The organism is Algoriphagus aestuariicola (assembly GCF_017254835.1).
Taxonomy (GTDB): domain Bacteria; phylum Bacteroidota; class Bacteroidia; order Cytophagales; family Cyclobacteriaceae; genus Algoriphagus; species Algoriphagus aestuariicola.
Window position 1 is genome coordinate 57,672 of sequence record NZ_JAFKCW010000001.1, and the last position, 230,686, is coordinate 288,357.

Genomic DNA, 230,686 nt, shown 5'->3' on the forward strand with positions numbered 1-230,686 from the left:
TGACTGGACCAGTCGCTTCCGAAGATATGGCGTTGTGGGAAAGTTTGAAAAGAGGAAATGAACTCGCTTTCTCGTCCCTGTTCAAAAAGTTTGTCAACCCCCTGTATAACTATGGGATGCATTTTTTTCCAGACCAAGACCTAGCTAAGGATTGCATACAGGAGCTTTTTACTTCGATTTGGCAAAAGAAGGACTCGCTTTCTGAAGTGGTATTCGTGAAGGCCTACTTGTTCCGGTCTTATCGTAACCTTTTGTTTGCGAGGATCTCTGAGCGGAAAAAAGACCTGCATCCGGATTTTTGGGATGAGGAGATGCTGGAGCCTGAGAGCTCCAAAGAAGCCGAATGGATAGAGGAGGAAGAGGCGATTCAAACTTCCAGACTCGTGCAACACGCCGTGCGTGAGCTGACCCGCCGCCAGCGGGAGGTAGTGGTGCTGAGGTTTTACAATGGTATGGAGAGTAGGCAGATAGCCGAGGTAATGGGCATTTCGGTGGAGGCGGTGCACAATCTCGTCTCCAAAGCCATTTGTCTCTTGAGGGAGAAGCTTCGCAGCTAGTTTACTCTTCCAAAAATAAAATGATGGAAAAATGGTGAGTTTGAGGTTGGAGTTTGCTCTAGAGTGTACAAAGCCAAATTCAAGTGGACAGATTCTCAGATTCAGAACCCTCCTATCCTCTCCAGAGATTTTTGGAAGATCCCCTTTTTCAGGATTGGGTCTTGCGTCCGGACCAATCACTTGAAGACTACTGGCGCAAATGGATTTCCGAGAATCCCGCGAGCCAGTCCCAAATCAAAGAGGCTAGGAAGATTTTGCATGAAATAAATACCCCTCCTTTTCAGCTGGGTGAAGGGGATATCCAAGGAGTGTGGAAAAAGATCCAGCAAGACATCCATCCCCAATCCCTACTGGTAGTCAAGAAATCTGCGATTAGGCATTTCCGGCCTGCATCGGCTGCAGCTTGTTTTGCTGTTGTAGCTTGCATTGCCCTCTTTTTCTTTCTGGACCAAGGCCCAGGCAAAGTTGTCCATCAAACCGGCAACGGCGAGACACTTGCGATCATCCTACCGGATAGCTCAGAGGTCATGCTGAATGCCAATTCAATTTTAACCTACTCCAAGGACTGGGATGCAATGGAAATCCGGGAGGTTTGGGTTGAAGGAGAGGCGTTTTTTGACGTGCGGCATCTCGAGGGGCACCAGCCTTTCAAAGTCTATCCTGCTTCTGGAGTGGAGGTGGAGGTGTTGGGGACCCGGTTCAACGTCTACCACAGGAAAAATCACACCAAAGTCCTCCTCAGCGAAGGGAATGTGACGATGAACTTCACAGACAGTCCCAAACCCTCCAAGATTCTGATGTCTCCAGGGGATCTGGTGGAGTATGACCGGCAAAAGATCCAGAAAAAGCGAGTGAATCCAGAGCCCTATGTCTCTTGGACTCGGAAGGTTCTCCAATTGGAAAGCACGAGTCTGGCAGAGATGGTCAGGATGGCTGAGGAAAACTACGGCATGACAGTGAAAGTAGGGACAGGCGTAGACCTGGCCCAAAGCGCATCTGGATCGATGCCACTTTCTGACGGAGCCTCCTTCATGCAGCTGACGGCCAGGGTGTTTAATGTCCAGGTAGCCTACCGCGATTCGGTCTACTATATCGAGTAGAAATAGATAGTAAAGCGTACCAGTTAAAACAAAAACCCAATTTATCCTATGAAAAAGCTTTTACTAATTCTCTGTTTGTACGGAGCTGGTGCCCAATGGGCGCTTGCCCAGTACAAGGAAGTACTGGCGTCCTCTGACAAGTTTCAGTCAGAGGAAAGTGTGGTGCCAAGTTTTATGCTTAAGGATGGCCTGACCTTATTGGAAAGGCAATTTGACGTCTCGATCGCCTTTAAAGACGATTTGGTAGCCCAAAAGACCGTCCGGGCGTCCAAGAAGAAATTCAGGACGGTGGAGGAAGGGCTCGATGAACTGTTGAAAAATTCAGGATTGACCTACGAAAAGGCTGGTGACAGTTTTTTTGTGATCTACCCTAAGAAAGGAGAAAAAACAAAGCCAGATGGAAGTGTTATTCCGCCATTGACTGCCTCTCTTGCGGGTTTTTCAGGAGTCCCTACCTACTCAAGTATGACAGTTTCCAGTCGCTCGGACCGGACGCGCGGCTTTGACGTGACAATCACGGGCAAGGTATTCGACGAAAATGGCAATGGGTTTCCAGGAGTCAATATCCTGGTAAAAGGCACCAGTACAGGGGCTGTGACCAACGCAAATGGAGAATATACGATCAGCGTCCCCGACGGAAATGCCGTGTTGGTTTTTTCCTTTGTGGGCTACGTCTCCGAAGAAGTCGCCGTACAGAACCGCTCGGTGGTGGACGTCACAATGCAAGTGGACGAAAGTAATCTCGAAGAGGTGATCGTCACCGCGCTGGGTATAGAAAAATCCGCAAAGAGCCTAGGTTTTGCCACTTCAAAAGTAAAGTCCGATGAGCTGACCATCAACCGGACTCCAAACCTGATGAATGCTCTACAGGGAAAAGTGGCAGGGGTGAACATTTCTTCATTGGGAACTGGTCCGGGCGGTACTTCCAAAATCCGAATCCGAGGCCAATCTTCCATATCCGGTCAAAACAACCCCCTGATAGTTATCAATGGCGTGCCCATTGACAACACCAACTTCGGTACAAATCCAGGAAACAACGCTTCCGACAATTCGATTGGTGTACGGGGTGGAGGAAATACCTCTGATGGGGGAGATGGCCTCTCCAGTATCAACCCGGACGATGTCGAAACCATGACCATCCTCAAAGGCGCCGCCGCCGCTGCCCTCTACGGGTCTAGAGCCAAGGATGGTGTCATCATGATCACGACCAAAACCAAAGGCGATTCCAAGGGGATTGGCGTGACTTATAATCTCAACTACACTAATGAGGCCCCGCTCGACTTCACGGACTACCAGTATGAGTACGGCCAAGGGGAGCAGGGAGTGCGTCCTACTTCGCCCAATCCAACTTCCGGTCAGTGGTCATTCGGGGAAAAATTCCAACCTGGAATGACGCATATCCTGTATGATGGCATTGAAGTGCCCTATGTCCCTCAAAAGGGAATCATTGGCGACTTTTTTCGCAATGGTCAGAATGTGACCAACTCCGTCACCTTGACCTCCACGGGAGACAAGGGCGGACTTAGTCTTTCCTTCGCCAATCTGGACAGCAAAGGCATTGTGCCAAACAATACCTACAACAGAAAGACCTTGAACCTGGGCTTCAGCTACGACCTTACGCCCAAGTTTAGCTTTGGGGGGAATATCAACTACTCCCAGGAGGAAAACGAGAATGCGCCCAATGTCGGCCAGCAGGATAATACCATTCCCGTTGCGCTATACAATATGGCGAATTCCATGCCTTTGGAGATCTTGAAGGAAAATGCCTACAATGAGGTCGGTGACGAAATCGTCTACTCTAGATTCAGAAACCGGACCAACCCGTATTTTACCCTAGACAAGCAGTTTCAGAATATTCGAAGAGATCGGATTTTCGGCAACGTTTATGTCAAATACAAATTGCTTCCTTGGCTTTCCGTCCAAGGCCGTGTAGGTCAAGACTACTGGTCCAGAGACCAAGATTACAATAATTTCCCTACCGGACAAGCTTCTCGACCTCCAGCGCCTGCCGGATTTGTCAACGGTATTTACACCCAAGAGTCAAGAAGGTTTCGGGAAATCAACACGGACTTTCTCATTTCCGCCAACAAAACCTTCGGGGACTTCGGAACCAACATTACTTTTGGTGGCAACCACATGCAGCGCAGATCTGATCTCAACAGCGTGCAGGTCACGGACTTTGTCATCAGAGACCTATACACCGTGCAGAATGGCAGAGCCAAAGATCCAATCTACGATCTAAATGAAAGGGCGGTTAATTCCCTTTATGGATCGGCTGAAGTCTCCTTCAAAGACAGACTATTCTTGAATGGTACTTTAAGAAACGACTGGTTTTCCACCCTTTCCAAAGACAATAGAAGCATCCTTTATCCTTCTGTGTCTGCCAGCTGGGTTTTTACCGAGTCTGTTTCAAGTGGCTTGATCAATTTTGGAAAGCTGCGTGTGGCCTATGCTGAAGTGGGTAGTGATTCAGATGTGGGTGCTTATTCCAACGTCTTGTTTTATAATGTAAACGCCAACCTACTCAATGGTCAGCCCGTGGGTGGGCCACTGGGGGGAACTCTCCCGAATCCCAACCTGCGTCCCATGCGTATCGGGGAGACTGAAGTGGGCTTTGAGCTCAATATGCTCAACAGCCGAGTCAACCTGGATGTCGCCGCTTATCGCAAGATCACCACCGACCAAATCGTGAGCGCCCAGATTTCCGACGCTTCCGGATATTTGAACACTTCCATCAATAGTGGCCAAAGCAGCAACAAAGGCATCGAAGCACTTTTGACGCTGGTGCCAATTGAAAACGATGAATTTGTCTGGGAATCGACCTTCAACGTCGCCTACAATATCACGGAGGTATTGAGCCTACTGACGGACACTCCCGGTGAGCGAATCACGGTAGGTACGCACGTGTTCAACGGCGAGCTTCGACAGATCGTGGGAATGGAAATGGCGCAAATCGCGGGATTTGGCTACAAGCGCGACGAGCAGGGCCGAAGGATCTTCGCTGCAAATGGTCTTCCCATCCGCACACCTGACCTTGTCAACTTTGGCAGTGCGCTTCCAAAATGGATAGGTGGATGGAACAACTCCTTCAACTACAAAGGCATCGCGCTATCGTTCTTGATTGACTTCAAACTTGGAGGGAAGATGCTTTCCGGTACCAACTTCAACGCTACCCGCCACGGACTCCACAAGATGACGCTTGAAGGCCGAGAAGGCGGGGTAGTAGGCGACGGGGTAAATGAAGCCGGCGAAACCAATACCGCAGTGGCTCCAGTACAGTCCTATTGGGAAGTAGTGCGCTCGCAGGCGCTTGTCGAGCCGGTCATCTATGACGCTGGCTATTGGAAGCTTCGTCAGATCACCTTAAGCTACGATTTTACGAAGCACCTGCCTGCAGACCAGCCGTTTCGGGCTGTGAAGCTTTCACTGGTGGCCAACAATGTGCTCATGATCAAAAAATGGGTTGACAACATCGATCCCGAGTCGTTTGGCTACTCTTCAGACAATCTAGTCGGGATGGAATCTACCGGTTTGCCCACTACCAGGGGCCTTGGATTCAACCTGAATGTGAAATTCTAACGCTATCTATCATGAAATCGAGCATTACCGATGACTTAGCCAGGGATGGAAAAAATCGATGCGAGATTCCATGTGGCCTAAAAAAATCAAATAATAAACACATGAAAAAGACCTATATCTACCTGGCTTTCTTGACGCTTTGCGTTTTGGCCAGTTCCTGTGACGAGGGCTTTGACGAGCTCAATACCAACAAGGTGAGGGCGACGACCCTCGACCCCATCATCCAGCTGAATGCCGCATCGCTTGGTCTGGCTTATCCTACAGCAACCGTGATATACGAAGTGGGGGTAGTACAGCAGGTGATCTCTCCCAATTCCGGGGTGCTCACTGGAGCAAACTACAACCAGGACAACCGTGCTTCCACGCAGGTCAACTGGCAAAATTATTACCAGAACGTCATCAAGAACACCGGAGACGTTATCGACAGGACCAAAGATGATGCAGCCTATTCAAATGTGTACAATATGGCACGCATCGTCCAGGCTCATGCCTTTATGATTCTGACGGATTCGTACGGAAGCGTTCCTTTTACAGAGGCAGGAAGAGGTTACTCGGATCAGATTTTCTTCCCTTCCTATGACACGCAGGAAAGCATCTATCCCAGAATCATCCAAGAGCTGGAAGAGGCTGGGGCTGCACTGAGCTTAACGGGGAAAATAGAAACGGCTGACATCCTCTTCAAGGGCAATATTCCACAGTGGAAAGCCTACGCAAACTCACTCCTTCTTAGGGCGGGCATGCGTTTAGTGAATGTGGATCCCGCAACTGCCCAACAGGTCGTCACCAAAGCGGCTCCTGGGGTGATTCTTTCGAATGATGGCAATGCATTGATTGCTCATGATGCCAACTATACCAACCCGATCGGCTTCATGCTCAACTCTACGGAGGCATCCAACTTCTTTCTGGCAGAGCCTTTTGTCAACCATCTCAAGACAACGGGAGATCCGCGCCTGCGCGCCATAGCGGTCACATACGTTGGCGCAAAGTCCGGACCGGAACAAACTCCTGAAAACGCCAGTTTCGATCCAGCTATCCAAGTGGGAATGCCAATGGGCAACGACAATGCAGGTGCGGTGAAAGCCGCGGCTGATGCAGGATTGGCCAGCTTTTACGAGTTTAGCCAAGTGGATCGCAGGAGAATAACCAAGCTACAATCTCCCAGCTTCTTGGTGACCGCCTCACAGAATCTCCTTCTGCTTGCCGAGGCTCGAGTCCGGGGATGGATTACTGCAGGAACGGCGGAGGAGTATTATGAAAATGCGGTGGCCGCCCACATGAACCAGATCAGTTCCATTGATCCTGCTTCAACCATTCCCCAGGCAGCCATAGACCAGTATTTGGCCGCCAATCCTTTTGACCCGGCCAGAGCACTGGAGCAGATTAATACTCAATATTGGATTTCCTCGTTCTTGAATGGCCCCGAGGCATTTGCAAATTTTAGGAGAAGTGGCTTTCCTGTTTTGGAAGAAAACCCATTTCCAGGCCGTGAAGTACCATTTATTAACCGCTTGACTTACCCGAATTCGGAAATATCCGTGAACGGGGAGAACGTCGGCGCCGCGATATCCGCACAAGGACCGGACGATTTGGCGACCAAAGTCTGGTGGCATAAATAGAACAAGTGGCCCGGATAAACCGGGCCACATTTTCCTGTTATTAAAATCAGCTTTATGAAAAGAATTTTGCTTATCAGCTTGCATTTGCTGACTTGTTCTCTTTTGTCCTTTGCGCAGCAGATATCCAAGGAGGAACTTATCTATCTCACCCGAGAATGGACAGGAGAACGATTCGAGGATGGGCGGCCTAAGGTGTCGGATGAATTGCTAAAACGCATGCGCTTGGTTACCCACGATGAAGCCTGGGCGGTGATGAAAAATGCCGGATACTTCTATCAATATGCCGATGGCTGGGAAGTAATCAACCCAGATAGCATCCTGATAGGCCGAGCGGTGACTGCGACTTTCCTTCCTGGCAGACCGGACATCCACAATGCGATCGATGAGCGGGGCAAAGCAGCAGGCAAAAAAGGGCAAAACTCCTGGCCTGTCGATCTTTTGGTCAAAGGTGATGTCTACGTAGCCGATCAGTTTGGTATTCATGTGAATGGACCGACGATCGGAGATAATGTAGGGAATGCCATTTTTGCCAAATCCGGCAATGGAATCGTCTACGATGGAGCTGTCAGAGATATCGCCGGTCTTAAGGAGATCGGTGGGTTTACCTCCTATTACACCAGCTATCACCCTTCCCATCACAACCAGCAGGGCAATCTCAATACCATGCTGGTAGGCATCAATCATCCCACTAAAATCCGCCAAGCGACGGTCATGGCTGGAGATGTAGTCCTGGGAAGAGATGGAGGAGTATCTTTTATACCTGCGCATTTGGTTGAAAAAGTAGTAATAACCTCCGAAATCGTTCGCCTTCGGGATATGTTTGGCCACGAGCGCTTGAGAGAAGGGGTATACACTGCTGGCCAGATTGATACCCGTTGGTCCGATGAGATTGAGCGGGATTTTTCCAAATGGCTTAATGATCACATCGACGAGCTCCCAGTTTCCCGTGAGCAAATCCAAGAATTCCTAAAAAACCGAACCTGGTAACCCATAATCCACCTTCTGATGAATCAAAAAATGAAAAACAGACGAGAGTTTTTTCAAAAAAGCATTGGCCTGACCGGAGCAGCCTTTTTGAGCACTTTTGGATCCGGATTGGAGGCAGCGGTGGAGAGAACTCCCCAAGCATCCTCTCCTTCAGATCTCAAGATCACTGACGTGAAGTGCGGTTATGTTCGTGGCGCAGTGTACGTTAAAATCTACACCAATCAGGATGTCTGGGGATGTGGCGAAGCGGTAGATGCGATCCAGGGAACCTACTACATGGTGAAAAGGATGGGTGATCAAATCAAAGGGCAAAGCCCTTTGAACCCGAATCGTCTGGCGGAGCAGCTTCGTAAAGGCGCGTTTTTCGGCGGAGCTCAGTCTGGAGTTTACGTGGCGGTTTTGACGGCGATCGAAACAGCACTTTGGGACTTAACCGGAAAGGTTTTTGGTCTCCCAGTTTACCAGCTTTTGGGAGGGAAGTTCCGCGATAGAATTCGGGTTTACTGCGATACAGCACTTTATTCATCGACTAATCCCACCCCGGATGACTATGCCGCGGCCGCAAAAAATGCCGTGGGCAAAGGCTACAATGCCGTCAAATTTGACGTGGACAACGGCCGCGATCCAAATAAGTACGATCGGTTCAATTGGACTGCCAACCCGATGGAAATCGAGCGAATGTACAACTCCATTGCTGCCGTGAGAGAAGCGGTGGGACCCAATATCGATATCTGCGTGGACATGCACGGTAGATACGATGCGGTCACGGGACTGAAGATGGCCAAAATGTACGAGCCTCTAAATCTGATGTGGCTTGAGGAGCCAGTTCCGGCAGACAACGTCGATGTCTACAAGAAAATTACCCAAGAGACATCTACTCCGATCTGTGCAGGTGAGAATATCTATTTGGCCTATGGATTTACCCGATTGCTTGCCGACAATGCCATCGATATCATCATGCCTGATTTGCAAAAGGCCGGCGGATTGGGTGAGGCTCAGCGAATCGCGAACTTGTCCAACCTTTACTACGTGCCATTTTCTCCTCACATGGTCGCGTCCTTCTTGGGAGCGATGGCATCCTGCCATGTATGCGCTTCCGTTCCCAATTTCCAGATCATGGAGTGGCAGATTTACATGGATACAGATCAGCTTTGGCAGGATATCGTGACCTACGACGGGCCGAGGACAGAAAACAGCTTTATCACGCTTTCCGAGAAGCCCGGCATAGGTGTCGAAATCAATGAGGAAGGGATGAAGAAATACGCACAACCCGGAATTCCTTTTTTTGAATAAATAGTCAATGCTCAATTATCAATAAATCAATAACCAATTGTCAATAACCCAATAACCATGATTTCAAAAAAAACAACTCGCTTGCTCACCCTGGCCTGTCTCACCCTGGGTCTGACATCGCAGGCTTTTTCACAGGAAGTAGGGGCAAGCCCCGAATTTATCCAAGCCTTGACTTCCGAATGGAAGGGGGAGCGATTCCCCGATGGTCGGCCTAAAGTTTCGGATTCTATCTTGGAGCGACTAAAAAACATCTCCATCGAGGAGGCCTGGGGAGTACTTCGCAACAAAGGCTACAACAACCAGTACGAAGGCGACTGGCAGCTAATTTGGCCAGAGGAAGCTATGACTGGCCGGGTGGTCACCGCCCAATACATGCCCTTGCGGCCCGACTACCAAAACCAGATCAAAACCCAAGGTGTGGACAAAGAGGGGAGGTCGCCCAAAGGAGGGACCAACTCCTGGCCGATTGACATCCTGACCAATGGGGATATCTACGTGGCGGACGGCTATGGGAAAATTGCCGACGGAACGCTTATCGGTGATAACCTCGGCAACTCCATCTATGCAAAGTCCCAAAGGGGCGTCATTTTTTATGGTTCGGTCAGGGATCAGGAGGGCCTGTCGGAAATAAAAGGGTTCAACGCTTGGCACAAGGGGCAAGATCCTTCTTTTATCCGGGAGATGATGCTGACCTCGATCAATGCTCCCATCAGAATCGGTAGAGCTACGGTACTTCCAGGCGACGTGGTGTTGGCGAAGAAATATGGGGTGATTTTTATCCCGGCCCACTTGGTCGAAGACCTGGTGATTACCTCGGAAATCACCGGGCTGCGGGACGAGTTTGGTCATCAGCGACTTCGGGAAAAGAAATACCTCGCAGGTCAAATCGACTCAGAATGGACTGAGGAGATCAAAAAGGATTTTTTGAATTGGTTGGAAAACTACCCCGGTAAGCTTCCGATGACCAAGGCTGAGTTGGACAATTACTTTAAAGAGAGAAACTGGTAGCTGGACTTATCACCCGTTTTTTCCAAAAAACAAAAACCCAAAACAACTGACATATGAAAAACAGACTTCAAGAAATCATCGCCCAGCAGCGGGCGGAAGAGCAGCACTATGCCGCACAGCGAAAAGCGGAAATGGAAAACCCGCTCACCGGCGCTAATAGGAGGGACTTTCTAAAGAAAACTGCCCTGGGAGGCTTTAGTTTGGCAGCTCTGACTGGACTCACTTTTGAGGATACGATGGCAGAGACCACCCGCAATGTAAAGCGCGCCTCTGCCCCAGCGGATCTCAAGATCACCGACCTTCGCTACTGCGTCACCGCAGTCATGGGCAGGACTGCCATTATCAGAATTGATACCAATCAAGGGATTTATGGACTTGGAGAAGTTCGAGATGGGGCAGACCCTCGCTACGCACTTATGCTGAAGAGCCGAATTATGGGAGAAAATCCCTGCAACGTGGAGAGAATTTTTAAAATCATTCGCCAGTTTGGCGGTCCGGCAAGACAAGCAGGCGGCGTTTGCGCGGTTGAAATGGCCCTTTGGGATCTTTGTGGCAAAGCCTATAATGTCCCCGCTTGGCAGCTCTTAGGAGGAAGATATCGTGATAAAGTAAGACTCTATGCGGATACCCCCGAGGGGCGAGATCCGGAAGATCAAAAGCAAAAGATCAAGTACCGAATGGAAGATCAGGGATACACTTGGCTCAAAATGGACGTCTCCATCAATGAAATCAAAGATATTCCCGGCTGTTTGGTCAACACGGAGATTTTCAACAATGGGGGATCCAGTCAATGGCAGGGCGGATTCATGTCTTATTCTAATACGGCACATCCGTTCACAGGAATACAAATCACGGAAAAAGGCCTGGAAGAGCTCGAAAAGATCGTGCACAACGTCCGCGAAATGGTTGGCTATGAGGTTCCGATTTCGACTGACCACTATGGTCACATCGACATGAATAACTGTATCCGATTGGGTAAAGCTTTGGATAAATACCGATTGGCTTGGTTTGAAGACATGGTGCCCTGGCAAATGTGGCAGCAACACAAGGTCATTACCGACACCCTGGATACGCCAAATCTCACCGGAGAGGATATCTTCTTGTTGAATGGCTTTAAAGATTTGATCCACAACCGTGCAGTGGATATTGTTCACCCAGATTTGGCATCCAGTGGAGGATTGCTTGAAACCAAACGTATCGGAGACTACGCAGAGGAATTTGGAATTGCGATGGCGATGCACCAAGCTGGAACTCCGGTTTCCTTTATGGCCAATGTCCATTGTGCGGCTGCGACGCAAAACTTCCTCTCGCTCGAACACCATTCGGTGGATGTGCCGTGGTGGGAAAGTCTCGTGACCACTACAGGAGGAGACAAGCTCATCGACAAAGGCTATGCTCCCGTGCCGCTCAACGCACCTGGTCTTGGTATTGAGCTGAACGAAGAGGTAGTCAAAGAGCACCTGCACCAAACGGACAAGACATATTTCGCGCCGACCGACGAGTGGACAGAGAAGCGTTCCCACGACCGTACGTATAGTTGATTTATCGCTCACTCTCCGTCGGAATTCACCTGTTTTTCGGCGGAGATTATTTATCTTTTCTTCCACCCAAAATACCGCAGTCTTGAATTCTAAGCCCTATTTGTATTTTCTCTATAGCTCTTTCTTAGTCTTATTACTCGCTTTGCTTGCCTGGATGGGTGATTTCAACCCATGGGTTGGACCATTGCTCATCCTGTTTTTTGTCCTCCTGGGGATTGGGAGTAGGGGCTACGAGTCCCTAAAAGGCCTGACCTATTCGCTGATGATTTTAGCCGCGGTGACTATGGCCATGTTTTATCCGGCATTTTTTCAGGAGTATAAGGGATACAAATTCTCCAATCTGATCACTCCCTTGATTCAGGTAATTATGTTTGGAATGGGGACTTCCATGAGCATCAGGGATTTTGCCGGAGTGGTCAAAACACCACAGGCTGTTTTGATTGGCGTAGGTGCCCAGTTTTTGATCATGCCTGTGCTGGGACTTACGCTCGCATGGTTAAGTGGTCTTCCTCCCGAGATTGCCGCCGGACTGGTCTTGATCGGAAGTTCGCCGAGTGGCTTGGCCAGCAATGTGATGACCTATCTGGCGAAGGCGAATTTGGCGCTTTCGATCACATTGACCGCCGTGACGACGATGCTGGCACCGCTGATGACCCCTTTTTTGATGAAAATGCTGGCGGGAGAATTTATCGAGATTGATTTGGTGAAAATGATGTGGGACATCTTCAAGATGATCATCATTCCCATCGGCGCTGGCTTGATTTTCAACAAAATATTCAGAGGCAAATCAGGTTGGCTGGATAAAGCCATGCCACTTGTATCCATGATCGGGATCGGGTTGATCATCGTCGTAATCACGGCTGCGGGTAGAGATGCCTTACTCGACATCGGCTTGCTTTTGATCGGGCTGGTGTTGATCCATAACTTTTCCGGCTACGCGATCGGATATTGGTTTGCCAGGTTGTTCAGGATGAGTGAGAAAGACTGTCGTACCGTTGCCATCGAAGTGGGGATGCAAAATGCTGGATTGGCGTCTGGAATCGCCAAAGAGATGGGAAAGATCGCAACCGTTGGCCTGGCAGCAGCAGTATTTGGTCCGGTTATGAATATTTCGGGTTCGATACTGGCCTCTTATTGGCATAAGAAGGAGCCAAAAGAACGATAACTATTTTTTATAACGGTTACAATAAAACAATTCGGAGTTTAGTTATAGAAGTGGTTTTTCCATTTCCAATTCCTTCCTATGAATAAACATTTCCTATTTTTGGTTTTTTTCATCATTTCTTCAACCGCTTTTTCCCAAGTCCAGACCAACGCACTCAAGAAAGCTTCACGGCTTGAGAGAAAGGATACCTATCGAAAGCTGAGCGATGACGATGGCTTATTTTTGCAGCCTCAATTTGGCATGCGGTATGGTCAAAATCCAGATCCGCTTTTTTCGGGTTTGCAGGATCTAACCTTGTACTATGGAATGGGGGTTGGGTATAGAAAAGGTAATTTGTCCTTGGAATCGGGTCTTTCTTTATATCACCACACGTCCAGTGCGGTTTACTTTCCGATTTGGGAAAGAGAGGAATATGTGATGAATTCTGACTTGGCCGCTTTGGTGCTGCCCTTTACCTTTCGCTACGACATTCCAACCGGAGAAAAGGAGAATATCCGTTTGGGGGCTTTTCTCACCAGCAATTGCTCCTTGATTTTTCTGAAAGACGATGATTCACGAGCTGGGTCTATACGCGGTGAAGATGAAGAACTTAAGTATTCACTTTCGTCGGAGACTAAAAGTCCTTTTTTCTTTAAAACCGGAGTTCATTCCAAAATCCGCATGTTCAATTCGAGCTTTCTAAATCTTGAAGTAGGTCATTTTTTCGCTCTGGGTACCAACAGGCAGTACACGGTGGCTTTGGAAGATGCGCCGCCAAGGGAAATTTCGAGAAAGTGGGAGGGCATTACTTGGTCGGTAGGTGCTGTTTTGCCCATCGGCGTTTTGGAAGAGAAATTCCGGAAGAAAGAATGAAGTTTTGACGGTCTTGGAGGATTAAGGATTTTTAGTTGTAGGGTACCATGCTGGCTATTAGCTCATTCAATTTTACTGAAGAAATCCCCGAGCTGATGTCCGACATAGCATAGGGGATGATTAGGGTGTCTTGGTGGATCAGTCCGCCACAGGAATACACCACATTTGGGACATATCCCTCCCGCTCTTCCTCGTTGGGGGTGAGCAGGGGTTCTTCCAGCCGAGCGATCATCTTCGAGGGATCTTTCAGATCCAGCAGCACTGCTCCAATTGAATATTGCCTCATAGCCCCAACGCCGTGGGTCAAAACCAGCCAGCCTTCTTTTAACTCGATCGGCGAGCCGCAATTGCCAATCTGAAAAAACTCCCAGGGCAACTCAGGCTCCTGAATCATTTTTGCTGTGTCCCAGAAATGCATGTTGTCGGAAAACATGATGTAATTGTTTTCACCGTCCTGACGGGACAGCATCACATATTTCCCATCAATTTTTCTGGGGAAAAGTGCCATTCCTTTGTTTTGAACAGCTTTTCCGTTGAGTGTGAGGATGTCAAAGTTCAGGAAATCGGAGGTCACCAGCAGTTGGGGAAGGATGCGGATGCCGTTGTAAGCGGTATAGGTGGCATAGTAGATTGGTTCTTTGTCTTCTTCTATAAATCTGACAAATCGGGCATCTTCGATTCCTCTGTTTTCATTTTCTGAAAGCGGGAAAATCACCCGCTCGGAAATATCGTTTCGGGAGTCGAACCGGATAAAATAATTGGAGTCAGCCAGCCAATTGATGTTTTGCAAGATTTCCTTGTCTATTCCCTCCTTATTTTTTAACTGAAGGGATGAAATCCTGGTTCTTAACTCATCGAAGGTGAATTGGGCCGGCAATTTTTTGAAAACCCGGTCAATGGTATCACCATGAATTTTCATGCTTTTCAATTTAGTCTGAAACAAATGCGTGTCATAGGACTGGTCGTGCCGGATTGTGGGAGTTTCCAAATATTCGCTGACCGGATCGATCAAGAAGCTGCAGTCTTCTCTGAGTACACCGCTTCGGAATACAATTGAAGAGATATGACCTTCTCCGGTAGCTCTTAGACTCATGATGAATCTCAGGGCCCCACTTGCTAGGCCCGACTGATCGGGATGTGGCACCATCGAAGGATTAAATAACGCTGCGGATTCGATGGAATACTCCATGGTGAAAAACGCTCCGATCAGAAGTTGTTTCGTGGTGCTTAGCTGAGGCTCTTTCGTGATGTACCTGGAGATCTTGTCGTAATTTTCTCTAAAAACCGCCTCAATGTTTTTGTGTCTTGTAATGAAGTTGCCGTTAACCGAGTGGAGTATTTCGTCGGCTTTTTCTTCCGAAAGGTTGGCTACTCTGGCGATGATTTTTGGAATGCGAGCTATCTCCGGAATATGCGCTCGAGTGATTACCCTGGAGGAGTTTCGGATGATCTTGGTTCGGTTTCTTTTTACCAAGGGTTTTTTAGTTGGCATGGGTGATAGTTTTGTTTTGGTGAGTTGATTATTACATCCTGGGATTTTTGGAACAAGTCCATTTTTTTTCTTGCTGCCTGGAAAATGGTCAGCTCGGCAGCCAATCCGATTAGTCTATCTTTTCAATAGCTTACGGTATAGGCGCAGATAGTTGTCTGTCATTGTATTCTTACTGAATTTGGCAAGGGCATGGGTTCTGCAGTTTTCGCGCTTGATATGACTGAGGTTGTCCACTGCGGTGGCTGCTTCTTCTATAGTATTCACCAAGAAGCCCGATTGTCCGTCTTGGATCAGTTCCGGCATAGATCCGAGGCTGAAAGCGATCACCGGCGTGCCGCACATCATTGCCTCAGCCACACTGAGGCCAAACGGTTCACTGAAACTGATGGGGTGCAATAGAGCGGCGGCCTCTCCCAGCAGCTTGTTTCTTTCTTTTGGCCCCGAATTGCCCACATATACCACTGAATTGCCGTCAATGGATGGTTTTACTTTGCGGTCAAAATACTCCTGATCCTGGATCAGCCCTGAGATGATGAGTTTTCTCCCCGCTTTTTTTGCAATCTCAATGGATTCGTAGGTGCCTTTTTCCGGATGGATTCGGCCGAAAAACAGCAAGTAGTCCTGAGGTTTTTTCTGAAAGGTAAATTGATCCGGATTTATCCCATTGTACACTGTCCCTAGGTAATCCAGATCCGGATGGCGGTCGGAATTACTGATGGATACGAAGGCATTGGTACTGTTGTATTTTTTGTACACCGGGACGATTTTCTCCGAAGAAAAGCCGTGGATGGTGGTCAGCATCGGGGTCTTGATCAGACCGGAATAGGTGAGAGGCAGAAAGTCGAAATGGTTATGTATCAGATCAAATTTGCCGGCCTGTTCCATCAGATTACTGATATGGAGGCATTCCCAGACTTTGGGGTCTATCTCGGGGTTTTCAGCATAGCCTTCATGGGAGGCAGATTGAAGTTTGCCCGCTGTAATGGAGTTGCCGGTGGCAAACAGGGTAACGTCAATATTTTTTTTCACCAATCCCTCAGCGAGATTGGAGGCGACCTGTTCCCAAGGACCGTAGTTCAAAGGAGGCGTTCTCCAGGCAATTGGTGACAGAATGGCTATTCGCATGCGTTAGATTGGAAAGTGAAATTTGTCAAACAACTAGACAGACTAGCCGGTGGTAGAGTGGGGAGCCGGATCAAAAGGGAATTTTTGGATTTTTCGGTAGCGAGTAGCTTTCCTTTTGCGTTTCCAAAACCTACTCAATTTACCAGCTCTTTTTCTTCGATTCGTTCGAAAGCCTGCAAGACCGTCAAATAGGAAATCAGATAGGCCAGGGAGCTTTCAGCGCCTTGGTTTCGGTTGATGCCATAGCTTTCGAGTCCATCGCAGCAACCTTTGGTTTCAAAATCGAATAAGCTCATCCGGAGGTCGTTTTCTCCGAGAAACCACATGAAACAAGAAAACAACTTCCTGAGATATTCTTTTTCCCGGGTAATGTGGTAGGCCTGCTGGAACATCAAGATCATCGCCAAGGCATCCAAGGGCTGCTGGGCAAACATGGCTCTTTCCCCACCCTGCTTGTACCAGTTTTCATTGCCAATGATGGACAGATATCCGTCTTTCAGCGTGATCTCTGTTAGAAATTCCATCGATTGAATGCCAATCTGGGTTACTTTTTCATCATTCAAAAGCTCAGCGGAATGTAACAGTGCAAGGGGTAAGATTCCATTGTCATATGCAAAAAGCGATTCAAACCAAGGCCAGTCCGGTGTGCTGTTTCTTTCGTAATGCTCGATCAAAACTCCCGTCAGTCTTTTGAGAGTTTCTGTGATGGCGTCGTCCGAAGGGTTGGTTTTGAGGTAATAGCAGATCCCCAAGATGGTATTGGCGATGCCTCTGATCGACTTTATTTTCTCGAAATTGGGTACTGCATCGAAAAACACCAATCGGCCCGTTTGGTAATAGGCATCATTGGGCGCATTGGCCAATAAGTAACCCAGAGCCCAGATCGTCCTTCCAAAGGAATCTTCGGAACCGACTTCATCCAAAAAATCCCTGCTGAAACTGAGGAAATTCCGAAATGTTCCGTCTTTGTTTTGCATATAGTGGATGTAGCTCAGGTAGATAGGGGCCAATTTCAAAGCCTGTTTGTCCTTGGTCTGACAGTAAGACATGAGCACCATCAGTAAAGCTCTAGAGTTGTCATCCAAGCAATAGCCTTCCTTGAGGTTCGGGATGCCATATTTTGCATGCTGGATAATCCCAGTGTCATCGGTGAGCCGCACGATATGATCCAGGGAAAAGGGCGGAAGCAAAAGCGGGTCAATCAGAGTTTCCGGTTTGAAAATGACTTCAGGATTGGCTTTCAGCACCTCCTTCAGGAGGTTCAGGTACTTTTCACCGGACTTAGGCCAAGTGATGGTTCGTCCATAGTCGTATGCTTTTTTTCGGATTTGATTGAGATCTTTTGGATTGTCCAACAGTGAAAGGAGGATAGTTGAGAGTTCATCGGAATCGTTGAATTTGAAAAGCTTCCCCCTACCTTCTGCCAAAAGTTCCAAGGCATGCCAATAGGGTGTGGACACCACCGCCGAACCGACTCCCACGGCATAGGACAGCGTTCCGCTGGTAATCTGAGCTTCATTCAGATAGGGAGTAATGTAGATATCTGATGCAGATAGATATTTGAACAATTCCCTTTGGCCAATAAACTCATTCAGAAAAACCACATGGTCTTTGAGTTTATGGTTCTTCACCAACAATTGAAGGTAGGTCCGGTATTCTTCTCCGGAATGATAGAGCACATTGGGATGGGTTTTTCCCAAGATCATGTAGATGACTTCGGGATGTTTTTCGATCACCTTGGGTAAGGCCCGTATGACGGTTTCTATTCCCTTATTCCGGCTTAAAATGCCAAAAGTAAGCAGGAGTTTTTTATTGTCGAGTTTGAATTCTTTTTTGGAATCTTCCTGATTGAAGTGAATATCCGGGACGCCATGTTCGATGAATTCAATTTTTTCTCTGGGAACTCCATAAAGGTTGACCAAAAATTCGATGGCCTTATGGCTCATCACTACCACCCGATAGGCCATCTTGCAGATTTGCATCAAGACTGCCTTTTCGGTATAGGAACTTCTTTCCACGACCGTATGCAGGGTTACAATCAGGGGAATTTCCAGCCTGTGAAGGAGCGGAAGGATGTAGATGCCGTTTTGACCCCCAAAAATCCCAAACTCGTGTTCCAGAATACAAAGGTCCGCACCGCTTAAGTTGATGTATTTGACTGCCTCAAGGTAGTCGCGCTGGTGTTCCTGTCGGATGGTCAGCTTCACCTCTCCGGGATAGGAATAAGTGTTGTCATGATCATTCATGGCAACTACATAGCCTTCGAGGGGTTTAATTTCCGCACGTGAAGAAGTATTGGCAGTTGACGAATTGGGGATAATGGAGTCAAAAAGATTTTTGGTAAAAATCCCAATCCCGCATTCACGTGGTGGGTAAGTCCCTAAAAAAGCAATTTTCATTTCTTTTTAAGGTACGAAAAATAAACCGCATAATTTTCTCTGTGTCTTTTGCCGAAGAGAAGGGATCTATTTATAAAGGGATAAAATAGTACTAAAATGATTAAAGTCCAGACTTAAAAATCCTGTCCATCAGCACCCATTTTTCTCCGGGTTTTGCCCAAGGAATAGGCTGTTGGAACCCCCACATTAAATGCTCCCATTTGGCGATGATGGGGTTCGTGGCGTCCTGCTCCGCTTTTCTCTCAAAAGTGAATTCGTCGACCGTCTCCAAGATCATAAACATCCGGTTGCCGGTGCGGAAGATCTCGATGTTCAGGATTCCGAACTACGATTATTGGTCAAAGAACGCTCAAAAAGTATCGGTTGTCAGCCAAACAAATACCGAAAGACCTTAGACGGTAGAGTTCCTAATATTTCAGTGCCTACAAGCCTATGATTGTCAACGAAGATGTTTGACGAAATATTATTCTGCACATCTATTTATCTATTATTCTTTTTATCGGATAATGAATAAAATTTAGACGAATATTTACATATGTTATCGAATATGCAGCAGACTAAAGCGTAAATTTAATCAGAAGCCACATCTGCCATGAAAACCTACATTTTTTACTTACTGCTGGCAATCTGTACAATTACTACAACAGCCGCACATCAAACTGATGACAAATTTGCTTTCTTAAAATCAGACCGAGAAAAAGCCGATACGCTATTTCAGCTTGCTCTTGTACAGTTCAAGCGAGGGAAGTTTGACAGCACTAGATTTTTTCTAGACAAGGGCCAACCATTCGCTACAAAAACAGGTGACGACCAACTCATCGCCAACTATCTTATCCAAGAAGCCTATGTCTCTTTTTTCAAATTGGAATATGAAAACGGACTTTCATTACTGAGAGCTGCATCCCCCCATGCCGTAAATGCCAACTCGTATGAACTGAGTTATAAGTACCTGTATTTACTAGGCCGACTTTTTGACAACCTACATCAAACCGATTCGGCGTTGCTTTCCTATCATGAGCTGGAAGCTTTAAACAATCGGGAGAATCCCTACAAGAACTGGGCGGTGTACTACTCGATAGCACGCATGTACAAAAATGTGGAGGCCTATGGAGAATCGGAGCAGTATTTTTTGAAAGCCTATCAAATTACCAAACCTGTAGGCATCAGGATGGATCATGGAAGCTTGCTGAGCGAATTTGCAGATATGTACTTTCAATGGGAAAAACCTGAGCAGTTCGCGAATCTCTTGAATGAGCGGGCAGAAATGATGCAAAGCTCAAAACTCGATTTTTCTAAAGATCCGGTTCACAGTATGCTGTTTATTGATTGGAAGACAAAGCCATTGGACAGCAAAATCGCATTTATGAAAGCGGTAGAAGCGGAACTCAGAAACAATGGCCATAGCGTAAAGGCGTTGCTTGCTAACAACTACATCGCGAATTTCTACGAAGAAGCACAGCAACTGGATTCTGCGCTGGTGTACGTCAGGAAGAATCAGGATTTTTTCGAAAAAAGTAAGGATATCCACCAGTTTTATGCGAATTCATTGATCGCATATAGGCTATTGAAGCAAACTGATAGTGCTCAAGCTGCTCTCCGGGAAGCGGATAGGCTGTTTATGCTGAAGGACAGTATTATCCAGATGCAGCACAGGGAAAACTTGCTGGATCTTCAGGCAAAATACGAAACGGAAAAGAAGGAAAAGGATATCCTGATGCTCGGTGCTCAGAATGAATTGAGTGCTGTCAGGCTCGCAGAAGCCAAAGCAATCAAAGAGGCCCTAACAAGGGAAAACTTGTTGAAGGACTCTGTGGTGAATAGTGCCAGACAATACAATCGTCTACTAGCGAGCGAAAACCAACTCAAGAGTTCGCAACTTGCCAATGAACTTGCATTGAAGGAAGCTCTTTCTAGGGAAAATTATTTGAAGGAAATGCAGCTGGCGAAAGAAAGGAAAATCCGACTGCATTTGATTATTGGTGCTTCGCTGCTATTGCTGTCCGGTGTCTTGATCCTTGTACTGTATCGCAAGCAGACGGCAAAAAAACTGATCATCAAAAAACAGGCAGACCACCTTGAAGTGCTGATCAGGGAAATACACCATCGCGTAAAAAATAACCTTCAGGTTATTTCAAGTTTGCTTGATCTGCAATCACTGTCGATAAAGGACAGCAAAGCTTCGGAGGCGATCAAGGAAAGTCGAAACCGGGTTTTCAGCATGGCTCTGATCCATCAAAACCTATACAAAAAGGAAAACTTCGTCGGCATTGAAATGAGCGACTATATCGATAAGCTGGTACAGAACCTTTTCCACTCCTACAAGCCCGACGAAAATAGCGTTGAACTGGAAACTGATATCGATCCTCTGCTCCTTGATGTTGAGATGGTGATCCCCATTGGATTGGTCTTGAATGAATTGATCAGTAATTCACTCAAGTATGCGTTCAAAGACAATAACCACGGGAAGCTACAGATAGCTTTAAAGAGTTCTGAATCCGGCATTCTGTTGAAAGTAAAGGATAATGGAGTCGGCTTCCCTTTTGGAATGAATGTCTTTACCTCAGATTCTTTTGGCTATAAACTGGTAAAGGCATTTGCAAAAAAGCTGAAAGCAAAGCTGGAAGTGTTTAATGATAATGGTGCCTGTACCTTGCTCCATATTCGGAAAATGCGTCTTTCATAGGTCGGTTTCCGACACTGATTAAGGCCAGTTGGAATATCTAGGGGTAGTAAAGCGATTTTTCAGATGAGTGAGATTCAAGTCCTGATAGTGGAAGACGAACCTGTGATTGCAGCGCATATCGCCCACTACCTCAACAATCACAGCTTTAAGGTATGTGGAATCGCATATGATGACGAAGAGGCCAAAGCCATTTTAGAAACAGGAATTGCCGACGCAGCCATTCTAGATATCAATCTTGGAGGAGGAATGAATGGGATAGAAATCGCCGAATTGATTAACAAGAGGTATGCTATCCCCTTTGTTTTTCTCACTTCCTATGCGGACAAAGAGACTATAGAGCAGGCAAAATTGGTGAAGCCCTGGGGTTATATCGTCAAGCCGTTTAATGAGAATACAATAATGGCAACTTTGGAAATTGCTATTTCGAATTTTGCGCTTACTAACAATAAAGGCTTTCCGGATATCAGTTTGCAGGAGATAAACAGGCAACTCCAAAGCCATCTAAGCATCCGGGAATTCGAGGTTTTGATGCTGATCTATGACGGGAAAACCAATCAGCAAATCGCCGAGGAGCTTTTTGTATCGATCAATACCATTAAAAAGCACATCAATAATTTCTATCTGAAATTAGAAGTGGCGTCCAGAACTGCTGCTATCGCCCGATTGCGGGGGTTGATGAAGAAATAGTCATCGAAGGTTTCAAAGCCCGTTGTTTTTTCTGTCGTTTTCACGATTGCGGGATAATATCATCCAAAAGGATAAGAGAGCGCGCGCACTCATTTTTGACCTTTGGGATATAATTATTTTTCATCTTAAATATCAAGTGTTATGGCAAGTTGTCAAAGCGTCACCTCTTCACTCATCAAAGTGGCAGGTGACTACCTGGATAAATACCAGGATTTTAGAAAAGAAGCCGCGAAAGTATTCGTGGATACGATCATCCCCGGTACAGGGGCGTCCCAAGAGCAGTTGGAGAAATTAATTGATGGCGCAATAGATCTGCAGACCGATCTCCTGAAAAGCTATGGGAAAATAGCAGGAGGAAGCGGTGCTCAGATTGGCGCCCGAGATTTGGTGATTCCTACCAAAAAAGTAACCGGAACTTTAATAGTCACGGAGCGGACCTTTTTTGTTGCTCCTTCACCATTCGACAAAGTGATTGTAACGATCAAAAAAACTGATGGTAAGGCTGGAGCGGATATTTGTGTTTGTGCAAAGTACGCGAGCGGAGAGTATTTCAACAAAAAGGAAAAGTCAATTGACAAAGGGAGTGATTCGGATGGTGACGAAGCGAGATTTGTGCTTGCGGATATGGCAGAAAAGTTCACCACGATTCATTTGGTTCACAAAGGTTTTCCGACGGACAAGTTTGAATACACGGTGAAAGTGGAGGGAGAGTTCAACGAGGAAAAAATGAAGAAACTTGCTGGCCCAACTCCCATCAAGCATGGATCAGGAGCAATCAGGCCTGCGACAAAAGTGTAACAAGTGAGACTATAGAAGTCAGGCCAAAAACCAGAGATGAAAGCCAGCTATCCAAATTGGCTGGCTTTTTTCCTGAAATTTATTTCCCGTGCAAATCGCTAATAGCCCTAGCCGGACTACAAGCCAGATTTGAAAATCCGATCCATTAGCACCCACTTTTCCCCGGGCTTTGCCCAAGGGATAGGCTGCTGAAATCCCCACATCAGTTCCTCCCACTTGGCGATGATGGGATTTGCAGCGTCCATTTCCGCCTTTTTCTCAAAAGTGAACTCATCCACCGTCTCCAAAATCATAAACATCCGGTTACCGGTACGGAAGATCTCAATGTTCAGGATGCCACAGTCAATGTCGTGTTGGGTAACCTCCGGCCATGCCGCTCCGGGGGCGTGGTGTTGCTCATAAATGCGGATGGATTCGGGGTCGTCAATGAGGTCAAGGGTGAGGCAGAAGCGTTTCATGGAGGGGATTCTAAAATTGAAATATTGGAAAATTGGGATATTGCTGAGCCAGAAAGTTGCAAAGTTGTCGTCGCGCTAATTGGTACTTTGTACTTAATACTTTGTGCTAAAGTATTCCCGAAACGCCTTGATCGTTTGCTCCGCCGCCGCATCGGGATTTGGATAGGGGAAGGCCTCCGCGGACACATAGCCAGAATAGCCGATATTCTTGAGCGCTTCCGCGATCGGCGCCATGTCGGTATGGCCCATTCCCATTGGTCTTCGGTTGGAGTCTGCGAAATGCACATGTCCAATGTACTTTCCGAAATCCCGGATGGTCTGGGATAGATTTTCCTCCTCGATGTTCATGTGAAAGAGGTCTGCCAGCACCTTGACGTTGCGGGTCTTTAAGTAGGGCTGGAGGTTGTCAAAGACAAAGAGTTGATTGAAACCGTTGCACTCATACCTATTCAGCGGTTCTATAAGCAGTGGCACGCCCTCTTGGTCTGCCTGATCGCCAAGTTGCTCCAAGGCTTCGACAAAAAAGCCAAAGGCCTCTTCCATTTTAGGCCCGCTTCCCAATCCCCAGTTGCCCTGCATCGAACCAATAATCGCCGGTGCGCCAAATTTGGCTCCGAAGGAAATCATCTCTGAGATAAACGAAAGGGCATTTTTCCTGATCTCCAAATCGGGATCAGTCAGGGTGAGTCCATGGAGCACTTTTCCCGCCCCGGTACCCACAGCCGCGACTAGCAATCCGTAGTGATCCAGCCTTTGGCGCAGATGTTCGACATTCAAGTCATTTCCGGAGCGTGTGAAGAGTTCTACCCCGTCAAAGCCCAGTTCAGCGGCTTTTCGCAGGCTTTCCTCTAAGTCATGCCAATAGATCCATGGCCCGGAGCTCATGGTGTCAATCAAGTTGATGGTAACGGCAGATCGAATCATAGCTTATCGGTCAAAATCTATCATGATTTTGATAATTCCTTGTGGATTTTCCGACCAGGACTTTAGCGTTTCGGGGCCTTCGTCGATCGAGATGACTTTTGAGATAACTTCGTCGACGGGGAATTTGCCTTCCTCCAGATAGGAGATGACTTCCGGAAAATCCTCTCTTCCCACGCAGTTTCTGGACCCCAAGATTTCGATTTCTTTCTGCACAAATAGCGATGTGTTAAACTCCACGGGTGCCTTGGCGTAGCCGATGCACACCACCCGGCCTAGGAACGCGACTTCCTCAACGGCACTTCGATAGGTAAGTGGGCTTCCCACGGCTTCGATGATGACATCGGGACCGTCGCCATTGGTCAGCTCTTGGAGTTTTTCGTGAAGATCAACTTTGGAGGGGTTTATGGTGTGGGCTACGCCGATTTTTTTGGCGATTTCCAGTTTACTATCGTCGATGTCTATGGCAATCACGGTGGCTTTTCGGCTTACGGCCGAGGCGACTGCGCCGAGTCCCACGATGCCGCAACCCATCACTGCGACGGTATCTTCAGCACTGACCCGACCGCGGGCAGCTGCGTGAAAGCCTACAGTCAGCGGCTCTGCGAGGGCAAGTTCACGTAGGCTAAGTTTCTTGGAGATAAAGAGATCTTTCCAAGGCGCACAGATATATCGGGTCATGGCGCCAGGTCGACGCACTCCCATGGTTTTGTTGGTCTTGCAGGCATTGGGGCGGCCTTTTCGGCAAGCTACACAGTTGCCGCAGGCTAGATAGGGGTAAAGCGTGACTTGGTCGCCAATTTGGATGGTGTCCGGCACATCGGAGCCCAAGTCCACCACGGTGGCTCCGACTTCGTGACCGAGGATATTCGGATATTCCTGCAGCGGAAAAAGCCCTCTGAAGCCGTTCATGTCTCCACCGCAAAATCCGACCATCCCCACTTCCAGCAGGACTTCTCCTGCTTTGGGCGAGGGCTTTTCGATCTCGCGAACTTCTGATTTTCCGATTTCGGTAAGAAAAAGTGCTTTCATTTTTATTGACGATTTACGAAATACGATTTACGCGCTTTCCGGAAGTGTTTTGCCCCTTCCTCTTTGCAGCGTTCCTGCTTTTCCACCTGCATCTACTTACTGCTTACAAATTTTACCACTCACTTGAGTTTCTCGATACTTAGGTCTAGCTTCTTGTGTCTTGATACTAAAGTCTTGATACTTACATCTAGCTACTTGCCACTAAATATTGTTTTCCGCCTTTCCCTCAAACCACATGCGGTTTTTATAAGGTGCGACAAGCGCTTGAATTTTTTCCAACAATTCCGAAGGGATTTCAAAGTCCACCGCAGCAACGTTTTGCTTCACCACATTCAGTTCGCACATGCCTACAATCGTGGTCACGACATTCGGATGTTTCAACGCATAACGTAGCGCCACATCGCTTAGACGGACGCCATAGCTCTTGCAGAGCTCCAACATAACCGGTTGCAAAGCCTTGACCTCGTCCGGGGATCGGTGCCAAGGCGGCAAACTCCCGTCGGAGAGTATACGCTGCATCAGCGGCGCTGCATTCATCAGCCCGAAGCCCATCTCCTTCGAAAGAGGTACTAGTTCGTCGTTGATCTCATCTTCCAGAAGGTTGTAATGCCCCCAGGAGAGTACCGTGTCGGGATTGGTTTCTCTGGCGATTTGGGCGAGATAGCGAACTGGCAGACCGGTGATGCCCCAGAAACGGGCTTTTCCGGACTTTAGCACTTCCTGAATTGCGGGGACAGCTTCTTCAAGGATGATCCGTTTATCCACAAACTCAATGTCGTGTAACTGAAAGAGGTCGAGGTAATCGGTTTTCAGCCGTGTGAGGGATTCGTCAATACTCTGAAGGATTTTTTTTCTGGAGAAATCAAAGTCCTGTAAACCATATCTACCGCATTTACTGGCCAGGATGATGTCTTTTCGCGTTCCCTCTAGGGCTTTTCCCAATCGGCTTTCTGCTAAAGTCAAACCATAAAAAGGCGACACATCGAAGAAATTGACTCCATGATCCAGTGCGTAATGCACCGTCGAAATTGCCTCGCTTTCGTCCACAGGGTCAAATACATTGCCCATGGGAGAAGCTCCAAAACCAAGAATGGAGACTTCCAGGCCTGTTTTTCCAAGTGTCCGGTACTGCATAGGTTAGTAAATTGGGTTTTTGAGCTTCAGAGGACAAGATAAAAGAATTTCGAGAAGTCTTTGTCCTGTATGCTTAATTGTCGGGTGACCAAAGACCTACGTCGTACACTGCCCTTGGAACTTACTAGCGCACGTTGGCTATTGATTGTCAAAAAGGATTTATCACCTACAGATTATTCCCGTTCAGAATAGTTCCATCTTTTACAGTCTTGAGATAGGTGATGGCTTTGCCGTCTTCGCCGACTTCGCAGACGCGATAGCAGGGGAAAGGATTACCCCAGCTGCCTCCAAAGTGGCCGGACCAAAGGAAGGGCTTCTTCTTGTAAAGCATAATTCCGTCTACGTCGTGGTCATGGCCATGGAAGGTCGCGCGGAGATTTGGATAGCTGGCGATCAGATCAAGCATCTCCTCGCAGGCGATACCATGTCGGGTCCAGTCGTTTTGGGAGATGTGGACAAAAAGAAAGACATGGGAAAGGTCTTTGTAGGATTCCAGTTTTGATTTCAGAAAACCAGTGTCCGCGCAGAGGTACTCTCCCTTTTCATTGGAAGAGCTGGATAGTATGATCCCGTGGTTTTCCTTGCTGATCCAGCCAAAATTGTCCGGCCGCCCCCAGGTTTGCTGCCAAACTTGATCCGAAACCCGGTCATGGTTACCTCTTGTAGTGTAGTAAGGGACAGGCAGTCGGTCATATACCTTTTTCACCTCCGGCATCCACTTGGGATCGTCGTGGATCAGATCTCCGTTAAAAACCACAAAATCGACATTTTCCTCTTTGTTGATCGCTTCAATCAATTGGCTATGGGAAGTTTCAAAATCTGTGTTGGGTTGTCCAAAATGTCCGTCCGAGGCGGTGATGAATTTGAGACGGGTGGCTTTCGGGAAGTCCATCTTCCCGTAGGAGATAAAAGGTAGAGTCATTAGCGAGGTGCCAAGGAGGCTGATTTTTTGGAGAAAGGGGCGTCGATGCATACCGTTAAGTTATAGAATAGGCTTTGAAAATGGAAGGTAGGTATTGGGTCTCAAAGCCCTTTGCATGTTGAACGCGTTTTCCTCAGTCATTGCTTCGACACTTGCTTCTGGTCACGATGGGGTAGTGTTCACCCTTTGAGGAGTTGGCAAACCTAAGCGGTGGTCCAAATTTTTGATATGGACCACCGGTTAAGAAGGGCTAAGCGAGGGTCCGGTAGCCGTAAATCTTGTGATAGTTTACATAGGAGACAATCAGGATACCCAGTATGATTAGGGGCATGATGGTCTGAAAACCCATGCCATCCACTACCCAGTGGCTGATGCAGGCGAAGATAAAGTCAAAGGCAAATCCCGCATACACCCACTCCTTGACCCGCTTGGGAAGGCTGGGGATCATGATAAGAACGGATCCTGCGATCTTGAACACGACCAGTGCGAGGCCAAAGTAATCGGGATAGCCCAAATGGCGAACGCCTTCCTTGCCGAGCTCAGACTGAGAGTAGAGAGCGGGCATCACACCCTCAAAAAGGAAGATGAAGGTCGTGGCAGCCCAGTAGATAATAACAGTGGATTTGGATGGTTTCATAGCTTTTGTTGATTCGTTTGACCAAAATTAGAACCCTCAAAAGCAAGCAAGCGACACCAATCCCGACATTCTCAATGGGGTATTACGACAGGGCCAATTACAGGCCAAAGTCATTGGGGCTTGAACTCACAGCGTGTGACCAATTGGTTAGGCAGGATGCCTTGGAGACTGAGATCATCGGATAAGATTCCGCAGGAGCAGTTTCCTTTTGGAATATCTTCTATGATAAAAGCAATGCTTTGCCGTGACGCTTTTTTTAACATCAATCGAGCTAGGAGACTGGGATTGGTTGGAGATCGCCAATTCTGGCCACTCGATGCAGGTGATCTTGTATCCCCTTTCCAAAAAAAACTGGCTTAGGCCAATCTCGCCCTTGGTGATAATGTCACACCTGTCCGTCTCCTTTGCACCAGGGAATGCCGCTCCAAGCATGTTCATGAAAAATAGGGTGGACAGAAAGGAATAGGTTTGAATATGGGGCAAATCATCTTTCAAACTCCTGGACGGGTGATCCAGAAAGTTGATCGTACTGCCAGATATTGCCACATCCCCAAATCTTTCGAATTGCGTCACGAATCTCTTGTACCACTCTGTGCGAAAAGGACCGTAGCCGCTACGGTTTTGAAACAGGATGTAATCACTGGCTGTGGCCAACGGTCTAACTTTGTCCAAGAGCATTTGATAGGAACTAAAGTCCCGCCCAATATTGGATTTGCGGAAAACTTCCACAAGTGTGACGGTAGGATGATCTTTGAACATGGCCTTTGCCATTTTTACAAAAAGTCGGTCTATGGGATTTGACTTGCGAACATCGCTGATCGCCAGAAACAAAAACACCTGGTCAACTCCAGGATCAAGGTTTTTGATCCTTTTTAGATTTCGTAGATCCTTGTAGTAGAAAAATGAATCATTGGCTGTGGCATAGCAATGAAAGTACTTACGGGAGGTAGCGCTCATGTCGTCGTCGATCTATTTTCTTGGCCTTCGAACTTCTGTCGGATTTTCGGCCATTCTTCGACAAGACGTGTGCCATTGATTTTTCATTACAGGAAAGGGAAATTTCTCGGAACTATTCCGAAGTAGTCATGAATCTTATCCATTGAAGATCAATTTGAATGTCGTGCCTTCCCCGAGCTTGGAGCGAACCTGGATGTTTCCCTTGTGTCGACGCATGATCTGCTTGGAAAGGCTGAGCCCGATGCCGGAGCCTTTCTTTTTGGTGGTGAAGAAGGGTATGAAGATCTTCCCCAAGGCTTCTTCTTCTATTCCTTTTCCGGTATCGCACACCTCCAAGATGATCTTTCCGGCTTCGTCGATGAAGGCCTTCAGGGTGATGGTCTTTTCCTCCGCATCGTCCAGGGCCTGGATGGCGTTTTGGAGCAGGTTGATCAGTACCTGCTCAATCAGGTTCTGGTCCCCGAAGAGGATAAGCTCTCTAGGATTGAGTTCCTTTACCAGCCGGATTCCCTGGTTTTCCAGCTGATTTTGAAGCAGGATCTCCAGATGTTCAAAAAGCTTGGCTATTCCGATACTGGTGAACTTCGGAGTGGGAATATGGGCCAGACTGCGGAAGTCGGAGACAAAATTGATCAGTCCCTCGCTGCGTTTTTCGATCGTACTCATTCCCATGAGGAAGTCTTCGAGCTCTTCCTCTGTGGCCCGTTCGTTGTTCTCGATTTTGTGTTCTATGTCGGCCTTTAGCGTGCCTGCAAGTGAGGAGATCGGAGCGATGGAGTTCATGATCTCGTGGGTGAGGATCTTGACCAGGTTTTGCCAGGCTTCCATTTCCTTTTCCTCGAGTTCGGACTGGATGTTTTGCAATGATACCAACTTGAAGCGCTCGCCCCGCATCAGGAGTTCGATCACATAGACGGATAGCTGCATGATGCCGTCCGGATGGGCGATTTTGATCAGTTCGGAGCCGCCCGTCCGGAGGTTTTGTACCGCAAGGTGGAGTTCCTTGTTGATGCTCTCAATGTCTGAGATGTTCTTGAGGTCATCGATGTTTAGGATTCGCTTGGCAGCGACGTTGAGGATTTGGATTTCCCCATCCTCCCCAAAAGTGATCAGGCCGATACTCAGGTGCTTGAAGACCGAGCGAAAGTACTGGTAGTTGGCCTCTTTTTCCGCCTGGTCCTCCTTGAGCTTTGCCAAGATCGCGTTGAACTCAATATGGAGGTCGTCCGTCTCCGTACCGTCAAACTTGACTGGATAGAGCTGGGAATACTTGTCCTGTTTGATGTTGTCCAGGAAAAGCCGGACTTTTTTGAAGGAACTCTCCGAATATCTCACCAAAAAGATGATTTGGAATACCACGAAAATCAAAAACAGGGAAATCATAAAGACTCCCCAATCATCGATGATGGCGTAGGCTAGTAGAAACAGCGAGGCCGCGACCAGCGCGATGCGGCCCAGCAGGCCAACTCTATAGTCCATATTTTTCCAGTCTTCGGTAGAGCGAGGCGCGGGTTAGTCCCAGCTCCTTGGCCGCCTTGGAGATATTCCCGCCGTTCTTGTCGATGGCGCGCTGTATGGTGCTGCGCTCCATGTCGTCGAGGTTGAGGGTGATGGAGGTCGGAGCTTTGTCGGAGGCTGGCTTTGCGGAAAGGAAAAAGAAGTCCCTCGTGTCCAGTTCATCGCCTTCGGCCATGATTATGGCCCGTTCGATGGCATGCTGAAGTTCTCGGATGTTGCCCGGCCATTGGTAGCGCTGAAGCAATTCCATAGCGGCGGGTTTGAAGCCGACGAAGTTTTTGCGGTACTTCTGGGAATAGTTTTTCAGGAAATAGTTGGCTAGAGTAGGGATGTCATCCTGTCTTTCTCTGAGTGGAGGAAGGAAGATCTCCACGGTATTGATCCGGTATAACAAATCCTGGCGGAAGGTGTTTTCCATCACCATCTCATGCACGTGCATGTTGGTAGCACAGATCAGGCGGATGTCCACTGGGATAGCCTTGTTTGTCCCGATTCGGGTCACTTCTCTTCGCTGTAGGACAGTCAGAAGCTTGGACTGGAGTGGCATCGACAGGTTGCCAATTTCATCCAGGAAGAGCGTTCCCTTGTCGGCGATTTCAAACCGGCCTGCCCGATCGTCTTTGGCATCGGTAAAAGCGCCACGCTTATGTCCAAAGAGCTCTGATTCGAAAAGCGTCTCCGTAATTGCACCCATGTCCACGCCGACGAAGATTTCGTCTTTTCGGAGGGAACGTTCATGTATGGCCCTTGCGATCAGTTCCTTTCCGGTTCCGTTTTCTCCTAGAATCAATACGTTGGCATCGGTTTGGGCTACTTTGTCGATGATCGAAAAGATGTTTTTCATCGACGCCGATGCACCGATGATGTCCGCGTAAGGCTTTTTGAGATCGGTCTGCAGCTGTTTTTGTTTCTTTTGTAGCTTGTCCACCTCGTTATAGCTCTCTTTGAGCTTGATGGCTGCCGAGAGAGTGGCGATGAGCTTTTCATTTTGCCAAGGCTTGAGGATAAAGTCAGTCGCTCCCTCTTTGAGGGCCTGCACGGCCATTTCAACATCCCCAAAGGCCGTGATCAGGATCACTACCGCCTTGGGGTCAATTTCCTTGATTTGGCTGAGCCAGTAGAATCCTTCCTTGCCTGAGGTGGTGTCCTCACGGAAGTTCATGTCCAAGAGAATGACGTCAAAATTGTTATTGTTGATCAAAAAGGGGATTCGTCGGGGGTCTTTTTCAATTACTACTTCCTTGGCGTGCTTTTTCAAAAGCATTTTGGCGGCGAAAAGCAAATCCTCGTTGTCGTCGATGATCAGTATTTTGCCTAGTGTCTGAGCTTCCATGGTCAATTGTTTTGCAGGGTATTGGGAAAATGATGCCAAGTACAATTGAAGCACTTGAGCGGTAATTTTAACAAAAAAGTGTACGAAATTGTATGAATATATACTGTTTTCGGACAGTTTTGTCCGATTGGGCGAACAATTAATTATCCCTACCTTTGTATTTCACTAAATTAAAACTCATGCAAGCAAAGAAAGGAGATGCCGTCAAGGTGCACTACACTGGAAGACTGGATGATGGAAGTGTTTTTGACAGTTCAGAGTCCCGCGAACCGCTAGGCTTCACGCTGGGCGACGGAAATATGATCAAAGGTTTCGATGCGGCAGTGTATGGCATGGTCATCGGAGACAAGAAAACCGTGATGATCCCTGCGGCAGAGGCTTATGGAGAGCGAAGAGATGACATGATGATAGAGGTGCCTTTGAGTCAGGTTCCGCCCAATATTCAGCCGGAGATTGGACTTCAGCTGGTTCTGCAGGGCGGAGGCGGACAGCCCATGCAAGTGACCGTGGTAGATCTGACGGACGAAAAAATCGTCTTGGATGCCAACCACCAGCTTGCCGGAAAGGATCTGATTTTCGATATAGAACTGGTTGCAATCAGCTAAATGGCGTAATGCCTACGTGGCGGATGAAATATCCAGTACAACAACCGATGGAGTGGACTCTGTCGGTTTTTTGTTGCCTGGAGGGACTGGCTGACCACCGCACTCACTTCATTTGCCTCAAGCCTTGGGGAAGCGGATAGATACTGATCAGGTTTTTTTTGACGAGCGCGATGTGTTCTTGGCCAATTTGAAGGTATTGGACATCCTTGGAGGGAAGTGTTCCCAAGTCGAAGATGGCTTGTGACTGCAGGGAATACATTTTGAGGCTTCTGCCTTCGACCCAAAACAGGCTTTCTTTGTAAAAACACATTCGCTGATCGATCATCAGCGTCACTTTTTTCAGAAAGTTGCCTTGGTTGTCAAAGATAAAGATCCCACTGTCTGGGACATTCATAAAAAGTCTGTTTTTGAACTCTCGAATTTCGGAGACTTTTAGGTCTTCGGAGTCGAGGATGAGGTTGAGAGGCTGGGATTGTATGACCAGATTTCGGAGATAGTCTAGGGTTTTGAGGGAAAGATCCGACTCGTCCCACACCCAGATCACGTTGTTGTTGCCCAGTGTAGCCGCTTTGGGAAGAGTCACCTCATTAAGTTGAAAGTTGTTTTCGGCAATCGGGTTTAGAAATCTGTCCAAAACCCGGTATTCTTGTAGATCCGCCGAAAAGCCAAAAATATTCACAGTCCAGGAGGCTTCAAGTTGATGTAACCGAGCCTGGCGCGTGGGTGAATAGACGTTGATTTGTTTTCCTTTTTGATCAAAAAGATAGATGTCTCCGGAGGTATTGCTCGCGTAGATTTGGTCTTTGGTGTCCAGGGACACCAAGTCAAGAAACTCCACGGGGATTTCGGCCATCGGTGCTTCGAAAATCAGGACGTCATGAGAATAGATCGCCTTGGACAAAAAGCCGAAAAATAGGATCAGTGAGAGTTTCATGATTCAAATTTCACGAGCTTGGCTTCATTTCCGTCATATACGAGATAGGTGTATTGTGTGACCCATTCTCCTAGGTTGAAGTAAGTTGATTCCGGTGAAACTTCAAGCTGAAGAGGGAGGTGGCGATGGCCAAAGATGTAGAGATCGTGGTGAAATTTCGATTCGACTTCTTTGCAATATTGCCAGAGCCATTCGTCGTCTCCCAAAAAATGGTTTTCGTTCTTTTCAAGATTGGAGATGCGGCTGTGTCCCGACCATGCCTTGGCCAGTTTGATCCCCAAGTCCGGATGAACCCAGCGAAAGATCCATTGGGCAAAAGGGTTGGTGAACACACGTTTTAGCAGCTTGTAAAAGTGGTCGCCTGGACCCAAGCCATCTCCGTGTCCGACGAGGATTTTTAGTCCCTCCACGACAAGTTCAATCGGATGGTGATAGACAGGAATTCCAAGCTCTTCGGTGAAATAATCCTTCATCCACAGGTCATGGTTACCAGTAAAGAAAAGGATAGGTATCCCCCTGTCGCGAAGCTGTGAGATTTTCGAGATAAACGGAATAAAGCCCTTTGGAACTACCTGCTTGTACTCAAACCAGAAGTCGAAAATGTCACCGACCAAAAAGATTGCCGCAGCGTCGTCAGCTATCATGTCCAGCCAGCTGATGATCTTTCTTTCCCTAGCCTTGCTGGTCTCTGAATCCGGTGCTCCTAGGTGAAAGTCGGACGCGAAATAGAGTTTTTTGCCATTCAGGGGAAAATCCGGCGTGTTAGCTAGCATGTACCAAAGATAGGGTCGAGGGACAAAAATAAGAAAGCCCCGATTGGAGCGGGGCTTTCAGGACTATTTTTCTGGATTGGTTTCCGGCACTTCCGTCTTAGCGGGCTCGATGACCGTATCCCCGTCCTCTGCCTTCGTGTCCAGAGGAGGAGTTGTCTTCTTTTCCTTTTTGTTGGTAAATGCCTGATAGGTGGTCTCTTTGGCAAAAGGGCGCTTTCCGATCAGGTTTTCCAAATCTGCCTGGAAAAGGATCTCTTTTTCGAGCAGTTCCTGTGCGAGTATTTCCAAATGTTCGCGATGCTCATTCAGCAACGCAAGTGTTCTATCATAGGCTACCTGTATCAAATTGCTTACCTCTTGGTCAATCAGTTCAGCTGTGGCCTCAGAGTAAGGCTTGGTCATTTTGTAGCCATCGCTCTTGCTGTCGAAGAAGGATATATTGCCAAGTTTCTCATTCATACCATAAACGGAAACGATGGAATAAGCAAGTTTCGTGATTCTTTCCAAATCGCTCAGTGCTCCGGTAGAGATCTTTCCAAAGATGATTTGCTCAGCTGCGCGACCACCAAGCGTCATGCACATCTCGTCCATGAGTTGTTCGGTTTGGTAGAGGAATTGCTCCTTAGGCAGGTATTGGGCGTAGCCCAAAGCCGCTACCCCACGAGGAACGATACTCACTTTTACCAATGGGTCTGCATGCTCCAGGAACCAACCTGCCACAGCATGTCCTGCTTCGTGATAAGCGACAATACGCTTCTCTTCCGGTGAGATGATCTTGTTTTTCTTTTCAAGTCCACCGATCACCCGGTCCACGGCATCCTGAAAGTCTTGCATATCCACCGCAGTCTTATTTCTACGTGCGGCAATCAATGCGGCTTCGTTACATACGTTGGCGATTTCGGCACCGGCAAAGCCAGGGGTTTGAGCCGCCAATTTTTTAGGGTCGATGTCGTTGGATATCTTGATCGGCGCTAGGTGTACCTTGAAGATCGCCTCGCGACCTACGATATCCGGCTTGTCGATGGAGATCTGACGGTCAAATCGACCCGGCCTCAGCAAAGCACTATCAAGGACATCCGGTCTGTTGGTGGCAGCCAATACGATAACTCCTGTATCAGTCCCAAATCCGTCCATCTCGACAAGAAGGGAGTTGAGGGTATTTTCTCTTTCGTCGTTGGATCCAGGCATCTGGCCTTTGCCTCTGGATCGTCCGATGGCATCTATTTCGTCAATGAAGATGATACAAGGCGCCTTTTCCTTGGCTTGCTTAAACAAATCCCGAACACGCGCAGCACCAACTCCGACGAACATTTCGACAAAATCGGAACCCGAGAGGGTAAAGAACGGTACACCTGCCTCACCGGCTACGGCTTTGGCAAGCAAAGTTTTACCGGTTCCAGGAGGTCCTACCAAGAGGGCGCCTTTTGGAATCTTACCTCCGAGCTTGGTGAATTTTCCCGGATTTTTGAGGAATTCGACGATTTCCTGAATCTCTTCCTTGGCTTCATCCAAGCCTGCCACATTGTCAAAGGTGATCTTTACTTTGTTTTCGGCATCGAAAAGCTGGGCTTTGGATTTGCCCACATTGAAGATCTGCCCGCCGGGACCGGATGGGCCAGCCATTCTCCTCATCATAAACCAGAAGAAGACGAATAACAAAATCAGAAATCCGAAGCTGCCGAAGTAGCTGCTCCAGTTTTCCTCATTGGTGACGGAAGCTCCGATCCTATCTTCCTCAGGTACCTTTTCTTCCAGCGCCTGAAAATCCGTTTGGAACTTGTCCGAAGTGGTCACCTGAAGTGCGTAGTGCGGACCGGATGGATTGAAAAAGGAGGAGTTGGACTCCAGTTCGGTTTTGTACTTGGCGTTTTGCAGGGCTGATGGCTTCAATGTCACATCCACTCGGTTCATATTTCGCACGATCACCACTTTGGACACGTCGCCAGCCAGATACATGTCCTCGAAGCGCTTTTGGGTGATGTCGATCACCGCGCCGCGTTGCTGTATCCAGGTCAATCCCAGAAGCACAAGCACAGCCGCAATAATTAGCCAAAGCTGGAAATTGGGCTTTTGTGGCGCTTTAGGGACAAAATTTTTACTCTTATTTTTTTCGCTCATCGCATTTATGGTAATTCTGTAAACTTAAGGTAAAACGGCTTAAACTCTTGAAAGTTTATCCTTGATTAATTGATCAGCGTGGTTTTCGCATCTCCCCATAGCTCCTCCAAGCCATAGTATTCACGCTTGTCTTTGAGGAAGATGTGTACGACCACATTGACGAAGTCCATCAAGACCCACTCGCCATTAGCTTTGCCCTCCACTCTCCACGCAGGCTTTTCGCCTGACTTGTGCACTTCGTCTTCGATTGATTTGGAGATAGCCTCGAGTTGGGTGTCGGAGTTGCCGGAGCAGATCACGAAGAACTCGGTCACTGCATTTTTGATTTTTCTAAGATCTAGGACTAGGATTTCAGAAGCCTTTTTTTCTTCCATTCCCTTGACGATAACCTTGCTCAAAGCCTCTGCTGTCATATATTGATTTAATTTTACACGGCAATTAAATTACCCAAATCAGCCGAACAGAAAAATTATGTATAAAATTCTTGCCAACACGATTTTTTTGGGCAAACAGGTCCTTTTTCTGCCAGAGTGTCACTCCACCAATGACAAGGCCTTTGAATTGATCCGGGCCGGAGTGATTAAAGACGGCGCGATTGTCATCTGCGACCATCAAACGGCAGGAAAGGGTCAGCGTGGAAATAAGTGGGAGGCAGAGTCTGGACAAAATTTGACCTTTTCTCTGGTGCTGAAGCCTAATTTTCTGGATGTATCCGAGCAGTTTTATCTCAATATGATGATTTCAAACAGTATCAGGAGGTTGTTGCAGGATTACCTTCCAGATTTACAGGTGAAGTGGCCCAACGATCTGGTGGTGCCAGGGAGGGGGAAGATCGGGGGAATTCTAATCGAGAATATTCTCAGTTCTAATGTTTGGGAGTTCGCTGTGGTTGGCATTGGGCTCAATATCAACCAGTGCGGTTTTGGCTCGAGAAAAGCTACCTCACTGGCGCAATTAGCGGGGGGAAGGTACGACTTGGAGGAACTGTTCAAGCTGCTCATCTCACAAATCGAACTTGGGGTGATTGCGCTGAAAAAAGGCAAGCTTGAAGGAGTCAGACAAGACTATCTCCGGCACCTGTTTTTGAAAGACCAATGGAACATTTTCGCGGAAAATGGGTTAGAATTCGAAGGTAAAATCTCTGGAATTTCCAAGGAAGGAAGGCTTATGGTAAGCCTTCGAAATGGCGGCATACGGTCTTTTGGTCTAAAGGAAATTTCCTTTCCCGACGTTTGAGTAAGTTTTCAATTCACAAATTAAGCGGTAACTTTGCGGTCATTCCATGATTTTAATTCTTTAACTATCAATAATATGTCAGAAATCAAATCTGAAAAATTCATTCAATACAAAGTAAAGGACATCTCCCTGGCCGAGTGGGGAAGAAAGGAAATTCGACTGGCCGAGGCGGAAATGCCGGGTTTGATGGCTTTGAGGGCTGAGTTTGGACCTTCGCAGCCCCTCAAGGGAGCGAGGATTGCAGGCTGTCTTCACATGACTATCCAGACAGCAGTATTGATTGAGACGTTGGTGGCGCTGGGGGCCGAGGTGACCTGGTCTTCCTGCAATATTTTCTCCACCCAGGACCACGCGGCAGCGGCTATCGCCGCGGCGGGGATTCAAGTGTATGCCTGGAAAGGCCAGTCGGCCGAGGAGTTTGACTGGTGTATCGAGCAGACGCTGTTTTTTGGGGAGTCCAGACAGCCTTTGAACATGATCCTGGACGACGGCGGAGATCTGACCAACATGGTCTTGGACCAGTATCCGGAATTGGTTGCCGGAATCAGGGGATTGTCCGAGGAAACCACCACAGGGGTTCACCGCTTGTATGAGCGGATGAAAAACGGGACGCTTCCCATGCCGGCGATCAACGTCAACGATTCCGTGACCAAGTCGAAATTTGACAACAAATACGGCTGTAAAGAATCCCTGGTAGATGCGATCCGCCGTGCCACGGATGTGATGATGGCTGGCAAAGTGGCCGTCGTGGCCGGATACGGTGACGTAGGAAAGGGCTCTGCGGCCTCCCTCCGGGGCGCTGGTGCGCGGGTGATCGTGACCGAAATCGACCCGATCTGCGCGCTCCAGGCCGCGATGGATGGATTTGCGGTCAAGAAAATGGCTGATGCGGTGAAAGAAGCCGACATCGTGGTGACCGCCACCGGCAACAAAGACATCATCACCGGCGAGCACTTCAAGGCGATGAAGGACAAGGCGATCGTGTGTAACATCGGCCATTTTGACAACGAAATCGACATGGCTTGGCTGAACAAAAACTATGGACAGACTAAAAATATAATCAAGCCACAGGTGGATCTTTATGACCTGGACGGCAAGGAAATCATCGTTTTGGCCGAAGGCCGCCTAGTCAACCTGGGCTGTGCGACCGGACACCCGTCTTTTGTGATGTCCAATTCCTTTACCAACCAAACGCTGGCTCAGCTGGAGCTATGGGAAAATCATGGGGACTACCAGCCGGGCGTCTATGTATTGCCCAAGCATTTGGATGAGAAGGTGGCTTCACTTCACCTGAGCAAACTGGGCGTGGAGCTCGATACACTCTCCGAAGACCAGGCGCAGTATATCGGTGTGGAGATTCAAGGCCCATTCAAGCCTGAGTACTACCGATATTGATTTTGAGAATAAGTTGCTTATTAAAGTCCCGGAGAGATCTGGGACTTTTTTTATGGGTTTAATTGAAAGGTTCTCCCATCTGGGAGAGAAGAGGTCACAATGGGATTGCAGGTCTCCGTATTTTGAAAAGTCACCTCGTATTCCAATTCTGCAGTTCCTCCTCTAGATACCATCCATAGCTCCTCCCCGGATTGGGGTAGATCCCAGCCTTGCCCGTAGCACTGGAAAAGCTGGACCTTCGCTGTACTAGTAACAATGGAGAAATCTCTGCCTGCAGGGTTCATCCCAGTGATTTTACCCCTGCTAGTGATCGAAGAAGGCTTGAGCTCTTCACTGGAAATAACATAGGACAATTCACCATCAGCGGTGAAGCCAATTCCATTTGCCAATTCTATTCTTAAATTTTCAAAAATCTCTTGGCTCTCTTCTGGAGAAACCCCTTCAAAGTTTCGTTGCCCCTCGATCTTTCCGCCTCTGTAGGTGTAATCTTCGTAGGACAGCGACCAAAGGGAATTGGCCGAATCGGAAAGGGTAAAATCCAAGATGATTTTCCCTGTTCGGGGAATTTTGTTTTCCTGCTCACATACTTCGTCGGAAGAATAATCCAAGGTGATTATAAGGGAATCAAGGCTATGGGTGATACTTGGGCAGCCCGGAAGTTCTTGGGAAAGTATGCTGGAATATTCCGATTGGGAGATATTCGCAAGATAGGACGCTTCGCCTATTGCTTCGGAAAAGCGATAGAACTGCTCGGCCTCCTGTGTCAAGTCGGTATTGATGTCTCTACTCACCTCTTCGGTACACGACCAAAGGAGCGCTAGGATCGAAAAAAGGACTAAAGAATTTTTCATGGTATTTGCTTATTCGGGGTTCCTTTCAATTACCGCGCCTGATTGCTATCTTGGACTGAAACGACATAAATCAGAGGCATGAAATTCGACGAAGGGATGCTCCGGGAAGGAGCGCTCAAAGATAAAAATATTCTGGTGACGGGTGGAGGAACTGGCCTCGGGAGATCGATGAGCGAGTATTTTTTGAAGCTTGGAGCAAATGTGGTGATTTCGTCTCGCAAGCTTGACGTGCTTGAGAAGACTGCAAAGGAAATGTCTGCAGATAGTGGAAATATAGTAGTTCCAGTCGCCTGCGACGTCCGAGACATCGATCAAGTGGAGGCCATGTGGGAAAAAGCAAAAGGAGAACTGGGGCAAATCCACGTCGTGCTGAATAATGCCGCTGGCAATTTTATCAGCCCCACGGAAAGACTCTCTACCCATGCCTTTAATACAATACTAGACATTGTATTGAAAGGGACATCACAAGTTACCTTGACTGCGGGAAAAGACTGGATAGCCGAAAAACAAGCTGGCACCTTTTTGAATATTGTCACGACTTATGCCTGGACTGGATCCGGCTATGTAGTTCCATCGGCTGCGGCCAAGGCAGGTGTTCTGGCATTGACGCGCTCTCTGGCTGTAGAATGGGCCAAATACGGGATCCGATCCAATGCAATTGCCCCAGGGCCATTTCCAACTGAAGGAGCTTGGAGCAGATTGCTTCCCGGCGATTTGGCCAAAAAGTTTGATCCAGCCAAAAAAGTGCCCGTTGGCCGAGTAGGTGAGCATCAGGAGCTTGCCAATCTAGCAGCTTACTTAGTTTCTGACTTCTCCTCCTACGTCAATGGAGAAGTGGTTACTATAGATGGAGGCGAATGGCTCAAGGGGGCGGGGGAATTCAGCAATCTAGACCAGATACCTCAGGAAATGTGGGACATGATGGAGGTTGCCAGGGGAAAAAAGCGCTAAGCCCCAGTCTGATTTGGGGCTATTTGAAAGCAAAATGGAAAATCAGGAATGCATGATCATTCCAGATTGAGACCTCTTTCCCAGGATTGGTTTTGACTGACGGATTCTTTGATGCTTTTTTTCAGGGATTGGTCCAGTAGCTTGGATTCCTTTCTCAGAATGTCGAGAAGCTTTCTGGATTCTGCGGTATGGTTTTCAGATTCCAGTATTTGCAATACGCCAAGAATATTGGCGACTCTGGCCCTCAAGGAGTGAGACTGCTGAAAAGCCAAATCCTGAAGAAAATAGTGGTGGTCTCTCAACCAAATTTCCTGCTTCTTCTTCTCGGTGATGTCGATGAGCAAGCCTTGGATTTTTTTCGGGCGTCCCTCCTTATCCCATTTGACCGTCTTTCCAAAGCCTATCACCCAGATCGTCTGGTTGCCTTTGGAAATAATCCGGAACTCCCTTCGAAGCGGTAAATTTCCGGTCGATTTAAAATGCTGCAATAGATCACGCAAGATCCCCGGGTAGTCTTCGGAGTTGATATGGTTTTGCCATGAAATTTTTTTCAAGTCTTCGAGTTCTTCTGACCGGTAGCCAAGCATTTGGGCAAGACCGCTGCTGATGTAGTCAGTTTTGTTTTCCGGGTCAAACTCCCAAAATCCAAGAAGTTTATTTTCGAGAAGGATATTGAGCAACTCATTGTCGGATGAAATCCCATCTATGAAATCTCCCAATCCCAAATTGTAAGGACGAAGTGGCTCTACCGGATGCCCCAAGCCCAAGCACGTTCCAAAATCGTCCGCAATGAAAAAGAATTCCCATTTTGTCAGGATCGTGGTATTATCCGAATGGTTGATTTTTTGCAGATCGACCATGAACGATTGATGGCTGTTCTTCCAAGCTCTTATTCGGCTGGTTTCGAATTTTGCCCAATCAGTTGACAAAAAGCAGTCTTCAAACTGAAGGGTCTTTTCTTTATTGTCGAAAAATGAGGGGACAGGGCCAATACCCGAATCGGACGAGATCACTCGGCCCGATTTATCCAGGGAGATTTGGAGAAAATGTTCGGAAATATTGGCAAGTTTCCCAAAAACTTGCATTGAGTCCCAATCTTGCATTGCCAAAAATAGTCGAATTATCGGCAAATGTATTCAAAAAACAATTAAATTAATTTAAAATACATATATAATTATTTAAAATGAATAATTTAGCTCTGTTTTTAAATAGGTCAACCTTTGGTGATCCGATAAATTCGGGGAACACTTTGTCGGAACAGGAAGCCAATGTGCTGTTGGATGAATGGGTGAAAAATGAGAAGCTCAAAGTCCATATGAAGCAAGTGGCCCATTTGATGAGAGCATTTTCCGAATCCAAATCCTTCGGAAAAGAAATCGGCCACAAATGGTACCTGGCTGGCCTCCTACATGATGCCGATTGGGACCAATGGCCGGGTCAGCATTGCAAAAAAATCATAGCCGAACTGGAAGACAGAAATCTTGATCCTGATATCATAAGGGCTATTGCATCCCACGGGCCGAGGTATTTTGGAGTTGAACCAGTGACTGAAATGGACAAGATGCTGTATGCCTTCGATGAAATAAGTGGCTTTGTCCATGCCTATTCTCTAATGAGGCCCGAAGGCTACGTCGGGATGGAAGTCAAGGGTGTGAAGAAGCGCTTGAAAGATAAAACTTTTGCGGCGCAAGTGAGCAGGGAAGACATCAATGATGCCTGTGAACGAGCCGGAATTTCACTTGATTATTTAATCCAGTTTGTGATCGACAATCAGCCGGCCGCGAACCTAGGATAGTAAAATGGCCGCAGATCATCATTCTCGGCGGCCACTTTTTTCTATTTAGGATTCTTCCTCTGCTTGGTTTACTGGGCGAAAGTTGCCCGGAGGAAGCTGTTCGGCTACTTCGTCTTTTTCGAAGGGGAAAACTTCGACGATTGGACTCTCCGTAATGTCTGGAACCCGGAAACTTACCAGCATATTGCTGAGGCTTTCTTGAATTCTGTCATAGGCCTGGCGTACATCCTCAGCAGTCACGATCATGTATTGGGTGACTTTCTTTTCTTTGCCATTTTCCCCGTCTGCGATCAGGTAAGTGATCTTGCACTTGTGCCATTGGTCTGCGTCTTCGTAGTAAAAGACATCCACGATATTGCTTTTGCTGATGCCGGTCACTTGAAAGTCTCCCCGGATCTGAGAACCCAAACGGTCATATAGAATTGCCTCGGCTTCGGTGAATGACACCGCATCCACCAAGTATTGTTCGGAAATGCTCTTAAGGAGGCCTTCCTCATTTTCCTTTGCGTATTTGACTTTGCACAAAAACCAGGTTCTCATCTTTTTCACTTTTAGGGATTCGAAGGTACTTTTTCTAATCTAAAGCTGCGAACTGTTAAGCGAGATATCTTCCACGTGGGAGTGGTTGATTTTGGCAACATCTTGAAAATCAATAGGGAAAGTTTGCCGGCTTGGATCGGGCTTGAATGGTAAAAATGGGTATTTAAAAAAGAGTATCTTGTCCCAACAATATACCCATGCGCGAGAGGATTTTATACAGCTTTCCTGTACAGCTTTTTCTGCTTCATTTGAGGAAAAACCTGGCTTTGGTGTTGGTTTGGGTCGTTTTGTTGGGTGTGATTCTCGAGCACTTTGGTGTGGTTTTGGGGATTCCTTTTCTTTTTTTGGATCCAGAATACCTGCACCAAGTTTCCTGGTTGAGCTTTTTTTTGATCGGGGTAGGCATGGCCATCCTGACGATGGCATTTCACATGACCACCTATATCATGGATGGCAGGCAATTCAAGTTTTTGGCGGTCGTGCCCAAGCCCTTTATCCATTTCTGCATCAACAACTCCCTCATTCCGCTTATTTTTTACATAGTTTACAGTGTCAAGTTTGTCATTTTTCAGCTCGACAACGATCTAGCCTCGAACTGGGAGGTGGTCAAGTTCTATGCGGGATTCTCACTTGGTGGGCTCGTGAGTTACAGTCTGATCTTTGGCTACTTTGCTTGGACAAACAAGGATTTCTTTGTGCTTTTTGCAGGGACACTGGACAAGCGTCTACGAAAAGTGAGATTTACTCGGGCCAATGTCCTGAGCCAATACAAGGAACTGAAAATCGTAAAAGACGAGGTAAGCAGCTATTTCAACCTCGGTCTTAAGCTGGTGCCAGTAAGGCCGGACATTTCCAGGTTTGAGACCAGAAAACTCCTCCGGGTCTTCGATCAAAACCACTTGAACCTCTTTTTGATCCAGATTTTTCTGATTCTTTTTGTGCTGTTTTTGGGCTTTTTCAAAGAAAAGGAAATTCTGCAGTTTCCTGCGGCGATGAGCGTGACCCTGCTGCTCGCGATCCTGGTAATGCTGGTGGGGGCGATGAGTTTTTGGCTCAGAAGCTGGGCGACCTTAGTGGTTTTTTTACTGCTGATCACCATCAATTACCTCTCGAACGTTTCTTTTCTCAACCGTCCCCACGAAGCTTATGGAATCGACTATGGAGCGAAACCTGCCCCGTACACCTTGGCTCGATTGGACTCCCTGACCCATCCGGACACGTTGAGAAAAGATCGGGAAAACACCATCCGAATCCTCGAGAATTGGAAGGCGAAATTCCCGGCCGATTCTCTCCCCAAGTTTGTAATCGTGGCTGCGAGCGGGGGAGGGCAGCGGGCGGCACTTTGGACACTCCATGTCCTTCAGACCATCCATGAGAAAACACAAGGGCAAATAACCAAACACACCGAATTGTATACCGGTGCGTCCGGCGGGGTGATCGGCGAGGCTTTTTTCAGGGAAATCTACCTTAGATCGCTCACCGATCCTGCTTTTGACCCGAAAGACCCCAAGTACTTGGCGCAGATTTCCGACGACAACTTAAATCCGATCCTGTTTACCTTATTGGTCAACGACCTCTTGATAAGAAACCAACGATTTGAATATCGGGGATACAGCCATCTCAAAGATCGGGGCTATGCTTTTGAAAACCAGTTGAACATCAATACGAAAAAGATCCTTGACAAGCCCTTGGAATCCTATCGGACTCCAGAAGCTAAAGGTCAGATTCCCCTTTTGCCCGTCACAGCTCTCGTGACCAACGATGGCAGAAAACTCGTCATTTCTCCGCATTCCATGTCGTATTTGGGAAGTTCGATCATGGGCAAATCCGGAGCCGACGAGAAAAAACAGTCCATCGATTTTCTCCGTTTTTTTGTACGGCATAACTCGGGAAATCTTCGGTTTCTGAGCGCATTGAGAATGAGCGCGACCTTTCCCTTCATCACACCCAACGTGGAGCTCCCGTCGACACCGACCATGGAGACGATGGATACGGGCTTGTCCGACAATTTTGGCGTGCAGGATGCGCTTCGGTTTCTTTACGTCTTTCAGGATTGGATTTCCAAAAATACGAGCGGGGTAGTCCTGGTCACCATCCGGGATTCCGAAAAGTCGACGGAGATCCCTCAAACTGAACCACCGAGGATTTTCGAGAAAATCTTCACCCCTTTGAAAAACATATACATCAACTGGGACAATCTTCAGACTATCCAAAACGAGGTCTTGTTCAATTACATGAATGAGTCGATGCCCTTCGAACTGGAGCGGGTAGAGTTTGAGTATGCACCGGAGCAGGTCCAAATAGAGGAACTGACGGGCTCCCAAGAAACGATGCAGCGGGCATCACTCAACTGGAGGCTAACGGCAAAGGAAAAACGGTCGATCATCAACAGCATTGGTTCCTACAAAAACCGACAATCCATCGAAAAAGTCCAGCGTATTTTTCCGGCTAAAAATTGAACTGACCAGATTCTTGGTCAATAAGGAACCCCGATTTTCTTGTAGATAAAATGCATCAGCCAAGCTGGGCCTATCATCAGAAATTGCACGTCCTTAAAAAATGAAGGCTTCTTGCCTTCGATCTTATGTCCAACAAACTGGATGATCCAGGCCACGACAAAAATCGCCAGACTGACCAGCCAGAGCTTACCTGGCAGGGCAAGTTGGATGAAATTGGCCAATGCAAGACACAATGCCGAAAAGAAAAGCATGCCCAGAGTCAGTGGAGCCGAAAGCGAGATGTAGTAGACCAATACCAAGAACAGTACTATCGTCGCCCAGTTCGCGAAGTTGCCCAAAAACGGCAGAGCCTCAGGCAGAAAGCCTGTTGGGATACTAAAAATCAGTCCAACCACGCTGAAAAATATAGCTGGCACACAAAACCAATGGATCAGCTTGTTGGTGTGGTTACGGTGGCTTTCGCCATACTCCTCCAGGAGCAAATCAATTTTTCTCATAGTTTTTTGGGTTTAAATGCGGTAGTTTGAATTCAAATTAGATAACTCACTCCAGAAAATAAACGATATCCGAGCAATGTTGAGTTATTGGGAACGCAAAAACTTTTTCAGCTATAACCTGATTGTAGTCGGCTCTGGCTTTACAGGCTTGTCTACGGCAATAAATTATAAGAAGAAACACCCCAAATCGAGAGTCTTGGTCTTGGAGAAAGGCGTGTTTCCGACAGGGGCAAGTACAAAAAATGCAGGATTTGCCTGCTTTGGAAGCCTAACGGAAATCTTGGATGACTTCTGGAAGATGACGCCTGAGGAAGTGACCACTTTGGTAGAGATGAGATACAGAGGCCTCTGTCAAATCCGTCAAAAGTTTGGGGACAAGGCGCTGCGATATCAGGAAAGCCATGGCTTTGAGATCCTGGAGGAAAAAAACATCACGGCGGTAGACCAAATGGCTGAGGTGAACAGGATGCTGAAAAAGGTGTTTAACAAGAATGTTTTCTCGGTGGTCAAAAAGCCGGAAAAATTCGGATTTTCGCCCCGCGTTAAAATGGTTGTCGAAAACCAATTTGAAGGGGAATTGGATCCAGGCGCGTATCTGGCGGCACTTTGGGAGGAGGCATCCAAGCTTGGTGTCAAGATATTGACCGGTGTAGCCGTGGTCGAGGTGCAAAAGGACGAGGGCATTGTATTGGCTGAAAGCAGCAATAAAGAAGGTCTTTTTGAATTTGTGGGAGGGAGGGTAGCTGTCTGCACCAATGCCTTTACCAAGAAATTGTGGCCTGAATCGGAAATGGAGCCGGGACGGGGCTTGATACTGCTTAGCAAACCCATCGAAGGCCAGGTTCCTTGGAAGGGATCGTTTCACTTGGACAGAGGCTATGTTTATTTTCGGCAGATTGACGGGCGACTACTACTGGGTGGCGCCAGAAACAAAGACTTTGAAAAGGAGAAAACGCTGGAATTTGGAACAAACCCAAAGATCAAGTCCCATCTGGACAGTCTCGCAAGGGAAGTGATTTTTCCAGGCCGGGAGATCGAATGGGAAACGGAATGGACGGGGATCATGGCATTTGGGCCCAAGAAAACCCCGCTCATCCAGCCAATCGGAAAGAAGGTTGCGGTGGCGGTAAGGCTTGGTGGAATGGGAGTTGCCATCGGATGGCAGGTGGGCAAAGAGCTTTCCCGGCTTCTTTCCAAGATGTAATTTGATTTTTTTACTTAGATTCAAACCCTCCAAACAATAGGATTTACTGAATGAAAGGCCAGCCAAAAGCTCCCCGTATTATAGACGCCCTGATTCCCATACTATTCTTAATAGTCCTTCTCATTATCAATATCCAAATCTTTGGAACCGACAGCCTTTCCGGTTCTAATCAGATGGTTCTCATCCTTTCAGCTACCGTCGCGGCCTCCATCGCCGTGTTCAGGCTGGGGATAAATTGGGCAACGCTACAGGACGGGATCATCAAAAGTATAAGCTCGGCGATGAGTGCCATCCTGATCCTATTTTTGATCGGTGCACTGGCAGGCACTTGGCTTCTCAGTGGGATCGTACCTGCTATGATCTATTACGGGCTGAAGGTGTTGAGTCCGGAGATTTTCCTTTTTGCAGCTTGTTTTATCAGTGCGGTAGTTTCTGTGGCCACCGGCAGCAGTTGGACTACTGTAGCGACGGTAGGCGTGGCCCTCCTTGGGATTGGAAAAGCGCTTGGATTTGAGGAAGGAATTATAGCCGGAGCCATCATTTCCGGAGCCTATTTCGGGGATAAGATGTCACCTCTTAGCGATACCACCAACCTGGCGCCTGCGATGGCGGGCACAGACCTTTTCACCCATATCCGGTACATGGCAAAGACAACCGTGCCGACCATTATCATTACCCTGATCTTATTTTCGGTGATCGGGCTGAACTATGAGACAGCGGGAAGCGTGGAAGAAGTAAAGGCGATTTCGGAGGTAATCTCGGGAGCCTTTAATATTAGCGGATGGCTGTTTATCGTTCCATTGGCGGTGATTCTGATGATTGTCAATAAGGTTCCTGCCGTCCCTGCTTTACTGGTGGGAGCGTTGTTGGGAGGTGTTTTTGCTTTGATTTTCCAGCCGGAGGTCGTGGCTACCATCGCCAACGATAGCGGAAACTACCTGTATTTGGGCTTCAAGGCAGTGATGATGGCGCTTTACGGCGAGATACAAATCGTCACAGACAATGATGTGGTCAATGAGCTTTTGGCGACGGGAGGAATGGGCGGTATGTTGAATACCATTTGGCTGATCATTTGCGCGATGGTCTTGGGAGGAATCATGGAAGAAAGCGGCATGCTCCAGGTCTTGGCTGAGGCGGTGATCAGAAAGGTCCATTCTGTGGGCTCGCTCATAGCATCCACGGCGGCGACCTGCATATTTTTCAATGTGACCACCTCAGACCAGTACCTTGCGATTTTGGTGCCTGGCCGGATGTATGCCGACGTCTACCGAAAGCGTGGACTGAGGCCTGAAAACCTTAGCCGAACCCTCGAGGACTCCGCAACGGTGACGTCGGTCTTGGTACCTTGGAATACCTGCGGCGCGACCCAAGCCTCCGTCTTGGGAGTAGCGACTTTGACCTATGCACCCTATTGTTTTTTCAATATTATCAGTCCGATCATGACCATTCTGTACGGTTATTTGAAAATCGGGATTCACTATTATGAGCCGGAAGAAGAGTTGGTATGATTCCCTACAGTATTAGCAAAGAAGAAATTAACGAGTTGCCCTTGGGCCAGTTTGAAGGTGAGATTTTCCTGATTGACCATCCTGACCAGGTGGAAGAGGCAGTGGAGTTTTTGGCTAGCCAGCGGATCATCGGGTTTGATACGGAGACGAAACCTTCGTTCAGAAAAGGCCAGTTTAACCATGTATCGCTTTTACAGCTTTCCACCTCCCGCCAAGCCTTCTTATTTAGACTGAACAAGATTGGCTTTCCCGATTCCCTGCGTAATCTGATGGAGCAGGAGAATCTGGTAAAGGTCGGCGCTGCTGTTCATGACGATTTGAAGGGCCTGAAAAAGCTGACCGATAGTTTCTACCCCCAATCTTTCTTTGACCTGAATGATGAATTGAAAAAAGTTGGTTTTCACAATGTAGGCGTCCGAAATCTAAGCGGAATGGTGCTGAAGATCCGGATCTCCAAGACCGAGCAAGTGTCCAACTGGGAGTCTGAAACACTGACCGAAAAACAACAGCGCTATGCGGCCACCGACGCATGGGCTTGCCTGGAGGTGTTCAACCTATTGCGAAAAGAGGGATATCTGGATAGTTTATTCAGTCGGGATTGATCACTATCCCGTCGATTTCATTCAGCTTTCCCAAAACCTTTTCGGCCAGTCCTTCTCTCAGCGATAAGACCATCCTGCAATCCAATTCCATTTCTTGGGAAATAACTTCGAGTTCGTGGCCTTTCACCACTTTCATCACTTCATTCATCGCCGGGTAGGGAAATTTCAGTCTCACCGAAATTTTCATCCACTCTCTCACGACGACATTTTCCTCTATGGCTAGAGACGCCGCGGTCTTATAAGCTTTGATGAGGCCGCTCACGCCTAGCTTGGTGCCCCCAAAATAGCGCACAATTACAATCAGGACGTTGGTGAGCCGATGGGAGCGAATCTGCCCGAGAATGGGATCTCCAGCGGAATGGTTGGGCTCGCCGTCATCGTTTGCACGAAAAAACTGACCGTCTTTGCCTAATATCCATGCGAAGCAATGGTGGGTCGCGTCGAAATAATTTTTTCGAAGGTCCGCCAGATGGGCTTTGATGTCATCTTCGGATTTGATGGGAAAGGCAAAGTAGAGGAATTTGCTTCCCTGATCCTTGAAAACTCCGGCGCTCTTCCCAGCCAAAGTCAGGTAGGAGTCACTTTCGTCTGGATTTTCGGGGAAATTACTCATCGTGCCTGTGGGTATAGCTGGCCCGAAAATAGAAAATTAACCTGGGGCTAACCCCTCCATAACCTGTTTTGTCTTATTTTTAGTACTATAATGAAAGATTTGGAAGCAGTGAAACTCGCTTATCAAGCGCCGAGATTTATTGAAATACCCGGAAATACGAGTGATAGTAGTTCCGTGCATTTTTGGGAAAATTCGGGACTTTTTCCCGATGGTATTCTGCGTTGCTTCTGGATATCCCAAGTAAAAGTCGGCGAGTCGAGAGGTAATCATGCCCACTTGCGGGAGTCTCAGGTGATCGTCGCGATGAAGGGGAAGCTGGAGATCATATCGGAAGGGTTGGATGGGGTCGAGCGGGGATTTACGCTTGAGGAGCCAGGCCTTGGAGTTTTCGTTCCGCCTTTAAACTGGATTGAAATCCGTTTTTCGGAGGATGCGGTTTTGTTGGGGCTTGGAGATCATGCGTTTGATGAAGAGGATTTTATAAGAGACAAGAACTATTTTGGAAGCTTACAGAAAGGGAATTATTGATTCACACGAATTGGCTGTTTATTCCTCCATCGAGGAGTCCTTCCCCTATTTCCTTCGAAGCTGCCCGACGGTCGGATACCCAAAACAGCTTGATTTCCGATGGTTAAAGAAAGGCAAAGTCAAAGCTTCAATCACTTTTGCGATTTCAGAACGTGCCGAGGCAATATCACTTCCTCAGTCGCCGTTTGGAGGGATTTTCGTCGAGATTAGCCTTTCTTCTGCCGAGCTCGAGAAGTTCGTCAAGGCCGTAGTGGAGGAGCTGCGACGTCGCCAGATCTCCTTGGTAAAAATCGTCCAGCCACCCAAGCCCTATGAGTCCGGTTTCGATCTTATCAACTATCTCCTTTACAAAAATGGCTTTGCCCAGGAATCCGTGCTGAGTCACCAGTTCTTTATCGGGAAAAAGAAAATCAAGAAACTAGCGAAAAAGGAGCAGTCCAAATTCCAAACAAAGGCAAAGGAGATGGGGGCAAAAGTGCAGGCCGGCCCGATTCAAAACTTCGGATTTCTCCAGGAAATCAGGGCTTGGAATAGGGAAAAAGGCTTTGATGCGAATTTTGATGACAAAAGATTGATAGCCCATGTGTCGGAATATCCCGAACGATATTTTCTGATCAGTGTGCTGAAAGAAGACAAGGCGGTAGCGCACACGCTAGCGGTGCAACTTACGCCGGACTCTTTCTATTATTTTCTATCCGCCATTCAGCCGAGATGCGCTTTGAAAAACGTCGGGGAGTTATGTCTCTTTCAGCTTTTCCAGCTCGCCGCCGAGCACAATTCCAATTTTATAGACCTGGGCTCTTCGGATACGGATGCCGGGGCCAATCACAGTCTGATATTTTTCAAGTCCCGCTTCTCCAACGATGTCTGCAATAAGATCTCGTGGAGTTTGATGCTTTGACTATGGATGTTGCTGCAAAAGTCACCGTTATCTGCATCGCCTACAACCATGGCCAGTGGATTGAGGAAACGCTGGAGAGTGTGAGACTCCAGGATTACCATGCCAAAGAACTGATCGTCGTGGACAATGGAAGCGATGATGATACTGCGGAGCGGATCAAAAGTTGGGTAAATCAGACATCTGGAGAGTTGCCGGTTCAGACTATTTTCAACCAGACGATGCAGCCTTATTGTGGGCTGTTTAACCAGGTATTAGCCCAGGTCAGTAGTCAATACCTGGTCGATCTTTCTGGTGACGATGTGCTCTATCCGGAGCATTTGTCGGAGTCTATTCTCGAACTGCAGTCGGAGCCAGGAGCCGGTTTCGTTTTTTCAGACGCCTACATACTCGATCAACAGGGAGAGGTGAAGTCCTTCTATGATCGTGACCACGCAGGGGACTTGGTGGAGCCCGTAGAGCTGGAAAATATCTACCTGCGCTTGATCAAGCAGAGCTATATCTGCTCGGCAACGGTGGTATTCAATGTCGCCATCCTACAAAGTGAAGGGGGATACGATGAAACGCTCTTCTATGAGGATTTTGATATTATGATCCGTCTCTCGAGAAACCATCCAGTTCTCTTTTCGGATCATATCGGAGTGCTCAAGCGCAAGCACGGCGGCTCAATGTCTGCTGCACAATATCGCCCCTACCAGTCCCGGATGCTGCCAAGCACGGTCAAGGTTTGTTCAAAAATCTCCCAGATGAACCTCTATCCAGAAGAAAACCAAGCCTTGGCAATTAGGATTCTTCACGAGCTGAAGCACGCGCTTTGGTCTGCCAATTTTGAACCGGCCCGAGAACTCATCCAGCTGGGTGAAAACATGGGGATAAAGAATCTAAGGTTTACAATATATAAGATTTGGGCCAAAAAGGCTTGGGATATTTCCTGGCTGTACGTTTGGCTGAAGTGATCAGCCAACCAAAACTTCTATAAATGGAGGGTTTGAAAAATACTTCTCGCCGATTTGGATTATATCGGCTGCAGTGAAGGTTCTCAGGAATGCCAGCTTTCTTCTGTAAAAACCAAAATCCAAATTGGAATGGTGAACCGAGCGAAACCGGTCCATCAGGTCAAAAGACGAGCTGAATCTACCGAGCATTTGACCAATTAGGTAATTTCTCAACACTTCGAGCTCTTCCTCTGAGATTGCTTCTGTTGTCAACAGTTGGATTTCTTTATAGATCTCGTCCACTACCATCTCCCTTTGGGATTTTTGCACATCGGCCCCGATCACCCAGTAGTTGATGTTTCCGATTTCGGCAAGTGAGGAGGAGATTCCATAGGTATGGCCCTTGTCTTCCCGGATGTTTTTGATCAGGCGCGAGCCAAAATAGCCTCCCAAGACCGTGTTGAAGACCGACAACGCGAAAAAGTCAGGGTGGTCTTTGGCGATGGACCATCCGCCCATCCGAATGCTGCTTTGTAGTGCATCGGCCCGGTCTTCTATAACTTTTGACGTAGTCGAGGCAGAGGGCAAGAAAGGCTGGACTTTCTCTATCTGGCCGGGAAAACCTGCCAACAATGCGGCGGTCTGCTGAAGCTCCTGCTGGCTGAGATTGCCGCAGAGGAAAAACTCTGTGTTTGTCCACAGGTGGTCCTGATAGTACTCAGACAATTCGCTTCGAGTGACTTGGTCTACGTGGGCTTCCGTGATCTCATGGCCGTAGGGATGATTTTCTCCGAAAAGAGCCTTGCGGAATAAACCGCTGGCGCGGGAAGCGGACTTTTCTCGCTCGAATTTGATGGACAATTTCCTTTGGGCTTTTCTTTTTTCCAGACCTTCATCCGGAAAAGTCGCCTGGTCAAATAGCGAGGCAAAAACAGGCAAAACTTCAGAAAAATGCTTTTTGGTGGTGAGCAGGCTCAGCCCCTCATGGGAATAGGTGATCATGGGGTGGACCTCCGTAGCATGGAAGTCGAAAAATTCAGAAAGATCGGCTTCCGACAGCGCTGTGGTCCCTTCTGTAAGCATCTGAAGCGTAAAGGAAGGTACGAGGGACATTTCCAGTGGTAGGCCCAGCCTCTGACTTTTGCCCAAGACCTCCAGTTTGACCGCATCCAGACCAGGCGTCGGAATGAAGTACAGGCTTCTGCCTCCCTTAACCTCAATAACCTGGGGAGAAGTCAATTCAAAATCTGCTGGGATTACGAAATCTGGTGCCTTTGAGCGGTCAAGATGCATTAATTGCTTGGAATGGTATAGAGCAGGGAAAACCTGAGCGTCTCTGCCAAGGGGTGGTTTTGGACTTGGGGTACCAAATAGGAAAAATCAAATCCGAATTTGTTGAGATCCAAGCCAAGGCCCATGGTGAAGTATCTGCGCCCGCCCTTGTCTGGATTTTCGTAGAAGTAGCCCGTACGAACAGCGAATTTTTCTGCGTAGTTATATTCCACGCCAAACGATAGCGTAAATTCCTTCATCTCCTCCTCAAATCCTCCTGGAGCGTCGGCAAACGAACCGAACATGCCGGATATCAGGGCTCTGTTGGGATCCTTTCCTGCCTCTATGATTAAGTCGCCATTTGGGTCGGTCGCCAAAGATCCGTCTTCGTTTGTTGCGTACTGAGGTGGGGTAGGTACCAACAGCTTGTTTACATCAAATACAAAAGTCAGGGAATTATTCGGATCAAGATCTATGGAATAGGCTGTCCCCAATCTAAAGTTGGTTGGGATGTAGTCCAAATCTTCGGCGCTGTTGTAGGTGATCTTGGGTCCGATATTGGTGATCGCCACGCCCCAAGACCAGGTTCCGTCTTTTGCGCCGGCAAAAATTGGTTTCTCATAATAGAGTCCGATGTCTGTACCGACGCTGATTCCGGCTTTTGCTTCCGAGCCGGTCACTGATGAAATATTGCCGGAAAGATTGGAATAGATAAACCTGGCAGAGATGCCCAAGCCGAAGTATTGGGAAAGCTTTCGGGAATAAGTGCCTCCGATCGCGATATCCCTCGGGTTAAACTCGCCTAAAGGGTTGCCATTTTCGTCGGTCAACTGGATGTCCCCCATGTTGAAATATCGTAGGTCAAACCCAAAGGCGGAGAATTCGTCGATTTTTTTGAAGCCGGTGAGGTAGCTCAGCGACATGTCGTTCACTAGTTTGCCCAGCCAAGGGGAATAGGAAAGTGAAAAACCCAAATCATCCTCTATGAACGCAAGTTTTCCGGAATTCCAATGAGCAGAGTTGGCATCGGGTGAGGTCGCCACCCCCACATCACCCATCCCTGAATGTCGGGAATCAGGCGCGAAATTCAGAAACGGCACCGCGGTGGTGATTACCCTTCTGTTTGGATCCTGACCAGAGATGATTACGCTGTTCTGTGCGAAAGATGAGAAGCCAGCAAATAGGAAAATGGCAAGAAATACATTCCTTTTGCTTTTTTCAGCCTTTATGTTCATTGAATAACTAGTTTTCCGCTTACTGAGTCTGAGGTGAAATCGGATTCTGACTGAAGCGTTAATTTGTAAATATAAGTTCCTTTTGCTGGATATTTTGTCTGGCTTTGCAAAAAAGACCAGGACAAGTCTTGGATATTCTGTTCGGCGTTTTGGAAACGAAATGTCTCCTGAAATAGTATTTGACCCGAAAGGGAATACGCAGCCAAACTGATACTTAGGTTCTCCCCTGGGCGATTGTGCATGACTACAAAATTACTTGTTGTCGATGCTGGGTTCGGGTAGACTTTATGGTCTAGGATCTGTACCGTGGAGCTTCCCCGAATCTCCACGCCAAGGGTTTCCACAGACTCATTCCCCGCGTTGTCCCATGCCCGTACAGTGATCGTGTTGCTTCCCTCCACGAGCCCACCTAGAAAGGTGTCGAAGTACCCTTCCTGATAGCCGCCGTTAGTCGAGATGAAATCTTCGTTTAGAATCACAGGTGATTGTTCGTTGGCTTGTATGCTGAGGCTTTGCCCTGGGGTGAAACTGGACACATTGATGCCACTTGGGTCAGACAGCAAGCCTTTAATCTGTAGGTTGTTTGTCGGAAACACCAACGAACTAGTTTGTCCGTTGATAAGCAGTTGGATTGTCGGGCCGGCTTTGTCTGCGCTTTCAGCGGCTTGGCCGCCAATTTTCGGCTTTTCGAATCCTATTCCCTGCATGCCCGAGCTACTATCCCAAGCTCGAATTCGCAGGATGCCAGTTCCGATTTTTGGGTCTATACCTTTCGGGGTCAAAAACCTGGCCAGCAGCTTTCCTGATTCCACTTTTCCGGTGCCTTGGAAAAGCAGGATGCTTTCTTCTTCAAACTCAGCAGGGCTGCTTTCATCTCCCAAAGTTTGAATTTGTTTTGGCTTGTCCCGAAGCTCAAGTTGAAACTCTCCGTTGAACCCAGTCTGGAAGGCCCCGCTTATCGGGTCTATGATTTCAGCTTCCACCACTATCTCCTGCAAAGGCTTTAGTGTATCGGCCGGATTTCCTGTTTTGACATCCTCGATGGTCGTGACCCGAACTCCCAGCTCCGGAAGTGCAAGCTTTAGGCTAGGATCACCCAAGAGAGAAAAATTGCGGTTCAAAGCGCCATTCAAACTCTTGTTTTTCGTGTTCTTGAAAATTTCCCCCAGGTCCTGGTATTGCCCATCTTTCCTACGGAAAACTTCCTCGATGAAAGCCTTGTTCAGGGAGAAGTTGACGCTGCTGAACACCGGTCTTCCGGTGGTGAGCAGGCCGATCGCACCTTTTTCTTTCGCTGAAAGCAACTCCTCTGCGGCAGATCTCATGAAGGGGCTGTCGTGCCTTCCAAATTCACAGGTGGCCGTAATCCATAGCGCCAACTGTTGCTGCTTTCCCCATCCGTCTAGATCTTCGACTCGGAAAACCTCTTCGGCGCTAAGGGTGGTTTCGTTGCCATGGCCGATGAAGTTGAGAAGCAAGGTGCCATCATCCAGCGTCTTTTTGAGGGCGGCTTTGGTCTGTGGGGAGGTTTGGTTTGCATCGGATGTTTGCTGCTCAAATCGATCCAAATACAGTTTATTTTGTAAAAACTCCGGATGGTTTTCAGCCAAAAAATCGCTGTGGGATTCGGCATCCCTCAGGTGGATGTTGTTGTCTCCATCATCGACTAGGAAAGAAACGGTCGATGATTTGGGAGTGCGGATGGGATTGGTTTCGTATCGGATAATCTTCTGCACCATCTCATTAGCCTCCTCGTAACTGATGGCAGGAAGCCTGCCGACACCGATCCGGAGTAGCTCGTCACCCTCTCTGGATTCCTCCCATTCTCCCTGCCCAAAATCCACCAGTCCAAAATAGTCATCCGAACTGAAGGATGTGAGGGGATTGAGGCTCTCCCGACTGGTGTAAATCGGGATCAAATTCGGTCTGCCTCCTAGTTTTTTTTTGTAGTCAAAGGTGCCTTTGCCGAGGATCAGGACATTTTTAAGAGTTTGTGTTTTGTGATAGGTGTAGGCGATGAAGTTGCGGATTGCAGTCAGGTCGGGGTTGCCGTAGCCGAAAGCGTCATAGATTTCGCTGTCCGTAACTACCTGCGTCGCTACTCCTCGGGCGGTCTTGTGATCGCGCAGCTTGTTGGCTGAAGAAAGTAAAGTCTGGGAGGTGATGATCAAGAGTTCGGGTTTTTTAGTCGGTTCCCTGAGCGCCTGCGAGGTATTTTCGAATTGTTTAACTTCTACCGCACTTTCTTCGGAAAAGACCACCCATTTTTTTCCAAAGGCAATGTTTCCACCGGTAGCGTGTATTTCGATAGGGTGGAAAAAATCGCTGACTTCCCAAACTTGGAGGTCTTGGGGCAAAGTGAGATACCCTGTTTCCGCGGCTTCAAAGATGCCTTCTGGCAATTCTGAATTGGAGAAAGGAACCCCCACGACTACATGCTCTAGGTATCCCGCTGCATCCGCACCAGTCCCCTGAAAGGTGAATCTGAGCTGGGCGAGGGAATTTCTTGTGCTGATCTCCCACCGAAAAGACTCTTCCCTGCCCTTCACTCCATAGGTCGAATTTGGAATGGGGTCAAAAGAGACTTCTCCGAGTAGGTCATTTCCTGATAAGACCCGCATGGTAGTACTCGAAAAGGCGTGAGCCATCATGGTTCCGAACAAAAGCCAGGGTCGCCCGCTTCCGGTCTTCAAGTTGAAGTTGACATTGAGGCTCATGCCTTGCCGGATAGCTTCCGAATACCACATTCTGCCTGAGCTGATCAGATTAGTCTCATCACTCTTGAATGCGGTGAAACTGTACCAGATTTGCTCAGGATGGGCGTTTTTTGAGTCAGCTTGCCTTGTTTGAACTCGGCGAGGTGTCGATGTTTTCCCGAGCAGAAAACTTAGCGAATCGGAAAAAAGGTGGTGGGTGTATTTCAGTTCCTCGGTTGAAAAGCTGATCGTGTTGGGCCCTGAGAGAAAAAAGTAAAGATGGTCTTCAGAAACGAGGGTGGGGATTTCCTGAAGTTCCAGTTGTTGGGGATCAAGGCGCTGCGGAAGCATTCCGGGGAAGCCAAAAACTCCGACTTCTTCCAGACTTGCGAACCCCAGCGCTTTGGCTTGGCTAGTCGAGATTTTGTAGATGCCCTGATCTTTGACTTTGAATCGGAAGGACTGGGCCAAAGTCTGAAGTATCCCGGCCGAGAGACCAAAAATGACCAAAAGAATCCATACGACAAATTTTACCCTCATTCACTTCCCGTTGCGTTTTCGATCACGGAGAGTACAATATACATCAAAATCACCAGTGGAATGCCCGCTAGCTGTAGCACCGCAACTATCAACAAACTACACAGGATCAGCGTGTAGCGGAATTTGTTTTTGGCGAAAGAAAAACTCTTGAATTTCAGTGCAATCAAAGGAATCTCGGAGACCAGCAGGATTGCGAATATCCAAGCAATCCCGATGAGGCCTAAGGGATTGGAAAGCCATTCGCCCAACATTGGCCATCGGTCGGCCAAATAGGGGATTGCACTAAGGAAAAGTGCATTGGCTGGTGTAGGGAGACCGATAAAGCGCTCGCTCTGCCGGGTGTCCAAGTTGAACTTTGCCAGGCGGTAGGCTGAAAGCATGGGTACAATCAGCGTGAAGTAAGGAAGGTATGAGCCTGGAGGAGAGGCGGCCTTCGCCATCATGAAAAGGATCAGTCCCGGCAATACCCCGAACGAAACCATGTCTGCCAAGGAATCCAGCTCTTTGCCCATCTCGCTCTGCACTCGTAGCAATCGCGCTGCAAATCCGTCCAAGAAATCAAACCCCGCCGCAATAAGTATGAAAATGGCTCCGCTGAGAATGTTTCCATCGAGCACCCAAACGATCCCGATCACTCCCATCAGCAGGTTCAGGAGTGTCAACGTGTTTGGTATTTGTTCCTTGATTTTCAATAGACAGCCTTTTCCCCCACAAAAGGATTGTACACTTTTTCGAAGCCGATGTTGGTTTCGGGACCATGCCCGGGAAAGATGATTGTTTCGGGTGGAAGCGTAAAAAGTTGGGATTTTATTTTCTCCAAAAGCTGGTCGTGATTTCCGCCGGGAAGGTCGGTCCGGCCGATGCTTCCGCGGAACAGGGTGTCTCCTGCGATGCATTGTCCGCTACTTTTGTGGTAAAAGACTACATGTCCTGGCGCATGTCCAGGTACAAACAGCACCTTCAACTTTTCTTCACCCACCACGAACTCCTGTCCTTCTTCCAAAAAATGGTCAGCCTCGCTCGATTCAAAGCCTTGAAATCCATAATTGGGTGCATAAACTTCCACTGATTTTAAAACAGGGACTTCCTTTGGGTGAATCCATAGCGGAATGCCAAATCGTTTCTTCGCCCAAGCATTGCCTAAGACGTGGTCGATATGGCAATGCGTATTGAGTAAGTTGACGATTTTCAGGCTTTTTGATGCTACGTAGTCTTCCAATTCCCTATTCTCAACAGCCGTATGGCAGCCTGGATCTATCAGCGCGGCTGTCCCCAGATCATCATGAATCAGATAGGTGTTTTCTTCGAAGAGATTGAAGGTGAATGACTTGATGTGGAGCATGGCAAAAGTCTGCGGGATCGCAGCAAAGTAAGGAATAATGACTTTAATTTGGGACATGGAAATCGATTTTTTGATCATAGGACAGGGCTTGGCGGGTACGTCTCTCGCCTATAGACTGGAGCAGGAGGGGAAGCGGGTTATCCTTTTTGATCAGCCAGAAAACAACAAAAGCAGTCGGGTGGCTGCAGGCCTATACAATCCCGTCACAGGCCGAAAAATGGTCAAATCTTGGAAAGCTGAGCTGTTGTTTCCGGAGATAGAACCGTTTTACCGCGAGTTGGAAAAAGCAAGTGGAAGAAGTTTTCTGACCGGCGAGAAGATTTACCGGCCCTTTCTTTCGATTGAGGAGCAAAACGAATGGATGGGACATTCCAGCGATCCAGCTATAGCAATGTTCGTCGACCACATTCACACCGAAAGCCAGTATCCGGAAATGAACGATGCATTTGGCGGCGTCCTCCTGAAGATGTCGGGCTGGCTGAACATCAACGAATTTTTAGATGGAATGGCCGACTATTTCGGCGCTCGGATCAGGTTGGAGGGCTTTGAAGAGGAACGACTGGAGAAGACAGACGACGGATGGAGGTACGGGGACATTTTGGCTAAGAATCTGGTTTATTGCAATGGCTTGGGGGCGTGGAAAAGCCGGTTTTTCCACTACTTGCCCTTTGCTCCGGTCAAGGGAGAAATATTGGAAGTCGAGCAAGACTTCGACCCGGGTTTCATCGCAAACCGTGGAGTTTTTAGGGTTCGGCTGGACAAGGGAATCTATCGCGTGGGATCGACTTATACTTGGCATGACTTGGAAATCGGGCCAACGGAAGCTGCCAAAAACGAGATTCTCGGCAAGCTGCAAGAGCTAGTCAAAGTGCCCGTCAACTCGGTGAGAAGCCACAAGACAGGGATTCGGCCGGCGACCAAAGACCGGAAGCCTTTTCTTGGCAAACATCCTTTGGAGGACAGCGTTTACATATTCAATGGATTTGGAGCTAAAGGAGTTTCGCTCGTTCCGTTTTTCAGCAAGATGATGACCCGATTTTTGATAAAATCTGATCCAATAATTGCTGAAGTGGATATAGCTCGGTATTTTAAGTATATTTAAAACCTATCAATTCTGATCCGAATGCGATACACAGTCTTTCGACTTTTGGTCTTGTTTCTTGTTTTGGGAAGTGCCACCCGCGCTATGGCACAGTTTGACCAGGAACGATTCGGCAAAAACCGGGTTCAGCACAAGGAGATCGAATGGTATTTCTACTCGTCGAACAATTTTGAGGTTTATTACTACGACCGAGGCGGACCAAACGCCAAGATGGCCATAGACTACTTGGAAGCGGAATTTGACAAGCTTACCCAGATGATCGGCTATGTAGCCTACACTAAGCCGAAACTGTACATATACAATTCACCTGAGGAGGCGCTCCAAAGCAACCTCAATCTCAATGTGCAGGAATATTCCGAGGATGGACAGACCAAATTTTCACGGCTGATCGCTGAGGTGTCCTACAAAGGACGGATAGACCAATTCAAGGAAGACGTAATCGCTGCCACGACCAAAATTATTGTCCGTGAAATGCTCTATGGAGCTTCTGTGGCTGATGCATTTCAAGCCAATCTGGTCAATGATTTCCCGGAGTGGTATATAGACGGCGTCGCCCTGTATCTGGCAAAGGGCTGGAGCAGGGAGATGGATGACTTTATGCGTCAGTATCTAAAGGAGACATCAAATCCCAAAATCCTGAACCTGACCGGCATCGAAGCCGGGCTTGTTGGGCAGTCGATCTGGAACTACATCGCTGAAAAGTACGGGCGTCGTTATGTATCCAGCATCCTGAATCTTTCCCGAATAAACAGAAACGAGGAAAACAGTATCGCCAATACTATAGGGATCAATTCAAGGGCGTTTTTTGAAGACTGGAGAAACTATTACCTCAAAGTAAATGAGCCAGTCTATGCGTCATTCAAAAATGTAGACTCTGAATCCGCCATAGCCAAGACTTCATCAAGGGTAGACGGAGCAATCAGTGATGTCAAATTTAGTCCGGATGGCCTGCTTTTGGCCTATGTGCTCAATAATGCAGGCAAACATAAAGTGGTGGTCAGGGATCTTTCCACGGGTGCCGAGCAGACTGTTTTTCAGGGAGGTGCGAGTTACGATGAGTTGACTCCCAATCTTTACTCACCGATCATCGCCTGGAGGGATTCGGCTAATTTGGCAATTGCCTCTTTCAAACGAGGCTTTACTACGCTAAGGCTTCGTTCGATCGATGGAACCAATCAGGACAAGATTTTCCTCCGAAACATTACCCAGATCCTCAGCCTGGACTTCAACGAGTCGGGGAGGAATATGGTGCTTTCGGCAATTTCCAATGGCAAGACCGATATCTACACCCTGAATGTGAGGGGGCAGGGAAAGCGCCTTACCAATGACATCTTTGACGATCTGACCCCAATGTTTTTGAATGATTCGGTGATTGTCTACTCGTCGAATTTCACAGACCTGCCTGATTCTGTCCTGACCGATGCGCCAGATATCAAGGTGCTCCCAAACCAGTATAATTTACACCGGGTGGATGTGCTTAAGGATACCACCGTATTTTCCAGGCTTACCAACTCCAACAGCCGAAATCTCCGCCCAAGAAAGGTTAACAGCAACACCTTGCTTTATATGAGTGATCTCAGCGGCATTACCAATCTCATGAGGTTAAGTGTTGGCAATCAGGTGTCCAACCAAATCTCCGCTTTTGACAAAAGCATTGAGGTCTTTGATGTCACTAGCCGGATGAACAAGGTCGCCTATGCTTTGAGGAGTGGCAAAGAGTCCTATTTGTTTGTGGAAGGTTATACAGGGGTAGATCAGTTTACTCCCAGTACGCCAAGGATTCAGCTAGCCCAAGCGAAAGATCTCAATGAGAGACTGGCGGCCAGACGATTGCTGGAGCAAAGGTCCAATACCATTCAGCCTCCCGTACCTACGACTCCAGAACAACCTCAACAAGTGGAGGCTGCAGACACCACGACCACCAATAAAACCTCATCCATCAATCTGGATCGCCTGCGCTTTGAGTCTAGGAAAGGAATCAATACGGAAAATTATACCTTCGATACCGTTCCTCAAACTCAGACCGCAACAAATGCAGACAAGCCAGAGATGAGTAGAACGAACCTTCTGGAAGCTTTTCGTAAGCAGTCTTTGCAAAAGCGTGTCTCTGGTCCAAGGAGAATGGAGCAGCAGTTTTTCACCAATCACATCAACACCCGTTTTGTCGTAGATCCGCTGCGTGGTTTTGGCATCAACCTGGACGGAAAGATGACCGACATTCTAGACAACCATGTGTTCAAGGGAGGAATCATGGCGGCTTTGGATTTCAATTCAGGCGGAGACATTTGGTTTGAGTACGAATACCTAAAAAGCCGATTGGATTTCAGGGCGAGATTTGACCGGAAAACCGTCAGGATCGAGCAAAGTGATGTCAGCTTCCAGAAATACGTCCTGACACAGGTGGAGACTGGCGTATCCTACCCTTTGAACATCAATTCCAGGATTTATGCGGCTCCGTTGATTGCAAAATCCCAATACTTCAATCTCAATCCCGATTCCCTGATCTACGGTCAGATACCTGATCAAAACCGTTTTGATGTCAACTATGTCGGGGGAAAGGTGGAGTTTGTCTATGACCGCACCGAGCCTATGGGTTTGTACTCCTATACTGGGATAAAAGGGAAGGTGGGCTTCATGCATTATCAGGGACTGAATCATGGCGAGCGGTCTTTCAGTAATTTCTATCTGGACTTGAGAAACTACCAGAAAATACACAAAAATATCACTTTGGCCTCCAAGCTCTATGTAGGCTCCTTTATGGGCAATAATCCCCAGGATTACTTGGTGGGCGGAATGGACAACTGGTTGTTCAACGAATTTTACAACCCTCCATCCAACAGGCCGGAGCCATCTCCTGTTAGAAACCCGGACGGAGTGGAGAATTCAAACATCCTGTTTGCGGATTTTGTCGACCTGAGGGGCTATGACTACGATGAGATTCGCGGAAATAAGGTGATCACCTTCACGACTGAGTTGAGAATCCCACTTTTCTCCTACTTGACGCGAGGTAATATCACTTCAAATTTCGTCCGAAATTTCCAGCTGGTTGGATTTTATGATATCGGTTCGGCTTGGGATGAGTTTGCTCCCTGGGAGCGCGTCAATGACCAGAATACCGAGGTCATCAACACTGAGGGCTCTCCTTTTGTGATCGTATTAAACAACTTCAACAATCCCTGGCTCCAAAGCTATGGCGCTGGATTAAGAACCGTGCTGCTTAATTACTATGTGAAGTTTGACATGGCGCGGCCCATCCGAAATTATGAGAAAGAAGATCTGAAGTTTTACTTTACTTTGGGCTATAATTTCTAATACCCACACAACGTATGATCAAATCGATGACCGGCTTTGGAGTAGCCGGATTTGAGGATGAGCAGATGATGATCCAGGTCGAGATCCGTTCACTCAACTCAAAATTTTTGGATCTTTCCATCCGCAGCCCAAGGCAATTTTCTGACAAAGAGCCCGAAATCCGAACCATAGTGCAGACGATATTGGACAGGGGTAAGGTTGGCGTATCGATCGAATTTGTACCCAAGGGAGGACAAAGCCTTCCCGTCTCCATTAATCAGGACCTGTTCAAGTCTTATTTCGAGGAGTTCAGACACTTGGCCGAATTGGTCGGAGAGAAGCCCGCCGACCTGTTCAAGTTGGCCCTTCAGGCTCCCAACGTGATCAATGCGATTCCGGTTGAGCGGGAGGAAAGCCAAGATTGGGAGCGGGTCAAGCAGGTGTTGGCGGAGGCACTGAAGAAGTGCGACGGCTTTAGGAAAGATGAGGGAGAATCACTTTATTCCAAATTGGAAGAAAATATCGACGTTATCCGCTCAGCCTTTCAGCGAGTGAAGCAGGAGGAACCCCTTCGGAAAGAGCGGATTCAGCAGCGGATCCGAAACCACTTTTCCCAGTGGATGGACGAAAACTCATTTGATGCCAACCGCTTCGAGCAGGAGCTGATCTATTATTTCGAGAAAATAGACATCACCGAAGAGTTGGTGCGCTTGGAAACCCACCTAAACTACTTCATGAAGACCATGCAAGAAGACGGTGGACAGGGAAAGAAGTTGGGCTTTATCAGCCAGGAAATCGGAAGAGAGATCAACACCATTGGCTCCAAAGCAAACGACGCTGAGATTCAAAAGCATGTCATTTTGATGAAGGATGAGCTTGAAAAGATCAAGGAACAGTCGCTGAATGTGATTTGAGGCAATTCAAGGCCATGATTGTTGTCCCATTCTAGCCGGAAATAGGAAAGCCCGCACTACGAATGCGGGCTTTCTCATAAAAGTCAGTTGGTTTAGTTAAGCTTGAATTTGATAGGGATGGTCATCCTTGATCTAACGGCTCTGCCATTGTGTCGAGCTGGTTTCCATGCTGGAGAGTTTAGGATTACTTCCATAGCGGCCTCATCTAGGCTAGGATCGACTGAACGTGCAACCTCTACATCCTGGATGCTTCCATTGGTATTAACGACAAACCTCACGATTACTGTGCCCTCAACGCCAAGTCTTTGTGCCTGTTTGGGATAGGATAAATTGCTTCTGAGGTATTTGTACCAAGCTTCCATCCCACCTTGAAACTCTGCCCGAACTTCCGTGAAATCCAAGATCTCATCTGCGACCTCCTTTGTAGGAGGTTCAGAAAGCTCTATCACGGGAATCGGTTCGGTCGAAGAAAGATCCACATCGATTGCAATCATGTCGTCGATTACAATATCATCGTCGATCACCTCGATCTCCGGCGGGACGATGGCAGGAGGAGTCACTGGAGGCGGGGTTTGAATGGTTATTGGAATTATCTCGGTTTCCCATTCCGACGCTCCATTGGAAAGATCCAAGAGAGGTTTTACATCTTTTGCCTTCCATTCGAAGGCCACCAACACGGCTCCGACTGACATAGCCAGTCCAAGATTGAAAAATGTGCCAGACCATTTGCGGAGGTCTACCCGGCTGTTCTTTTTTAATTCCATGATCGTTAGAGTTTTGGTTGATAGAATTTAGCTACGAAAATCTGGAAATTCTATGTTTCTAACGTTTTTTAACTATCTAAAAAGGTGTTAAAAATTAGACAAAAAAAAAGACCCGAATGCTCGGGTCTTAAATTTATTAGCTGAGTTTGAATCGAATCGGAAGTCTCATTCGAGTACGAACTGGGCGGCCTCGTTGCTTGCCTGGTTCCCATTTCGGAGCTTCTTGTACTACTTTCACCGCTTCTTCGTCGCAGCCTCCGCCGATTCCTCTCAAGACTTCAACGTCTTGAATAGATCCATCAGTGTTGATTACGAATACCACGATTACGGTACCTTCGATGCCCATTCTCCTAGCTTGGGTTGGATATTTCAGGTTTTTGGAAAGGTACTGGTTCCAACCTGCCATACCGCCTGGAGGATTTGGCTGAGTTTCTACGACGTCGAAGATTTCATCTGCCTTTTCTTCAACAGGAGCTTCTGCGATTACCACTTCCTTGATGACAGTGGTTTCTTTCACGTCCACGTCGAAGTTTACTTCGATTTTATCCTCGATCTCTACCTCATCCGGAATTTCCTCAATAATCGGCTGTTCCATTGGTGGAGGTGGAGGTGGTGGAGGTGGCTGTTCTGTGATAGGCACATCAAGCAACTCTTCGAAGTTGTCAGTCACAGCTCCCAGATCCTTAAGGCCTGAGTCGTCGAAAGACTTATATTCGAAAGCAGCAAGTGTAAGCCCAACAGCTACTGCTAACCCCAAGTTGGTAAACATACCAACTGATTTGGTCAGATCAGCTTTTGGAGACTTTTTTGCTTCCATGGTGAAATTGGTTTTTACAGGTTAATCTTTTCGAAATCTGAATAACAAGTGTAAGAATTATCGGAGATTATTCCAAAATGTATTTAATGGATGGCCATTTAAAATAACCCAACAACCCCAAACTTGCACCTAGTCCGTTGACAATCATGTCCATTAATTCAAACGAACGAAAGGGGACAAATTGTTGCAATGACTCCAAAACTACTCCATAAGCCAGTCCAAAAAGGATGAAATTCCTCCAAATTCTCGGATGTTTGATGGATACATGTGCTCTGTCCACTCCTACGCCACTCCATAAATAGCCCTGAAGAAAGAAGCAAACAAGGTGAACTGCCTTGTCCTGAAAATCAAACAGGTCCACATCCGGTAGTTTAGTCCCTGGAGTAAGCATGGCGACGGCCAAAAACGCCGCCCAGCAGATCGCGAGAAATGGCCTAAATTTGCGGTGTTTATGCTCCAACCAGCTCAGCATATTCAGCCGCATCCAACAAGTCGGTTGGGGTTTCGGCGATTTTTACTTTTACCATCCAGCCGGATTCATAGGGAGATTCATTCACCAGTTCGGGAGATGATTCCAACTCGCCATTAAACTCCAGAATCTCGCCGCTTAGCGGCATGAAAAGGTCTGAGACCGTCTTCACAGCTTCCACAGTTCCAAACACCTCTCCGGCTTCAATCGTCTCGCCAACGGTCTCAACTTCTACATAAACGATGTCCCCCAGTTCTTTTTGGGCAAATTCGGTGATGCCGATGGTGGCGATGTCTCCTTCGATTTTAACCCACTCGTGGTCTTTGGTGTACTTTAGTTCTTGTGGAAAATTCATGATTAGTTCGATTAGAATGGCCAAAATTAAAAGGAATCGCCCGAGATTGAAATCTATTGCGATAAATTAAATCTGAGCTGTCCGCCAAAGGCCGTCGAAGTCCTTCTGTACGCTGTGGTGACCCGGGGCTCGTTGATAGTCCGCTCAAAATATAAAGTCAGATTTAGGTTTTGGTTGATGACATATCCGATGGTCGGTCGGATTTGAATATTGAGATTGCCGTTGGTCACCGTACTGCCTTCTTCGATCTTTCGCTGGATTTGGCGTACGTCTGTCACTTTGGAATCAAGTCTCAGCTGCAGGTCGTTTTTCAGGACTTTTTGGCTTCCTTGGATTTTGAAAGGCACTTTGACGCCGGCCTTGGTGTAAGCCAGTGTAAATCCGAAGTCGCTGCTTTTTTGCTCGGTCACTTGTGAATTGGAGAAATTCATTCCGAGCGTTCGCTCACGGCCATAGTTAACGACGACGTTTAGTCGGGATTTGGTCATCATATCCAAGCCAATGAGTGGGCCGAAGCGCTCGCTCAATATCACGTCATTGAGAATATAGACGGGGATAAACTGTCCGTCGTCGTTGGTGATGTCAGGCTGTCGCATCTCTTGGAGGGTGTTGTAAAGTTCCAGTCCCTGCTGATATTGGAGTGAGTTGGAGAAGTTGCTCACATCGTATGTTGAGGTATAGCTATGCGTCAGATTGATGCTGCTGAATTTGTCACTCAGTCCTTTGATTCTGGAAAGCCCTCTATAATCAACTCTCCAGTTGGGCAGTGGGGTTTTCGGAAACGGGTTGAGCTTGACCTCATTCGGATCTTTTCCCAAATATGCGGCAAGGAAAGAGGGAATCAAGACATCCTGTCCGTTAAGACCGTATTCTCCGGGAGCTGTAGCCTCTCCATCTAGCCTTGACTTTATGATGGAGCGGTAGTTTTCCAGGTTGGTGAATAGGGGCGAGTTGTTTTGGGAGTCATCTTTGCTGAATGAGGTGCCCAGCATGATCGTGGTGATGGAGTAGGAGCTTAGCCTGTTTGGACTGATGCTCTCGTAGTCGCCAGGATTGTCCACGGAGTTCCTGAAAATTTCCTGAAAGTCTCCGATTTCCCGTTTTCTTGCTTCAAGCGTCACCCGAAAATCCTGAATGGGCTCGACAATACCAGTCAGCCGGAGTGTCATTGCCCGGTTTTGTTTGAAAGTCTGCGTCAGTTCCGAGCTTGGCGCGATTTGTCCGCTTTGGGCGAGGTCATACCTCAGGTTTGGGTTTTGGCTACCAAAGACAAATGCCCAACTAGGATTTTCCCATGCCTTGTCCATGCCGAGCAGACCCGTGTTTGGCATATATCCCGGCAGAAATGTCCCCTCGATGACTCCATAGAAAAAGGTCAACTCCTTGGTCATCATCAGGAATTTCATCAGCCGGTTGGTGAAGGGAGTACCAATGGTGTCCTCTGCGGCTGTAGAGGTTCTTCCGGGGACCGGGGGCCGTTTTGGGGCATTCAGGGCCGCGAGTTTTTTGTTTTTGTTGTAGAGTTTGATGAGGTCAAGTTTGCCAGTAAGACTTTGGTCACGCGTGTTGAATATCACGTTACCCAATGTATCTCTTTGTCCGATAGAGCCGGTCTGCCATGTGTAGGTGGCTATGTACTTGTAGTCTGTCTGTATCCAATCCGTAACCGGTATCTTGGAGAGAGGGATGGAATAGTTTATCGACGCCACATGGTTATAGTTGGTGGTTCGGCCAAACCTCCAAGCATTGTACTTCACCGAATCCCGCTTTGCTTCGGTGTCAAGGTCTCCTTCGGGTTCGTCTACGATAGCGCTCGCTCTGGAAGAAAAGTCCACCCTAAGGCTGTTCGACAGATCCCAATTGACCGTAAAGGATCGATTCATGAAAAAGGATTTTTGGAACAGAGGATCTACTCCGGAGGTACTAAGCTGGTCATTGCGATACTGTGACCTCAAAAATCTCCTGTCCACGTCCAGCCTCGCCAACAGAAGGGTCGGAGCGAGATTTAGGTTGAAATCCTTCAGCAAGCGTAGGTAAGGGGAGTTCATCCCATCTCCTTTCTGAAAGGGTGCGATCCTTAGCTCCTTGGGCGAAAAACTGTAGGTGATATTTCCCCGATTAGTCCTGAAAACGTAGTTCTGTATCTGGGCGTTGGACTGGGTCACCGATCCTACCGCGTAGGAGAATGCAAGATTGGAGAGGTCGTAGAATCGGTTGGGTGAATCCGGATTGCGTTTGATCTTGCGTACGTTGTTGAAACTCAGGTTTCGCCTGTTGAGCTGATCCAAGGCGATATTTCTGTACTCATCGCGTTGGGCGTTGGTTTCAAATTTGCCCAAAGCCACTTCAAAGGGTACATCCGGATTCAGCGGGTCGTATTCTGGTCGGGTGCTGGAGTTTTCCACCGAGAAATACATCGGAATACTGACTCCCAAAGCTTCCGGAAGTAGTTTGTTCACTTCCACGTTGGTGGAAATATCGTATTGGGTGGTGGCTTGTCTTGCTCTTTGTGAAAGCTTGGTTTCCAATCCCCCAAAGCCGATGGAATTGTGCCGGATAGAGGCTGATACCACGGCAACATCGGCGATTTTCGCATTCAGGAATGCATTTGCCGCCCAGCCATTGCTTTTGGTGAAGCCCGTCACCCGAAGCTCGTTGGCCCACATACACAGGGTTTTGGAGGAGCCTATGCCTGTTCCCGGATTTCTGACGCCAATCATCATTCCTTGGACCATACTCAATTCGGGTCGTCCGACGACGGTCACATTATATTGGCGAATCGTCTTACTGTAGGGAAGGTTAAGTGGTGATTGGCTGTTGTCGCGATCCACTTTCACGCCGACGATTTCCTGGATGGCGATGTCGATTTCATTTTCCAGTGGCCAAACCGTCCTTTGGTCATTGGTTCCCAAAGGTGAGATGTAAAGCGGAACCTCAATTTCGTAGTAGTTGTCGGTATAGTCGGTTCCCAATCTAAGAAAGGCGGTTACTTCTCCATTTTGCGCATCTTCGCTATTCGCATGGAAAAACATCTTGATGCGCTCGTATTGCACGAGATCGTAGTTGAGATTTTTGAATACCGCCCGGGCGTCTTTGGGAGCCAGGTCTTCCACGCATAGACGCAGGGACTGCTCATTTAGCCTTCTTTCCACAGTAGAGGTATTGTCTCGGTCTCGGTTGATCCCCGGAGGCAACACATAGGGGCTTTGTTTGTCGTTGCCTTGTGAGTTTTGCTCGATGTTGACCACGTCCACGACTAGGTTAGAGACGTCTGGCTCGGGTATTTCCGAAAAGCCTTTTTCATACAAAGACTCCTGAAAAACCCTCCACTGGCTACCTACCATCCTAAACTCCGCCATTCGCAACACCACAGGTTGCTGGAAGTCGGTTAAATAGGTGCGTATCCAACGGATGGATTTGAAGCCGGTAATTTCCCCTTGTACACGATCCGGCTGACGCACCGGGATTCTAAACAAATACCAGCTGACCTCGTCACCGCCATCGGAATTGGTTACTTTGTCCACGATGTAGTTTTCACCTACGTTGAGTTGTCCTGGCCTTAAGTCTATTTCGTACTCGTAATAGTTTTCCAGCTCATTGATGGTGTTGTCTGCGTTCAGGTCCTCATTGTCCGGCATGTTGCTGCCCGAGGGTGTATAGGGGAGGTTAGGGTCAGCACTTACAGGAGTGTTGCCCTCCATTCCGTTGAATTTTTTGTAACGTTCGAGGATCTTGACGTCTGCTTGGTCAAATTTTTCATCCAGATAATACTGAAATGCATCGGCCGAAACGTCTTGCAAGATTGTATTTCTTGCGGCTTGGGATACGTTTATTCTGTCCAAAAATCTGTTTTGGAAATACCCCTGTTCGTCCTGATTTTTCAAGCCGTCCAAGCCCACGTCCTGATTGGGCCGAGATGACTCCGAATTGTCGAAAGCTGGAATCAAATATTGTTCTCGGGTTTTTCTTCCCCACTCATTTTGACTGGTTTCGGCAGGATCTCCATCGGCTGGGAGTCCGTTTTCGAAAGCATGGGAGCCGTCCCGCATCACATCTTCGGATATGTCCCCAAGATTGATGTACAGCTTACCTCCCGTGGTGTTGTTTTGGTTAAAAATCCCGTCTAAGACTCGCCCGTTTTCCCCTGAGATAAAGGGATCCATCAGCCAGAATTCGATGTACTCGATATTGGTGCGGTCAAAATCCACCTCCGTGGTGATTGCTCGGGTGACGCCACCATAGTTCAGGCGGGGACTGGGCAACAAGCCGTCAAAGTCAAGGTTGGGGTTGTAGTTGAACATCCCCCTTTCGCTCGGGAAGAAGGCCATCTCAAAAAGGGGTTGGGGTACGATGATCACATCACGATCCTGGTTTTTGAAGATTTCTTGAGGTATGACGCGCCTCACATAGTGGTTGCGCTTGTCCTGGGGAGTCAGATTCGTGGGAACACCGGGGCCGCTTTCCCGATAGAATATGTTGTCGATGTTGTACCAAGCCAATCTCGCCCTTCGGTAGGTACTGCCGAGATTGTCCTCTGTTTGGCTGCTCAGGTCAAAGCGGTCTCCCGGAGTCGTTGGAGTGGAAGATAGTTTCCAGTTTTGATTTGCTGCCGCTCCGAGGTAAAATGGGGTAACGGCTGCCTCAAAATCGTCGATATAGGAAGCAGCGTCGCCATCGACCGTGTTGGAGGTGCCGGGGATCAAGTGTGCGAATTCGGCATTGAACTGTACTTGGGACTTTTCTTTTGTGTCGGTGAAAGGCAAAGCATCCGCAAGCTTGGTCAGCCAGCGGGATTCGTCATTGAAATTCAAATCCAAACCCCAAAGACTGTTTCTCAAGGTCTCGTTTCCGGTCGCAATACGGCTCACGTTGGGGCGCTCGTTGAGGTACATGAAGGTGCCTCCGATGTTAAGTTTGTTGCTGGCGCGGTAGTCCAGTCTCGTCCCCAAGAGGCTCCGAGTCTGAAAGGACACGAGGTCTGCCTTTTCGAAGCTTACGTTGATTTGCTTGCCTGACTGCAAAATGGCGTCATTGATGATCACCAGGCGACCCACATTGTAGTCAATCGTAAAGTCGACGCCCTCCGTGAGTGGGATATTACCTGCCATCACGATGACCGAGCCCGGGGCGATATTCAATCCCGGAAGTTGGATTTCACTGGCGGAGCCTGCGGTTAGTCTGCCTTTGATGAAATATTTGTTGAGCCGGGTGACCAGCTCGGCGTCAGCTTGGGTAGTGCGGTAGAGTGTGTCGTAGACATACTTGTCCTTGTAGACCAGCTCTTGGGGGAGAAAATTCTTCTCCAAATTGGACCCAAATGGCTCCAAAACCGGAAAGATCAGCAGGCCACGATCGGACAGCATGGTGAGTCCCTCGATGTAGTCGAAGTTTCCGTCGGGAGCGGGATCGTTTTGAGGGTTGAGGTTATCCAAGCCCGTCAATCGGATTAAGGGTTTGTCTTTCACGTTTTCCCCTTCCAAAAGGGAGGGGTTGTCCAAGCCTGTCCTGTCGTCCCGGTAGATTACCTGCAGCTGAAAGCCCTCTCTCATGATTTGGCTTGCATTGAGGCTGTACACGTTTTTCATCATCAGATCCCAAGTAGGTATTCTAGGGTTGATGCGGTTAGGCCGCAGCATTTTCAGGAAGATCAATTCGTCCTCGCCGCGGGCTTGGTAGTCTTCGGTCAGCTCCCCAACCTTATACACTTGGCCATTGTAAGTGTATTCAAAGGAAACTGCCAATACCTCATCGTTTTGCAACCTTCTGAAAAGTGAAAGGTATCCCAGCTGGGGATTGAAGAAGTATTCGGTCGGGTCCAATTTTCTGGCCCCATTGATCTGTTCAAAATCCACTCCTTTCCGGATTCCCAGCGCCGATTCTATAGCCCTGGAACCCGAATCAAAGGGTCTGAAGGAAGGGTTGCTTGCAAGGTTGGAATAAAGCAGGTTGGCGCCGTTACCCGCCGGGGCATTCGGGTTTCCTGTTCCGATGTTTGGATTGCTGGGATTGTAGATTACTCTGCCCTCTCCCAAATCCATGAAAGCGGCAAAATTTCTTAGGGTTTCCGTGTTGGTAGCCCTGTTCATGATGTAGACCTCGATTCGAGTAACCGTGACCCCAGAAAGCACCTGAGGCAATCCTCTCAGCCATCGTTCGTAATTGTCCCGGAAGAAGTGGGCAAGGAAAAAGTGTCTGTTCTCGTCGTATTTGGATGCCTGAATGTCAAAAGATCTTCCTTGGCCATTGGCGTCAATGACCAGATTGTCCCGGCGTCCCCGCTGGGTGGAGGCTACAGCGGTGACATCGAGCTTCCCGAAGCGCATTTGGGTTTTGACCCCGAAAAGGTTTTGGGCGCCTTGGATCAATCGATTTTGTACCGGCATACTTACGTTGCCGATTTCAATGGATTGCAGGATATCCTCTTCAAATCCGTCGTATTCTACTTTGAGTTGGTTTTGAAAATCGAAGGAATTGTTGGAATCGAAATTTGCGGCGATTTTCATTTTTTGGCCCAGCGAACCGTTGACAGCCATTTGGATCTGCTGCTGGAAATTGAAGCCTCCATTCTGTTGCTGTCTAATGGGCAGGGTGGGATTGTCGACCCGCCGGAAAATTCCGCCAAAATCTAGGTTCACGTAGCCAGTGGGTATGATGTTGATTTCGCTGCCTCCGAAGATCCTGTCAAAGGAAGGGCTTACCGTAAGCGGGGGAATCAGGCTTCTCCCTTCCACGGCACTTTCTCCGTCCATTCCCCGGGCCCGAGTTCTCCAGTATTCTTGCCTGACACGGTATTCTTGCATCTGCGAAAACCTGTCAAAATCATATTCCTGCTCATTTCCCAATCGATTGGAATCCAGCTGGTCTACGATGTTGTACTTCAAAGTGGAATCTATCAATACCCTGATCTCCTGGTCCACCGGGGGAGCCGGGATGAAGGGTGACTTGGGCCTCAGAAAGGGGTTGCGGTTTGGATTCAGCGGATTGGTCCTCATGTTTTGCCAAAGCAGAAACGAGGGGGACAGCCTGCGGAGATTTAGGGAATCAATACGGGATTGGGCACTGTCTACTGCAACTTGTTGGGCACTGAGAGGCGAAATTGCAAATAGTAAGGCCAACAGGAAAACAAATACAGGCCCGTGACTTCTAAATTCGCTTCTGTAGAAAGTCAGTAACTCCTGAAAGTCCAATCCAGCTTCAAATTATAGTGTCTTTAAAGATGCTTTAATTAAATCTTCCAAGGAAATTTCCCCATTGCTTTTTTTGAGTACCTGCGCGATATTTTTCTCTGCCGCTGCTTTGGGAAATCCTAGGGTGATCAAGGCTTGTAACGCCTCCTCGCGGATTTTATTGCTGGTTTTCAGGAAGCCAAGCGGGGTGGACATTTCACCGCCACCCTGTTTTCCGACCTTGTCCTTTAGTTCCAAAATGATCCTTTGGGCAGTCTTGGCCCCTATGCCTTTGACCGCTTGGATAGTTGCCACATCACTGGTTAAGATCGCGTGCTCTACCTCCTCTGTGCTGAGCGAGGAAAGAATCATCAGCCCGGTGTTTGGCCCGACGCCGGTGATCGAAATGAGGAGGAGAAAAAGCTTTTTTTCGGACTCCTCCTTGAAGCCGTAGAGGGTATGCGCATCCTCCTTGATGTGCAAAAAGGTGAGGAGCCTGATCTGCTCCTCATCTTTGATTTTGCTGTAGGTCTGAAGGGAGATTTTCACCTGATAGCCCACACCACCGACGTCAATGATGACATAGGTAGGGTCCTTGAAGACAAGTTTGCCACTCAGGTATGCGATCATAGGTTTCCTTCAGAAGACTGGGCATCCACCACTGCGATGGCTACCATGTTGACGATTTCCCGGATGGAGCTCCCGAGCTGAAGAATGTGAACAGGTTTGCTCATCCCTAACAGGATAGGGCCAATGGCTTCCGCGTTGCCGAGCTCGGCCAGAAGCTTGTAGGCGATATTACTTGATGCCAAATCGGGAAAAATCAGCGTGTTTACCGCATTTTTCGCAAGTTTGGAAAAAGGATACACTTCCCGCTGGATTTCCTGGTTGAGCGCTACGTTGGCTTGCATTTCACCTTCTATGACCAAGTCCGGGTATTTGGCTTTTGCCAAAGCGGTGGCTTTGGCCATTTTGGCCGGGATCTCGCCTTGGGCCGATCCAAAGTTTGAGTAGGATAACAAGGCAATTTTCGGCTCCATATTGAAAAACTTCACGGCGTTTGCAGTAAGCCCAATGATGTCGCAAAGCTCTTCGGCAGTGGGGTTCACATTGACCGTTGCATCCGCCAGAAAGTAGGGGCCTTTTGGCGTATTCATGATGTACATCCCGGCGACCCTGTTCACGCCATCCTTAACCCCGATAGTATGGAGGGAAGGAAGGATGGTCTTAGGGTAATCTCGAGTCAAACCAGAGATGAAGGCATCCGCAGAGCCAGTCTCCACCATCAAGGCGCCGAAGTAGTTTCGCTCCCTCACCAGTCTTTTGGCATCGAAGATCGTCATGCCCTTCCGTTGGCGCTTTTTATATAGAATCTTGGAAAACTTTTCGATTGTCGAATGCTCCTCAACCGGATCGATAATGGTCACCTGGCTAAGATCCAGCGCATTCCCCTCAATCAATTCCAGGATTCTTTCTCGGTTACCCAGCAGGATGGGAACTGCGATTTTTTCGTCGCGAAGCGTCTGGGCTGCCTTGAGTATCTTGAGGTTGTCCGCCTCACCAAATACCACTCGTTTCGGATCTTTTTTGGCGCGGCCTATGACAATCGACATCAGGCGCTGGTCGATGCCGATTCTCTTCTGTAAATCAAGCTCATACGCTTCCCAGTCCCCTATCATTTTTTTCGCAACCCCAGACGCGATTGCCGCTTTGGCGACGGCCGGCGCGATGGTGGTAATCAGTCTTGGATCTACTGGCTTGGGGATCAAATACAACCTCCCAAAGGCTAGGTTGGAATCTCCGTAGGCCTTGTTTACAATCTCCGGTACGGGCTCTTTGGCCAGTTTGGCAATTGCATGTGCCGCAGCGAGCTTCATCTCTTCATTGATGGCTGTAGCTCTCACGTCCAACGCTCCGCGGAAGATGTAAGGGAAGCCCAAAACATTGTTGACTTGGTTGGGGTGGTCGGATCGACCTGTGGCCATGATTACGTCCTTCCGGGTGGCGACAGCCAGTTCGTAGGAAATCTCCGGGTCGGGATTGGCCAGAGCAAAAACAATCGGGTCCGGTGCCATGGATAGGATCATTTCCTGGGAAATGATGTTTCCTGCCGAAAGCCCGAGAAATACGTCTGCACCTGGCAACGCTTCTCGAATATGGTAGATGTCTTTGGTGGTGGCAAACTCTCTGTGGATATCCGTGAGGTCGGGGCGATCTGTTCTGATCACTCCGTCCTTGTCACAGGCTATGATATTTTCCCGTCTGACACCCAGACTGACATAGAATCTCAAGCAGGAAATCGCCGCCGCACCAGCGCCGCTGACTACGAGCTTGATTTCCCCGATATTTTTGCCGACGATCTCCAAGGCATTCATCAAGGCTGCTCCCGAGATGATCGCCGTGCCGTGCTGATCATCATGCATCACCGGGATATTCATCTCCTGCTTCAGCGTCTGTTCGATCTCAAAGCATTCCGGAGCTTTGATATCCTCCAGATTGATTCCTCCGAAGGTAGGTTCGAGGGATTTGATGATTTGGATAAGCTTTTTTGGATCTTTCTCATCTACTTCCAAGTCGAAGACATCGATTCCGGCGAATTTCTTGAAAAGAACCCCTTTGCCTTCCATCACGGGTTTGGAAGCCGCAGCTCCGATATCTCCGAGTCCAAGCACTGCCGTGCCGTTGGAGATGACTGCCACGAGATTGCCTTTGGCGGTATACTTGTAGATGTTTTCCTGATCGGATGCTATTTCTTTGCAAGGCTCGGCCACTCCGGGAGAGTAGGCAAGTGCGAGATCGATCTGGCTGGAAACTGGCTTGGTGGGGATTACTTCAATTTTTCCTGGTGAGCCTTGGCTATGATAGTTTAGGGCGTCCTCTTTTCGGATTTTGATCGTCATATTTGGGTGGAATAGATCAGGCTCCCTGGCTTTCTTTCCAACTTACATCGGTGTTGAGCAAGATAGTTTGGATTTCGCGAAGCGCATCCCGGTGTACCTCGTTTGGAAAATATACAAATCCCTCCATGTAGTATAGCTTTCCCTTCTCCGGATCGACCATCACGTAGCCAAGGTAAGTGCCGCCCATGCTGAGGTTGTTAGTCTTCCAGGTGCCTCTGATTTCGACGGTAAAATTATCATTAATCACCATGTTTCGGAATGCCGGCGGGATTTGTTTTTCGCTGGTCATAAATGAACGCGGATCTTCGGGATCGCCAAAAACGTGCGTTGCGGCGATGGAGTCTCTCAGGCTCAGGATATTTGCCGGAAAGGTTTGTTCCTCGGACGTATAGTCAGTCTCGAAAAAAAAGACGCTGATGTCCGGTCGCCGCTCGGTGGGAGAAGGTGATCTCAGCCAAAGGAAATCATCTGTAGATTTGGCGATCTGATAGGAGGCCGGCGCTTGTATTTCAATGCCCAGCTTGGTGCGGGCTTCGTGTTCCGCTGCTGAATTTTTCCTGGCAAAAAGAGGTTTTTCCAACCTTCCGCGCTCTCTTACCTCAAAGAGGTTTTGGAGCCTCTCTTTGTTTTTTTTGAGGTTGGCGACGAGCTCCTCTTCTGTGTTTCCAAAAAGGTACAGCACCTCTTGTCCGGTGGCATACTCATCCTCCATCCTCAGGGAATAGAGGCTTGGATCCGCCGCTGCTTTTTCTTTCGACTCTTTGCTGAATTGCGCATTGATAACCTGGCTGCCACCTTTCTTGTCATCGAAAGTGGTGACATAGACGAGATTGGTATACATCTTTAGCATCCGCGTCATGGCTCGTGGATCCACCCGATGCACCTTAAACATGCTTTCTGAGCGGATCATCCCGGGCAAATCTGCTTCGAAAATTTCCCTCAACTCATCCCCGACTGGCCCTGCCCATTTCGTGGAATCAATAGCTAGGACAATCTCCCCGACTGAGCCCCTTGCCTTAGGCTTGGGACTGTCGCCGAAAACGCCTTTCTCATTTTCTCCACAGGAAATGAGAATAGCGGAAAACAAAACAAGAGTGATATAGGATAAGAATTTCATAGTTGTCTAATTTAAGCTGCGACCTCAAGTTAATTACTAAAAACGAGTCTACTCGGTTTTTTTAAATTAAATATTGAGTTAATTAACTTTAATTAAGTTGGTTGGTGGTAAGGGAGCTTAGAAAGAAAATCTATCCAATGATCAACTTTTGTCCGGGCTTGATGTTGTTGGAGTTGAGGTTGTTCAAGCGCTTGATGTGCTCCACAGTGAGCGAATGCTTTTGGGAAATGATCCAAAGGGAGTCTCCGGGTCGGACGGTGTATGTGATCTGGCCTGATGAATTCTCGGCAAGACTTCCCGTAGCTGGAGCATTTCTGTTGTAGATGTACAGGGTCTGTCCCACTTTGATCAAATTGGAGCGGAGATTATTCCATTCCTTTACCTGAGTGACGCTCACCCCATGTCTGGAAGCAATCGAGCCCAGCACATCTCCTGATTTGACCCGGTAGGCGATCCTTTCCGCCTGGGTGGTCGCTACTGCTTTTTCGACGGAAACGAGTGAAGGAACATCATTGGAAGCGAGCAAAACTGCTGGCTGACTTCCCAAAGAATCGCCAATCCAAGCTAGATTCTCTTTTAGAAACATCGCCTTCGATTTTGGAATTCTGACTTGCATGCTTCTGTTTGACTCAGGAATAGCTCTTCGTTTGATTGAAGGGTTCAATTGTTCCAGGTCTGCGACGCAGATGGCCGTAAGCTCGGAAAGACGCTCCAGGTTAAATGCTCGATCAAATCTTATTTTTTCGTACTCGATCGGATAAGTAGGCTCCTCGAGGTTGAAGTTGTGTGCTTCGAGATTGTTGAGGATGTAGAGAAAGGCTTGAAATTGCGGTACGTAGCTTCGGGTTTCTTTAGGCAGGTAGTTGTAAATGCCCCAGAAGGTCTTTTTGCCACCGGATCGTCTGATTGCCTTGCGCACATTGCCCGGCCCACAGTTGTAGGCAGCCAAAGCCACTTCCCAGTCGCCAAACATCCGGTACAGTGACTTAAGGTATTTGGCGGCAGCTTCGGTGGAAAGCTCCGGATCCATGCGGTCATCAATGTCCATGTTCACATTCATGCCGTACATCCTCCCTGTTGCGGGCATAAACTGCCAGAGTCCCATGGCGCCGACTCGGCTTTTGATTTGGGGATCGAGCCCAGATTCCACTATGGAGAGGTATTCGATTTCCTCAGGCATTTCATGTTTTCTAAGCGTCGATTCAAAGAGGGGAAAGTAGATCTCTTTGCGGGCCAACACCATCTTCGTATAATCCCTGTTTCTGACGGTGAAATATTGGATGAATGAAAAAATCCTATCGTTTAGCTCAAAGGGCATCCCAGTTTTCATCGCCTTGATGCGCTGATCGACTTCTTCGTACGTAAAGTCCGGAATGTATTCGTAGTGGTAGTTGGGCAGTATTTCTTCGGAAATAAGCGCTGCTGCTTCTACGGGTTCTTCTTGAGAGAAAGCTTCGGTCAGGGGGATCAGACAAGTGAAGAATACTGGAATGACAGTGCTGCGCAAAGACTTTTTCATCAATTGTTTGTTTTAAGAGGTTAATTCAGTCAAGTAATTGCTGAAACTGTAAAGCTCAGCCTCCTTGAATGAGTTCGATATAATCTGTAGTCCAATCGGCATACCAGAATTGTCAACGCCATTTGGGATCGAGATGGCTGGAACGCCTGATACCGAGGCTTGTACAGTGAACAGGTCCTCAAGATACATCGCCACAGGATCACCGCTATGCTCGCCAAACTTAAACGCTGTCGAAGGCGTAGTCGGCATAATAATATAGTCAAAATCATCCAAAAGATTTTCAGTGAAATCTTTTATTAGCCTTCTGACCTTTTGGGCCTTGGTAAAATAGGCGTCGTAGTAGCTTGCTGACAAGACGAAAGTTCCTAGCATAATCCTACGTTTCACCTCTTCTCCAAATCCTTCGCTTCGGGTCAGCTTATACATGCTTTCCAGATTGTGCGCGTTTGGAGTGCGGTAGCCATATTTTACCCCGTCAAAACGGGACAAGTTGGAGCTGGCCTCGGCCGTAGTCAGGATGTAATATGTAGGGAGGAGATACTTTAGCAGGGGGAATTGCACTTCTTTGACTTCATGTCCCTCGGCCTTCAGCTTCTCAAGAACACTGCGTGTGTTTTGCATGATTTCGGGCTGAAGTGCCTCCGATTCCATCGTTTCCTTCAGGAAAGCGACTTTTACCTTTTTCTCGAAATGCAAAAGCTCGCTGTAGTGAAGCACCGGCTTTCTCGACGAAGTGCTGTCAAATTCATCATGTCCTGCGATGATCTCCATCACTAGAGCATTGTCCTTTACCGTTTTGGAAAAAACACCGATCGTATCGAAGGTGGAAGCATAGGCGATCAGTCCCCAGCGAGATACACGGGAATAGGTGGGCTTCATGCCAATGATCCCAGTAAATGCAGCCGGCTGTCTCACCGATCCGCCTGTATCGGTCCCCAAGGACACCGTGCAGAGATTGGCCTGAACGGCAACGGCAGAGCCTCCAGAGGAACCTCCGGGTACGCGGGACTCATCCAAGGCATTGAGCACCTTACCATGGGTGGAATTTTCGTTGGAGCTGCCCATGCCGAATTCATCACAGTTAAGCCTTCCGATGATGATGGCGTCTTCGTCGATTAGTCTTTGAACTGCCGTGGTGGTGAATTGGGCCTGATAGCCTTTGAGGATAGCTGAGGATGCGTTGGACTCGTGGCCGGCGTAGTTCAGGACATCTTTGATTCCTATGACCATTCCGGCGAGTTTTCCGGCTTTGCCTTTGGCGATTTTTTCGTCGATCAAGTCGGCTTGTTCCAAAGCGGATTGCCTATAAACTTCAACGAAGGCGTTGAGATGCGCCTTCGTCGTTATGTTCGTGAGGTAGTGAGTGACGATTGCCCGGCAATCAGTTTCCTTCTTTTCGAGCGATTTTTTGATTTCGTCGAATGAACCGAATTTTTCCAATGGTATTGGCTTAGGGGATTACTTTTTCTTGTCTTTCAGCCCATCTTCAAGATCGTTCTGAATTTCCTTGGTGGCGTCTTTGAATTCTCTGATGCCACGACCCAGTCCACGGGCCAATTCAGGGATCCTTTTAGCACCAAACAGCAAGAGGATTACGACGATGATCAACACGATCGAACCTCCGCCCATGTTTTGAATAAAACCTAATGTAGTCATGATGGTGTGTTTGTTTAAGGATATATAGGATTACAAAGATACAACTGTCACCCTCTTAGCCAAAAATAAGGCTAGTGACAATCGGTCTTTTTTATGAACATACGAAAATCATTGCTATCTGGATGTAATCCATGCTGCAGGGTCCATGATCTGTAGACCCTTCCAAGTTTGGAAATGGACTTCCGATTCGCCTTCGGCGGTAGTTCCCACCTGGCCAATTATGTCCTTTGCCTTTACTGTTTGGCCGGATTTGACACTGATGTTTTTCAGTCGGCTATACATGGTGTAATATTCCCCGTGTTTGATGATCACGGTGCCCCCGTATCCTGGCATGGTGGTGATCTTGGTGACCGTGCCGTCAAATACCGTTCGGACGTTGGAGTTAGGTTGGGTGCGGATGTCTATTCCGTCGCTGTCCAGCGTAATTCCTTTCAAGGTGGGATGAGGGTAAGTACCGTAGTTTTGACTGACAAATCCCGTCTCGACCGGCCAAGGCAACTTGCCCTTGTTGCCTGCAAAGGAACTGGACAAAGCGGCGGCTTCCGGTGTCATCGGCATGCTGGTACCCGCTTTTTTGGTCGTTGTACTGTTGGCTTTTTTGGCTTCGGCCTCCGCTCTTCTGATTTCCTCCTCGATCACTTGCTTGATCATCTTGTTGAGCTGATCTTGCTGTTTTTTGGTGGCGGCGATTTGGCGTTGGATATCCCGTTCTTTTTTCGAAAGCGTATTTACTACCCCTTGCTGGCTTTTTCGGAGGCGTTCGAGTTCCGCCTTTTCCTTTTGCTCCTCCTGGAGTACGAGCACCTTGTCAGCCTTTTTCTGGTCGAGCAGGACGCGTTGGTCAGCCAGTTCCAGGGAAAGTTTTTCGATTTGCGCCGCCTGTTGCTTTCTGCTTTCGCTGTATTGCTTGAGGTACTTTAGGCGCATGTAGAGCTGGTTGAAGTTACCGGAGCTAAATACGAAGGCGACGATGGAAAGTCCCCTGTTGATCTTGGATGAGGAATAGATCATGCGGGCATACTCCGCCTTGAGCTCTTTGAGTTGCGACTCGAGTTCGGAGATTTTTTTCTCGGTTTCGGATATTTCCTGGTTGATCAGGCGGACTTCCCTGTCCAGAGTGTTGACTAGGCGGTTTTGGGTTTGAAATTGACGTGTAAGCGCATTTAGCTCGCCAAGTGAGGTCTTTTTGTTGGCAGTGGTCTGCTTTAGTATTGCGTCAAATTCGCGCAGTCTCGCCTGAACCTCCGCCTTTTCCCGCTCAAGTTCTTCCCTGGTCTTTTTCGTCTGGGAGAAGGAGTCCGTCTGCCAAACGACAAGGAATAGAAATAACAGGGCAATAAATCTATAAATCCGCATGGAAATCAGAATCTGAAGGGGAAGCTCAAGGCTTGGGAATTTGGATCGATCGAGGTCCACTCTATGTGAATGATGGTGTTTTGGCTCCCCTCCGGCAGCTGATAGGCGAGTTTGAAGAGCACCTCCGCCGGAAATGGCTGGGAGGCTACATCTTGGAATTTGGGAAAGCTGGCCAACACCGAGCCCCGGTCGTCGAGGGAGTTGCTTACAAGCTCGGAGACTTTGCCATGGCTGGTCTCGATCTTGGAAAAATACCGCACGTTGTCTTTTACCTGCGTCAGTTCGAATTTTTTCCCGACCCGCACCAGTCTGTCCTCGTAGTCAAACTCAAACGGGATGTTGGCCCAAAGGACGTTTTGGAATAGCTCGAGTGAAAGTTTCAGGCCGTAAAATTTTTCAAATTCAGCGTAGGAAAGGTCGATGTCATCCTGTCCCACCCGATCCCTGATCTGAATACGGTCTTGCGTGAAAAATCCCCTGATCGCTTCCATCCCCATACCGGGTGACATAGTGAACCACAGGACGCTGTCCTTTTTGGCTCGAAGGCTGAGGCTTCCGCGGGTGATTTTACCGGATTCCTCTTCGATCACGATTTTTGCCTTGGCACTGAGATAGTCGTACTGGGCTTTTACGGGTTGGAATTCCTCCATTTGGCCATCGCTTTCGTAGAGAACAACTTTTTTGGCGCAGCCCGCCAGGCCTATGACCAAGAGTGTCAGCACTCCAGCAAAAAGTCTATTCATGGTATTTTCCGTCTTTTAGTTTTTGAGCCAGCTTTTCGGAGGCTTCGGTACTTCCTTCAGCCTTTTTCCACCAGGACATTGCCTCAGAAACTTTGCCAAGATGGAAAAGAATGTCCCCATAGTGCTCCAGCATCACTCCGCTGGGCTCGGGGTCATTGAGGATAGCTTCTTCCATGTATTCGGAAGCCTCCTCGTAGGCGCCCATCTGAAAGAGCACCCAGGCGTGGGTGTCGAGGAAGGTGGAGTTATTCGGGTGTTTTTTCACGACCTTTTCGGACATGGTCCGTGCCTTTTCCAGATCTTTCTTTTCCAGAGAAAGAAAGTAGGCGTAATTGTTCAAGACCTGTTCGTCGTTCGGGTTAAGCTTTAGCGCCTTTTCAAAATAGAAAAAAGAGGAGTCTTTCTCCCCGAGATTGTAATAGGAGCTGCCTAGGGAGCCAAACGCTACCTGGTCCAGCTGTGCGTTTTTGCCGGCATTGAGCTGGATAGACTTGGAAAGCGAATACACCGCCACAGAATCCTTTTTTCGGGCGGATTTCACAACCCCATCATAAAACCAGAACTCCGGAGCCTCGGGAAACTCGTCGACGCCCATGGTGGTGTAGGTTTCCAATTCGGCAAAATCGGGATTGTCTCCAAAGGAATTGAGAATCACCTGTTCAAGAAGCGGCGCGTTTTTGGGCTGGATCTGGAGTGACTTTTTGAAATAATCGATTGAAGCAGGGACGTCGCCCAGGGATTTTTTTCTTTCGCCTATCACTTCCATGACCATCGCGTCGCCGGCATTGAGTTCGAGCATCAGCGCTTCCATCTGATCCAACAGGGAGTCTCGCTGGGAGGTTTGCATTTCGGAAAGCATAGACTTGAAAGTCTTGGCTTTCACCTCTCCATCCAGGTCCGGGCTTCCGAACGCCGACATCAGATAACTGTGCGCTTTGACAACTTCCCCTTTTTCTTTCAAGAGGGTGTAGGCAGCCATCTGCAGCTCCGGCTGATTGGGATATTTCTCGATCTCTTCTGATACGAGGGCCAATGCCTGATCCAAGCGGGCATTGTTATACAGGATTTCCACCAGATTTAAAACATAGGCGGGGTTGCCGGGAAAGGCATCAATTAACTTCTCGCCCTCCTTGACCGCGTTTGGCAGATCATTTTTCCGAAGGTAAATCCGCTGCTTTTGGACTGTGAAGGGTTCCCTCACGCCATAGTAGTCCTCGGCTCTGTCCAAGACAACCAGTGCCTTTTCAAATTCCCCCGCATTGAGGTAGATGGAGGCCAGATCGAGATTGTACTGTTGGTTTTGCTCGCTGTCTGAGGTGAGGCGATCCAAGATCTCGGCAGCTTTCAGCGGCTGTTTGAGATTGTTGTAGATTTCCGCCACCATGAGTGAATAATATTTGTTGTCGGGATCGGCTTGGGCTGCCTTTTCCGCAAAAGGAAGACCTTTTTCCGCTTGGTCTGAGCGAACCAGCACCTCCGCGATCTTGTAGTTGATCGCAGGTTCGTCTGGGGCTAATTCCAGGGAGTGTTGGAGATAGAAGTATGCTTTCTCCAAGTCCCCAAGTACTAGGGCTTTTTCTCCTTCAATGAAATACCTGCTGGCCTTTGCCTGAATATCCTGACGCTTCGACTCTTTCCGAGAGAGCATTTGTTGGGAAAAACTGGCGGTATGACCCAGGCAAACAAGGGCTAACAGAAGTACGATCTGGGTAAATCTCACGGCGGTTTTGGAATGCAGCATCAATTCACAAACATAATGCCTTTTGCTCAAATTGGCGGGACTATTTCGTCTTTTGGAGAAAGCGCCTCTAGCGATCAGGATGCTTTTTTGCGCTGCAATACAGCGCCTAGCAGTTCCTTTTCCCGATACCCAACCCAAGCCAGGAACAACACTACAAGGCTGTTTTTGGCAAAAAAGTTTAATCCCGCAGAATCCAAATCCAGAAAGAAGCCCACGTAGCTCAGTACAAAGGCAATGACCAAATAGCCAACATCCTTGCCGGTCTGATAGGGGATGGGGAAATGTCGCTGCCCATAGTAGTAACATATCGCCGTCATGACCAGATAGCAAACCAGCGTACTCAACGCACCACCCAAATAGCCAAGGGATGGTACCGCGGTGAAAATAACGACCACGCTCACCACCGCACCTGCCAAGGTAATCCAAAAACTGTACTTGGTATTGTCGGTGATCTTAAACCAGATGGAGAGATTGAAATAGACTCCCAAGAGCAAATAACCCATCAATAGGATTGGCACGATGAAGAACGCGGTTTCGTAACCTTCACCACGGGGGAACAGGTATCCGACCACCTCGAGGTTGACCGAAATGGCGACCATGAGCACTGAACAAAATATCACAAAGGCATGCATGACCCTAGCGTATAGCTGCGGAGAATTTTTGTCGGTAGACTTGCCAAAAAAGAAAGGCTCCGCCGCATACTTGAAGGCCTGAATGACGAGATTCATCAAGATAGCGAGTTTCACGCTGGTGCCGAAGATCCCGGCGGCCTCCCTTGGACTCAGTCCGGGATAGAAGTTCTCCGGTAGAAGGTATTCAAACAACAAGCGGGAAACGAGCTCGTTGGTAACTCCCGCCAAGCCCATGAAAAGTAGCGGGATAGCGTACTTCCACATGGGTCTAATGATTTCTTTGTCAAGGGAAAAACGGAAGAAGCCAGCTCTCCACCACACGTAGGGAATGATCAGACCATTAGCAAATAGGTTGGCCAAGAGAATGTATTCTATTCCCCAATCGGACTGATAGCCCAAATATCCCTCTCTGATCGAACCTGACACTATCAAGGACGGGATCCAAACGATGAGAAGAAGGGTGAAAAAAACGTTGAGCAGCACATTGATGATCTTGGCACCAGCAAAAGCAAAGGCGCGATTGCTCAGCCGAAGCTTGGCAAACGGAATGGCCAAAATGGCATCAAAGGAAAGGATCAGCGCAGTCCAGCGAAACAGGTAGGCCTGTCCTGGATAGTCCAGAAGTTCCGCGAGCCAAGGAGCCAAAAGATAAATTCCCGTTCCCAAAAAGAGGGTAGAGGTGATCAGTAGCGACTGGGTGGTATTGTAGACCTGCTGTGGGTCCAGGTTTTTTCCGGTGGAAAATCTAAAAAACGAGGTCTCCATTCCGTAGGTGAAGACAATGTTGAGAAAGCCGATCAGCGCGTAGATGCCGGTGAAGGATCCCACCACCTCCTTGTTCAGGTAGGAAGTGTAGACGAAGATCATCAAAAAGTTGATGGACCTTGCCAGTATACTGCTCAGTCCATAGATGGCGGTCTGGCCGGCAAGTTTTTTCAGGTTACTCATGCGGGAGTGAGTAGCTTACTCGCCTTTGAATACGGGTTTTCTTTTTTCCAAAAATGCGGATGTCCCCTCCTTGTAGTCCCCCGACTTGACGCAGCGGGCAAAGCTGTTGGCTTCAGTTTGGTAGCCGTTTTCATCGCTTAGGAAGGCTGCGTTGACGCAGTCGATGATCATACCAATTGCCAAAGGCGCTTTGCTCATGATTTTAGAGATGATTTCTTCGGCTTTGTCTATGGCCTCGGCTTTGGTAGGCAACACGTGGTTGACCAGTCCCAGGCTTTTTGCCTCTTCTGCGCCTATCATGTCGCCTGTCATCATGAGCTCGTTGGCCTTGCCGCGCCCGATCAGCATCGTGAGTCGTTGGGTACCTCCGTAGCCCGGAATGATTCCCAGGTTGACTTCCGGCTGGCCAAACTTGGCGTTAGCGGTAGCTATGCGTATGTGGCAAGCCATCGCGAGTTCACAACCTCCGCCCAGAGTGTAGCCATTGGTGACCGCAATCACCGGCTTATGGCAATTTTCGATCATTGCAAAGATTTCCTGCCCGTTTTCGGCGAATTTTCTGGCGTTTACTTCGTTGAGGGAGGCAATCTCACTGATGTCCGCTCCCGCGATGAATGACTTTTCTCCCGCGCCGGTGATGATCACCGCTTTGATGGATTTGTTGTCTTCAGCTTCTTCAAAAATGCCCTTGATTTCCTCCAGCGTCGCGAAGTTGAGTGCGTTCATTTTCTCTTCTCGGTTGACGGTCAGGTAGAGAACGCCTTCCTTTTCTTCGGTCAGGATATTTTGCAAATCTGCCATAAGCGAATTGGGTGTGGAAAAGCAAATATACGCCTAGGGGGTACAAAGCCAAATTTGCCAACCTAGAAATATCCCGGGCCGAGACTCGGCAGGGTAGTTACTCTGAAGATTGTCCAGCTTGCTTTGGCGAATATTGGGCTGAATTCCGGTCGGCTTCGGGCATTTTTTGTACTTTTGGGCTTTCCAAAAATCAACTAAACCTCCTATAAAATATGTCTTCCAAGCGAAAGATTACAGTGGCCTACGGTGACGGAATCGGTCCGGAGATCATGACTGCAACTCTAAACATCCTCGAAGCCGCTGGTGCGCAGCTTGAGTATGATGTCATCGAGATCGGAGAGCAGGTATATCTCAAGGGTGTCAGCTCAGGCATGGAGCCAAAAGCTTTTGAGTCGCTCCGTGAAACCAAAGTTTTTCTCAAGGCACCGATCACGACTCCACAGGGCGGGGGATTCAAGTCTCTCAATGTCACCACGCGGACATCCTTCGGACTTTTTGCCAATGTAAGACCTTGCAAATCCTATTCGCCGTTTATCCAAACGCACTTTCCGAAGACCGATATGGTCATCATCCGCGAAAACGAGGAGGATCTTTACGCCGGAATTGAGCACAGACAAACCCAGGAGGTAGTGCAAAGCTTGAAGCTGATCTCCCAGCCGGGTTCTGAGAAGATCATCAGATATGCTTTTGAATACGCCAAAAAATATGGCCGTAAGAAAGTAACCTGCATGACCAAGGACAACATTATGAAGTTGGCCGATGGACTTTTTCACAGGACTTTTGACGAAATCGCCAAGGAATATCCGGATATCAAAACCGACCATAAGATCATCGATATCGGGACTGCGCTGATCGCGGATCGTCCTGAGGTGTTTGATGTGATCGTGACGCTAAATCTCTATGGAGACATTATCTCCGACGTCGCTGCGCAGGTGACTGGTTCGGTAGGATTGGGTGGCTCTGCCAACGTGGGTGAGGAAGTAGCCATGTTCGAAGCGATCCACGGCTCTGCTCCAGATATCACAGGGCTTGGCATTGCCAACCCTTCTGGATTGCTGAATGGAGCGATCATGATGCTCGTGCATATCGGCCAGCCGGAAGTAGCGGAGAAAGTAGCCAACGCTTGGATGAAGACTTTGGAAGACGGAATCCACACTGGTGACATCTATCAGGAGGGCCTTTCCAGCAAGAAAGTCGGAACTGCAGAATTTGCAGAGGCGGTAATCGCTCGACTAGGCCAGAGTCCGGCCAACATGATTCCTGCGTCTTTTGACAAGGAAGACACGACGCCGATGAACGTGAAGTTGAAGGAGCGTGCTCCAGAGAAAAAAGAACTGATCGGAGTGGACGTGTTTGTGGCTTGGGACGAAGAAGGACGTGATCCAAATGTCTTGGGCGAAAAGCTTCGTGCCGTCAACGCTAGCGGACTTCAGCTCCAGCTGATCACCAACAGAGGTGTGAAGGTGTTCCCTGCCGGAATGAAAGAAACCTTCTGCACCGATCATTGGAGATGCAGATTCCAGACTGCCGATCAGGCGGTGATTAGCCCTGCACAGATCCTGGACTTGCTCAAGCAAATCTCTGATTTGGGAATTGAATTTATCCAAACTGCGAATCTGTACAGCTTTGAGGGCAAGAGAGCTTACTCTCTGGCTCAAGGAGAATAACACTCGAGGTTTCAAATTTGTGAAAGGGCTGCTTCCTTGGACGCGGCCCTTTCTTTTTGATAAATCTTGTACTTTCTACTTAGGACATAGTACTTTGTACTCCCATGCAAAAACGAGTTCTCATCATCACCTATTATTGGCCTCCAAGCGGTGGGTCGGGGGTTCAGCGCTGGCTGAAGTTTGCCAAATATCTGCCAGAATCAGGCTGGGATCCTGTGATTTTTACCCCCGAAAATCCGGACTTTGACCTTCAGGATGAGAGCTTGGAAAATGAAATTCCAGCAAATTTGGAGGTGATCAAGTTCCCAATTTGGGAGCCCTATCAGCTTTTCTCCAAAGTCAAAAAATCCAAGACCCATCCTGGAAGGCTCTTGGAGCAAAAGGACAGGGGTTTTTTGGAGAAGGCGGCTATCTGGATGCGCGCCAACCTGCTGGTGCCAGACCCGCGTATTTTCTGGGTGAGACCAGCAGTGAAATTTCTGGCTGACTTGGCAAAAAGCGGGCAGTTTCAAGCTGTCATCACCACCGGGCCCCCGCATAGCATGCATCTGATCGGCTTGGGACTGAAACGCAAGTCAGGTTTGCCATGGATCGCGGACTTCCGAGATCCTTGGACTCAGTGGGAGTTTTTGGACGCGTTGCCCATGAGCTCTTTGGTTAAGAAAAGGCACCAGAAACTTGAGCAAGAGGTCTTGAGAGAGGCCAGTGCCGTGATGACGATTTCCCCGACTTTCCAGCAAGATTTGGAAAAGCTGGCTCATCGAAAAATCAAACTCCTAACCAATGGCTACGATCCGGCGGATTTGCCAGTGGGTTTTTCCCCGAGACAAAAAAAAGAAAACGAACTCCATCTGGTGTACTCCGGCGTGATCGATTCGATCCGCAACCCGATTCCGTTGCTGAAGGCGCTTAAGGAAGAGTTTACTGGGACCGGGGAAAAGGTGAAGCTGACTTTTGTAGGAAACGTCTCTGAATCCGTTCGCGAATATGTCAGGGAAAACGAGTGGTTGGCAAGTCGGGTTGAGTTTCCTGGTTACGTCAGCCACTCGGAAGTCTTCGGTTATTACGCTGCCGCCGATGTCTTGGTATTGATCCTGACAAACACCAAAAACGCGCAGGGAAATATTCCCGGAAAGCTTTTTGAATACCTTGCGGCTGGTGTGCCAGTTCTTGCCCTGGGCGATCCGCAAGGGGACTCCGCCAAGATTCTCACGGAGGCTGGTGGCGGAGAGGTGATACGCCATGAGGATTTTGTGAAAATTCAGATCGCCCTGCGAAAGCTGATGGACGGAGACGGCGAATCCAAATCCGACGCAAAAATCGACAGGTTTTCCAGACGGGCGCTTGCCCATGACTTAGCCGAAATCTTGGATGAGCATTCCCTTTCTTGATTTGAGTCGATGGGATGAAGCCTTGAAAAGAAGGCTTTGCCGGAAATTTTCCGAAGTCTTGGATGCGGGTCTTTTTTCAGGTGGGGAAGAGGTGGCAAAGCTTAGTGATGCCGTCAATCAATTTCTCAAATCGCGTTTTTCCATCCCTTGCGCCAATGGTACCGATGCCCTGGAGCTGGCGCTTCGTGCTTTGGGAATCGGTCCGGGCGATGAGGTGATTGTGCCTGCAATGACTTGGGTGTCCTCGGCAGAGGCCGTTGTAATGGTTGGGGCCAAACCGGTCTTTTGGGATACGGATGAAAATGGCTTGTTGAAAGACGACTGGGAAAATGCCGTAACTAAAAGAACCAAGGCCCTTATTCCCGTGCACCTGTATGGGAAGATGGTACGCATGGAAGCTTTGACGGAAAAGGCAAAGAACTTGGGTCTGAAAGTGATCGAAGATGCAGCACAGGCTTTCGGATCTTTTCAACATGGAAAAGCGGCTGGGACTTGGGGCGATGTCGGCTGCCTGAGTTTCTACCCAACCAAGAATCTCGGAGCGTTGGGGGAAGCCGGGATGTGTTTGACGCAAGATGCGGAGCTCGCACGACGACTTTGCTTGCTGCTTAACCATGGGCAGCCAGTTCGAGATGAACATGAACTGGTGGGAAGAAATAGTAGAATTGATACCATCCAAGCAGCCTTCTTAAATGTCTTTTTGGAGGATTTTGAGGCAAACCAACGAAAGCGTAAAACCCTAGCGAAGCGCTATTTGGACGAGCTATCGGCGCTGAGTGAACTGCGGCTTCCCGAAGGGATTTTGGAATCGGACCATAACGCCCATCTTTTTGTAGTTCAAACTGATCGCAGGGATGAATTGAAGAGCTTTTTGGCTAAGAATGGAGTTGGAACTGCGATCCATTATCCGACCGTCGTGTCTGATCTGGGGCCTTTTGAATCAACCGGTAATTTTGAAAATGCCAGAAAGCTGGCCGCAGAGGGGCTTTCTTTGCCATTGAATCCAAATTTGAGTGATGCGGAAGTCCTCCAAATTATTGCCTCTATCATTGGATTTTTTGGGCAATAGAAAAAAATGAGAAAAACTTCTTTGTTTTTCCTATTTTCCCCAATGTCCTTCACCCAAGAGCCTCTTTTTATAGCCGGAACACTCTGCGTTGCAGTTTTTTTTGCACAGTGGCTCACACGATTTTCTTGGGGGAGAACAGTCGGAACACCGATCTGGGTGATTTTGATCTGCGCGGTGCTCTCCAATCTGGGTGTCATTCCCAGTGCCATGGAGGGCAATGCAATATATGATGGTGTTTTCGTTTATTTGGCTCCCTTGGGCATTTTCATTGCCTTGCTTGGCGTGGATCTGAAAAGCTTAAAAAAAGCGGGCTTGCCGCTACTGCTCATGTTTTTGCTCGGTTCGGTGGCTACTGTGGTCGGGGTTTTGGTGTCTTGGTATGTGGTCAATCCAGCGGCTGAAATTGGCTCTTTGGCTTCTGCGGTAGCCGGGATGTATACAGGAACCTACATCGGAGGTTCGATCAATTTCAACGCTATTGCTTTACACTACCAAGTGAGCGAGGCAGGAAATCTGTTTGCGGCTGCGACTGTCGTGGATAATCTGATCGGTACGCCATGGATCATCGCCACCTTGATATTGCCCAAGTATCTGCAGAGAGTTTTCCCCAGAAAGAAGCTCAATTCTTCCAGTGATGGAGAGAAGTTGGCAACCATCGAGTATATTTCAATCGGCTCCTTGGCCTCACTTCTTGCTTTGGGCTTGTTGGGAATGACCTTGAGCAAGGTGCTGGCTTTTCATTTTCCGCAAGTACCCGAGATAATCTTCCTGACTACGCTGGCTTTGATTCTGGCTCAGTTTTCGGGTGTGCAGCAACTGTATGGGAAGCAGACGGTAGGCTTCTTTTTGATTCTTCTGTTTCTGGCGGTAATTGGGACCCTTTGCGACTTGGGGGCATTACAGGGAGTTGGTAGTCTGGCAGGCACTCTTGCCCTGTTTGTGGGGCTGCTGGTACTGGTGCACGGGTTAGTGATTTTCGGAGTAGGTGCATTGCTGAAGATGGACTGGGATGTGATCGCAGTGGCTTCACAGGCGAATGTGGGTGGAAACACGACGGCACTTGCTTCGGCCGAAAGCTTGAATCGTCCGGATTTGTTAATCCCGGGGGTGCTGGTGGGGAGTTTGGGAAATGCCCTCGGAACCTATATTGGATTTGCAGTGGCGGAAATACTTTGATTTGAGTCCCGAGTAGAAGATTTTCTTCAACTATCACCATAACCCGAAATACCATGCAAACCAGTTTGCTGACTGAACTCTTTCTCCCTTTGGCGCTTGCCCTGATCATGTTTGGTATGGGGCTAACCCTCACTCCAGCTGATTTCAAACGGATTTTGATCTATCCAAAGGCCGTTGCCATAGGGCTTTTCAATCAGATTCTATTGTTGCCTATCGTAGCTTTTGGCATTGCCAAATTGTTCCAGTTGTCGCCCGAGATGTCGGTGGGACTGATGATCCTATCAGCCTGTCCAGGCGGAGCTACTTCCAACCTGATCACCCATTTGGCCAAAGGGGACTCAGCATTGTCCATCACGCTTACCGCTTTTTCCTCTTTGATTACCGTGCTGACCATCCCCTTTGTGGTCAATTTTTCGATAGGTTATTTTATTCCGGGCGGGGAAGAACAAAAATTGGAGATTTTGGGCACCGTGATCGCGGTGCTCGTCATTACGATTATCCCGGTGGCAATTGGAATGTTGGTTTTGAAAAAGGCCCCCGCGCTTGCCTTAAAGTGGGATAAACCATTTCGGCGGATTTCACTGGTGTTTTTTATTCTAATTGTCCTTGCTGCGATTTTGAAAGAAAGAGAAAACATCGTCCAGTTTTTCATCGATGCCGGTCCGGCGGCTTTGGCCTTGAATATAGGCACCTTGTCACTTGGTTTTTTGGTGGGCAAAGCTGTGGGCTTGGAGTTTAAGCAGGGATTGACCATTGCCGTGGAGTCGGGCATTCAGAATGCCACCCTCGGCATCACGATTGCAGCCACCCTATTGGTCAATTCGGTCATGACCATCCCCTCAGTGATCTATGGTTTGTTGATGTTCGGTACTGCAGCTTTGATTATCTTCTGGGGAAGCAAAAAGGCGTGACTGTTTGCGCTAAGGGCTTTGTGTTTTTGAAATAAAAATTTGTTCTTCGGGGGAAGCAAGCTGTGCCAAACTGGAAAGTGGATTTCCGGAAAACACATCCCTCTGCAGTTCGCCAGTCTGTTTCAGAGGAAAAATGGCAGCTACAAGGTTAACAGAGATAAGAAACCAACATTTAATGGAGTCAATTCAAATTAGAAAGGCAATCCCTTCCGATGCGGCGGATTTGCTTCATATGGCACGGACGGCCTTTTTACAGACTTTTACTGCGGGGAACAAGCCGGAAAATGTGTCCGCCTACTTGGCTGAAGCTTTTACGCTTGAGCAGCTTTCCAAGGAAATGGAGAACTCAAATTCGGTCTTTTTTGTGGCGGAAAAAGAGGAGGAAATCATTGCTTTTTCCAAGGTGAATTTTGCCCCTGCCCAGACTGATATCCATGATGACGAAAGCCTGGAAATTGCGAGGCTGTATGTTTTGGAGGAACATTTGGGCTCAGGCTTGGGAAAACGGCTCCTGGAAATAGCTCTTGATTTCGCTAAGAAAAACGGCAAAAAGTATCTCTGGCTAGGCGTATGGGAGCACAACGCCCGGGCGATTCGTTTTTACGAAAAAAATGGCCTCCGAAAATTCGGAAGCCACCCTTTTCCTTTTGGAGATGAGGTCCAGACGGACTATCTCATGCGAATTGACTTTTAGTCTCCCAATTCGCCACGCTCGGCCATTCTCTGCATTTTTTTGTTGGCATAGATGGCCACTTCCACTCTTCGGTTGTGGCTTCGACCCACTTCAGACTCATTTGAGTCCACGGGCAAATTCTCACCGTGGCCCACATCGGTGATTCTGCCAGAACTCACTCCCAGTTCGGAGAGGTAGGAGGCGACCGCTTCAGCCCTTTCTTCGGAGAGCTCTTGGTTATACTCTTCCGTTCCCTTGCTGTCTGTATGGCCCTCTATCAGGATATTGGTGTCTTCGTACTTTTTCAGGGTGTTGGCCAGACTCTGGAGATTGGTCTCTGAAGCCTCGGTCAAATCTGCCTGGTCAAAGCCAAACAACAAACCCGAGTCAAAGGTGATCTTTATCCCTTCGCCCACTCGCTCGACCTTCGCTCCTTCCAAGTCCTTTTTCAGCTCTTCGGCTTGCTTGTCCATTTCGTGACCAATGATTGCTCCAGCGGAACCGCCTATTGCCGATCCGATGAGGATGCCTGTTGCTGTGTTTTCTTTGCCGGCGATTACGCCGCCGAGGACTCCCCCAGCCGAGCCTCCAATTGCGGCCCCTTTCACCGCATTGCTAGTTTTGCAAGAGGGTGCTGCGGCCAAGACTCCCAAAAGCCCTATTCCCAATAAAATTCGATTGGATGTTTTCATGGTTTTTTACTTTTATCTGCGAGAAGAAAGTCAAAGGCTGTTCCAGATGTTGCCTCGTGATAGCGGGTGCTTATAGTCTATGTCCTGCCGTGAGAAATAGGAGTACCTCCGTGCTGATAAAAAGTGCTGATAATCAATGATTAACGACTTGGATCGTTTGAGGTCTTCGTACTATCTACGACTGATGAACGCGAATATCAGATTTGGACTGACAGGTGAGTGGCGGACGATGTGGTAACGATACATTAGTTTTGGTGGGCAAAAATGTCCACACTCTGCTCCAATGTCAGTCTGTAGTTTTCATTTAAGCTTTTGCCAACAATGTTTGACCTATGGGTTGAATTCAGGTTCTAGGCGTGGTATTTTTGGCAAAAAAAAGATGCGGCAAGTCCTGGCTTTCTTTTCCCTCATTTTAATACAGTTTTTTCCCGCCTTTTCACAGGGTACAGCCCCTGATCCTATCGTGATTTTGATTTCTTTGGACGGGTTCAGGCATGACTATGTCGAAAGATTTCATCCGGAAAACCTCTCGAGATTTATAGCGGAGGGTACGGCGGCAGAGGCGCTGATCCCCTCATTCCCGACCAAGACATTTCCCAACCATTACACCATTGCCACAGGGATGTTGCCCGAGCACCACGGCTTGGTCGACAATTCTTTTTACGAACCCTTCAAAAATCAAGTATACAATATGGGCAATCGGGATATAGTCCAAGATGGATATTGGTATGGGGGGACACCCCTTTGGGTTTTGGCTGAAAATAACGGGATGAAGGCGGTCAGTTACTTCTTTGTCGGCTCGGAAGCACCAGTACAGGGGATTCGTCCCAGCGAGTATTTCGACTATGACGGTAGCGTGCCCAATTTGACCCGGATCTCCAAGGTTTTTGAGTGGCTGCAGTTGCCGGAGGCCGATCGCCCGAGGTTTATAGCACTGTATTTCTCGGACATGGATGATGTGGGGCATGCTTATGGTCCCAGCAATGATGAAAAACTCAAAGAGAGACTAACCAAGCTGGATCACGAACTGGGAGCGCTTTTTGAAGGAATCAAGAGCCTCGAGCTTCCTGTTAATGTATTCATCGTGTCAGACCATGGCATGGCTGATGTCCAAAAGGACAAGCTGATCAATCTGGACGAGCTCACCGAGGGCGTCGAAGCCCGTGTGGTCAACAATGGTGCTTTGGCCCATGTGCATTTGGCTGACAAAAATGAGAAGAAAGAGGCCATGGAACTGATCCAGTCAAGAAGTTCGCACGTCTCGATAGATGATTTGGAGACGAATGAAAACTACTCGGATATCTCGAGCTATCCCCAGCGGATCGGTGACTTTCTGATCCTTCCGGAGTTTGGCTACTATCTGGCAGACAATCGCGGCATGATGCGGTACCAAAACCGGGCGGCAATGCTGAAGACGGAAGTGTTTGGAGAGCATGGCTTCAGTCCCAAAAACAAAGAGGTATGGGGAATCTTCTATGCCAATGGCCCGCAGATCAAGGCCGGCTATCAGATCGATCCCTTTCAGAATATCCATATTTACCCATTGATTTGCCACCTGCTGGGATTGCAGGTTCCGAATGGAATCGATGGGAAATTTGAGGTTTTGCAACCAATCTTGAGATGAAAAAGGTAAAGATAGAAAGCAGGGATGACGTTGATTTTTTGGTGAGGAGATTTTACGATCAAGTAAGAAGTCATGACACGCTTGGACCTGTGTTTAACGGTATTGTGGAAGATTGGCAGAGTCATTTGGTACACTTGTCTGACTTTTGGGAGATGATCCTACTCCAAAGCGGCCCGGGCCGGGGGATGTTTAATCCGACCAAAGTACATCAGGAAGTGGACGCAAAGGCGGATCACTCCATCACCCAAGTTCATTTCGGAAATTGGTTGGAACTTTGGTTTAATACCATTGACACCTATTTTGAAGGAGAACATGCAAGCTACGCCAAAGAACATGCACGCAGGATGGCACATATGCTATTCATGAGAATATGGGAAGTGAGGCCAAAGCCTTGAGCGATAGGGTATAGGCCAAACAATCTTTGTCTTGCCTGTTTCTTTGCAAGATTTCAAGGGTTATATTGTTAAGGCTTACACAGATTAGGATCGGCTCTCTGATGTTTTGGATTTTTTTAGGGGCATGTCCAAATCTGATATTTGTGCATGGGGATTTATGGCTTCTAACTTCTAATCAGATGAAAATTCGATTCGCACGACGGCTTGTGATTGTGGTTCTTTTTCTCGGATTGGGATTTTCTGCACACTCCCAAAGTGGATTGTTTGATTCAAAGGAGCCCTTGGTCATTGAATTGGAATTTTCCATCAAGCAACTGAGAGCGGAGACCAACGATTCGACTTTCATCGATTCACAAATGATCTTTGAGTCGGAGAGTGGGCAGAAAGACACGGTCGATGTTGAGATTCGTACGCGCGGAAACTTCAGATTGGAAAACTGTTTTTATCCGCCCATGAGGGTGAAGATGAAGAAAAAGCAGGCTGAAAACACCCTTTTCCAAGGAAATAGAAACTTGAAGTTGGTATTGCCCTGCTCTAAGTCCAAGACAGCTGGAAATTACATCGGTAGGGAATATCTGGCGTATCAGCTGTATGAGGATGTAGCAGACTTCTCTTTCCATACTAGATTATTGAGAGTCACCTTGACCGATACCGATGACAAAAAAGGTGAGAAGGTTGAGCTATTGGGTTTTTTTATTGAAGATGATGATGAGGTCGCCGAGCGGTTTGGGGGAAAGATTCTAGACAACAAGAGGATAGTGCCCACTTTGATGGAGGATTCATCTACTGTACGGCATGACTTTTTTCAGCTAATGATTGGCAATACCGACTGGTCCGGACTGTTTCAGCACAATGAAAAAGTCCTGATGCTTGACGAAAAGACCATTGTGCCGCTTCCCTATGATTTTGACATGACCGGGCTGGTCAATCCTCCCTATGGACAGGTCAATAACAATATTGGGATCGAGAAGGTGACGGATCGGCTTTATCGTGGATTTTGTCGTGATCCGCAATTGATGCAGACGATCAGGAATGAAATTCTGGCAAAGGAGGAGCAGGTTTTTCAAACGGTGGAGGAAAGTAGCGCTTTCTTTTCCGAATCCGATGAAAAGGCATGCAGACTGTACTTGGAGGAATTTTTTGATATTTTAAAATCTGACCGTTCTTTTGACAAGAACATACTCATGGCCTGCCGTTCGGCATCAGCTGCCCAGAGCTTTTGAGACTTTTTTGCATTTTTTACTAAAATCCAAAGCCGCCGTGCTTCAGTTTGCAGAAGTTGAGAAACCGCTCTCTCTTTTTGCCGAGATCTGTCGTCTGATACTAAATCATATTTAGTCTGTAAGAAAGATCAATTGGTTTGGTAGGTAATAGGTGATTAACTTTCCCCTGTTCTTTTGATCCAATGATCCAATGGCTCAGAAAGAAAAAGATAAGGGTGATTTTTTAAGCAACATTTTTTCGTACTCAGCGACTAGGAAGAGGAGATCAGCTCCTTTGATTAGATTTTTAGTACATTTTTTAATCTTTTCACTTATCTGGTTTCTCCTAGAGCGGAATGGGTGGGTAGCGTCGCCCGAGAATAAATGTGTAGACGAACCCCAATTTGTTTGGTAGGTAACTTGACTCTATGATACTTAGAAATAAATGAGCAGCATCAGGGTTTGTTTATTCTTCAAAGTTTTTCAAAATGCTTTTTTCCGCTACTTTTAGGGCACATCTGACACCCAATGCGAGTTTCCCCTATTCTACTATTGGCCATGCTTCTATTTGCCTCTTGTGAGAAGATTTCTGATATCACGCGAGTGGAGGGACCCTGCAAAATCGAGCTTGTCGACGGGCGTATCATCACGACCCAAGATGATATTGAGATCCTGGAAAGTACCGGGACCATGACATACAGGGATGAAGACGGGAAGCTTTGGTCCTTCACAGATGAGGAATATCTTATCTATTCCTGCGGAAACAATTAGCGAAGGGAATCGACAATCAAAACCCAATCATTGCCTCGGCCGGAGCTGGGAGGCAAAACTTCCACTGAACTGTTTTTTACATCCCACGAGTCGGTGTTTTGGGGGATTTTTGCGCCAGTCCTGGGATCATACCAAGTAGCTTCGAATGCTGACCCTATCAGTGTATGAAGATCGATTGAGATTTTCTTTCCGTCTGGAAAATAAAATAAGGCAAAATCACCCTGCCTGCCTTTGCTAACGGCTACATAACTTAAGTCTTTTCGCTGCTCATCGGCTATCAGGGTTTGGTCGGGAATTCGCTCAAAAAAAGGTCTGCTCAGCATTAGGTTTTTCAAATGCTCCATCTGATTAGCGACCTCCAGGTCAAGTGATTTGTGCCATGGTCTTAGGGGGCCATTGACGGGAGTTTTGTCCAGATCATACATCTGCCAGACCGCGTGACAGCCATAAGTCTGACCTGCCGCTCCAGCAAATACATTCCAATATATGATCCTCCTGATATCAGCGGCTTCACTGTAGCCATTTTCTTTGGCGTTGAAACAATAGGGATGTTCCTCGTATAAGGGCTCTCCGTCGATAGTAGGTTTTGTGGGAATCAATTGGTAGTCATGGGTGATTTTTTTGAAATCATCCAATCCGGGACAATGTCCTGTTTGGTGCATATTGAAGCTGAGCCATTTCTCTTGATGAAACCAGTTGGAGCTGCCGCCCGGCGCTGTAGGCTGTGGATGGAAAGTGATCAGGATGGGATTTTCCGGATTTTGGCTTTCCAAAATTCCTTGGGCCATCTGATTCCAGATTTCAATGTCTTCTGAATTTTCTCTTGGAGTTCGGTCGCCTCCCAACACCCAGACCAGATTTTTGCGATCCTTGTATCTAGCCCCTATCCATTTGCCGTAGGAGTAGGCTGTGGAGGGCGTGAAGATTTCCGGTCCTGTTCCCCAAGTATTTTTGAAAAGCTTATCGCCCCAGGTGGGAAGGAGAGCGATATGCATTCCTCGCGTTTCCGCCAAATCCAAGATCAAATCCACATGTCGGAAATAGGCCTCGTTGTACTCCCATTTTTCAAGATCGAGAAAAGGCAAATCGCCATTGGCATTTGGAGTGTTGAGCCCGTCAAGTTCTGCGAGTACGACCGCCTGAACCACGTTAAATCCCTGTTCTCTTCTTTTGTCTAGATAGAAGACGGCCTGCTGCTCATCCAGGCGATGAAAAAGCTCCCAAGCCGTATCCGCCATCCAAAAAAAAGGCTCACCCTCCGAGGTCATCAGGTATCGCTTTTCAGGATGGACTTGAACTGGCCCTTGAATGCCTTGGGCACGGATTTCAATAACGGAACAAAGGGCAAGAAGCGGTAAAAGCCAAACTCTTTTCATGGCAAAGAAAAAAAAAGGCAGCCATTTGGCTGCCTTGAGATGAGTTAATGAGCGGCGGCAACGGCTGGTTTTGAGCCCTTTTGCCAGACAAAGAAGATGATGAACAAAACGATCAGAATACCTGGGAAGATCAGTATTTTCTGAAGCGTCTCCTGTCCAGCAGCCAGTTCCAAAGCAGCACCGGAAAGCCCTGCAGCACTTTGGGACGCCATTGAATTGTCAATCCACGAGCCGATAAATGGCTGGAAGATCGCCGTAGAAAACATCCCGATACCACCAATGATAGACATTCCCAATGCGCCGGAAAGCGGCACACGCTGGGCTACGGCGCCGACCATTACTGGCCAGAAATAGCATACGCCGATCGCGAATACAAAGGCCGCGACATAAGCCATTGGGCCGGTGACTGTGCTGAAGAGGAAAATACCCAAGGAGGCGAAAATCGCACCACCCAGCAAAACTCCAGTTTGACCCAGGGCTTTTACAACAGGACCTGCAAAGAAGCGACCGACGGCCATCACTCCAGTAGTCAAGGCCAAAATCAACATCGGACTAGCGCCACTTGCTCCCATGATCAAGCCCACCCACTGCTGAGGTCCAAATTCGGTAATTGCGGTCAGTGCCATCGCAAAGAACAGGAAGATGAATACAGGGCTAAACATAGCCTTGATGTTGGAGCCGATAGAAGTGGCTGCTTCCACATGGGGTTTGGGGAAAGTTTTGCCAAAGAAAAGCACTGCATAGGCAATGGTCGGGATCATCATCACCCATACTTGGGACTGCCAAGCGAAGCCTCCGTCCGTCATGAATTTGGATACTAAAGAGCCCAACACGATTCCGCCTGGGAACCACATGTGGAATCTGTTCAGCATTTTGTTCAAGGTGGTGCCGGAATACATGTCGGCAATCAAAGGATTACAGGCGGCTTCGGTACAGCCGTTGCCAAAGCCGATAAAAAGCGTTGAGATGAGTAGGGTGGTATATCCTCCTGCAAAGATGGTCAAAAGAATACCAAGCGTGTGGGTAATAAATGCGATCCTCATGATGTTTGCCGGACCCACCTTGTGGTAGAACAAGCCTCCCAAAATCATGGAAATCGGAAAGCCGAAAAACCACATGGAATTGATAAAGCCTAGTTGCTCAGCGCTTAGGCCGAACGAGTCGCCCAATTGTGGCAAGATGCCCGCACGTATTGAAAAGGAGAATGCGGTGGTGATGAGCGCCAGACAGCTTGCGTTGAACAGGGCGCCGCGGTTGATGGTTTGGGTCATATAAGAATATTTTTTTGGTTTTTGGGTTGAGTGAAACAATGCTTGAAACGGTCCAAAATAGAAAAAAAAAAGGATTTAGCTTCCCCGCACTTTAAAATATTCCGTAAGCGGAATCGCGCCTATTCCAGTACCAACAGCGATCCTGTTATTTTTTGCTCAAATTGAAAGAGGGGGTTCCGGCCGATGAGAACCACAACATAGGTTCCCGATGGAATATAGGTTCCATTGGTAGTGCCATCCCATTCCAATATTGGCTCGCCTACAACGATCTCTTCAGCTCTGCCAAAATGTATCAACGCTCCCTGCCGATTGAGGATGTGCAGTTCCACTTCGGTAATTCCCTCGCTCACGCGTACTTCAAAATTTCGCAAAGGATCTCCAAGGGTCATGGCATTGGGGAAAACGTAGTCAAAGCTGCAGGCGTCAAAGGTTTCGAAAGAGCCGGTAAATTCACATCCGTCCTCAGTCACTACTTTCAAGGTATAGCTTCCTGCGTCTTTTGGGGTGAAAATCGGATCTTCTGACACCAATTGGTCATCCAGATACCAGTAGTATTCGGCGTAGTCTCCAGGGTTCAGGTTTGGCCCAGTCTTTCCACTCGTGCAGACACCGTATCGTTCTTCCAAAACAGGTAAACTGACAAGCTGGCTTTCCTCTACCGGGATTAGGTTTCGTCCGATCTCGCAGCCTAGCTCGTTGTAAGCAACGACCTCGTAGGTACCCGGCGCATCTACCTCAATCTCAAATAAGTCATCCAATGAACCTAGCTCCTGACGATTGCCTTGTAGATCATAAAATATCCATTCCGTATCCGTAACCTCGTTTTCGTCGGTCGTTAGCGTGATCGTACTGGTATTGGGCTGAGGACAGAGTTTTTCAGTTTCCAATTCCATAGGAACAGAGGTGACTGGTGCTACCACCTCGAAGTCGATCGGCGCAACTGCGCAAAAACCGCTCTTGAGAGGCTGTACCAGAAGAGAATATAAGCCAACGCTTGGGGGATAAAATTCTTTCCCTCTGCCGACAATCTTCCCTTGATCATTGTACCAGCGTATACTTGCCTCTTCCAAGGGGATTCCTTCCAGATCGATTTGGTATCGGATCGGGTCAAAGCATTTTTCGACTGCCAAGACAGGAGCGAAGGTAATGTTTGAGGACAATGTCGCGTTGAAGTCCACTTGTTTTGGACAAACCTCGGAATTGGGATCAGTGCTTTCCCCGAGAATGGAGTAAGAACCTTCCTCTGTCAGCGTAATGCTTTCCCCCGAATTGAAAGTTTGCGTACTTCCATCAGGCAGGGTGAGGCTAAATATGAGATCTTGATCGGTCTCAGGAACCAGCGTGAACGTTTCGCAAATATTCAATTCGCTAGGAACGGTGAACTCGACTTGAGTAGCCCGTGGTATAGTGATGTATTCCGCATAAGAGTTGCAATCTCCGAGGGTGATTTCAAGCATATATCTGCCGCCTCTCAGCGGAAATTCGGCTTGTCCACTCGCCGGAATCGCTCCCCTTGTAATTTCTCCTCTTCCATCGACAAGTATTCTATACTCTCCTGCCGCAACCGGACCTCCGAAATCCAAAGTCACTTTACCGGGAGTGATTCCAGTCGGAGAGCAGGTTTCTTCCGTCAGCAAAACCGGATCTTGCCCCGGCGGACTGGGCAAAGTGGGGGGATTCTCCGCTTCCATCACCAATAATTTCGTCACTTGGCAGCCGTTTTTCTCCATCACCAAAGAATAGACTCTGGACTTGATGTTCGAATACGAGACTACCTCACCAGCATTTTTTGCTCCTTCCGAGACATTCAATTCCGGGATGTGAAAAGCATCGACGTCAGTGTCAAAGGTAATTTGAAGGAAGCCGCTTTCCTCAGCGCAATCGCTTGGTTGATTCGAAGCAGTTGCGGTGATTTTTGGTGCCTCGAGCAGTTCGAAGCCAACGATTTTCGAGGAGACGCAATTCGGGAAATCTTCGGTGGTAGCCTCAAAAGTCACCAAATAGAGCCCGGGTCCAGACAGTTCGGAGGAACTGATTTCGATTTCGAAGCCGGAGCCGATCTGACTTCTCGCACCCGTAAAATCCTTTTGGACAAACCAATCCCCGGAAATCGGAGTGTCGACGGAAACATGAATTGATTCTCCTTCACAGATCGATTGGCTTGAGGTGACTAGTTGAAAGTCAATCGGGGGGCCAACAAACGTCGATCCGTCGATCACGCAAGAAGAATTTCCAGAAGCATCAGTTTGGAATATTTCCACCAAATGATAGCCTTCACTGTAGGTTAGAAATTCATTTCCCGTTCCAATGACGGTATCTTCAATGTTTTTCCAAATAATGGTAAACTCAGAAAGATTCGGCGTATTCGGATCCAAAGCCGTCAAAAGGGTAGGAGCACCAGCACAAAGCAGATAATCGGGCTGGAGCGCCAATGTTGGGCCTTGTTTCACTGTTACCACGAGGGTTTCTTCATAAATGTAATCGGTGCCTCTTCGTACCTTAAGTTGAACATTGTAGGTTCCGATTTCCGAGTAGATCACTTGGATGGTTTCAGCCTGGGCCCCAGCACTTCTGTTGAAAATCACCTCGCCAGATCCGTTGGTAACCTGCCATTCGTAAAAATCCACATTTGGATCGCCTCCTCCGCTATAGATGCCCGATACTCCGCCAAACACAATGCATAAATTAGTCTCACCAACCAGCTGAGGTTCAGCAAATCGGGACACGGTGAGTTCAGTAGGAGCAAGGGAGGTAGCCGTACTTCCGCTAATATAAGCTAGCGGCAACAAGAGACTTGCCCACAGTAACAACGTCCCAAACTTCCTTCTTGGAAATTGAGTTTTGATCAAGGACTTAATGGAGATTAGTTGGATTCTTTTTTACAAAGGTAATTTTCCTGCGTTGCCGCGCGGACATGTTTTTTGACAAAAAACGTTCCACTATCAGAAAATTGCATTTCTACCTGACGAAAACCCAGTCGGTGTCGCTGCTCATGGGCGCCGAAAACTCGTAGCCTTCTACATTGAAGGCTTTCAGCTGTTCAGGATTTTCAAGACGATTGGTAATGGCAAAGTTAGTCATCATGCCCCTGGCCTGCTTGGCGAAAATCCCGATGATTTGGTACGACCCATTTTTGAATTCCTTGAAATGGATGTTGACGAGCGGAGATTTTAGGGTTTTCAGGTGGACGGCTTTGAAGTACTCCTGAGAAGCCAAATTCACCACAGGCATACCGGCAGCAGCGACATTGATGGCCTTGGCGATTTTTTTGTCCCAATATTCGTAGAGGTTTTTTCCCTTTTTCGTAGTCAATGAAGTTCCCATCTCCAGACGATAAGGTTGGATCAGATCCAATGGTTTCAGCAAGCCATATAGGCCGGAAAGGATCCGCAGGTGCTTCTGGGCAAACTCAAAATCTTCAGGAGTGTAATTGTCCACATCGATTTTGGTATAGACGTCTCCGTTGAAAGCCAAGATGGCTTGTTTGGAGTTTTCCGCAGTAAAATCTTTTTGGAAAGATTTATAACGCTGCTCGTTGAGGATGCCGAGATTCTCGCTTACATGCATCAGTTCGGAGATTTCCTTGGAGGATTTTTTCTTCATCACCGCTACCAGTGCCTTGATGTCGGTGGTGAAGTCTGGGAGTGTATAGTCCTTGTAATTAGGGGTGCTGTAGTCAAGAGATTTGGCGGGTGAAATAAGAATAAGCATAAAAGCTATTGGATGATCGTGATCGCTTTGGTTTCAGATTGGGTTAGATTTTGTGCACGGGAAGTATACTTCACCACCACAGCGTATGTACCGTTGGGGACAAATTTTCCGTTGACTACGCCGTCCCAAGGGCAGAAAGGCTGCCGGGGCTCCAGGTTTTCATGTTCGCAATAGAAGATAAGTTCCCCCCAGCGGTTGAATATGAAAACTTCGATATCGTCGATGTAATCGTTGGCATAGAGGATGAATCCTCGGTTGGGATCATTGAGTACCACTCCGTTTGGATAGGAGATCAAAAGACGGCAATCTTCATTCACGACAAATGACGCAGAATATTCACACCCCAGGTTGTCAGATACCAGCAATTCATAATTGCCGGGTAGGGTAGGAGTGAAAATGGCATCCTGGGAGACCTCCACGCCGTCAAGTAGCCAGCTGTAGTTGTCGTAAATCCCCGGGGCAATGCTGGTTGTGACACCTTCGACCGCGCAGATTGTAAGTTCAGTAGGTACTACCGGAGGAACGATTGTCGATTTGGCCACCACTCCATTGGCGCGGCCAAGTTCGCAGCCATGGATACTTCTCAGCAATGCCTCGTAGGTGCCTTCCGCTGACACCTCGATGATAGGCAGGTCATCGTATTGGAATAGTCTCGTGCGAGTACCACCCGCCACACTATACCACTCGATCTCTGCTACATCGGTGAGATCAGCGACGACTGTGATTGTCGTACTGGTCTGGTCCACGCAGAATGGCACGACATCCAAGCTTACCGTCACAGCCTCGGCGAGTGTTTCCGCGGTGAAGGGAATCTCCGTACTTGGACATAGTCCTCCGATAGCAGGCTGTACTTCAAGAGAATAATTCCCTTCCCGACTTGGTACGAAAGTTTGTCTTCGGCCGACAATCACCCCCAATTCGTCTTTCCAAAGGAATATCACATCGGCAGGGTCGGCATTGTTAAGGATCGCCTCATAGCGTATGCCTGTCTGGCAATCGACTATCGGCTCGGAGAGTTCGAAATCGATCGGCTGGGTGAGCGTGATCTGCATTTGGATCTCCCGGGGACAATCCACTCCGTTTGGATCTTCGCCTCTTACCGTATAGATACCGGATTGGGTGAAGGTAAATTCTCCGTTTGAATCGGGCGAGATTGTCGCGCCAGAGGAGCTTGTTGCGGTGTAGTTCAAGGGGTTTGGACCAACAGGGGCAAAGGTGAAGCTTTCGCAAGCTGTAACTTGAGTCGGAACGGAGAAAACCGTCTGGAATTTTTGGGCAATGGAATAGAGCGTAGGGTCAGGCACCGAGCAGCCCGAATTGTCGGCCACTTCTACGAGGTATTCTCCAAAAGGTACCTCGATGTCAAAAGTGGCCGAGGCTGGTAGTGGGCCGGTGAACACTTGGCCGTCACCTTGTCTGATCGCCTTGAAGGTCCCCACTTGTGGGGTGCCATTGTCAAAACTGATCGTGATTTTGCCTGGTTCGACTCCCGTCGGAGAGCAGGTTTCGTCCGTCGGGGTGGCGGAGAAGAAATATGGAGTGGGAGGGTTTTGGTTTTCTACGGTCACCGCCCCAGAGTAGAAGCAGCCGGTGGAGTTTTCCGCCTCTATTGCATAAACCCCCGGCAAAACCCCTGTGACCGGAATGACATCGCCTGCGTTGACATTGGAGAAAGTCAGGCTAAGTTCTGGAATCCGTACTTCAGACGCATCTGCGACCATTGCGATGTCAAAGGACCCATCGGCTGTGGCACAGTCCGTCGCGGGGCTGGTTTGTGTCGCAGTAAATACCGGGAGCTCGTTTACCAATAGATCGAGTTTTTTCTCGATGGTACAGCCTTCCAAGATTGGGTCTTCGGCTACGAAAATAATCTCATACTGCCCGGCTCCTGGAAGTGTGTTGACCCAAAGCTCCAACTCAAAAAACTCACCCAAGGCTACCCTTGTGCCACTGCCATTCAAGTCGTAAAACCATTCACCAGAAATGGGCGTGTTCGGAGCGAATGTGACTGAAATTTCCTCATAGCAGACCTCAGTGGCCGTCTGATCCATATCAAATTCGAATGCAGGGCCAACAAACACTTCTGCGGTGGCAGGACAAGTTTCGAACAACATTGCCTCGTCTTCGTCAAGCCCGCTTGGAAGTCGGAAGCTAACCTCCACGGTGTAGATGCTTTCCTCAGTCACCTCAATTGAGTTTGAATTCTCATCTCCAAATACCTGCCCGGCGGCATTGGTCCATCGGAAGTCATACAGCCCTTCCGCAGGATCATAGCCGTCGATGGCTGTCAGCGTGACTGGAGTGCCCGCGCAAAGTGTGATGTCGTCCGCAAGAGTCAAAGTCGGGGGCGCGACCACCTCGATTTCGCCTTCAGCGGTGTAGTAATCAGGGTCGCCGCATCGGTCCACGCGGAGCTCGATAGTGTATTTTCCAGGAGTGTTGAATATTTGATCCAAAGTTTGAAATTGATCTCCGGGCCCGCCGTAGTCTGCGCGGATGACCGTTCCGTCTTCATGGGTGATCGTCCAAAAATAGGAGTCAATGTCCGGCTCTCCCGCTCCTTCCAGCAAGGCACTAGCCCCCAACTCCGGATCCAAGCAAAGTCTTGGCGGAAAGGAAAGCGCAGGCTCGGGGATCGAACTTCCCGAATTTTGCACAAAAGAAGGCAAGCCTAGATTTGAGGTTCCCGGCATAGGTTCGACCGCATCCTGGTTGAAAGTGCTGGTGCCATTGCAGCCAGAGCCTACTTGTATCTGTCCGATGCGGTTGTCTCCGACTACTGCCACATAGATCTGTCCGTCGGATGCGATTTGCAGTGCGCCGAGATTCAGCCCGGCCGTTCCACTAACTGCCTTTTTGGTGGAAAGAATACAGGCCTCCAGCTGGGGTCTCGTGGTTGCAGTGCCGAAGCAGGAGGGACAGACAGCCGCATCCGGATCGTCGTTGTCGACTGCCTTGATATTGAACTCTTCGACCCCGGGGCCACCGTTTCTGTAGGATACTAGTAGCCGATCCGAGCTTTCGGAGAATTCAAGCCCATAGATGTCCCCGTCGCAGCCTAGGTCTAGTCTGGCATACTCAGTGAGTTCACCGGTTTGCTGGTCAAATTCGAAGATTTCGGTCTTATTGCACCCGCCTTCGGAAATGGTCACGGCGAGCTTAGTTCCGTCTGGACTGAATTTCATCGCTCCTACTCCGGAATTAAATCCATGACTGCTTCCGACTGAGCTCATGACTGGCTGGCCTATGCCCTGCCCAGACACAGGATAGGCTCTGAAGGTATTGTTTCCCAATTCATGATACATCACCCAGGTGGTATCGCCGCTCGAAAATGCCGCAGAGTGCTCTGTGGACGGGCTGAAGAGAAAATTGTTTTTCGTGACCACGTTCCCTACACCCGTTGGGTTTTCAGACTTGATATCCACCATTGAAAAGCTGACGCTGTTTGTGCCGCCAGCGGTTGCCTGGGTGGTGAAAAGGTAAAACAAGGTGGGTTGCTGCGGTACACCCACAGCAATGACGGATTGGCTGGAAGTATTGTCTCCCCCTATACTGTCTCCGTTTGCCATGAGATCTCCGTTGAGATCCCAGACTTTTTGGCCATCGGTAAAGAAAAGCACCTGACCCGCCTGATCAGAAATAGTAGTCGTACCGGCAGGGATGTTCTGAGGGTGTCTTTCCGCAATCGGTCTAGGAGTCGGAGCTGTGGAATCGTTTGGATCCGGGTTAAAGTCCAGTCCCGCTCCATCTCCGAAATACCAGATGTTGTTCGTTTGATCAGGAAGATCCCAGATTTTTACCCTGATCTCAGCGTAGGCATAGCACTCGGAACCCGGTTCCCGAACCAGCACCCAATAGAGACCCGGCAAACAAACCTCATTGGCCTCTTTGCCAATCCATCCCCGGTCCCGCTTGTTAGACCAGAAATACTCGTAAGTGTCCCCGCCACCGCCAGGCGCTTCCCCACCTTGATCTCCTTCCGCCGCCTGGGCTTGAAGAAGCGGATCAAGGTCAATGCAGCTCAAACAGAGCGTGGTGTCCGAAGGCGAAAAGTTTGCTTCTAGATTATTTTCAGTGAGAGGGATTGTCTTGTTGACATCTTGGGTGCTTCCATCGGCGAACTCTACCGTCAAAGTCACAGAAACGCTGGTGCCCTGGGCTGCGTCCTGGGGAATCAGGAAATGTTCCTGGGTATAGTCGGCTGGAAGCGGATTGCCGTCCGAGTCCGTCAGCGGTGGGGTAAATTCCCAATTGAAGGAAACCGGTTGGTAATTTTCAGGTGTGATCACACTTGTCAGCTGAACGGGATTGTTGGAGCAGGGAGCTTCTGGATCCCAGGTAAAATCAACAGTGGGAGTGATGTCTGCATTGGGAGCGAAAACAGGAAAGACGCGCCCGCAAAAGTCTGTTCCGGCAAAAGGATCTTCCTCCAAAGTCACAAGGGAAAGATCTATTTCGTCTGGATTGTTTACCCTGCCGATGAGTTGGGGCCCGCCCGCAACTTCCTCATAGATGTAGTATAACTGTCCGTCAGGCCCTGCTTTGACATCATAGATTTGGTTGAGCCCAGGAGTGAGTGGGATTTCTTCGGGGGTGGCGCTCAGGTCACTTGCCGGTACGCGAAAAAGCTGATTTCCCCTGGAAAAATAAATGAACGAATCATCTGCCGAGTAGTCCGCACCCCCGATATCGGCCGGTCCGCCTGATTCCGTGATTGGCGTAGGACTGCCAAAGCTCCCGCTGCTGCTGTCAAAAGGGATGACAAGAATATCATCTCCTGCATTCTCCGAAATAACAATCAGCTGGTTGTTTTCCTCATCAAATACGATGGCTTTGGGAGTAAAGGGGATGCCCTCTGTATCAGTCTGCGTGAAATCCCCCTGAGTGGATCCCAGTTGGTTTGCCACTAGATTGCCTCCATTGAAGCTGATCAGATAGGAAGATGAGGATGGCGTTTTTACGACCAGCAGTGCCCCGCTTCCGGGTCCTATCACTTGGTCTTTGACTATGACCTCGCCCAAGGGTCTCTCGTTTCCAGTAGCTTGGCCGGGAGCATTCATGTCGACGACAGCGTACTGAAGTTGGCCGCTAGGGGAAAGATAGAAAATATAAAAAAGCTTGCTTCCGTCGGGGTCGTATTCCAAAAAGCCCGTTGCTACTTTCTGTCTTCCGTCGATGTCTCCATTAAGGCCAGGGGCGCTTCCTTGAAGGGGATTGGAGCCATAGTCATAGACCAGCACGCCGTTGGTTGTGAAAAGCGGCTGACCGGTAATCGGGTCTATCGCAAGGGCATTGTTATTGGCTCCGATGATGACCGAACCCGGTAAGGTCTGGACATTTGCCGTACCGCCTTTTCCAAAGGACAGGTAGCTGTTTTCCGAGCTTGCGCTGCAGTATCCAAAAATCCATTCGTTTTCATTAAAGCTTTGGGAGTGCCCCAAACCACTTGTTCCTAAAAAGATCAGGGAAATGAAACTTGTAAAAATTAAAATGAACCTTATGGAAATAGGGCTGCTTTTCATATTTTTCGAACTGCTTACTAAAACAACCAATTGGGCTGGATCGTTTAGAAGCTAACTGAATACTCAAATAAACGAACAATTCCTTGTTACGGTCTCTGCTAAGTATGGTTTTTTTTACAGGGTTTTGTCTTGCTATGACCTCACCTGCCCTGGCCCAAGACCCACAATATAGCCAGTATTATGCGGCTCCACTTTATTTGAATCCGGCTATGGCTGGAGGAGAGCTTACCGGTCGGGTGGGCTTCAACTACCGAAACCAATGGCCGTCGATTGATGCCCAGTTTACCACCTTTTCAGCCTATTACGATACCTATCTCCCCGACTATAACAGTGGCATCGGAGTCCATGTAATGCAGGATACCGAAGGCGCGGCCAAGCTGCGTTCCACTTCCATTTCGGCCATTTATTCCTATGAATTGAAACTCGGGGACAATACCTACTTCCGTCCCGGATTTCAGGCAAGCTATATACGCAGAGAAATAGGGTTTTATGAAAATCTCGTTTTTGCAAATCAGATTAACCCGAACGATCCCTTTGGTCCGACTTTGCCGGGGACAGATATACCCGGCTTGGGAGATCCTATCGGGATGCTTTCCCTTTCCGTAGGGGGGCTTTTCTTTACCGAGAATTTATGGGCTGGCGTTTCTGCCCACCATGTAAATGAGCCCAATCAGTCCTTTATCGATGGGGTAAGCCCTTTACCCATGAAGCTTTCCTTTCATGCAGGGTACAGGATTGCACTTCCCGAGGGGGGCATGCGTGGCGATTTTACCCACATACGTAAGCAGCGTTCGCTCACTCCAACTGTCAACTACAAGCGGCAAGGGCCGTTTGAACAGCTGGACGTGGGGGCATATTTTTCCATTGAACCTATCGTTTTCGGACTTTGGTATAGAGGCTTGCCATACAAGCCGGTAGAGCAGCAGAGCAACCGCGACGCCATCGTGATGATGTTTGGCGTCAACCTGCTGAGTGGATTGAATATCGGCTACAGCTTTGACTACACTGTTTCCCAATTGGGGATTCAGTCTGGCGGTGCGCACGAGTTGAGCCTATCCTGGACGCTGCCCAACCAATATCAGGGAAAGCCTTCCCGCAGGGACACCATATTGCCTTGTCCAAAATTCTAAGCGTACAATGAATCCAGAATCGCTGAAATTCCTCTTGCTGGGAGTGGTAGTCTTTGGTTTTCTGCTGGACAAAGGCCTCAGTTATCTCAACGTGAAGCGGCCTGTTCCCCCTATCCCAAAGACGCTGGAAGGACACCTCGATAGGGAAAAGCTGAAAGAGGCAAAGGCTTATCAGAAGGAGATCTACCGTTTTGGACTGCTTTCCGGTTTGATTTCGTTTGTTCTAAGTGTTCTCCTGATCTGGAACGGCTGGTTTGGATCAATCGACCTTTGGGTGGGGACCTTGGTTGAAAATCCAATTCTCCATTCCTTGGGTTTTTTCGGGGTGATTTTCCTTGGTTCGGATATCATCAGCTTGCCTTTCGACTACTATTCGACCTTCGTGATCGAGGAAAAATACGGCTTCAACAAGACCATTATTGCTACCTTTTTCAAAGACAAACTCAAAGGCTATGCACTGGCCATCTTGATCGGAGGTGCTTTGCTAGGCTTGTTTCTCTGGCTGATTCAGTGGATGGGAAAGGACTTTTGGTGGGTGTTTTGGATTGTGGCGGCGCTGTTTATGGTCCTGGTCAATCTCTTCTATACCAGCTGGATTTTGCCCCTTTTCAACAAACTGACTCCACTCGAGGAAGGAGATTTGAAGCGGAAAATCGTCTCCTATACCGAATCTGTGGCTTTTCCCTTGGAAAATATTTTCGTGCTGGATGGCAGTAAGCGCTCTTCCAAAGCCAATGCCTTTTTCTCCGGTTTTGGCAAACGGAAGAAAGTCGTCCTCTACGACACCTTGATCGAACAGCATTCCGAAGACGAGCTAGTTGCTGTGTTGGCCCACGAGGTGGGTCATTTCAAAAAGAAACATATTTTGCTGGGTTTGATGATCTCCGTCGTACAAACTGGAATCATCCTTTTCCTGCTTGCCCAGTTTGTTTTCAGCGAAAATCTGAGTTTTGCCTTGGGTGGGAGTGCTTGGTCGGTACAGTTGAACCTGATCGCTTTTGGAATGCTCTTTTCTCCCATCTCCACCTTGCTGGCGATCGCGATGAACTCGCTGAGCAGGAAAAACGAATTTGAGGCAGATGCCTATGCGAAAACCACCTTTTCTGGACCGCCTTTGGCAAATGCGCTGAAGACCCTCTCAGTCAAAACCCTCAGCAATATCAATCCCCATCCTTGGTATGTTTTTGTAAACTATTCCCATCCTCCACTACTCCAGCGATTGGAGAAGCTGGAGAAATGAAATTGACAGAAAGCAAGAAGCCGCTGAATTTTCAGCGGCTTCTTGCTTTCTATAGACTTGTGTTGATGCCCTGATTCTAAACCTTGTAGAAATCTTCCCAACCTTTTCTCGGAGGCATGCCTGCGAGGATCTGATTGGCCATAGGGTTGTTGGTGATCTGACGGGTCTCCCGGTCAAACTCCAGCTTCAGTCCGCTCCATTGCGCCAGCACGCCCAAGCAGAAGACTTGGCTTAGCGGGCCTGCAATCTCGAATGGAGAGCGGGTTTTTTCCTCGCCTTTTGCCGCTTTTAGGAAGTTGGCGAAGTGGTTGGAAGGACTCGCCGGAACCTCCGGAAGTTTTGACTTCCATTCTTCCGCTTTGGCTCCGCCAATGATGGAGAGCGTGCTGCCGTGTGATCCGCCTTTGAAAATCAAGTCTTTGCTATAAATGATCTTGCCAGGATTGAGCTTTGCAGGTTGCATTTGTCCATTGCTTGGCGGCGGGATGTTAGGGTCGAGTTCAGAGACACCATAGCCCTCCGGTACAGCGGGGATGTTGTCCAGGCCATCCTGCCATGTGATGGTCAGTGGCGGCATGCTTCCTCTTTCCGGGAATTTGAATTCCAGGGTAGTAGACATCGGGAAAAAGAAAGGATTGTGGCCCGACAGCTTGGTTGGGTTGACCTCGTAAGGTAATCCCAGCTCCAGAAACTCATGTGCGGTGTCGATAATGTGTGCGCCCCAATCTCCCAAGGCACCCATCCCGAAGTCATACCAGCATCTCCACTGTCCGTTGTGGTAGTCCTTGTTAAAGGCATGGGGCTCGGCCTGCGCGGTCCATACATCCCAATCCAAGGTGGAAGGAATGGGCTCAGCCGCAGGGTAGGAGCTGATCTTTGGATCCCAATCATGCCAGCGTCTGCGGCTGTTCATGTGGGCGGTGATGGCCGTCACGTCTTTGATCACTCCGGCGTCCTTCCAGGTTTTAAACTGGAAATAGTTGCCTTCGGAGTGTCCTTGGTTTCCCATCTGGGTCGCCAGCTTGGGATATTTTTTTGCGGCGGCTATCATGAGATCGACTTCCCGGAAAGTACGCGCCATCGGCTTCTCCACATAGACGTGCTTGCCCTCGGCGAGCGCCATCATCGTGACTGGAAAGTGGGAAAAATCCGGCGTAGCGATACTGATCGCGTCAAACTCATTGCCTATCTGATCAAACATCTTGCGGAAATCCTGAAACTTCTTGGCCTGAGGAAACATGTTCATCACGTCCAAGGTCTGTTTGGCCCCCATGTCCACGTCGCAAAGCGCGACGACATTGCAGAGACCGGTCTTATGGAGTTCTTTGATGATCTCTGCTCCGCGGTTTCCGATGCCGACGCAGGCAAGGTTGACTTTGTCTGAAGGTGCGACATAGCCCATGGATTTGCCAAGGACCGAAGGGGAGATCACCGTGAGCCCCGAAAGTCCCAAAGCCGCTGTGGCTCCGGTTTTCAAAAAGCTTCTTCGATTGCTATTCATTGATGGGTTATTTTGGATGGACGAAACTCGGGCCGCATGCCCTAGGCACTTCAATTGAAGTATCCACTGTCAAGGTAATTTTCTTTTTTTCCAAACTAGGTAGAACGCTCCTTAAAATCAACGCAATCGTTATCGGTGGGGTATTTTTTTGGATAGCAGGATTCAACGCCGCCAAACTTTTTCTATCTTTTTCCCTCCCAAAAAAACCTAATCCAAATGAAAGATCTGGCCGATTTTCACCATCCCATAACGGAGCTTTTTCTCCAACCCAAAACCAAAGCAGACTGGGATCAATACCGGCTCAGTAGGGAACAGATAGACTTTTTTCATGAAAATGGCTTCCTCGCAGGCATCAAGCTGCTCGATGCCAGACAGATCGAAGCGCTCAAGGCGGCTTTGGACGAAGTGATGGATCCACGGCATCCCTTGCATCAGTTATTCCACGAGTTTCACAGCAACGAGTCCGGTGACCCAAACAAGGTTTTGTTTCATTCTTTGGGGCATTGGCGTATCGCCGAAGCATTCCACGACGTGATCTGGAATCCGGCTTTTCGGATGGTGACTAGCCAGCTTTTGGGAGATAGGGCGGTGAGATTTTGGCATGATCAGCTTTTTTGCAAGCCGGCCCATCATGGAGGAAATGTTGCTTGGCATCAGGACTACAGCTACTGGACCCGAACCGTTGAGATGCAGCATTTGACCTGCTGGTGCGGCTTGGATGACGCGACGGAGGAAAACGGTTGTCTCCAATATGTGCCGGGATCCCATCGCTGGGGCCTGCTGGAGAAGCCTGCCTTGGCAGGGGAAATGGATGGCTTGATGGCGATGATGAGCGAGGAGCAAAAGGCGAGCTTTAAACCGGTGCCGATTCCTTTAAAAGCCGGACATGCCGCTTTTCACCACCCTTTGCTGGTGCATGGCAGCTTTGCAAACTTTTCGCCGCGATCGCGGAAAGCTTTTGTGCTCAATGTTTTCGCGGACGGCACGGTCTCTGATTCCGATGAGCCGCTGCTCGCAGGTGTGCCGGTGATTTCCAAGGGCCAAAAGATGGGAGGGAAGTTTTTTCCATTGATTTTTGATCCGGAAGAGTTGAAAGTTTAAATAATTTGATCTGTAAGGTGGATAAGCGGCAAGGCTACTTTGTGCCCCCTTCATTATCTTCGCAAGTAAAGGCTTAGATCAAAAATCGTAAATCATAGATAAGAATGGCTTCTGGATTATTTGCGCTGTTGGATGACATCGCTACCCTCATGGACGATGTGGCGGTAATGAGTAAAGTGGCGGCCAAGAAGACCGCCGGGATTTTAGGAGATGATCTGGCGGTAAATGCGGAAAAGGCCTCCGGTTTTGTGTCGGACCGTGAACTGCCGGTTCTCTGGGCAATCACCAAAGGTTCTCTGCTCAACAAGGCCATTATCCTACCGGTTGCCTTCCTGCTCAGCGCCTTTTTGCCTGTTGCGGTGACGGTTATTTTGGTGATTGGCGGGCTTTATCTTGCCTATGAGGGGGCCGAGAAGATCTACGAATACATTGTGCCCCATCATCATCATGTGGCAGAAACGCTGGATGAGAACCTCACGGAGGAACAAATTCTCGCTTTGGAAAAGCAGAAGATCAAATCGGCCATCACCACTGACTTTATCCTGTCGGTCGAGATTGTCATCATCGCATTGGGGACAGTAGTAGGAGAGTCTTTGACTACACAGATCGCGGTGGTGTCGATTATTGCCCTGATTGCTACAGTCGGCGTGTACGGCATAGTCGCTATAGTCGTCCGAATGGATGAGTTTGGCTACAAGCTCATCGCGCTGAATGAGGCAAAAGACAGCTTTTCTGACAAAGTCGGCTTGCTACTGGTCAATGCCCTTCCTTACCTTATCCGTGGGATTGGTTTTATCGGTACGATCGCATTGCTGCTCGTGTCCGGAGGCATCTTCGCACACAACATCGACTTTTTCCATCACCTGCTCGAATCCTGGCCCGCGATCATCAAAGAATTCCTGATTGGATTGGCTGTCGGCATCATTGCCCTCCTCTTGGTTATGGCTTTCAAGAAGATTTTCAAAAGAAAATAACAAAACCAGCATCTGCGGGATAGCTTACTTGTCCAAAAGGCCTATTTTGACGCCCGCAATACAGACCATTATACTTCCCAAAAACCAAAATCACGATGTCTTTTCTATTCAAAAGTCTGGCTTTTAGTTTTTTAATCGCCTCATTCAGCTTGCTCGCCTGCGCCCAAAACGGGCAGACATTTCTTCAATACGAAGGAAAAGCCGGTCCCGGTAAAGGAAAGCACATTGTGCTCGTAGCCGGTGACGACGAATACCGCTCCGAGGAGTCCATGCCCATGCTGGCTAAGATCCTCGCAGAGCGGCACGGATTCAAGACCACCGTCCTTTTCCCAATAGAGCCAAGCAGCGGTGACATCGTCCCAAACTATCAAAACAACATCCCTGGCCTTGAACATCTGGAGACCGCCGATCTGATGATTATGCTGATCAGATTCCGGGAGCTTCCGGATGAGCAGACGAAGCATATCGAAAATTTTCTGAAAGCCGGCAAGCCCATCATGGGTTTGCGCACGTCCACCCACGCTTTTGCCTACCAGAAAGAAAAGACCTCTCCCTATGCCAAATGGACTTGGAATGGCAAAGACGCGGGTTGGGAGAAAGGGTTTGGCAAGCGGATCTTTGGAGAGACTTGGGTGAACCACCACGGGGTGCATGGCAAAGAAGGCTCCCGCTCCCTGATCAACGGTGTGGCGCAGATGAACGATCATCCCGTCCTGCGCGGGGTGAATGACATCTGGGTGCCGGAGGACGTCTATGGAATCCAAGGCCTCCCCGCTGAGGCCGAGGTGTTGATCTACGGACAGTCTACTGCTGGCATGGATGACAAAGCCCCCCTCATATGGGAAAAATCGGTGATGCCCATCGCCTGGACCAAACCTTACCAAATCGAAGGTGGAAAAGTGGGGATGGCTTTTGCCTCTACGATGGGTTCTTCTTTGGGCTTCCAAAGCGAGGATCTTCGCCGCTTGGTGATCAATGCTTCCTTTTGGCTTTTGGGGATGTCCGAAGCCATCACTCCAGAACTGGACGTAGCGATCGTTGGGGCTTACCAGCCGACGATGTTCGGATTCGATACGTTCAGAAAAGGGATGAAAGTGCAGGATTTTAAATAAGATTTTTGGTTAGCAGTCCACGGTCAACGTTCCACCGAAGCGCGGCTGTCGACGGATGACTGCAAGCCATTGACAAACAATAAACCATGAACAAAATAGGATTCAACGTGCTGGCCTGGTCAGCGGAAATGTCGGAGGCTTTGTTGCCCATCTTGGATCGATTGAAAAAAATCGGTTACGATGGGGCGGAATTTTTTGTGGGAGGTTCCCCCGAGGAATCTTTCAAATTGGTCGGAAAGCACTGTGCTGACATCGGCTTGGAAGTGACCACGGTGACGGTTTTAGGCCCGGATGAAAATCCGATTTCCCCTAATGCCCATGTCCGTGAAAAGTCCAAGGAAAGATTGCGCTGGGTTTTGGATCGGGCAGCGGACTTAAATTCTCAGGTTCTCTGCGGACCGTTTCATTCAGCTTTCGCGACCTTTGCCTCCCGAGCTCCCATCGAGGACGAATACAATTGGTCGGCGGAGGTCTTGCATGAAATGGGAGACTATGCCCAAAAATTGGGAATCCTTTTGACTCCTGAGGCACTCAACCGCTTCGAATGCTACCTAGCCAATACCATGGAGCAGTTAGATTACCTATTGGCGAAAGTCAACCATCCGAACGTGCAGGCGATGTTTGACACGCATCATGCAAATATGGAAGAGAAGAAACTAGGCGCCGCGATAGAACTGATTGCCCCGAGATTGGGCCATTTTCATATTTCTGAAAACGACCGCGGTACTCCGGGTTCTGGGCACGTAAACTTTGACGAAACTTTTGCAGCCCTGAAAAAAGTCGATTATTCCGGCTGGCTGACCATCGAAGGCTTCACCCGAAACGATCCTGCATTTGCCAATTCCATCGGGGTATGGAGAAACTTTTCCGAGCCTTGGGATATGGCAGAGAATGGGTATAAGCTGATCCGGGGTATGTTGGATAAGCACGGCTTTTAAGCAAGAGGCTGTCTCAAAAGGCCTGATTGTGTTGGCCTGAGCATTGGAGCTACGGGAGTAGCGTATATCGAAGGCCATTTACAGTGAATACAGCCGCATTTCGACTTCGCTCAATGTGACAAACATCAGTTATGAGACAGCCTCTTTTGGATTGACGACATCCACTTTTAGGCTTGTGGACTTTTCAATGAATTCTGGTGGAGTTGCCGCAATCGGTTTTTCCCAGAATCTAGATTGGACTGGCATTATCCAATCTCTCTCCTATCTTTGAATACTAAATAACAACAACGGGGTGCCTTACTGTAAGGCTGAGATCATACCCGAGAACCTGATCTGGATAATGCCAGCGTAGGAATTGTCAAAGGCTTATGCCTTTATACCTTTCTGGGATGCATTCAGGTCTAAGTATTAGACCAATGGGCAAACTAATCAAACAACAAAATTTCGAGGTGGCTCCGGAGGAGCTGCGAACCTGGCAGGGCAGAAAAGAGTGGTTTTTCAACCGTGACGACACCGATCACTACGAGCAGTACTACGAGGGGCCCTACAAATACCAGGAAGTCTGGCAGAAGAAAACTTTGGAAGGGCTTATCAAGCAGGATACACGGGTAAAGAGCCTCTTGGAGTTTGGGTGTGGGACGACCCGCTTTACCAGATGGTGGCACGAAATCGGATTGGAAGCGACTGGAGGGGACATTTCCCCTTTTATGCTCGCGCAGGGCGTGCAGCTCTTCGGCGGAGATCTGGTTTTGGCAGACTCCCACCACATGCCTTTCAAGGATCATTCTTTCGATGCATTGGCTTTTGTGACCACCTTTGAATACTACCAAAATCCCGTTCAGGTGATCCGCGAGGCGGTGCGGGTAGGCAAGTATGGGATCATTTTTGGGATGATGAATAGGAATACGCCCAAGCTCATTCGTCGTCGCGTCCAGCAGGCTTTTGGGAAAAACAACTACTACACTACCGCACATTTCTATACGCCCGGATCCCTAAAGGATTTGGTGGCAGAGGCACTGCCGGATCGCAAGTATGTTATCGATTGGAATGCCACCGGCTTACCCAAATGGTTTCCCAAGCAACAGTGGAAGATTCCCTACGGAGATTTCTTCGGCTTCCATGTCAAATTAACGGATGTGTGATGGCTGCTTTTGAGGATTTTTCCGGAAAGCTCAATGCACAGGGCTTCAAAGAGGAACTGATGGGGTTGTGTGGAGCGGATCGCTCCGAGGTACTTTGCGGCCCGGCTTTCGGAGTGGATACTTCGGTCATCGATTTGGGTGGGGAACAGGTTTTGGCGGTGTCCAGTGATCCGCTTTCTCTGATTCCGGGTTTGGGAATGCAGGTCTCGGCTTGGCTGTCGGTGCATCTTTTGGTGAATGATCTGAGCACGACTGGCTTTGCGCCACAGTTTGCCCAGTTTGTCTTGAATCTTCCTCCCGATTTGTCGCGGTCGCAGTTTCGGGAATATTGGGGACACATCCATCAGCTTTGCCATGACTTGGGGATAGCAATCACGGGAGGGCATACTGGGCAGGTTCCGGGCCAGAATTCGACCATTGCTGGTGGAGGCACGATGTTTTTGAGAGCTCCCAAGGACCAGGTTTTGACGAGTAACATGGCGAAGCCGGGGGACAGTATTGTATTGACCAAGTCGCCCGCTATTTCGAGTACTGCACTTTTGGCGATGGCATTTCCAAATGCGGTTCGGGACAGGCTGGGAGAAGAAATCCAGAAAAAAGCGAGCGAGAATTTTTGGAAGCTTTCGGTACTTCCTGAGGCACTTATGGCATCAAGTACCTTGAAGCCAAAGGAGGAATTGCGTGCCATGCATGATGTCACCGAAGGTGGAGTGATAGGGGCTTTGCTGGAAATGTCCGAAGCAGCTGGAGTCGGTTTTTTGGTTGAAAAAGAGAAAGTCCTAATTCCGGAGGAAATCCGTCAGGTAGCGGCACTTTTTGAAATCGACCCTCTGATTTCCATCGGGGCTGGAGCCATGCTGATGGCTGTCAAACCAGGGAAGGAGGACGCTTTGATCCGAGAGCTGAAAAGCCAGGAGATTCCTGCCACAGTGATCGGCGCGTTTACGGAAGATCGCAGCCGTCTCATTCGAAATTTGGACGGGATGGCCCAAGCCATTGCCTTTGATGGGAGAGATCCGTATTGGGAGGCGTTTTTCAAGGCTCTGAAATTAGGGAAGACATGAAAAGGCTTGGGAGATTATATCTCGTCTTGAACCCCACGAAAGACTGGGACGGGCTCCTTACTAGTCTGCATCAGGCGCTAAAAGGAGGTGTGGGAATCGTGCAGGTATGGGACCATTGGGCGGAGGAGGTGACCGATTCTGCCAAAGGAACCCTCCTTGTTCGGATAAAAGAACTGGCCGACAAGTTTCAGGTTGCGGTATTGCTCAACGAAGATTGGGAGCTGGCCTTAGCTTATGGACTGGATGGAGTGCATTTTGATCGGATTCCGGAGGATTGGGATAAAGCCAAAATCCAATTGCGGAAAAAGCTGATCGGAATTACTGTCGGAAACGATCTGGAAACCGTCCGTTGGGCCAACGAAAATCGACTCGCATACATTAGTTTCTGTTCGGTTTTTCCTTCATTATCTGTGGATACCTGCGAGATCGTGCTGCCGGGAACCATCAAGAAAGCAAGGGAAATGACCGACATTCCCATCTTTCTTTCTGGAGGAATCCGAGCGGAAAACCTCCCTCTTTTGGAGCGATACTCCTATGAAGGAATCGCGGTGATCTCGGGAATTCTCAATGAGGAGAATCCCAGAGAGGCTGCCAATGCCTATCTCAAACAATTAAAATCAAAACCATGAAACGAAGTTTGTTGGACCGCCTTTGCTGTCCCTTTGATAAAAATGAATTGAATGTCCAGGTCTTTCATGAAACCGAGGATCAGGTGATCATCGAGGGTGTATTAACCTGCTCCTGCTGTGAGCGATATTTTCCGATCATATACGGAATCCCCATTATGACGCCAGATCAGTATCGGGAAAAGTCACTGGAAATCTCCAGTATGAAGCGATGGGGGCTTGAGTTGGATGTGGACAGGGATTCCTTTCGACTGGAAAAGCCTTTGGCGCAAAAGGAGTTGGGGGAGTAGGTTTTTGGCTTTCGGACAGAACGACGTATTTTTCCAAGAAACAAACCAGCATCTAGCCGTGGGAAAAAAACTGGAATCGATCACCGAAGACCTGAGTGACTTTATTGCCGCCCAGAAGATATTCTTCGTAGGTACCGCCGCGGCGGATGGACGGGTGAACGTCTCGCCCAAAGGGACAGACTCCTTTCGGGTCATCAGTCCAAACAAGGTCGTGTGGCTCAACCTGACCGGAAGCGGAAACGAAACCGCCGCCCACCTGCTGCTTGATCCGCGGATGACTATCATGTTTTGCGCTTTTGAGGGCAAGCCGATGATTTTGAGGCTGTATGGACAGGCGAAGATCTTTCACAAAAGAGACCTGGAGTATAGGGACTTCATCGGGCTCTTTCCGCCCAATACCGGCTCCAGACAGGTCATCGAAATGGAAGTGGACCTGGTGCAGACCAGTTGCGGATTTGCCGTGCCCTTTATGGATTTCAGAGAGGAGCGAGAGACCCTCAATACATGGTCGTCCAAGCAGGGCGTCGATGGAATAGAGGCGTATTGGGAAAAGAAAAACACCCGAAGTATCGACGGATTTGAGACGCGGATATTTTGAAAGGAAGAAGAGATTCGGTCAACCTTACCTTTTTTAAAGGCAAAAGGAACAAATTCCAGAAAGGCTATTCGATTGAGTAAAGCTTCGACTCTCTTACCCCTTTTTTCAGACTAGCGATTTCATCGTTGTGCGATTGGTGGATTGGAAGTTAAATGATCGGCGATTCCTAACCTTGTTAGGTTTCGTGAAATGTCATAAGCTCACGCTAGACAGGTTTGGAAGCTCAATTTTGATGGCTGAGTATGGCTTCCTCCAAATCGATCTTTTCGTGATACCTGAAATATTTAACCACCTTACCTTGCGGGTCGATCAGAACCGTTGTAGGTAGCCTCGACATGAAGTATTTTTCCTGAAATCCAGTGCCCTCTCCCAGCCAAAGTATGGGGTTATATTTATCGCCAATTCCATTTCTGATGTTTTCCTCATTGTCACGCAGGCAGGTAATGGCGACCAGGGGGTACTTTTCATCCAAGGCATCCACCTGTGCTGCGAGCTCCTCGTAGTCCGGATATCTCTCAGATGGGTCTGGGCGTACCAATCTTTTTCTGAATTTGCCAAAAGTGGCCGAATGGATCCCGAAACATACCCTGGCGATAGCCATACTCATAGTCTGTGGTGGGATTGACCAAAGTGGCACCGGCTTGAATGGCCTTTTCCATCACAGCCTGCACGTCCTGCACAAATAATCCAATCACGCAAGTGACCCCTTTCGCACTGGCGGGTTCCAAAGCATCCCCATGGTCTCATGGATGTGGAAGGTCGCTCCATGAAACTCAAACTCAGCCACATGAATACTCCCGTCTTCATTTCGAAAGCAAAAAATCTCCCTAGCGCCAAATTTTCGGTAAAAGTCAAGCTCAAAGGTTTGCTTGGGAATATGTAGTTCCGGGGCGAAATGGGTGTGAGTCTCCTCCATGGTTTTAATAGAGAATAAATTACTTGGATTTCTAGGCGAAGGTCTTGTCCCTCAGGAGTCAAATTAGATAAAGGGCTTCAGTTTTGCACCAATTTTTTTAATTTGAAGAAACTAGTCACACATTGAATTTCCTTTTTCGAATCCAAGCTGAATCCTTTTCCCATGATGCGAACTACTGTTACCTCTTTCTCTTTCCTGCTCTACTTGGGCCTGATTACCTCTTGTCAAAAGACTGCAGAAAGTTCTCCTCCAGATCCAATGGAGTCGCTCGCAAAGCTGGAGTGGATCGATTTGAGCTATTCCTTTGACTCGACCACGCTCTATTGGCCGAATAATCCCACTGGCTTTGAGCTGCATACCGAGGCGGAAGGGATGACGGAAAAGGGCTATTTCTATTCTTCCTATAGCCTTTCTACGCCCGAGCATGGAGGGACGCATTTGGATGCACCGGTTCATTTTTCTGAGAAAGGGCTAAAGCTCGACGAACTTCGTCTCGATCAACTCATTGGAAAGGCCGTGCTGATCGATGTCAGTGAGCAGGCTTTGGCTGATAGGGATTATCTGATTGACACCGCTGCGATCATGGCCTGGGAAAGGAGAAACGGGCAAATCCCAGAGCAAAGCATGGTCTTGTTTCGGACGGGATATGGCAAGTTCTACCCGGATCGGGAAAAGTACTTCGGCACGGCCAAAACGGGCATGGAGGCGATTCCGGAGCTCCACTTTCCCGGGATTCATCCCGATGCTGCGAAGTTTCTGGCGGAGCAGCGCAAGGTCAAGGCCGTGGGTTTGGACACACCAAGTCTGGATTATGGGCAGTCCCAAGATTTTGCAAGCCATCAGGTGCTGATGGGCAACAATATCCCTGGCTTCGAGAATATGGCAAATCTGGATCAGCTGCCGGATTCAGGAATCTACATCGTAGCCCTTCCCATAAAAATCAAAGATGGCAGTGGGGGGCCATTGCGGGTGATTGCGGGGGTGGGGAGGTGAGAGCTAGAAGCTATCCAGCCAGTGTGCCTTAAAGTGAGAAATAAAGTTTCGATGGGGCTGGGTGGAATTTGTAGTTTCATCAGGTCTGCTGTTTTTCACTCATAAAACTCAAAAAGATATCGCTCGTCGTAGTTGATTTCAAACTTGGTGAGCAGGGTCATGTATTCCTCTCGGAAGGTTTGCTTCTTGTGGTGTTCGCGTTGGTTCAATACATAGTTGACCACCCGGTCGATTTGGGATCTGGAATAGGAAAACGCACCATATCCGCTCTGCCAGGAAAATTTTCCTTGGATATATTTTTTTTCATTCAGCCAATTGGACGAGCCTGACTTCACCTGTTCCATCAGCTTGGCCGGAGAGATTGCGGGGTGCATGCCAACAAAAATGTGGGTATGGTCGGGGTTGCAATAGATGGCATAGGTTTTACATTGATGATTAGAAACAATACCGCAGATAACTTTTTCCAATTCATCACGGAAGGATTCCCTGATTGAGTTCTCCCGTCCCTTGGAGCAGAAAACGAATTGGATATAGAGCTGAGTGTAGGTGTTTGGCATTCCTGTTTCTGATGGTGAGAATGTATCAATTTAACAATGGCGTATTGCTAAAACAATCATTGACGGAATGTAGATTTCAGCGCTACGCGCCTCTGGCCTTTGTGTGGTGTTTTTTCTACGAAGATGTCAGGGCTACGCCCCTGGCGCGATTCGGATGGGTGGGTGAATTAGCCAAAGGGTTGTATGCTGCTTTTTCGATACCGTTTTGTAATACCGGGAGCAGGCCGTAGGCTGGCAATCTTCGTAGCAAGATGCGTGTCCTGATTGTTGAAAAGGGGCGTAGCCCTGTGATCTGTGATATTGCCTCAAACCTAGCGAATCGATTTTATCGCTACGCGCCTCGTGCCTCGCGGTGTGGTGTTCTTTTTCTACGAAGATGCCGGGACTACGCCCCCATGATAGCTCTTTGGAGTAAAGCGCAATAGGGCTATGATCTGCCTTTGTTTTAGGTAACGGGGTAGTAATGTTAGGGCAGGCCGTAGGCTGGCAATCTTCGTAGCAAGATGCGTGTCCTGATTTCTAAAAAGGGGCGTAGCCCTGTGATCTGATGAAATGGGGAAAGATTGGCAGATCAGGTTTTGATTTCAGCGCTACGCGCCTCTTGAATCGAAATTGTTTTGTTTTCTACGAAGACGTCAGGGCTACGCCCCTCCGGCAGCGCTCTGGTGTAAAGTGCGATAGGGCTATGAGGAGCCTTTGTTTTTGATAGGGGATTAGTGATGTTGGGCAGGCCGTAGGCTGGCAATCTTCGTAGCAAGATGCGTGTCCTGATTTCTAAAAAGGAGCGTAGCCCTGTGATCTGATGAAATGGGGAAAGATTGGCAGATCAGGTTTTGATTTCAGCGCTGTTTTCTACGAAGACGTCAGGGCTACGCCCCTCCTGCAGCGCTCTGGTGTAAAGTGCGATAGGGCTATGAGGAGCCTTTGTTTTTGATAGGGGATTAGTGATGTTGGGCAGGCCGTAGGCTGGCAATCTTCGTAGCAAGATGCGTGTCCTGATTGCTAAAAGGGGGCGTAGCCCTGTGATCTCCTTGGTTTTCAGTCCACCTCTCTCAGTTTTCCTTTTAATAAAATGGAAATTTTGGTCTTCCCTCATTGCCTGCCCGCCGTTGCGAAATCTTCCAGCCCGAATGGAGAAGTAAAATCGATCATTTGCAAGATTGAGGATATATATCTACTTAAATAAGTTTTCCTTCCGCAAAAAGTCTTCTGATCTCTTTTTTGTCAAATTTGCCCACGCTGGTTTTTGGCACTTCGTCGAGATAGTAATAGTCTTTGGGAATCTGGTATTTCACAAAGTCCCGCGACAGAAATTCGATTAGTTCATCAGCCGAAACCTTGTCCTCCTTGTTCACCAAGACTAGGGTAGCTAAGGGCTTTTCTACCCATTTTTCGTCCGGTATCGCGATGACCGCAGCTTCCTTGATTTTGGGATGAGCCATCAAGGCAGACTCTAGAGCCACACTGGAGATCCATTCCCCGCCACTTTTGATCAGGTCTTTGGTCCTATCCTTGATTTCCATAAAACCATCGGTATCAATGGTGCACACATCGCCTGTCTTAAACCAACCATCGGCAGTAAAGCTTTCCTGATTGTTCGTTTTAAAATACGAGCTGATGACCCAGGCTCCTTTTATCTGAAGCTCTCCCATGGTTTTGCCGTCGTTGGGAGCTAATGTTCCGTCCTCGTTTACAATCCTGATTTCCACGCCGGGAATAGCAGTGCCCTGTTTGGCCCGCACGACCAATTTCTCACTCTCCGGCAAGTCCCCATGTTTGGTCTGAAGCCGACTTACCGTTCCCAGCGGCGAAGTCTCGGTCATTCCCCAGGCATGTGTTCCTTTGATTCCAAAATCCTTTTCAAAGCCTTCAATAAGACTTTTAGGAAGTGCAGAACCGCCGACCAAGTATTCTTGAAGGGCTAACTTTTCCTTCGGAGGGTTCATTTTCATCGCATGATATACTCCGAGCCAAATGGTTGGGACGCCATTGGCCTTGGTTATTTTTTCCGCTTGGAGCATACGGATGATCGCATCTGGATTGAGGTTTGAAGAGGGCATGACCATGGTAGCGCCAGCCAATAGGCACAAGTAGGGAAAGCCCCAGGCCATGACATGGAATTGGGGGACAATCAACAGTACAATGTCGGTATTGCCAATATTTGCCGCATTTGGCGCCATCAATGCAAACGCATGCAAAAAAGTAGACCTGTGGGAATACAAGGCTCCTTTGGGCAATCCCGTGGTTCCACTGGTATAGCACATCGCGCAGGCATCATTTTCATTCAATTCAGGCCAGTCAAAAGATTCCGACTGTTCGGCGATCAGCTCCTCGTAATGGATTGTGTTTGGTAAGGTGGTTTTAAAATCCTCTGGCGCATTGATCAGGACATAATGCTCTACCGTCTCAAGTCGCGGAGCGATCTTTTCCAAAAGTGGAACTAGGGTGGCATCAACAAAAATCACCTTGTCCTCCGAATTATTGATAATATACTCGATTTGGTTGCCGGACAGTCGGATATTAATCGTGTGGCAAACGGCTCCTATGCCGGAAATCCCGTAGTACAACTCCACATGGGCACCATGATTCCAAGCGAAAGTACCCACCATGTCGCCTTTGCTGATTCCGAATTTCTGTGTCAGAGCATTGGCTAGCTGTTTACAGCGCTTGTACATGTCACCGAAGCTGTATTCGTGGCGCGTGCCATTGGGTAAGTAGGTGATGATTTTTTTGTGGTGATAGACGCTGTTTCCATACTCAAGAATGGTATTGGTCGTCAGCGGATAATTCATTATCAAGCCTTCCATTTCTTCGGGTCTATGTTGCTATGCTTATTGCAGTCAGCTGGGTAACGTTTGCAAATCATTCGAATATCCTATTCAATTTGCTCAGTTTCATACAGCGCTGTGTCATAAGCAAATTACAAATTTGTATGGGTAGAAAGGTGTAGATGCAATCTCAGCTAGTCCCAATTCTATTTATTCTACACCCAGCGGGAGAGGTAGCTAGAAAGCACTATCGTAACTAATCCGGACGAAAGACCTGAAAGTACTTTGACACATGGCGGACAGGCGTTTGTTAGGCGTGTTTAATCAAATGAGATTTTGGTTTTAACTCCACCGTTTTCACGGTTGTTTATTTCGATGAGCCTGTTTAGAAGAGCTTCTTCATCCTGATCCACTCTTTTTAACCAGTCATTGAATTCTGATTTAACGGATGGGTTTAAAGTTGTAAAATCAAAAAGCCCATAAGTTATACCCCCATCAATGACAACAAAATAGTCACTCATTAAGTAGTCGATACAATTGTTAATTAACTTAAGGCCATTTTGGATATATTCACTGTCAAATATGATCTCCTCTGGTCGCCTGCAATAGCTGTGAACATATTGAGACAGTTCAGAACAAAATTCGTCTGATTTCTTCAAGTCAAAAGTTTTCAAAGTTCCACCTTCGAAGATAGCCTTTGTCGCGGCGCTTGAGAAAGATTGATAGCGATATTTTAAGCTGTTATACCTCTTGTTCGCTTTTTGTATTCCTAATCTTCCACATATTTCGTTCAAAAATTCTTCAGAATCTGTCCCTTTAGCTGCCATTGCTATCAGCTCAAATTCTAAGCGTTCAAATAAATTCCTAGTTTCAAGAGCTGCATATAACACTAAACTCGAATCTGAAAAGTTCTTTGCAGAAGTCATTAGTCGTTCTATCTGTCTCAAAATCCAGGGAACTTCTAATGATCTATTATATGTGTTGAACTCTGGCATTTTATGATGGCCTAATACGCGCTAACATCCATGTTAAATCCCACTGCCCGTTTTGGGCGAAGAGTCCTCTGGCTGTTGCTGGATTTAAAATAACCATTTCGTCGATTCCGGCAAGGGTAAGCTTCGTGATTCTATTGTAGTTCCAAGTATTTTCTAGCCTGCTGCTTGTTTTCAATCTTCCCGCGCTAAAAGTACCTTCCCAAAAATCGGTGCGACCGCGCTGCCTCTCCAGCCGGCGGAATAGTTGGCGGCCATATAGATGTCGATTTCGGGAATATAGATCACCTGCGTACCCCAGAATCCGGAATGGCAGTAGGCATCTAGGCCGTTGACCTGGACTTTGTACATGCCCATTTGGTAGTCCATGCGGGCTTTTTCGGCATAGGTCACGGGTTCCAGCATGAGTTCTAAGGTTTCGGGATTTTCGAATATTTTTCCCTGAAACAGTGCCTGAAAGAAATCGACCAGTTCCTGGGTGCTGGACAGGATTCCACCGCCACCATAGTAGTCCATCGTCGGGCTAAACCCATAGGTGTCCTGGCCTTGGAAATACTGGTGGATGCGCAGCTGGTCGGTGGCGGGATCGATGCGCTCGAAGTCGGTTCGGGCAAGTCCCAGAGACTCCAAGCCCAACAGTTCCTTGATACCTCCATCCAGATTTTTGCCTGTGTAGGTCTCGATCAGCTCCCCGAGTATCACATAGCCCGTATCCGAGTAGCTAAATTGCTGTCCCGGAGGGCCGATGGGTTCGCCTTTTTCCACACACATTCGGAATTGCTCGGTGCGAGTCCACTCATGAGGGGGCGTTTGTAGTACGAGCTCGAAGAACTCAGGCGCGTGCGTATGGTCAAAAAATCCCGCGGAATGCCGTAAAGTCTGTTGAATCGTGATTTCGTCCAGATCATAATCCTGAGACAAAATCTGGGCGTGCTCGGCAGAAAGATGCTTGGAGATCGGGTCATCCAGCTTCAAAACTCCCTTTTCCATCAGTCGGAGAATGCTGGCTGCTACATAGGTTTTGGTCACGCTGGCGATGCGGAAAGTCTGATCAGTTTTCAGGGAGTCGCCTTTGGACAGGTCATTGATGCCTGCCGCGCCGGAGCAAGAGAAATCCTCATCTCCCGATTCGATCGTAAAGAGAATTCCGGGCATGGATTCGCTGATTTCCGAATCCAGGATCTGTTGGAAGTTTTGGGCCGGAGTTTTTTCCCAGAGAAAGATGCTGAAAAGAATGAATGCAAAAGGCCTGAGGAGTTTCATAGGAATTAGGAAGATAGGCAACGAAAATAGTCTTTTTTGTCGGTTTTGGTTGAGTAGGGAACTTCGACTAGATCCCAAATTCATGACTCACCCGCTCATTGATTTTATCAGAAAGAAGTTCGACAAGATCCTCATCCATAAACTCATATTCATCGGGGATATGAAGGGTTTCTATTTTGGGTAGCTCCAAAAAGCGATAAAGCTCCTTTATTTTTGCGCTGTGGTCGGGCTCCATCACCAATACTAAATCGGCCCAATTCAAATCGTTTTCCGAGATTTTCCGACTGCTCTTAGGGCTCAATCCGGCAGATCTAACCGAAAAACGAGGCTCGTTTTTAAACATAAATTCGGCAGTCCGACTGCGTCTCTTATTCTTTCCACAGATCACAAGGATATTGGGCCTTCTTGAGATATGTTTCAAATTTGTGGGATTTTGGATTTTATTTTTTGATTCAGATTCCAAGTCAATCCAACCATCAGCACCAAAAACATCCCCAAGAATGTCAACAGAAAACTTTGTCCGGTAAAGGTTGCGATCTCTCCAAAGAGAAAAGGCATCAAGGTAATACCCACATAAGCGCTGGCCATCTGCAATCCCATGATACTCTGGGAGTGCTTTTCCGCAAAGTTGGCAGGTGTCTCGTGCAGCAGGCTGGGGAAGATAGGCGCGCAGCCCAAACCAATGGCCAAAAATCCGGGTAGGATCAGCGCGTCAATTGGTAAAACCAACAGCGCAATCCCCAGCCCGATCACGGCTTGGCCGAGATAGACCAATTGGCGGTTGCTGAAGTGGCGGGTCAAAAAGCCGGAAAGAAATCTCCCAATCGTGATGCCCAGGTAATAAAGCGAAGCATATCGGGCGGCAAGGTCAGCCTCGAAGCCTTTTTCAAAAACCAAGTAGCTAGCTCCCCAAAGCCCAAAACTCGCTTCAATCGAGCAATAGCAAAAGAACACCAACAGGGCTTGAGGCAGTCCGGGAAGGACTTGGATGAGTTGGAAAAGTCCCGGGCGTTTTTCCTCCGTAGACCTTGAGTCTTCCATCTGGTTTTTGACCCACAACGGCAGAGACGCGACCAAAACCGCCACCAGCGCGAGCTGAATCCAAGCGATGCTTTGGTAGCCATCGGACCAAGAGTGTCCCCGGGCCAACTGTCCAGCCAAGATCATCGGGCCGATTGCGGCGCCAACGCCCCAAAAGCTATGCAGCCAGTTCATGTGGCGGGCTTCATAGTGGAGAGCCACGTAGTTGTTGAGTGCGGCATCGACACTTCCTGCTCCCAGTCCAAGGGGAACGGCCAAAAGGCAGAGAAAAGCAAAGTGGTCGGAGAGGGAATAGCCCATCAGCGCCAAGGCCGTCATCAGGACACTGAAGGTGGTCACTGAGGCCACGCCGAATTTTCGAATCACTTTGCCGCTGAAGAGACTAGAGACCACCGTTCCGGCAGCGACGATCAGGGAAAGAATCCCGGCATAATTTACGGGAACACCCAGGTCGCCAAACATGGCCGGCCAGGCGGCTCCCAAAAGTGAATCGGGCAATCCCAGGCTGATAAAAGCCAGATAGATGATGAGTAGAAGGATTTTCTTTTTCAAAGCTGACAGAAAAAATAGGGTGGTGGTTTTGGACTAAAGTTATCAAAGCTGGGATCATTCTCAAGCCGATTGACTTCAGCTGAGGCGATCACAAAGCAGGACAGTTTTTCCAGAGGCTTGGTTTTATTTGACAAAGAATCATTCAATTTATGAAAAGTCAACTCATTTTACTTGCTTCCTTTTTCCTCCTGGGCGCAAGTTTTGCCCAATCCCATCAACCCAACATTATTTTTATTCTGACGGATGACCAGAGGTGGGATGCCTTGGGTTTCGCCGGAAATGAAATCATCCAGACTCCTGAAATGGATAAACTGGCGGAGCAGGGGACTTATTTTGAAAATGCCTTTGTCACCACGCCGATATGTGCAGCCAGTCGGGCGAGTATCTTGACTGGACTGTACGAACGTACCCACGGTTATACCTTTGGGCAGGGCGATATCAAGGAACCCTTTATGGCGCAGTCCTATCCCGTCGAACTCAAGAGGGCGGGATATCACACGGGTTTTTTTGGAAAGTTCGGGGTGAACTATCCCGGATTTTCGGGCTTGTTTGACGAGGGGGAAGATTATGACCGAAACGGAAAATTCAAGGATAGAAGGGGCTATTTCTTTAAGACAATTGGGGAAGATACGGTTCATTTGACACGGTATACCGGACAGCAAGCTCAGGATTTTATCCAAAAGGCTCCGAAGGATAAGCCATTTATGCTTTCGCTCAGCTTTAGTGCTCCCCACGCCCATGACCCCGCTCCGCTTCAGTATTTCTGGTCCCAGGAGTATGACGAGCTTTACAAAGATGTGGTGATTCCAGCACCCAAAATCGGGGAGGAAGGCTACTTTTTGGCGCAGCCGGAGTATGTAAGGACAGGAGAAAACCGGACCCGCTGGCATTGGCGATACGATTCGCCCGAGAAATTCCAGCATAGCGTCAAGGGCTACTATCGTATGATCTCTGAGGTCGATGCAGAAATCGGGAAAATTCGGGATGTTTTGGAACGGGAAGGATTAGCAGAAAATACAGTCATCATCCTGATGGGTGACAATGGCTATTTCCTCGGGGAAAGGCAACTGGCTGGAAAATGGCTGATGTACGACAACTCGCTTCGGGTGCCGCTGATCATATATGATCCCAGATCAGGTGGTGGGGAAAGGGTGTCTACAGCCGCGCTGAATATCGATGTGCCTGCTACGATTTTGGATTTTGCAGGGGTTAAAAGCCCTGCATCATGGCAGGGGATGAGCCTGCGATCATCTAAACTTGCCTACAGAAAGGAGATTTTGTTCGAGCACCTTTGGCAAACTCCCATTATTGCGCCCAGCGAAGCGATCCGTACTGAACAATGGAAGTATTTCCGCTATATCAATGATCCGGAACATGAAGAGCTCTATGATCTGCGAATTGATCCGATGGAAATCAATAACCTTGCGGATGATCCAAGCCATGCTTCCGAGCTCAAAAAGCTTAAAAAGCAGTTGGAACAGCAATCCCAGCGGTACCTGAAGGAAAAGGCGAGAATTCTAGATTAGTGTTATGTAAATAGAGGGGGAGAGAAAGCGCTTTTTTCCTCCTACTCTTTCTTCAATTCCTCATCAGGCACAGCCATGGTATGGTTCGCCAGCAGCTTGTATTCCCCATTGATCTTGGCGTAAGTTCTCATGAAATTGTAGGTTACCGGGCTTGGTGGGCGGTCGACTAGCGTAAAACCACTTACCACGGCGGTCTCTCCCAAAAACACGACTTTTTGGTCGCGGGAAGCTCTCCCTTTGGTATTGTCTACTTGGCCTCCCTGTATACGCTTGGCTCGGGCTAGGACTTGAGGTTTGCCATCGATAAGACTGGCATGGTTGTGCACCCAGACAAAGTCATCAGCAAGAAGCCTTTCCAAAAAAGCCGCATCCGAGTCCAACAGGGCTTTCTCCCAAGCCATATCCAGCGCAATCAGCTCCTTTTCCTGAGCGCTTTGGGCATGGGCAAATGAGACGGAAAACAAGACGGCGCAAAAAAGGATCAGCAAGGTTTTTTTCATGGCAAAGGGTTTTCTGGGCTTGGATATTCCCTGCCTGGGTTTACCAGAGCAGTTTTCTTAAATCTACCAATTTATCCGGCTTGGGCAGTTCAAAAGGAAATTCTTTGCCTTTCGAAGACTCCGCTCTTCGAATGGATCCCAGCTCCTGAATCCAGAAAGATTGTTCCATATAGCTTCTGTCCCGCCGTCCAGTCAGAGAGAAGTCCCGCTTGCCGTTAATCCTAAATTCAAGGTTTTTTCCTGGGTGCAACTCGCCGATTTTCATGGCATCCCGCTCCGGATCACCCACGCTGAAGTAGCTCCATTCGAAGAACACTTCCAGTATTCCATTTTTTGCAGAAAGGCTCAGCGGAGCCAAGTCCAGGGTTTGGTTGGGATGGATGCCGTGGATTTCGAGCTCTTGTGAATTCAGGTTCAGGCTGAAGACCAAAATGTCCGGAGTTTGGGCGAAGCTTGGAAAGTCAAAGTCTTTGCCCAGCTCCAATTTGTCTCCCTCGAGCTGCAAAGGCAAAGTCATTTTGCGGGGAAAGGAAAGCCAATCTTTCAGCACTTGGTCGGGCTGCTCGTGTTTGGTCCAGGCCAGTGTTTTTCTCAGCACCAGAATCAAGGGAACCTCCGTTGGGAAAGTCAATTGTATGCTAGTCATCGGGCTTAAAGTTTTAGCGGTATTTGTCATTTAGACCGATTCCCTGTAGGATCAAGGGAATGATTTTTTCCAATCGGGAAAGCTGAGTGGCCTCTCGCTTGGCTTCGGTGATGTACTCGACAAACTCCCTTTGCTTGAATGGAGTCAGTTTTTCAAATGCCGCTCTCAATTCTGCCTCTGTATCCAGCCTTTGCTGCAAGATGTCGGGAATCTCCAATGCTGCAGATTTCTCCGGTTTCCAAGCCATTCCTGCCTTCTCGTTTTCGATAGCTTCTTGGACATACTTCAGAATCTTGGCCTCATCGATTTCCCCGATCGAGGTGAATCTCCATTGGCGCATGGCCTTGGTCTTCCCTTCCTGTGCGTTGATCAGAATCCGATAGGGGTCGGAGAGGAAAACGCCATTGTAAAACCATAGTGCGAAATGCTCCTTCATGCCCACATAGCCGACCACATTTTTGCCTCCGTAGGTAAAAACCGGCACGCCCCATTTGATGGACTCAGTGAGCTCCGTCTTGGAGAGAATCTGATGGAGAAGGTCGAGCGCTTCGCCAAAATCTTTGTTTTGGGGCATGGGGTCTAGTTGAGGCTTAGTTTTTTGAAAATTTTGGACATACTTTCCGGATCAATGGCATCCATTTCCACCAGCTTGAGGGATTTCACCATGTGGAGGGTGGAAGTTTTGTATTGCTGGAAGTTGGGCGTTTGCAAGTGCGCTTGGTACGCGTCCTCATTTTGATAGATCTCTATGAGTCGGAGCGTGGTTGGGCTTTCCTTTTCGGACATGGGGAAAATCGCAAGCACGCCGGGTTCGAGTCGAATGGAGGCTTCCGCTTCGACTTTGAGGATTTCCAGGTAGGCATCCAGATGTTCCGGATGGATTTCGATTTCGGCGATCCTTATTTTGAGCTTTTCTAAGTCCATAGTGGCAGCAGTTTGTCCTTGGGTTTGAAAGGAAAAAAGTGTCGCCACAAGGAATAGGAACACCGTTGGAAAAAAGCTGCGCATGGGAGATTCGGTTTTCATGGAACCAGTCCCTGCAAAATAAAAAATGTTTCCCAATTGTATCGTCACAGATGCGCCAATGGGATAGCTAAGTGTTCTGCTTCTTCGCAAGTGAAGTGCAAGAGAGTTTGTATCTCGCAGAGACGCGGAGCCGCAAAGGGTTTTCTTTAGTTAGGTTCCTGAACCTGTGCCAAAAAACTCTGCGTCCTTGAGTCTCCGCGAGAGATCAAACTTAGGCTCCAACTCTTCCCGTCTGTACCTCTCCAGCCCGGTGATAGTTGGCAATGATCACTCCTTTTGGAGTCACGATGCTTTCTTTGAGTTCAAAAGCCGCCGGGATGGCCTGATCCCCAAACAGCTTTTTGCCCTTGCCCAGGGTGATGGGATGGATCATCAGCCAAAATTCGTCCACGAGGTCATGTTGGAGTAGGAGCCGTACAAGTTCGCTGCTGCCCCAAACATGCAGGTCGAGTCCCTCGGAGGCTTTGACTTTTTTGATGTCCTCGACGTCCTGGAGGAAAACGGAATTGTTCCAGTCTGAGCTGGTGCGGGTTTTGGAAAGGGCGTATTTGGCCACCTCGTTGATACCTGGCCAATATTGGGCATGCTCGGGCCAGTAGTTTTCCCAGATTTCAAAGGTCTTTCTCCCCAGCAACTGGTCAGAGGGTTTCAAAATCTTTTCCATCGCCTTGTTGGAAACCTCGTCATCATAGGGCGCTACCCATCCTCCGTACTTGAAATCTTCCGAAGGATCTTCTTCAGGGCCTCCGGGTGCTTGGATGACACCATCCAAAGTAATGAACTCCAAAACGACGATCTTTCTCATGGTTTCCGCTGGTTTAATGTAGGATAAAGCTCGGAAATTTGAAGGTTTCCCGGTTAGGCAAAATGCGGCAATGTGGATGGTACTTTCCGTCAATCGATTGGAGTCACGCGTGTATTATTCAGGTTTCTTTTCTGTCTTTTGGAGGCTGTCTCATTACTGATGTTTGTCACGTTGAGCATAGTCGAAATGCGGCTGTATTCACTGTAAATGGCCTTCGATATACGCTACTCCCGTAGCTCCAGTGCTCAGGCTGACAAAAAGGCCTTTTGAGACAGCCTCAAGCTTTGACCCAAAAGAATCAATCCGAAAGCACTCGGGACAATATTTGGCCCGAGTGGCTACCTTAGGTTTGTCAGATGGAAATAGAGGCGAATTTGGAATTGTCTTGGGCAGATCAGGTTTACCCAAAAAACCTCGGTGCTCTCTGTGGTAAAAATCCTGTTTCGATATCGTGGCTGATCTGTCAGGTTAGCCCTGTCTAGACCCTACTTCCCCTCTCGTTGTTGCAAGTTGAAGACTGTCCCGGCGGGGTCTTGGATCCAGTGCATATTCTCGGGTAGCTCTTCCAGTTCGTCGCAGGTTTCGACACCCTTGAACTGCAGGTACTCAGTGGCGGCACCCACGTCCGGGACGGTGAGCTGCAGCCAGGTCTCGGAATGGGTGTAGTTGTCTACGCAATCCAGCCAAATGACATTGGCGCCGAATTTCACTTCATGGGTTCGCGAGACGGTGGGATTGGTGATGGGCACTTCCCTTACCTCCAGCTTTAGGATATCCCGGTAAAAGGCTACCGTTTTTTCGTATTTGCTTTTGGGGATCTTGATGGCGATGTTGATGCCTGCTTGAAAGGTGTTGTCCATGTTGTTTTTGGATTTGTTGAAGGTTTTACTACTTCAGCTCCAGATGCAAAATAGGGTAGGGTTTTCCGGTGGAATCCAACTCGGAGCGGCCTACGACTGCAAAGCCAAAGTGTTGGTAGAACGCCAAAGCCTGTTCATTCTGTTCGTTTACGTCGACTTTTTTGACACTAAAGTGCTGGATGGTGTAGTCCAGCAGCGTTTTGCCTATCCGCTTTCCCAGATGATCCGGGTGGACGAAGAGCATCTCCAGATTCCCCTCGGCAACTCCGGCAAAGCCTAGGATCTTGCCGTCGCCGTCCCTCAGGCATCGCAATTCGACCGCATCCAAATAGTGGTCAAGGATCAGGGGTTTGAAATAGGCGATGTCCTCTTCCTTCAAAAAATGGTGGGTGGCTCTGACGGAGGCCTCCCAGAGGTCGACTATTTCCGGGTATTCTGATTTGTCGATTATATCTATGATCGGTTTCATTTTGGATAAAGGTAGTTGGGGAAGTCATAGTTTCTGACTGTGAAAGTTCAGCGGACACGCCTACTGGTCCTGGTATCCAGGTACATATTCCAAAATATCGCCAGGCTGGCAGTCCAGGACCCTGCAAATGGCTTCCAGGGTGCTAAAGCGGATGGCCTTTGCCTTGCCAGTCTTTAAGATGGAGAGGTTTGATAGGGTCAGATCCACTTTTGCCGAAAGTTCATTCAGCGACATTTTACGCTTTGCCATCATGACATCCAGGTTTACGATGATGGGCATGGCTTATACGGTTAGGTCATTTTCGGCTTGGAGGTCTACGCCTTTTTTGAAAATCGTCGCAATAATATAGATGACCGCGCCCATGAGGACAAAAGCTTGGCTATCCTCCCAAAATTGGTTAAGAGAGTCGGTGGCAATGCCTTGGTGCGTTAGGTTTTTGGCGGCCTGACGGGCGATGTAGCTCAGCAGTCCGATTGCAATGGTGTAGTAGCTGATCTGGAAAAATTGCTTGGAGACAAAGGCGTCAAAGGGTTTGGTCAAATCCATGGTGTGCATCAGTCGGATGACGGTGTAGAATAGTACCGCTTTCAAAATCGAGAGGGTTAGAATAAAACTGTAGATCCCGAAAAAGGCTATTTCACTGCGTTGGTACATTTCGGACAAGTCCAGCTTCTGATATAGGTTTTGGACTACTTCCGGTTTGAGCCAAGCGAAGAAGAAATTGACCAGCAAGCCTCCCGCCTCAATGGACAGGCCGACAAAAATGAGCCAAGCCACGATGTATAAGCCCCAAAACACGAAGTTGTTTGTTTTTGCCATGGTATAGAGATTTTAAATCCTTAGCTAAAAATGATAAATATTTATCGAAAAACAATAAATAAATATCTTTTTACAAAAATAATTCCTGCGTAGTCTGGCTTTTTGACTCTATCTATGAAGGCTGGGTGTGAAAAGATCGGGTTTTCGGGAGTATTGCAAATCCCGATTAGTGGAAGCATGGAATTGCAGATTTCATCAGGAGGCCTATGTCACGTGCAAACAATTTGTCTTTGAGCTTGTTAAGCTTGAAATACACTAACAAACTATCACAATGGGAAAAAATAAATTTCTGACACTGGCTATGGCCGTTATTGCCACTGCCGGTGTAGTCAGCTGCAGTTCTCCAAAGGAAGAAACTGTGGAAGAAGTGGAAGTAGTCGAGACTCCTGCGCCTGTCGAGACTCCGAAGACGGTCGTCGACATCGCCGTAGGCTCACCTGAGCACAGTACCTTGGTGACGGCGGTTACCGCTGCTGGATTGGTGGAGACCCTCAGCGGCAGCGGGCCGTTCACCATCTTCGCGCCGACCAATGCTGCATTTGAGGCACTTCCTGCGGGAACGGTTGAGACTTTGCTGAAGCCTGAAAGCAAAGATCAACTGACCGGAATCCTGACTTACCATGTGGTCTCGGGAAACGTGATGGCTGCCGATCTCTCAGACGGACAAAAGGTGCCCACATTAAATGGCCAGGAACTTACCGTCTCCATCAAGGACGGAGTGGTGATGATCAATGATGCCAAAGTGACTGCCGCAGACCTTAAAGGAAGCAATGGTGTGATTCACGTGGTGGACGGAGTGATTTTGCCAAAATAGGACTAGGATTAGGTTGAGTGTTTGAAATGCCGGATGCGTTGTCCGGCTTTTTTTTGTGGCTCTGTCAGGAGCGACCGATTTCTGTGGTAAAAGCCTGAAAATTTCGATTTGGGAAATGGGTGCCCATCTTGTTTCATACCAAATGGGTAGCAAATCTTCGTGGATGGGGGAGGGGGATTGCATTCTGGTAGCAACCCTCAGAAAATGGAAGACGATACCATGCTCAAACAATTGCCCATGATGTCTGACATTGCGTATGCGGCGCTATTTCTTCCTTCGGATCTGTCAGCCAAGATCACCGATGTGACGATCAATGTCACTGCGGGTACCACCGACGGATTGAATTATTAAATTCCAGGGATTCCATTCGTTTAGACACCTGGATATACCCAGGGCAATAGCTCACTACCCTCAGGTGGGAGCAGTGCCTTTTGAGGCATATCTTCTCCGACTCTTCTCCGACTCATCTTCGAGTCATCTCCGACTCATCTTCGAGTCATCTTCGACTCTTGTTCGACTTGGACCCGAAGATGATACGGAGTAAAAGCGAAGCTGAGTCAGCGGTAATATGGAGATGATAAGGGAAACCGACTGCATAGCCCCAGTAGTATTCAGTGATAAATTCGGTTTCACTGGTTTCCTCAATAGGGGAAGACTGCAATTCGGTGGTGACCTCAAATGATTGCCAAACGCTGTTCTTTTCCCATCGATACGCTACAGTCCTTTGTGAATCATTCTCTACCCAAACGTGTTGCATCGGCATCGTTTCATAGTTCTCGCCATAGGGTGTATTCGCCCCAAAAAGGCGCTGGCTTAGGCACAAACTCTTAGATGAAGACAACGCCGCGTTTTCATTTGTTGCCTTCCATGTGCTTGACATGGAATCTTAGATTGACTTCTTCGAAATCCCTGTGAAATGGTATCGGTGCTCCCAGCAGCTTGGTATTCACAAACATAAAGCCGACCAGACTGACAAAACATTTGTCCTACCACAGATCCAGTTCGGTGCCGGCGGGAATATATTTCGACAATAGACTGGGTGCGATCTCATAGTTTGTAATCGCCAGTTTTCTCCATTCTGCGTTTAAAAATCTCATCATCCAGTGTATTTCAGTGATAAAGCTTGTTTCGTTGTAGATGGTTGTAGCGTCGCTGATTACATCAGCGCTAGTTCGGTTGTCATGGTCCTTTCCGCTTTCATTCGCTCTGATCCTGACATTTTCAACAATTGAATTATAAATGGCTGAAGCCATTTTTTCCAATGGGTATCGACCCACGTAGCCCACCGTTTAAACGGTGGGCTATGGATCGGTTCCAGCCATTCCGAAAACCATTTCAATGGTTTTGTTAATCACACACCTGCCCCTTAATCACCCCAGCTCCTCCATTGTCTTTTCGATCAGCTTTTTCATGGCCAGAATACCATCCGAGTTGGAGAGGTAGCTGGTGTCGCCGCCCATGTCCCGGTAGAGGCCGCCCTCGTATTCGATGCCGATATAGCCGCCTGTCCAGCCCGAGGACTGGATGATCTGGAACATCCGCAGGTAGTCGGTCTCCACATCATTGCCCGCTGCGTCAAACTTATGCGATTTGGCGCTGATTCCCTTTGCATAGGGCATCATCTTGGCCACTCCCTCGTATTTGTCGTGTTCCTTGATGCAGGTGGTGCTGAGCAGGGCTTGGATGCCCGCACCCTCGGGTTTGCTGCGCTGTGCACAGAAGTTGCCGAAGTCGGGCAGGAAGCCTTTTCTGTCCGATTTTATTTGGCTCATGATTCCGACCAGCCAGTCTGGGTCGGTGGAGTAGCCGAAGTGGTTTTCCACGATCACGTTGATGCCGGCCTTTTCCCCATACTCCAGCAAGGAAGAATAGCCATCCAGGGCAGCTTTGGCGGTTTCCTCAGCGCTTCCTTCCTCGGGTTCTCCTGATAGGGCTTTGCTCGTGTCGCCCAAGTTGACTCGAATGGTGGTGCAGCCGAGGTATTTGGCGGCATCGATCCAAGGGTGGTGGCTTTCCACGGCCTTTTTGCGGGCTGCGGCATCAAGGGAAGCGAGGTTTTCCCCATCCACCATGATCAGGTGATTGGTAGCTCCCTCACCTTCGCAGATGTTTTTCAGTTCTTTGAGATAGGTGCTATCCGTATGCTTGTTGTTGAAAAAGCCAGAGACATACTCCAGAGCGTGGATCCCCAGCTCTTTGGCCCGCTTTGGGAAATCCAGCGTACTCATCTTGCCACCGTATAGTTCTGAGGCAAAGGAAAACTGGCCTAGGGAAAGGGTGGCGGTAAGTTTTTTCTTCCCTGAGTGAATGGAATGTAGGTCTATTGGCAGGAAAGGGGTAAAGGCAAATCCCGCAGCGGCTACGCCAGCTTGCTGGAGGAAGTTTCTTCTTGAAGGGCTCATTTTGGGTTTTTCGCTTAGGTTGAGAACGAACGAAGCAAAAGATAATCATAAAGCTTCGTTCATTTTTCCCTATTCGCCATTTTTTGTTCGAAAAAACAATCTGCAGCACAGGCATTTCGCTTGTGAAAAGGAGTTGACTTTTACTAGGATAAAGCTCTGCACCATCGGAGCTTACTCAGTCCAGCTTTCCAAAAAATATCTCCCCGCTCTACGAAAAAGTAGGCAGCTTCTAGAAGCGTTCTGAAGCCAGCGCGTGGTTGATCATGGCTCCGGTGAGATTGCCCGCTGCAACTGCTGAGGCGACCGAGCGCATCATCGTGGTGCAGTCCCCACAGGCGTAGAGTCCGGGGATGTTGGTTTGTTGAAACTGGTCCACCCAGATCCGTCCCGAATCGGCCAGCTTGCATCCAAGGTTTTGGACTAGAGTACCGGGAAAGGAGAAAGGCACATCGGCATAGATCGCGTCAAATATCTCTTCAGCACCGTCGGTAAACTGTACACTGTCCAGGTATCCCTTCTCGTGTCGAATCTCCAGAATTTCTTTGTCCAAAATCCTTATCCCTTTTTTTTCCAGCTTTTCCTGTTGTTCCGGAGTGAAGATTGATGGCTCGGGCACGATGATCTTTACTTGGTCGCTGAGGTTGGACACGAGCATCGCCTGGTGATAGGCCCGGTCTCCCGTGGCGAGGATGCCCGTCTTTTTCCCCCGGAACTCATAGCCGTGGCAGTAGGGACAGTGGATCATCGAGATCCCCCAGCACTCTGCAAATCCGGGAGTTTTGGGAAGTTCGTCTTTGATCCCAAAAGCCAGGAGAAGCTTTTGCGCACGGTAGCTTTGATCCGACTGCGTGAGGACTTCGAAGCCCGAGTCGATAGACGAAGCTTCGAGCACCAAATCCTGCAGGAAAGTGACGGTAGGATAGGCTAATACCTGCTCCTTGGCTTTTCGGGCGATCGCCGCGGGCGTCTCTCCATCTTGGGTTAGGAAATTGTGGGAATGGGGAGTTTGTCGGTTACAGGGCTGGCCGCTGTCGATGATGAGGACTTTGCGAAGCGATCGGCCCAAGGCCATGGCGGCGGACAATCCGGCATAGCTTCCCCCAATAATGATGACGTCGTACGAAGTGGTGGTTTTCATGAATTGCTGATAAAAGTGAGTTGTATGAAAAGCGGCCAAGCATTTTGAAAGGCCTGGCTTGAATTATTTTTGCAACATTGTTGCTAAAAATAAAGTTTCGGCTGCCGTGAGAAAATCCGATAGTCGGGCGTTTTTAAGCGTTTGAAAATGGGCTTTTCGAGCTGCTCAAAGCAGTGATTCAGACCATTGAATCCCTTCCGTTATTTTACTTTTTCCCACCACTTGGGGAAAGTCTGGGTGCTGTCATTCAGATCGACCAGCTGTCCGATGATAGGAGTCACCAAAGGGATGCCGGCCGTATTGGCCAATTCGGAGATCCTAAGATAAGGCTCGTCCCATGGATGGTTGGCTAACTTAAACTTGCCAGAATGCACAGGAAAAACCGTTTTTGCATTGAGGTCTTTGCTTGCTTGGATGGCGTCTTCAGGCAATACATGGATGTTTCTCCAGGCTACGTCGTACTGTCCGTTTTCTATGATTGCCAAATCAAAACCGCCGAACTTCTCAGCGATTGCGGCAAAGTGGGTATCATAGCCGCTATCTCCGCCGACGTAGATTTTCTTGCTTTGAGTTTCTATCACGTAGGAGGTCCAAAGGGTCTTGCCAGGCTGTATTCCTCTTCCCGAAAAGTGTCTTGCTGGAGTAAGATGAACTTTGACCTCCTTGTCAAAGGTGATTTCCTCCCACCAATCCCTTTCGATAACCTTCGCCGGATCATATCCCCAGGCCTCGAAATGGGCTCCTACTCCAAGTCCGCAGATGACGGTACCTACTTTGCCTTTTAATTTTGTGATGGTTTCGTAGTCCAAGTGATCATAATGGTCGTGTGAAATAAGCAGGTAATCAATCTGCGGGAGATCCTCAACTTGGTAGACATTACTTCCTTCAAAGGCTTTGGTGAGGAGGCTACTCGGAGATGCGTAGCCGCTCAGAACCGGGTCGACCAGGAAAGTGGTGCCGTCCAATTGGAGGAGGTAGGAGGAGTGTCCAAACCACACGAGCAGGTCTTGCTCCTTTGGCAGTGATTTCAAATCCGACTTGATGTTCGGGATTGGAGCACTCGGTGTCAGGTTTGGCGTGCGACCGAATAAATACTCATACATCACTGTGGTGTAGCTGTATCCTTCCACGAGCACAGGAGATGGGCTGATGTTTTGGAATTGCCCATCGCGGTAATTTGGGGATTGCTTGATTCGCTCCAGTCTTTCGCCATTCGGTTTTTGCCCGAATTGTGGGAACTGAAGATAAATGAGGCCGATTGCGGCAATCACCGCAACCACTGCCAATATGCCTATTGTCATGCGTTTGACTATGCTGAGGAGTTTCATTTTCAAGGTTTTGTGAACCTCTGGGAGATTTTGACGACCCAAACTTATGCCTTAGATTTGCATCGTGCAAGTATAGACTATACTCTATACTTTATGATTTTTTTGTTAAATCTCTTAATTGTCCAAAGAAATGTTGATCAATGAGCTGGCGAAACATACGGGTGTCACCATCCATACCTTGCGGTACTATGAAAACCTAGGCTTGATTCAAGGCTCTGTCGATGAAAGCGTGACCTCAAACAACTACAAAAAGTACGACGAGGAGGTCGTGGAGCGCGTCGAGTTCATCAAAGTCGGAAAAGAGGCAGGCTTTACCCTGGCGGAGATCAAAAAAATGTTGGACAAGTGTTTCTCGGGTTCTTTCACGATGGAGGAACAGCTGCAGTACGTGGATAACAAAATTGCGGAGATGGATGCCAAAATCCGGAATTTACAGCAGGCGAAAGTCCGCTTGTTGGAACTCAGGAAGGACATAGAAGAGGGAATTTGTTAAGCCCGCACAAATCTGCGTAAGCTCTTTATCCAATCTTTCACAGAAACCAAGCGGCGGGCTATTCTTGCTTTCATCTTCTGGAAATAAACTTCCCGGCGAAAAGATTTTGCTAGCTCGTTTTACCTTTGAAGTAGGCGTAGATGGCCATTGCGTGGCCATGTCCCAGATCAAAATCCTCTTTGAGCCAATTGGTGATCTGGGTTGCTTTTACTTCGGATTTGAGCTGACCATTTGCCAAAAAACCTTTGTCTTTCGCGAGTTTTTTGAGATCCTCCGGGCTTTTGCCGGTCTTGGTTTGGATGTTGTCGAGATAGGCTTGGAAGGACATGGCTTTAGTGATTGGGGTCGGTAAATCTTGCTTATTAATCTTCACGGTTAAAGTTAGTGAGTAGCTCAGCGAATCGTGGAGCGATTTGCGACAAATGATGCTGCCTTTGCGACATCCGAGACTTGTCGGATAAAGGGGATCGGTCTAACTTGCCTTCAAACTCCATCTTTCATGAAAAAAACTTTTGCATTCATCCTCGTTTTTTTAATGCTGTCCTTTCAGTTGCTGTTTCCCCAGCAGGCAAAAACAGTTTACCAGTCCGAGACGCTGGTGATCGAGCAGCTCAGCCCCAACACTTTCGTGCACATCAGTTACCTGAGCACGGATGATTTTGGAAAGGTTGCCTGCAACGGGATGTTGGTCATCGATGGAGGGGAAGCCTTGGTTTTCGATACGCCGGCAGATGAGGAAGGAAGCGCGGAATTGATAGCCTGGTTGGAAAAGGAGCAAAATGCCAAGGTGAAGGGCGTAGTCGCGACCCATTTTCACGACGATTGCGTGGGCGGCTTGGGAGCCTTTCACGCTAAGGGAATTCCCTCCTATGCATCCTTCAAGACCATCGAGCTTGCCAAGGCGGAGGGGAATTTGGTACCTCAAAACGGATTTGAAGAAGAGCTGACGCTGGAAGCGGGCGGGCTCAGTGTTGTCAACAGGTTTTTTGGCGAGGGGCACACCCGAGATAATGTCGTGTCCTATGTGTCTTCGGATCAGGTGCTGTTCGGCGGCTGCCTGGTCAAAGAACTCCAGGCTGGCGTCGGATTTCTAGGTGACGCCAATACTGCAGCTTGGTCGGAGACGGTCGTAAAGGTGAAAAATGCCTTTCCGGAAGTTCAGACAGTGATTCCGGGCCATGGGAAGGTTGGGGACGTGGCCTTGCTGGATTATACTATTTCCTTATTTGAGGGGAGATAATCGAAAATGTCCAAGGTAGAGGGGATACTGAATTTTTGTGGTATTTTGGAATCTGTCCGCTCTGCTCAAACGAACAGATGGAAACGCCCTAGCCCATGAAAAAGACCCTGAAAAGCCTATTGTTCCTTGTTTTGGCCTTGCTCGTCATTGCATTTCTTCTGGCTTACTATCCAGTGGACTCCAAAACCAATCACGTCAGCGTTTCCGAGGAAAGAGCGACCGAACTCAGAAATGAATACGCAGGCACACATCACTTGATCACAACTACCGATGGACAGACGCTTTTTCTCCGTCGCTGGAATCCTGACAGCATACCAGTTGGAAAGGAGCAAGTGGCGCTCTTGATCCTTCACGGGATCACGGCCTACAGCGGACCCTATGATATGGCTGGAAAGCCTTTTTCAGAAAGTGGCTACACGGCGTTTGGTTTGGACTATCGAGGTCACGGCCTTTCCGGCGGGAACAGAGGCGATAGTCCGGGCAAAGACCGATGGATAGAGGACCTCGGTGAAACGATCCGATTTATCAAAGGACTTGGGTTTTCGGATGTTGTGCTCGTTGGCCATAGCTTGGGTGTCGCGTCGGCGATCTGTGCAGCTAACTTGGTTCCGGAGGAAATTTCAGGTTTGGTGCTGCTATCTGGAGCGTATGAGGGTAAAAAAGGGGTAGGGAGGGAACCCTCGTTTATGGAGAAGGCAAGGTTTTTCTCTGGAGCCTTGGTTCGGCCCTCTTATCAGATTTATGAATATTACCGGGAAGGGATGACGGTGACACAAGACAGTTTGTTTAACCTGCACTACACGCCGAGGTTTTTGATGATGCTGGATGTGAAGGAACTGAGGCTGCCAGCCGACATGAATATTCCGGTTTTGGTAGGGATAGGGGATTCGGATGAGCTGTTTGATGTCGAGAAAGTGCGGGAGTTTTACGATTTGATTCCCGGTGACCAAAAGGAGTTTATGGTAATGCCAAACACCACCCACGCGGTTATACATCGGGAAAGCTGAATGATGGTCGTGGACTGGCTGGACAGGACCTACGTGGATTGATTCCTTGGGATTCGAAGGCTGCATGAAGGAAGACTAGAGCCCCTCTAGGCGATGAGCAACAGGAGTCAGAACAGCGTAAGTGTAGTGAGATGTCTATTTGGAAAAGATTTTTTATTTAGTTATTTGACAGGCAACTGAGGCGTTTTACAGCTGAGAATTTACTTCATTTCAAAGGCTGGCTCCTGCCCGTTTAGAATTTCAAGCTGTTTTTTTGGTTTGGTTTGGGACATTTTCGTCCGTTTTTGGGTTGGCTACTTTGACCAAAAAAACTTTTGAACCATGATTTCATTAAAAGGAAAAACAGCAATTATAACCGGGGGAGGCCGAGGATTGGGTAAGGCGGTGGCTTTGCTTCTAGCTCAAGAAGGTGTGAATATCGGGATTACCGGAAGAAATGAAGCGCAACTGAAGACCGTCTCTGAAGAATTAGAAGCTTTCGGGGTGAAGGCTGCTTATGAAGCTTTTAATGTAGCCAATGAAGCAGACGTGAAAACCGGAATCGACGCATTGGTGGGCAAACTCGGTGGCGTGGATATCCTGGTCAACAATGCCGGAATCGGCAAGATGGGCACCTTGGAAAACATGTCTCCGTCAGATTGGGAAGAAGTGATGCGAGTCAACCTGTTTGGCGTATACCATACCGCAATGGCCGTCTATCCCTATCTGAAGAAAAAAGGCGAGGGCGATGTAGTCAACGTGGCCTCTACCGCTGGACTCAAAGGTGGAGCCGGGATGTCTGCCTATGCAGCCTCCAAGGCGGCGGTCATTTCATTGTCCCAGTCCATGATGGCCGAATGGAGAAAACAAAATATCCGAGTTTTCACACTAACTCCTAGTACTATCGCCAGCGACATGAGTATCCAAGGTGGCTTGACCGATGGAAACCCGGAAAAAGTGCTTCAGCCGGAAGATTTCGCCGAGTGGGTGAGAGATATTCTGAAAATGAACCGTCGGGCATTAATTGCCAATGGCTCCATCTTCTCGACCAATCCTTGATGGAAAGGTGAGAGTAGTTTAGTGCATAGTTGCAGGGCGCTAAGTGAAATTTCAATTTTCCCAACATCAAAAGGGTGTAGCCAGAAGCTACACCCTCTAAAAGGACGGCCAGCTGCCGCTCAATTGCCCTTTTTTTCAGAACATCCCAAGAGGGGCTAAGAGCCTCAAGTGCCGAACGATGATTATTCGTTCGCTTTTTTTATTTCATCCAGCTCTCTGGGATCAAATCCCAAGTTTTGAAGTATGGAGAGTACGAAGGCTGTCTTGCTTTTCCAATACTTTTCTCTGTTCATACCTGTTTCATTCGCAAGTCTTATTTTCAATTGGGAATATTCGCCCACAAGTTTTTCGTCTTGTAGTAGCACATCCCTGAACTGAAGGTGGTTTTTTAAGGCCAGACTGTCGGAGAAACAAACGTAAAGGTGATGTTCCTGCCAAGTGTTTTTGCCTAAAGCATGCGGAACAAGGTTCGAAGTTTGTCGAAACGCAAAGCGTCCAGGAATTCCCTGTTCGCCTTTCGGCTCGTATCCAAGCTTCTCTAGGATTGATGAAATATCATTGAGAAGCTCATTGTTGAACAGGATGATGTCTACATCCAAAATTGGTTTGGCCCAAAGGTTTGGCACAGTGGTGCTTCCCACATGTTGAACGTCTATTTCAAAGCAATTCAACTCAGCCAGAAGGATTTCTCTAAGTCGTTTAAACTCATTTTTCCATTCTGGATCGTGAGGCTTGATAAAACCGTCCATTGCTCAATTGAGTTTCTGTGCAAAGCTTAAAGTCGAGATGTCAAAATGAGCGATGGAGCTCTCTTTATTTTTTTCACAGCCATCTGAACTGATATCCATTCCTACATCTCCCAGCCAGTTCTTACGGGCTCCTTGATGTATTGGTCAGCTTCAGATATGCCCTTGGCCTTCATGTTGTCGTAATCCCATTCGATCATTTTTCCTCCTAGTCGCAGGGATAATACGCCCAGCAGGGTGATCTCTGTCAATCGGGAGCCATATTCAAAATTGGATGAAGCTTGCTCTTTGTTTCGGATCGCATCAATCCAGTCCTGAAAATGGCCTGCAGAGCGCTTAATCGTTGGTTTGGGCGCTTTGATGTTGTTTCTGAGAGACTCGGGGAAAACCTGAGGTTTTCGGCCGCTGCCGTCGTTGATGATCACGCCTTTGCTGCCTACAAACATCGATGCTCGGGCAGGATACGCAAAGCCTGCCGGTAATGCAGGGTGCAAGTCCGGCTTCAAGCCACCGGAATACCAATTGATTTTCATGGCTTTTTGCTGGCCTTTTGCAGAAAAGTTGAAATACCCAACTTCTCCGTAAGGGGCAATCTTGCTGTCGGAATAGCCGGCAGGAAATACCTGAACCGTATCGGGATTCTTCAGGTCAAAAGCCCAAGTCACCGCATCCAAATCATGGCAACCAAAATCGCCCAAAGCCCCGCAGCCATAATCCCAAAAATCCCTCCAAGTGACCGGTACATAATCCTTGTGAAAGGGAACCATTTCCCTTGGTCCTATCCATTGGTCCCAATCAAAGCCGACTGGCATGGTGCTTTCGCCCTGGGGTAGCCCTTTCAATCCAGGCAGCCAACGGCCCGCCGGAACCCAGGCATGGCATTCTTTGACCTCGCCGATCACGCCTGCACGCAGGTACTCTACCGTCTCACGGATCCCATCGGTTGAGTGGCCCATATTGCCCATTTGGGTCATCAGACCGGTTTCCCAAGTGACCCTCGCCACCTCGCGGGCTTCCCAGATATTGTGGGTGAGGGGTTTTTCGCAATAGACATGTTTGCCCATTTTTAGAGCCATCAGGGCAATGTACGCGTGGGTGTGGTCAGGAGTGGAGATCACGATGCCATCCAGTTCGGATGCGTTTTCCATCATTTTGCGGAAGTCGCTGTATTGGGCCACCCGCTTGGTGTTGCCTTTTGCAGCTTGCTGACTCTCGATCATATCGACGACCGGACCCCTTCCCGCCTCGGATCGGTAATAAAAATCAGCCAAATTCCAGTAGTAAGCCGGGTCTGCGACTGCGGTGAGGTTTACATTTTCCAGTTTCAAAAACTCCCCGGCGTTTTGCTTCCCTTTTCCTCCAGCACCGATGATGCCCAAGTTGACTTGATCACTGGGAGCTGTATAGCCCGGCCCTCCAATGACATGCCTGGGAACAATCATCATTCCTGCGCCACTGAGCGCAGCGGCTTTCACAAAATCTCTCCTGGAAAAGGGTGCTTTTTCGTTTTTCATGGTTCGTTGGGTTCGATTGGCTCTAATTTATCGGATTTGGCACTTCGAACCCAACCAGTCGGGTTCTGAATTCGGCCCTTTAAGGAATTAATTAAGGCAGTTGATGGTAAGTATTTCAATTCTTGAAAAAAGGAATTGCAGATTCTGGAAAATAGAAATGCATAAGGGAAATCTAGCTTGGTCAAAGTCATCTATGCTAATCCGACGAGGGAAAGTCCATTTCAGTCATTTTTGCCAATACCTTTTTTTGGTTTGGTATTTTGTAGGCCCTAGCTGAATCAAGGATCGCTTAAGTTCGGATTAGAATAATCCATCTTAATCAAAAAGGCCATGAAAACTCTACTTCTAGTACTTTGGTTAGCCTTCCTAGGTGTTGGCTGCAAAGTGTATAAACCCATCGAAAAAGCGGGATACGTTACAGATCAGAATCTTTCTCATTTTGAAAATATTCAAAGGCAATTGATGCAATTAGAAACAGGACAAAAGCTTCAGGTCTTTTTGAAAAATGAAAAGCAGGTGGTGGTTACATTCCAAAAAACTGACCCGAAGACCCTATTTGCAAACTACAATTTGCCTAAAAACCACATGCCGGTAGAGATACCGATTCAGGAAATCGAATCCGTGAAAGTGTCCAAATTTAGTCTGCCACTCACTGGGGCCCTAGTAGCGGTCGGAGGTATCGTGGCCGTGCTTATATGGGACAACTCGAGTTCGAATTGGTTTGAGGGATTTACGATTCCTCTTCCCTAAACATATTGAGTACCGAGGCGACTAATAAAAAAGGGTTTGGTTTGTTTTTTCTATTTTAAGATTCTCAAAACCAAAAGTCCATGACCCGCTATTTGTTGCTGCTGACCTTCACCTTGCTTTTATCCTGTCAACCCAAAACCGAAAAACTTCAAGAATCCTCACCCGACCCCAAAAAGCCCCGCACCATCGTCACCACGGACGGTGAGATCGACGATGTGGATTCTTTTATCAGAATGCTGCTGTATGCGAATGAATTTAAGATCGAAGGTTTGGTCTATTCGTCCAGTATGTGGCATTATGCCGGAGATGGGAAGGGGACAGAGTTCACCTCAGAGATGGAGATGACTAAGCGGATGTACGGGGCGAAAACGGACTTGCGCTGGCCAGGAGTGGAATGGATGAATCCACTTCTCGACGCCTATGAAGAAGTTTATCCCAAACTGAGCCAGCATGCCGAAGGCTTTCCCGCCGCAGCCCATCTGAGGTCTTTGGTGCGCGTGGGCAATATCAAATTCGAAGGAGAAATGGAAGAGGATACGCCGGGCTCGGACTTTATCAAAGAAAAACTCTTGGACGCGACTACCGAACCTATTTACCTCCAAGTCTGGGGAGGAACCAACACCATTGCGCGGGCTCTGAAGTCCATCGAGGATGAACACAAAGACACTCCTCAATGGGATTCCATTTATCAAAAAGTCATCGACAAAGCGATCATCTACGCGATACTCGATCAGGATGCGACCTACCGAAAGTACATTGCGCCCAACTGGCCCGACCTGAAGATTTACTACAATTCCAGCCAATTTTGGTGCTTTGCCTATGCCTGGAAGCGGGCGGTGCCAGAGTCCCAGCATTACCTTTTCGAAGGGGAGTATATGGGAAATGAAATCATCAACAACCACGGCCCACTGCTCAAGCAGTATTACAGCTATGGGGACGGGCAGAAGCAGGAAGGTGATGACGAACATATCCACGGTGACTCTACCAAGCTGGTCAATGCGCAGTGGGGCACCTTTGGAGTGTATGATTTTATCTCGGAGGGCGACTCTCCGGCCTACTTGCACCTGATTGATGTTGGCCTAGACAATCTGAGCCAGCCTCAGTGGGGTGGTTGGGGAGGGCGATTGGTGCAGTCAGCCGAGCAGCCCAACCGTTGGGAAGACGGTGAAAATGTTCTGGACTTCAATCCATTTACCGATACGCTTGACGCAACCTATCCCCAAATACGCTGGGTGGAGGCGATACAACAGGACTTTGCAGCAAGAGCGGATTGGTGCGTGATGGACTATGCCGAGGCCAATCATCCTCCGGTCGTAGAGGCGAAAGGGGCTACCCAACTTTCCGCCAAACCCGGAGAAAGTCTGAGTTTGGAAGTGCAAAGCAGCGATCCGGATGGAGATCAGTTGAGCACTGTGTTTTGGGTATACAAAGAAGTGGGAACCTATACCGGAGAAGTTGGCCTCAGCCAAGCCGGTAATCGAGTTACGCTAGACCTTGATCCAAGCGCCAAAGGTCAACTGCATGTCATTGCCGAGGTCAAGGACAGCGGAACTCACCCGATGACGAGATATCAGCGGTTTGTGGTGGAGGTGGAGAAGTAGGTGGTTGGAAGCCGAAAGCCCGTATTTCGTATTTCGCGCCTCGTAGCTTACAGAACCTCGATCTGCTTTTTGGTCTTAGTGGGCAGCTTCTCAAAGACCAAGTGATAGGATTCCAGGATGGAAGCCTTCCATTCCTCGTCGCTGAGGCATGCTAACCCTTCGTAGTACACCCATTTGTGCCTAGCCAAGTACGGCGCGGGGGTGAGGCCGCTCCGAGCGATCAGTCCTTCGAAGTGTTCCGGCGTGGTTTTAAAAGAACCCGTGACGGGGACTTGGTCGGGACAGAGAACGAAAAACATCTTGTCGCCGACGCTGAAGCATAGGTGATCGTCCCATTTGATGGATTCGGTGACGCCTTTGAGGCCAAGGCAGTAGGAGCGGATTTCGGATGGGTTCATTTTTTATCGCTAGGTTGAGAAAAGTACTTTACAAAATCCGTTGGTTTTTTTACACGGCATACCTCCCATACGAATCTGTCCAAAACTATTCCGCCTTCACTTTCATTTTATAGAGGATGATGCCCTCGTCTTCTGTTTCCGACATCGCCGCCACTTTGGACACGACAAGCTCGCCGTCTTTATTGACCACATTGGGGTAGTTGGCGTTAATGGGGAAGGGGACGTTCGTCGCCAATTGGTTGAAGTCTTTGTCGAAGATTGCTGCAAAGCTGGGGTTCATTCGTTGCCTTGCTAGGTCTCGCTCGGTGGATTGCATTAGCTCCGTGGTCTGAGCTTCGGGCAGTCCTTTGTTATACACTGCGATGTAGTAGTCTCCGGATACAAGTATGTTGGTCAGGTTCCCGGGCATTTTCTTTCTGTTTTCTTCAAAAAATCGCTGCGCTTGGTCTAGCGGAACAGGTGTGTACGGAACCCAATCAGGGATATCCACTTCTACGGTCTTTTCGAAGATAAAGCGATCCCCTTCTTTGGCATAGACGTAGAATCTTGGCTCAAACCACATGCTGAGCAGTAGCCGGTCACCGTCCAGCGTATAGACCGGAACCGGAAAACCGTGGATCTGATCTCCGAGCAGGGAGGAGGTCTCTGGCAAACTGAGTACGCCTAAGGTGTCTCCCGTGCTCTTGTTCTGGGACTCGATGATGGGAAGTCGGTACATCGTCTGATAAAATTCCCCTTCTTCCATATTGACCGCGAGCGTTTCCGGCCAAGGCTTGGGGTAGTAGAGCTTGTTGCCAATTTCAAAAACTCCGAGCTTTGGACTCATGATTTGAACTTGGTAGGGGTAGGGGATTTTGATTTCCCCGACCTTGGTCGAATCTCGGAAGCGGTAGAAGCCTTTTGGAGGATTAAATACGGTTACATCTCCATTGAAATATCCCAATCCCATCGCTTGGCTGACTGGAGCTACTCCGTCTTCGCTAAATTTGTGATGATTGAGGATTTTACCCTGCCCATCCACCTCGAGGTATTCGTAGTACACTTCTGTCGTGAGCAAGTATTTGTCCGCTTTGGGATCGTAGTCCTGGAGCATCATCTCTCCGAGGAAATCTACCTGGACAGAATCGATGATCTCGAGTGAAAAATTTTGGGGACTGTTGCTGTTTTTGGAGGTTCCCCCGCAGGAAAGCAGGCTAAAAGTCAAGGTGCTAAACGCAAGTTGGATCAAAGTGGGTTTCATGGGAAAAATCAAGGGTTGAAAATAGGTTGGCGAAATACTAGTTTCTCAAGAATCAAACCCAAAAAGATAAATATGGATGAGAAAAACAACTAAATAATATTTTTTTAATTGGGTCATCCGCAGTGGTAGGAATCGGCTATCCGACCCTAATGAAATACTCCAAGATAAACTACCACATGCCTAGATCGACGACTTGTTTCCACTCCAGTCTGGGTCAGCGTGCCATTAGAGATGGAGCCGGTGAAGTCAAACCGCCGCCCTTCCCATTTCTGAGCTCTACGGTAGCCCAACTGTTGCCGACCAGACGTCATCGGCTAGGCCCTGCGACGAAATTTAGCTCTGGAGTCCTAGGCCTTGTCTCCGTTGGGATTGGAGTTCATTTTTTGGGAAATGCCCCTTAGGGCAAGGTCCAACTCCTGCGCAGATACCTCCAAATTCTGAATAAGGCTGGTTTTTTCGGTTTGTTCCAGGCTGTCGGGATCTTGGAGAATATTGGTGATTCCCATGATGCGGGCTAGCGGGGCCCTGACTAGATGCGATTGTTCGGATGCAAGTTCCTTCAATTGTGCGTTATGGGCCTCGAGTGCGAGCAAAAATCGAATTTCTTCGGTGATGTTTTGGATTGCCACGATGTATCCGGGAGATTCGTTTTTGGACGGTTTTGTCCTCATGCCATAGCCCCTGATGATGACTTCCTGACCATCCTTACTCAGTATATGCTTTCTGAACACAAAGTCGTCGTTTGGATTGGAGTTCGTGACCTTGGCAAGTTCAGCATCGTCCTCTTCTTTCCGATTTTCCGGGGTGTAGTGGTTGATGTGTTTCCCTACCAGTTCTTCGGAGGAATAGCCAGTGATCGTGGCGATGTTGTGGCTGACCTGCGTAAAAAGGCCCGCGGCATCGAGTTTTAGAATGCCGAGATTGGGGTTGGAAAAGAGGAGTTCGAGTTCCAGTTTGCGCTTGTTGATGCTTTTGGTCATTTTTCTGATCAGGAAATAGAGCATCAATGTGGTGATGCCTACATAGAAAAAGCCCTTGAACAATTGGAACTGGGACATCTTTCGGATGTCATCGCTGAAAAAATAGGAGGCAAGCGAGTCACTGAACAGAATCCAGGAAACGCCCACTACTAGGTAGCTCAGGCAGATGATTTTGGCATTGTAGCGCGAACGGTTTTTTTGCATAGCACCAGGACTATATTAAATGCAAACTGGGTCAAAATACGCGAAATCCCCTTGAAAGCGAGCTATGCTCCGAAAGTAGCTTATTTTGCCTTGAGAGCGTCCCCTTCAAAGCGGATTCCTTCCCAACCCTTGAGCATGAAGTTTCGGATGTTTTGATGGTCTGTGCCTTCCGGATTTTCGAGGACATCCTTGCGATAATAGTCTCCGAAAAGTGCCAGGGTCTGCTCTGCAGTAAGTCCATGGAGCTTGGCAAAAGAAAAAACCTTGCAGCTCCCGTTGTTTTGTCCAGCTTCGTTGATGGTGACTCCATTGACAAAGCGGGTTGGCGTAAACTCATAGTGTTCGTCTATGTAGGCGATGACTTCCTGGAAAGACACGGTTTCAGGATGTTCTTTAATGGCTTGCAGTAGTTTCATTTTACTAGGGGTTATGCCGCAAATTGGGATTTTTTCGTTTTCCGAGCTCAAGTCGCAGTCCTTTTTTAACGGCTTTAGTTTCAAAAAATCGAGCCGGTGCAATTCGGCACAGCCTGGTGGGGAAGTGAAATTTGACTGGCCAAAAGTTGGTTTTCGGAAGGGGGATGGATCAAAGGCCAGATTTCTAGTCGATTGTATGAAGGCTTCCAAATTGGGAGTTGGGTTTTGATTTTCATGATCGTGGAATAGTAAAAACTCACTGTTGTGGAATTGAGATCGGTGGCTATTTTTGCGCCACTAAACTCTTAAAAACAATGATGAAGTACCTTTTTGTTTTCCTGTTTCTTGCCCCTTTCACCGTATTTGCGCAGTTTTCCAAGGGAACCCTTGCAATTGGGGGGAATGTGTCCTATACCTCAATCTCAGCCAGCTCCAGTGACAATTCCACTCCGGCAACCCACTATTTTACCTTGAGTCCCACGGTCGCTACTTTTGTAGCGCCATCATTTTCCGTCGGCGCGTTCGTTCAGCTATACACGCAAAACTCGCCAACGCTAAATATTTACACCAACCTCTTCGAAGACCAAAAAACCGTTTCCCAGATTTATGGTGTTTTCGCAAGAAAGTACTTTTCTGTCTCTGATAAATTTCTCATCAGTTTGAATGGCAAAGTGGGCGCAGGAAGCAGAACTACGGATGGGGAATCAGACAGCAAAGTCAACCAATTCGTAGTTAGCGTCGGTCCCGTTTTGACATTTTTGCCACATGAGAGGTGGGGGGTAGAAGCCAGCTTTGGTGAAATCTCCTATTCAAAGAATTCCCAACAGAATCCTTATTACAATACGGACCATTTCAACGCCAGTCTAGGAAGCCTGAATTTTGGAATAAACTACTTCATCAACAGGAAAGCGGAATAGTTTCCCGAGAGTGCGAAGAAAAATGAAATCCTAGGCAGGAAATGCGCCTACCGGTTTTCCGATAGTGGTTGAAGATTTTTGAAGCTCCATCGCTTGGGGGTTCAAAACCAGGTGGATACTCTCTATCAATAGCCGAATATCTTCCGTTTATCCGTCTTCTTTTGGAAGAAGCATTGGCTTTATTTTACATTTCATCAATGAAATACTTCAAGAAGTTAATCCTTTCCTTTTTTTTGGCGCTTTTTTCCCTTGGTTCCGAGATTCTGGCTCAAGACAAAAAGCCGAACATTCTCCTAATTGTCGTGGACGATCTCGGATATCACGATCTTGGGGTGACTGGAAGCAACTACTACGAGACGCCCAACGTGAATCGCTTGGCCAGGACCTCCTATCAATTTACCCAAGGATACTCCTCGTCGCCGGTGTGCAGTCCGGCCAGGGCCAGTCTGATAACAGGACAGACACCAGCGACTCATGGCATAACAGATTGGATTGGAGCACCGGAGGAAGAGGCTTGGCGGGAGATGGGCAGACATACCCAGCTGCTGCCTCCAGCCTATTCCCACCAGCTCGATGCCGAATCCATCACCCTGCCAGAAGCTTTGAAGGCGGCAGGATATGAGACTTTTTTTGCGGGAAAATGGCATTTGGGAGGGGAAGGTTCTTACCCGGAAGACCATGGCTTTGATACCAATATTGGCGGATTTGAATCCGGCAGTCCAAAAGGAGGCTATTTTGCCCCCTATGACAATCCAAAAATGGCCCAAGGCCCGAATGGGGAAAACCTTACGCTGCGTCTTGCCAATGAAACTGCCAAATTTATAGAAGGGGAGCACCAGCAGCCTTTTTTTGCGATGCTGTCCTTCTATGCGGTCCATGGCCCTATCCAGACTACGGAGGAAAAATGGGCAAAATTCCGCGAAAAAGCCGAAAGAAATGGCTTGGCCGATCACGCTTTTGAGATGGAGCGACGGCTTCCCATCCGCATCGTTCAGGACAATCCAGTATACGCTGGGCTCGTGGAGACTATGGACGATGCGGTGGGCAGAGTGATGGAAGCATTGGAAAAATCGGGTTTGGCGGAAAACACCGTGATCGTCTTTACCTCTGACCATGGAGGTGTAGCATCGGGCGACAATTTCTCTACCTCTAATCTGCCTCTCCGTGGAGGCAAAGGCTACCAGTGGGAGGGAGGACTTCGCGTGCCTTATTTTATCCATCTTCCTGGCCAAGCCAAGGAACAAAAAGTAGAATTACCGGCGACAGGAATAGACCTCTATCCGACACTGTTGGGTTTAGCTGGTCAGAAATCAGGATCAAGCATTGAGGGAATTGACCTGTTTGATGCGATAGAAGAGAAGAAACTAGGCGACAGGGATCTTTTCTGGCATTACCCGCACTACGGAAATCAGGGAGGAGATCCGAGTTCCATCATACGCCGTGGAAAGTGGAAGCTAATCCATTATTGGGAGGACGGACATCGGGAACTTTATGACTTGGAGCGCGATCCTGGGGAACAATGGGATTTGGCCAATCGGGAAACAAAACTCGTGGATGAAATGGACGCTGCCTTGCTCTCCTATCTGGAGAAAGCCAATGCAAATATGGCCTACAAGGATCCTAAGTATGACATGCAAGCCGAACTCGAATATTTGGAAGGAGTCAAGAAAAATCGTTGGCCTGCTTTGGAAAACGAGAGGAAGGCGATGCTAGCGCCTACTTGGAAGCCCAACTCAAATTGGTGGAAAAGCAAAGTGACCCAAGACTGATGCGGGGGCAAAAATTATCATCTCTGGTCGTTTAGTTTTTTTTGGGGGTATCGTCTTTTTTTATCGTTGGGATTTTGCTTTGATGCCGTTTCGGTTTAGATCGGAGACGAAGACTATGCAGTGCTCCGTAGGCCATGAATCTTGACGGACGACTTAGTTTCCTAATAGTTTGATGTCCTCTATTTCCAACACCTGCTTAGCATAGCCCTCCGTCACGGTGCGGATCATGGCCCTTCCGACTTCGTGAAGGCTAAGGGTCTTTTTGGGCATGAAAAAAGGCAGGATGGCTATTAAGGGTTTGAATATGCCCTTGACGTTTTTTTGTCCTTTTACGGGAGTCATCAGTCCAGGTCTGAAGTTGTACTGACCCCGAAAGGGCAGCTTCATCAGCTCATTTTCAGTTTTGCCCTTTACCCTTGCCCACATCGATCGACCTTTTTCGCTGCTTTCAGTCAATGCACCGGTGACAAAGTCGAAAACCATTTCGGGATTGCATTTCGCCAAAACTTTGGCGAAATGCAATGTCGTGGTCAATGTGATATGCGTATAGTCCGCCTCGCTCATGCCTACCGAGCTCACTCCCGCACAAAAGAAGCAGGCGTCAAATCCCGTGAGCCGATCCTCATGGGAATCGATCTGCATGAAATCCGCGACGAGCAACTCGGAAAACTTCGGATGGGAGATAGGATAGGAGCGGCGGCTGATGCTGAGCACTTCGGAGACCTGATCGTTTGAGAGGCATTCGAGCAGGACGCCCTCACCCACCATACCGGTAGCTCCTGTGAGAATGATTTTTAAGCCCATGTTTTTTTGAAAAGGATATTCGTAAAGTCAATTTACGCATTCGATGAATAAGGATTGGGTCAGTCGTTCAGCCCCTTGCCCTCCAAGATATTGGGAACGCTTTTTTCGATGCGGGATTCTCGTGTTTTGGACTGCTTGGCTTGGGAAAAATAAAACAGATACGCCCGCTGCCGCCCGGGCGTAAGTGACTCGAAAGCCGTTTTGAGTTTGCAATCGGACTCCAATTTTCGCTGAAATTCCTCCGGCACATCGTATTCCCCGGTTTTCTTCAAGGCGACCTTCAGTCCGGCCTTTTCCACTTCAATCGCCTCATAGATGTGGGCTTTGACCCAGACTTCCTGATCCATGACTTCCTTCACGTGGGTAAACCGAATTTGGCGGGCGGCTTGCACATTCTCGGTTTGCTGGATCAGGATAGCGTGTGAATTCTGGAGCAACGCCCCTTTGAAAAAGAGCAATGCACAGTATTCCTTAAAGACATGGATCAGGACTATATTGGTCTTGTGAAAAGTGTAACAGGGGCAGCCCCACTTCAGCTCCTCAGTGAGGCCGCAGTCTAGGACTATCCGTCTCAATTGGGCGATTTCCTTTTCCCATCTTTCGTTGGAGGAAAAGTAAAAATCGACTTTTGGATTAGGGTTGTTCATTGGGCTCTTGTTTTACTTGGACAATATTCGAAAAAAAGTTAGGAAAGGGCTAGTGGTATTCTTTTCCTAAAATTGCTTTGGCTTCATCCCTTTTGCCGCCAATTCGGCAATTTCGTCGATCCGATTTTGGCGGGTTTCGGGTCGTCTTGCGAGAACAAGCGAGGCCAACATCATCTTCCGCACCGACTTGCTTTGTGCATCGAAAAACTCCCTCGCTCCGGCCTTTGCCCTGAGCGCCAGTGCCAGATCCTCGGGCACTATCAGTTCCTCGACTTCATCGAGCAGCGTCCAGGAACCGTTTTCTTTGGCGATTTCAACAGCCTCCAAGCCAGCTTGGGTCATCAGGCCTGTTTCGGTCAAGGTCGCGACCTTTTCCTTGTTGATCTTGGACCAAGTGCTTTTTGCCTTGCGCTTGCTGAAGAACTGATGGGAGGTTTCATCGTCTATCTTAACTTTTTTGCTGTCGATCCAGCCATAGCAGAGGGCGATGTCGACGGCGTCGCTCCACGAGATGGAGGGCTGTCCGGATGCTTTTGTGTGGAACGCCAGCCATACGGATGACTTGGACCGATGATGCTTCTCCAGCCAATCTCTCCAATCCTTGGCTTTTTTTGGATAAACGACTTCGACCTCTTGCATGGCTCTTACTAGGCTTTTAGATTTTCCCCGTCCCTGAAGTGGAGTCTGCGAAATACCAAGCCAGAAAAGATGGTCAGACTGCCGATCACCAAGAAGGTATAACGGAAAGCATTGTGGATTTCGTTTTGGATCAGTCGCACATCTCCTTCAAACAACTTCAGCACAATCAATCCAAATGCCACACCGAAGCCGATTGCCAACTGTTGGTTTACCGAAATTAGGGAATTGCCGCTACTCGTGTGGTACCCTCTAAGGTCCGCGATGGAGATGGAATTCATCGATGTAAACTGGATGGAGTTGAAGAAGCCGAGCAGCGCGATGATGGGCAGATGCCAATAGATCGAAGTATGGAGCCCGGGAATCGCAAATGAACAGATCAATACTCCTATAATCATGGTGTTGGCCATGAGGGTGTTTCGATATCCAAAGCGATCGAGAATCCGGATCACGACAGTCTTGCCAAAGATCGCCGTCAGTGCCATCGGGGCTACGATCCAACCGGAGACCACCGCGGATTCTCCGTACGCGATCTGGATCATCAGGGGTAAAAGCAATGGAACTGAACTAATTCCAAGTCGGGTAGCGAGGTTGCCCAGGATACCGACGCGAAAGGTTCGGACTTGGAAAAGGTTCAGCGGAAAGATGGGGTTGTCTTCTTTTTTTGCATGCCGGTAATAGAAATACAGCATCAAAAAGCCCAAGACCAAAGCTGCTAGGATAGGGGTGATGTGGACGGTGTTTCCCAACAGCTCCAGGGAAATGGACAGCAAAAACGAAGCAGCTCCGAAGAAAAGAAATCCCTTCAAGTCGAAGTCGAGGATCTTTGACCTATAATCCGGCATAAACTTCAGTCCCAACACAATCCCAACAAACGCAATGGGCAAGTTGATCAAAAAGATCCAATGCCAAGACAGGTAGTCCACCATATAGCCTCCGACCAAAGGACCAAGCACTGGGCCGATCAAAGCCGGGACGATCGCATAGTTCATGGCCTTGACGAGCTCATTTTTGGGATAAGTCTTGATCAGTGTCAGCCTGCCGACAGGGGTCATCAAGCTCCCGCCCACTCCCTGCAAGACCCTGGCAAAGACGAGTTGGGTGAGGCTTTGGGAAAGGGAGCAAAAAAGCGAGCCCAGTGCAAAGAGCAACAGGGCCGCAATAAAGACCTTTCTGGTGCCGAACTTATCGGCCAAAAATCCACTGATCGGCATCAGCAAAGCCAAAGTCAGCACATAGCTGATAATGGCGTTTTGCATGTTGAGCGGAGATTCGTTGAGATCCTGCGCAATGGCCGGCAAGGAGGTGTTCAGGATCGTCGAGTCCAGCATCTGCATGAAAATGGACGTGGCCAGGATGCCGGGAAGGATTTTTTTTACTTGTGGACTGACGTTTTTAGGATTCATTCAGGAATATCAAAAAGCTAAAGAGGCTGTTTCCAGAAGGTGTCGCCAAGAATTTCAATTTAGTCAAAGAACAGGGAAAAATAAGTGGAGGTTCCTATGATGAATTCTCCCTTAACCATTTTGGAAGCTGCTGCCTCTTCCGGTTTTTTTAATTTCCAGGAACTATTGAGGCAATGGAGACGGTTAATATGTGTATATACATTTAAAATGTCAGCATTCAACCAACTGTTATGAACGTAATCCAGAATCTGAAATGGCGCTATGCCACCAAAGCCATGAATGGTCAGGTAGTGCCACAGGAAAAAGTCGACTACATCCTTGAAGCTATCCAACTGACGGCTTCTTCTTCAGGACTTCAGCCCTATGAGGTTCTCGTCATCACCGATCCGGAAGTGAAGCAAAAGCTCCGTGCCGTCGCTTGGGATCAAAGCCAAGTCACCGATGCTTCCCATGTTTTGGTTTTTGCCGCTTGGGATCAATACACCGAGGAGCGGATAAACAAGGTCTTTGAACGAAGCAACAAACAGCGGGGCTTGCCAAATAGTGCCACCGATGCCTACCGGACTCGTCTGATAGGGATGATGGGCGTGAAGTCTGCCGAAGAAAACTTTCACCATGCAGCCAAGCAGGCCTACATTGCCTTAGGAAGTGCATTGGTAGCTGCTGCGGAACAGAAAGTGGACTCCACTCCCATGGAGGGTTTTGACAATGCCGCAGTGGATGAGATCCTTGGCCTTGCTGAAAAAGGCCTCAAAAGCGTGATCGTCCTTCCTTTGGGTTATCGTGACGAGACTAAAGACTGGCTGGTCAACATGAAGAAAGTGAGAACGCCAAAAGAGGAGCTGGTTACACTTGTCTAGAATGCCAATGCGCCCCATTTTGTGTAGGGTGGGGGCTTCGTAAGCCTTTTTACGGCTGTTGCGTTTGTATTCAACCGAGATTGAAAATGGCGACGGCCGCTACTGCCCTTCAAAAGTGTTTTTCAGTTCATTTCTTCTTTGGAGGGAAAATTTCGAAAGGAGTTTTCCCTTTTTGGTTTCAATCCTCTTATAGCGTTCGATGAGAGCTTTGGTCCGTGTCCTCGTCTGTTGGTTTTTTCGGATGGTGATTGAAAATTTGAATAATGCGGACGGATATTGCCGACACTTTTACGAGAAGAGGGTGAAAAGCTGTTTTTTTTGAGTTTAGCTCCCAGTCAAGTACAAAAAATAACTGAAGAATCTTGTAAAAATTTAAAATTAACTGATATAGCCTTCGGTTTGTGTAAAAAAATTAATAAAGATTTATTGTTTGGGCTAAAAATATCCGGAATTCATTTTGTAAGCAACAGTCATTTTTTCTAGCTTTAAGATAACAGACGAGCTGAACTCAGGAACGGTTTAGCGTCTGCCGCCCCAATCTGACCGTACGTGGGATGAGTTTTTGTTCATCCTGACATAGAATCATGTTGCGAGATATTTTTGGATCTCCGCTTCGTACATCATCCGTTTTCGGATAGCCTTTTATTTTATTTCTAACCATTTACTACCAGTTATGAGAAAGTTTTTACCGATTGCTTTCGCCTTGGCTGTGTTGCTGAGCCTGTCAAGCTCAGTTTACGGTCAACAGCGGGTATTGAGAGGGAAGGTTACAGCGTCTTCGGACGGCCTTCCTTTGCCAGGAGTGACGATCCTGGACAGGAGTAACCAGTCGGGGACCACCACTAATGTGGATGGTGAGTACTCGATCTCTGTGACGGACCAATCCGTGTTGGTCTTTTCGTTTATTGGCTTTTCGAGCAAAGAGATTACGGTGGGCAACCAAACTGAGCTCAACGTAGTCCTGGACGAGGAAGCTAGTGATTTGAGCGAAGTTGTCGTGACTGCCCTAGGTATCAGCAAGGAAAAGGAAACCTTGGGGTATTCTGTGACGGCTGTGGGCAGCGAAACCTTGACCAAGGCTAGAGAACCAAATGTCGCAAACTCCCTTGCCGGTCGAGTTGCCGGTTTGGTCGTGAAGGGAACCAATAGTGGTCCAGGCGGGACCTCCAAGATCACGCTGCGTGGTCTTCCAAGTATCAGCGGTACCGGATCTCCATTGTATGTGATCAATGGAATCCCAATGGACAACACCCAGCGTGGGTCAGCCGGTGAATGGGGCGGAGGCGACACTGGGGATGGTATTGGTAACCTCAGTCCGGACGATATCGAAACCATGACGGTGCTCAAGGGGCAAGCAGCTTCAGCGCTATATGGCTCCAGAGCGTCCAATGGTGTCATTTTGATTACCACAAAACAAGGCTCCAAGGGCAGCGACTGGTCTTTGGACTATACCATGAACTACATGGCTGAAAAGCCAGTGGACTTCACGGATTTTCAGACGGTCTACGGACAGGGTACGGGAGGTCTAAAACCCGCAACCGCTGCCGATGCCCAGACAACTGGGAGATTGGCTTGGGGAGCACCGCTCGACGGTAGTTCTGTAGTCGGTTTTGATGGAAACCAGTATCCCTATTCACCCACGGACGACCGGTACATCGACTTCTACCGCACGGGATCCAACTTTACCAACACGGTGTCTATCTCCAAGGGATTGGGAACGGACGGATCATTTAGAATGTCTGTATCCAATCTAAGCTCCAAATCAATCGTGCCAAACAGTGGAATGGACAGGCTGAGCATCAATCTGAATGTGGATCAGAACATCACCGACAAGCTGAATGTGTCTGCCATGATCAATTACATTGATCAAAACTCGAACAACATCCCGTTTTTGAGTGACGGTCCAAAAAACCCGAACAACTTTCTGATGTTGGCGCCAAACATTAGCCAGAGTATTTTCGCCCCAGGCTATAATCCTGAAACCGGCGCGGAAACTGTCTTTAGCGACGATATCTACGTCACCAATCCTTATTTCATTGTAAACCAAGGGGTGAACGATGCAGGCAGAAAGCGAACTATCTCCGCCCTCTCGACCAAGTATGCCTTCACCAAGGACATCTTTGCGATGGTCCGTCTCGGGAATGACGTCTCCAATGATGACTTTTTCAGTGTCGACCCCACCGGACTCGCCTATACAGCCGACCTGAAAGGTAATCTGGGAGGTCGCGGCCAGTCCCAGAGGTCAGAGTTCAACATTGACGGTATTTTGGGAGCCAAGTTTGACCTTGCGGAGAACCTTACCTTGGATGCGCTTGCCGGGGCAAATTTGCGAAACAACAAGTTTGAATCCGTCGGAGTTGGAGGGAGCAGATTTGTACTCCCATATCTTTATTCGCCCTTCAACGTGGAGACTTTCTCAAGATCCTATGAGTACAATGAGCGCGAGGTGCATTCGGCCTACTACTCTGTAGGATTCGGTTTCAACAATATCCTGACTCTGACCACAACAGGTCGATACGATGTGTACAGTACTTTGCCTACGGACAACAACAGCATTTTCTCTCCATCTGTGGCCGCAGCCTTCGTATTCGACCAGCTGCTGGATATGCCGGCTTTGGACTTTGGTAAGCTCAGAGCATCTTATGCGGTTACGAGCGGGGAACCGTTCCAAGCCTATCAAACAGCTTTTTACTACAGCTCTGCCAATGCGTTTAATGGCATACCGGCGGGTTCTTCGCCAACGAGCCTACCAAATTTGGATTTGAAGCCCTTTACCACTGACGAGATAGAATTTGGGGTAGACCTTAGCTTTTTCAACAACCGCCTGGGTTTTGATATCGCGTACTACGAAAAGGAAACCCACAATGAAATCATGAATGCCAGCTACAGCATCGCCTCTGGCTTCAACAGTGCAGTAGTGGCGACTGGATCTACCAGTAACAAGGGCCTGGAAGTGTTGGTGACAGGTACGCCGATCCAGAGTCCAAACTTTGTTTGGAAGACCTCCTTCAACCTTTCCAAAGTGAAAAATGAAGTACTGAGTACCGACAACAACAACAATCCGGTCAATCTTGGGCAAAACAGGGCTACGCTTGGCAATGCGGTGACTGCCTATGTAGTCGGAGAGGCGGGACCTCAGATCAGGGCTTATGACTATGCCTACAACGAGGACGGCAGCATCAGAGTGGATGCTTCAGGACTTCCGGTTCGTGGAGAATTGATCAACATGGGATCTGTTCTGCCTACATTATATGGAGGATGGAGCAACGAGTTCAGCTACAAAGGAATCATGTTCTCCTTCCTGATTGACTATAACTTCGGTAACAAGGTGCTTTCCGCCACTGAGTTTTATTCGATCTTCAGAGGCTTGCATCAGATCACGCTTGAAGGCAGAGAGGGCGGCGTCACTAACGATGGAGTCACCTCCACTGCCGAGGCCTACTACCGGGCGCTTGCGCAGAATGTGACCAGTACCAGTGTCGTTGATGGTGACTTCATCAAGCTGAGACAACTGACCTTGGGTTATGCGCTGCCATCCAAATGGTTTGGCAATACTCCGGTGTTGAAAGGACTGGAAGTTTCTTTGGTCGCCCGAAACCTCGCAATTTTGATGAGAAAGGCTGACAATATCGACCCTGAAGCAAGTTTTGGCTCCAACATCAACTACACCGGCATAGAAGGAGCCAATCTCCCAAGTACCAGGTCATTTGGCTTTAATCTCAACTTCAAATTGAATTGAAATGAAAAAATATATTAGTTTATTCCTTACGGGCGCATTGTTGGCCGTCTCCAGTTGTGATGGCGATTTTGAAGATATCAACACTGATCCCAACCGAGCCGATGGAGGCGTTTTTGATCCAAACCTGATCCTACCCACGGTTTCCTACAACTATGGGAACATGATGACCGGCTATACCGGGGCCATACTTTTCCAAAGCATGTGGGTACAAGTGATGGCCTCCACCTCCACAGGTGGTGCAAACTACTATTCCAATGCTGACAAGTACGTGGCATCCGGAAGTACAAACAGCTACATCCAGAGTGTATGGAATGATGGCTTTGCGGCAGCTTCAAGAGTATATCAAATGCAGAGTTTGGCGGAGCAAAAAGGCTTCGGCAATTTGGTCGCGGTGGGAGAAATCTGGAAGGTCTTGACCTTGTCCTTCGTTGCTGATGTCTACGGCGATATCCCGTATTCAGAAGCCTTGCAGGCGGAAGCGGGGATCACCCAGCCAAAGTACGATTCTCAGCAGGAAGCCTACACTGCTATGCTTGCTGATCTCGATGCCGCGCTTGCTTCCATCAACGATGCAGGGGGGGAGATCAAAAACGACGTATTGTACGGAGGAGACTTGGCGAAATGGAAAAAGCTTGGCTACTCCATTATGCTGCGTATGGCGATGAGACTCGTGGACGTCGATGCTTCGACTGCCCAGACCTATGTGCAAAAGGCAATCACTGGTGGGGTGTTTGCGTCCATCGACGACGAGGCCGTATTGGTGTCGGATCAGGTGAATGGCTATGCCAACTCAAGCGCCAATGCGCTCAACGTAATAGATGACGTGTATGAGGTAAGGTGGTCAAATAAGCTGATCGATTTCCTGAAGTCAAAAAATGATCCTAGGCTTCCAGTAATTGCGGAAGTCCCAGGAGCTGGATTGGCTGCAAACAGGAGCACTACTCCGGGCAACAACGATCCGAGCGCTCAGATTGGAATGCCAAATGGCTACGACATGAGAGGTGGATCCACCGATATTGTCAATGCTCCGAACTATCCAGGGCCTACCGGAACGGGCGCGGATGTGGCACCGATAGGAAAGTATTCTAGGCCAACAGCCATCTACCGGGACAGAGATGCTCCTGTTTTTATTCTGACCTACTCAGAAATCCAATTGCTGCTGGCCGACGCAGCCGCAAGAGGATTCTCAGTGCCGGGTACCGCCTCTAGCTACTATGCTGCCGGCGTGGAAGCGGCTCTAGTTTCCATAGGCAAGTTTGGCGGAGCATCCATCGCTCCTTCTGCTGCAGCGGCTTTTGCTGCAGCCAATCCATTGGATACCAGCAGTGCCGAGTCCTCGCTCAAGATGATCAACGAGCAAATCTGGGCTACCACCGGGATCTTTGCCAACTTCGTTGAGTCTTGGAACAACTGGAAAAGATCGGGCTATCCGGTATTAACTCCGGTGAATTATACCGGTAACTTCTCTTCTGGCCAGATTCCAACTAGACAACTCTACCCTGCATCCGAGAGCTCTACGAACCCTTCCGGATTGTCCAATGCGACCTCTCGAATGGGTGGCGACACTTGGACTACCAAGGTTTGGTGGGATGGAGGAAATTGATTTTTCTTTTAATCGAATCTAAAAATAAAAGGAGGTTCTGGAGTGATCCAGAACCTCCTAGTTTTAGGGGGTGGGGCGAAAACCAAAAGGCGCCTATTTTAGACCACCCAAACCCTGATCTATTTCCCCACTTTCTCCCAGATTGATTTGCCGATCTTTTTTCCCTGGGCAACTCCGTTTTCGATGGCGTCCCTAAAATGGATGCCTCCATACAGCCGAGAAATAGCAGCTTCCTCGGAAGCTTGATTGAAAGAGGTGAATTCCCGCTCAGGCAGGCCAAAATACACTTCTGAGCTGTCAATAAATCCGAATCCATCTCCAAAATAGGATGTGAGAAGGCTGGATGCAGCGCTGCTGACGACTGAGTGTCCAGAGGTATATTCCGGAAATGGGGGTGTCTGCAGAATAGGTTTCCAGGTTTCGTCTAGCGTTTGGTTGATCACTGTCTCAGGGCGGATTCGGTGGGTGTCATATTTGGCTTTCCAACAGGACACGAATGCATCGTGAAGTGCCATTCCCACCAGCGTATGGAGATAGGCAGTTTCGGCAAATGGCAGTCCGGCCTTTTGCGCAGCAATACCTGTAATGCCCATCCAGTGTCCCCCGGGCGAGATTTTTTTCACACCGATGGCCATATGGCCCGCAAATTCCACCTTGAAGGGATTGCAATCCCAGAAGTTTGCGATCAGACGCTCTTCCTCGCTGAGGTTTTTGACCCGCTCATACACTTCGGTCATTTGCCGCTCAAAGGAAGAACCCGGTTGAAGATCGAATGGGGCCATGGGAGCCGGATCGTATTCACTCAGGTTTTCTAGGAAAAATGTCTTCATGGTTTTCCATTCCGGCTCTATGGCAGCCATGTAGGCAGGAGGCGTTGGATACCAATAGCCTGGTCCCTCTTTTGGGGTGTAGCGTGTCAATGCGGTGAGTTGGAGATAGCCGTCCTTTTTGGCGATGGATAGGACTTGGTCCGCTACAGCCTGGGCAAACTGCAGATGGGTGTCTTGGTTCTTTTTGTTTATCGTTTTTGATTTCAGCCCCCATGTTTGCCAGACCTTCTGTTTTTCTTTTAGAAGGTAGCCAGAGGGCATGATTTTCTCCCCAACCAAAAGCATGGCGTAGATCGCGGCAAATTCCGGAGAGTCGATGCGCTGCAAAGACAGCGGAGCGCTTTGCTCGTGGATGTTGGACTGGGCTAGTAAGTCACCATTTCTGAATTCCACTCCTGACTCTTGCAGGACTCTGTAGGCGGCGAGGTTGACATAGGCATAGATCCTGGCAGCCACCGGTGGACTGGCCACATCGGTGACCATGACCTCGGTGATATGGAAATGCTGCTCCGCGTAGATCCGGGGCCAGTCGTTGACTTTTTTTTGCCCCAGGCTGACTTGGCAGTAAAAAAAACTGATAGCCAAGGCGACGAGGCATTTGACGACTTCTTTCATCTTCTTTGGTAAAACTCAGGTTGCTGTTGGTTTAGTCCAAATACCAAGGTCTTTTGATTTCCCAAGCTCAGCTCGAGAATGGACTTGATGTCCCCTTTGATCCATAGTCCAGACTCAGTTGGGCTCAGAGGCCTAAATTGTGCTTGTCCCTCATTGAGCAACACAAGCCCCAAGCCTGCATCTATCTTTCCAATACGGATTCTGTTTTGGCTCTGGTTGCCGCCCAAGACGAGATCAGGTTTTGAGTCCCCGTTGAGATCGGTGACTAGGATGGCATAGGTGGGGAAACTCTGCGCGATCCGGGCGAGAGGATGGGCTGCGAACCCTGTAGATGTATTTTCAAAATACATTGTCTCAAAAGTGTTTACTTCCAGCTTTTGGGCTTTGGCGAGCTCCTCGGTCGTGAAGAGATCGCCAAGCTTTGCCTTGGAGTAGGCGGCATAGTTGGTGAATTTGCTTCGCATGCCTGCCATTTGGTCCAGCAATTCATCCCTACTGGCAAAGGGATAGTAGTCGTCGTCAACGAAACACTCCATGATCGGATCGATGCTGCCATTTTGGTCAAAATCTGCGGCGTAGAGTCGTAGGGATTTGTCCGGTCTGGCGACCAGCTGGCTGTTTAGCCCAAAATTCCCGGCAATGAGGTCGAGGTCTCCGTCTCCGTCAATGTCTGCCTGTGCCAGACTGCTCCACCATCCGGAAAGTTTGTCTGGGAAATATTTTTCGGACTGATCTTCAAACCGTCCATTTCGATTGACTAAGGCTAGGGGGCTGAGGTATTCTCCGACTAGAATGAGGTCGTCGATGCCATCTCCATCCAGGTCTTGGGCTATTGAGGCGGTGACCATCCCGAGCTTTCCGTCATGGGGCAATGCGTCCTCTATCAAAGTGAACGCGCCCTTTCCATCATTGAGGAGTAGTTTGGAAGTGGGGATCTCAGGATATCGTCCAGGAATAATTCTGGCGCCCACAAACAAATCCAAATAGCCATCTCCATTTGCATCCAACGCGGCCGCTGCACCTGTGCTGATGCGGTAGTCGGGAAAACTTGCCTGGGGGACAAATACGCCATTGCCGTCGTTCAAGAAAAGGCGATCCCTCAAAGAGGCGTCTTCGCTGGTGTAGTCGTGATAGCCTCCGCTGCCGAGGAAAAGATCCATTTTGCCATCTCCGTTGAAGTCTTCGAAAAGGGCAACTGCGTCCGTGAATTCTGCCGCGGAGCGAAAGCCCCGATAGGGAGTCCAAGTGCTGTCTTGGTAGGCGTAGATTCTTCCCGGACTACCCTTGCTGCCACCCACGAACAATTCCTCCATCCCGTCTCCGTCTACGTCTGATTTTGCCATTATCGGACCTAGGTGGCTGGGCATGGTGAGCATAAGAGGTTGGCGTTTAAAGTCATTCAGAGTAGAAGTCGCCGCAGCGAAATCCGTCATGGGGGAGACTTTCGCCAATAAACCGGTCTTCTTGGCTGCTGATTGGTACCTGGGCAAGGTACTGGCCTTTTCTACTCGTAGTATTTGATTAGAGGTTGGCTTGAAGAGTGTTTGGATAGACTGATCTGGCCACAGGATTTGGAGGCTGTCCAACTGTGAGCTTTCGCCCAAGCCAAAATGAAGGCGATAGGTGCTGGAAGATTGAAAGCCCCGAGTAGGATAGAGCTCCAGTTTTTGGATTTTCTCTTTGGAAAAAGCCGTAAGAACAGCTCCCACGGCAAAGGTATTTTTTGAACTATCCCTCAATTCTACCTGCAGCCAATCGCCTTTTTCGCTTTTGTTTTCATATATGCTTGCGGTTTCGTTCAGGTGCGATACGACAAGATCCAGATCCCCGTCGTTGTCCAAGTCGCTATAGGCTGCTCCGGAGGAGAAGTTTTTCGCAGCAAATCCAGCCGATTCGGATCGGTCGGCAAACTGGAGGTTTCCCTCGTTTTCGAAAAAGTAGTCATGGACAGGAGTGGAACCCATGGAGGTGACCAAGTGGAGGGTGTCTGCTTTTTGTCCATCTATGGCCTGTTTGAAATAATAGTCGCCTTTGTATTTCAGAAAATCCCGGTTGGTGTAATCGCGGTAGTACCCATTGGTAACGAAGAGGTCCTTTTGGCCGTCGTTGTTCGCATCGAGGAAGAGTGCCGACCAGCTCCAATCGGTATTTGAAATACCCGCCATCTGGCCTATTTCCGAAAATGCCCCGTTGCCCTGGTTGAGCTGGAGCATGTTTCGCATGTTTTGGTGGTGAAAGCCCTGCTTCAGCATCAAGGCATATTGCTCATAATTTTCCGGGCCATAGAGAAGTTTTTGTCGCTCGTTGTCTTCGGGAAGCATGTCTAGGGTGAAGACGTCGGGCAAACCGTCATTGTTGATGTCCGCTATGTCTGCCCCCATTGAGAAGTGGGAGATATGTTGGAAGTTCTCCACGAGGCGGTCTGAAAAAGTTCCGTCGCCGTTATTGAGGTAGAGATAGTCGGGCTCGATGTAGTCGTTGGTCACCAGCAGGTCAGGCCAGCCGTCCCCGTTGATGTCGGAGGCCAACACGGAAAGACCGAAGCCTAATGCGATGCCCTTGATGCCGGACTTTTCGCTGATATCGACGAATTTCCCACCAATGTTTTCGTACAGTTTGTCGCCTGCGTAGGGATGCCTTTCCTTGCGCACGGCTTCAAACTCCAGGGTATTGATGACCTGGATATGGTGGTTGAGAAGAAACAGGTCCAAGTCTCCATCCCGGTCAAAGTCAAAAAAAAGCCCCTGGGTGGAATTGGAAGGATCGGCGATACCAAACTCCTCGGCCTTTTCCTCAAATCCAAAATCTCCCAAATTGATCCAAAGCTCGTTTTTTCGGCTTTCTGGATCGTCTTTTCCGGAGTAGCAAACGTAAATGTCCAGCAAGCCGTCGCCATTGACATCAGCCATGCTCGCTCCGGTGGTCCAGGCGGTTTTGCCTTCCACTCCCGTAGCCTTGGTCATATCCTCAAACTTCAGCCCACCAAGATTGCGGTAAAGCTTGTTGCCGGTCATGTTGCCCGTGAAGAAAATATCGTCCAGGCCGTCATTATCCAGATCCCCCACTGCGACACCTCCGCCATTGTAAAAATACTCGTAGCGCAGGATGTTGTTTTTCTGGTCTTCTATCAGCTGGTTTTTGAAGGTAACTTTAGTCTTTTTCGGAGAGACGGCTTCAAACTTGGAGTCAAACCCTTGTCCAGAAGCCCAAAGTGATAGACTGGACAGCGAGGCTATCAGCAGAATTTTGGCAGTAATTATTAAAACAAAACGCATATAGAGAATCAAGCGGAATACAACCGAGCTCAAAGATTAGACTTTGCGATCGGAATAGGTGCAAGTCTTGTCAGCAGACCTATGGTTTTGCGACAAGGGTTTTTTAGGGTTTCGGTTTTGTTGGGATCGCTGTTGACTTTTGCCGTATCTTCCATTTTGGAGCCTTGCTCCTTGGGGATTCTTGATTAATTGGGGCGAAAGTGTTTCCTGAAATAAGGTATTTTTCAGGTCTTATGAAAAGATTCGCGGTCGAAAGGAGTCAGGTTTCTCGAAGCTTTTTTGTTCCTTTTGAGCCCTTAGCGTATTTCTTTCTCAATCAAGATCTGAATATCCTCCAAATCCCTTAGCAGGGGAGCGTAGTGGGCGTTTTCCGTCGCTATGCTCGCTAGGATAAACATCAGCAGATTGTTTTCAAATTCTGTGGAGCTAAGCAGGGCGAGGTTGCTTGGGAGGGTTTTCTCCTCCATTAGACCTAAGTCCCTATATACGCCTGCTTGGATTAAGACGGTTTTCAGGCTGTTTTTGCCCGTCCGGAAGAGATCCAGCACCCTTTCCCTCTGAATTCCCAAATCCCGTTCCTGCCGTGTGATATCCTCCATAGTAGAGGTCCAGTTGGTTAGGAGAATTCTCAGTTTCGGATTGGAGATGTTTTTAAGATTCCCGGAATTGATCATTTCGATCAGGAAAGAATTGTTTGGATTGAAGGCTATGTCCGATGAAAAGGCTGTGTACATGAGTTCGGAAAACTCAGTTTCGCTCAGCGACTGGCTTGGATCTGAGCTGTAATTCAGGATTTTTTTTGCCGCTTCAAGGTTGTATTTGTTAACGGTTATCAGCTCAGTCAGCTTCAGCTTGCTGGTGTGAAACTCCTCCTTCAGACCAAGCAGGTAGGTCTGTTCGGTTTTGGCAAGGAGTCTATTTTGGTTGCCGTTGTTGATGGCAAGGGCGATCAGTATGCCGATCACCACCAGGATGATTTCGCCAAAGGCGTATACGAGATACCTGCTGAACTTATTTTCGGAAAGAAGTCCTTTTCGGATAGACCTGAAAAGTTTGAGCATTGGTTTAAGACGGATGTTCCGACTTAAGCCAAGTTAAAAAAAATGTCGGAAAGGTACTTCCAACCTCGCCAATGAAGGTGCCCGGTGACAGGCCATTGTGGTATCGCAGGGGATTCATTTTACCGTGATATTCATTTTAAAGCCATTGGATGTGTTTGAAAAGCTCCATTGGTCAGTCACAAATGATGAATGTTTGGTCTCAACCTGCAATTCGAATGCGATCGTCTTTGTGCTGGCTTGTTTGGTTCCGTTTTTCTTCTCCGGGTACCATTTCGAGTCCAGGCTTTGGGTCGTGGCGAGTGCCCTGTTGTAGATCTTTTTATTCTTGATCGTGTCTTCTATTTCAGTGATGTTTACAATTTTTCCTTTTTCATCAATCGTGAACAGAAAAATGATCATACCCGTATTGAGACTGATTGTATTGTTGCTCGATTGCAGGTAGGCTGGAAAATCGAATGTCTCGTTCAGATGTTGCTTGAGAAAAAACTCACCACCTATATATCCAGCTTCGATGTTTTCCAGATCGGCGTTGTGCGAGTAGACCAGAGAGTCGCTGTCATGATCGAACTGTTGCCTCAGAAAACCTGCTTCATCAAAGTAATCCCAGACCCCTCGCTTTTCCCCATTGCTGTAGTTGCCAGACTGTGCGGTCGTCGGGTTGGCCCACATCACCTGAAAGGAAGCTCCGTTTTCCGAGTCGCTGCTAAACAAATCCAATGGTTTGGTTTCAGGAAAAAAGTAGGTCCAACGGCCTTCCTTCAAGCCATCTTTATTATAATTTCCCTTGGATTTGATGTTGTTTCTGTTCGGATAATAAGTTTCCCAATAGCCGCTTTTTTTTCCTTGTGAATAGCTGCCAAATGACTCGATAAAGAGGCCTCCGTAAATTGGTCTATCCAACTTAATGTAGCTCCCATGTTTTGTTTTTTTATCCGATTTGAGGACGTAGTATTCCTCGTAATAGCTGTCCTTATCCTTTAAAATCGATATCGTCTCTTGTGCGAAGTTTTCAAGTGAAATGCAGATCAAAAGGAGGGTAAAGAATAGGTATTTCATCAGATCATTTTGGCTCAAATGACTGTAATAATATGCGATGGGGGTAAAAGATCAAAATCTTCGGTGAACTAACATGCTTCAAGGCTTGTATGCTCATGCCCCAATTAACTCACCAATTACTCTTGGGAAATGCGCGTGCTCTAGCGCATGGACTCTTTGGGCAATATCTTCAGGACTATCTTCTGGGCCAATGGGAGTGGAAGCCTGAAAAATGATCCTACCCTCATCGTAGTGCTCGTTGACCAAGTGGATGGTGATGCCCGTCTCTGCGTCGCCGGCGGCTTTGACCGCTTGATGTACATGCATGCCATACATGCCTTTACCTCCGTACTTGGGAAGTAGGGCTGGATGGATATTGACCATGCGATCCGAAAAAGTTCTGGTCAGTTCATCTGGAATTTTGAGCAGAAAGCCAGCGAGGATCACCCAATCGATGTTTTCATCGATCAACTTCTGGGTCAAAATTCCAGCTTCCATTTCCTTGCGGGAAAAAGTAAAGGTTTGTACTCCGAATTTCTTGGCGCGCTCCAGGACGAACGCATCTGTTTTGTTGGAGGCGACAAGGGCCACTTCAGCCTGATGGGAATGCTGAAAGTATTCCATAATTTTTTCGGCATTGGAGCCGCTGCCAGAGGCGAGGATAGCGAGACGTTTCAAAGTAGGTGGAATTTACGCTTCAAAAGTATCCATACTCGGCTGGAGAACCAAAACCTACGATATAAGAAGACCTGCCAAACTTCAACGTCCTGGCAGGTCTTGCTTCGCTCGGCGGTATTATTCCTCTCCCGGCTGCAGTGTATAATTGATCATCCAGCCTATGCCGTACTTGTCTTCAAAACTTCCGAAATATGCACCCCAGAAGGTTTTTTCGTAGTTCATCTCAATTTTTCCTCCGGCAGATAGTCCATTGAAGATCCGCTCACCTTCCTCCCTGCTATCCGGTGCCAAGGAGATGTAGTTGTGGTTCCCCTTGTGCAGGACATGGCCCATGGATGGACTGGTGTCGCTGGCCATGATGGCCACGTCTTCACTGACTTTGAGTGAGATGTGCATCACACGGTTTTTCTCCTCCTCGGGCAATTCCATGCCTGGAGCTTCTCCAAAATAGCTGACGCCGCCTTCAAATTCGCCGCCCAAGACGGACTTGTAAAAGGTCATGGCTTCTTCGGCTGTGCCGTCAAAATTGAGATAGGGGTTTACTTTCATGGTTTTGTTGGATTTGGGTTTCGGACTAATTTACGGATTGTCTTGCGGTTTTTCCCAGTGAAATCAAATCGACTCTGAAACTTAACACCGCGATAATGAGCCCGGAGCCTGCAATTGCAAAAGCCACGGGCACTCCCACAAACGATACCGGGACAGAGATCAGTTGCAACGCCAAGCCAGCTAGCCAAATCAGATGACCCTGCCAGGATCTCTTCTTCCTCTGAGCCAGCCTGCCGCCGTTTTCCCCCTCTTCTACCAATGGGAGAAAAAAATCCCTGTATTGCCATAGGAGGTAGACATCCATCGCCAGAAGTACGGCGAGTACGTAGGGCGTGCCTCGCCAGTGTTGGGAAATAGTGACCATCAGGATGTTTAGGATCATCGGGACCATCATGATGCCGCCGAGAAGTTTGTACCTGGTGGTAAGCAGGGCAAATCCAATTGTGATCTGGCAAATCGCGATAAAACTGGCGTATAGACCCAAGTCGTACTCCGCGAGACGCTCCACCAGCCAGGGAGGGCCGATCCAACCGATAAATTGGTGGCCTGCGTAAAGCTTGACCATTCCAGCAGTCCAAAAAGTGAAACCAAGGAATATTGAGACCAAATTGGGTAGTAGCTTTTTCATTTGAAGAAAAGGAAAATAGGGTTCGGGTCTTCGGACCTTGCCTAATTTGGGGATTTTTGCTGGAATCCAAGTGGATAAGAGCCAAATTCGGATTGGGCATTATTGGGCTTAGTTTTCTAAATCAAAACCTGCCATTTATTCTTATATTTCAATTCATGCCGGGTTGCAGGTAGGCTAATGCCTGTATTCCGTCTAAATTTTTTACAAAGTGGGAACAAGGCACTCTATGGACTCGGACAATCAGCTGGAAATGGATGGAAAGGGACGACTTCCCTCTGTTGCTTTCGATGAGCTGGCTACCTTGGCGGCAGATAGCTGCGGTGTTTCTTTTGGTTTGATTTTAACTTGGGAAGCGGGTAGCCCGTACATCCGTGGCATTGCCGGGACAGAAGAGTCCCATGCTGATTTTGATGCGCATTTGGGGTGGATTTTCGAATTGACAAGGGAGGGTTTCATTCTTATTCCGAGTCTCAGGACCGAGCGACGTTTTGATTCGAGTCCTCGATTTCGGGGAAAGGAGGCTTTTGGTCTTTTTGCCAGTATACCAATCGAATCTTCCGGCGGGAAGCGTGGTTCATTGAATGTTTTTGACACTTCTCCCCAGCATCTGACCGACCGGCAGATCGATGCATTGAAAAAAATTGCGAGACAAGCAGGTCGCCTGATAGACTTAGAGGATAGCAAGCGTGGGCAGCAGCGGGCGCGGCAGATTTTTGAAGAAGAAAAGAACAGGCTGCTCAGAGTCATCGATTCAGCGGAGATGGGTATCTGGGAAAGCAACCTGGAGTCCGGAGAATTCCTAGTAAATGAAAAATGGGCGGAGATAATAGGTTATTCGACGACTGAGTTGGGAGACCTTAGCCTACAGGTCAGGGATTCGCTTGTTCATCCCAAAGACCTAGCGGAATCGAAACGGGCGCTTGCAGACTATCTCGAGGGGAGGCTGCCTCGCTACGAATGCGAGCTTAGGATGAGGCACAAGAAGGGATATTGGGTATGGATTCTCGAGCGGGCAGAGCTCAAACTTACACCGGACGGAAAATCGGGGCCTTGGCTTTTTGGTACGCTTATCGACAATTCCGAGCATGTGATCGCCTACGAGCAAGTCTACCTGAGGGAAAAGAAATTCGAAACGCTCCTGGAAAACAGTGAGGATGCGATCGTGATTCTGAACCATGATGGCAGATCCCACTTTGAAACCGAGTCGGTATCGAGGATTCTCGGAAGGAAACTTGACCTGCGGGTAGCGGAGCCTATTCGGAATCTCGTTCATCCCGACGACCTGCGGTATTTTGACGGCTGGTTTCAGGAATCGCTATTGAGTCCGGGGAAAGCGGTCCGGGACAATGTATCGAGACTACGCCACCTCGATGGCAGTTGGCGCTACGTTTCGGGTACCCTTACCAATCTGTTTGATAATCCCATCATTAACGGCATAGTCTACAATTTCAAAGATGTGTCGAGGCAGGTCTTGGCAGAGGAGCGGCGCAAAAGCGCCGAAAATCGCTATAGAAAACTGGCTCAAGAGGGTGCGGATTTGGTGTGTGTCATCGATGAAGAAGGCATATTCAGCTATCTGAGTCCCAATTTTCAAAACTACCTTGGATTCAGTGTGGAAGAGCTGGAGGGGAAAAACGCTTTCGACTTTATCCATCCAAAGGATGCGACAATCATCCTAGTGGATTTTCACAGGATACGAGAGGAAAAGCAAGTCAGGGGACTTCCATTCCGTTTTCGGCATCAGGCGGATGGTTGGCGATGGGTACAGAGTGTTGCTACCAATCTGCTGGATGATCCGGATATACGGGGAATCGTCGTCAATTCTGTCGATGTCACGGCGATGGTCATCGCCAAGAAAGCACTGGAACAGAGCAATGATCGGTTTAGACTAGCACTCAAAGCCGGCTCTGAGAGTATTTACGACTACAATCCACAAACCCACAAGGTTTTTATCAGCGAGACCTTTGAGGAAGATTTTGGCATTAGGTTGGGTGACGAGGAAGAAAACTTCCAACTAATCCGAGACAGAATCCATCCCGAAGATCTCAAGCAGGCAGTGTGCGAATTTCGGGAAGCCATGGAGAATCCATCCGTCACCACTTGGACACGGGAGTATCGCCTTTTGAAAGGAGATGGAACCTACGCCTATATCCGAGACAGGTCGATCAAGCAAACCGACAAGTCAGGGAAGCCGATTCGGGTGGTTGGCGCTCTCATGGACATGAGCCGGATGAATTTTTTTGAAAAGCTCCATGACATCGAAAAGGAGTTCATCGAGTCCAGTCTAGTGACCAGTACGAATGAAAAGGAACTTTACCGAAGTTACCTTCTCCAGCTCGAATCGCTGATCCCGGGCATGAAAGCCTCTATACTCCAAGTGGAGGATGGCCGCTTGAAAAACTTTGTCTCCCCAAGTCTAGATTCGGAGTTGGTGCAGTCAATCGAGAGTGTGCAAATCGGGCCAAACCAGGGTTCTTGTGGTACGGCAGCCTACTATGGGGAAAAAGTGCTAGCAACGAATGTATTTCAAGATTCCAGATGGGAAAACTATCGGGAGATCGCCAGGAAGTATGGCATAGGCGCCTGCTGGTCTTTTCCCATACTCAACGCGTCGGGTAAAGTGGTGGGTACTATTGCTAACTATTACTCCTCCCCGAGGGAAGTGGGGGAAAAGGAGCTGAACACCTTGGAGCGCGCCCAGCGCCTAATATCGCTTTTGATGGCGCAGTATGAATACCTCGAGAAGATCAGGCTGGACAACGAGCGCTATGAGTTGGTCAACAAATCCACGAATGAAGCCATCTTTGACTGGGATGTCCAGAAGGATAAGTTTTACTGGGGCGAAAGTTTGACCCGTGTTTTTGGTCACCGGTATGAAGCAGGTGAATTCAACCTCGACACTTGGGCCAGCCTCATGCACCCAGTGGACAGCAGCGAGAAGGCTGAGGAATGGGCAAATTTTATGGCTGATCCATCGGCGCAAAAGTGGCAAAACCGGTTCCGGTTTTTGAAGGAAGACGGAACCTTTGCCTACGTGGAGGAGTCTGCCTACATCATTCGGGACGATCGGGGAAATCCCGTCCGGATGATTGGTGTTCTGAGGGATCAGACCGATCTAAAGAAAATGGAATTTTTGTTGGCCAATGCATCCAAGCTGTCTAGGGTAGGAGCTTGGGAAATAGATATACCCAACGACAGGCTTCTATGGTCACCCATCACTCAGGAGATCCATGAGGTCCCCGCCAATTTCACAGCTTCTACCGCCGAGGGGATTACTTTCTACCGTGAGGATTTCAGAGAGGCAGTGTCAAGTGCCGTGGCGCACGCGATCGAGAAAGGGGAGAAGTTTGACTTTGAGGCCCCGATAATCACCGCAACCGGAAAAGAGCGATGGGTAAGGGCGATCGGACAAGCGGAGTTTTTTTTGGACCGTCCTGTAAGGGTAGTCGGGTCCATCCAAGATATCCAAGAGCGGAAACAGATGGAAGAGCGCCTCAAAGGCATGTCGGATAGCATCCCAGGTGTGATATTCCAATACGTCCGCAAGCCGGATGGTTCGGATGAATTTCCCTATATGAGTCGCGGCTCCATCCGATTGTTGGGGCTCACACCGGAAGAATGCATGTCGGACAGTGAACTGGTGTGGTCCAGAATTGCGAGAGGGGGGGATTTGGAAATGCTCAGAGATAGCTTGGAGGCTTCAGCGTCTTCGCTTAGCTTCTGGAATTGCGAATGGAGAGTATTGAGTCCGGATGGCAGGATACGATGGAGGGAGGGTAGAGGCACGCCAAACAGAAAGGCGGATGGATCTATCGTTTGGGATGGCTTGGTCATGGACGTGACAGATAGGAAAAACCTCGAAAACCTCCTTGAGCAGTCCGCGAGAATGGCAAGAATTGGCAGCTGGGAATTGGATCTGACAGTGGATCCCCTACTGCTCAACTGGTCAATGTCAACCCGGTCGATACTGGGCTTGGACCGCCTCAGTGGGATGAAACTGGATAGGGTCTACCAGATGTTTGCCGGACAATCCCAAGAGACAGCAAGGCTTTGCATAGAAAACCTAATTCAATGCGGCCAGGGATTCGACGTGGAGCTTGAACTTATATCGGGTACCGGGGACCATCGCTGGATTCGCTGCATAGGCCAAGCTGTCCATGTGGGGGGCAAAACATTGAGTGCATTCGGAAGTGTACAGGATATCCATGCCCGCAAACTATCCGAGCTGGATCTCAAGCGGCTTCTTTTGGAGCGAAATACGATACTGGAAAGTATTGGGGACGGATTTTTTGCGGTGGATTCCGACTTTACCGTGACTTATTGGAATAAGCAGGCGGAGGCTCTGCTCAGCGTGCCCCGCAAGGAAATCCTGGGAAGAAACTTATGGGATTTCTTCAAAACCCAAGAGTTGGGAGAGTTTTCTTCAAAATTTCTGTTGGCACTGGATACCGGGCATGCGGTTCATTTTGAAAACTACTTGGAAGCCTTCGGAGTTTGGTTTTCCGTATCGGCATTTCCTTCGGATTCGGGTCTGACGGTGTATTTCAAGGATGTCACCGAAAACAAGAACGCCCAGGAAGAGATCAAAAAATCAAACGACCGTTTCGAGCGGGTTTCGGAAGCGACTAATGACGCCATCTGGGATGCCCAACTTGCTGAGGACAAGTTGTATTGGGGCAGGGGATTTAAAACGCTTTTTGGATACGACTTGGAAAAACTCCAGCCAACCTTTGATTTTTTCATAAGTAGGATCCATCCCGTGGACCGAAAGCGGATCAAAGCAAGCATGGAAAAATCCAATAAATCCCCGGAAACGACGAGCTGGAATGAGGAGTATCGCTTTCAAAGAGCCGACGGAACCTACGCCTATGTAATGGACCGCGCCATCTTCACCCGCCAGCCTAACGGTGTCCCGATTCGAATCATCGGCGCGATGACAGATATTACGGAGCGCCGGGAGTTTGAGGAATCGTTGAAAAAACTCAATGCAAAATTGAAGCGCCAAGCGAAGGAGTTGGCAATTTCCAACTCCGGCTTGGAGCAGTTTGCCTACGTTGCGTCGCATGATTTGCAGGAGCCGCTGCGGATGGTATCGAGCTTTCTTTCCCTTCTAGATCGAAAGTACCGGTACGAACTGGATGACAGAGCGCAGCAATACATTCACTATGCAGTGGATGGAGCGGTACGGATGAGGCAGATTATTCTTGATCTTTTGGAATACTCCAGGGTAGGAAAGGGGGAGAAAGTATTGGAGGAAATCAAATTGGAAGAATTGATAGGAGATGTCGCCCAACTGCAATCGCAACTGATAGAGGAAAAACATGCCCGCATCCAATTCGAAGGTCGGGCAACGATCACAAGCTTTAAGTCCCCGATACTACAAGTGTTTCAGAATTTGATCGGGAATGCCCTCAAATACAGCAAAAAAGAAGAACCACCCGTGATTTTGATTTCTTGCAAAGAAGAGAGAGAGCACTGGCTGATCGCGGTGAAAGATAACGGGATAGGGGTCAAGGAAGAGTACTTTGACAAAATTTTCGTCATTTTTCAGCGTCTTCACTCCAAGGAAGAGTATACCGGAACCGGCTTGGGACTGGCTATCGTCAAGAAAATCATAGACAGCCTTGGGGGCAAAATTTGGGTTGAGTCGGTTTATTCCAAGGGGACTTCCTTCTACTTTACCATACCAAAACCGACCAATAAGGGATCAGAAAGTTGATAATCGATAATTAAATCAAACAAAGCTTTTTGTAGGTAGAACAGATTTTGACCCTAGGACAACATACTAACTTTTCTTTTAAGCAATAGGCCCCAAGCCGTGCCTGGCTGGCCAATACTATAGAGGATATCATCTCGAGGAAGATTTTTTGATTATTTTGAGAGAAAATCAACACAGGATGTCAGCAAACGAACTCGGGGTGGGCAGTCGGATAAGCCACCCAAAATTTGGTTCAGGAGTCATCGTTTCGGTGGATTCCGGATATTACAAGATTTACTTCACGGCTTCGGAAGAAGTCAAAACGCTAGCTCGTGACTATGAAGGCTACACGGTCGAAGAGGCGAAAATGCCGGATTTCCCGATGTTGACGATTAGGGATGTGGAGAAGGCGATCCGAGAAGCACTGATGGCGACCTCTGAGAAAACACCGCTGGTACCGTTGGGAGGGAAATGGATGGGGGGGAAGCTGATCATGGAACCCTCGGACAAGAGCCTTCAAGCGAAGGAAGTGCCATTGGAGACCTTCTTTAGGAAGATCGTGATGGTGCGGGAAAAACTCCGCGTGTTGGAACAGAATATCAACAACCACCCCAAACTGGACGACGAAGACAGAGTCAATCTGCAACAGTACATTACCCGCTGCTATGGCTCTCTGACTACCTTCAATGTGCTCTTTGCCTATAAGGAGGACCAGTTTAAGGGGAGTGGCAAAGACTAGCTACGCTCGCCATGGCGCTGAGTTGAACATGTCGACTCGGGAGCCGATTATAGCGGCGGCCGACCTGCATTTGATTTTTGACTTCAATAAAAAAATATCCTCATGAAAAATTCCTCTCTACTTTGTGGCCTAGTATTGCTTTTTGCCCCTCTTCACACAACCCCTGATGCGGGACTAAAAGATCTGTTCGAAGAGGATTTTTACATAGGAGCCGCTCTGAACCTGGGTCAAGTCAATGGTTCGGAGCTCGGGGCCGACTCACTCCTTTCAAAACACTTCAATTCAATCAGTCCGGAAAACGGTCTGAAATGGGGGCCGGTGCATCCCAAAATGGGAGAATACCGATTTGAATATGGGGATGCCTACGTTGCATTGGGAGAAAAGCTAGGGGCATTTGTTGTGGGACACACCCTAGTCTGGCATCAACAAACGCCTCTTTGGGTATTTCAGGATTCAGGAGGAAAGCTTTTGGAAAAGACAGCCTTGATAGAAAGGATGGAAGACCACATCGATACATTGGTTGGTCGATACCGTGGAAAAATTGACGGCTGGGACGTAGTAAACGAGGCATTTGAAGATGACGGTTCCTGGAGAAATACCCACTGGTACACAATAGCGGGCAGAGATTTTATCAAAGCCGCGTTTCGCAAGGCCCATGAAGTGGATCCTGACGCAGAGCTATATTACAACGACTACAATGTCTGGATACCGGCGAAAAGAAGGGCAATCCTTGCCATGGCGGAAGAACTGCGAAGCGAAGGCATCAGAATAGACGGAATTGGCATGCAGGGCCACTATCGATTGGATTCGCCGGGTCTGGATCAGATTGAGCAGGCTATTTTAGAGATTCACGCGGCCGGATTCCAGGTCATGATTACCGAACTCGATGTCGACGTTTTGCCGAGGCCAGGTAGGGGCGAAGGAGCTGATCTCAATGTCAACTACGCGGCCTCCCCAGAGTGGAATCCTTATCCCGATGGGTTACCCCAATCCGTGGAAGCTCGCTTGATTGATCGCTATTCGTCTCTTTTCCAGCTTTTCAGCAATCATTCGGACAAAATCTCCCGCGTGACCTTTTGGGGTCTACATGATGGCAAGAGTTGGCTTAACAACTGGCCAGTCAGGGGAAGGACCAATTACCCGCTGCTTTTTGACAGGGAGATGAACCTGAAGCCCGGATTTGTCGAAAAATTGGAAAAACAGTGAGTTAATAGCTCATAGACAGATTGCTTTTGCTTCTTTTCTCCACAAAAGTGATCGGTACAAACTGTTCGGTCGGAGCACCGATGTAGTAGACGGTCCAGTTGGGATCGTGCTTGGCAAGCAACTCTGCAATGCAGTCTGCCCGGTGCCCCTGCGGATTTTTGCAATCGTCCCAGTAAAACAGTTCAACCTTGTAGTGAAGCGCTTGTTTTTCGTTGTTCACAGTGACTTCGATTTGGATGTCCTGCTTGCCGGCTTCGCGGGGGATGGGTATAGCGATGTAGCTCATAAAAGTGTTGTTTGATGCCAAAAGCTACTCGCAGTTTTTGTGCCATTGAAAATCCTCCAAAACGACGGAAATCAGCGGATTTTGGCAGTTGTTTTAGGCTTTAGGCGAACAAATTTGTGCGCAGAAGGACAAAAGCTAAATTTTATTCCTGCGGTGCTTTGTATGCTACACGCGGTTGATCAGTGGGAGACGACCTTAAGTCCGATAATCGAGGCTATCAGCGTGGTAATAAAAAACACCCTCCAAAAGTCGGCAGGCTCCTTAAATACGAAAATGCCTACCAAGACGGTACCGACTGCACCAATCCCCGTCCAAACTGCATAGGCGGTTCCAATGGGAAGTTCCCTAGTCGCACGAACGAGTAACACCATGCTGATCGTGAGACAAACGATAAAGCCGCCATACCAGTAGATGGCGGCCATTCCGGTACTTTCCTTTGCTTTGCCCAGACAAGCGGCAAAGCCTACTTCAAAAAGACCTGCGATAATCAGGATAATCCAGTTCATGGTTGAAATTTGGAGCAATTTACCATTGATTTGCTCATTTCCAGTTTTCCAACAAAGCGATATTGTCTTTGAGGAAATACAAGGCTTTGTTCATCGTTTCCACGCCATGTCCAGCTCGTAGTATTTGGAATGCCCTTAAATTGGGAAGAAGCTTGCGGCCATTTTCAAGTGATTTTTCAGCTGGAAATAGGAGGTCTTTCTCTCCCAAAATTAGATAAACACCGGATTGAACTAAGGTCAATTCCTGATTCATGAAATAGGGCTTTTGGGTTTTGTCATCGTAACGGGTTAGGGCAAAAAGTTCATAGTCCACCAACAGATTCCAGGCATTGGGGGAGATAAGATGTTCCGGATCTTTGAAAATCGCCTTTTTTAAGAACTTCTCGACATTTTTCCGCTTTGGGATAAGGATTGGCAGCAGATTATAGTAAAGATTGCTTAGCGCTAAGGAAAATGGCTGAAAACATCCCGGGTTAAAAAGAAAGACAGCTTTTACCCTTTCTGGGTTGGTAATGCAAAGCTTCATGTTAACCAAGCCGCCAAAAGATGCTCCTGCAATATAGCTCGATTGAAGGTCCAGTTTCTCCATCATTGGGCAGCCCAGTGTCCATAATCTAGGGAGTGGACGTCGGGGGTATCACCATCGCTGAGGTTTGGGAGACCGTTTGTTTCGACCAGGTAGATTCGGAATCGATCTAGGAGCAAATCGAGGTTGCGATCAAAGTCCCAAATCAAGGAAGTAGTCCGGGCACCGGGGAAAATCACAAGCGGTTCCAAGGTCTTGTCCGAGGTCTGAAGTCCATACACCATCGTAGTTCCAATTGTGGTTTTTACCTCGATTTTTTCATAGATCCGCCCATTGGTCTGCTCCAATTGACCGACCCAATTTTTGAACCAAGCTCGATCGCTTTCGGGCGATTTGAAGGAGGAGGAAAACTTGATTTTCATGTTTCGGACGAGTTGGGGGAGGAGGGTGGTAGTTTGAGTTTTTCCGGAGCCACTTGGTTGTACGCTGCGCAAATTATATCCTGAATTACGCCTTGGTCTAAAGCCTCAATTTTGGCCAAAGTCCAGCCCTGTTTTCCCCATTTATTTGGGACCGGAAATACCAAGGAAGAATCGAAAAGCGAGAAGAGATCTTGGTCCTTTTCGGACAGTTTGAAACAGGCAAACCGGGTGTCGAAATCATAGGTTACGAAGATCTTTTTTCTCACACGAAAAGACGTCTTCTCGAAGTGAGGTTCCTCGCTTGTCTCGGGTAAGGAAAGGGAAAAAGTTCGAAGGATATCCAGCATGAGATAAGGGAAAAATGACTCCTAAAACTACACAAAAATCGGCAGGAGGCCTAAAGCTAAATCCCAGAGGAAAAAGCAGGCTTACGTAATGAAAAATTCAAATCTTCTACGTAGCAATTCCATCACGAAAATCAGCATTTGCAAGATAGAGAGCTAGACTCATGATTTTTAGCCTTGTCTAAAAATAGGCTTACACTCTACTTGCCTAGAAAGTGTCATCCCTTGTTGAAGTAGCATGAAGAAGGGAAGGTAATGTAGCATGGAGATGCCTTACCAGCATATTCCAAATATTATTCTGAGTCTTGAAAATCAGAATATATATAAAAGTAAAGGTTGATTTTAAATTTTATAATATCATTGTAAATCAATTAAATATAATTGATTTATTTTCAGGTTTAAGAGGTTTTTTTTAAGGGCTTTTTTATCCAATCTCAGCTAAGGCGACCAAATACTTGTTCGGCAACTCACGTTTGTCTTTTACTCGTCTGACTGGTTTTGTGTACGATTGATTTCAGTTATGACAGCGATTCTCCATGGGATCGCCTAGGAATACTTTAAGACGATTGGCGATGGAGATCCCTTTAGTCAGGAATAGGGAAATATGGATGATTTCAGAAAACTACGTAGTGTATGATCCAAATTTTCGCCCTGCTTGATTAAGTCGCAAGGCGGGTTCAAATTCAGTTTTTCGGGAGGTGTTTTTTCCGAGGAGCTAGGTCCAGTTTGACTCCAGATTTTCCCAAGTCATAGGTTTCTTCTATGGTCTTTTTTCGAGTTTGATAGGTACCCTGACTTGCCAGAAACCCTCCAATCAAATCCGGAAAATTGAGGCGTTAAATCGATCTTTTTTTTCACCTACCTGATCTGGTTTTTTCCGACTTGAGCACGCCAAAAATTGGTTTGGAATTCGAGTATTTTCCCGCTTGAATTTTCTTGCTAAAGATGGATTTTCCCTGGCTTTTTTTAACGGAATTTTTCTCGGCTTTGCACTTGGTCTAAGCTTAGGTTTTTTGTGGGCCGGGGTGGCGTTTCGGATTTCTTTGTCGAACTTGTTTGAGAGAACGAAAGACTTTTTTGATAAAATGTCGTACTGAATTGTCCCACCAAATACCAATATTATGAATCCAACGAAGTTGCTTTTTTCATGCGTTTTGGGGCTTTGTTTAGCAGCTTCTTGCGCGGCGCAAAATTCCGATAAAGATGCCGAGGGATATTCGCTCAAGACACCCAGTTCGGGCGGAATAGGAAAGGTCTACATGGGGCGGGAGATCGCTGGAATAATGGACTTCCAAGGCAGGGCATGGCTGGAGCGCAGCAGCCGTGAGAACGAGGAAAACACCGGTTTGGCAATTCAAAATTTGCCCATCTCCGCCACTAGCGTAGTAGCCGACATTGGGGCAGGCTCTGGTTTCTATACTTTCCGCATTGCGCCGAAGGTACCGGAGGGGAAGGTCTATGCCGTGGAGATTCAGGATGATGCTATCGCATTCCTGAACGCCCGCAGCAAGGAGCTTGGATTCACCAACGTCGAAACCGTCAGAGGAGCCGTAAAGAGCCCCAATTTGCCCTCCAACGCCATCGACCTGGTGATCATGGTGGATGTGTACCACGAGCTGGAATACCCCGTCGAAATGCTTTCTGCGATCAAACAGTCACTGAAGCCAGATGGAAAGCTGCTCTTAATCGAATATCGGGGTGAGGATCCAGCCGTTGCTATCCGGCCACTCCATAAAATGACGGTGGATCAGCTGACAAAAGAATTGAGCGCTAATGGCTTCAAGCTGGCACAAAATGGACAGTTTATGCGGATTCAACACTTTTTGGTTTTTGAAAAAGAGGATTGACCAAAAGTCAGTTTCAGTTCCTTGGAGTCCGTCAGGGATTTTTTCGTAAAAAGAAAGGCGAGTTCATCTGTCTCGCCTCCCCAAAAGTAGTTTTAAACGCGGGTCAAAATCTGGTTTTTATTGAGCTTATCAGAATCGGTAAGCCTTGAGCATTTTGTGGAAGATCTCGTTGTTTTCATAGATTCCTGCAAAGGCTTCGGATCCCGGGCCAAAGGCGAAGACTGGGATCATTACGCCGGTATGGCTTCCGGTCGTAAATTTACCTTCAACCATCCCTGTCTCGGTGCTTCCCTTGTTGATGGTGAAGCCTCCGGTTTCGTGATCTGCGGTGATGATCACCAGGGTGTTTCCATCGTTTTTGGCAAATTCCAAGACTTTCCCAATGGCATTGTCAAAGTCGATCATCTCTTCCACGATGTATTGGGTGTTGTTGGCATGTCCTCCCCAATCTATTTGCGAGCCTTCGATCATCAAAAACATCCCCTTTTTGTTTGTCTTTAATAGATTCAATGCCACTTCTGTGGATTTTACCAGCTCATCTCCACGTCCTTCGGAAAATCTCGCCTGCTGCTCATCGGCTAGGAAAGCTGCCAGTTTACCGCTTTTCACCGCCTGAACTTCTTCGATGGAATTGGCGATCTGGTAGCTTCTGTTTTCTAGGGAATCGATCAAATTGGCGCCATCAGCACGGCTAGAGAAGAACTTTCTGCCACCGCCGATAAAGACATCGATGTCCGTACTGAGAAAGTCAAGCGCGATATTTTCGTCCAAGGACCGAGAAGATTGATGAGAGATAAAGCTTGCCGGTGTGGCGTGGGTGATGGAGCAAGTCGCCACCATACCTGTTGCGAGGCCGTTTTCTTCAGCGATTTCAAGGATTGTCGGAACGGGATTGCCCTCGGCATCCACGCCAATCGCACCATTATAGGTCTTAACTCCGCATGAGAAAGCAGTAGCACCGGCTGCGGAATCAGTGACAAAGGCATTGCTCGCTTGGTTTTTGTGGAAACCGACCACTGGGAATTGTTCCAGATTGAGGTGGCCATGGTTGCCGGTGAGGCCAGCGTAGATTTGGGCAACGCCCATTCCGTCGCCCACCATTAGGATGATGTTTTTTGGGGATTTGGATCTTTTCTGGGCAAAGGTGCTGCCGATGCTGAGCAATAGAGCAAAAACTAAAAGGACTCGGGTTTTCATGAAGTTTTGAGAATGGTTTTGTTGAATACTGGTCATAGGATGGATTTGGACTAGCACTAGGCGGGACAAATCGATCTTGTTTGTCTATAAGGCGGTAAACCTTATGCTCGAATGCCAATCATGGTGATCGAAGATAGACGAAAAAAGGGAAGCAGCGCTGACTGCTTCCCTTAAGGTATTGTTATCAATTTTAATTTATTCGATTTCTACAGGCTCATCCTCTTCTTCCTCCGCGATTACGTCCATAGTAGCCTCAGCCCATTCCACGATTGTCTTGCGCTGGGTTTCGTCAAGCTTTGCGGAAGGATGCATGAGTGTGTAAATGCCCAAAGGCATCTTACCCTCATCGACCTCCAAATAGATGTCGTCCAATTTTCCGAGTTGGTCCATCATATCATAGTCTTGCCAAAGGGAGAAATTTAGTTCCTCTCTTGCCTCTCTTACGTCCTTTGCGACAAGCCATGATGCCGGAGCAACGTTGGAATACCAAGGATATTTCGATTCGTTGCTATGGCAGTCATAGCAGGCATTTTTTAGGAGTACCGCCACGTCTTCTCCTACGACGCCGCTTTGGATCAGGTCGCCGGGATTGTTGGACTCGACTGCTGGCAATTCATTCGGGACCAGCTGTATGGCGAGCAGCAAAATAGCTGTTCCGCCCAAAACCCATTGCCAACGCGTCATTAGTTCCCGCCTTTCTTCTTGCTTGCACTCCAGTCCAGCAGCGTGGCAAGTTCGGCTTCGGACAGTTTGCCCTCAGGCTTCATTTCCAGGAATTTTGCGGGAGGCATGTCGCCTTTTTCCAATACTTCGGCGATTTTGCCCTTGGTCGCCATCTGTTTGGATTTTTTGGCTGCTTCAAAAGCATCCCAGTCGAGCTTGGCTTTGCCTTTTTCGTTTTTTGACTCGGCATTGTGGCAGCCATAGCATTTTTGGTCGACTATCGCTTTGATGTTGGCGGGCATGTCAGGAGCCAAAGCGGGGTGGACGGGATAGTTTTCGACTTCGGGCTTGGTTGTTCCCTGAAAGAACAATAGGCCGACAACAGCGGCCACCGGGAGTAGGGACAATTTTTTCATGGTTCGTTAGTAGGGGTTAAAACAGGAATTTCAAAAAGATTTTGCTTACCAGCAACCCGTTTGCATAAAAAACTGTAATCATTTCGGAAAACATTTGATTATATCGGAAAAAGTGCGATGTTAAGCATCTCTTGTCTGATCCCTTACTTTGGATCGCATGGGCGCGTTCTCTACATTTTGAGTAGTTTTTGTCGGGCGGTGGTTGGAGATATTCGCTTTTTGGCTTCGTTAGCCACTATTTTTCTTTGGTGAAGTTTTTGGAAAGTGTCACACATTGGAATCGTCTTACCGCAGAGGTTTGTGTCATTGTTAATCGAAATTTTTGTCATGATGAATCAAAAAGAGTTCAATTCAGAAAAATTCCTTGCACAGGGAGTTGGGTCCAAGCCCGTAATCCTTTGGTTGAGTTCCCAAAACGGGAAAACAGAAGTCTTCAGCACTGTCGTTACTCTCAAAAGCAAGGGGGTTAAGTCATTGTGCTTGGGCATAGACTGTGGTGAGTTTTGCTCCGATAATGGAGTAGAGTGGTACGACTGGTTGGTCCCCGAATTGGGAAAACATTTTGACCTCAAGCCCTGCTTCGATAATTTTTCCAGGAGTTCTGGCAAGATGTCGAGCCATCAATGTGGACTTGGCGAGATCGTCGAGCATTTTATTTTCAAGCATGGCAAGTATTTCTCTGTAATAGAGCTATGGAGGAATCCGTCCAGCAAGGTTAAACCAGAGTCGACTGAAAACATCTTTTCAGAGGATGTGGTTTTTGCGGCCACTTGGGCAAAATACTGGGGGAAAAATGTCGTGCTGAGGACGTCGAAGAATATAGATTCAAATTGGTTGGCTCAAATAACGGCTTCACAGGTGTTTGGCAGCGTGGAGTGGGAAGATCAGCCTGAAAACCTCGGCGGGCAGATTTATAAGAAAGACGAATTGCGTAATACCCTTTCGCTGATGGCAGCTTACTACCCAAGCCACAACGGGCCGGCAGAAACAACCGTTTAGGCAATTGTAATGACCGTAAACTTTATCCTAAAAGCTATGGAAACGCTCATCATAAGAAAAGCAGGTGAAAAAAATCCCAAAACCCACAAAACTGGGAATCCTGACCGATTCAATGTGATCAAGGGGGCAGGCAAACTCACCGATCTCGCGGAGGGCATCACCTCCCTGATTGCGGGCACCTACGTATTGTCGCTTGCGGTAACTAGCCGCAATATGGCGCTTAGAACTGCCTTGGGGGTCGCGGGAGGTTACCTTATCCTCAGGAGTGGAAGCAAGCTTCGATCGGGGAGCTTTTCGACAAGCTCCCTTTAATTCATTGGAGACTTTGCATCCGACACAAGCCTTGAGCAAAACGTCTTTTGGCGACAAGAGAAGTGACTCTAACTATGGAGTCACCTTTCTTCCTCGTCATCCGGGTTGCTATATAGATTGTTTTCCTCATCTTCGGAACCGATTGCTTCCTGATCGTCGTCGAGTTCACTTCCGGGAACGTCCAATTCCTCTCCCGCAAAGTCAACTTTTCTGCGTCTCCTAAGCAATTCCTCGTCATCACCACCGTCCTCTCTCAGGTTATCATCTTTGGGTCCGAGGGCCTGAAGGTCCTCTTTTGTCACTTTCGCTTCACGCGCCAGTTCTTTGTTCGATTTTTTCTGATTGGGGTCGGTTGTTGATATTTTGGCTTTCATTATTTTATAACATTTGATGTTCCATGCCTTACCTCAACAGCAATGCCTTTTTGACTCAATAGATCCATTGTTTGCTCCGAGTTTAGCGCTCCAGCATTTAAGAGGCTATTTTTTGCCATATGAATTTAGGCGGGTGTAGATTATCGGAAAAACGAGCCTATATCCTTTGGGTAACCGAGGCCCCAAGCTGGGTAAGACCGCCCGCTATCATTTTCTGTCAGAAGAGTTACGGGGTAGATAGAGGATGTTTTCATCCTGATCTTGAATTATGTCATAGTCGGCTGAAGTTCCCAGTCTTACGAAATCGTCCAATTGTACAGTCAAAGAGTCTTGAATAGATGGATATAGACTTGTCAGCGCTGTGGCGGAGATTGATGGCATGCTCGTAGAATCCGCTTCCCTTAGCAAGTCAATGGAAAGAAATCCCGCCAGACCGTCCGGCGTACGGATTTGATACCACCCGTCAGTGGCAGCCAGGACAAAAACCGCTTGGTTTTTGGACAGTTTTGCTCGTATTTCAGATCCCGTGGAAGGTGCGCTTCGTAGGTTGCCGCTGCTGACATCCAAGAGCATAACCTGCGAAAAGTCCCGATGTGTAAGTAAAGGCGCCGGGTCAAACTGGTCCGTAATGGCAGGCAAGGGATCGATGGCTCCGCGGTGGTATATAGCAAAGTGTAGATGTGGAGCGGTCGTTCGAGCGTTGCCAGTGTTGCCGACGAAGCCCAATGTGTCCCCTGCGGTGACCCGCTGTTGCCCTCTTACCATTTGACTGTCCAAGTGGGCGAAGTAGAGATGCCAGTTGCGTTCATTATCCCTTACCCAGACCTGTTTACCACCCAAACCCTGGTCTCGTACAGTGGTGACGACACCCTTGACAGGCGCGAGCACCGGAGTACCTCGACTTGCAAAAATATCGACGCCTTCATGTGATCTTCGACCGCCGTCGCGCGAATCTCCCCAGAAGCTTTGGACGGACTTACTGTCCTTTCCTTGTACAGGGAATACCGCGTAAGTGGGAACTCCTTGGATTCTCACCAAGAAATTGCCTTCACCCAGCAGTTCGGGCTGTATCCTCAGCAGATAGTTGCCGGATCGATCAGCTTCAAATGTGAGCGAGTCATTTCTGGCGGTAAAGGAATCGACCTCCTTCCACTCAGGACCAGCTAAGAAGTCTACGATCAGACTGCTGCTGTCCCGGGCCTTCCAGTGAACCGTGATATTGACCGTGGCCCCTTGCGCCAGATTTATCCGCCAAGCTCTCGCCTCTAGAGATTTTGCTTTAAAACTACCTTGTATCGCTAAGGGAAGCTCAACGATCGGCGCTTCCGCAATGGCTGCAGATCCACTTTCCTGCCAGGTTCTTCCCACTTTGGTTTCGATGAGTCCCGCGCTTTCCAAAGTATTCATGTACTGGACTCTTACCGAGTTCGATTTGAAAATCCGAACAGATTGTTGGTTGCAGGAATGGCAGACTATAGCCACCACACCGAAGATCAATAGGATAAGGGGGAATCGTTTCATAAGCGTGTCCTTACGGCTAAAATGAGACAAGGGAACTTGCTATGAAATTCTTGTCGTCTTTATTGCCTTTACCCATTCTTGGCCTGCACATACCGTGCAAACCTCGATCCGGTGAAGTTTTGCGGTGTTTCCGCAGAGCTTGCAGGCATAGACCGACCCATTAAAATCGTTCACAGAATGGTCATAGAGTTCCGGCAAAATGGGCAAGCCAGCATCTGTTTGCTGATCGGCAAAATAATAGATGCTTAGGTCACCGGAGGTCTCCAAGTAGGCTGTTTTTATTTGGCCCAAGTGGGAAACACTATGTTGTCTTAGCTGTGAAAAGAGTTCGTCATAAGCCAGACTTTCTTTTTTTAGAACGTGCTGGAGTATCCTTCCCTCCTCAATTAGCTTGATTGCTTTGCCTTCTACAAATTTTTCAATGCTTTCAAATTTTCCCGAGAGATAAGTCAGGCATTTGTAGAGCATGATGACAACGCACAATACCGCAATCGCAGGCAGAAGGCCGACCTCCTGATAGAACATGGGATCGCCGGCAGCGGAACCAAGGGATATGAGGATGGCTAGTTCGAAAATTGAGAGTTGTTTGATTCCTCTCTTGCCGGACATGCGGAGAATAACCAAGGTGACCATAAACATGATCGCAGATCTTGCCAGCACTTCAAGCAAAAAAGAATAGGGGATTTGTTCGCCAATCAGGAGACGCTTCGACTCAAAAAGTTTAAAAGTTTCTTCCGTTTCCACCTCTAAAAATATCGGTTAAATGATGGCGCCTCCTCTCGGCTATGGTTCATGCTATTTTCCCCGGTGGGAAATCTACTTTGGGTTTACTGTCCAGGGCATAGCCTCTTGCGAGCTACTATTTGGAATTTACCACAACGTTCCATTGCCGGTCAACGGAGGCATCATCATTTTCGTTTCCTTTGTCAATTGTATGAGCTCACCTTACCCTTTTCGTCGAATATCAACTTTTTGGTTTGGTCGTTTGCTGTCGCAAAAGTCACCTCGTAGTAGATTTGGTTGCCCTCGGCGAAGGACCTAGAGCTGACGATTTCCTCTGCTGAGACTGTCGAATCTTTCTCGATAGAGGCGAGTACTTCTTCCGGCAATGGGATGGAATCCATGAGATCCATCGTGCCGTCGAGTAGAGTGCCGTCCCTTTTGACTGTAACGGTGTCGTTTTCATGCAGCTCACCGCTCATTTCATTTTGGGCTTCGACGCTTTCGGACGTACCGTTTTTTTCACTGCACCCGGTAAGGAGCAGAGCCGTCATGAAAGGATAGATTATAACTTTCGTGTCCATGGTGCGGTTGGTTTTGAGTTGAAATGCATCTTATTAAATACAATATCCTGCCAATCCGAAAGCATACGACTTAAGAGGTTCGCTTGAGATATCGCCGTTCTTTTGCCCGTCTCTCACCATGTAGCAATAGCGACAAGGTTAGCGGGATTTTCCGCCATAATGGAGCATTTCGTCAAGTATCTTGGCATTTGGAACTTATACAAGCCGCGAGGCAGCCCTCCCAAACCCATTTTGGAAAATCCCCTGGACAATCCACAAACTGGAAAATAATTTCCCCAGGATGTGGAACTCAACATCCCGATCTGATCCAAAGACAATACCGCCTAATCAGAGCGCTGCGTGCCAGCCATTAAGATTATTAAATTTCGCGTTGGATTAAATCTATGGGCGGAATTTTGGGTATGTCCTTTGAATAAGGTTCGGTGAAAACGATGTACCACTATTAAGGGATAGCCCGCATATGCCTAATTACAGATTGCTAAACGAGTTCAGAGAGTTTGCCGTCAAAGGCAACATGATCGATATAGCCATAGGCGTGATTATTGGCGCCGCTTTCAACAAGGTGGTCGATGTATTGGTGAAGGAGATTTTTTTGCCTCCGCTGTCTTTTCTTACTGACGGGATCAATCTTGAAAACAAACGTATAATCCTTCGCCACGCTGCCACTGAGAAAGGGATCACCAAGCCGGAGGAGATTGCGATAGGCTATGGAAAGCTCATAGAGGCTGGGGTGGATTTTCTGATCATCGGCTTCACGGTTTTCTTGATTGTCAAGCTGATGAACACCATCAGAAAAAGAGCTGAGGATCCAAATGATTCGAGAGTCACAACCCCGAAAGACATTGAACTGCTAAGCAGAATGACCGCACTGATGGAAAAACAAGTGAAGCTGCTTGAGGGGCAAAAGAGCGAAGGCGGAACGTCTTCCTAGAAATATCCCCAGTTTTTTCGGACGATAGTTTTGAAAAACAGATCTATGCGATTAAGAACTTTTGAATCATTTTGGCTGGTAAAGAACGGGCTTTTGTACAGCTATCCCTCATTGCGGACATCCGCCGAAACCGAAATCCTGGTCGTTGGCGGAGGCATTACCGGAGCATTGATCAGCCATGCCCTGGTAGAGGCCGGGTACCAAGTGACACTCATAGACAAGCGCGATGTAGCAATGGGAAGCAGTGCGGCGACTACAAGCATGCTTCAGTATGAGATAGACGTGCCGCTGTACCGACTGTGCGGGATGATAGGGGAAGAGCCTGCCGTTCGATGCTATCGGGAGGGAATAGCGGCGATCCATTCTTTGGAGAAAATGGTGGTGGAAAAAGGCATTGATTGTGGTTTTCTGTCAAAACAAAGTCTTTTTATAGCCAAGACCAATAAGGATGCGGAATGGCTCAAGCAGGAATATGAGATGCGTGCCAAGCATCAACTTGGCGTGAAGTGGCTCAGCAGTGGGCGGGTGTTGGAAAAGTACGGGCTGATCTGCAATGGCGCGATCTGGTCGGAGACAGCTGCAAGCGTCGATGCATATAAGCTGGCTCACGAGCTTATCCATGCCAGTGTGCAGCGGAGAATGCGAGTATACGACCATACGGAGATGGCAAGTCTGGATACTTCCGGCCCAAGGCCTAGGGTCACATTGGGAAGTGGTGAGTTCATAGAAGCAGACAAGGTGGTTTGCTGCACCGGTTTCGAAAGCACGAAGCTAGTAAAGGAAAAGGTAGCCGACCTTTTCCATACCTATGTGAGCATCAGTGAGCGGGGTATCCGCCTCCCCGAAGGGTTGCATGATACATTGGTTTGGAATACGGAGGAGCCGTATCTCTACATGCGTACGACAGACGACGGTCGTCTGCTGGTCGGCGGGGAGGATTCCAGCTTTCGAATTCCTTTTTTTCAGCAACAAATCAAAGAATTCAAAGCCGACAAGCTCGTTGAGAAGCTGAAAGGGATCCTTCCCGATGTCGATTTTATAGAGGATTTCACTTGGGGAGGGACCTTTGGAGGGACCAAAGATGGACTCCCCTATATTGGTGAGAGCCCAGAGTATGAAAATACATTTTTTGTGCTGGGGTTTGGCGGGAATGGGATCACCTTTTCGGTCCAGGGAATGGAAATGGTCCTGGACTGGCTTGCCGGGAGAAAGCATCGACTTGCTGACTACTATCGATTCGGGCGCTAGGCTTCGTTCGCAGTCGGACAACTCTGTCCGATTACAAAGGGCTGGCTCTGAAGAGAATCGAATTTTCCGGCCTTAGATCGGGTTTTTTTATTCGGTATAGAATTGGAGCCAAGTAGGCAGTTTTTAGTTCCGACCTGTCAACAAAAAGCCCAATCCCATGCTCAAGAATTATTTTACGTCCCTTTGGAGGCATATTTCCAAAAACAAGGTCTTTACCTTTATCAATGTGGCAGGTCTTGCCATCGGAATGTTGGCCTGTATCCTGATCGCACAGTTTGTGCTCCATGAGCTGAGCTATGACAGTTTTCTGGAAAAAAACGAACGGATTTTTCGCATTCAGCTGGATCGGTACGACAAGGGAGTGCTTTCCACCCAATGGGCTGCCGGTGCTGCCGGAATCGGTCCCGACCTAAAATCCAATTTTTCCGAGGTAAAGACCTTCGCCCGGCTGACCAAGCGAGGTGCGACGCTTTCCAATGGGGACACTTTTTTTAGGGAAGAGGACTTGTATTTCGCTTCGGAGGATTTTTTTGAGGTGTTTTCCATCCGGCTGATTCATGGGGTGGATTCGCTGGTACTCAAGGAGCCATTTAAGATCGTGCTGTCTGAATCCATGGCAAAAAAATACTTTGGCCAGGAAAATCCCATAGGAAAAACCCTAAAAGCCAATGGTCAGACAGAGTACGAGATCTCGGGAGTTTTCGAAGACCTACCGGTCAATACACACATGAAGATAGATGCGCTGGGTTCTTTCATCAGCCTCGAAAAACTCTGGAACGATCCCATCACTTCTTGGAACTGGGATGGCTTCATGACCTACATCCTGCTGGAGGACGAGGTCGATGCCGAGGCATTTGAAGCGAAGTTGCCCGATTTTGTGGAGACCAAGATGGGAGAGGAAATGAAAAAATACAACGCTGGTATGACTTTTCACCTACAGCCGGTGAAAGACATCCATCTGGACTCGGACTATATCATGGAGTTCAAGGCAAACGGAAACCGCCAGTCCGTTTACTTTTTATCGGTAGTTGCGATCCTCATCCTAGTCATTGCCTGGATTAACTATGTCAATCTTTCCACAGCCAAGTCAGTAGAGCGGGCTAGGGAGGTAGGCATCAGGAAAGTCATGGGAGGATACCAGTCCCAGCTGGTACAGCAGTTTCTGACCGAATCGCTTTTTCTCAACTTGGTAGCCGTGTCGCTCGCTGCCGGATTTGCGATCCTGCTGACTCCATGGTTTAGCGAATTGACCGGACGGGAACTTGGATACCAGCTGTTTTTGCAGCCTGTTTTCTGGCTGGTTTTGTTGGTGTTAATCGTTTCCGGTGCTGTGATGTCCGGGATTTATCCTGCCTTCGTTCTTTCTTCCTTTCGTCCTGTGGAGGTGTTGAAAGGAAAATTTAAGAATACCGACCAAGGACTTTTACTTCGAAAAGGCATGGTGATCGCCCAGTTTATCGCCTCGATCACACTGATGGTAGGGACTTTCACGGTTTTCCTTCAGCTGCGCTATATGCAAAACCAGGATCTAGGCGTGGACATTGAGCAGACAGTTGTCCTGCAGTCACCCAGCGTGACTGATTCTACCTACAAGCAAAAATACCAGGTATTTAAACAGCGTATTTCCGACTATACGGAGGTGCTTTCGGTGACGGCTTCGACGGCCGTTCCCGGAGCCCAGCCTGATTGGAACGCGGGTGGGATTCGCAGACTCAGCCAAGGTGAGGACGAGCAAAACCAATACCGGGTGATCATGACCGACGGTTCTTTCGACGAAAGCTTCGGCCTGGAGATGGTCACAGGCAGGGACTTTTCCGATGAGGTGACCAATGAGTGGCAAAACGTCCTGCTCAACGAGTCTGCCACACGACTGATGGGCTTTTCGAGCCCGGAGGAGGCGATCAACGATCGCATTTTCTTTTGGGGCGATACCTTCAAAATTGTGGGAGTGATGAAAGACTACCATCAGGAATCCCTCAAAAAATCCTATGACGCCTTGATCTTCCGGTACAACGATGCGCCTAACGGATTTTATTCCGTGAAAGTGCAGACTTCGCAAATCCGGGATCTGATGGCGACGCTGGAGGAAGACTGGAAAGAAATTTTCCCCGGTAATCCCTTTGAATATTTCTTCCTCGACGAGCATTACAACCAACAGTACCAAGCCGACCAACAATTTGGCGCCATATTCGGTATCTTTTCCGCCTTGGCGATCTTCATTGCCGCGCTGGGTTTGTTCGGTCTGTCTTCGCTTACTGCCATTCAGCGGACGAAAGAGATTGGAATACGAAAGGTACTTGGCGCTTCTCTTTTTGGACTGCTTCGCTTGATCAGCAAGGAGTTTATCGTCTTGGTGGCCATCGCGATTCTCCTGTCCATACCATTGTCTGTCTGGATCATGGATACCTGGCTGGAGGATTTTGCTTCAAGGATCTCCCTGAGTTGGTGGATTTTTGCTGTGCCAAGTTTTCTCGTGATTGTCATTACTATCGTGACTGTCAGCGTACATACGATCAAAGTAGCCTTGATCAATCCAGTCACCTCCCTGAGTTACGAGTAGGTTTTTAGGCTATTGAAATAGTCTTGAGGACCAGCAAGAGGACTATGGAGGCTTGGTTTTTGTAACTTGACATGTAGAAAACCAGAAAAATAAACCTTCAAAAAACCAAAATTGCAATGAGACTGATCGCCAAAGCTACCATCCAGATTCAAAAACCTGCTTCGGAAGTTTTCGAGGGAATCGTCGACCACAAGAAAATGACCCACTATTTTATCTCCGAAAGCACGGGCAGAATGGAAGCTGGAAGGGAACTGTTTTGGAAGTTTCCCGAATTTCCGGATGAGTACCCTGTCTGGAACATTCAAACGGAAACGGATCGATTGGTGGAATTCGCCTGGGACAAAGAGACGGAAGTGAGGATCGCGCTGGAGCCTCAAGCGGATGGGAGCACGGTGGTCAAGGTCACCGAGGGCGACAAGGGGCTCAGCGAGCAAAACCTCCAATGGCTGACCAGCAATACCGAGGGCTGGGCTAATTTTTTGGCGTGTATGAAGGCCTACTTGGAATATGGTATTGAGCTTCGCAAGGGGGCTTTTGATTTTATGAGGAAATGAGAGTTTTTGAAAACAAAAAAGCCCCAAATCGCTAAAATTTGGGGCTTTTCGAAACATTTGATTATCTAAAAGCAGAGGAGGAGGGATTCGAACCCCCGGTACCTCACGGTACAACGGTTTTCAAGACCGCCGCGATCGACCACTCTGCCACTCCTCTGTGTTGTGATCTCTCTTTCGAGTGTGCAAAAGTAAGCGGATTCTGAATTTTTGCAAAACCCTTGTCCGCTTTTTCTTTTAACTCTCTGATTTATTATCGCTTAATTTTCTTCTGTCCGGCGGTCTTTCACTAAGCCCACTATTGACCACTTTCTTTCACCTCAGCGATCCACCGCTTCACTTCCTTTTCAAGAATGTCCAAAGGCAGCGCCCCGCTCCCCAATACAGTATCGTGGAAGCTTTTCAGATCAAACTGATCGCCAAGTTCAGTCTCCGCCAGCTTGCGGAGTTCTTGGATCTTCAGCATTCCTATTTTGTAGCCAGTAGCTTGACCAGGTATCACCATATAGCGACGGACCTCAGCCTGGATTGCTCCCGGGGCAATGGAAGAGTTTTCTGAGAAATATTTAATCGCGTCAGCTTCGGTCCAGCCCTTTGAGTGGAGTCCGGTATCCACCACCAGTCGGATGGCGCGCCAAATTTCATTTACAAGCCGACCGAAATCGTAGTAGGGATTTTTGTATCCACCCATTTCTTTGGCCAAAATCTCAGAATAGAGCGCCCAACCTTCTATATAGGCGTTGAATCCGATTTGTGTCCTAAACTTTGGTACCGTCTCCAATTCCTGGGCAATCGATATCTGCATGTGGTGACCTGGATTTCCTTCATGATAGGCTACCCCCTCCATGGTGGATTTGGGCATGGCGCTCATATCGGACAGATGTACATAATAAGTGCCTGGGCGAGATCCGTCAGGGGTGCCTTGGCTATAGTGCTGCGGTGCGCCGGGTTGCTCGCGAAAAGCCTCAACTCGCTTCACCACCAGATCAGCCTTGGGCAAAATGCCAAAGTAGTCCGGAAGCTTCTTCTTGATTGTATCCAGAAAGGCCGTTGACTCATCTAAATAAGCCTGTCTTCCATCGTCGGTATTCGGAAAGAAGAACTGGGGATCTGAATTGACAAATTTGAAAAAAGCCTTCAGATCTCCCTCGAATCCAACCTTGTCCTTGATCCCGAGCATCTCTTGTTGGATTCTGGCAACTTCATTGAGGCCAATCTCATGGATTTCCTCTGCGCTCAAACCGGTGGTGGTTGAGGCTTTTAATCGATGAGCATAGAGTGCAGCTCCCCGTTCATGGCGGCTAACTCCGGTTGGCTTTTCTTCCAAGTTAGGTAACTCTGCTTCCAGCCAGGCGATGAGTTCCTGGTAGGAGGGTTTAAAGCTATTGACTAGGGCCTCCTTCGCCTTTGTTCTGAATTCCTCTGCTTCGGCATTGGTGATCTTCCCTTCTTTTTCCAGTTTATCAATCTTGGCCTGTGCGTCGGTCCAAAGAGGTGCATCGGCTGGTCCATCGGAAAATGGCCTTCCTGAAATCAGCGCATTGGACTGCTGAATGACATATTCATAGGCAAATTTTGGCGGACGGACTCCTCCTTCGGTTTGTAGCTTGGCTCGCTCGAGCAATTGGTCGATCGCTCTTCCTACCTCCGTATATCTGGATATCAGGGCGTTCATGTCTGCAGCGCTGTCGACTTTGTGGTAGTTGATGAGCATGTTGGGGAGCTGGGTATGTATGCCTCCCATCTGGTTAAAGACGTAGTTCATTCGGCGAAACTCGACGTCTCCCTTTTCCATCTCGTACTGGTATTCCCACAGCTCATAGGATACTTTAGCCTCCGGACTGAGTTTGTCATAGGCAAATTTTTCCTTCAGCTCAGCGACACTGGACTCCATCCAGGCGAGTCTCTGATCCTCCGCGGCTTCACTCATGTCATCGATCTCGCCATAGCGGTCTTTTCTGCCTTGGGTGGTCATCTGAAGGGGGCTCATTTGGAGAAACTCTTCGTATTTGGCGTCAAACCACCCGTTTATCTCGGAATCAGGGATGATGGTGGATTCGGGTTCGCTACATGCAAAAAAGCCAAAAAGGCCCAGAAGAAGGAGGAGTCGAGGTAGGGAGCTGTACATAGTCTGAGATTTAGTGATAGCTCTGGCTAAAATAGAGAAAAATCCATCTCTTTCTCTTCCCAATAGATTCCGTCAGACCTTTGCCGGATTGCCCAGCATTTTTCTTCTTCTTTCGCGCTCTTTTTGTTTTTCCTCTGCCAGATCCAAGCTCACGTTCACTTCAAAGCATACCAGAATGATCAGTGAGGTGATCCAAAGCCAGAGCATCAATGCCAATACGGTGCCGATCGAGCCGTACAGTTTATTGTAGCTGGCGAAATTCTCCAGATAGTAAATGAATCCGTAAAAAGCTAGCGTGATCAGTAATCCGGCCAAGTGCGCTCCGGTGGAGAAAAAATGCCACTTGTCGTGGACGGCAGGAGCGAAGCGAAAGATGAAAGCGGAGGTGATATAGAAGACAAAAAGGAGAATCAAAAACTTCAAGGTGTTAAACAAAAAGATCATGAAGTTGCTGTTAAAGAGGTGCATCTCGTCCAGCGCGTTGATCAGGATGCTGCCGATGATCATGACCGAGCTGGCGGCGATGATGGTAAGTACCAGCGCAAAAACGATAAACAGTGCGACAGCCCTTGACATGAGAAATCCACGATTTTCTTTCGTCTTGTACACCGAGTTAAACGAAGTCATCATCGACATCACCCCCTGCGTAGACGCAAAGAGCGCAAAGAAGAAACCGAAAGACAGCAAGCTTTGCCTTGGCTTGGACACGATGTCCATGAGGGTGGTTTCGATATTTTGGTAGAGATCCGCCGGGATGATGTTTTGTACAAAATCCAGGATGTTGTCCGTGGTGACCACGGGAAAGAAATCCTGGAGGTAGGGGATGAGATTCAGAAGAAAGAGGAGGAGCGGGAAGAGCGCAATCGTGTAGCTAAACGCCATGGAGCCCGCCCTTTCGCTGATGTCGTCCTTCTTGAGCTGTTGGATAAAGATCCGGATGACATCGTAGAGATTTTTGTCGGGGTGACCGAAATAGATTTTTTTCAAATGCCTTGCCTTCAATTGCAAGCGTAGCCTCCATTTGAAAATTTGCTTTTGGATCACTGTGTCATTGGTTTACCCGAAAAAGGGTTTCAATAAATCTAACAAATTCTTGGGAGGGCGGGTAGGCAGGTGGCTTTCTTTTTTGAGAAAGGCGAGCGTGGTCCAGCCCTCGGTGATCAGGTCTCCCGCCTCGTTTGACACTTCGTATTCGAAACGGATCCTGACACCGGGAAGCTCGGGAATGGTGGTTTTGATGGTCAAAAGCTCATCGTATTTCCCAGGCTTGAGGTATCGGAAATGGCTTTCCAGTACTGGCATCATCACGCCGTTTTCTTCCATTTCCCGGTAGGAAAAGCCGGCAGAACGCATCGCTTCTACCCGAGCCACCTCAAAATACATCGCGTAATTGCCGTAGTACACGTATCCCATTTGGTCTGTTTCGGCATAGCGAACGCGAATCTGGGTTTCAGCCTGAAACATGTCAGAAGATGTTGGCGGCGTTGAGTGCGCGCTGATAACGTCTCGCATTGGCCATATGCTCACTGTAGGTGGTCGCAAAGGCGTGGTATCCCGAAAAGTCCTCCTTGGCGCAAAAATAGAGGTAGTCATGCTTCTCCGTATTAAGGACAGCATTGAGCGAATTGATGTCCGGGAGATTGATCGGGCCAGGAGGCAGCCCGGCGTACTTATAGGTATTGTAGGGACTCTCGATTTCCTTGTGGACGTTTAGGATTCTTTTCAGGGTGAAGTCGCCGGTGGCATAGACCAGCGTCGGGTCAGCCTGTAGAGGCATGCCGATTTTCATGCGGTTAAAGTAGACCCCAGCTATTTTGGGCCTTTCGTCAGATTTTTGGCTCTCAGCCTGGACTATGGAGGCAAGTGTACTGACTTCTTTTTGTGTCAGTCCGAGCGATTGGGCCTTTTGCTTTTTCTCCTCTGTCCAAAAGGCCTGGTATTCTTTGTACATTCGGTCAAAAAGCGCCTCAGGGCTGGTATTCCACCAAAACTCGTACGTGTTGGGGATAAACATGCTCATGACGGTTTCTTCCTCGAAATCAAACTTTCGAATATAGACTGAATCTTGGATCAGGTCGAGAAACTGCTCCTGCGTGACTTCCAAGTTGGCGGTGATTTTTTCGGCGAGATCCTCTTTGGTTCTCACGTTGTTGAAAGTCACCTTGACCGGAACTTGCCTGCCTGCGCGAAGCATCCTGACCAATTCGAGGTTGTTCATCTTGGGTTCGACCAGATAAAGTCCCGGTTTGACAGCTTCCTGATACCCAAGGACTTTCGATACAAAACTAAAGCTCAGCGCGTCGTTGATGACCTTTTCTTTATAGAGTTGATCCGAAACCTGTTTGTAAACTGCGTTGCTTGGGATTTTGAGCATGTAAGGCTGATCGGACTCCACCAGTGTATTAGGGCTGAAAAAGATCTGGTAGAAATAGAAGGTCAGCGAGATCAACAGCACGGAGGAGGCGATCAGGGCGACCAGAAGGAATTTTTTACGCTTTTCGCTTTGCATAGAAGGCAAAAATAAGAAAGGTTGGGGAAATGGTTTTCCGAAATCTGATACGGAAGCGAACTTCTTCGAAAATAGGTGATAGTTAGGGATTCGATTTGAAGCCTAAAAAACGATTGAATTGGTTTTTCGATTGTAATTTCGTAGGATTGGTCACTTATTAAATGACATTGCCATGAAAGTTTTTTACATCCTAGGAATGGTTTTTCTGCTCTTCAGTTGCTCCGCCCCACAGTCCCCCGAGGAGATCTTTGCGGCAGCTAGACAGAACCTGAAGAGTTCTGGACAAGTGCAGTTTCGGCAGGAGATGGTATGGGAAAGCCCGAGTTTGGAAGAGTTTGATACCATTCGATATACAATCGACTTCCGTAAAAATCCAAAGGCATTTTTCGGGTATGATTTCGTGGGCAGTCGAGATGGTTTTGAATCCCGTTATGTGGAAGGGATTGAATACGGCATTGATCACCAAGACAGCACGGTTAAGACTGCGGACGTCCTGGACTCGACTAGGATACAGTACAGTATGCTTCGAACATTCAATCCGCTTGTTCTTTTCGAGAACGATCCATGGAAATATATTGGCGACACCACTATCCAGCAACAAAAGCTGTTGCAGTATATGTGGGTCGAGATGGACACCGTGATTATGGACAAGAAAGTCTACCTGGAAAACCATCTCTGGATCAATCCGGCTAATTTGCTGCCCGAGTTTTATTCCAGAAGGCTCTACCATGATGGGCAAAGAAACCAACTGATAGAAAGTACCTACGAAGATTGGGTACTAGAGGAAAAGGCTGAGCCGTTCGTACTGGATTTTCCCAAAGGCTATCTAACCAAAGTCGAGGGCTCGACGGAGTCTCCTCTGCTAAAAGTCGGTACGCAAGCGCCCGATTTTGAATTGGAGGATGCGAATGGGAATCTGGTCAAGCTCTCAGATTTTCGCGGCAAAAAAGTATTGCTTGATTTCTCCATCATCAATTGCGGCTGGTGCAAAATCGCGCTGGAGCAGTTTGCCAAGGAAGACTACAAGTTTGCGGATGACATCGTACCGCTGTACGTCAACCCCGAGGATTCCTGGGAAAAGCTGAAAAAATATCAATCTCGCGTGACAGTGCCTTTTCCTATACTCGCGGATGCCAAAGAAGTTGGCAAAGAGTATGGAGTCAACGGTTTTCCCACTTTTTATCTTATAGATGAGACTGGCAAGATCGAAGAGGTAGCCCAAGGATACAGCGACGAGAAAATTTTAGAGTGGAAGAGGAAATCGGAATGAGGTTTACCTTTGGGCCTAAGCCGAAATTTCTTCCATGAAAACCATTCCCGTCACCTGCGCCCTGATCATTCACGAAGGGAAAGTCTTGGCAGCTCAGCGCTCCGAAAGCATGGACTTGCCCGGCAAGTGGGAGTTTCCCGGTGGAAAAGTGGAAGAGCACGAAGACCCAAAAGAATGCCTGCGGCGTGAAATCCGCGAGGAGCTTGGCATTGAGATCATCGTTGGTGAAGCATTGATGCCTTCCTTGTTTTCGTATCCAAGTAGGACCATCAGGCTATTGCCTTTCATCGCCAGGTGGAAAAGCGGGGAAATCCGGATGTCGGAGCATAGCCAAGTCCTTTGGTTGGAGAGAAATTCCCTATTGTCGGTGGATTGGGCGGAGGCGGATATTCCGATTGTTCAGGAATTGCACGAAAATTGGGTTAAGCTTGTAGTATCAACGAACGCTGAAGAGCATGGCTGAATTTATCAGGCTTTACCAAGAAAATCCCGACCCGCGGCGTGTGCAGCAGGTGGTTAACGTGCTGCGAAACGGCGGCGTAATCATCTATCCTACCGATACGGTCTATGGGATGGGCTGTGACATCACCAACCAGCGAGCTATCGAGCGCATCTGCAAGATCAAGGGAATCAACCCCAAAAAGCACAATTTCTCATTTATCTGTGCCGACCTGAGCAATATCGCCCAGTACACTCGGGTGATTGACAAGCCAGTGTTCAAGATGATGAAAAAGGCCTTTCCCGGGCCGTTTACTTTTATCCTTGAAGCGAGTACGCAAGTCCCCAAAATCCTGCACAGCAATAAGAAGACAGTTGGGATACGCGTACCAAACCACGGTGTGCCCCGCGCGATAGTCGAGGAGCTCGGGCAGCCTATCCTTTCCACCTCCATCCATGACGAAGACGAAGTAGTCGAATATTCGACCGATCCCGAACTGATCTATGAGAAATACCAAAACCTCGTCGATCTGGTAATAGATGGGGGCTATGGGGCCAATGTAGCTTCCACCGTGCTAGACTGTACCGGCGAGGAAGTGGTCGTAGTCAGGGAAGGCTTGGGAAATATGGATGATCTGATCTGAAAAGCCCAGGTTCTCCGAATTTCCATCACAATTCATTATCAATTCAATAAGTATTTTCCGTTGAGCAAAATTGCCATAGACCTGCACTACCTTCCGAACTTGGAATTTTTTGCCGCCATAGCCGAAGCGGAGGAACTGTTGGTCTTCCCTAGGGATCGCTATCAGCGCCAATCCTACCTAAATAGAACGCGGATACGCCTAGCCAACAAGGTCGAGACGCTCAGCATTCCCATCGTTGGCAGAAGGCCCCGCATACCCCTGGAGGAGGTCAAAATCGACTACAGCCAAAAGTGGCAGGCCATTCACCTCCGAGGCATTCAAAGTGCCTATGGAAAGGCGCCGTTCTTTGAGTATTTCTTTCCCTATTTTCAGGAGATTTTTGAGTCTGGAGAGGAAAGTTTATTGAGCCTTAATCAAAGATTTCTGACAGTATGTCTGAAACTGCTCCGCTCGTCTGCCAGAATTGCTATTGCTTCCGAGGAAAAAATACCTGATGGAGTTCGTGATATAAGAGGCCAAATTGAGCCTGGAAGGCCTTTTTCGGAGAGAGTCTTTTACCAGCCTGTGCCCTACACTCAACTCTTTGGCGTAGACTTTGAGCCAAACTTGGGCATTCTGGATTTGTTGTTTTGTACAGGACCCGAGGCGGAAAAAATCCTCCGGGAATCGGTAAAAAAACAATGAACAATACTTAAAAGGATTGTGTTTCTAAAACAAATTCGGTAACATACGTACAGGTTTATTATATAATCAGAAAGGAATTAAATGGAAGCGAAATTTTCGAATAGAGTCAAAGAGGTGATCTCTCTCAGCCGCGAAGAAGCGCTTCGCTTGGGACATGATTACATCGGGACAGAGCACCTCTTGCTTGGGATGATTCGTGAGGGAGAAGGTGTAGCTGTTTCCATTCTTAAAAAAATGGGCGTGCCTCTGGATGAGCTGCGCAATGCAATCGAGCGGGCTGTGAAAGGCACTGCCAACCACAACGTGAAAAATATGGCCAACATCCCCCTGACTAGACAGTCGGAGAAGGTGTTGAAGATCACTTATCTTGAAGCGAAGATTTTCAAAAGTCAACTCATCGGGACTGAGCACCTGCTGCTGTCTATCCTGAGAGACGAAGACAATATTGCGACGCAGATTTTGAATAAGTTTGAAGTCAATTACGATTCTGTAAAGGAGATGCTGGAGATGCAATCTGATGCAGGGCCTAGCCCACGCGCTAAGGCTGAAGCCGAAGACGGTGATGACGACGGTTCCAAATTGTTTGGCTCCTCGGGGAGCGGGTCTGGTGGGCAGGCCAAGCCAGGCGCTGAAAAATCCAGAACTCCGGTTTTGGATAATTTCGGCCGAGATCTGACCAAGATGGCGGAAGACGATAAGTTGGATCCTATTATTGGTAGGGAGAAAGAGATTGAGCGCGTAGCGCAGATTCTTTCCCGACGAAAGAAGAATAACCCCATCCTTATCGGTGAACCCGGTGTAGGAAAAACTGCCATTGCTGAAGGTCTAGCTCTGAGAATTGTTCAGAAAAAAGTGTCCCGGGTCTTGTTCAACAAGCGAGTGGTGACCTTGGACTTGGCTTCTTTGGTAGCGGGTACAAAATACCGTGGACAGTTTGAGGAGCGTATGAAAGCCGTGATGAACGAGCTGGAGAAATCTCCAAACGTGATCCTCTTCATAGACGAGCTACATACGATTGTTGGCGCTGGTGGTGCTTCCGGTTCTTTGGATGCTTCCAACATGTTCAAGCCGGCTTTGGCCCGTGGAGAAATCCAATGCATCGGTGCCACCACGTTGGATGAATATCGTCAATACATCGAGAAAGACGGAGCTTTGGCCCGTAGATTCCAGATGGTGATGGTGGATGCAACCTCCCCTGAGGAGACCATCCAAATCCTGAACAACATCAAGGACAAATACGAAGATCACCACAATGTGATCTACACACCTGCGGCTATTGAGGCTTGCGTGAAACTCTCTGACAGATACATCTCAGACCGTTTCCTTCCCGATAAGGCTATTGATATTCTGGATGAAGCAGGGGCAAGAGTCCATATCAACAATATCCACGTACCTGAGGATATCCTTAAGCTCGAAGCCGAGGTTGAAAATATCAAGGCGGAGAAGAACCGTGTGGTGAAATCTCAGAAATACGAAGAGGCAGCCCAGCTTCGCGATAAGGAGAAAAAACTCCTTGAGCAATTGGAAGCAGCCAAAAACCGCTGGGAGGATGAAAGCAAGTCCAAGCGCTTCACCGTGGAGGAAGACAACGTGGCCGAGGTAATAGCCATGATGACGGGAATTCCCGCTAAACGTATCGCCCAAAATGAAGGTGCCAAATTGCTCAACATGAATGAAGAGCTAGGCGGCAAAGTCATTGGTCAGGAGGAAGCCATCAAGAAATTAACCAAAGCAATCCAGCGAACGCGAGTGGGCTTGAAAGATCCTAAAAAACCTATCGGTTCTTTTATCTTCTTGGGTCCAACTGGGGTAGGTAAGACTGAGTTGGCGAAGATGCTGGCAACCTACCTGTTTGACAAGGAGGATTCTCTGATCCGAATAGACATGTCTGAGTACATGGAGAAGTTCTCCGTATCCAGACTCGTAGGAGCGCCTCCAGGTTACGTGGGTTATGAAGAAGGCGGACAGCTGACCGAGAAAGTCAGAAGAAAGCCTTACTCTGTGGTCTTGTTGGATGAGATTGAAAAAGCTCACCCGGATGTATTCAATATCCTCTTGCAGGTTTTGGATGACGGTATTCTTACCGATGGTTTGGGTAGAAGAGTGGATTTCCGAAATACGATCATCATCATGACGTCCAATATTGGCGTGCGTGACCTGAAGGACTTTGGAGCGGGAATCGGTTTTGCGAACAGAGCAAAGGCTGAAGGAATTGATGACATCATGAAGTCTACCATCCAGTCTGCTTTGAAGAAAGCATTTAGCCCCGAATTCCTCAACAGACTCGATGACGTGGTAGTATTCAATTCGCTGAGCAAAGAACATATCTTCAAGATTATCGACATCAGTTTGGGTAAGCTATTCCGAAGAATTACTGACTTGGGATACAAGATCGAACTGACCGACAAGGCAAAGGATTTCTTGGCAGAAAAAGGCTACGATCAGCAGTATGGTGCCCGTCCGCTCAACCGCGCCATTCAGAAGTATCTGGAGGACGCCATCGCAGAGGAAATTCTCAAAGGTGACCTTACCGAAGGCGACGTCATTACCGCTGATTACAGTGGTGAAGGTACAGAGCTTTCCATCGCGGTGACCAAAAAGGAAAAGGCAGAAGAATAAAAATTAGGTGAAATAAAAATGGGAGCTCCTGAGACCTTTGGTTTCAGGGGCTTTTTCGTTTTTCATAGAAATGCAAGTCTAGAAGCTTATCCTTGTTCTCTATGCTATCTTGATGTCAGCGGCCAGCATTCTTTGCTTCAGTTCTTCCATCGTACCCTTGTATTCCCAATACATCACCCGCTCGTGGGAGGATTTCACTAAGATATATTTTTCACTGATGGACTGGATGCGGTCGATTGCGACGATCTTTTTTACAAAATCATCCTCTTTGTAAACTTCTTCGATCTCTTTGTTTTCCGCGGTATAGCCATGGACAATAATGCCCAGTTTTACTTCTAGTTCGATAAACATTTGATAGATTTTAACTGCTTTTGTTCTGTGCTTAAATTTGTTGCGAAAGGTATAACTAAATTTTGTTGTTTTGAGATAGATGAATCTCTACTATCGTCGCAACGCTGTCCTTTGTAATTCCTTTTCTTAAGCAATATGGGCATTCCAGCCAGTGTTTGAGAAGTTTTGAGCCCTTGCTTGAGTTGCAGGAGCGGCAGCAAAGAGCAATATTATCCGAATTATTCAACTTGACGTCATTGACAATGTGTTCCCAAGTCGCTCTTGTTTTATGGGTTTGAGCTGAATTGGTAAATGAAGTTCCACAATAAACGCAACTCAGGTCTCTTTCGCGCACCTGAGTTTCTACATCTTTTGGAATACCCCATCGGTTGCCCATTTTTTTGGATTGTGTTTTCAGAAGACAGCCTGGTAGTTCACCTCAATATCCAGTAGCGTCCACTCATTTTCCTTCACCGTCACCGGCTGTACATTCCCTTCCCCGTCAAAAATATTGGCAAACAAGCCGTCTTCCTCAACCACGAACACGGAATAGCGGCCCGGGCTGAGTTGAACTGAATATTTCCCGTTTTCGTCAGTTTGGACTTCGGTAAGGGGCTTTTCGGCAATGGCGGTATAGAGTCCTTGTTCGACTTTTAGATCTTCAAACTGGATCAGTGGATAGATCCGTAAAGTTCTCTGGATCGGTTTCGCAGCTGGTCTTTCATCTGGATTTTCAGTGTCGGTAATCGTCGGCATTTGGTTACCTTCCAGCCATGTGATCGTTCCGGTGATGCCCTGGCCTTCAGGCTTGTAGGGTTTGCAGCTTTGGAAGGTAAGGGCAGTGAAAAAGAATGCGAGGACAAAGAATAGCCTATTCATACAGTAGGATCGTTTAGTTCTAGATTCCTTCGAATAGCACAAATGATTCCAAGTATTGCGGAATCACCGTATTCCAGCCCAATTCTTCTTTCAATTTAAAGGATAGGGCCTCCGCGCTTTCCGTCTCTCCATGCACGATGAAGACCCGCTTAGGGCTGTCGCTAAAGCCCTCCGCCCAAGCCATCAACTCGCTCTGGTCAGCGTGAGCAGAAAGTCCTTCGATGTGATAGACTTTTGCCTTGACCGAAATATCAGACCCATAGATTCTTAAGGTAGGCGCGGCGTCCAAGAGGCTTCTACCCCGGGTGCCCTCAGCCTGAAAGCCTACCATGATCACTCCATTTCTCTCATCCGGGAGGCGATGAAAAAGGTGATGTAACACCCGCCCGCCTGTTGCCATTCCACTAGCGGAGATGATGATTGCTTTTCCCCGAAATTCATTTAGGGCTACGGATTGCTCCTGCTTTTGGACATAGTGGAGTTGGGGATGCCGGAAAGCGTGCTCAGGCTCTTCCTCTAGCATGGCTGAAAGCCTATGGTCGGTGTGAAAGTCCAAGTAGAGCTTGGTTGTTTCTATCGCCATGGGGCTGTCCAAAAAGATCGGCGTTTTGGGGATCTTGCCCTTTTCCATCAGTTGGTACAGATGATAGAGCAAGAGTTGGGTTCTGCCCACAGCAAATGCGGGAATCACGACTAGCCCTCCGCGATCGAAAGTGTCCCGTATTGCTCGGGCAAGCTCTTCTTCAGGCTTGTTTGTTGGGGCATTTCGGTCGCCATAGGTCGATTCCATCCAAAGGATATCGGCTTTGGGAATAAGGGTGGGAGGGAAGAGTAAAGGGTCGTTGAAGCGGCCAAGGTCGCCGGAAAAGATCAGTCTCTTGGTTTGTGAGTCCCCTTTGATCACAATCTTTACGATGGCAGCTCCGAGGATATGGCCAGCATGAAAGTAGGTCAAATCTACTCCTGGATGGATAGAAGTGGGCTTGTCAAAAGGCTGGGGCACAAACAAAGGAAAGACGGCTTCCGCATCATCCATGGTATACAGAGGCTGAGGAATTTCGTGGCGGGAGTAGCCCTTTTTGCGGGCAAATTCGGCTTCTTCCTCCTGAAGCTTACCCGAGTCAAGGAGCAGGATTTTGGCGAGTTCAGCAGTGGCCTCAGTACAATAAATCGGTCCTTTGAAACCCTGTTTGACCAGCTTGGGCAAGTAGCCGATGTGGTCCAGATGGGCATGGGTGAGTACTACAGCTTCCAATTGATTCAGAGCCATCGGAAAGTCATCCCAGTTTCTTTCCCTGAGCTCTTTTGGTCCCTGAAAAAGTCCGCAGTCGACCAAGAACTCATAGTTTCCGAGGTCAATCAGATATTTGGAACCCGTGACGGCGCCTGCTCCGCCGAGAAATTTTACCGTGACATTCATGTTAGTTTGGGTTTGAAAAATAAGTTACAAAAAAAGAGACACCCGTGAAGGTGTCTCTTTTTATCTACAATTGGGCCTGCGCTCAGTCTTTCATAAAATAGGAGTCGGCAAACTTGGCCCGGGAGCTACTGTCCAGTTGGGCTTTTTGCAGGGAGTCCAACTCCGCTTCATCTTCATCCCACTTATCCCAGCCCTCGGAGTCGCCTTTTTCTCCGGGACAAGTCAAGCAGATCAGCCCTCCTTCGTTAAAAACCCAGACTGCTCCGGAGCTGACGTCTGAAGATCGGTAGCCATTGGCGTAGATGGTGTTTCTGAGAATATCCAGGAGAGATCTCTCCATGATGAAGGGGCGGTCATAAGGTACCTGAAGCGTTAGATTGACTTTTTGGTCACGGAATTGATCCACGCTGCTGATGTCAAAACCTTCGTTGAATGTCACCACGGAGTCCATCACGGTGTAGGAGTATTTGAATTTCTGGGCATTGGCAAGTGCTTCGGCCTTGGTTCTGCCTCTAGAGAAATACTCTTCCTGTAGGGTGACGATACTGTCTGCTTTGCCTTCTATCCTGAGATTGACATGGTTAAAGGTAGGCTCATCTTCCAAATTGTTGAGCGTAAGTACTAATGTGCCCGCAGAGACTGGCAGATTTGATTCGGTCTTGTACCAATTATCTTCCTTGAACTGCGCAATGATTTTCGGGATTTGGAAGATGGAGATTCCCACACACAGCAACCATAGTCCCAAGGCAACCAGTCCAAAGCGACCGCCAATCAGATTCTTTTGCGCCAGCACACTCAGGCCTAACAAAAGGATAATGATGCCCGGTATGATTACCAAGCCCATGCTGGAGATGACCAGCCACAGCGGTACCATATCGGTGAAAAGCTCGATTGGGAAATTGTCCATAAGCACGCGATAGTCTGCGTCTGTTACTCCAAAATAGGCAGCCAAAGCGATCAATGGCGTGATCGTCAGGGATAGACCGATAAAGAAGATAATGAGACCAAAGATGACCCGAATCACCGTGGCGATGAACTTTCCAAGGGGACCCAATGCCGATCCGATAGCGTCGATTACTTTTCCCAAAATGCGAAAAGGAGCCATCAGCAACCTTCTAGTTTGGGACTCAGGCGCCTGGGGGATGGGATTGATGCTTTCCTTGATCGTGGAGTCGATGCTGTCAAGGGTGATTTCTCCGCCCTTCATCTTGATACGCTCGGTGATGGAGCTGGCTACCGGAGTGATAATCCAGAGGATGAGGTAAATCAGGATTCCAGATCCGCCCGCGAAGGCCAGCAGCACAAATGCCAGTCGGACATAGACTACCTCTACGCCAAAATAGGCTCCCAGACCGCTGGATACGCCTCCCAATACTTTGTCATCGGGATTCCTGAAAAGCTTCTTGATTTTGGTGTCTTCCATCATTTCGTAGGATACTGGCAGGATGATCCACAGGACGATGTAGGCCACGATGGCGAAAAAGCCAAAGCTCAGGTTGACCCGGAAATTGTCAAACGGAAAGATGTCCAAAAATCCCGGACGGAAGTTGAGGTTGCCGCTGAAGAGCAGCAGGATGGCGATCAGTCGGGTCCAGAGCGGGTCGACGGAGAAATAGTTCGCAATGCCTGCGCAGACCCCGCCGAGGATTTTCTTGTTTTCTAGACGCTTGAGTTTTTTGTAGCCGCCAGACTCCGCACCGGGAGGGGCTACGTATTTGTAGAAGTCCTCCTGGGTGGATTCGCTGTCCTCCTTTAGGGCTTCTTCTTTGTCATCTTCCACAGCCGAAAAATCCGCGATGGTCCCCATCTTTTCGATGAGTTTATCCACGTTTTCGGCAGAGATGACCTGCTTGTTGTTTTTTAGATTGCTAAGAAATATCTCCGCGATGCGGTTTTCGATGTCGGAGATGATCTCATGGTTTTCCTTGTAGCTGGAAAAGTGCCTGTTGATGGCATCCAGGTACTTTCTCAAGGTGTCGTAGCCGTCCTCTTCAATGTGGAAGAGAATGCCGCTGATGTTGATGCTTATCGTCTTTTTCATGGTAAGTCTAGTTTAGGGTCGCTTCGGGATCAATTCTTTGAGGTGATTTCATTGGTGGAATTGACCAGGGAAGCCCAGGTGTCTGACAGGGTGAGAAGGAAGCTTTTCCCTTCCTCAGTGATCGAGTAGTATTTCCGAGGTGGCCCAGCTTCGGATTCAACCCAACGATAAGTGACGAGTTCGGCGGATTTGAGCCGATTGAGCAGGGGGTAGAGGGTTCCTTCTACCACGATCATCTGAGCTTGGGTGAGCTCTTCGATCAGATCGGAAGTGTAGACCTCGCCCCGGGAGATGATGTGCAACACGCAAAACTCCAGGAGTCCTTTGCGCATTTGAATCTGTGTGTTGGCGACGTTCATGGTATGGTGATTAAGTGCCCTTGCCGAGCATGAGATACGTTTCACTTGCCCACCATAAAAGAAAAATAGTACCAAAGTTTTCCAAGCTACCTTGTATTGCATAATTCCTTGCCAAAGCGAGGCGATTGGTATGCCATAGTTCTGGTAAAAGGGCCTAATTCGCTCCAAAAAGGCGATTCTTGGAATCGGCAAAAACGGGGATTTTTTTGGATGGGTTCTTCGGGAATTTTGGTCCGTTGCAGAAATGTCCATGTATGTGACATAAAAGTGTCCGAAGATGTACAGCAACGCTCCCTTAGTTCAATTAAAAATCGCAGGGAATGCAAGGGGTTTTTGAATTTGGATTATTTTGTCGAAGAAATGAGCCAAAACAGATTTTCGATCCTGCTTTCCCTTTTCATTTTCCAGGCTGTCTGGGTGGGTGAGGCTTTCTCGCAGGATTTGACTCCCAAGTATTCCAATGAGTTTTTGAGCATAGGCGTAGGAGCCAGAGCCTTGGGTATGGGAGGAGCTCAGGTCGGAGCCGTTCGCGATGTAACTGCAGCTTATTGGAACCCCGCCGCATTGACCGCGATCCGGCATGAGTACGAGTTTTCACTGATGCATGCCGAATACTTTGCCGGCATTGCCCAATACGACTATCTGGGATTCAGCACTCCGCTGGGCAACCAAAACCAGATTGCCGCATCGCTGATCCGATTCGGTGTGGACGACATCCCGGATACGCGCTTTCTCTACGATGCCAATGGTGCAATCAACTACAACAACATCCAGTTTTTCAACGCGGCGGATTATGCCTTGCTGTTGAGTTTTGCGAGGGATATCTCTGAAAAGCTCAAAGTCGGTGCAAATGCCAAAGTCATTCACCGCAATGTCGGCAAGTTTGCGCAGGCGTGGGGATTTGGGTTGGATGTCGGAGGTATTTATTTGCACAAACGGATGACCCTCGGCCTGATGGTGCGGGATATCACGACAACCTATAATGCTTGGACACATGACGCAGACTTGGTTCGGGACATCTACTCCCAGACTAACAATGAAATTCCGCTCAACACCGTGGAAATCACCCTTCCCAAAGCTACAGCCAGCATCGCGTACGATTGGAAGTTTGGAGAGAAGTTTTCTCTACTTACCGCTTTGGACTTGGAGACGACTTTTGATGGCGCAAGGAATACCCTCATTTCGACCTCGGCTTTCAGCATTGATCCCAGGTTTGGATTAGAGCTGGGATTCAAAAACTTGGCCTTTATCCGTGGAGGAGTCAGCAATTTTCAATACATCAAAGATTTTCAGGGAGACGAGTCGCTGAATTTTTTGCCTGCAGTGGGACTTGGGGTGATTTTGAGCGAGAGATTTCAGATCGACTATGCGCTCTCGGATTTGGGGGATGTGTCGGAGAGTCCCTATTCGCATATTTTCAGCGTCAAGGTTAGCCTTGAAAAGCTGGCCGATGATTTTAGGAAGTTTTATTCATGGGAAAGATGAGCCTAAAAAAGAGCCTGCTTGGTTTCCTCCTGTTGATCTTTGCGGTATCCTCAGTTCGGGCACAAATTCCGGTTTGGTATGACTATTCCCTGACTTACTATAAGATCCCGACAGCCCAAGACGGGATCTATAGAATCTCCGCCGAATCACTTCAGGCCTCGGGAATCAACACGTCCAGCGTGGATCCCCGGATGATCAGGGTCTATCACCGTGGACAGGAAGTGGCAATCCATGTGGAGGGCGAGAGCGACGGCAAGATCGATCCCCAGGACTTCATCGATTTCTATGGGATAAGAAACGACGCGGAGCTGGACAAGAAGCTGTATTCCAAATTGCCAGCCGTTCCCAATCCTTACTATAACCTCTATACCGATACCACAGCCTTTTTCTTGACCGTCACTCCGGGTACTCCCGGCAAGCGGATGAGCCAGCGTGCTTCGCCTGCCGGAAATTTGCCTCAGGCAATTAGTTTCGAGACGGAGCAGTTGCAGGTGCTATCCGATCAGTTTTCCCTTGGGGCAGAGTATGCGCTGGGTTTTAGACTTTCAACCTACGACCAAGGGGAAGGCTGGATGGGAACCCAAATCACCAAAGGATCCGCCCGGGACTTGGTCTTTTCCAATCTCGGTACGGTGCTAAACGCTGGATCTGCCAAGCTGGAGATAGGCCTCGTGGGCAGGTCCGTTCATCCGCACCTTGCTGTAATCAGCGCAGGACCGGCTACTGGCACACAGAGGGCGTTGACTCAGGCCAGTTTCACCGGCTACGAAAGCCTCCAGCTCACGCTTGACTTGCAGATGAGCGATTTCAATGCAAATGGGACTTTGGTGGTCAAAGTCATCCCTCAGGGCCCGGAATCGGTGGACAACCTGTCTATTGCCTATGCGAAAATCACCTATAGAAGGCCTATCCAAAACGGGGATTTTTCCGCCAGGCTCATGAGCTTTCCCGCTGGAAATCAACGAACAGTGATTGCCCAAGTCCAGCAAAACTACGTGGCCGTGGATGTTTCTGATAGATATAACGCCAAAAAGGTGTCGGTGTCGAAGTCGGGCTCAACCCTGAGTTTTACAGCATCCGTGCCGGAACAACCCAGCAAAATCTGGATTCAGCCTGAGCAAAGCCTGAATCTGGTAGGAACGATGCAAGCCGTCAAGTTTAGGAACTACCTTGCCCAGCCGGCAAATTATATTCTCGTGGGACACCGGGAGTTGGAAAAGCCCAGCTCGAAATATCCCAATCCGCTCAGGAAATATGCGGAGCACCGGGCCTCGGCTTTGGGGGGTGGATTTGACACGCTCGTGGTAAGAATGGAGGAGCTTTACGACCAGTTTGCTTATGGGGAAATGTCGCCGGTCGCGCTGCAGCAATTTTTGAAAGCCTACTATCCGGTTCACAAACCTACCCACCTGTTTTTGGCGGCGCGATCACTCGCGATTTATTCCCAAGCGAGGCTCAACAACCAAAATGTGTTCTACCGCAAGGCGCCTCAGGCTTTTGCTTTTCAGGATTTGATACCCGTCGGGGGGTATCCTTTCTCAGACAATGTGTACGTGCTGGATATAGATCCAGAAAACCCCGAGCTTCCTGCGATGGCTGTGGGACGCATACCGGCCAAAAATTCCCAGCAGGTTGCGGACTATCTGGACAAGGCCATTGAAAAGGATCAGGTCGGGGTCACCGAACCTTGGCAAAAGGAACTTGTCCATCTCAGCGGGGGCGTTTCTGAGTTTGAGTTGGAACGCTATTTTGGATTTTTGAATGGTTTCAAGGCCATCGCCGAGGGGCCATTTTTGGGTGGGAATGTGACAACCTATCGTAAACGATCCAATTCGGTCGTCGAGGTGATCGATATCTCCGGAGACCTCAATGAAGGCCGAAGCATGCTGACGTTTTTCGGACATGGCTCGCCTACCGTGATTGACATCGAAATTGGCTTTGCTTCCGACCCGACGCTTGGCTATGCCAACAAGGGAAAATACCCCGTCATGCTCTTCAATGGCTGCGACTATGGAAGCGCTTTCACCACGACCTACACGCAGGGGGAAGATTGGGTGATCACGCCTGAAAAAGGAGCCATCTCCATCATGGCAAACTCCTCGATCGGTGTGGATGTCTATCTCAGACGTTATTCCGATGCTTTTTATCGATACGCTTTTGGGGATAGCTCCATGATCTATCGCACACTCGGCGAGGTCAAGGTGAATGCGGAGCGAAATTTTGTGGAACTGTATGGAACCAGCCCGCTGAATTACTCGCACATGGAGCAGATGATACTTCTTGGCGACCCAGGAGTGCGGATATTTCCGGCAAACAAACCCGACTATGCCTTAAAGACGGAAGAGGTTACTCTGGGTACATTTGACGGTGCGCCGCTTTCTGCGATTTCGGATAGCCTAAAGCTGAGTTTTGTGCTGCGAAATCTGGGAATCACAAATCCAGATTCGCTGGACTTCAAGGTTTCCAGAAAGTTGCCCGATGGAACGGTAGTAGAATTTGAGCCCGTGAAAGTACCGGCCATCAGCCGAGCAGATACACTGTTCTTCTCCGTGCCCAATTTTCTGGTCGATGCTGCTGGGGACAACCAGTTTACCATCTCCGTCAACAACGAGAGAGTGGTGGATGAAATGACCTATGCGAACAATTCCATCGTCTATTCGGCCTTCATCCCACTTAGCGGCACCATCAATCTTTTTCCCATGGACTTTGGGATAGTCAGCCAAAAGGATATAAGTCTGCTCACCCAAGCGCCAGGAAAACTGACCGAGAACCGCACGCTGATCGTCCAGCTCGATACGACGATCAACTTCAATTCAGCCTTCAGAAAGGAAATCCGCTCTACGACCTCAGGACTGGTGGAATGGCCCGTGAGCCTGCTGGGGGGAAGCGACTCGGTGACCTATTATTGGAGGTCCAGATACGAGGAGCCAAAAGTGGGGGAAACAGATGCTTGGACTAATTCCAGCTTTTCCTATATCCCGAATTCAGGGAATGGCTGGACTCAGCGGGAAAATGACCAGTTGGACCAAAGCGGACTGGAAAACCTCCAGCTCGATGCCAGTCGCGCTTCTTGGCAATACATCCGCCAAAAGACCGGGATCGAAGTATTTACGGTGGGAGCTGGGGTGGATACGCTGAACTTCCGCAATACACAGTTTTACTACGACCAGATCCCGCAGATCATCGACAATGTCAACAATGCCAATAGCCGTCTCTGCCCCAACGGAACCTTGGGTTTGGTAGCGATTGACCAGAAGAGCCTCTTGCCCTATCTCGCGATTCCGGTTCCCGGTTTTGACATCCTAGATTCAAGAGCCTGTGGTCGCGTGCCCCAGATGATCCAAAGCATCCAAAACGCCTGGATCACCACTCCGGGCAACAACACGCTTCAGGAATATGTGACTGGTGTGAAGGACGGCGACTATGTGGTAATTTTCTCCGTAGGCAATGTCACCTTTGACGCTTGGCCAGAGCGTGCCTATCAAAGTTTGAAGGAATTTGGGGCAAACGAAGCTACGCTCAGAAACCTCAAAACAGGCGATCCCTACATCCTCTATGGTCGTAAGGGAATGCGTGCCGGAGAAGCGATCGAGATCGTTGGCAATCCAAATTTTGAGGTGCCACCGTCCCAACAGACGCTCAGCTTTGAATCCGAAGTCGAGGGCTACTTCACCAATGGGGTAATTCTGACACCAAAGATCGGCCCTGCGTCATCATGGGAGCGCTTTTTCCAGAATGTTAATGCCCGCAACTGGATCAATGAGGAGGAGTTTACCGGTTTTGATATTCTGGGCGTCCGGGAAAGCGGCGAAGAAGAAGTGTTGGTCGCTGGGGCTTTGGATTCGGAGATTGACCTGTCTTCTATAAGCCCTGCGAGCTACCCATACCTGCGTCTCAGGTACTCGATGGACGATCCCAATTCTACTCAGCCGGCCCAATTGGACAGGTGGCAGGTTAACTTTGAGGGGGTACCAGAGGGCGTGCTGTTGGAGAGAAATCCAGGCGAGAGAATCAGGCTAAGGGAAGGGCAAAGCGCAAGTATCGATTTTGTATTCAAAAATGCCTCGGTTTACAATTTCCTGGATTCCATCCAAGTGGACTGGAAAATGACCAATCTAAACACGAAGAAGACGGAGAACTTCTCGAAGAAACTCCCGGCACTCAAGGCAGGAGAGCAGATAGAGTTTGCCGTGGAATTCAACAGCATAGGCAGGTCGGGGGAGACCGAGCTGGAGGTCTTTGCCAATCCAAGAATTCAGTCCGAGCAAACCTATCGTAACAACCTCATAGACCTTGGTGTGGCCTTTGAGGTGGAAGGGGATAATTCTACCTCCCTGCTGGATGTCAATTTTGACGGGATCTATATCATGGACGGCGATCTCGTCTCGCCTAATGTGATGGTCACGGCCTTGCTTAAAAATGACCAGAGCTTGCTCTACAAGACGGACACGTTGGGCATGGAGATTTTCGTGAAGAAAAATTGTGAAACTTGCCAGTTTGAAAAAATCAATTTCTCCAATCCAGACCTGAGCTGGACTCCGGCTTCGGAAGATGAAGATTTCCGCGTTTCCTTTGTACCCGGTCCCCTGGAAGATGGACTGTACACCCTGCGAATCACCAATGAGGACTCACCCCAGCCTTATGAGATCACTTTTGAAGTGGTCAACGAGTCCCAGATCACCAATTTCTATCCCTATCCCAATCCTTTCAGCACCTCGGTTCGCTTCGTGTTTACTCTGACTGGATCGGAAATCCCCGACGAAATCAAGATTCAGATCATGACCGTGACCGGAAAAGTGGTACGTGAAATCCTTCAAAACGAGCTTGGTCCGATCCGAATCGGGAACAACATTACCGAGTATGCCTGGGATGGCAGGGATGAGTTTGGCGACCAGCTGGCAAATGGAGTATACGTCTATCGTGTTTTGATCCGAAAAAATGGGCAGTTTATGGAGCACCGACCGACAGCGGGAGATCGGGGATTCACCAAAGGATATGGTAAAATGTATCTGCTGCGCTAGGATTTTGAGCTCCGCCAGTTTCTATAAAGCCCCCAAAAACTGATAAGGAACAGTATGGCCAAAACAGCCCATTGCGTTGGATCTCCCATTGCTTTTCTCGCGTCCAGCATAGATCCCGCCACTAAGCCTGTTGCAAAGGCAATGAGTGTTCTGGGCAACATGCCTGGGATTCCGTAGAGGAGTACTTTTTTCAGGTCGATTCGGAGAGACGCAAAAAGAAAATTGGAGATGGCAAATGGAATGACCGGACTGATTCTCACAAAGAATATCAGACTCTCTGGGTGCTGTATCCGGCTATCGATCTGCTGTCGGAGTTCGGGTTTTCTGTAATAGATAAGCGCTAGAAAGTCCGCGTTTGTCGCCTTTCCCAAAAAGTAGCCAATGACATTGGCACAAAGGTATCCGAAGAACAAGCCCGGGAAGCCTATCCAGCCAAAATAGTAGCCCGTGGCCAATGCTGTCAGCGTCGTCGGAAGTAGTGCCAAACCCAAAAAGCCGGCAATGGCCGCGGCGAAGATAAAATGGTCGAAAGGATGGAGAAGCCGAACGCCATCTAGGATTTGGGATTTTGAAAGCAGGATAAGACTGCCGATTCCCGGCATGATCGCCACCCAAATCCAAGCCAAAGTCGCCCCAAAATGCCCCCTGAAGTACTCTCCCAATGCCTTGAAAATACTGGCCTTTTTTGTCATCTTTGGCTGGCTATCTCTTGTCGTGTCGCTTAATCCCGGCAAGTTTAGCATTCCTAGCCGGATTTTTCCCTAAACAATCCGATTCATCAGACAGTCCCTACCCAAAGAATTTAAACTCAAAGCCATCTATGAAATCGAGCATGTCGCGAGCGATACACGTTGGGATGATTATTCATCAGACGAGATTACATGTGGCCATTAAACAAATAATTGTAATCACATGAAATTTGGTACTAAAGCCATTCACGCCGGTGTGAGTCCCGATCCGTCGACGGGTGCGATCATGACCCCCATCTTCCAGACTTCCACCTACGTCCAAAAATCCCCCGGCGACCACCTCGGCTACGAATATAGCCGAACCCACAATCCCACGCGTACCGCTTTGCAGAACAGTCTTGCCGCCCTTGAAAACGGCAAGCATGGGCTTTGCTTTTCTTCAGGTTTGGGCGCGATAGACGCTATCGTTAAGCTCTTCAATCCCGGTGATGAGATCATCTCCACCAGCGATTTGTATGGTGGTACTTACCGGCTTTTCACCAAAGTATTCGAGCGCTATGGCATCAAGTTCCATTTTGTGTCCATGGCGGATCCGGATGCCCTGACCCAATATGTCAACGAAAAGACCAAAATGGTCTGGGTGGAGACCCCGACCAACCCGATGATGAACATCATTGATCTGAAGGCGATGGCGGCTTTCTCCAAAAAACATGGCCTTCTCCTCGCCGTGGATAATACCTTCGCCTCGCCCTACCTGCAAAATCCCCTTGACCTGGGTGCGGACATCGTCATGCATTCGGTGACCAAATACCTGGGTGGACACTCCGACGTGGTGATGGGAGCCTTGGTGGTCAAAGACGACGAACTGGCTTCCCGACTGGCTTTCCTCCAAAATGCCTGCGGAGCTACTCCCGGTCCCCAGGATTGTTTCTTGGTTTTGAGGGGAATCAAAACGCTTCACCTGAGAATGGAGCGCCATTGCCAAAATGGGAAGACTATAGCAGCCTATCTGAAAAACCACCCCAAAGTGGAGAAGGTATATTGGCCTGGGTTCGAAGACCATCCCAACCACTTGGTCGCCAAACAGCAGATGAGGGATTTTGGGGGGATGATTTCCTTCACGCTGGTGGGCAACCGACTGGAGGACGCCAAAAAGGTGATGGAGGGATTTCATCTCTTTTCGCTGGCCGAGTCTCTGGGAGGAGTAGAGTCGCTCTGCGGCCACCCCGCTTCCATGACTCATGCCTCTATTCCGAAGGAAGAGCGTGAAAAGGTGGGATTGGTGGATTCCCTAATCCGCCTGAGCGTGGGAGTGGAGGATGCGGAAGATCTAAAAAATGACTTGGCAAAAGCCTTGTCAAAGATCTGACCTAGACCATAATCTTGTTGAGCAGTTCAACAGCCTGTCTTTCGATCTCGGAGGACAGGCTTTTTTTCTCATCCTTAAGTTCCTTGATCCAGACCATGTACTTTTTGGAGATGTTGGTCTTTTCTGCCAAAAATCCCGAAAGCGCCTGGAATGCCAAATGGTTGGAGTACCAAGGTTTGAGGTTTTCCTTGAGCTGGTTGATTTCCTGATGAATTGAAGAGACAAAAATAGGGTTGAAGCCCAAGCCGATCAGCAGGTTTTCCAGCATGATGATCTTCCGGAGGCTCTCAAACAAATCCCGGAAGCCCTGACTTTGCAGCGGGATCTTCAGGTCATGGTGGAGAAAGCCAAGCTCTTCTTGTACGAATTGGTTGATGGCTGTATTGATCACCAGCGGCTTAATCCCGTTGCTGGATACTTGGGCCTTGACCAGGAAGTCATCCCAGCTTTTCAGCGAACTCCCGACCACCAAGTCAAAGGCTTCCTTTTGGATTTCTTTTTTTTGGCTTGAAAGATAGTCCTTGAAGCTGACATAGCTTTGTCCCAGTTGGGCTTCCCGCGCTTTGAGATGGCGCTCCACCAGCTTGATGTGGTGGGTTTTTCGCAGCGATTTTTTGAGCGGTTTGAAATCCAGGAAAAGATCCGAGCCTTTGCGCGTGTCATCAAAATGGACCTTACCCATGAGGTCGGTAAACAGCTCCAGAAACTCCAGCTTGGTCTGGAGCTCAATCGCCTTTTTGGACTTTATTTGTTTGCCGAGAGCCAAAAAAAGCGTTTTGGCCTCTTGGTGTTGCTGCTCAAAAATCCGATAAACCGGAGAAGTCTTCGCTTGCATTGGATCAGGAGATTCGTACCAAGGTAGCTCCATAGCCCCATTGGTCTTTCTGGGTGTCCTGAAAGTACTTAATATTTCCTAATTGGCTCAGACGCTTGTGGATTTCTTTTTTGAGGACCCCATTCCCCAGGCCATGGATGAAAGTGATCTCGTCCATGCCCGACGCAATGGCTTGATTGAGCTTGCTTTCGAAGGCCTCCAGCTGGATTCTCATCTTCTCGGAGTTGCTGAGTTTGCCTGGGTCGGCATGCAACTGCTCGATATGAAGATCGATTGAGCGGGAAGGTTTTACTGTTTTGATAGGTTCAGGCTTGGCGGCTATTTCCTTCAGTTCGGCATTCAGGCTCCGGATGTCCAGATCCTTTGTGGTCTGCTCCATGGCAAAGAGGTAGACGTTTTTCCCTAGGATGGGAGCTTTGCTTAAATGTTTGAAAAACTGCGTAGCCTTCATCTTCAGCTGACGCTCAAAAGGAGGAATGGCCTTTTCAAGTTTGTTTTGGATTGGGATGAAGCGAAGCAGGAATGCTGGCCATGCGTCCAGTTCCTTCAGCATTCTATCGTCGATTTTTTTGCTTTCACCCGGATTCAAAGTGCCGGCAAAGAGCGTACGCTGGTTGCCGCCATGGACTTCGGAAGCATGGGTCAGGTAGGGCTGGTGACTGTCGTTGATCAGATAGAGACTCAGGCTTTGGTCGTTGATAGGCAGGAATGCCAGATAGAGCCCTTGGTCTTTGGGTGCGGAGATCGGCAGCGGGCCATCCGCCTCTTTCGTGGCGTTGGCGTTTTCCCCGAAATAACTTTTTTCCGCTTCGGCGATGATGACCACTTCGGACTTGTGTGCCGGAATGATGAACCCATCCTCGATCTCTACTTCTATTCGGCCTCCAGAGGAGACTTTGCGTACTATGCCCTCTTCCCGTCCATGCAGTAATCTCACTCTATCTCCGATATTCATTTGTCCAGGGCTTTTTTGTAAGTGTCCAATGCTCTTTGTCTGGCAAATTTATAATCAACAATGGGTTTTGGATACTTATTTGTCTCTAATTCCGGAATCCATCTTTTGATGTACTCCTGATCTGGATCGAATTTCTCGGTTTGGGAGTCTGGATTGAAGATGCGGAAATAGGGTTGGGCATCGGTGCCTGTACCTGCAGCCCACTGCCAGCTGCCATTGTTTGCAGCCAAGTCGTAGTCCAACAGTTTCTGCGCAAAATAAGCCTCACCCCATCTCCAGTCGACCAGTAGGAACTTGGTGAGAAATGACGCCGTAATCATCCGCACGCGATTGTGCATGTAGCCCGTTTCGTTGAGTTCCCGCATGCCGGCATCCACGATGGGGAATCCCGTCTTGCCTTCACACCAAGCCTGAAAATCCTTTTCGTCGTTGTTCCAAGGGATTCGGTCATACTCGGGCTTGAAGGCATGGTCCACCACCCTCGGGTAATAGGCTAAGATGGTCATGTAAAATTCTCTCCAAATCAACTGATTGAGAAACGTCTCATTCAATTTAGAAGCCGCCTGGGCCAATTTTCTCACCGAGATCGTTCCGAAGCGCAAATGAATTCCCAGACGGGTAGTCCCCTTTTTGGCGGGAAAATTCCGGGTTTTGTCATAATCGCCAATCAGGCTTTTTTTGGCCGTTTTCGGAGGAATAGGGATGTGGGATTTTTTGAATCCCATTTCTTCGAGGGTGATTTCAGGTAGCGGTTTCGAAGGCATCAGGTTTTTCCACGCCGGAGTGCCGAGCTCCTGGGCTTTCCTTTGTTCGAACTTTTCAATCCAAACCCGTGAAAAGGGCGTGAACACCTTGTAGCATTCACCTGCGTTGTTCAGGACTTCTCCCGGCTCGAATATGACCTGGTCTTTGAAAGTCAGGAAGAGAACTCCCTTTTTTTTCAGAAGTTTTTCTACCCCTTGGTCTCTCTCCCGTGCGTAGGGCTCATAGTCGCGATTGGTGTAGACCGACTGGATGTCGTATTCGTTGGTCAATTCTGAAAAAACCTTCTCCGGGCTTCCGTACTTGAGCAGCAGGGAGCCTCCCTTTTTTTCAAGTTGGGACTTGATGGACAGAAGCTCAGAATGGATAAAATCGACGCGGGCATCCGCTCTTTCCTCCAGCTTGTCCAGGATGTTTCGGTCAAATATGAAGATGGGAAGCACGTCTTTCTCCTGCTGTAGGGCATAGAAAAGTCCCGTATTGTCTTCCAGTCGAAGATCCCTCCGAAACCAAAAAACGCTGATTTTTTTCATGAAGCTTTTTAGAGACAAAGTGGATTTAGACAGGGAATGTTTTGAAAAATCTCGTTTTCCCCGGGCTTGAAGCTTGGACAAGACAAGCAGGAAGACGAGTTTAAAGTTTGGTTTTCGTGAAAAGTCCAGTTTTAAGCTTTTCTCCAGAGGGTATTTTTACTGCTCCTCATCCAGACGCATGAAATTGTCGACATCGGGGATAGGTGGGGCTTTCCTTGGAGGAAGATCATTGAGGTCCAGAGGTTTCCATTGCTCGTCGCCTTGATACTCTCTCCTCAGAAAATCGTCAGTATCATTGACGTTCAATTGCTTTTCCTTCTTTCTGGTGATTTTTTGAAACAACTCGGAGAAGGAGTTAAAGGATACGTTTTGGGTGACTGATGCGCCGTAAGTGAGTACGTTTTGGGTCAGCGAAAGTGAAGTGAAGGTGTTATAGTTGTTTCGGTTGAATATCCGGAGCCGATAGACTCCATCTTCGGTGAGCATATATTCGGCCTGCCAGTCACCGATGACCGAGGCGGCGCTGGCATTGCCCTGGTTGTCCGTAAAGCCTCCGTCCCGCGAGACACGAAGTCTACCATCCAAAAAGGTATAAGCTACGCTCAGCTGGAAGTTTTCCAGGGTGTTTTGATCCAAAGTGGCCAAGTCGACATTTACTTCCAGGTTTTTGTCAAACTGGCCGATGAAGCTGTTTAACTGAGAGGACAAGAGACTTCCCAAGCTTGAAGAGATGGTGGCTACGCCGGAAAACTGTCCCTCGGGAGAGAAGTTTCGCGTCATGATCACCGAAAACACCTGCCTATTCATCTCCTGCTCATCGGCTGCTACACGACTTTGAAAGGCGGAGATCGTAGTCTGCACGTCTCCGCTGGATGGGAATTCAGAAAAATCAAAGGAAAAGCCTATGTCGGGGGAGAGCAGCTCGCCTTGGAGATCCATGAGTACTTTGAGCGGATATCTCCTTCGCATCTGGCTGTTTTCCGAAACCGAGGAAGAAGAGAGGAGAGGTTGGAGGGAGATGTTTTCCTCATATTCCGCTTTTAGGTTCATGACGCCTTGGTAAGGATCGCCAAACCAAGTGATCCGCCCACCGGGCTGTATGACAAATTGCCTTTTTACCACATTGTAAAGGGAGAAGTTATATTGTCCTTGGGTGATCTCGTAGTTGCCTGTGAGATTGAAGTTGCCTTGCGTGTCGATGTTCAAGGTCAATACCCCTCGTCCCCTAGCTTCGAGGCTTTCCTCCGTCTTTGGATCGATGATGATCTGTGCAAATGCATCGGGTGTGATGTCCAAGATGAAGTTCATTCTGACATTTTGGATATCGAGGCGGTTGATGTCGTCGGCAAGTTGCTTGATCCTAACGGTGTCCTGTATATTGATGATCTGGATGAATTCCTCTTGGTATTGGGTGTTGCTACTGGTCAGGGGGATGTAGATACGGGTGTTGGGCTGGGTGGTAGCGCGGGCGTTGATATCCAGGTTGGTGGTGCTGCCTTTGATCGCCAAGGTGCCTGTAGCGAAGGCAGTGCCGTAGAAGACTTCATTGTCCCTTGAGGTGGTGTTCATCACCTGGAAGTTGTTCAGATTGGAGTTGATGTCCAAGAAGATGTTTTTGAAGCCTTTGTGATTGAGTCCACCGGTGAAAGTCGCCCGGTTGCCGTTGACATCCCTCAGGACCAGATCCCGGAAGCTGATTTGTGTAGGCTGGAAAAGGATACTACCATCCGCGCGGTAAGTCGTGTTAAGGTAGTTGATGTGAAGTTTTCCCCCATCGATTCGTCCGCTGCCCAATACCTCAGGGGAGGTGACTGTGCCCCGCACTTGGAGATTGCCAGTGACGGTGCCGTCGAGATTGGTGATGTATTTGGAAAGAAAGGGCTCAAAGATCACCAGATTGGCTTCTGTCATTTTCGCTTCCAAATCCATGTTTTGGTAGGCAAGTTCGATGGATCCGCTGATGTCGATTTTCTTTTGTCCGTTGATTTCGTTCTCCAAGTTTAAGAGCAATTCGTTTTCCTGTAGGTCTGCGGTTCCCGAGATATTTCCGATGGGAAACTGATTGATTTCCGTATCGTCGATAAACAATTCTCCTTCGACCAGGGGCTGGTTGAACAGGTTTTTCAGGCGGAAAGCGCCATTTGCGGTACCCAAGAATTCCTGCGTCGTTACCGTGTTCAAAAAGTCTATGCCCACGTCATGGAAAAACAGGTCTAGGACTTCCTCTGGGTTTCGGCTGATCTTCCCGTCCACTCCCAGCCTTTGGTTTCCATGGAGGATGCTCATTTTGGTGAAAGAAATGTCCCCCTGGGAGATGAGGATCCGGTTTTCGGGATCAAAGTCCCAGTCTTTGTCCAGTACCCGCAACACGGAGGGCTTGAAGTGAAGACGCGTCCCGGTCGTGGAAAAGGTCGTTTCCGCATCGATTCTTGCCCGGCTCTGGGTAGAGTCTTGGTCCAAACTCAGCTTCAGGTCGAGGTTGTTTTGGTCCCAAATCGCTTCCAATCCGAGGTTGGCAAAGCCCAAGGTGTTGCCGATCTGCTGCTCTTTGGAATATATATAGAATGAGGCCAAGATATCAGCGCTGTTGATGATCTTCGACGTGTTGAAATCGATGTTGGTACCCAAGGCCGTATTGCCCTGGAAGCTGAGGGTGTCGATACTGGTGAAAAAGTTGAAGACGGTGTTTTCTGGGGTCTGGTAAAATGCCCCTTCCAAAATGGTGTTCTTGGAGATGGCAAGGTCAGGCTGGAACAGCTGGATGATAGGATTAAGATTTTGGAGGCGCACGTTGAGGTCAAGGTTGTAGCTCTCCGAAAAATTCTCTTCGAGATTGGCGATAGGCTGGGTTTCATTCAGCAAAATTGCCAAGTATTGTGAGCTGAGCATGTCCAGGTCTCTGAGCATCTGCTCGAGATCAAATTGCCCCGAGGCGGCCGCCACCAGATAGTCCGAGTTGACAGAAAGCGTGCGTGTACCTCCCGCAAAAAGGGACTGGAAAAAGAAGTCCCCGACGTCTAGGAAGCGGTCTTGGTAGCCCATCTTGATGTCGGTAAAGCGGGCGATTCCCTGAATGTCATCGAGATTGATACCCTTGGTGTCGATGTCCAATTTCCCGCTGACAAACATCGGCGTCTGAGCCAGATTGATGCTGTCGAGGAATAAAGAATCCACCTCCACCACCATGCGGACC

General features: G+C 48.4%; 199 protein-coding genes, 1 tRNA gene, 2 pseudogenes and 1 riboswitch (2 of these 203 only partly in view). Of the genes and pseudogenes, 82 read left to right on the forward strand and 120 right to left on the reverse strand.

The genetic code is table 11. The features are described 5' to 3' along the window. From J0A67_RS00250 to J0A67_RS00295, 10 genes are all read left to right on the forward strand, one after another. Window positions 1-557: the 3' portion of an RNA polymerase sigma factor gene (locus tag J0A67_RS00250; protein ID WP_206567268.1), read on the forward strand. The gene continues 16 nt to the left of window position 1, outside the view; only the last 557 of its 573 coding nucleotides appear in the window; the start codon falls outside the window, past its left edge; the stop codon is at window positions 555-557. Window positions 558-640: 83 nt separating this feature from the next. Continuing rightward, window positions 641-1,657, forward strand: a complete 1,017-nt coding sequence (locus J0A67_RS22990) for a FecR family protein (protein WP_206567269.1) — start codon at window positions 641-643, stop codon at window positions 1,655-1,657. A 465-nt stretch (window positions 1,658-2,122) separates the two neighbouring features. Further along, the gene (locus tag J0A67_RS00260) at window positions 2,123-5,236 is read left to right on the forward strand and encodes a SusC/RagA family TonB-linked outer membrane protein (RefSeq protein WP_438839587.1); all 3,114 of its coding nucleotides are present in this window, start codon (window positions 2,123-2,125) and stop codon (window positions 5,234-5,236) included. A gap of 101 nt (window positions 5,237-5,337) precedes the next feature. Continuing rightward, window positions 5,338-6,852 (forward strand): SusD/RagB family nutrient-binding outer membrane lipoprotein, encoded by a 1,515-nt coding sequence (locus J0A67_RS00265; RefSeq protein ID WP_206567270.1) that lies wholly within the window; start codon window positions 5,338-5,340, stop codon window positions 6,850-6,852. Between the two features lie 54 nt (window positions 6,853-6,906). After that, a complete protein-coding gene (locus tag J0A67_RS00270) occupies window positions 6,907-7,839 on the forward strand; it encodes an RraA family protein (RefSeq protein WP_206567271.1) in 933 nt (310 codons plus the stop codon). A 30-nt stretch (window positions 7,840-7,869) separates the two neighbouring features. After that, window positions 7,870-9,132: a mandelate racemase/muconate lactonizing enzyme family protein gene (locus tag J0A67_RS00275; protein ID WP_206567272.1), complete on the forward strand. Its 1,263-nt coding sequence runs from the start codon at window positions 7,870-7,872 to the stop codon at window positions 9,130-9,132. 57 nt (window positions 9,133-9,189) lie between these two features. Continuing rightward, the gene (locus J0A67_RS00280; protein ID WP_206567273.1) at window positions 9,190-10,140 is read left to right on the forward strand and encodes an RraA family protein; all 951 of its coding nucleotides are present in this window, start codon (window positions 9,190-9,192) and stop codon (window positions 10,138-10,140) included. A gap of 53 nt (window positions 10,141-10,193) precedes the next feature. Continuing rightward, a complete protein-coding gene (locus J0A67_RS00285) occupies window positions 10,194-11,681 on the forward strand; it encodes a mandelate racemase/muconate lactonizing enzyme family protein (RefSeq protein ID WP_206567274.1) in 1,488 nt (495 codons plus the stop codon). Window positions 11,682-11,835: 154 nt separating this feature from the next. Then, window positions 11,836-12,846: a bile acid:sodium symporter family protein gene (locus tag J0A67_RS00290; protein WP_206568593.1), complete on the forward strand. Its 1,011-nt coding sequence runs from the start codon at window positions 11,836-11,838 to the stop codon at window positions 12,844-12,846. A 78-nt stretch (window positions 12,847-12,924) separates the two neighbouring features. Then, window positions 12,925-13,698: a hypothetical protein gene (locus tag J0A67_RS00295; RefSeq protein ID WP_206567275.1), complete on the forward strand. Its 774-nt coding sequence runs from the start codon at window positions 12,925-12,927 to the stop codon at window positions 13,696-13,698. Between the two features lie 31 nt (window positions 13,699-13,729). Here the strand turns inward: J0A67_RS00295 and J0A67_RS00300 are convergent, their stop codons facing one another. From J0A67_RS00300 to J0A67_RS00315, 4 genes and pseudogenes are all read right to left on the reverse strand, one after another. After that, window positions 13,730-15,190: a glycoside hydrolase family 130 protein gene (locus tag J0A67_RS00300; RefSeq protein ID WP_206567276.1), complete on the reverse strand. Its 1,461-nt coding sequence runs from the start codon at window positions 15,188-15,190 to the stop codon at window positions 13,730-13,732. Window positions 15,191-15,304: 114 nt separating this feature from the next. Next, the gene (locus J0A67_RS00305; protein ID WP_206567277.1) at window positions 15,305-16,315 is read right to left on the reverse strand and encodes a glycosyltransferase family 4 protein; all 1,011 of its coding nucleotides are present in this window, start codon (window positions 16,313-16,315) and stop codon (window positions 15,305-15,307) included. Between the two features lie 134 nt (window positions 16,316-16,449). Further along, window positions 16,450-18,714, reverse strand: coding sequence for a glycosyltransferase family 4 protein (locus J0A67_RS00310; RefSeq protein WP_206567278.1), 2,265 nt, complete (start codon window positions 18,712-18,714; stop codon window positions 16,450-16,452). Window positions 18,715-18,814: 100 nt separating this feature from the next. Beyond that, window positions 18,815-19,036 (reverse strand): annotated as a pseudogene (locus J0A67_RS00315) (L-rhamnose mutarotase); the annotation flags it as partial. A 270-nt stretch (window positions 19,037-19,306) separates the two neighbouring features. Between J0A67_RS00315 and J0A67_RS00320 the strand changes: the two are divergent. From J0A67_RS00320 to J0A67_RS00330, 3 genes are all read left to right on the forward strand, one after another. Beyond that, window positions 19,307-21,397, forward strand: a complete 2,091-nt coding sequence (locus J0A67_RS00320) for a sensor histidine kinase (RefSeq protein WP_206567280.1) — start codon at window positions 19,307-19,309, stop codon at window positions 21,395-21,397. A gap of 63 nt (window positions 21,398-21,460) precedes the next feature. Continuing rightward, complete coding sequence (locus J0A67_RS00325; protein WP_206567281.1) at window positions 21,461-22,084, forward strand: response regulator; 624 nt, start codon at window positions 21,461-21,463, stop codon at window positions 22,082-22,084. A 141-nt stretch (window positions 22,085-22,225) separates the two neighbouring features. Continuing rightward, window positions 22,226-22,882, forward strand: coding sequence for a hypothetical protein (locus tag J0A67_RS00330; protein ID WP_206567282.1), 657 nt, complete (start codon window positions 22,226-22,228; stop codon window positions 22,880-22,882). 116 nt (window positions 22,883-22,998) lie between these two features. Here J0A67_RS00330 and J0A67_RS00335 read toward each other — a convergent pair whose 3' ends face one another. The 9 genes from J0A67_RS00335 to J0A67_RS00375 all read right to left on the reverse strand — a co-directional run bounded on the left by J0A67_RS00335 (window position 22,999) and on the right by J0A67_RS00375 (window position 31,794). Next, window positions 22,999-23,340 carry an L-rhamnose mutarotase gene (locus J0A67_RS00335; RefSeq protein ID WP_206567283.1) on the reverse strand — a complete coding sequence of 114 codons (342 nt, stop codon included), beginning with the start codon at window positions 23,338-23,340 and terminating at the stop codon, window positions 22,999-23,001. Between the two features lie 93 nt (window positions 23,341-23,433). Further along, a complete protein-coding gene (locus tag J0A67_RS00340) occupies window positions 23,434-24,264 on the reverse strand; it encodes a sugar phosphate isomerase/epimerase family protein (RefSeq protein WP_206567284.1) in 831 nt (276 codons plus the stop codon). A gap of 3 nt (window positions 24,265-24,267) precedes the next feature. Next, entirely contained in the window at window positions 24,268-25,293 is a 1,026-nt protein-coding gene (locus tag J0A67_RS00345; protein WP_206567285.1) for a zinc-binding alcohol dehydrogenase family protein, read from the reverse strand. A gap of 201 nt (window positions 25,294-25,494) precedes the next feature. After that, window positions 25,495-26,427: an aldo/keto reductase gene (locus J0A67_RS00350; RefSeq protein WP_206567286.1), complete on the reverse strand. Its 933-nt coding sequence runs from the start codon at window positions 26,425-26,427 to the stop codon at window positions 25,495-25,497. A gap of 166 nt (window positions 26,428-26,593) precedes the next feature. Further along, the gene (locus J0A67_RS00355) at window positions 26,594-27,400 is read right to left on the reverse strand and encodes a metallophosphoesterase family protein (protein ID WP_206567287.1); all 807 of its coding nucleotides are present in this window, start codon (window positions 27,398-27,400) and stop codon (window positions 26,594-26,596) included. Window positions 27,401-27,599: 199 nt separating this feature from the next. After that, window positions 27,600-27,986 carry a DoxX family protein gene (locus J0A67_RS00360; protein WP_206567288.1) on the reverse strand — a complete coding sequence of 129 codons (387 nt, stop codon included), beginning with the start codon at window positions 27,984-27,986 and terminating at the stop codon, window positions 27,600-27,602. A 174-nt stretch (window positions 27,987-28,160) separates the two neighbouring features. Next, window positions 28,161-28,943: a hypothetical protein gene (locus tag J0A67_RS00365; RefSeq protein WP_206567289.1), complete on the reverse strand. Its 783-nt coding sequence runs from the start codon at window positions 28,941-28,943 to the stop codon at window positions 28,161-28,163. A 135-nt stretch (window positions 28,944-29,078) separates the two neighbouring features. Continuing rightward, complete coding sequence (locus J0A67_RS00370; RefSeq protein ID WP_206567290.1) at window positions 29,079-30,422, reverse strand: sensor histidine kinase; 1,344 nt, start codon at window positions 30,420-30,422, stop codon at window positions 29,079-29,081. Next, window positions 30,412-31,794 (reverse strand): sigma-54-dependent transcriptional regulator, encoded by a 1,383-nt coding sequence (locus tag J0A67_RS00375; protein ID WP_206567291.1) that lies wholly within the window; start codon window positions 31,792-31,794, stop codon window positions 30,412-30,414. Before J0A67_RS00375 ends, J0A67_RS00370 begins: the two co-directional genes overlap by 11 nt. A gap of 179 nt (window positions 31,795-31,973) precedes the next feature. On the opposite strand from J0A67_RS00375, the gene J0A67_RS00380 reads away from it, so the two are divergent. Next, window positions 31,974-32,399 (forward strand): FKBP-type peptidyl-prolyl cis-trans isomerase, encoded by a 426-nt coding sequence (locus J0A67_RS00380; RefSeq protein WP_206567292.1) that lies wholly within the window; start codon window positions 31,974-31,976, stop codon window positions 32,397-32,399. A 103-nt stretch (window positions 32,400-32,502) separates the two neighbouring features. Here J0A67_RS00380 and J0A67_RS00385 read toward each other — a convergent pair whose 3' ends face one another. From J0A67_RS00385 to rsfS, 4 genes are all read right to left on the reverse strand, one after another. Then, window positions 32,503-33,333 (reverse strand): hypothetical protein, encoded by an 831-nt coding sequence (locus J0A67_RS00385; RefSeq protein ID WP_206567293.1) that lies wholly within the window; start codon window positions 33,331-33,333, stop codon window positions 32,503-32,505. Further along, a complete protein-coding gene (locus J0A67_RS00390) occupies window positions 33,330-34,106 on the reverse strand; it encodes a UDP-2,3-diacylglucosamine diphosphatase (protein ID WP_206567294.1) in 777 nt (258 codons plus the stop codon). The genes J0A67_RS00385 and J0A67_RS00390 overlap by 4 nt, the downstream gene beginning before the upstream one ends. Before the next feature lie 63 nt (window positions 34,107-34,169). Next, window positions 34,170-36,224 (reverse strand): ATP-dependent zinc metalloprotease FtsH, encoded by a 2,055-nt coding sequence (ftsH, locus tag J0A67_RS00395; RefSeq protein WP_206567295.1) that lies wholly within the window; start codon window positions 36,222-36,224, stop codon window positions 34,170-34,172. A 65-nt stretch (window positions 36,225-36,289) separates the two neighbouring features. Continuing rightward, on the reverse strand, window positions 36,290-36,637 hold the full coding sequence (gene rsfS / locus J0A67_RS00400) for a ribosome silencing factor (protein ID WP_206567296.1): 348 nt from the start codon (window positions 36,635-36,637) through the stop codon (window positions 36,290-36,292). A gap of 58 nt (window positions 36,638-36,695) precedes the next feature. Between rsfS and J0A67_RS00405 the strand changes: the two genes are divergently transcribed. Both J0A67_RS00405 and ahcY read left to right on the forward strand, forming a co-directional pair. Beyond that, entirely contained in the window at window positions 36,696-37,460 is a 765-nt protein-coding gene (locus J0A67_RS00405) for a biotin--[acetyl-CoA-carboxylase] ligase (protein ID WP_206567297.1), read from the forward strand. Window positions 37,461-37,535: 75 nt separating this feature from the next. Then, window positions 37,536-38,855 carry an adenosylhomocysteinase gene (gene ahcY / locus J0A67_RS00410; protein ID WP_206567298.1) on the forward strand — a complete coding sequence of 440 codons (1,320 nt, stop codon included), beginning with the start codon at window positions 37,536-37,538 and terminating at the stop codon, window positions 38,853-38,855. 50 nt (window positions 38,856-38,905) lie between these two features. On the opposite strand, the gene J0A67_RS00415 is transcribed toward ahcY, so the two are convergent. Then, window positions 38,906-39,706 carry a hypothetical protein gene (locus J0A67_RS00415; RefSeq protein WP_206567299.1) on the reverse strand — a complete coding sequence of 267 codons (801 nt, stop codon included), beginning with the start codon at window positions 39,704-39,706 and terminating at the stop codon, window positions 38,906-38,908. 78 nt (window positions 39,707-39,784) lie between these two features. Between J0A67_RS00415 and J0A67_RS00420 the strand changes: the two genes are divergently transcribed. Then, the gene (locus J0A67_RS00420) at window positions 39,785-40,657 is read left to right on the forward strand and encodes an SDR family oxidoreductase (protein WP_206567300.1); all 873 of its coding nucleotides are present in this window, start codon (window positions 39,785-39,787) and stop codon (window positions 40,655-40,657) included. Between the two features lie 56 nt (window positions 40,658-40,713). Here the strand turns inward: J0A67_RS00420 and J0A67_RS00425 are convergent, their stop codons facing one another. Then, window positions 40,714-41,517 carry a PAS domain-containing protein gene (locus J0A67_RS00425; RefSeq protein ID WP_206567301.1) on the reverse strand — a complete coding sequence of 268 codons (804 nt, stop codon included), beginning with the start codon at window positions 41,515-41,517 and terminating at the stop codon, window positions 40,714-40,716. A 323-nt stretch (window positions 41,518-41,840) separates the two neighbouring features. Between J0A67_RS00425 and J0A67_RS00430 the strand changes: the two genes are divergently transcribed. Then, window positions 41,841-42,452: a hydrolase gene (locus J0A67_RS00430; RefSeq protein WP_206567302.1), complete on the forward strand. Its 612-nt coding sequence runs from the start codon at window positions 41,841-41,843 to the stop codon at window positions 42,450-42,452. Between the two features lie 45 nt (window positions 42,453-42,497). Here the strand turns inward: J0A67_RS00430 and J0A67_RS00435 are convergent, their stop codons facing one another. Continuing rightward, a complete protein-coding gene (locus J0A67_RS00435) occupies window positions 42,498-42,992 on the reverse strand; it encodes a DUF4494 domain-containing protein (RefSeq protein ID WP_206567303.1) in 495 nt (164 codons plus the stop codon). A 197-nt stretch (window positions 42,993-43,189) separates the two neighbouring features. Between J0A67_RS00435 and J0A67_RS00440 the strand changes: the two genes are divergently transcribed. Further along, window positions 43,190-45,451: a patatin-like phospholipase family protein gene (locus tag J0A67_RS00440; RefSeq protein WP_206567304.1), complete on the forward strand. Its 2,262-nt coding sequence runs from the start codon at window positions 43,190-43,192 to the stop codon at window positions 45,449-45,451. Window positions 45,452-45,468: 17 nt separating this feature from the next. On the opposite strand, the gene J0A67_RS00445 is transcribed toward J0A67_RS00440, so the two are convergent. Further along, window positions 45,469-45,948: an Mpo1 family 2-hydroxy fatty acid dioxygenase gene (locus J0A67_RS00445; protein WP_206567305.1), complete on the reverse strand. Its 480-nt coding sequence runs from the start codon at window positions 45,946-45,948 to the stop codon at window positions 45,469-45,471. A 76-nt stretch (window positions 45,949-46,024) separates the two neighbouring features. On the opposite strand from J0A67_RS00445, the gene J0A67_RS00450 reads away from it, so the two are divergent. Genes J0A67_RS00450 through J0A67_RS00460 form a run of 3 tightly spaced genes read left to right on the forward strand, consistent with a single transcriptional unit; the run spans window position 46,025 to window position 49,262 of the window. Further along, window positions 46,025-47,152, forward strand: coding sequence for an NAD(P)/FAD-dependent oxidoreductase (locus J0A67_RS00450; RefSeq protein ID WP_206567306.1), 1,128 nt, complete (start codon window positions 46,025-46,027; stop codon window positions 47,150-47,152). A gap of 50 nt (window positions 47,153-47,202) precedes the next feature. Then, window positions 47,203-48,660 (forward strand): Na+/H+ antiporter NhaC, encoded by a 1,458-nt coding sequence (gene nhaC, locus J0A67_RS00455; RefSeq protein WP_206567307.1) that lies wholly within the window; start codon window positions 47,203-47,205, stop codon window positions 48,658-48,660. Further along, on the forward strand, window positions 48,657-49,262 hold the full coding sequence (locus J0A67_RS00460; protein ID WP_206567308.1) for a 3'-5' exonuclease: 606 nt from the start codon (window positions 48,657-48,659) through the stop codon (window positions 49,260-49,262). Before nhaC ends, J0A67_RS00460 begins: the two co-directional genes overlap by 4 nt. Here J0A67_RS00460 and J0A67_RS00465 read toward each other — a convergent pair. Further along, window positions 49,249-49,875, reverse strand: coding sequence for an IMPACT family protein (locus J0A67_RS00465; protein ID WP_206567309.1), 627 nt, complete (start codon window positions 49,873-49,875; stop codon window positions 49,249-49,251). The two genes, J0A67_RS00460 and J0A67_RS00465, sit on opposite strands and share 14 nt — an antisense overlap. Window positions 49,876-49,965: 90 nt before the next feature. Here J0A67_RS00465 and J0A67_RS00470 point away from each other — a divergent pair, with 90 nt between their 5' ends. From J0A67_RS00470 to J0A67_RS00480, 3 genes are read left to right on the forward strand one after another with little or no spacing between them, the layout of a single operon-like run. Beyond that, complete coding sequence (locus J0A67_RS00470; RefSeq protein WP_206567310.1) at window positions 49,966-50,403, forward strand: sugar 3,4-ketoisomerase; 438 nt, start codon at window positions 49,966-49,968, stop codon at window positions 50,401-50,403. Next, entirely contained in the window at window positions 50,375-51,304 is a 930-nt protein-coding gene (locus J0A67_RS00475; protein WP_206567311.1) for a hypothetical protein, read from the forward strand. Before J0A67_RS00470 ends, J0A67_RS00475 begins: the two co-directional genes overlap by 29 nt. Before the next feature lie 2 nt (window positions 51,305-51,306). Beyond that, window positions 51,307-52,257, forward strand: coding sequence for a glycosyltransferase (locus J0A67_RS00480; RefSeq protein WP_206567312.1), 951 nt, complete (start codon window positions 51,307-51,309; stop codon window positions 52,255-52,257). Here J0A67_RS00480 and J0A67_RS00485 read toward each other — a convergent pair whose 3' ends face one another. The 5 genes from J0A67_RS00485 to J0A67_RS00505 are packed head-to-tail and all read right to left on the reverse strand — an operon-like array spanning window position 52,258 to window position 59,378. Then, entirely contained in the window at window positions 52,258-53,529 is a 1,272-nt protein-coding gene (locus tag J0A67_RS00485) for a M16 family metallopeptidase (protein ID WP_206567313.1), read from the reverse strand. Beyond that, window positions 53,529-54,743: a type IX secretion system outer membrane channel protein PorV gene (porV, locus tag J0A67_RS00490; RefSeq protein ID WP_206567314.1), complete on the reverse strand. Its 1,215-nt coding sequence runs from the start codon at window positions 54,741-54,743 to the stop codon at window positions 53,529-53,531. The genes J0A67_RS00485 and porV overlap by 1 nt, the downstream gene beginning before the upstream one ends. Continuing rightward, window positions 54,740-57,979: a type IX secretion system sortase PorU gene (gene porU / locus J0A67_RS00495; protein WP_206567315.1), complete on the reverse strand. Its 3,240-nt coding sequence runs from the start codon at window positions 57,977-57,979 to the stop codon at window positions 54,740-54,742. Before porU ends, porV begins: the two co-directional genes overlap by 4 nt. Then, window positions 57,976-58,641 carry a CDP-diacylglycerol--serine O-phosphatidyltransferase gene (gene pssA, locus J0A67_RS00500; RefSeq protein ID WP_317195020.1) on the reverse strand — a complete coding sequence of 222 codons (666 nt, stop codon included), beginning with the start codon at window positions 58,639-58,641 and terminating at the stop codon, window positions 57,976-57,978. The genes porU and pssA overlap by 4 nt, the downstream gene beginning before the upstream one ends. Before the next feature lie 26 nt (window positions 58,642-58,667). Then, on the reverse strand, window positions 58,668-59,378 hold the full coding sequence (locus J0A67_RS00505; protein WP_241265022.1) for an MBL fold metallo-hydrolase: 711 nt from the start codon (window positions 59,376-59,378) through the stop codon (window positions 58,668-58,670). Here J0A67_RS00505 and J0A67_RS00510 point away from each other — a divergent pair. The 3 genes from J0A67_RS00510 to J0A67_RS00520 are packed head-to-tail and all read left to right on the forward strand — an operon-like array spanning window position 59,377 to window position 64,628. Next, a complete protein-coding gene (locus tag J0A67_RS00510; RefSeq protein ID WP_206567317.1) occupies window positions 59,377-60,423 on the forward strand; it encodes an NAD(P)/FAD-dependent oxidoreductase in 1,047 nt (348 codons plus the stop codon). The two genes, J0A67_RS00505 and J0A67_RS00510, sit on opposite strands and share 2 nt — an antisense overlap. A gap of 21 nt (window positions 60,424-60,444) precedes the next feature. After that, window positions 60,445-63,735, forward strand: coding sequence for a biopolymer transporter Tol (locus J0A67_RS00515; protein ID WP_206567318.1), 3,291 nt, complete (start codon window positions 60,445-60,447; stop codon window positions 63,733-63,735). A 14-nt stretch (window positions 63,736-63,749) separates the two neighbouring features. Then, a complete protein-coding gene (locus J0A67_RS00520) occupies window positions 63,750-64,628 on the forward strand; it encodes a YicC/YloC family endoribonuclease (protein WP_206567319.1) in 879 nt (292 codons plus the stop codon). A gap of 92 nt (window positions 64,629-64,720) precedes the next feature. On the opposite strand, the gene J0A67_RS00525 is transcribed toward J0A67_RS00520, so the two are convergent. The 16 genes from J0A67_RS00525 to J0A67_RS00600 all read right to left on the reverse strand — a co-directional run bounded on the left by J0A67_RS00525 (window position 64,721) and on the right by J0A67_RS00600 (window position 87,612). Continuing rightward, window positions 64,721-65,392, reverse strand: a complete 672-nt coding sequence (locus J0A67_RS00525) for an energy transducer TonB (protein WP_206567320.1) — start codon at window positions 65,390-65,392, stop codon at window positions 64,721-64,723. Window positions 65,393-65,528: 136 nt separating this feature from the next. Continuing rightward, window positions 65,529-66,209: an energy transducer TonB gene (locus J0A67_RS00530; protein ID WP_206567321.1), complete on the reverse strand. Its 681-nt coding sequence runs from the start codon at window positions 66,207-66,209 to the stop codon at window positions 65,529-65,531. Window positions 66,210-66,276: 67 nt separating this feature from the next. Continuing rightward, window positions 66,277-66,693, reverse strand: coding sequence for a VanZ family protein (locus J0A67_RS00535; protein WP_206567322.1), 417 nt, complete (start codon window positions 66,691-66,693; stop codon window positions 66,277-66,279). Further along, complete coding sequence (gene gcvH, locus J0A67_RS00540; protein WP_206567323.1) at window positions 66,659-67,033, reverse strand: glycine cleavage system protein GcvH; 375 nt, start codon at window positions 67,031-67,033, stop codon at window positions 66,659-66,661. Before gcvH ends, J0A67_RS00535 begins: the two co-directional genes overlap by 35 nt. Before the next feature lie 53 nt (window positions 67,034-67,086). Next, the gene (gene sov / locus J0A67_RS00545; RefSeq protein ID WP_241265023.1) at window positions 67,087-74,025 is read right to left on the reverse strand and encodes a T9SS outer membrane translocon Sov/SprA; all 6,939 of its coding nucleotides are present in this window, start codon (window positions 74,023-74,025) and stop codon (window positions 67,087-67,089) included. Between the two features lie 207 nt (window positions 74,026-74,232). After that, the gene (gene ruvA, locus J0A67_RS00550) at window positions 74,233-74,829 is read right to left on the reverse strand and encodes a Holliday junction branch migration protein RuvA (RefSeq protein WP_206567324.1); all 597 of its coding nucleotides are present in this window, start codon (window positions 74,827-74,829) and stop codon (window positions 74,233-74,235) included. Continuing rightward, window positions 74,826-77,099, reverse strand: a complete 2,274-nt coding sequence (locus tag J0A67_RS00555) for an NADP-dependent malic enzyme (protein ID WP_206567325.1) — start codon at window positions 77,097-77,099, stop codon at window positions 74,826-74,828. Before J0A67_RS00555 ends, ruvA begins: the two co-directional genes overlap by 4 nt. Before the next feature lie 16 nt (window positions 77,100-77,115). Continuing rightward, window positions 77,116-78,216 carry a DUF4837 family protein gene (locus J0A67_RS00560; protein ID WP_206567326.1) on the reverse strand — a complete coding sequence of 367 codons (1,101 nt, stop codon included), beginning with the start codon at window positions 78,214-78,216 and terminating at the stop codon, window positions 77,116-77,118. 130 nt (window positions 78,217-78,346) lie between these two features. Next, on the reverse strand, window positions 78,347-79,735 hold the full coding sequence (locus J0A67_RS00565; protein WP_206567327.1) for a LysM peptidoglycan-binding domain-containing protein: 1,389 nt from the start codon (window positions 79,733-79,735) through the stop codon (window positions 78,347-78,349). Window positions 79,736-79,747: 12 nt separating this feature from the next. Further along, a complete protein-coding gene (gatA, locus tag J0A67_RS00570) occupies window positions 79,748-81,175 on the reverse strand; it encodes an Asp-tRNA(Asn)/Glu-tRNA(Gln) amidotransferase subunit GatA (RefSeq protein ID WP_206567328.1) in 1,428 nt (475 codons plus the stop codon). Window positions 81,176-81,193: 18 nt separating this feature from the next. Further along, window positions 81,194-81,391 (reverse strand): twin-arginine translocase TatA/TatE family subunit, encoded by a 198-nt coding sequence (gene tatA, locus J0A67_RS00575; RefSeq protein ID WP_077353614.1) that lies wholly within the window; start codon window positions 81,389-81,391, stop codon window positions 81,194-81,196. Window positions 81,392-81,505: 114 nt separating this feature from the next. Beyond that, window positions 81,506-82,747 (reverse strand): murein hydrolase activator EnvC family protein, encoded by a 1,242-nt coding sequence (locus J0A67_RS00580; RefSeq protein ID WP_206567329.1) that lies wholly within the window; start codon window positions 82,745-82,747, stop codon window positions 81,506-81,508. 5 nt (window positions 82,748-82,752) lie between these two features. Further along, window positions 82,753-83,490, reverse strand: coding sequence for a lipoprotein insertase outer membrane protein LolB1 (lolB1, locus tag J0A67_RS00585; protein WP_206567330.1), 738 nt, complete (start codon window positions 83,488-83,490; stop codon window positions 82,753-82,755). Further along, window positions 83,483-85,231, reverse strand: a complete 1,749-nt coding sequence (locus J0A67_RS00590) for a tetratricopeptide repeat protein (protein ID WP_206567331.1) — start codon at window positions 85,229-85,231, stop codon at window positions 83,483-83,485. The genes lolB1 and J0A67_RS00590 overlap by 8 nt, the downstream gene beginning before the upstream one ends. A 74-nt stretch (window positions 85,232-85,305) precedes the next feature. Then, entirely contained in the window at window positions 85,306-86,811 is a 1,506-nt protein-coding gene (locus J0A67_RS00595; RefSeq protein WP_206567332.1) for a lipopolysaccharide biosynthesis protein, read from the reverse strand. A gap of 15 nt (window positions 86,812-86,826) precedes the next feature. Further along, complete coding sequence (locus J0A67_RS00600) at window positions 86,827-87,612, reverse strand: enoyl-CoA hydratase/isomerase family protein (protein ID WP_206567333.1); 786 nt, start codon at window positions 87,610-87,612, stop codon at window positions 86,827-86,829. 212 nt (window positions 87,613-87,824) lie between these two features. On the opposite strand from J0A67_RS00600, the gene J0A67_RS00605 reads away from it, so the two are divergent. The 6 genes from J0A67_RS00605 (at window position 87,825) to J0A67_RS00630 (ending at window position 94,520) form a co-directional block, all read left to right on the forward strand. Beyond that, window positions 87,825-89,279, forward strand: a complete 1,455-nt coding sequence (locus J0A67_RS00605) for an NADP-dependent isocitrate dehydrogenase (RefSeq protein WP_206567334.1) — start codon at window positions 87,825-87,827, stop codon at window positions 89,277-89,279. 104 nt (window positions 89,280-89,383) lie between these two features. Continuing rightward, a complete protein-coding gene (locus tag J0A67_RS00610; protein ID WP_206567335.1) occupies window positions 89,384-90,670 on the forward strand; it encodes a glycosyltransferase family 4 protein in 1,287 nt (428 codons plus the stop codon). Further along, window positions 90,651-91,739 carry a DegT/DnrJ/EryC1/StrS family aminotransferase gene (locus J0A67_RS00615; protein ID WP_206567336.1) on the forward strand — a complete coding sequence of 363 codons (1,089 nt, stop codon included), beginning with the start codon at window positions 90,651-90,653 and terminating at the stop codon, window positions 91,737-91,739. The genes J0A67_RS00610 and J0A67_RS00615 overlap by 20 nt, the downstream gene beginning before the upstream one ends. Window positions 91,740-91,745: 6 nt before the next feature. Further along, window positions 91,746-92,915, forward strand: a complete 1,170-nt coding sequence (locus J0A67_RS00620; protein ID WP_241265024.1) for a DUF819 family protein — start codon at window positions 91,746-91,748, stop codon at window positions 92,913-92,915. A gap of 53 nt (window positions 92,916-92,968) precedes the next feature. Beyond that, entirely contained in the window at window positions 92,969-93,826 is an 858-nt protein-coding gene (locus J0A67_RS00625) for a bile acid:sodium symporter family protein (RefSeq protein WP_206567337.1), read from the forward strand. Between the two features lie 175 nt (window positions 93,827-94,001). Then, entirely contained in the window at window positions 94,002-94,520 is a 519-nt protein-coding gene (locus J0A67_RS00630) for a GNAT family N-acetyltransferase (protein ID WP_206567338.1), read from the forward strand. Here the strand turns inward: J0A67_RS00630 and J0A67_RS00635 are convergent. Beyond that, window positions 94,517-95,191 carry a YiaD family glycine zipper/OmpA-like lipoprotein gene (locus J0A67_RS00635; protein ID WP_206567339.1) on the reverse strand — a complete coding sequence of 225 codons (675 nt, stop codon included), beginning with the start codon at window positions 95,189-95,191 and terminating at the stop codon, window positions 94,517-94,519. The genes J0A67_RS00630 and J0A67_RS00635 overlap by 4 nt on opposite strands. A 379-nt stretch (window positions 95,192-95,570) precedes the next feature. Here J0A67_RS00635 and J0A67_RS00640 point away from each other — a divergent pair, with 379 nt between their 5' ends. The 4 genes from J0A67_RS00640 (at window position 95,571) to J0A67_RS00655 (ending at window position 99,183) form a co-directional block, all read left to right on the forward strand. After that, on the forward strand, window positions 95,571-96,815 hold the full coding sequence (locus tag J0A67_RS00640; protein WP_206567340.1) for an alkaline phosphatase family protein: 1,245 nt from the start codon (window positions 95,571-95,573) through the stop codon (window positions 96,813-96,815). Continuing rightward, entirely contained in the window at window positions 96,812-97,210 is a 399-nt protein-coding gene (locus J0A67_RS00645; RefSeq protein WP_206567341.1) for a group III truncated hemoglobin, read from the forward strand. The genes J0A67_RS00640 and J0A67_RS00645 overlap by 4 nt, the downstream gene beginning before the upstream one ends. 179 nt (window positions 97,211-97,389) lie before the next feature. Further along, entirely contained in the window at window positions 97,390-98,433 is a 1,044-nt protein-coding gene (locus J0A67_RS00650; RefSeq protein ID WP_206567342.1) for a CotH family protein, read from the forward strand. Between the two features lie 537 nt (window positions 98,434-98,970). Next, on the forward strand, window positions 98,971-99,183 hold the full coding sequence (locus J0A67_RS00655; protein WP_206567343.1) for a YgdI/YgdR family lipoprotein: 213 nt from the start codon (window positions 98,971-98,973) through the stop codon (window positions 99,181-99,183). Here J0A67_RS00655 and J0A67_RS00660 read toward each other — a convergent pair. The 5 genes from J0A67_RS00660 to J0A67_RS00680 all read right to left on the reverse strand — a co-directional run bounded on the left by J0A67_RS00660 (window position 99,180) and on the right by J0A67_RS00680 (window position 111,063). Continuing rightward, on the reverse strand, window positions 99,180-100,559 hold the full coding sequence (locus J0A67_RS00660) for a glycoside hydrolase family 140 protein (RefSeq protein ID WP_206567344.1): 1,380 nt from the start codon (window positions 100,557-100,559) through the stop codon (window positions 99,180-99,182). The genes J0A67_RS00655 and J0A67_RS00660 overlap by 4 nt on opposite strands. Window positions 100,560-100,603: 44 nt before the next feature. Further along, window positions 100,604-101,830, reverse strand: a complete 1,227-nt coding sequence (locus J0A67_RS00665) for an MFS transporter (protein ID WP_206567345.1) — start codon at window positions 101,828-101,830, stop codon at window positions 100,604-100,606. Between the two features lie 119 nt (window positions 101,831-101,949). Continuing rightward, entirely contained in the window at window positions 101,950-104,679 is a 2,730-nt protein-coding gene (locus J0A67_RS00670) for a T9SS type B sorting domain-containing protein (protein ID WP_206567346.1), read from the reverse strand. Window positions 104,680-104,788: 109 nt separating this feature from the next. After that, window positions 104,789-105,541: a peroxide stress protein YaaA gene (gene yaaA, locus J0A67_RS00675; protein ID WP_206567347.1), complete on the reverse strand. Its 753-nt coding sequence runs from the start codon at window positions 105,539-105,541 to the stop codon at window positions 104,789-104,791. Window positions 105,542-105,546: 5 nt separating this feature from the next. Further along, window positions 105,547-111,063 (reverse strand): T9SS type B sorting domain-containing protein, encoded by a 5,517-nt coding sequence (locus tag J0A67_RS00680; protein ID WP_206567348.1) that lies wholly within the window; start codon window positions 111,061-111,063, stop codon window positions 105,547-105,549. 83 nt (window positions 111,064-111,146) lie between these two features. Between J0A67_RS00680 and J0A67_RS00685 the strand changes: the two genes are divergently transcribed. Together J0A67_RS00685 and J0A67_RS00690 are read left to right on the forward strand one after the other, a co-directional pair. Next, complete coding sequence (locus tag J0A67_RS00685) at window positions 111,147-112,193, forward strand: PorP/SprF family type IX secretion system membrane protein (RefSeq protein WP_438839582.1); 1,047 nt, start codon at window positions 111,147-111,149, stop codon at window positions 112,191-112,193. Between the two features lie 7 nt (window positions 112,194-112,200). Beyond that, the gene (locus tag J0A67_RS00690) at window positions 112,201-113,433 is read left to right on the forward strand and encodes a M48 family metallopeptidase (RefSeq protein ID WP_206567350.1); all 1,233 of its coding nucleotides are present in this window, start codon (window positions 112,201-112,203) and stop codon (window positions 113,431-113,433) included. A gap of 76 nt (window positions 113,434-113,509) precedes the next feature. Here J0A67_RS00690 and J0A67_RS00695 read toward each other — a convergent pair whose 3' ends face one another. Then, window positions 113,510-114,934, reverse strand: a complete 1,425-nt coding sequence (locus J0A67_RS00695; RefSeq protein WP_206567351.1) for a Gfo/Idh/MocA family protein — start codon at window positions 114,932-114,934, stop codon at window positions 113,510-113,512. A 216-nt stretch (window positions 114,935-115,150) separates the two neighbouring features. Between J0A67_RS00695 and J0A67_RS00700 the strand changes: the two genes are divergently transcribed. The 9 genes from J0A67_RS00700 to J0A67_RS00740 all read left to right on the forward strand — a co-directional run bounded on the left by J0A67_RS00700 (window position 115,151) and on the right by J0A67_RS00740 (window position 122,779). After that, window positions 115,151-116,035 (forward strand): phytanoyl-CoA dioxygenase family protein, encoded by an 885-nt coding sequence (locus J0A67_RS00700; RefSeq protein WP_206567352.1) that lies wholly within the window; start codon window positions 115,151-115,153, stop codon window positions 116,033-116,035. A 104-nt stretch (window positions 116,036-116,139) separates the two neighbouring features. Continuing rightward, on the forward strand, window positions 116,140-117,009 hold the full coding sequence (locus J0A67_RS00705) for a DUF808 domain-containing protein (protein WP_206567353.1): 870 nt from the start codon (window positions 116,140-116,142) through the stop codon (window positions 117,007-117,009). Window positions 117,010-117,104: 95 nt separating this feature from the next. Further along, on the forward strand, window positions 117,105-118,121 hold the full coding sequence (locus J0A67_RS00710) for a ThuA domain-containing protein (RefSeq protein WP_206567354.1): 1,017 nt from the start codon (window positions 117,105-117,107) through the stop codon (window positions 118,119-118,121). 86 nt (window positions 118,122-118,207) lie between these two features. Then, window positions 118,208-119,059 carry a sugar phosphate isomerase/epimerase family protein gene (locus J0A67_RS00715; protein ID WP_206567355.1) on the forward strand — a complete coding sequence of 284 codons (852 nt, stop codon included), beginning with the start codon at window positions 118,208-118,210 and terminating at the stop codon, window positions 119,057-119,059. Window positions 119,060-119,337: 278 nt separating this feature from the next. Next, a riboswitch (TPP riboswitch) is annotated at window positions 119,338-119,431 on the forward strand. A gap of 44 nt (window positions 119,432-119,475) precedes the next feature. Then, window positions 119,476-120,201, forward strand: coding sequence for a class I SAM-dependent methyltransferase (locus J0A67_RS00720; RefSeq protein ID WP_206567356.1), 726 nt, complete (start codon window positions 119,476-119,478; stop codon window positions 120,199-120,201). After that, window positions 120,201-121,265 (forward strand): AIR synthase family protein, encoded by a 1,065-nt coding sequence (locus tag J0A67_RS00725; RefSeq protein WP_206567357.1) that lies wholly within the window; start codon window positions 120,201-120,203, stop codon window positions 121,263-121,265. The genes J0A67_RS00720 and J0A67_RS00725 overlap by 1 nt, the downstream gene beginning before the upstream one ends. Continuing rightward, window positions 121,262-121,894, forward strand: coding sequence for a thiamine phosphate synthase (locus J0A67_RS00730; protein ID WP_206567358.1), 633 nt, complete (start codon window positions 121,262-121,264; stop codon window positions 121,892-121,894). The genes J0A67_RS00725 and J0A67_RS00730 overlap by 4 nt, the downstream gene beginning before the upstream one ends. Continuing rightward, on the forward strand, window positions 121,891-122,181 hold the full coding sequence (locus J0A67_RS00735; protein ID WP_206567359.1) for a Trm112 family protein: 291 nt from the start codon (window positions 121,891-121,893) through the stop codon (window positions 122,179-122,181). The genes J0A67_RS00730 and J0A67_RS00735 overlap by 4 nt, the downstream gene beginning before the upstream one ends. A gap of 58 nt (window positions 122,182-122,239) precedes the next feature. Next, complete coding sequence (locus J0A67_RS00740; protein ID WP_206567360.1) at window positions 122,240-122,779, forward strand: pyridoxamine 5'-phosphate oxidase family protein; 540 nt, start codon at window positions 122,240-122,242, stop codon at window positions 122,777-122,779. Between the two features lie 223 nt (window positions 122,780-123,002). On the opposite strand, the gene J0A67_RS00745 is transcribed toward J0A67_RS00740, so the two are convergent. From J0A67_RS00745 to J0A67_RS00750, 3 genes and pseudogenes are all read right to left on the reverse strand, one after another. After that, window positions 123,003-123,386, reverse strand: coding sequence for a TlpA family protein disulfide reductase (locus tag J0A67_RS00745; RefSeq protein ID WP_206567361.1), 384 nt, complete (start codon window positions 123,384-123,386; stop codon window positions 123,003-123,005). Window position 123,387: 1 nt separating this feature from the next. Next, a pseudogene (locus tag J0A67_RS23245) lies at window positions 123,388-123,438 on the reverse strand (hypothetical protein); the annotation flags it as partial. A gap of 32 nt (window positions 123,439-123,470) precedes the next feature. Further along, window positions 123,471-123,695: a VOC family protein gene (locus J0A67_RS00750; RefSeq protein WP_206567362.1), complete on the reverse strand. Its 225-nt coding sequence runs from the start codon at window positions 123,693-123,695 to the stop codon at window positions 123,471-123,473. Window positions 123,696-123,857: 162 nt separating this feature from the next. Here J0A67_RS00750 and J0A67_RS00755 point away from each other — a divergent pair, with 162 nt between their 5' ends. Next, the gene (locus tag J0A67_RS00755) at window positions 123,858-124,688 is read left to right on the forward strand and encodes a cyclase family protein (protein ID WP_206567363.1); all 831 of its coding nucleotides are present in this window, start codon (window positions 123,858-123,860) and stop codon (window positions 124,686-124,688) included. A gap of 95 nt (window positions 124,689-124,783) precedes the next feature. Here J0A67_RS00755 and tnpA read toward each other — a convergent pair whose 3' ends face one another. The 6 genes from tnpA to J0A67_RS00785 form a co-directional block, all read right to left on the reverse strand. Then, complete coding sequence (tnpA, locus tag J0A67_RS00760) at window positions 124,784-125,245, reverse strand: IS200/IS605 family transposase (protein ID WP_206567364.1); 462 nt, start codon at window positions 125,243-125,245, stop codon at window positions 124,784-124,786. A 1,178-nt stretch (window positions 125,246-126,423) separates the two neighbouring features. Further along, window positions 126,424-128,052, reverse strand: coding sequence for a long-chain fatty acid--CoA ligase (locus J0A67_RS00765; protein ID WP_206567365.1), 1,629 nt, complete (start codon window positions 128,050-128,052; stop codon window positions 126,424-126,426). A gap of 281 nt (window positions 128,053-128,333) precedes the next feature. Continuing rightward, on the reverse strand, window positions 128,334-129,008 hold the full coding sequence (locus J0A67_RS00770) for a hypothetical protein (protein WP_206567366.1): 675 nt from the start codon (window positions 129,006-129,008) through the stop codon (window positions 128,334-128,336). Between the two features lie 171 nt (window positions 129,009-129,179). Continuing rightward, window positions 129,180-130,268, reverse strand: coding sequence for a serine hydrolase domain-containing protein (locus J0A67_RS00775; protein WP_206567367.1), 1,089 nt, complete (start codon window positions 130,266-130,268; stop codon window positions 129,180-129,182). A 67-nt stretch (window positions 130,269-130,335) separates the two neighbouring features. Then, window positions 130,336-130,530 (reverse strand): hypothetical protein, encoded by a 195-nt coding sequence (locus J0A67_RS22995; protein WP_241265026.1) that lies wholly within the window; start codon window positions 130,528-130,530, stop codon window positions 130,336-130,338. A 155-nt stretch (window positions 130,531-130,685) separates the two neighbouring features. After that, the gene (locus tag J0A67_RS00785; RefSeq protein ID WP_241265027.1) at window positions 130,686-131,861 is read right to left on the reverse strand and encodes an MFS transporter; all 1,176 of its coding nucleotides are present in this window, start codon (window positions 131,859-131,861) and stop codon (window positions 130,686-130,688) included. Between the two features lie 149 nt (window positions 131,862-132,010). On the opposite strand from J0A67_RS00785, the gene J0A67_RS00790 reads away from it, so the two are divergent. After that, the gene (locus J0A67_RS00790; RefSeq protein ID WP_206567368.1) at window positions 132,011-133,387 is read left to right on the forward strand and encodes a sulfatase family protein; all 1,377 of its coding nucleotides are present in this window, start codon (window positions 132,011-132,013) and stop codon (window positions 133,385-133,387) included. A 41-nt stretch (window positions 133,388-133,428) separates the two neighbouring features. Here J0A67_RS00790 and J0A67_RS00795 read toward each other — a convergent pair whose 3' ends face one another. The 9 genes from J0A67_RS00795 to J0A67_RS00835 form a co-directional block, all read right to left on the reverse strand. After that, window positions 133,429-133,887, reverse strand: coding sequence for a nuclear transport factor 2 family protein (locus J0A67_RS00795; protein ID WP_206567369.1), 459 nt, complete (start codon window positions 133,885-133,887; stop codon window positions 133,429-133,431). Between the two features lie 40 nt (window positions 133,888-133,927). After that, a complete protein-coding gene (locus J0A67_RS00800; protein ID WP_206567370.1) occupies window positions 133,928-134,533 on the reverse strand; it encodes a hypothetical protein in 606 nt (201 codons plus the stop codon). 13 nt (window positions 134,534-134,546) lie between these two features. Further along, window positions 134,547-135,107, reverse strand: a complete 561-nt coding sequence (locus tag J0A67_RS00805) for a YdeI/OmpD-associated family protein (RefSeq protein WP_206567371.1) — start codon at window positions 135,105-135,107, stop codon at window positions 134,547-134,549. Window positions 135,108-135,112: 5 nt separating this feature from the next. Next, entirely contained in the window at window positions 135,113-135,541 is a 429-nt protein-coding gene (locus J0A67_RS00810; protein ID WP_206567372.1) for a putative quinol monooxygenase, read from the reverse strand. A 229-nt stretch (window positions 135,542-135,770) separates the two neighbouring features. Next, window positions 135,771-136,364 carry a dihydrofolate reductase family protein gene (locus J0A67_RS00815; RefSeq protein ID WP_206567373.1) on the reverse strand — a complete coding sequence of 198 codons (594 nt, stop codon included), beginning with the start codon at window positions 136,362-136,364 and terminating at the stop codon, window positions 135,771-135,773. Between the two features lie 485 nt (window positions 136,365-136,849). After that, window positions 136,850-137,224 (reverse strand): VOC family protein, encoded by a 375-nt coding sequence (locus J0A67_RS00820; RefSeq protein ID WP_206567374.1) that lies wholly within the window; start codon window positions 137,222-137,224, stop codon window positions 136,850-136,852. 28 nt (window positions 137,225-137,252) lie between these two features. Then, window positions 137,253-137,693 carry a GNAT family N-acetyltransferase gene (locus J0A67_RS00825; protein WP_206567375.1) on the reverse strand — a complete coding sequence of 147 codons (441 nt, stop codon included), beginning with the start codon at window positions 137,691-137,693 and terminating at the stop codon, window positions 137,253-137,255. 60 nt (window positions 137,694-137,753) lie between these two features. Continuing rightward, window positions 137,754-137,972: a helix-turn-helix domain-containing protein gene (locus tag J0A67_RS00830; RefSeq protein WP_206567376.1), complete on the reverse strand. Its 219-nt coding sequence runs from the start codon at window positions 137,970-137,972 to the stop codon at window positions 137,754-137,756. Between the two features lie 3 nt (window positions 137,973-137,975). Then, window positions 137,976-138,512, reverse strand: a complete 537-nt coding sequence (locus J0A67_RS00835) for a DUF2975 domain-containing protein (RefSeq protein WP_206567377.1) — start codon at window positions 138,510-138,512, stop codon at window positions 137,976-137,978. A 271-nt stretch (window positions 138,513-138,783) separates the two neighbouring features. Here J0A67_RS00835 and J0A67_RS00840 point away from each other — a divergent pair, with 271 nt between their 5' ends. Both J0A67_RS00840 and J0A67_RS00845 read left to right on the forward strand, forming a co-directional pair. Next, a complete protein-coding gene (locus J0A67_RS00840) occupies window positions 138,784-139,326 on the forward strand; it encodes a fasciclin domain-containing protein (RefSeq protein WP_206567378.1) in 543 nt (180 codons plus the stop codon). A gap of 204 nt (window positions 139,327-139,530) precedes the next feature. After that, a complete protein-coding gene (locus J0A67_RS00845; RefSeq protein ID WP_206567379.1) occupies window positions 139,531-139,677 on the forward strand; it encodes a hypothetical protein in 147 nt (48 codons plus the stop codon). Between the two features lie 145 nt (window positions 139,678-139,822). On the opposite strand, the gene J0A67_RS23150 is transcribed toward J0A67_RS00845, so the two are convergent. From J0A67_RS23150 to J0A67_RS00875, 6 genes are all read right to left on the reverse strand, one after another. Then, window positions 139,823-140,206 (reverse strand): DUF2071 domain-containing protein, encoded by a 384-nt coding sequence (locus J0A67_RS23150; protein WP_206567380.1) that lies wholly within the window; start codon window positions 140,204-140,206, stop codon window positions 139,823-139,825. Beyond that, window positions 140,178-140,282, reverse strand: coding sequence for a DUF2071 domain-containing protein (locus J0A67_RS23250; RefSeq protein ID WP_206567381.1), 105 nt, complete (start codon window positions 140,280-140,282; stop codon window positions 140,178-140,180). Before J0A67_RS23250 ends, J0A67_RS23150 begins: the two co-directional genes overlap by 29 nt. A 30-nt stretch (window positions 140,283-140,312) precedes the next feature. Beyond that, on the reverse strand, window positions 140,313-140,579 hold the full coding sequence (locus tag J0A67_RS23200; protein ID WP_206567382.1) for a DUF2071 domain-containing protein: 267 nt from the start codon (window positions 140,577-140,579) through the stop codon (window positions 140,313-140,315). Window positions 140,580-140,696: 117 nt separating this feature from the next. Further along, a complete protein-coding gene (locus tag J0A67_RS00865; protein ID WP_206567383.1) occupies window positions 140,697-141,728 on the reverse strand; it encodes a sugar phosphate isomerase/epimerase family protein in 1,032 nt (343 codons plus the stop codon). A gap of 229 nt (window positions 141,729-141,957) precedes the next feature. Then, window positions 141,958-142,866 (reverse strand): NAD(P)/FAD-dependent oxidoreductase, encoded by a 909-nt coding sequence (locus J0A67_RS00870; RefSeq protein ID WP_206567384.1) that lies wholly within the window; start codon window positions 142,864-142,866, stop codon window positions 141,958-141,960. Between the two features lie 200 nt (window positions 142,867-143,066). Next, the gene (locus J0A67_RS00875; protein WP_241265028.1) at window positions 143,067-144,194 is read right to left on the reverse strand and encodes an MBL fold metallo-hydrolase; all 1,128 of its coding nucleotides are present in this window, start codon (window positions 144,192-144,194) and stop codon (window positions 143,067-143,069) included. Window positions 144,195-144,312: 118 nt separating this feature from the next. Here J0A67_RS00875 and J0A67_RS00880 point away from each other — a divergent pair, with 118 nt between their 5' ends. Next, on the forward strand, window positions 144,313-144,687 hold the full coding sequence (locus tag J0A67_RS00880; RefSeq protein WP_206567385.1) for a MerR family transcriptional regulator: 375 nt from the start codon (window positions 144,313-144,315) through the stop codon (window positions 144,685-144,687). Between the two features lie 109 nt (window positions 144,688-144,796). Here J0A67_RS00880 and J0A67_RS00885 read toward each other — a convergent pair whose 3' ends face one another. Next, window positions 144,797-145,015 (reverse strand): DUF4287 domain-containing protein, encoded by a 219-nt coding sequence (locus J0A67_RS00885; protein WP_206567386.1) that lies wholly within the window; start codon window positions 145,013-145,015, stop codon window positions 144,797-144,799. A gap of 171 nt (window positions 145,016-145,186) precedes the next feature. Between J0A67_RS00885 and bla the strand changes: the two genes are divergently transcribed. From bla to J0A67_RS00900, 3 genes are all read left to right on the forward strand, one after another. Next, window positions 145,187-145,927 carry a subclass B1 metallo-beta-lactamase gene (gene bla / locus J0A67_RS00890; RefSeq protein WP_206567387.1) on the forward strand — a complete coding sequence of 247 codons (741 nt, stop codon included), beginning with the start codon at window positions 145,187-145,189 and terminating at the stop codon, window positions 145,925-145,927. A 95-nt stretch (window positions 145,928-146,022) separates the two neighbouring features. Beyond that, entirely contained in the window at window positions 146,023-146,934 is a 912-nt protein-coding gene (locus tag J0A67_RS00895; protein ID WP_206567388.1) for an alpha/beta hydrolase, read from the forward strand. 321 nt (window positions 146,935-147,255) lie between these two features. Next, on the forward strand, window positions 147,256-147,972 hold the full coding sequence (locus J0A67_RS00900; protein WP_206567389.1) for a 3-ketoacyl-ACP reductase: 717 nt from the start codon (window positions 147,256-147,258) through the stop codon (window positions 147,970-147,972). A gap of 182 nt (window positions 147,973-148,154) precedes the next feature. Here J0A67_RS00900 and J0A67_RS00905 read toward each other — a convergent pair whose 3' ends face one another. Then, window positions 148,155-148,721 carry a GrpB family protein gene (locus J0A67_RS00905; RefSeq protein WP_206567390.1) on the reverse strand — a complete coding sequence of 189 codons (567 nt, stop codon included), beginning with the start codon at window positions 148,719-148,721 and terminating at the stop codon, window positions 148,155-148,157. Window positions 148,722-148,822: 101 nt separating this feature from the next. Continuing rightward, the gene (locus J0A67_RS00910; protein WP_206567391.1) at window positions 148,823-150,232 is read right to left on the reverse strand and encodes a Gfo/Idh/MocA family protein; all 1,410 of its coding nucleotides are present in this window, start codon (window positions 150,230-150,232) and stop codon (window positions 148,823-148,825) included. 330 nt (window positions 150,233-150,562) lie between these two features. Between J0A67_RS00910 and J0A67_RS00915 the strand changes: the two genes are divergently transcribed. Both J0A67_RS00915 and J0A67_RS00920 read left to right on the forward strand, forming a co-directional pair. Next, on the forward strand, window positions 150,563-150,982 hold the full coding sequence (locus J0A67_RS00915) for a hypothetical protein (RefSeq protein ID WP_206567392.1): 420 nt from the start codon (window positions 150,563-150,565) through the stop codon (window positions 150,980-150,982). An 80-nt stretch (window positions 150,983-151,062) separates the two neighbouring features. Beyond that, a complete protein-coding gene (locus J0A67_RS00920) occupies window positions 151,063-152,583 on the forward strand; it encodes a DUF1593 domain-containing protein (RefSeq protein ID WP_206567393.1) in 1,521 nt (506 codons plus the stop codon). 47 nt (window positions 152,584-152,630) lie between these two features. Here J0A67_RS00920 and J0A67_RS00925 read toward each other — a convergent pair whose 3' ends face one another. The 4 genes from J0A67_RS00925 to J0A67_RS00940 all read right to left on the reverse strand — a co-directional run bounded on the left by J0A67_RS00925 (window position 152,631) and on the right by J0A67_RS00940 (window position 155,821). Then, complete coding sequence (locus J0A67_RS00925) at window positions 152,631-152,981, reverse strand: MmcQ/YjbR family DNA-binding protein (RefSeq protein ID WP_206567394.1); 351 nt, start codon at window positions 152,979-152,981, stop codon at window positions 152,631-152,633. 85 nt (window positions 152,982-153,066) lie between these two features. Continuing rightward, window positions 153,067-154,221 (reverse strand): hypothetical protein, encoded by a 1,155-nt coding sequence (locus J0A67_RS00930; protein ID WP_206567395.1) that lies wholly within the window; start codon window positions 154,219-154,221, stop codon window positions 153,067-153,069. A gap of 347 nt (window positions 154,222-154,568) precedes the next feature. After that, the gene (locus J0A67_RS00935; protein ID WP_206567396.1) at window positions 154,569-155,405 is read right to left on the reverse strand and encodes a PAS domain S-box protein; all 837 of its coding nucleotides are present in this window, start codon (window positions 155,403-155,405) and stop codon (window positions 154,569-154,571) included. A gap of 80 nt (window positions 155,406-155,485) precedes the next feature. Next, complete coding sequence (locus J0A67_RS00940) at window positions 155,486-155,821, reverse strand: HopJ type III effector protein (protein ID WP_206567397.1); 336 nt, start codon at window positions 155,819-155,821, stop codon at window positions 155,486-155,488. A 314-nt stretch (window positions 155,822-156,135) separates the two neighbouring features. Between J0A67_RS00940 and J0A67_RS00945 the strand changes: the two genes are divergently transcribed. Both J0A67_RS00945 and J0A67_RS00950 read left to right on the forward strand, forming a co-directional pair. Beyond that, window positions 156,136-156,738, forward strand: a complete 603-nt coding sequence (locus tag J0A67_RS00945; protein ID WP_206567398.1) for an outer membrane beta-barrel protein — start codon at window positions 156,136-156,138, stop codon at window positions 156,736-156,738. 197 nt (window positions 156,739-156,935) lie between these two features. Beyond that, window positions 156,936-158,507 carry a sulfatase gene (locus J0A67_RS00950; protein ID WP_206567399.1) on the forward strand — a complete coding sequence of 524 codons (1,572 nt, stop codon included), beginning with the start codon at window positions 156,936-156,938 and terminating at the stop codon, window positions 158,505-158,507. Between the two features lie 153 nt (window positions 158,508-158,660). Here J0A67_RS00950 and J0A67_RS00955 read toward each other — a convergent pair whose 3' ends face one another. From J0A67_RS00955 to J0A67_RS00970, 4 genes are all read right to left on the reverse strand, one after another. Then, window positions 158,661-159,311 carry an NAD-dependent epimerase/dehydratase family protein gene (locus J0A67_RS00955; protein ID WP_206567400.1) on the reverse strand — a complete coding sequence of 217 codons (651 nt, stop codon included), beginning with the start codon at window positions 159,309-159,311 and terminating at the stop codon, window positions 158,661-158,663. 59 nt (window positions 159,312-159,370) lie between these two features. Further along, on the reverse strand, window positions 159,371-159,958 hold the full coding sequence (locus J0A67_RS00960) for a YdeI/OmpD-associated family protein (protein ID WP_206567401.1): 588 nt from the start codon (window positions 159,956-159,958) through the stop codon (window positions 159,371-159,373). A 66-nt stretch (window positions 159,959-160,024) separates the two neighbouring features. Further along, entirely contained in the window at window positions 160,025-160,597 is a 573-nt protein-coding gene (locus tag J0A67_RS00965) for a YdeI/OmpD-associated family protein (protein ID WP_206567402.1), read from the reverse strand. Between the two features lie 8 nt (window positions 160,598-160,605). Beyond that, a complete protein-coding gene (locus tag J0A67_RS00970) occupies window positions 160,606-162,000 on the reverse strand; it encodes an MFS transporter (protein ID WP_206567403.1) in 1,395 nt (464 codons plus the stop codon). Window positions 162,001-162,230: 230 nt separating this feature from the next. On the opposite strand from J0A67_RS00970, the gene J0A67_RS00975 reads away from it, so the two are divergent. The 3 genes from J0A67_RS00975 (at window position 162,231) to J0A67_RS00985 (ending at window position 168,202) form a co-directional block, all read left to right on the forward strand. After that, window positions 162,231-162,860: an NAD(P)H-dependent oxidoreductase gene (locus J0A67_RS00975; RefSeq protein WP_206567404.1), complete on the forward strand. Its 630-nt coding sequence runs from the start codon at window positions 162,231-162,233 to the stop codon at window positions 162,858-162,860. Window positions 162,861-163,533: 673 nt separating this feature from the next. Beyond that, window positions 163,534-166,599: a SusC/RagA family TonB-linked outer membrane protein gene (locus J0A67_RS00980; RefSeq protein ID WP_206567405.1), complete on the forward strand. Its 3,066-nt coding sequence runs from the start codon at window positions 163,534-163,536 to the stop codon at window positions 166,597-166,599. Between the two features lies 1 nt (window position 166,600). Next, entirely contained in the window at window positions 166,601-168,202 is a 1,602-nt protein-coding gene (locus J0A67_RS00985; protein WP_206567406.1) for a SusD/RagB family nutrient-binding outer membrane lipoprotein, read from the forward strand. A gap of 119 nt (window positions 168,203-168,321) precedes the next feature. Here J0A67_RS00985 and J0A67_RS00990 read toward each other — a convergent pair whose 3' ends face one another. From J0A67_RS00990 to J0A67_RS01020, 7 genes are all read right to left on the reverse strand, one after another. After that, window positions 168,322-169,647 (reverse strand): vanadium-dependent haloperoxidase, encoded by a 1,326-nt coding sequence (locus tag J0A67_RS00990; RefSeq protein WP_206567407.1) that lies wholly within the window; start codon window positions 169,645-169,647, stop codon window positions 168,322-168,324. Continuing rightward, window positions 169,644-172,922, reverse strand: a complete 3,279-nt coding sequence (locus J0A67_RS00995; protein WP_206567408.1) for a VCBS repeat-containing protein — start codon at window positions 172,920-172,922, stop codon at window positions 169,644-169,646. The genes J0A67_RS00990 and J0A67_RS00995 overlap by 4 nt, the downstream gene beginning before the upstream one ends. A gap of 296 nt (window positions 172,923-173,218) precedes the next feature. After that, on the reverse strand, window positions 173,219-173,983 hold the full coding sequence (locus J0A67_RS01000; RefSeq protein ID WP_206567409.1) for a DUF6090 family protein: 765 nt from the start codon (window positions 173,981-173,983) through the stop codon (window positions 173,219-173,221). A gap of 114 nt (window positions 173,984-174,097) precedes the next feature. Next, on the reverse strand, window positions 174,098-175,039 hold the full coding sequence (locus J0A67_RS01005; RefSeq protein WP_206567410.1) for a toxin-antitoxin system YwqK family antitoxin: 942 nt from the start codon (window positions 175,037-175,039) through the stop codon (window positions 174,098-174,100). A gap of 93 nt (window positions 175,040-175,132) precedes the next feature. After that, the gene (gene purN / locus J0A67_RS01010; RefSeq protein ID WP_206567411.1) at window positions 175,133-175,696 is read right to left on the reverse strand and encodes a phosphoribosylglycinamide formyltransferase; all 564 of its coding nucleotides are present in this window, start codon (window positions 175,694-175,696) and stop codon (window positions 175,133-175,135) included. 117 nt (window positions 175,697-175,813) lie between these two features. After that, entirely contained in the window at window positions 175,814-176,245 is a 432-nt protein-coding gene (locus tag J0A67_RS01015) for a VOC family protein (RefSeq protein WP_206567412.1), read from the reverse strand. A 25-nt stretch (window positions 176,246-176,270) separates the two neighbouring features. Then, entirely contained in the window at window positions 176,271-176,873 is a 603-nt protein-coding gene (locus tag J0A67_RS01020) for a hypothetical protein (RefSeq protein ID WP_206567413.1), read from the reverse strand. 208 nt (window positions 176,874-177,081) lie between these two features. Here J0A67_RS01020 and J0A67_RS01025 point away from each other — a divergent pair, with 208 nt between their 5' ends. From J0A67_RS01025 to J0A67_RS01035, 3 genes are all read left to right on the forward strand, one after another. Next, window positions 177,082-182,592: a PAS domain-containing protein gene (locus tag J0A67_RS01025; RefSeq protein ID WP_206567414.1), complete on the forward strand. Its 5,511-nt coding sequence runs from the start codon at window positions 177,082-177,084 to the stop codon at window positions 182,590-182,592. 178 nt (window positions 182,593-182,770) lie between these two features. Next, window positions 182,771-183,310, forward strand: coding sequence for a DUF8685 domain-containing protein (locus tag J0A67_RS01030; protein WP_206567415.1), 540 nt, complete (start codon window positions 182,771-182,773; stop codon window positions 183,308-183,310). Window positions 183,311-183,412: 102 nt separating this feature from the next. Further along, window positions 183,413-184,516, forward strand: a complete 1,104-nt coding sequence (locus J0A67_RS01035; protein WP_206567416.1) for an endo-1,4-beta-xylanase — start codon at window positions 183,413-183,415, stop codon at window positions 184,514-184,516. A 1-nt stretch (window position 184,517) separates the two neighbouring features. Here the strand turns inward: J0A67_RS01035 and J0A67_RS01040 are convergent, their stop codons facing one another. The 5 genes from J0A67_RS01040 to J0A67_RS01055 form a co-directional block, all read right to left on the reverse strand. Beyond that, entirely contained in the window at window positions 184,518-184,802 is a 285-nt protein-coding gene (locus J0A67_RS01040) for a hypothetical protein (RefSeq protein WP_206567417.1), read from the reverse strand. Between the two features lie 179 nt (window positions 184,803-184,981). Beyond that, a complete protein-coding gene (locus J0A67_RS01045; protein WP_206567418.1) occupies window positions 184,982-185,308 on the reverse strand; it encodes a DMT family transporter in 327 nt (108 codons plus the stop codon). Window positions 185,309-185,342: 34 nt separating this feature from the next. After that, complete coding sequence (locus tag J0A67_RS23005; protein WP_241265029.1) at window positions 185,343-185,900, reverse strand: alpha/beta fold hydrolase; 558 nt, start codon at window positions 185,898-185,900, stop codon at window positions 185,343-185,345. Continuing rightward, window positions 185,897-186,256, reverse strand: coding sequence for a hypothetical protein (locus J0A67_RS23010; RefSeq protein WP_241265030.1), 360 nt, complete (start codon window positions 186,254-186,256; stop codon window positions 185,897-185,899). Before J0A67_RS23010 ends, J0A67_RS23005 begins: the two co-directional genes overlap by 4 nt. Beyond that, complete coding sequence (locus J0A67_RS01055) at window positions 186,253-186,603, reverse strand: MmcQ/YjbR family DNA-binding protein (RefSeq protein WP_206567419.1); 351 nt, start codon at window positions 186,601-186,603, stop codon at window positions 186,253-186,255. Before J0A67_RS01055 ends, J0A67_RS23010 begins: the two co-directional genes overlap by 4 nt. Window positions 186,604-187,721: 1,118 nt before the next feature. Here J0A67_RS01055 and J0A67_RS01060 point away from each other — a divergent pair. Beyond that, window positions 187,722-188,447, forward strand: coding sequence for a class I SAM-dependent methyltransferase (locus J0A67_RS01060; RefSeq protein WP_206567420.1), 726 nt, complete (start codon window positions 187,722-187,724; stop codon window positions 188,445-188,447). Window positions 188,448-188,576: 129 nt separating this feature from the next. Here J0A67_RS01060 and J0A67_RS01065 read toward each other — a convergent pair whose 3' ends face one another. The 3 genes from J0A67_RS01065 to J0A67_RS01075 form a co-directional block, all read right to left on the reverse strand. Then, window positions 188,577-189,644: an alkaline phosphatase gene (locus tag J0A67_RS01065; RefSeq protein WP_206567421.1), complete on the reverse strand. Its 1,068-nt coding sequence runs from the start codon at window positions 189,642-189,644 to the stop codon at window positions 188,577-188,579. Between the two features lie 195 nt (window positions 189,645-189,839). After that, on the reverse strand, window positions 189,840-190,328 hold the full coding sequence (locus J0A67_RS01070; RefSeq protein WP_206567422.1) for a heme-binding domain-containing protein: 489 nt from the start codon (window positions 190,326-190,328) through the stop codon (window positions 189,840-189,842). Then, window positions 190,328-190,723 carry a heme-binding domain-containing protein gene (locus J0A67_RS01075; protein ID WP_206567423.1) on the reverse strand — a complete coding sequence of 132 codons (396 nt, stop codon included), beginning with the start codon at window positions 190,721-190,723 and terminating at the stop codon, window positions 190,328-190,330. The genes J0A67_RS01070 and J0A67_RS01075 overlap by 1 nt, the downstream gene beginning before the upstream one ends. Before the next feature lie 327 nt (window positions 190,724-191,050). Between J0A67_RS01075 and J0A67_RS01080 the strand changes: the two genes are divergently transcribed. Both J0A67_RS01080 and J0A67_RS01085 read left to right on the forward strand, forming a co-directional pair. Next, window positions 191,051-191,722, forward strand: a complete 672-nt coding sequence (locus J0A67_RS01080) for a hypothetical protein (protein WP_206567424.1) — start codon at window positions 191,051-191,053, stop codon at window positions 191,720-191,722. A 36-nt stretch (window positions 191,723-191,758) separates the two neighbouring features. Continuing rightward, complete coding sequence (locus tag J0A67_RS01085) at window positions 191,759-192,034, forward strand: hypothetical protein (protein WP_206567425.1); 276 nt, start codon at window positions 191,759-191,761, stop codon at window positions 192,032-192,034. An 80-nt stretch (window positions 192,035-192,114) separates the two neighbouring features. Here J0A67_RS01085 and J0A67_RS01090 read toward each other — a convergent pair whose 3' ends face one another. From J0A67_RS01090 to J0A67_RS01105, 4 genes are all read right to left on the reverse strand, one after another. Next, window positions 192,115-192,408 (reverse strand): hypothetical protein, encoded by a 294-nt coding sequence (locus tag J0A67_RS01090; RefSeq protein WP_206568647.1) that lies wholly within the window; start codon window positions 192,406-192,408, stop codon window positions 192,115-192,117. 207 nt (window positions 192,409-192,615) lie between these two features. After that, window positions 192,616-193,929: a M23 family metallopeptidase gene (locus J0A67_RS01095; RefSeq protein WP_206567426.1), complete on the reverse strand. Its 1,314-nt coding sequence runs from the start codon at window positions 193,927-193,929 to the stop codon at window positions 192,616-192,618. Between the two features lie 39 nt (window positions 193,930-193,968). Then, window positions 193,969-194,673: a DUF421 domain-containing protein gene (locus tag J0A67_RS23205; protein WP_206567427.1), complete on the reverse strand. Its 705-nt coding sequence runs from the start codon at window positions 194,671-194,673 to the stop codon at window positions 193,969-193,971. Between the two features lie 182 nt (window positions 194,674-194,855). After that, a complete protein-coding gene (locus J0A67_RS01105; RefSeq protein ID WP_206567428.1) occupies window positions 194,856-195,233 on the reverse strand; it encodes a hypothetical protein in 378 nt (125 codons plus the stop codon). A gap of 460 nt (window positions 195,234-195,693) precedes the next feature. Here J0A67_RS01105 and mscL point away from each other — a divergent pair, with 460 nt between their 5' ends. The 4 genes from mscL (at window position 195,694) to J0A67_RS01125 (ending at window position 200,526) form a co-directional block, all read left to right on the forward strand. Next, on the forward strand, window positions 195,694-196,164 hold the full coding sequence (mscL, locus tag J0A67_RS01110) for a large conductance mechanosensitive channel protein MscL (RefSeq protein ID WP_206567429.1): 471 nt from the start codon (window positions 195,694-195,696) through the stop codon (window positions 196,162-196,164). A 45-nt stretch (window positions 196,165-196,209) separates the two neighbouring features. Further along, entirely contained in the window at window positions 196,210-197,412 is a 1,203-nt protein-coding gene (locus J0A67_RS01115) for an NAD(P)/FAD-dependent oxidoreductase (protein WP_206567430.1), read from the forward strand. A 157-nt stretch (window positions 197,413-197,569) separates the two neighbouring features. Beyond that, window positions 197,570-199,972 (forward strand): ABC transporter permease, encoded by a 2,403-nt coding sequence (locus J0A67_RS01120; RefSeq protein WP_206567431.1) that lies wholly within the window; start codon window positions 197,570-197,572, stop codon window positions 199,970-199,972. A gap of 116 nt (window positions 199,973-200,088) precedes the next feature. After that, a complete protein-coding gene (locus J0A67_RS01125; RefSeq protein WP_206567432.1) occupies window positions 200,089-200,526 on the forward strand; it encodes an SRPBCC domain-containing protein in 438 nt (145 codons plus the stop codon). Between the two features lie 72 nt (window positions 200,527-200,598). Here J0A67_RS01125 and J0A67_RS01130 read toward each other — a convergent pair. The 5 genes from J0A67_RS01130 to mltG form a co-directional block, all read right to left on the reverse strand. Beyond that, window positions 200,599-200,683: transfer RNA gene (locus J0A67_RS01130), tRNA-Ser, on the reverse strand. A 138-nt stretch (window positions 200,684-200,821) separates the two neighbouring features. Then, window positions 200,822-202,651: a DUF885 domain-containing protein gene (locus tag J0A67_RS01135; protein ID WP_206567433.1), complete on the reverse strand. Its 1,830-nt coding sequence runs from the start codon at window positions 202,649-202,651 to the stop codon at window positions 200,822-200,824. Between the two features lie 72 nt (window positions 202,652-202,723). Beyond that, window positions 202,724-203,695 carry a YihY/virulence factor BrkB family protein gene (locus J0A67_RS01140; RefSeq protein WP_206567434.1) on the reverse strand — a complete coding sequence of 324 codons (972 nt, stop codon included), beginning with the start codon at window positions 203,693-203,695 and terminating at the stop codon, window positions 202,724-202,726. Between the two features lie 12 nt (window positions 203,696-203,707). Next, window positions 203,708-204,115: an acyl-CoA thioesterase gene (locus J0A67_RS01145; RefSeq protein ID WP_206567435.1), complete on the reverse strand. Its 408-nt coding sequence runs from the start codon at window positions 204,113-204,115 to the stop codon at window positions 203,708-203,710. 1 nt (window position 204,116) lies between these two features. Continuing rightward, complete coding sequence (gene mltG, locus J0A67_RS01150) at window positions 204,117-205,160, reverse strand: endolytic transglycosylase MltG (protein WP_206567436.1); 1,044 nt, start codon at window positions 205,158-205,160, stop codon at window positions 204,117-204,119. 172 nt (window positions 205,161-205,332) lie between these two features. On the opposite strand from mltG, the gene J0A67_RS23255 reads away from it, so the two are divergent. From J0A67_RS23255 to J0A67_RS01175, 5 genes are all read left to right on the forward strand, one after another. Continuing rightward, window positions 205,333-206,430 carry a peroxiredoxin family protein gene (locus J0A67_RS23255; protein ID WP_206567437.1) on the forward strand — a complete coding sequence of 366 codons (1,098 nt, stop codon included), beginning with the start codon at window positions 205,333-205,335 and terminating at the stop codon, window positions 206,428-206,430. A gap of 34 nt (window positions 206,431-206,464) precedes the next feature. Continuing rightward, a complete protein-coding gene (locus J0A67_RS01160; protein WP_206567438.1) occupies window positions 206,465-206,893 on the forward strand; it encodes a (deoxy)nucleoside triphosphate pyrophosphohydrolase in 429 nt (142 codons plus the stop codon). Beyond that, complete coding sequence (locus J0A67_RS01165; protein ID WP_206567439.1) at window positions 206,886-207,512, forward strand: L-threonylcarbamoyladenylate synthase; 627 nt, start codon at window positions 206,886-206,888, stop codon at window positions 207,510-207,512. The genes J0A67_RS01160 and J0A67_RS01165 overlap by 8 nt, the downstream gene beginning before the upstream one ends. Window positions 207,513-207,572: 60 nt before the next feature. After that, window positions 207,573-208,196, forward strand: coding sequence for a WbqC family protein (locus tag J0A67_RS01170; RefSeq protein WP_206567440.1), 624 nt, complete (start codon window positions 207,573-207,575; stop codon window positions 208,194-208,196). Between the two features lie 81 nt (window positions 208,197-208,277). Continuing rightward, on the forward strand, window positions 208,278-210,815 hold the full coding sequence (locus J0A67_RS01175; RefSeq protein WP_206567441.1) for an ATP-dependent Clp protease ATP-binding subunit: 2,538 nt from the start codon (window positions 208,278-208,280) through the stop codon (window positions 210,813-210,815). A 99-nt stretch (window positions 210,816-210,914) separates the two neighbouring features. Here the strand turns inward: J0A67_RS01175 and J0A67_RS01180 are convergent, their stop codons facing one another. The 6 genes from J0A67_RS01180 to J0A67_RS01205 form a co-directional block, all read right to left on the reverse strand. Next, window positions 210,915-211,166, reverse strand: coding sequence for a hypothetical protein (locus J0A67_RS01180; protein WP_206567442.1), 252 nt, complete (start codon window positions 211,164-211,166; stop codon window positions 210,915-210,917). Between the two features lie 55 nt (window positions 211,167-211,221). Next, the gene (locus J0A67_RS23260; protein ID WP_206567443.1) at window positions 211,222-211,542 is read right to left on the reverse strand and encodes an HNH endonuclease; all 321 of its coding nucleotides are present in this window, start codon (window positions 211,540-211,542) and stop codon (window positions 211,222-211,224) included. 17 nt (window positions 211,543-211,559) lie between these two features. Next, entirely contained in the window at window positions 211,560-212,024 is a 465-nt protein-coding gene (locus J0A67_RS01190; protein WP_206567444.1) for a carboxypeptidase regulatory-like domain-containing protein, read from the reverse strand. Window positions 212,025-212,043: 19 nt separating this feature from the next. Continuing rightward, the gene (locus J0A67_RS01195) at window positions 212,044-213,444 is read right to left on the reverse strand and encodes an MBL fold metallo-hydrolase RNA specificity domain-containing protein (RefSeq protein WP_206567445.1); all 1,401 of its coding nucleotides are present in this window, start codon (window positions 213,442-213,444) and stop codon (window positions 212,044-212,046) included. An 82-nt stretch (window positions 213,445-213,526) separates the two neighbouring features. Beyond that, a complete protein-coding gene (locus J0A67_RS01200; RefSeq protein ID WP_206567446.1) occupies window positions 213,527-215,485 on the reverse strand; it encodes a PspC domain-containing protein in 1,959 nt (652 codons plus the stop codon). Between the two features lie 29 nt (window positions 215,486-215,514). Next, complete coding sequence (locus J0A67_RS01205; RefSeq protein WP_206568600.1) at window positions 215,515-215,844, reverse strand: PadR family transcriptional regulator; 330 nt, start codon at window positions 215,842-215,844, stop codon at window positions 215,515-215,517. 360 nt (window positions 215,845-216,204) lie between these two features. Here J0A67_RS01205 and J0A67_RS01210 point away from each other — a divergent pair, with 360 nt between their 5' ends. Continuing rightward, window positions 216,205-217,329 carry a putative type IX sorting system protein PorV2 gene (locus J0A67_RS01210; RefSeq protein WP_206567447.1) on the forward strand — a complete coding sequence of 375 codons (1,125 nt, stop codon included), beginning with the start codon at window positions 216,205-216,207 and terminating at the stop codon, window positions 217,327-217,329. Continuing rightward, window positions 217,326-222,350 carry a putative type IX secretion system sortase PorU2 gene (porU2, locus tag J0A67_RS01215; RefSeq protein WP_241265031.1) on the forward strand — a complete coding sequence of 1,675 codons (5,025 nt, stop codon included), beginning with the start codon at window positions 217,326-217,328 and terminating at the stop codon, window positions 222,348-222,350. The genes J0A67_RS01210 and porU2 overlap by 4 nt, the downstream gene beginning before the upstream one ends. Here porU2 and J0A67_RS01220 read toward each other — a convergent pair. Continuing rightward, window positions 222,347-223,042, reverse strand: coding sequence for a TVP38/TMEM64 family protein (locus J0A67_RS01220; protein ID WP_206567449.1), 696 nt, complete (start codon window positions 223,040-223,042; stop codon window positions 222,347-222,349). The two genes, porU2 and J0A67_RS01220, sit on opposite strands and share 4 nt — an antisense overlap. 220 nt (window positions 223,043-223,262) lie before the next feature. Between J0A67_RS01220 and J0A67_RS01225 the strand changes: the two genes are divergently transcribed. Next, on the forward strand, window positions 223,263-224,408 hold the full coding sequence (locus J0A67_RS01225) for a cystathionine gamma-synthase (RefSeq protein WP_206567450.1): 1,146 nt from the start codon (window positions 223,263-223,265) through the stop codon (window positions 224,406-224,408). Between the two features lies 1 nt (window position 224,409). On the opposite strand, the gene J0A67_RS01230 is transcribed toward J0A67_RS01225, so the two are convergent. The 4 genes from J0A67_RS01230 to J0A67_RS01245 all read right to left on the reverse strand — a co-directional run. Beyond that, window positions 224,410-225,276, reverse strand: coding sequence for a hypothetical protein (locus J0A67_RS01230; protein WP_206567451.1), 867 nt, complete (start codon window positions 225,274-225,276; stop codon window positions 224,410-224,412). Then, window positions 225,248-226,198 (reverse strand): Smr/MutS family protein, encoded by a 951-nt coding sequence (locus tag J0A67_RS01235; protein WP_206567452.1) that lies wholly within the window; start codon window positions 226,196-226,198, stop codon window positions 225,248-225,250. Before J0A67_RS01235 ends, J0A67_RS01230 begins: the two co-directional genes overlap by 29 nt. Next, a complete protein-coding gene (locus J0A67_RS01240) occupies window positions 226,195-227,493 on the reverse strand; it encodes a cryptochrome/photolyase family protein (RefSeq protein WP_206567453.1) in 1,299 nt (432 codons plus the stop codon). The genes J0A67_RS01235 and J0A67_RS01240 overlap by 4 nt, the downstream gene beginning before the upstream one ends. Window positions 227,494-227,649: 156 nt before the next feature. After that, on the reverse strand, window positions 227,650-230,686 hold the 3' portion of the coding sequence (locus tag J0A67_RS01245) for a translocation/assembly module TamB domain-containing protein (RefSeq protein WP_241265032.1). 1,535 nt of this gene lie beyond the right edge of the window; only the last 3,037 of its 4,572 coding nucleotides appear in the window; its start codon lies off the right edge, out of view — the gene reads right to left on this strand; its stop codon occupies window positions 227,650-227,652.

Coding starts and splice junctions, on each gene's coding strand:
- J0A67_RS01160 (WP_206567438.1), top strand. CDS start 206,465: ATGAAAACCATTCCCGTCACCTGCGCCCTGATCATTCACGAAGGGAAA.
- J0A67_RS00420 (WP_206567300.1), top strand. CDS start 39,785: ATGAAATTCGACGAAGGGATGCTCCGGGAAGGAGCGCTCAAAGATAAA.
- J0A67_RS00430 (WP_206567302.1), top strand. CDS start 41,841: ATGAATAATTTAGCTCTGTTTTTAAATAGGTCAACCTTTGGTGATCCG.
- J0A67_RS01005 (WP_206567410.1), bottom strand. CDS start 175,039: ATGAAATACCTATTCTTTACCCTCCTTTTGATCTGCATTTCACTTGAA.
- J0A67_RS01085 (WP_206567425.1), top strand. CDS start 191,759: ATGGAAACGCTCATCATAAGAAAAGCAGGTGAAAAAAATCCCAAAACC.
- J0A67_RS00975 (WP_206567404.1), top strand. CDS start 162,231: ATGAACGTAATCCAGAATCTGAAATGGCGCTATGCCACCAAAGCCATG.
- J0A67_RS00825 (WP_206567375.1), bottom strand. CDS start 137,693: ATGAAACCGATCATAGATATAATCGACAAATCAGAATACCCGGAAATA.
- J0A67_RS00770 (WP_206567366.1), bottom strand. CDS start 129,008: ATGCCAGAGTTCAACACATATAATAGATCATTAGAAGTTCCCTGGATT.
- J0A67_RS01020 (WP_206567413.1), bottom strand. CDS start 176,873: ATGAAAAAGCTACTACCCAATTTGGTCTCAATATTCCTTGGTTTCACT.
- J0A67_RS00380 (WP_206567292.1), top strand. CDS start 31,974: ATGCAAGCAAAGAAAGGAGATGCCGTCAAGGTGCACTACACTGGAAGA.
- J0A67_RS00365 (WP_206567289.1), bottom strand. CDS start 28,943: ATGAGCGCTACCTCCCGTAAGTACTTTCATTGCTATGCCACAGCCAAT.
- J0A67_RS00840 (WP_206567378.1), top strand. CDS start 138,784: ATGGGAAAAAATAAATTTCTGACACTGGCTATGGCCGTTATTGCCACT.
- J0A67_RS00870 (WP_206567384.1), bottom strand. CDS start 142,866: ATGAAAACCACCACTTCGTACGACGTCATCATTATTGGGGGAAGCTAT.
- J0A67_RS01175 (WP_206567441.1), top strand. CDS start 208,278: ATGGAAGCGAAATTTTCGAATAGAGTCAAAGAGGTGATCTCTCTCAGC.
- J0A67_RS00555 (WP_206567325.1), bottom strand. CDS start 77,099: ATGACGATCAAAATCCGAAAAGAGGACGCCCTAAACTATCATAGCCAA.
- J0A67_RS00705 (WP_206567353.1), top strand. CDS start 116,140: ATGGCTTCTGGATTATTTGCGCTGTTGGATGACATCGCTACCCTCATG.
- J0A67_RS00615 (WP_206567336.1), top strand. CDS start 90,651: ATGAGCATTCCCTTTCTTGATTTGAGTCGATGGGATGAAGCCTTGAAA.
- J0A67_RS00415 (WP_206567299.1), bottom strand. CDS start 39,706: ATGAAAAATTCTTTAGTCCTTTTTTCGATCCTAGCGCTCCTTTGGTCG.
- J0A67_RS01190 (WP_206567444.1), bottom strand. CDS start 212,024: ATGAATAGGCTATTCTTTGTCCTCGCATTCTTTTTCACTGCCCTTACC.
- J0A67_RS00680 (WP_206567348.1), bottom strand. CDS start 111,063: ATGAAAAGCAGCCCTATTTCCATAAGGTTCATTTTAATTTTTACAAGT.
- mscL (WP_206567429.1), top strand. CDS start 195,694: ATGCCTAATTACAGATTGCTAAACGAGTTCAGAGAGTTTGCCGTCAAA.
- J0A67_RS00950 (WP_206567399.1), top strand. CDS start 156,936: ATGAAATACTTCAAGAAGTTAATCCTTTCCTTTTTTTTGGCGCTTTTT.
- J0A67_RS00435 (WP_206567303.1), bottom strand. CDS start 42,992: ATGAGAACCTGGTTTTTGTGCAAAGTCAAATACGCAAAGGAAAATGAG.
- J0A67_RS00800 (WP_206567370.1), bottom strand. CDS start 134,533: ATGACTAGCATACAATTGACTTTCCCAACGGAGGTTCCCTTGATTCTG.
- J0A67_RS01055 (WP_206567419.1), bottom strand. CDS start 186,603: ATGCTGGATATCCTTCGAACTTTTTCCCTTTCCTTACCCGAGACAAGC.
- porU (WP_206567315.1), bottom strand. CDS start 57,979: ATGAGGGTAAAATTTGTCGTATGGATTCTTTTGGTCATTTTTGGTCTC.
- J0A67_RS00725 (WP_206567357.1), top strand. CDS start 120,201: ATGGCTGCTTTTGAGGATTTTTCCGGAAAGCTCAATGCACAGGGCTTC.
- J0A67_RS01135 (WP_206567433.1), bottom strand. CDS start 202,651: ATGTACAGCTCCCTACCTCGACTCCTCCTTCTTCTGGGCCTTTTTGGC.
- J0A67_RS00265 (WP_206567270.1), top strand. CDS start 5,338: ATGAAAAAGACCTATATCTACCTGGCTTTCTTGACGCTTTGCGTTTTG.
- bla (WP_206567387.1), top strand. CDS start 145,187: ATGAAAAAAACTTTTGCATTCATCCTCGTTTTTTTAATGCTGTCCTTT.
- J0A67_RS00370 (WP_206567290.1), bottom strand. CDS start 30,422: ATGGACTATAGAGTTGGCCTGCTGGGCCGCATCGCGCTGGTCGCGGCC.
- J0A67_RS00645 (WP_206567341.1), top strand. CDS start 96,812: ATGAAAAAGGTAAAGATAGAAAGCAGGGATGACGTTGATTTTTTGGTG.
- J0A67_RS01090 (WP_206568647.1), bottom strand. CDS start 192,408: ATGAAAGCCAAAATATCAACAACCGACCCCAATCAGAAAAAATCGAAC.
- ftsH (WP_206567295.1), bottom strand. CDS start 36,224: ATGAGCGAAAAAAATAAGAGTAAAAATTTTGTCCCTAAAGCGCCACAA.
- J0A67_RS01115 (WP_206567430.1), top strand. CDS start 196,210: ATGCGATTAAGAACTTTTGAATCATTTTGGCTGGTAAAGAACGGGCTT.
- J0A67_RS00665 (WP_206567345.1), bottom strand. CDS start 101,830: ATGACCCAAACCATCAACCGCGGCGCCCTGTTCAACGCAAGCTGTCTG.
- J0A67_RS00405 (WP_206567297.1), top strand. CDS start 36,696: ATGTATAAAATTCTTGCCAACACGATTTTTTTGGGCAAACAGGTCCTT.
- J0A67_RS01145 (WP_206567435.1), bottom strand. CDS start 204,115: ATGTTTCAGGCTGAAACCCAGATTCGCGTTCGCTATGCCGAAACAGAC.
- J0A67_RS00985 (WP_206567406.1), top strand. CDS start 166,601: ATGAAAAAATATATTAGTTTATTCCTTACGGGCGCATTGTTGGCCGTC.
- J0A67_RS00345 (WP_206567285.1), bottom strand. CDS start 25,293: ATGAAAGCACTTTTTCTTACCGAAATCGGAAAATCAGAAGTTCGCGAG.
- J0A67_RS00275 (WP_206567272.1), top strand. CDS start 7,870: ATGAAAAACAGACGAGAGTTTTTTCAAAAAAGCATTGGCCTGACCGGA.
- ahcY (WP_206567298.1), top strand. CDS start 37,536: ATGTCAGAAATCAAATCTGAAAAATTCATTCAATACAAAGTAAAGGAC.
- J0A67_RS00520 (WP_206567319.1), top strand. CDS start 63,750: ATGATCAAATCGATGACCGGCTTTGGAGTAGCCGGATTTGAGGATGAG.
- J0A67_RS01015 (WP_206567412.1), bottom strand. CDS start 176,245: ATGAAAGTAAACCCCTATCTCAATTTTGACGGCACAGCCGAAGAAGCC.
- J0A67_RS00745 (WP_206567361.1), bottom strand. CDS start 123,386: ATGAGTATGGCTATCGCCAGGGTATGTTTCGGGATCCATTCGGCCACT.
- J0A67_RS00350 (WP_206567286.1), bottom strand. CDS start 26,427: ATGCAGTACCGGACACTTGGAAAAACAGGCCTGGAAGTCTCCATTCTT.
- J0A67_RS00695 (WP_206567351.1), bottom strand. CDS start 114,934: ATGAATAGCAATCGAAGAAGCTTTTTGAAAACCGGAGCCACAGCGGCT.
- J0A67_RS00260 (WP_438839587.1), top strand. CDS start 2,123: ATGACAGTTTCCAGTCGCTCGGACCGGACGCGCGGCTTTGACGTGACA.
- J0A67_RS01210 (WP_206567447.1), top strand. CDS start 216,205: ATGAGCCAAAACAGATTTTCGATCCTGCTTTCCCTTTTCATTTTCCAG.
- porU2 (WP_241265031.1), top strand. CDS start 217,326: ATGAGCCTAAAAAAGAGCCTGCTTGGTTTCCTCCTGTTGATCTTTGCG.
- J0A67_RS00895 (WP_206567388.1), top strand. CDS start 146,023: ATGAAAAAGACCCTGAAAAGCCTATTGTTCCTTGTTTTGGCCTTGCTC.
- J0A67_RS01070 (WP_206567422.1), bottom strand. CDS start 190,328: ATGACGCGTTGGCAATGGGTTTTGGGCGGAACAGCTATTTTGCTGCTC.
- J0A67_RS00710 (WP_206567354.1), top strand. CDS start 117,105: ATGTCTTTTCTATTCAAAAGTCTGGCTTTTAGTTTTTTAATCGCCTCA.
- J0A67_RS00305 (WP_206567277.1), bottom strand. CDS start 16,315: ATGCGAATAGCCATTCTGTCACCAATTGCCTGGAGAACGCCTCCTTTG.
- J0A67_RS00720 (WP_206567356.1), top strand. CDS start 119,476: ATGGGCAAACTAATCAAACAACAAAATTTCGAGGTGGCTCCGGAGGAG.
- J0A67_RS00945 (WP_206567398.1), top strand. CDS start 156,136: ATGATGAAGTACCTTTTTGTTTTCCTGTTTCTTGCCCCTTTCACCGTA.
- J0A67_RS00425 (WP_206567301.1), bottom strand. CDS start 41,517: ATGGTCGATCTGCAAAAAATCAACCATTCGGATAATACCACGATCCTG.
- J0A67_RS00835 (WP_206567377.1), bottom strand. CDS start 138,512: ATGGCAAAAACAAACAACTTCGTGTTTTGGGGCTTATACATCGTGGCT.
- J0A67_RS00385 (WP_206567293.1), bottom strand. CDS start 33,333: ATGAAACTCTCACTGATCCTATTTTTCGGCTTTTTGTCCAAGGCGATC.
- J0A67_RS01120 (WP_206567431.1), top strand. CDS start 197,570: ATGCTCAAGAATTATTTTACGTCCCTTTGGAGGCATATTTCCAAAAAC.
- J0A67_RS00280 (WP_206567273.1), top strand. CDS start 9,190: ATGATTTCAAAAAAAACAACTCGCTTGCTCACCCTGGCCTGTCTCACC.
- J0A67_RS00900 (WP_206567389.1), top strand. CDS start 147,256: ATGATTTCATTAAAAGGAAAAACAGCAATTATAACCGGGGGAGGCCGA.
- J0A67_RS00565 (WP_206567327.1), bottom strand. CDS start 79,735: ATGAAAAAGTCTTTGCGCAGCACTGTCATTCCAGTATTCTTCACTTGT.
- J0A67_RS00790 (WP_206567368.1), top strand. CDS start 132,011: ATGAAAAGTCAACTCATTTTACTTGCTTCCTTTTTCCTCCTGGGCGCA.
- rsfS (WP_206567296.1), bottom strand. CDS start 36,637: ATGACAGCAGAGGCTTTGAGCAAGGTTATCGTCAAGGGAATGGAAGAA.
- J0A67_RS00925 (WP_206567394.1), bottom strand. CDS start 152,981: ATGAACCCATCCGAAATCCGCTCCTACTGCCTTGGCCTCAAAGGCGTC.
- J0A67_RS00920 (WP_206567393.1), top strand. CDS start 151,063: ATGACCCGCTATTTGTTGCTGCTGACCTTCACCTTGCTTTTATCCTGT.
- J0A67_RS00810 (WP_206567372.1), bottom strand. CDS start 135,541: ATGCGCAGCTTTTTTCCAACGGTGTTCCTATTCCTTGTGGCGACACTT.
- J0A67_RS00820 (WP_206567374.1), bottom strand. CDS start 137,224: ATGGACAACACCTTTCAAGCAGGCATCAACATCGCCATCAAGATCCCC.
- J0A67_RS01095 (WP_206567426.1), bottom strand. CDS start 193,929: ATGAAACGATTCCCCCTTATCCTATTGATCTTCGGTGTGGTGGCTATA.
- J0A67_RS00580 (WP_206567329.1), bottom strand. CDS start 82,747: ATGCGGATTTATAGATTTATTGCCCTGTTATTTCTATTCCTTGTCGTT.
- lolB1 (WP_206567330.1), bottom strand. CDS start 83,490: ATGAATAGACTTTTTGCTGGAGTGCTGACACTCTTGGTCATAGGCCTG.
- J0A67_RS00270 (WP_206567271.1), top strand. CDS start 6,907: ATGAAAAGAATTTTGCTTATCAGCTTGCATTTGCTGACTTGTTCTCTT.
- J0A67_RS01200 (WP_206567446.1), bottom strand. CDS start 215,485: ATGAAAAAGACGATAAGCATCAACATCAGCGGCATTCTCTTCCACATT.
- J0A67_RS00910 (WP_206567391.1), bottom strand. CDS start 150,232: ATGAAAAACGAAAAAGCACCCTTTTCCAGGAGAGATTTTGTGAAAGCC.
- J0A67_RS01040 (WP_206567417.1), bottom strand. CDS start 184,802: ATGAGCTACATCGCTATACCCATCCCCCGCGAAGCCGGCAAGCAGGAC.
- J0A67_RS00525 (WP_206567320.1), bottom strand. CDS start 65,392: ATGGAATTAAAAAAGAACAGCCGGGTAGACCTCCGCAAATGGTCTGGC.
- J0A67_RS00515 (WP_206567318.1), top strand. CDS start 60,445: ATGCGATACACAGTCTTTCGACTTTTGGTCTTGTTTCTTGTTTTGGGA.
- J0A67_RS00980 (WP_206567405.1), top strand. CDS start 163,534: ATGAGAAAGTTTTTACCGATTGCTTTCGCCTTGGCTGTGTTGCTGAGC.
- J0A67_RS00635 (WP_206567339.1), bottom strand. CDS start 95,191: ATGAAAACATCCAATCGAATTTTATTGGGAATAGGGCTTTTGGGAGTC.
- J0A67_RS00805 (WP_206567371.1), bottom strand. CDS start 135,107: ATGCCCCAAAACAAAGATTTTGGCGAAGCGCTCGACCTTCTCCATCAG.
- J0A67_RS00445 (WP_206567305.1), bottom strand. CDS start 45,948: ATGAGAAAAATTGATTTGCTCCTGGAGGAGTATGGCGAAAGCCACCGT.
- J0A67_RS00750 (WP_206567362.1), bottom strand. CDS start 123,695: ATGGAGGAGACTCACACCCATTTCGCCCCGGAACTACATATTCCCAAG.
- J0A67_RS00905 (WP_206567390.1), bottom strand. CDS start 148,721: ATGGACGGTTTTATCAAGCCTCACGATCCAGAATGGAAAAATGAGTTT.
- J0A67_RS01240 (WP_206567453.1), bottom strand. CDS start 227,493: ATGAAAAAAATCAGCGTTTTTTGGTTTCGGAGGGATCTTCGACTGGAA.
- J0A67_RS00845 (WP_206567379.1), top strand. CDS start 139,531: ATGGAAGACGATACCATGCTCAAACAATTGCCCATGATGTCTGACATT.
- J0A67_RS00590 (WP_206567331.1), bottom strand. CDS start 85,231: ATGCTGCATTCCAAAACCGCCGTGAGATTTACCCAGATCGTACTTCTG.
- J0A67_RS00300 (WP_206567276.1), bottom strand. CDS start 15,190: ATGCCAACTAAAAAACCCTTGGTAAAAAGAAACCGAACCAAGATCATC.
- J0A67_RS01080 (WP_206567424.1), top strand. CDS start 191,051: ATGATGAATCAAAAAGAGTTCAATTCAGAAAAATTCCTTGCACAGGGA.
- J0A67_RS01220 (WP_206567449.1), bottom strand. CDS start 223,042: ATGACAAAAAAGGCCAGTATTTTCAAGGCATTGGGAGAGTACTTCAGG.
- J0A67_RS00610 (WP_206567335.1), top strand. CDS start 89,384: ATGCAAAAACGAGTTCTCATCATCACCTATTATTGGCCTCCAAGCGGT.
- J0A67_RS00640 (WP_206567340.1), top strand. CDS start 95,571: ATGCGGCAAGTCCTGGCTTTCTTTTCCCTCATTTTAATACAGTTTTTT.
- J0A67_RS00450 (WP_206567306.1), top strand. CDS start 46,025: ATGTTGAGTTATTGGGAACGCAAAAACTTTTTCAGCTATAACCTGATT.
- J0A67_RS00990 (WP_206567407.1), bottom strand. CDS start 169,647: ATGAAAGAAGTCGTCAAATGCCTCGTCGCCTTGGCTATCAGTTTTTTT.
- J0A67_RS00335 (WP_206567283.1), bottom strand. CDS start 23,340: ATGAAACGCTTCTGCCTCACCCTTGACCTCATTGACGACCCCGAATCC.
- J0A67_RS00620 (WP_241265024.1), top strand. CDS start 91,746: ATGAGAAAAACTTCTTTGTTTTTCCTATTTTCCCCAATGTCCTTCACC.
- nhaC (WP_206567307.1), top strand. CDS start 47,203: ATGAAAGGCCAGCCAAAAGCTCCCCGTATTATAGACGCCCTGATTCCC.
- J0A67_RS00935 (WP_206567396.1), bottom strand. CDS start 155,405: ATGCAAAAAAACCGTTCGCGCTACAATGCCAAAATCATCTGCCTGAGC.
- J0A67_RS00865 (WP_206567383.1), bottom strand. CDS start 141,728: ATGAGCCCTTCAAGAAGAAACTTCCTCCAGCAAGCTGGCGTAGCCGCT.
- porV (WP_206567314.1), bottom strand. CDS start 54,743: ATGAACATAAAGGCTGAAAAAAGCAAAAGGAATGTATTTCTTGCCATT.
- J0A67_RS00290 (WP_206568593.1), top strand. CDS start 11,836: ATGGGTGATTTCAACCCATGGGTTGGACCATTGCTCATCCTGTTTTTT.
- J0A67_RS00830 (WP_206567376.1), bottom strand. CDS start 137,972: ATGCCCATCATCGTAAACCTGGATGTCATGATGGCAAAGCGTAAAATG.
- J0A67_RS00815 (WP_206567373.1), bottom strand. CDS start 136,364: ATGAGAAAGATCGTCGTTTTGGAGTTCATTACTTTGGATGGTGTCATC.
- gcvH (WP_206567323.1), bottom strand. CDS start 67,033: ATGAATTTTCCACAAGAACTAAAGTACACCAAAGACCACGAGTGGGTT.
- J0A67_RS00915 (WP_206567392.1), top strand. CDS start 150,563: ATGAAAACTCTACTTCTAGTACTTTGGTTAGCCTTCCTAGGTGTTGGC.
- J0A67_RS00465 (WP_206567309.1), bottom strand. CDS start 49,875: ATGAGTAATTTCCCCGAAAATCCAGACGAAAGTGACTCCTACCTGACT.
- J0A67_RS00735 (WP_206567359.1), top strand. CDS start 121,891: ATGAAACGAAGTTTGTTGGACCGCCTTTGCTGTCCCTTTGATAAAAAT.
- J0A67_RS00930 (WP_206567395.1), bottom strand. CDS start 154,221: ATGAAACCCACTTTGATCCAACTTGCGTTTAGCACCTTGACTTTTAGC.
- ruvA (WP_206567324.1), bottom strand. CDS start 74,829: ATGATCGCATACCTGAGTGGCAAACTTGTCTTCAAGGACCCTACCTAT.
- J0A67_RS00390 (WP_206567294.1), bottom strand. CDS start 34,106: ATGCTAGCTAACACGCCGGATTTTCCCCTGAATGGCAAAAAACTCTAT.
- J0A67_RS01000 (WP_206567409.1), bottom strand. CDS start 173,983: ATGCTCAAACTTTTCAGGTCTATCCGAAAAGGACTTCTTTCCGAAAAT.
- tatA (WP_077353614.1), bottom strand. CDS start 81,391: ATGACTACATTAGGTTTTATTCAAAACATGGGCGGAGGTTCGATCGTG.
- J0A67_RS00480 (WP_206567312.1), top strand. CDS start 51,307: ATGGATGTTGCTGCAAAAGTCACCGTTATCTGCATCGCCTACAACCAT.
- J0A67_RS23200 (WP_206567382.1), bottom strand. CDS start 140,579: ATGGCTTCAGCCATTTATAATTCAATTGTTGAAAATGTCAGGATCAGA.
- J0A67_RS00440 (WP_206567304.1), top strand. CDS start 43,190: ATGCGCGAGAGGATTTTATACAGCTTTCCTGTACAGCTTTTTCTGCTT.
- sov (WP_241265023.1), bottom strand. CDS start 74,025: ATGAGGACCAATCCGCTGAATCCAAACCGCAACCCCTTTCTGAGGCCC.
- J0A67_RS00875 (WP_241265028.1), bottom strand. CDS start 144,194: ATGAAACTCCTCAGCATAGTCAAACGCATGACAATAGGCATATTGGCA.
- J0A67_RS00325 (WP_206567281.1), top strand. CDS start 21,461: ATGAGTGAGATTCAAGTCCTGATAGTGGAAGACGAACCTGTGATTGCA.
- J0A67_RS00505 (WP_241265022.1), bottom strand. CDS start 59,378: ATGTCCCAAATTAAAGTCATTATTCCTTACTTTGCTGCGATCCCGCAG.
- J0A67_RS01125 (WP_206567432.1), top strand. CDS start 200,089: ATGAGACTGATCGCCAAAGCTACCATCCAGATTCAAAAACCTGCTTCG.
- J0A67_RS00690 (WP_206567350.1), top strand. CDS start 112,201: ATGAATCCAGAATCGCTGAAATTCCTCTTGCTGGGAGTGGTAGTCTTT.
- J0A67_RS01075 (WP_206567423.1), bottom strand. CDS start 190,723: ATGAAAAAATTGTCCCTACTCCCGGTGGCCGCTGTTGTCGGCCTATTG.
- J0A67_RS00600 (WP_206567333.1), bottom strand. CDS start 87,612: ATGGCAGATTTGCAAAATATCCTGACCGAAGAAAAGGAAGGCGTTCTC.
- J0A67_RS00995 (WP_206567408.1), bottom strand. CDS start 172,922: ATGCGTTTTGTTTTAATAATTACTGCCAAAATTCTGCTGATAGCCTCG.
- J0A67_RS01030 (WP_206567415.1), top strand. CDS start 182,771: ATGTCAGCAAACGAACTCGGGGTGGGCAGTCGGATAAGCCACCCAAAA.
- J0A67_RS00655 (WP_206567343.1), top strand. CDS start 98,971: ATGCTTCTATTTGCCTCTTGTGAGAAGATTTCTGATATCACGCGAGTG.
- tnpA (WP_206567364.1), bottom strand. CDS start 125,245: ATGCCAAACACCTACACTCAGCTCTATATCCAATTCGTTTTCTGCTCC.
- J0A67_RS23260 (WP_206567443.1), bottom strand. CDS start 211,542: ATGGGCAACCGATGGGGTATTCCAAAAGATGTAGAAACTCAGGTGCGC.
- J0A67_RS23010 (WP_241265030.1), bottom strand. CDS start 186,256: ATGAAAATCAAGTTTTCCTCCTCCTTCAAATCGCCCGAAAGCGATCGA.
- J0A67_RS00510 (WP_206567317.1), top strand. CDS start 59,377: ATGGAAATCGATTTTTTGATCATAGGACAGGGCTTGGCGGGTACGTCT.
- J0A67_RS00700 (WP_206567352.1), top strand. CDS start 115,151: ATGAAAGATCTGGCCGATTTTCACCATCCCATAACGGAGCTTTTTCTC.
- J0A67_RS23150 (WP_206567380.1), bottom strand. CDS start 140,206: ATGTCAAGCACATGGAAGGCAACAAATGAAAACGCGGCGTTGTCTTCA.
- J0A67_RS01065 (WP_206567421.1), bottom strand. CDS start 189,644: ATGAAAACCCGAGTCCTTTTAGTTTTTGCTCTATTGCTCAGCATCGGC.
- J0A67_RS00730 (WP_206567358.1), top strand. CDS start 121,262: ATGAAAAGGCTTGGGAGATTATATCTCGTCTTGAACCCCACGAAAGAC.
- J0A67_RS00765 (WP_206567365.1), bottom strand. CDS start 128,052: ATGGAAGGCTTGATAATGAATTATCCGCTGACGACCAATACCATTCTT.
- J0A67_RS00955 (WP_206567400.1), bottom strand. CDS start 159,311: ATGGGCTTAAAAATCATTCTCACAGGAGCTACCGGTATGGTGGGTGAG.
- J0A67_RS23250 (WP_206567381.1), bottom strand. CDS start 140,282: ATGTTTGTGAATACCAAGCTGCTGGGAGCACCGATACCATTTCACAGG.
- J0A67_RS00595 (WP_206567332.1), bottom strand. CDS start 86,811: ATGAGTAACCTGAAAAAACTTGCCGGCCAGACCGCCATCTATGGACTG.
- J0A67_RS00460 (WP_206567308.1), top strand. CDS start 48,657: ATGATTCCCTACAGTATTAGCAAAGAAGAAATTAACGAGTTGCCCTTG.
- J0A67_RS00775 (WP_206567367.1), bottom strand. CDS start 130,268: ATGAAACTCCTCAGGCCTTTTGCATTCATTCTTTTCAGCATCTTTCTC.
- J0A67_RS01195 (WP_206567445.1), bottom strand. CDS start 213,444: ATGAATGTCACGGTAAAATTTCTCGGCGGAGCAGGCGCCGTCACGGGT.
- J0A67_RS00715 (WP_206567355.1), top strand. CDS start 118,208: ATGAACAAAATAGGATTCAACGTGCTGGCCTGGTCAGCGGAAATGTCG.
- J0A67_RS01045 (WP_206567418.1), bottom strand. CDS start 185,308: ATGAACTGGATTATCCTGATTATCGCAGGTCTTTTTGAAGTAGGCTTT.
- J0A67_RS00360 (WP_206567288.1), bottom strand. CDS start 27,986: ATGAAACCATCCAAATCCACTGTTATTATCTACTGGGCTGCCACGACC.
- J0A67_RS01235 (WP_206567452.1), bottom strand. CDS start 226,198: ATGAATATCGGAGATAGAGTGAGATTACTGCATGGACGGGAAGAGGGC.
- J0A67_RS01105 (WP_206567428.1), bottom strand. CDS start 195,233: ATGGACACGAAAGTTATAATCTATCCTTTCATGACGGCTCTGCTCCTT.
- J0A67_RS00310 (WP_206567278.1), bottom strand. CDS start 18,714: ATGAAAATTGCTTTTTTAGGGACTTACCCACCACGTGAATGCGGGATT.
- J0A67_RS01225 (WP_206567450.1), top strand. CDS start 223,263: ATGAAATTTGGTACTAAAGCCATTCACGCCGGTGTGAGTCCCGATCCG.
- J0A67_RS00970 (WP_206567403.1), bottom strand. CDS start 162,000: ATGAATCCTAAAAACGTCAGTCCACAAGTAAAAAAAATCCTTCCCGGC.
- J0A67_RS00330 (WP_206567282.1), top strand. CDS start 22,226: ATGGCAAGTTGTCAAAGCGTCACCTCTTCACTCATCAAAGTGGCAGGT.
- J0A67_RS00650 (WP_206567342.1), top strand. CDS start 97,390: ATGAAAATTCGATTCGCACGACGGCTTGTGATTGTGGTTCTTTTTCTC.
- J0A67_RS00340 (WP_206567284.1), bottom strand. CDS start 24,264: ATGATTCGATCTGCCGTTACCATCAACTTGATTGACACCATGAGCTCC.
- J0A67_RS23255 (WP_206567437.1), top strand. CDS start 205,333: ATGAAAGTTTTTTACATCCTAGGAATGGTTTTTCTGCTCTTCAGTTGC.
- J0A67_RS00530 (WP_206567321.1), bottom strand. CDS start 66,209: ATGGAAGCAAAAAAGTCTCCAAAAGCTGATCTGACCAAATCAGTTGGT.
- J0A67_RS00320 (WP_206567280.1), top strand. CDS start 19,307: ATGAAAACCTACATTTTTTACTTACTGCTGGCAATCTGTACAATTACT.
- J0A67_RS00755 (WP_206567363.1), top strand. CDS start 123,858: ATGATGCGAACTACTGTTACCTCTTTCTCTTTCCTGCTCTACTTGGGC.
- J0A67_RS00630 (WP_206567338.1), top strand. CDS start 94,002: ATGGAGTCAATTCAAATTAGAAAGGCAATCCCTTCCGATGCGGCGGAT.
- J0A67_RS00795 (WP_206567369.1), bottom strand. CDS start 133,887: ATGAAAAAAACCTTGCTGATCCTTTTTTGCGCCGTCTTGTTTTCCGTC.
- J0A67_RS01035 (WP_206567416.1), top strand. CDS start 183,413: ATGAAAAATTCCTCTCTACTTTGTGGCCTAGTATTGCTTTTTGCCCCT.
- J0A67_RS00375 (WP_206567291.1), bottom strand. CDS start 31,794: ATGGAAGCTCAGACACTAGGCAAAATACTGATCATCGACGACAACGAG.
- J0A67_RS01230 (WP_206567451.1), bottom strand. CDS start 225,276: ATGGAGCTACCTTGGTACGAATCTCCTGATCCAATGCAAGCGAAGACT.
- J0A67_RS01060 (WP_206567420.1), top strand. CDS start 187,722: ATGAATCCAACGAAGTTGCTTTTTTCATGCGTTTTGGGGCTTTGTTTA.
- J0A67_RS23005 (WP_241265029.1), bottom strand. CDS start 185,900: ATGATGGAGAAACTGGACCTTCAATCGAGCTATATTGCAGGAGCATCT.
- J0A67_RS00940 (WP_206567397.1), bottom strand. CDS start 155,821: ATGAAACTACTGCAAGCCATTAAAGAACATCCTGAAACCGTGTCTTTC.
- J0A67_RS00470 (WP_206567310.1), top strand. CDS start 49,966: ATGAAAGATTTGGAAGCAGTGAAACTCGCTTATCAAGCGCCGAGATTT.
- J0A67_RS00605 (WP_206567334.1), top strand. CDS start 87,825: ATGTCTTCCAAGCGAAAGATTACAGTGGCCTACGGTGACGGAATCGGT.
- J0A67_RS00560 (WP_206567326.1), bottom strand. CDS start 78,216: ATGAAATTCTTATCCTATATCACTCTTGTTTTGTTTTCCGCTATTCTC.
- J0A67_RS00485 (WP_206567313.1), bottom strand. CDS start 53,529: ATGCATCTTGACCGCTCAAAGGCACCAGATTTCGTAATCCCAGCAGAT.
- J0A67_RS01205 (WP_206568600.1), bottom strand. CDS start 215,844: ATGAACGTCGCCAACACACAGATTCAAATGCGCAAAGGACTCCTGGAG.
- J0A67_RS00660 (WP_206567344.1), bottom strand. CDS start 100,559: ATGAAAAGAGTTTGGCTTTTACCGCTTCTTGCCCTTTGTTCCGTTATT.
- J0A67_RS01165 (WP_206567439.1), top strand. CDS start 206,886: ATGGCTGAATTTATCAGGCTTTACCAAGAAAATCCCGACCCGCGGCGT.
- J0A67_RS00625 (WP_206567337.1), top strand. CDS start 92,969: ATGCAAACCAGTTTGCTGACTGAACTCTTTCTCCCTTTGGCGCTTGCC.
- J0A67_RS00285 (WP_206567274.1), top strand. CDS start 10,194: ATGAAAAACAGACTTCAAGAAATCATCGCCCAGCAGCGGGCGGAAGAG.
- J0A67_RS00355 (WP_206567287.1), bottom strand. CDS start 27,400: ATGCATCGACGCCCCTTTCTCCAAAAAATCAGCCTCCTTGGCACCTCG.
- J0A67_RS00535 (WP_206567322.1), bottom strand. CDS start 66,693: ATGCGGCTGAATATGCTGAGCTGGTTGGAGCATAAACACCGCAAATTT.
- J0A67_RS00885 (WP_206567386.1), bottom strand. CDS start 145,015: ATGTCCTTCCAAGCCTATCTCGACAACATCCAAACCAAGACCGGCAAA.
- J0A67_RS01180 (WP_206567442.1), bottom strand. CDS start 211,166: ATGTTTATCGAACTAGAAGTAAAACTGGGCATTATTGTCCATGGCTAT.
- J0A67_RS00960 (WP_206567401.1), bottom strand. CDS start 159,958: ATGAACAACCCTAATCCAAAAGTCGATTTTTACTTTTCCTCCAACGAA.
- mltG (WP_206567436.1), bottom strand. CDS start 205,160: ATGCAAAGCGAAAAGCGTAAAAAATTCCTTCTGGTCGCCCTGATCGCC.
- yaaA (WP_206567347.1), bottom strand. CDS start 105,541: ATGCTTATTCTTATTTCACCCGCCAAATCTCTTGACTACAGCACCCCT.
- J0A67_RS00965 (WP_206567402.1), bottom strand. CDS start 160,597: ATGCAAGAGGTCGAAGTCGTTTATCCAAAAAAAGCCAAGGATTGGAGA.
- J0A67_RS00295 (WP_206567275.1), top strand. CDS start 12,925: ATGAATAAACATTTCCTATTTTTGGTTTTTTTCATCATTTCTTCAACC.